Annotated in this window: 209 protein-coding genes, 1 tRNA gene and 1 riboswitch (1 of these 211 cut by a window edge); of the genes, 78 read left to right on the forward strand and 132 right to left on the reverse strand. The window is 65.0% G+C overall.

From position 1 onward, the window contains the following. Positions 1-458: 458 nt before the first annotated feature. Both tyrS and CHB96_RS18135 read right to left on the reverse strand, forming a co-directional pair. Positions 459-1,730 carry a tyrosine--tRNA ligase gene (gene tyrS, locus CHB96_RS18130; protein WP_089248802.1) on the reverse strand — a complete coding sequence of 424 codons (1,272 nt, stop codon included), beginning with the start codon at positions 1,728-1,730 and terminating at the stop codon, positions 459-461. A 50-nt stretch (positions 1,731-1,780) separates the two neighbouring features. Beyond that, positions 1,781-2,395 carry a DNA-3-methyladenine glycosylase gene (locus tag CHB96_RS18135; RefSeq protein ID WP_089248804.1) on the reverse strand — a complete coding sequence of 205 codons (615 nt, stop codon included), beginning with the start codon at positions 2,393-2,395 and terminating at the stop codon, positions 1,781-1,783. Between the two features lie 61 nt (positions 2,396-2,456). Here CHB96_RS18135 and CHB96_RS18140 point away from each other — a divergent pair, with 61 nt between their 5' ends. From CHB96_RS18140 to CHB96_RS18150, 3 genes are read left to right on the forward strand one after another with little or no spacing between them, the layout of a single operon-like run. Continuing rightward, on the forward strand, positions 2,457-3,233 hold the full coding sequence (locus tag CHB96_RS18140; protein ID WP_371829029.1) for an ABC transporter ATP-binding protein: 777 nt from the start codon (positions 2,457-2,459) through the stop codon (positions 3,231-3,233). Beyond that, positions 3,230-3,985, forward strand: coding sequence for an ABC transporter permease (locus tag CHB96_RS18145; protein WP_089248806.1), 756 nt, complete (start codon positions 3,230-3,232; stop codon positions 3,983-3,985). The genes CHB96_RS18140 and CHB96_RS18145 overlap by 4 nt, the downstream gene beginning before the upstream one ends. Further along, positions 3,982-4,590 carry a TetR/AcrR family transcriptional regulator gene (locus tag CHB96_RS18150; RefSeq protein WP_245865855.1) on the forward strand — a complete coding sequence of 203 codons (609 nt, stop codon included), beginning with the start codon at positions 3,982-3,984 and terminating at the stop codon, positions 4,588-4,590. The genes CHB96_RS18145 and CHB96_RS18150 overlap by 4 nt, the downstream gene beginning before the upstream one ends. Before the next feature lie 8 nt (positions 4,591-4,598). On the opposite strand, the gene CHB96_RS18155 is transcribed toward CHB96_RS18150, so the two are convergent. From CHB96_RS18155 to infC, 17 genes are all read right to left on the reverse strand, one after another. Continuing rightward, positions 4,599-4,808: a Trm112 family protein gene (locus CHB96_RS18155; RefSeq protein WP_089248810.1), complete on the reverse strand. Its 210-nt coding sequence runs from the start codon at positions 4,806-4,808 to the stop codon at positions 4,599-4,601. An 89-nt stretch (positions 4,809-4,897) separates the two neighbouring features. Beyond that, the gene (locus CHB96_RS18160) at positions 4,898-7,918 is read right to left on the reverse strand and encodes an AMP-binding protein (protein WP_089248812.1); all 3,021 of its coding nucleotides are present in this window, start codon (positions 7,916-7,918) and stop codon (positions 4,898-4,900) included. Positions 7,919-8,024: 106 nt separating this feature from the next. Continuing rightward, positions 8,025-9,458 (reverse strand): argininosuccinate lyase, encoded by a 1,434-nt coding sequence (gene argH, locus CHB96_RS18165; RefSeq protein WP_089248814.1) that lies wholly within the window; start codon positions 9,456-9,458, stop codon positions 8,025-8,027. Further along, the gene (locus tag CHB96_RS18170) at positions 9,455-10,654 is read right to left on the reverse strand and encodes an argininosuccinate synthase (RefSeq protein ID WP_089248816.1); all 1,200 of its coding nucleotides are present in this window, start codon (positions 10,652-10,654) and stop codon (positions 9,455-9,457) included. Before CHB96_RS18170 ends, argH begins: the two co-directional genes overlap by 4 nt. Positions 10,655-10,713: 59 nt before the next feature. Then, complete coding sequence (locus tag CHB96_RS18175; protein ID WP_371829030.1) at positions 10,714-11,232, reverse strand: arginine repressor; 519 nt, start codon at positions 11,230-11,232, stop codon at positions 10,714-10,716. Continuing rightward, entirely contained in the window at positions 11,229-12,164 is a 936-nt protein-coding gene (gene argF / locus CHB96_RS18180; protein ID WP_089248818.1) for an ornithine carbamoyltransferase, read from the reverse strand. The genes CHB96_RS18175 and argF overlap by 4 nt, the downstream gene beginning before the upstream one ends. A 4-nt stretch (positions 12,165-12,168) precedes the next feature. Next, complete coding sequence (locus tag CHB96_RS18185) at positions 12,169-13,359, reverse strand: acetylornithine transaminase (protein WP_089248820.1); 1,191 nt, start codon at positions 13,357-13,359, stop codon at positions 12,169-12,171. Further along, positions 13,356-14,291: an acetylglutamate kinase gene (gene argB, locus CHB96_RS18190; RefSeq protein ID WP_089248822.1), complete on the reverse strand. Its 936-nt coding sequence runs from the start codon at positions 14,289-14,291 to the stop codon at positions 13,356-13,358. Before argB ends, CHB96_RS18185 begins: the two co-directional genes overlap by 4 nt. Further along, positions 14,288-15,514: a bifunctional glutamate N-acetyltransferase/amino-acid acetyltransferase ArgJ gene (argJ, locus tag CHB96_RS18195; RefSeq protein ID WP_089248824.1), complete on the reverse strand. Its 1,227-nt coding sequence runs from the start codon at positions 15,512-15,514 to the stop codon at positions 14,288-14,290. Before argJ ends, argB begins: the two co-directional genes overlap by 4 nt. After that, positions 15,511-16,578 (reverse strand): N-acetyl-gamma-glutamyl-phosphate reductase, encoded by a 1,068-nt coding sequence (gene argC / locus CHB96_RS18200; RefSeq protein WP_089249168.1) that lies wholly within the window; start codon positions 16,576-16,578, stop codon positions 15,511-15,513. The genes argJ and argC overlap by 4 nt, the downstream gene beginning before the upstream one ends. An 80-nt stretch (positions 16,579-16,658) precedes the next feature. Then, entirely contained in the window at positions 16,659-17,258 is a 600-nt protein-coding gene (locus tag CHB96_RS18205; protein ID WP_089249170.1) for a hypothetical protein, read from the reverse strand. Positions 17,259-17,286: 28 nt separating this feature from the next. Continuing rightward, positions 17,287-19,773 carry a phenylalanine--tRNA ligase subunit beta gene (gene pheT, locus CHB96_RS18210; protein ID WP_089248826.1) on the reverse strand — a complete coding sequence of 829 codons (2,487 nt, stop codon included), beginning with the start codon at positions 19,771-19,773 and terminating at the stop codon, positions 17,287-17,289. A gap of 49 nt (positions 19,774-19,822) precedes the next feature. After that, the gene (gene pheS / locus CHB96_RS18215) at positions 19,823-20,893 is read right to left on the reverse strand and encodes a phenylalanine--tRNA ligase subunit alpha (RefSeq protein WP_089248828.1); all 1,071 of its coding nucleotides are present in this window, start codon (positions 20,891-20,893) and stop codon (positions 19,823-19,825) included. A 70-nt stretch (positions 20,894-20,963) separates the two neighbouring features. Beyond that, positions 20,964-21,770, reverse strand: coding sequence for a TrmH family RNA methyltransferase (locus CHB96_RS18220; RefSeq protein WP_089248829.1), 807 nt, complete (start codon positions 21,768-21,770; stop codon positions 20,964-20,966). 38 nt (positions 21,771-21,808) lie between these two features. After that, positions 21,809-22,198, reverse strand: coding sequence for a 50S ribosomal protein L20 (rplT, locus tag CHB96_RS18225; RefSeq protein ID WP_089248831.1), 390 nt, complete (start codon positions 22,196-22,198; stop codon positions 21,809-21,811). A gap of 90 nt (positions 22,199-22,288) precedes the next feature. Beyond that, positions 22,289-22,483, reverse strand: a complete 195-nt coding sequence (gene rpmI / locus CHB96_RS18230) for a 50S ribosomal protein L35 (protein WP_089248833.1) — start codon at positions 22,481-22,483, stop codon at positions 22,289-22,291. 85 nt (positions 22,484-22,568) lie between these two features. Then, positions 22,569-23,273, reverse strand: coding sequence for a translation initiation factor IF-3 (gene infC, locus CHB96_RS18235; protein ID WP_245865883.1), 705 nt, complete (start codon positions 23,271-23,273; stop codon positions 22,569-22,571). 356 nt (positions 23,274-23,629) lie between these two features. On the opposite strand from infC, the gene CHB96_RS18240 reads away from it, so the two are divergent. Continuing rightward, a complete protein-coding gene (locus CHB96_RS18240; RefSeq protein ID WP_089248835.1) occupies positions 23,630-24,001 on the forward strand; it encodes a DUF1844 domain-containing protein in 372 nt (123 codons plus the stop codon). A gap of 73 nt (positions 24,002-24,074) precedes the next feature. Here CHB96_RS18240 and uvrA read toward each other — a convergent pair whose 3' ends face one another. Then, the gene (uvrA, locus tag CHB96_RS18245) at positions 24,075-27,002 is read right to left on the reverse strand and encodes an excinuclease ABC subunit UvrA (RefSeq protein WP_089248837.1); all 2,928 of its coding nucleotides are present in this window, start codon (positions 27,000-27,002) and stop codon (positions 24,075-24,077) included. Between the two features lie 273 nt (positions 27,003-27,275). Here uvrA and CHB96_RS18250 point away from each other — a divergent pair, with 273 nt between their 5' ends. The 3 genes from CHB96_RS18250 (at position 27,276) to CHB96_RS18260 (ending at position 31,888) form a co-directional block, all read left to right on the forward strand. Further along, on the forward strand, positions 27,276-27,965 hold the full coding sequence (locus CHB96_RS18250) for an MBL fold metallo-hydrolase (protein ID WP_089248839.1): 690 nt from the start codon (positions 27,276-27,278) through the stop codon (positions 27,963-27,965). 128 nt (positions 27,966-28,093) lie between these two features. Then, the gene (locus CHB96_RS18255; RefSeq protein WP_089248841.1) at positions 28,094-29,398 is read left to right on the forward strand and encodes a DoxX family protein; all 1,305 of its coding nucleotides are present in this window, start codon (positions 28,094-28,096) and stop codon (positions 29,396-29,398) included. 255 nt (positions 29,399-29,653) lie between these two features. Further along, a complete protein-coding gene (locus tag CHB96_RS18260) occupies positions 29,654-31,888 on the forward strand; it encodes a HelD family protein (RefSeq protein WP_176444361.1) in 2,235 nt (744 codons plus the stop codon). A gap of 59 nt (positions 31,889-31,947) precedes the next feature. On the opposite strand, the gene CHB96_RS18265 is transcribed toward CHB96_RS18260, so the two are convergent. Beyond that, on the reverse strand, positions 31,948-32,400 hold the full coding sequence (locus CHB96_RS18265) for a universal stress protein (protein ID WP_089248843.1): 453 nt from the start codon (positions 32,398-32,400) through the stop codon (positions 31,948-31,950). Between the two features lie 182 nt (positions 32,401-32,582). Between CHB96_RS18265 and CHB96_RS18270 the strand changes: the two genes are divergently transcribed. Both CHB96_RS18270 and CHB96_RS18275 read left to right on the forward strand, forming a co-directional pair. Next, positions 32,583-35,471 (forward strand): CocE/NonD family hydrolase, encoded by a 2,889-nt coding sequence (locus tag CHB96_RS18270; protein WP_089248845.1) that lies wholly within the window; start codon positions 32,583-32,585, stop codon positions 35,469-35,471. Continuing rightward, on the forward strand, positions 35,468-36,325 hold the full coding sequence (locus CHB96_RS18275; RefSeq protein ID WP_089248847.1) for an ABC transporter permease: 858 nt from the start codon (positions 35,468-35,470) through the stop codon (positions 36,323-36,325). The genes CHB96_RS18270 and CHB96_RS18275 overlap by 4 nt, the downstream gene beginning before the upstream one ends. A gap of 9 nt (positions 36,326-36,334) precedes the next feature. Here the strand turns inward: CHB96_RS18275 and CHB96_RS18280 are convergent, their stop codons facing one another. Together CHB96_RS18280 and uvrB are read right to left on the reverse strand one after the other, a co-directional pair. Next, positions 36,335-37,186 (reverse strand): SCO6745 family protein, encoded by an 852-nt coding sequence (locus CHB96_RS18280; protein WP_089248849.1) that lies wholly within the window; start codon positions 37,184-37,186, stop codon positions 36,335-36,337. A gap of 47 nt (positions 37,187-37,233) precedes the next feature. Further along, positions 37,234-39,399: an excinuclease ABC subunit UvrB gene (uvrB, locus tag CHB96_RS18285; protein ID WP_089248851.1), complete on the reverse strand. Its 2,166-nt coding sequence runs from the start codon at positions 39,397-39,399 to the stop codon at positions 37,234-37,236. A 66-nt stretch (positions 39,400-39,465) separates the two neighbouring features. Here uvrB and CHB96_RS18290 point away from each other — a divergent pair, with 66 nt between their 5' ends. Continuing rightward, positions 39,466-40,002 (forward strand): ribonuclease FAU-1 family protein, encoded by a 537-nt coding sequence (locus CHB96_RS18290; protein WP_089248853.1) that lies wholly within the window; start codon positions 39,466-39,468, stop codon positions 40,000-40,002. A 9-nt stretch (positions 40,003-40,011) separates the two neighbouring features. On the opposite strand, the gene coaE is transcribed toward CHB96_RS18290, so the two are convergent. Further along, positions 40,012-41,229, reverse strand: coding sequence for a dephospho-CoA kinase (coaE, locus tag CHB96_RS18295; protein WP_089249176.1), 1,218 nt, complete (start codon positions 41,227-41,229; stop codon positions 40,012-40,014). A gap of 131 nt (positions 41,230-41,360) precedes the next feature. Here coaE and CHB96_RS18300 point away from each other — a divergent pair, with 131 nt between their 5' ends. Then, positions 41,361-41,570 carry a hypothetical protein gene (locus tag CHB96_RS18300; RefSeq protein ID WP_089248855.1) on the forward strand — a complete coding sequence of 70 codons (210 nt, stop codon included), beginning with the start codon at positions 41,361-41,363 and terminating at the stop codon, positions 41,568-41,570. A gap of 221 nt (positions 41,571-41,791) precedes the next feature. On the opposite strand, the gene rpsA is transcribed toward CHB96_RS18300, so the two are convergent. Next, the gene (gene rpsA, locus CHB96_RS18305; RefSeq protein ID WP_089248857.1) at positions 41,792-43,267 is read right to left on the reverse strand and encodes a 30S ribosomal protein S1; all 1,476 of its coding nucleotides are present in this window, start codon (positions 43,265-43,267) and stop codon (positions 41,792-41,794) included. A 422-nt stretch (positions 43,268-43,689) separates the two neighbouring features. On the opposite strand from rpsA, the gene CHB96_RS18310 reads away from it, so the two are divergent. Continuing rightward, positions 43,690-44,472 carry a class I SAM-dependent methyltransferase gene (locus CHB96_RS18310; protein ID WP_371829032.1) on the forward strand — a complete coding sequence of 261 codons (783 nt, stop codon included), beginning with the start codon at positions 43,690-43,692 and terminating at the stop codon, positions 44,470-44,472. Here CHB96_RS18310 and CHB96_RS18315 read toward each other — a convergent pair. From CHB96_RS18315 to CHB96_RS18330, 4 genes are all read right to left on the reverse strand, one after another. Beyond that, entirely contained in the window at positions 44,469-45,230 is a 762-nt protein-coding gene (locus CHB96_RS18315; protein WP_089248859.1) for an amino acid ABC transporter ATP-binding protein, read from the reverse strand. The genes CHB96_RS18310 and CHB96_RS18315 overlap by 4 nt on opposite strands. Next, on the reverse strand, positions 45,230-46,186 hold the full coding sequence (locus CHB96_RS18320; RefSeq protein WP_089248861.1) for an amino acid ABC transporter permease: 957 nt from the start codon (positions 46,184-46,186) through the stop codon (positions 45,230-45,232). Before CHB96_RS18320 ends, CHB96_RS18315 begins: the two co-directional genes overlap by 1 nt. A gap of 40 nt (positions 46,187-46,226) precedes the next feature. Beyond that, complete coding sequence (locus CHB96_RS18325; RefSeq protein ID WP_089249180.1) at positions 46,227-47,075, reverse strand: ABC transporter substrate-binding protein; 849 nt, start codon at positions 47,073-47,075, stop codon at positions 46,227-46,229. A 232-nt stretch (positions 47,076-47,307) separates the two neighbouring features. Continuing rightward, entirely contained in the window at positions 47,308-48,414 is a 1,107-nt protein-coding gene (locus CHB96_RS18330) for an isocitrate/isopropylmalate dehydrogenase family protein (RefSeq protein ID WP_176444362.1), read from the reverse strand. On the opposite strand from CHB96_RS18330, the gene CHB96_RS18335 reads away from it, so the two are divergent. The 3 genes from CHB96_RS18335 to trxA all read left to right on the forward strand — a co-directional run bounded on the left by CHB96_RS18335 (position 48,413) and on the right by trxA (position 50,576). After that, positions 48,413-48,943 carry a 2'-5' RNA ligase family protein gene (locus CHB96_RS18335; RefSeq protein WP_089249182.1) on the forward strand — a complete coding sequence of 177 codons (531 nt, stop codon included), beginning with the start codon at positions 48,413-48,415 and terminating at the stop codon, positions 48,941-48,943. The genes CHB96_RS18330 and CHB96_RS18335 overlap by 2 nt on opposite strands. A gap of 187 nt (positions 48,944-49,130) precedes the next feature. Beyond that, positions 49,131-50,129, forward strand: coding sequence for a helix-turn-helix domain-containing protein (locus tag CHB96_RS18340; RefSeq protein WP_089248865.1), 999 nt, complete (start codon positions 49,131-49,133; stop codon positions 50,127-50,129). A 69-nt stretch (positions 50,130-50,198) separates the two neighbouring features. Further along, complete coding sequence (trxA, locus tag CHB96_RS18345) at positions 50,199-50,576, forward strand: thioredoxin (protein WP_089248867.1); 378 nt, start codon at positions 50,199-50,201, stop codon at positions 50,574-50,576. A gap of 63 nt (positions 50,577-50,639) precedes the next feature. On the opposite strand, the gene polA is transcribed toward trxA, so the two are convergent. Further along, entirely contained in the window at positions 50,640-53,378 is a 2,739-nt protein-coding gene (polA, locus tag CHB96_RS18350) for a DNA polymerase I (protein WP_089248869.1), read from the reverse strand. Positions 53,379-53,658: 280 nt separating this feature from the next. Between polA and CHB96_RS18355 the strand changes: the two genes are divergently transcribed. Genes CHB96_RS18355 through CHB96_RS18370 form a run of 4 tightly spaced genes read left to right on the forward strand, consistent with a single transcriptional unit; the run spans position 53,659 to position 57,784 of the window. Next, positions 53,659-54,942: a branched-chain amino acid ABC transporter permease gene (locus CHB96_RS18355; protein ID WP_089249184.1), complete on the forward strand. Its 1,284-nt coding sequence runs from the start codon at positions 53,659-53,661 to the stop codon at positions 54,940-54,942. A 4-nt stretch (positions 54,943-54,946) separates the two neighbouring features. Continuing rightward, on the forward strand, positions 54,947-55,936 hold the full coding sequence (locus CHB96_RS18360; protein ID WP_089248871.1) for a branched-chain amino acid ABC transporter permease: 990 nt from the start codon (positions 54,947-54,949) through the stop codon (positions 55,934-55,936). Further along, the gene (locus tag CHB96_RS18365) at positions 55,929-56,978 is read left to right on the forward strand and encodes an ABC transporter ATP-binding protein (RefSeq protein WP_089248873.1); all 1,050 of its coding nucleotides are present in this window, start codon (positions 55,929-55,931) and stop codon (positions 56,976-56,978) included. The genes CHB96_RS18360 and CHB96_RS18365 overlap by 8 nt, the downstream gene beginning before the upstream one ends. Further along, on the forward strand, positions 56,975-57,784 hold the full coding sequence (locus tag CHB96_RS18370) for an ABC transporter ATP-binding protein (RefSeq protein ID WP_089248875.1): 810 nt from the start codon (positions 56,975-56,977) through the stop codon (positions 57,782-57,784). The genes CHB96_RS18365 and CHB96_RS18370 overlap by 4 nt, the downstream gene beginning before the upstream one ends. Positions 57,785-58,110: 326 nt before the next feature. Here the strand turns inward: CHB96_RS18370 and CHB96_RS18375 are convergent, their stop codons facing one another. Continuing rightward, positions 58,111-59,451 (reverse strand): ABC transporter substrate-binding protein, encoded by a 1,341-nt coding sequence (locus CHB96_RS18375; RefSeq protein WP_089248877.1) that lies wholly within the window; start codon positions 59,449-59,451, stop codon positions 58,111-58,113. Positions 59,452-59,623: 172 nt separating this feature from the next. Then, the gene (locus tag CHB96_RS18380) at positions 59,624-60,241 is read right to left on the reverse strand and encodes an ANTAR domain-containing response regulator (RefSeq protein WP_089248879.1); all 618 of its coding nucleotides are present in this window, start codon (positions 60,239-60,241) and stop codon (positions 59,624-59,626) included. A 158-nt stretch (positions 60,242-60,399) separates the two neighbouring features. Here CHB96_RS18380 and CHB96_RS18385 point away from each other — a divergent pair. Then, a tRNA-Leu gene (locus CHB96_RS18385) sits at positions 60,400-60,476 on the forward strand. A 28-nt stretch (positions 60,477-60,504) separates the two neighbouring features. On the opposite strand, the gene CHB96_RS18390 is transcribed toward CHB96_RS18385, so the two are convergent. Then, a complete protein-coding gene (locus CHB96_RS18390; RefSeq protein WP_089249186.1) occupies positions 60,505-61,476 on the reverse strand; it encodes an AraC family transcriptional regulator in 972 nt (323 codons plus the stop codon). 116 nt (positions 61,477-61,592) lie between these two features. On the opposite strand from CHB96_RS18390, the gene CHB96_RS18395 reads away from it, so the two are divergent. Continuing rightward, on the forward strand, positions 61,593-62,072 hold the full coding sequence (locus CHB96_RS18395) for an anthrone oxygenase family protein (protein WP_089249187.1): 480 nt from the start codon (positions 61,593-61,595) through the stop codon (positions 62,070-62,072). Here the strand turns inward: CHB96_RS18395 and CHB96_RS29415 are convergent. Further along, the gene (locus tag CHB96_RS29415) at positions 62,069-62,257 is read right to left on the reverse strand and encodes a hypothetical protein (RefSeq protein WP_141136506.1); all 189 of its coding nucleotides are present in this window, start codon (positions 62,255-62,257) and stop codon (positions 62,069-62,071) included. The genes CHB96_RS18395 and CHB96_RS29415 overlap by 4 nt on opposite strands. Positions 62,258-62,323: 66 nt before the next feature. On the opposite strand from CHB96_RS29415, the gene CHB96_RS18400 reads away from it, so the two are divergent. Then, positions 62,324-62,821 carry a DNA-deoxyinosine glycosylase gene (locus CHB96_RS18400; RefSeq protein ID WP_245865857.1) on the forward strand — a complete coding sequence of 166 codons (498 nt, stop codon included), beginning with the start codon at positions 62,324-62,326 and terminating at the stop codon, positions 62,819-62,821. Positions 62,822-62,827: 6 nt separating this feature from the next. Here the strand turns inward: CHB96_RS18400 and CHB96_RS18405 are convergent, their stop codons facing one another. The 11 genes from CHB96_RS18405 to CHB96_RS18455 all read right to left on the reverse strand — a co-directional run bounded on the left by CHB96_RS18405 (position 62,828) and on the right by CHB96_RS18455 (position 78,874). Beyond that, positions 62,828-63,742 (reverse strand): acyl-CoA thioesterase II, encoded by a 915-nt coding sequence (locus CHB96_RS18405; RefSeq protein ID WP_089248883.1) that lies wholly within the window; start codon positions 63,740-63,742, stop codon positions 62,828-62,830. Continuing rightward, a complete protein-coding gene (pyk, locus tag CHB96_RS18410) occupies positions 63,743-65,161 on the reverse strand; it encodes a pyruvate kinase (RefSeq protein WP_089249189.1) in 1,419 nt (472 codons plus the stop codon). It abuts the gene before it with no gap. A gap of 109 nt (positions 65,162-65,270) precedes the next feature. Next, entirely contained in the window at positions 65,271-66,773 is a 1,503-nt protein-coding gene (locus tag CHB96_RS18415) for a glutamate synthase subunit beta (protein ID WP_089248885.1), read from the reverse strand. Next, on the reverse strand, positions 66,766-71,349 hold the full coding sequence (gltB, locus tag CHB96_RS18420) for a glutamate synthase large subunit (protein WP_089248887.1): 4,584 nt from the start codon (positions 71,347-71,349) through the stop codon (positions 66,766-66,768). The genes CHB96_RS18415 and gltB overlap by 8 nt, the downstream gene beginning before the upstream one ends. Before the next feature lie 272 nt (positions 71,350-71,621). Continuing rightward, positions 71,622-72,530 (reverse strand): TM2 domain-containing protein, encoded by a 909-nt coding sequence (locus CHB96_RS18425; protein ID WP_089248889.1) that lies wholly within the window; start codon positions 72,528-72,530, stop codon positions 71,622-71,624. Between the two features lie 56 nt (positions 72,531-72,586). Next, positions 72,587-73,588: a prolipoprotein diacylglyceryl transferase gene (lgt, locus tag CHB96_RS18430; protein ID WP_089248891.1), complete on the reverse strand. Its 1,002-nt coding sequence runs from the start codon at positions 73,586-73,588 to the stop codon at positions 72,587-72,589. After that, the gene (gene trpA, locus CHB96_RS18435; protein WP_089248893.1) at positions 73,585-74,385 is read right to left on the reverse strand and encodes a tryptophan synthase subunit alpha; all 801 of its coding nucleotides are present in this window, start codon (positions 74,383-74,385) and stop codon (positions 73,585-73,587) included. Before trpA ends, lgt begins: the two co-directional genes overlap by 4 nt. Further along, positions 74,382-75,695, reverse strand: a complete 1,314-nt coding sequence (trpB, locus tag CHB96_RS18440; RefSeq protein WP_089248895.1) for a tryptophan synthase subunit beta — start codon at positions 75,693-75,695, stop codon at positions 74,382-74,384. Before trpB ends, trpA begins: the two co-directional genes overlap by 4 nt. A gap of 52 nt (positions 75,696-75,747) precedes the next feature. Continuing rightward, positions 75,748-76,557: an indole-3-glycerol phosphate synthase TrpC gene (gene trpC / locus CHB96_RS18445; protein WP_089248897.1), complete on the reverse strand. Its 810-nt coding sequence runs from the start codon at positions 76,555-76,557 to the stop codon at positions 75,748-75,750. Between the two features lie 77 nt (positions 76,558-76,634). Continuing rightward, the gene (locus CHB96_RS18450) at positions 76,635-77,306 is read right to left on the reverse strand and encodes a TIGR02234 family membrane protein (protein ID WP_089248899.1); all 672 of its coding nucleotides are present in this window, start codon (positions 77,304-77,306) and stop codon (positions 76,635-76,637) included. Beyond that, on the reverse strand, positions 77,303-78,874 hold the full coding sequence (locus tag CHB96_RS18455) for an anthranilate synthase component I (protein ID WP_089248901.1): 1,572 nt from the start codon (positions 78,872-78,874) through the stop codon (positions 77,303-77,305). The genes CHB96_RS18450 and CHB96_RS18455 overlap by 4 nt, the downstream gene beginning before the upstream one ends. A gap of 56 nt (positions 78,875-78,930) precedes the next feature. Here CHB96_RS18455 and CHB96_RS18460 point away from each other — a divergent pair, with 56 nt between their 5' ends. Next, positions 78,931-79,395: a peroxiredoxin gene (locus tag CHB96_RS18460; RefSeq protein ID WP_089248903.1), complete on the forward strand. Its 465-nt coding sequence runs from the start codon at positions 78,931-78,933 to the stop codon at positions 79,393-79,395. A 90-nt stretch (positions 79,396-79,485) separates the two neighbouring features. Further along, the gene (locus CHB96_RS18465) at positions 79,486-79,983 is read left to right on the forward strand and encodes a MarR family winged helix-turn-helix transcriptional regulator (RefSeq protein WP_089248905.1); all 498 of its coding nucleotides are present in this window, start codon (positions 79,486-79,488) and stop codon (positions 79,981-79,983) included. Between the two features lie 280 nt (positions 79,984-80,263). Here the strand turns inward: CHB96_RS18465 and hisI are convergent, their stop codons facing one another. The 13 genes from hisI to CHB96_RS18530 form a co-directional block, all read right to left on the reverse strand. Further along, positions 80,264-80,602 (reverse strand): phosphoribosyl-AMP cyclohydrolase, encoded by a 339-nt coding sequence (hisI, locus tag CHB96_RS18470; RefSeq protein ID WP_089248907.1) that lies wholly within the window; start codon positions 80,600-80,602, stop codon positions 80,264-80,266. A gap of 29 nt (positions 80,603-80,631) precedes the next feature. Further along, on the reverse strand, positions 80,632-81,405 hold the full coding sequence (gene hisF / locus CHB96_RS18475; protein ID WP_089248909.1) for an imidazole glycerol phosphate synthase subunit HisF: 774 nt from the start codon (positions 81,403-81,405) through the stop codon (positions 80,632-80,634). After that, positions 81,402-82,232: an inositol monophosphatase family protein gene (locus CHB96_RS18480; RefSeq protein ID WP_089248911.1), complete on the reverse strand. Its 831-nt coding sequence runs from the start codon at positions 82,230-82,232 to the stop codon at positions 81,402-81,404. The genes hisF and CHB96_RS18480 overlap by 4 nt, the downstream gene beginning before the upstream one ends. A 4-nt stretch (positions 82,233-82,236) precedes the next feature. Then, positions 82,237-82,971 carry a bifunctional 1-(5-phosphoribosyl)-5-((5-phosphoribosylamino)methylideneamino)imidazole-4-carboxamide isomerase/phosphoribosylanthranilate isomerase PriA gene (gene priA / locus CHB96_RS18485; RefSeq protein ID WP_089249191.1) on the reverse strand — a complete coding sequence of 245 codons (735 nt, stop codon included), beginning with the start codon at positions 82,969-82,971 and terminating at the stop codon, positions 82,237-82,239. A gap of 45 nt (positions 82,972-83,016) precedes the next feature. Further along, positions 83,017-83,232 carry a hypothetical protein gene (locus CHB96_RS18490; protein WP_089248913.1) on the reverse strand — a complete coding sequence of 72 codons (216 nt, stop codon included), beginning with the start codon at positions 83,230-83,232 and terminating at the stop codon, positions 83,017-83,019. Between the two features lie 13 nt (positions 83,233-83,245). Continuing rightward, positions 83,246-83,875, reverse strand: coding sequence for an imidazole glycerol phosphate synthase subunit HisH (hisH, locus tag CHB96_RS18495; RefSeq protein WP_089248915.1), 630 nt, complete (start codon positions 83,873-83,875; stop codon positions 83,246-83,248). Then, positions 83,872-84,996 carry an MFS transporter gene (locus CHB96_RS18500; protein ID WP_089249193.1) on the reverse strand — a complete coding sequence of 375 codons (1,125 nt, stop codon included), beginning with the start codon at positions 84,994-84,996 and terminating at the stop codon, positions 83,872-83,874. Before CHB96_RS18500 ends, hisH begins: the two co-directional genes overlap by 4 nt. A gap of 46 nt (positions 84,997-85,042) precedes the next feature. After that, entirely contained in the window at positions 85,043-85,678 is a 636-nt protein-coding gene (hisB, locus tag CHB96_RS18505; protein WP_089248917.1) for an imidazoleglycerol-phosphate dehydratase HisB, read from the reverse strand. Next, positions 85,675-86,820, reverse strand: a complete 1,146-nt coding sequence (locus CHB96_RS18510) for a histidinol-phosphate transaminase (RefSeq protein ID WP_089248919.1) — start codon at positions 86,818-86,820, stop codon at positions 85,675-85,677. Before CHB96_RS18510 ends, hisB begins: the two co-directional genes overlap by 4 nt. After that, a complete protein-coding gene (gene hisD, locus CHB96_RS18515; RefSeq protein ID WP_089248921.1) occupies positions 86,817-88,157 on the reverse strand; it encodes a histidinol dehydrogenase in 1,341 nt (446 codons plus the stop codon). The genes CHB96_RS18510 and hisD overlap by 4 nt, the downstream gene beginning before the upstream one ends. Before the next feature lie 60 nt (positions 88,158-88,217). Then, complete coding sequence (locus CHB96_RS18520) at positions 88,218-88,736, reverse strand: DinB family protein (protein WP_089248923.1); 519 nt, start codon at positions 88,734-88,736, stop codon at positions 88,218-88,220. Positions 88,737-88,755: 19 nt separating this feature from the next. Continuing rightward, complete coding sequence (locus CHB96_RS18525) at positions 88,756-89,742, reverse strand: alpha/beta hydrolase (protein WP_371829033.1); 987 nt, start codon at positions 89,740-89,742, stop codon at positions 88,756-88,758. 184 nt (positions 89,743-89,926) lie between these two features. Continuing rightward, positions 89,927-90,394: an SRPBCC family protein gene (locus CHB96_RS18530; RefSeq protein WP_089248925.1), complete on the reverse strand. Its 468-nt coding sequence runs from the start codon at positions 90,392-90,394 to the stop codon at positions 89,927-89,929. Positions 90,395-90,472: 78 nt separating this feature from the next. Here CHB96_RS18530 and rhtB point away from each other — a divergent pair, with 78 nt between their 5' ends. Both rhtB and CHB96_RS18540 read left to right on the forward strand, forming a co-directional pair. Further along, positions 90,473-91,105, forward strand: a complete 633-nt coding sequence (gene rhtB / locus CHB96_RS18535) for a homoserine/homoserine lactone efflux protein (RefSeq protein ID WP_089248927.1) — start codon at positions 90,473-90,475, stop codon at positions 91,103-91,105. Positions 91,106-91,125: 20 nt separating this feature from the next. Further along, complete coding sequence (locus CHB96_RS18540; protein WP_089248929.1) at positions 91,126-91,509, forward strand: YchJ family protein; 384 nt, start codon at positions 91,126-91,128, stop codon at positions 91,507-91,509. Between the two features lie 4 nt (positions 91,510-91,513). On the opposite strand, the gene CHB96_RS18545 is transcribed toward CHB96_RS18540, so the two are convergent. Continuing rightward, positions 91,514-91,927 carry a DUF5997 family protein gene (locus tag CHB96_RS18545; RefSeq protein WP_089248931.1) on the reverse strand — a complete coding sequence of 138 codons (414 nt, stop codon included), beginning with the start codon at positions 91,925-91,927 and terminating at the stop codon, positions 91,514-91,516. A 79-nt stretch (positions 91,928-92,006) separates the two neighbouring features. On the opposite strand from CHB96_RS18545, the gene CHB96_RS18550 reads away from it, so the two are divergent. Next, positions 92,007-92,993 (forward strand): LysR family transcriptional regulator, encoded by a 987-nt coding sequence (locus CHB96_RS18550; protein ID WP_089248933.1) that lies wholly within the window; start codon positions 92,007-92,009, stop codon positions 92,991-92,993. On the opposite strand, the gene CHB96_RS18555 is transcribed toward CHB96_RS18550, so the two are convergent. The 4 genes from CHB96_RS18555 to nadA are packed head-to-tail and all read right to left on the reverse strand — an operon-like array spanning position 92,990 to position 96,853. Further along, the gene (locus CHB96_RS18555) at positions 92,990-93,364 is read right to left on the reverse strand and encodes an RNA-binding S4 domain-containing protein (RefSeq protein WP_089248935.1); all 375 of its coding nucleotides are present in this window, start codon (positions 93,362-93,364) and stop codon (positions 92,990-92,992) included. The two genes, CHB96_RS18550 and CHB96_RS18555, sit on opposite strands and share 4 nt — an antisense overlap. A gap of 11 nt (positions 93,365-93,375) precedes the next feature. Next, complete coding sequence (gene nadC / locus CHB96_RS18560) at positions 93,376-94,242, reverse strand: carboxylating nicotinate-nucleotide diphosphorylase (protein WP_089248937.1); 867 nt, start codon at positions 94,240-94,242, stop codon at positions 93,376-93,378. After that, the gene (locus CHB96_RS18565; protein ID WP_089248939.1) at positions 94,239-95,822 is read right to left on the reverse strand and encodes an L-aspartate oxidase; all 1,584 of its coding nucleotides are present in this window, start codon (positions 95,820-95,822) and stop codon (positions 94,239-94,241) included. The genes nadC and CHB96_RS18565 overlap by 4 nt, the downstream gene beginning before the upstream one ends. Beyond that, entirely contained in the window at positions 95,819-96,853 is a 1,035-nt protein-coding gene (gene nadA / locus CHB96_RS18570; RefSeq protein ID WP_089249197.1) for a quinolinate synthase NadA, read from the reverse strand. Before nadA ends, CHB96_RS18565 begins: the two co-directional genes overlap by 4 nt. Positions 96,854-97,025: 172 nt before the next feature. On the opposite strand from nadA, the gene CHB96_RS18575 reads away from it, so the two are divergent. Then, positions 97,026-97,727 carry an NUDIX hydrolase gene (locus tag CHB96_RS18575; protein ID WP_089248941.1) on the forward strand — a complete coding sequence of 234 codons (702 nt, stop codon included), beginning with the start codon at positions 97,026-97,028 and terminating at the stop codon, positions 97,725-97,727. Between the two features lie 79 nt (positions 97,728-97,806). Here the strand turns inward: CHB96_RS18575 and CHB96_RS18580 are convergent, their stop codons facing one another. From CHB96_RS18580 to bioB, 3 genes are read right to left on the reverse strand one after another with little or no spacing between them, the layout of a single operon-like run. Then, entirely contained in the window at positions 97,807-98,376 is a 570-nt protein-coding gene (locus CHB96_RS18580; RefSeq protein WP_089248943.1) for a DUF2567 domain-containing protein, read from the reverse strand. A 4-nt stretch (positions 98,377-98,380) separates the two neighbouring features. Continuing rightward, positions 98,381-98,596 (reverse strand): biotin synthase auxiliary protein BsaP, encoded by a 216-nt coding sequence (bsaP, locus tag CHB96_RS18585; protein WP_089249199.1) that lies wholly within the window; start codon positions 98,594-98,596, stop codon positions 98,381-98,383. Positions 98,597-98,606: 10 nt separating this feature from the next. Then, entirely contained in the window at positions 98,607-99,614 is a 1,008-nt protein-coding gene (gene bioB, locus CHB96_RS18590) for a biotin synthase BioB (RefSeq protein ID WP_089248945.1), read from the reverse strand. Between the two features lie 118 nt (positions 99,615-99,732). On the opposite strand from bioB, the gene CHB96_RS18595 reads away from it, so the two are divergent. After that, on the forward strand, positions 99,733-100,320 hold the full coding sequence (locus tag CHB96_RS18595; RefSeq protein ID WP_089248947.1) for a TetR/AcrR family transcriptional regulator C-terminal domain-containing protein: 588 nt from the start codon (positions 99,733-99,735) through the stop codon (positions 100,318-100,320). Here CHB96_RS18595 and secA2 read toward each other — a convergent pair. Both secA2 and CHB96_RS18605 read right to left on the reverse strand, forming a co-directional pair. Then, positions 100,317-102,623 carry an accessory Sec system translocase SecA2 gene (gene secA2 / locus CHB96_RS18600; RefSeq protein WP_089248949.1) on the reverse strand — a complete coding sequence of 769 codons (2,307 nt, stop codon included), beginning with the start codon at positions 102,621-102,623 and terminating at the stop codon, positions 100,317-100,319. The two genes, CHB96_RS18595 and secA2, sit on opposite strands and share 4 nt — an antisense overlap. 58 nt (positions 102,624-102,681) lie before the next feature. After that, entirely contained in the window at positions 102,682-103,365 is a 684-nt protein-coding gene (locus CHB96_RS18605; protein ID WP_089248951.1) for a rhomboid-like protein, read from the reverse strand. Positions 103,366-103,463: 98 nt separating this feature from the next. Between CHB96_RS18605 and msrB the strand changes: the two genes are divergently transcribed. The 3 genes from msrB (at position 103,464) to CHB96_RS18620 (ending at position 106,162) form a co-directional block, all read left to right on the forward strand. After that, positions 103,464-103,946 carry a peptide-methionine (R)-S-oxide reductase MsrB gene (gene msrB, locus CHB96_RS18610; protein ID WP_089248953.1) on the forward strand — a complete coding sequence of 161 codons (483 nt, stop codon included), beginning with the start codon at positions 103,464-103,466 and terminating at the stop codon, positions 103,944-103,946. Next, on the forward strand, positions 103,943-104,461 hold the full coding sequence (gene msrA, locus CHB96_RS18615) for a peptide-methionine (S)-S-oxide reductase MsrA (protein ID WP_089248955.1): 519 nt from the start codon (positions 103,943-103,945) through the stop codon (positions 104,459-104,461). Before msrB ends, msrA begins: the two co-directional genes overlap by 4 nt. Positions 104,462-104,626: 165 nt before the next feature. Beyond that, entirely contained in the window at positions 104,627-106,162 is a 1,536-nt protein-coding gene (locus CHB96_RS18620; protein WP_371829034.1) for a cation:proton antiporter, read from the forward strand. 80 nt (positions 106,163-106,242) lie between these two features. On the opposite strand, the gene CHB96_RS30300 is transcribed toward CHB96_RS18620, so the two are convergent. Both CHB96_RS30300 and CHB96_RS18625 read right to left on the reverse strand, forming a co-directional pair. Then, the gene (locus CHB96_RS30300) at positions 106,243-106,377 is read right to left on the reverse strand and encodes a hypothetical protein (RefSeq protein WP_281254430.1); all 135 of its coding nucleotides are present in this window, start codon (positions 106,375-106,377) and stop codon (positions 106,243-106,245) included. Between the two features lie 11 nt (positions 106,378-106,388). Further along, positions 106,389-107,528: a DUF3089 domain-containing protein gene (locus CHB96_RS18625; protein ID WP_089248959.1), complete on the reverse strand. Its 1,140-nt coding sequence runs from the start codon at positions 107,526-107,528 to the stop codon at positions 106,389-106,391. A gap of 93 nt (positions 107,529-107,621) precedes the next feature. Between CHB96_RS18625 and CHB96_RS18630 the strand changes: the two genes are divergently transcribed. Together CHB96_RS18630 and CHB96_RS18635 are read left to right on the forward strand one after the other, a co-directional pair. Then, a complete protein-coding gene (locus tag CHB96_RS18630) occupies positions 107,622-108,392 on the forward strand; it encodes a MerR family transcriptional regulator (protein ID WP_089248961.1) in 771 nt (256 codons plus the stop codon). Then, positions 108,389-108,955: a hypothetical protein gene (locus tag CHB96_RS18635; protein WP_089248963.1), complete on the forward strand. Its 567-nt coding sequence runs from the start codon at positions 108,389-108,391 to the stop codon at positions 108,953-108,955. Before CHB96_RS18630 ends, CHB96_RS18635 begins: the two co-directional genes overlap by 4 nt. Here CHB96_RS18635 and CHB96_RS18640 read toward each other — a convergent pair. After that, positions 108,882-110,045, reverse strand: coding sequence for an MFS transporter (locus CHB96_RS18640; protein ID WP_089248965.1), 1,164 nt, complete (start codon positions 110,043-110,045; stop codon positions 108,882-108,884). The genes CHB96_RS18635 and CHB96_RS18640 overlap by 74 nt on opposite strands. Positions 110,046-110,183: 138 nt before the next feature. On the opposite strand from CHB96_RS18640, the gene CHB96_RS18645 reads away from it, so the two are divergent. The 5 genes from CHB96_RS18645 (at position 110,184) to treZ (ending at position 119,231) form a co-directional block, all read left to right on the forward strand. After that, a complete protein-coding gene (locus tag CHB96_RS18645; protein WP_089248967.1) occupies positions 110,184-110,648 on the forward strand; it encodes a MarR family winged helix-turn-helix transcriptional regulator in 465 nt (154 codons plus the stop codon). A 91-nt stretch (positions 110,649-110,739) separates the two neighbouring features. Then, positions 110,740-112,839, forward strand: a complete 2,100-nt coding sequence (locus CHB96_RS18650; RefSeq protein WP_089248969.1) for an acyltransferase family protein — start codon at positions 110,740-110,742, stop codon at positions 112,837-112,839. A gap of 33 nt (positions 112,840-112,872) precedes the next feature. Then, positions 112,873-115,128, forward strand: a complete 2,256-nt coding sequence (glgX, locus tag CHB96_RS18655; protein WP_089248971.1) for a glycogen debranching protein GlgX — start codon at positions 112,873-112,875, stop codon at positions 115,126-115,128. A 3-nt stretch (positions 115,129-115,131) separates the two neighbouring features. Further along, positions 115,132-117,504, forward strand: coding sequence for a malto-oligosyltrehalose synthase (gene treY / locus CHB96_RS18660; RefSeq protein WP_089248973.1), 2,373 nt, complete (start codon positions 115,132-115,134; stop codon positions 117,502-117,504). Then, entirely contained in the window at positions 117,501-119,231 is a 1,731-nt protein-coding gene (gene treZ, locus CHB96_RS18665) for a malto-oligosyltrehalose trehalohydrolase (RefSeq protein WP_089248975.1), read from the forward strand. The genes treY and treZ overlap by 4 nt, the downstream gene beginning before the upstream one ends. A 38-nt stretch (positions 119,232-119,269) precedes the next feature. On the opposite strand, the gene CHB96_RS18670 is transcribed toward treZ, so the two are convergent. Continuing rightward, entirely contained in the window at positions 119,270-120,799 is a 1,530-nt protein-coding gene (locus CHB96_RS18670) for an MFS transporter (protein ID WP_089248977.1), read from the reverse strand. 99 nt (positions 120,800-120,898) lie between these two features. Here CHB96_RS18670 and CHB96_RS18675 point away from each other — a divergent pair, with 99 nt between their 5' ends. Beyond that, positions 120,899-121,435 carry a TetR/AcrR family transcriptional regulator gene (locus tag CHB96_RS18675; protein WP_089248979.1) on the forward strand — a complete coding sequence of 179 codons (537 nt, stop codon included), beginning with the start codon at positions 120,899-120,901 and terminating at the stop codon, positions 121,433-121,435. Here the strand turns inward: CHB96_RS18675 and ilvA are convergent. From ilvA to CHB96_RS18690, 3 genes are read right to left on the reverse strand one after another with little or no spacing between them, the layout of a single operon-like run. Then, positions 121,423-122,784, reverse strand: a complete 1,362-nt coding sequence (gene ilvA / locus CHB96_RS18680) for a threonine ammonia-lyase IlvA (RefSeq protein ID WP_089248981.1) — start codon at positions 122,782-122,784, stop codon at positions 121,423-121,425. The two genes, CHB96_RS18675 and ilvA, sit on opposite strands and share 13 nt — an antisense overlap. Before the next feature lie 49 nt (positions 122,785-122,833). Then, entirely contained in the window at positions 122,834-124,603 is a 1,770-nt protein-coding gene (locus CHB96_RS18685) for a pyruvate dehydrogenase (protein ID WP_089248983.1), read from the reverse strand. Then, positions 124,600-125,052 (reverse strand): nitroreductase family deazaflavin-dependent oxidoreductase, encoded by a 453-nt coding sequence (locus tag CHB96_RS18690; protein ID WP_089248985.1) that lies wholly within the window; start codon positions 125,050-125,052, stop codon positions 124,600-124,602. The genes CHB96_RS18685 and CHB96_RS18690 overlap by 4 nt, the downstream gene beginning before the upstream one ends. A 142-nt stretch (positions 125,053-125,194) precedes the next feature. Here CHB96_RS18690 and CHB96_RS18695 point away from each other — a divergent pair, with 142 nt between their 5' ends. Next, the gene (locus tag CHB96_RS18695; RefSeq protein ID WP_089249201.1) at positions 125,195-125,443 is read left to right on the forward strand and encodes a hypothetical protein; all 249 of its coding nucleotides are present in this window, start codon (positions 125,195-125,197) and stop codon (positions 125,441-125,443) included. A gap of 73 nt (positions 125,444-125,516) precedes the next feature. Here the strand turns inward: CHB96_RS18695 and dnaE are convergent, their stop codons facing one another. The 4 genes from dnaE to lspA form a co-directional block, all read right to left on the reverse strand. After that, a complete protein-coding gene (dnaE, locus tag CHB96_RS18700; protein WP_089249203.1) occupies positions 125,517-129,053 on the reverse strand; it encodes a DNA polymerase III subunit alpha in 3,537 nt (1,178 codons plus the stop codon). A gap of 137 nt (positions 129,054-129,190) precedes the next feature. Then, positions 129,191-129,853, reverse strand: coding sequence for a hypothetical protein (locus CHB96_RS18705; RefSeq protein WP_089248987.1), 663 nt, complete (start codon positions 129,851-129,853; stop codon positions 129,191-129,193). Then, positions 129,850-130,776, reverse strand: a complete 927-nt coding sequence (locus tag CHB96_RS18710) for an RluA family pseudouridine synthase (protein WP_089248989.1) — start codon at positions 130,774-130,776, stop codon at positions 129,850-129,852. Before CHB96_RS18710 ends, CHB96_RS18705 begins: the two co-directional genes overlap by 4 nt. After that, positions 130,773-131,390, reverse strand: coding sequence for a signal peptidase II (gene lspA, locus CHB96_RS18715; RefSeq protein WP_371829031.1), 618 nt, complete (start codon positions 131,388-131,390; stop codon positions 130,773-130,775). Before lspA ends, CHB96_RS18710 begins: the two co-directional genes overlap by 4 nt. A 162-nt stretch (positions 131,391-131,552) precedes the next feature. Here lspA and CHB96_RS18720 point away from each other — a divergent pair, with 162 nt between their 5' ends. Both CHB96_RS18720 and CHB96_RS18725 read left to right on the forward strand, forming a co-directional pair. Continuing rightward, entirely contained in the window at positions 131,553-132,404 is an 852-nt protein-coding gene (locus tag CHB96_RS18720; RefSeq protein ID WP_089249207.1) for a hypothetical protein, read from the forward strand. Beyond that, entirely contained in the window at positions 132,404-133,150 is a 747-nt protein-coding gene (locus tag CHB96_RS18725) for a hypothetical protein (protein WP_089248991.1), read from the forward strand. The genes CHB96_RS18720 and CHB96_RS18725 overlap by 1 nt, the downstream gene beginning before the upstream one ends. Before the next feature lie 77 nt (positions 133,151-133,227). Here CHB96_RS18725 and CHB96_RS18730 read toward each other — a convergent pair whose 3' ends face one another. The 25 genes from CHB96_RS18730 to CHB96_RS18845 all read right to left on the reverse strand — a co-directional run bounded on the left by CHB96_RS18730 (position 133,228) and on the right by CHB96_RS18845 (position 161,748). Continuing rightward, positions 133,228-133,716, reverse strand: coding sequence for a WKL family lipoprotein (locus tag CHB96_RS18730; RefSeq protein ID WP_245865859.1), 489 nt, complete (start codon positions 133,714-133,716; stop codon positions 133,228-133,230). Positions 133,717-133,867: 151 nt separating this feature from the next. Then, positions 133,868-135,205 (reverse strand): DNA polymerase IV, encoded by a 1,338-nt coding sequence (locus tag CHB96_RS18735; RefSeq protein WP_089248995.1) that lies wholly within the window; start codon positions 135,203-135,205, stop codon positions 133,868-133,870. A 30-nt stretch (positions 135,206-135,235) separates the two neighbouring features. Further along, a complete protein-coding gene (locus tag CHB96_RS18740; RefSeq protein WP_089248997.1) occupies positions 135,236-135,883 on the reverse strand; it encodes a peptide deformylase in 648 nt (215 codons plus the stop codon). Beyond that, on the reverse strand, positions 135,880-139,044 hold the full coding sequence (ileS, locus tag CHB96_RS18745) for an isoleucine--tRNA ligase (protein ID WP_089249209.1): 3,165 nt from the start codon (positions 139,042-139,044) through the stop codon (positions 135,880-135,882). Before ileS ends, CHB96_RS18740 begins: the two co-directional genes overlap by 4 nt. Before the next feature lie 297 nt (positions 139,045-139,341). After that, positions 139,342-139,512: a hypothetical protein gene (locus CHB96_RS29740; RefSeq protein WP_176444364.1), complete on the reverse strand. Its 171-nt coding sequence runs from the start codon at positions 139,510-139,512 to the stop codon at positions 139,342-139,344. Between the two features lie 84 nt (positions 139,513-139,596). Beyond that, complete coding sequence (wag31, locus tag CHB96_RS18750; protein ID WP_089248999.1) at positions 139,597-140,451, reverse strand: DivIVA-like cell division protein Wag31; 855 nt, start codon at positions 140,449-140,451, stop codon at positions 139,597-139,599. A 160-nt stretch (positions 140,452-140,611) separates the two neighbouring features. Further along, complete coding sequence (locus CHB96_RS18755) at positions 140,612-140,899, reverse strand: YggT family protein (protein ID WP_068420693.1); 288 nt, start codon at positions 140,897-140,899, stop codon at positions 140,612-140,614. 101 nt (positions 140,900-141,000) lie between these two features. Next, positions 141,001-141,666: a cell division protein SepF gene (locus CHB96_RS18760; protein ID WP_089249001.1), complete on the reverse strand. Its 666-nt coding sequence runs from the start codon at positions 141,664-141,666 to the stop codon at positions 141,001-141,003. A gap of 77 nt (positions 141,667-141,743) precedes the next feature. Beyond that, positions 141,744-142,508: a YggS family pyridoxal phosphate-dependent enzyme gene (locus tag CHB96_RS18765; RefSeq protein ID WP_089249003.1), complete on the reverse strand. Its 765-nt coding sequence runs from the start codon at positions 142,506-142,508 to the stop codon at positions 141,744-141,746. Continuing rightward, entirely contained in the window at positions 142,505-143,236 is a 732-nt protein-coding gene (gene pgeF / locus CHB96_RS18770) for a peptidoglycan editing factor PgeF (protein WP_089249005.1), read from the reverse strand. The genes CHB96_RS18765 and pgeF overlap by 4 nt, the downstream gene beginning before the upstream one ends. 32 nt (positions 143,237-143,268) lie before the next feature. Further along, positions 143,269-144,492: a cell division protein FtsZ gene (gene ftsZ / locus CHB96_RS18775; protein ID WP_089249007.1), complete on the reverse strand. Its 1,224-nt coding sequence runs from the start codon at positions 144,490-144,492 to the stop codon at positions 143,269-143,271. A 248-nt stretch (positions 144,493-144,740) separates the two neighbouring features. Continuing rightward, on the reverse strand, positions 144,741-145,577 hold the full coding sequence (locus tag CHB96_RS18780; protein WP_245865861.1) for a cell division protein FtsQ/DivIB: 837 nt from the start codon (positions 145,575-145,577) through the stop codon (positions 144,741-144,743). Then, entirely contained in the window at positions 145,574-147,061 is a 1,488-nt protein-coding gene (murC, locus tag CHB96_RS18785; protein WP_089249211.1) for a UDP-N-acetylmuramate--L-alanine ligase, read from the reverse strand. Before murC ends, CHB96_RS18780 begins: the two co-directional genes overlap by 4 nt. Before the next feature lie 17 nt (positions 147,062-147,078). Next, the gene (murG, locus tag CHB96_RS18790) at positions 147,079-148,230 is read right to left on the reverse strand and encodes an undecaprenyldiphospho-muramoylpentapeptide beta-N-acetylglucosaminyltransferase (RefSeq protein WP_089249011.1); all 1,152 of its coding nucleotides are present in this window, start codon (positions 148,228-148,230) and stop codon (positions 147,079-147,081) included. Further along, a complete protein-coding gene (ftsW, locus tag CHB96_RS18795; RefSeq protein WP_245865863.1) occupies positions 148,227-149,696 on the reverse strand; it encodes a putative lipid II flippase FtsW in 1,470 nt (489 codons plus the stop codon). Before ftsW ends, murG begins: the two co-directional genes overlap by 4 nt. Further along, positions 149,693-151,165 (reverse strand): UDP-N-acetylmuramoyl-L-alanine--D-glutamate ligase, encoded by a 1,473-nt coding sequence (gene murD, locus CHB96_RS18800; RefSeq protein ID WP_089249013.1) that lies wholly within the window; start codon positions 151,163-151,165, stop codon positions 149,693-149,695. The genes ftsW and murD overlap by 4 nt, the downstream gene beginning before the upstream one ends. Positions 151,166-151,171: 6 nt before the next feature. Beyond that, on the reverse strand, positions 151,172-152,251 hold the full coding sequence (gene mraY / locus CHB96_RS18805) for a phospho-N-acetylmuramoyl-pentapeptide-transferase (protein WP_089249015.1): 1,080 nt from the start codon (positions 152,249-152,251) through the stop codon (positions 151,172-151,174). 55 nt (positions 152,252-152,306) lie between these two features. Further along, positions 152,307-153,797, reverse strand: a complete 1,491-nt coding sequence (locus tag CHB96_RS18810; protein WP_089249017.1) for a UDP-N-acetylmuramoyl-tripeptide--D-alanyl-D-alanine ligase — start codon at positions 153,795-153,797, stop codon at positions 152,307-152,309. Then, on the reverse strand, positions 153,794-155,371 hold the full coding sequence (locus CHB96_RS18815; RefSeq protein WP_089249213.1) for a UDP-N-acetylmuramoyl-L-alanyl-D-glutamate--2,6-diaminopimelate ligase: 1,578 nt from the start codon (positions 155,369-155,371) through the stop codon (positions 153,794-153,796). The genes CHB96_RS18810 and CHB96_RS18815 overlap by 4 nt, the downstream gene beginning before the upstream one ends. Positions 155,372-155,730: 359 nt before the next feature. Next, positions 155,731-157,650, reverse strand: coding sequence for a peptidoglycan D,D-transpeptidase FtsI family protein (locus CHB96_RS18820; RefSeq protein ID WP_176444365.1), 1,920 nt, complete (start codon positions 157,648-157,650; stop codon positions 155,731-155,733). A gap of 35 nt (positions 157,651-157,685) precedes the next feature. Next, positions 157,686-158,405 (reverse strand): cell division protein FtsL, encoded by a 720-nt coding sequence (ftsL, locus tag CHB96_RS18825; protein WP_245865865.1) that lies wholly within the window; start codon positions 158,403-158,405, stop codon positions 157,686-157,688. Next, a complete protein-coding gene (gene rsmH / locus CHB96_RS18830; RefSeq protein ID WP_245865891.1) occupies positions 158,402-159,361 on the reverse strand; it encodes a 16S rRNA (cytosine(1402)-N(4))-methyltransferase RsmH in 960 nt (319 codons plus the stop codon). Before rsmH ends, ftsL begins: the two co-directional genes overlap by 4 nt. Before the next feature lie 305 nt (positions 159,362-159,666). Beyond that, on the reverse strand, positions 159,667-160,098 hold the full coding sequence (gene mraZ / locus CHB96_RS18835) for a division/cell wall cluster transcriptional repressor MraZ (protein ID WP_089249023.1): 432 nt from the start codon (positions 160,096-160,098) through the stop codon (positions 159,667-159,669). Positions 160,099-160,626: 528 nt separating this feature from the next. Continuing rightward, entirely contained in the window at positions 160,627-161,067 is a 441-nt protein-coding gene (locus CHB96_RS18840) for an SCO2097 family morphological protein (RefSeq protein ID WP_089249025.1), read from the reverse strand. Positions 161,068-161,298: 231 nt separating this feature from the next. Then, entirely contained in the window at positions 161,299-161,748 is a 450-nt protein-coding gene (locus CHB96_RS18845) for an SAV_6107 family HEPN domain-containing protein (protein WP_089249027.1), read from the reverse strand. A gap of 204 nt (positions 161,749-161,952) precedes the next feature. Between CHB96_RS18845 and CHB96_RS18855 the strand changes: the two genes are divergently transcribed. Genes CHB96_RS18855 through CHB96_RS18875 form a run of 5 tightly spaced genes read left to right on the forward strand, consistent with a single transcriptional unit; the run spans position 161,953 to position 166,951 of the window. Continuing rightward, positions 161,953-162,561: a GNAT family N-acetyltransferase gene (locus CHB96_RS18855; RefSeq protein ID WP_089249031.1), complete on the forward strand. Its 609-nt coding sequence runs from the start codon at positions 161,953-161,955 to the stop codon at positions 162,559-162,561. 10 nt (positions 162,562-162,571) lie between these two features. Then, positions 162,572-164,185 (forward strand): phytoene desaturase family protein, encoded by a 1,614-nt coding sequence (locus CHB96_RS18860; protein WP_089249033.1) that lies wholly within the window; start codon positions 162,572-162,574, stop codon positions 164,183-164,185. Then, positions 164,182-165,003 (forward strand): carotenoid biosynthesis protein, encoded by an 822-nt coding sequence (locus tag CHB96_RS18865; protein ID WP_089249035.1) that lies wholly within the window; start codon positions 164,182-164,184, stop codon positions 165,001-165,003. The genes CHB96_RS18860 and CHB96_RS18865 overlap by 4 nt, the downstream gene beginning before the upstream one ends. Before the next feature lie 35 nt (positions 165,004-165,038). Further along, complete coding sequence (locus CHB96_RS18870; RefSeq protein ID WP_089249037.1) at positions 165,039-165,779, forward strand: LppM family (lipo)protein; 741 nt, start codon at positions 165,039-165,041, stop codon at positions 165,777-165,779. 56 nt (positions 165,780-165,835) lie between these two features. Next, the gene (locus tag CHB96_RS18875; protein WP_089249217.1) at positions 165,836-166,951 is read left to right on the forward strand and encodes a glycosyltransferase family 2 protein; all 1,116 of its coding nucleotides are present in this window, start codon (positions 165,836-165,838) and stop codon (positions 166,949-166,951) included. Here the strand turns inward: CHB96_RS18875 and CHB96_RS18880 are convergent. Next, positions 166,934-167,860, reverse strand: a complete 927-nt coding sequence (locus CHB96_RS18880) for a methylenetetrahydrofolate reductase (RefSeq protein ID WP_176444376.1) — start codon at positions 167,858-167,860, stop codon at positions 166,934-166,936. The two genes, CHB96_RS18875 and CHB96_RS18880, sit on opposite strands and share 18 nt — an antisense overlap. Positions 167,861-167,971: 111 nt before the next feature. Here CHB96_RS18880 and CHB96_RS18885 point away from each other — a divergent pair, with 111 nt between their 5' ends. From CHB96_RS18885 to CHB96_RS18900, 4 genes are all read left to right on the forward strand, one after another. Beyond that, positions 167,972-169,153 (forward strand): polyprenyl synthetase family protein, encoded by a 1,182-nt coding sequence (locus CHB96_RS18885; protein WP_245865868.1) that lies wholly within the window; start codon positions 167,972-167,974, stop codon positions 169,151-169,153. Between the two features lie 16 nt (positions 169,154-169,169). After that, on the forward strand, positions 169,170-170,804 hold the full coding sequence (gene crtI, locus CHB96_RS18890) for a phytoene desaturase family protein (RefSeq protein WP_089249041.1): 1,635 nt from the start codon (positions 169,170-169,172) through the stop codon (positions 170,802-170,804). Between the two features lie 72 nt (positions 170,805-170,876). Beyond that, on the forward strand, positions 170,877-172,481 hold the full coding sequence (locus tag CHB96_RS18895; RefSeq protein WP_089249043.1) for an alpha-(1->6)-mannopyranosyltransferase A: 1,605 nt from the start codon (positions 170,877-170,879) through the stop codon (positions 172,479-172,481). Next, on the forward strand, positions 172,474-173,511 hold the full coding sequence (locus CHB96_RS18900) for a phytoene/squalene synthase family protein (protein ID WP_089249045.1): 1,038 nt from the start codon (positions 172,474-172,476) through the stop codon (positions 173,509-173,511). Before CHB96_RS18895 ends, CHB96_RS18900 begins: the two co-directional genes overlap by 8 nt. Here CHB96_RS18900 and CHB96_RS18905 read toward each other — a convergent pair. Continuing rightward, positions 173,483-173,854: an Rv2175c family DNA-binding protein gene (locus CHB96_RS18905; protein WP_089249047.1), complete on the reverse strand. Its 372-nt coding sequence runs from the start codon at positions 173,852-173,854 to the stop codon at positions 173,483-173,485. The two genes, CHB96_RS18900 and CHB96_RS18905, sit on opposite strands and share 29 nt — an antisense overlap. A gap of 135 nt (positions 173,855-173,989) precedes the next feature. Between CHB96_RS18905 and pknB the strand changes: the two genes are divergently transcribed. Further along, entirely contained in the window at positions 173,990-176,005 is a 2,016-nt protein-coding gene (pknB, locus tag CHB96_RS18910; RefSeq protein WP_089249049.1) for a Stk1 family PASTA domain-containing Ser/Thr kinase, read from the forward strand. A gap of 19 nt (positions 176,006-176,024) precedes the next feature. On the opposite strand, the gene CHB96_RS18915 is transcribed toward pknB, so the two are convergent. Together CHB96_RS18915 and CHB96_RS18920 are read right to left on the reverse strand one after the other, a co-directional pair. Next, positions 176,025-177,413 (reverse strand): class II 3-deoxy-7-phosphoheptulonate synthase, encoded by a 1,389-nt coding sequence (locus CHB96_RS18915; protein WP_089249051.1) that lies wholly within the window; start codon positions 177,411-177,413, stop codon positions 176,025-176,027. A gap of 64 nt (positions 177,414-177,477) precedes the next feature. Then, complete coding sequence (locus CHB96_RS18920; protein ID WP_089249053.1) at positions 177,478-177,963, reverse strand: polyadenylate-specific 3'-exoribonuclease AS; 486 nt, start codon at positions 177,961-177,963, stop codon at positions 177,478-177,480. Between the two features lie 88 nt (positions 177,964-178,051). Between CHB96_RS18920 and CHB96_RS18925 the strand changes: the two genes are divergently transcribed. Further along, the gene (locus CHB96_RS18925) at positions 178,052-179,347 is read left to right on the forward strand and encodes a glycosyltransferase 87 family protein (RefSeq protein WP_089249221.1); all 1,296 of its coding nucleotides are present in this window, start codon (positions 178,052-178,054) and stop codon (positions 179,345-179,347) included. Between the two features lie 61 nt (positions 179,348-179,408). Here the strand turns inward: CHB96_RS18925 and CHB96_RS18930 are convergent, their stop codons facing one another. The 6 genes from CHB96_RS18930 to CHB96_RS18955 all read right to left on the reverse strand — a co-directional run bounded on the left by CHB96_RS18930 (position 179,409) and on the right by CHB96_RS18955 (position 184,018). Continuing rightward, positions 179,409-180,137 carry a lysophospholipid acyltransferase family protein gene (locus CHB96_RS18930; RefSeq protein WP_089249055.1) on the reverse strand — a complete coding sequence of 243 codons (729 nt, stop codon included), beginning with the start codon at positions 180,135-180,137 and terminating at the stop codon, positions 179,409-179,411. A 148-nt stretch (positions 180,138-180,285) separates the two neighbouring features. Beyond that, positions 180,286-181,263: an ROK family protein gene (locus tag CHB96_RS18935; protein ID WP_089249057.1), complete on the reverse strand. Its 978-nt coding sequence runs from the start codon at positions 181,261-181,263 to the stop codon at positions 180,286-180,288. Positions 181,264-181,334: 71 nt separating this feature from the next. Next, positions 181,335-181,793, reverse strand: coding sequence for a hypothetical protein (locus CHB96_RS18940; RefSeq protein ID WP_089249059.1), 459 nt, complete (start codon positions 181,791-181,793; stop codon positions 181,335-181,337). A 14-nt stretch (positions 181,794-181,807) separates the two neighbouring features. Continuing rightward, a complete protein-coding gene (locus CHB96_RS18945) occupies positions 181,808-183,085 on the reverse strand; it encodes an ArsA family ATPase (protein ID WP_176444377.1) in 1,278 nt (425 codons plus the stop codon). Beyond that, positions 183,082-183,519 (reverse strand): SRPBCC family protein, encoded by a 438-nt coding sequence (locus tag CHB96_RS18950; RefSeq protein ID WP_089249063.1) that lies wholly within the window; start codon positions 183,517-183,519, stop codon positions 183,082-183,084. Before CHB96_RS18950 ends, CHB96_RS18945 begins: the two co-directional genes overlap by 4 nt. Positions 183,520-183,625: 106 nt before the next feature. Next, positions 183,626-184,018, reverse strand: coding sequence for a polyketide cyclase / dehydrase and lipid transport (locus CHB96_RS18955; protein ID WP_089249223.1), 393 nt, complete (start codon positions 184,016-184,018; stop codon positions 183,626-183,628). Between the two features lie 133 nt (positions 184,019-184,151). Between CHB96_RS18955 and CHB96_RS18960 the strand changes: the two genes are divergently transcribed. Further along, positions 184,152-185,957: an AMP-dependent synthetase/ligase gene (locus CHB96_RS18960; RefSeq protein ID WP_176444366.1), complete on the forward strand. Its 1,806-nt coding sequence runs from the start codon at positions 184,152-184,154 to the stop codon at positions 185,955-185,957. 11 nt (positions 185,958-185,968) lie between these two features. On the opposite strand, the gene CHB96_RS18965 is transcribed toward CHB96_RS18960, so the two are convergent. From CHB96_RS18965 to CHB96_RS30160, 5 genes are all read right to left on the reverse strand, one after another. Continuing rightward, on the reverse strand, positions 185,969-187,096 hold the full coding sequence (locus CHB96_RS18965; RefSeq protein ID WP_089249225.1) for a glycosyltransferase family 4 protein: 1,128 nt from the start codon (positions 187,094-187,096) through the stop codon (positions 185,969-185,971). A 14-nt stretch (positions 187,097-187,110) separates the two neighbouring features. Next, positions 187,111-188,412: a hypothetical protein gene (locus CHB96_RS18970; protein WP_089249067.1), complete on the reverse strand. Its 1,302-nt coding sequence runs from the start codon at positions 188,410-188,412 to the stop codon at positions 187,111-187,113. Between the two features lie 19 nt (positions 188,413-188,431). Next, positions 188,432-189,511 (reverse strand): C40 family peptidase, encoded by a 1,080-nt coding sequence (locus CHB96_RS18975; protein ID WP_089249228.1) that lies wholly within the window; start codon positions 189,509-189,511, stop codon positions 188,432-188,434. A gap of 393 nt (positions 189,512-189,904) precedes the next feature. Next, positions 189,905-190,483 (reverse strand): C40 family peptidase, encoded by a 579-nt coding sequence (locus CHB96_RS18980; protein ID WP_176444367.1) that lies wholly within the window; start codon positions 190,481-190,483, stop codon positions 189,905-189,907. Between the two features lie 17 nt (positions 190,484-190,500). After that, positions 190,501-190,664, reverse strand: a riboswitch (cyclic di-AMP (ydaO/yuaA leader). A 115-nt stretch (positions 190,665-190,779) separates the two neighbouring features. After that, positions 190,780-190,953, reverse strand: a complete 174-nt coding sequence (locus CHB96_RS30160; protein WP_245865871.1) for a hypothetical protein — start codon at positions 190,951-190,953, stop codon at positions 190,780-190,782. Positions 190,954-191,197: 244 nt separating this feature from the next. Between CHB96_RS30160 and CHB96_RS18990 the strand changes: the two genes are divergently transcribed. Both CHB96_RS18990 and CHB96_RS18995 read left to right on the forward strand, forming a co-directional pair. Then, positions 191,198-192,940 carry a DEDD exonuclease domain-containing protein gene (locus tag CHB96_RS18990; RefSeq protein WP_089249073.1) on the forward strand — a complete coding sequence of 581 codons (1,743 nt, stop codon included), beginning with the start codon at positions 191,198-191,200 and terminating at the stop codon, positions 192,938-192,940. A gap of 52 nt (positions 192,941-192,992) precedes the next feature. Further along, a complete protein-coding gene (locus tag CHB96_RS18995; protein ID WP_089249075.1) occupies positions 192,993-193,268 on the forward strand; it encodes an Lrp/AsnC family transcriptional regulator in 276 nt (91 codons plus the stop codon). An 18-nt stretch (positions 193,269-193,286) separates the two neighbouring features. On the opposite strand, the gene trpD is transcribed toward CHB96_RS18995, so the two are convergent. Both trpD and CHB96_RS19005 read right to left on the reverse strand, forming a co-directional pair. Beyond that, positions 193,287-194,360 (reverse strand): anthranilate phosphoribosyltransferase, encoded by a 1,074-nt coding sequence (gene trpD / locus CHB96_RS19000; protein WP_089249077.1) that lies wholly within the window; start codon positions 194,358-194,360, stop codon positions 193,287-193,289. Positions 194,361-194,439: 79 nt separating this feature from the next. Further along, positions 194,440-194,904 carry a hypothetical protein gene (locus CHB96_RS19005; protein ID WP_176444368.1) on the reverse strand — a complete coding sequence of 155 codons (465 nt, stop codon included), beginning with the start codon at positions 194,902-194,904 and terminating at the stop codon, positions 194,440-194,442. A 151-nt stretch (positions 194,905-195,055) separates the two neighbouring features. Here CHB96_RS19005 and ctaE point away from each other — a divergent pair, with 151 nt between their 5' ends. The 4 genes from ctaE (at position 195,056) to qcrB (ending at position 199,582) form a co-directional block, all read left to right on the forward strand. Then, positions 195,056-195,667, forward strand: a complete 612-nt coding sequence (gene ctaE, locus CHB96_RS19010) for an aa3-type cytochrome oxidase subunit III (protein ID WP_026347923.1) — start codon at positions 195,056-195,058, stop codon at positions 195,665-195,667. A gap of 95 nt (positions 195,668-195,762) precedes the next feature. Next, the gene (gene qcrC / locus CHB96_RS19015; protein WP_176444369.1) at positions 195,763-196,641 is read left to right on the forward strand and encodes a cytochrome bc1 complex diheme cytochrome c subunit; all 879 of its coding nucleotides are present in this window, start codon (positions 195,763-195,765) and stop codon (positions 196,639-196,641) included. Beyond that, positions 196,638-197,843 (forward strand): cytochrome bc1 complex Rieske iron-sulfur subunit, encoded by a 1,206-nt coding sequence (qcrA, locus tag CHB96_RS19020; protein WP_281254433.1) that lies wholly within the window; start codon positions 196,638-196,640, stop codon positions 197,841-197,843. Before qcrC ends, qcrA begins: the two co-directional genes overlap by 4 nt. After that, positions 197,840-199,582, forward strand: a complete 1,743-nt coding sequence (gene qcrB, locus CHB96_RS19025) for a cytochrome bc1 complex cytochrome b subunit (protein ID WP_089249081.1) — start codon at positions 197,840-197,842, stop codon at positions 199,580-199,582. The genes qcrA and qcrB overlap by 4 nt, the downstream gene beginning before the upstream one ends. A 337-nt stretch (positions 199,583-199,919) precedes the next feature. On the opposite strand, the gene CHB96_RS19030 is transcribed toward qcrB, so the two are convergent. Then, entirely contained in the window at positions 199,920-201,551 is a 1,632-nt protein-coding gene (locus CHB96_RS19030) for an HNH endonuclease signature motif containing protein (RefSeq protein ID WP_089249083.1), read from the reverse strand. 79 nt (positions 201,552-201,630) lie between these two features. On the opposite strand from CHB96_RS19030, the gene CHB96_RS19035 reads away from it, so the two are divergent. Beyond that, positions 201,631-201,801: a DUF1737 domain-containing protein gene (locus tag CHB96_RS19035; protein WP_089249085.1), complete on the forward strand. Its 171-nt coding sequence runs from the start codon at positions 201,631-201,633 to the stop codon at positions 201,799-201,801. A gap of 103 nt (positions 201,802-201,904) precedes the next feature. Here CHB96_RS19035 and CHB96_RS19040 read toward each other — a convergent pair whose 3' ends face one another. Both CHB96_RS19040 and ctaC read right to left on the reverse strand, forming a co-directional pair. Continuing rightward, positions 201,905-202,321: a cytochrome c oxidase subunit 4 gene (locus CHB96_RS19040; RefSeq protein WP_089249087.1), complete on the reverse strand. Its 417-nt coding sequence runs from the start codon at positions 202,319-202,321 to the stop codon at positions 201,905-201,907. Between the two features lie 18 nt (positions 202,322-202,339). Next, the gene (ctaC, locus tag CHB96_RS19045) at positions 202,340-203,416 is read right to left on the reverse strand and encodes an aa3-type cytochrome oxidase subunit II (protein ID WP_089249089.1); all 1,077 of its coding nucleotides are present in this window, start codon (positions 203,414-203,416) and stop codon (positions 202,340-202,342) included. 225 nt (positions 203,417-203,641) lie between these two features. Here ctaC and asnB point away from each other — a divergent pair, with 225 nt between their 5' ends. Next, positions 203,642-205,567 carry an asparagine synthase (glutamine-hydrolyzing) gene (asnB, locus tag CHB96_RS19050; protein ID WP_089249234.1) on the forward strand — a complete coding sequence of 642 codons (1,926 nt, stop codon included), beginning with the start codon at positions 203,642-203,644 and terminating at the stop codon, positions 205,565-205,567. Positions 205,568-205,646: 79 nt separating this feature from the next. On the opposite strand, the gene CHB96_RS19055 is transcribed toward asnB, so the two are convergent. Both CHB96_RS19055 and CHB96_RS19060 read right to left on the reverse strand, forming a co-directional pair. Continuing rightward, the gene (locus CHB96_RS19055; protein WP_089249091.1) at positions 205,647-206,621 is read right to left on the reverse strand and encodes a carbohydrate kinase family protein; all 975 of its coding nucleotides are present in this window, start codon (positions 206,619-206,621) and stop codon (positions 205,647-205,649) included. Positions 206,622-206,768: 147 nt separating this feature from the next. After that, positions 206,769-207,119, reverse strand: a complete 351-nt coding sequence (locus tag CHB96_RS19060) for a HesB/IscA family protein (protein ID WP_072802330.1) — start codon at positions 207,117-207,119, stop codon at positions 206,769-206,771. Between the two features lie 165 nt (positions 207,120-207,284). Here CHB96_RS19060 and CHB96_RS19065 point away from each other — a divergent pair, with 165 nt between their 5' ends. Genes CHB96_RS19065 through CHB96_RS19080 form a run of 4 tightly spaced genes read left to right on the forward strand, consistent with a single transcriptional unit; the run spans position 207,285 to position 210,360 of the window. Beyond that, positions 207,285-207,944 (forward strand): DUF3043 domain-containing protein, encoded by a 660-nt coding sequence (locus CHB96_RS19065; RefSeq protein WP_089249093.1) that lies wholly within the window; start codon positions 207,285-207,287, stop codon positions 207,942-207,944. Between the two features lie 3 nt (positions 207,945-207,947). Next, positions 207,948-208,514, forward strand: a complete 567-nt coding sequence (gene cobU, locus CHB96_RS19070) for a bifunctional adenosylcobinamide kinase/adenosylcobinamide-phosphate guanylyltransferase (RefSeq protein ID WP_089249095.1) — start codon at positions 207,948-207,950, stop codon at positions 208,512-208,514. Beyond that, positions 208,511-209,593, forward strand: coding sequence for a nicotinate-nucleotide--dimethylbenzimidazole phosphoribosyltransferase (gene cobT / locus CHB96_RS19075; RefSeq protein WP_089249097.1), 1,083 nt, complete (start codon positions 208,511-208,513; stop codon positions 209,591-209,593). Before cobU ends, cobT begins: the two co-directional genes overlap by 4 nt. A gap of 2 nt (positions 209,594-209,595) precedes the next feature. Continuing rightward, the gene (locus CHB96_RS19080; RefSeq protein ID WP_089249099.1) at positions 209,596-210,360 is read left to right on the forward strand and encodes an adenosylcobinamide-GDP ribazoletransferase; all 765 of its coding nucleotides are present in this window, start codon (positions 209,596-209,598) and stop codon (positions 210,358-210,360) included. Positions 210,361-210,372: 12 nt separating this feature from the next. On the opposite strand, the gene CHB96_RS19085 is transcribed toward CHB96_RS19080, so the two are convergent. After that, on the reverse strand, positions 210,373-211,476 hold the full coding sequence (locus CHB96_RS19085; protein ID WP_089249101.1) for a branched-chain amino acid aminotransferase: 1,104 nt from the start codon (positions 211,474-211,476) through the stop codon (positions 210,373-210,375). A gap of 34 nt (positions 211,477-211,510) precedes the next feature. Then, a complete protein-coding gene (gene gcvT, locus CHB96_RS19090; RefSeq protein ID WP_089249103.1) occupies positions 211,511-212,608 on the reverse strand; it encodes a glycine cleavage system aminomethyltransferase GcvT in 1,098 nt (365 codons plus the stop codon). Positions 212,609-212,689: 81 nt separating this feature from the next. On the opposite strand from gcvT, the gene CHB96_RS19095 reads away from it, so the two are divergent. Next, positions 212,690-214,207, forward strand: coding sequence for a leucyl aminopeptidase (locus tag CHB96_RS19095; RefSeq protein ID WP_089249105.1), 1,518 nt, complete (start codon positions 212,690-212,692; stop codon positions 214,205-214,207). A 61-nt stretch (positions 214,208-214,268) separates the two neighbouring features. Here CHB96_RS19095 and CHB96_RS19100 read toward each other — a convergent pair whose 3' ends face one another. Then, positions 214,269-214,601, reverse strand: coding sequence for an oxidoreductase (locus CHB96_RS19100; protein ID WP_089249107.1), 333 nt, complete (start codon positions 214,599-214,601; stop codon positions 214,269-214,271). Between the two features lie 248 nt (positions 214,602-214,849). On the opposite strand from CHB96_RS19100, the gene sucB reads away from it, so the two are divergent. The 5 genes from sucB to CHB96_RS19125 all read left to right on the forward strand — a co-directional run bounded on the left by sucB (position 214,850) and on the right by CHB96_RS19125 (position 220,262). Beyond that, on the forward strand, positions 214,850-216,607 hold the full coding sequence (gene sucB / locus CHB96_RS19105) for a 2-oxoglutarate dehydrogenase, E2 component, dihydrolipoamide succinyltransferase (protein ID WP_089249109.1): 1,758 nt from the start codon (positions 214,850-214,852) through the stop codon (positions 216,605-216,607). Positions 216,608-216,753: 146 nt separating this feature from the next. Next, complete coding sequence (locus tag CHB96_RS19110) at positions 216,754-217,644, forward strand: TIGR01777 family oxidoreductase (RefSeq protein ID WP_089249111.1); 891 nt, start codon at positions 216,754-216,756, stop codon at positions 217,642-217,644. A gap of 21 nt (positions 217,645-217,665) precedes the next feature. Continuing rightward, complete coding sequence (gene lipB / locus CHB96_RS19115; RefSeq protein WP_089249112.1) at positions 217,666-218,427, forward strand: lipoyl(octanoyl) transferase LipB; 762 nt, start codon at positions 217,666-217,668, stop codon at positions 218,425-218,427. 10 nt (positions 218,428-218,437) lie between these two features. Beyond that, the gene (gene lipA / locus CHB96_RS19120; RefSeq protein ID WP_176444370.1) at positions 218,438-219,451 is read left to right on the forward strand and encodes a lipoyl synthase; all 1,014 of its coding nucleotides are present in this window, start codon (positions 218,438-218,440) and stop codon (positions 219,449-219,451) included. 55 nt (positions 219,452-219,506) lie between these two features. Beyond that, positions 219,507-220,262, forward strand: coding sequence for a DUF4191 domain-containing protein (locus CHB96_RS19125; RefSeq protein ID WP_089249116.1), 756 nt, complete (start codon positions 219,507-219,509; stop codon positions 220,260-220,262). A 15-nt stretch (positions 220,263-220,277) separates the two neighbouring features. Here CHB96_RS19125 and CHB96_RS19130 read toward each other — a convergent pair whose 3' ends face one another. After that, positions 220,278-220,748 (reverse strand): RDD family protein, encoded by a 471-nt coding sequence (locus tag CHB96_RS19130; protein WP_089249118.1) that lies wholly within the window; start codon positions 220,746-220,748, stop codon positions 220,278-220,280. Between the two features lie 221 nt (positions 220,749-220,969). Here CHB96_RS19130 and glnA (CHB96_RS19135) point away from each other — a divergent pair, with 221 nt between their 5' ends. From glnA (CHB96_RS19135) to CHB96_RS19155, 5 genes are all read left to right on the forward strand, one after another. Next, positions 220,970-222,406 carry a type I glutamate--ammonia ligase gene (glnA, locus tag CHB96_RS19135; RefSeq protein ID WP_089249120.1) on the forward strand — a complete coding sequence of 479 codons (1,437 nt, stop codon included), beginning with the start codon at positions 220,970-220,972 and terminating at the stop codon, positions 222,404-222,406. Positions 222,407-222,603: 197 nt separating this feature from the next. Then, a complete protein-coding gene (locus tag CHB96_RS19140; RefSeq protein WP_089249122.1) occupies positions 222,604-223,254 on the forward strand; it encodes an ABC transporter permease in 651 nt (216 codons plus the stop codon). Continuing rightward, positions 223,247-224,437 carry an ABC transporter ATP-binding protein gene (locus CHB96_RS19145; protein ID WP_089249124.1) on the forward strand — a complete coding sequence of 397 codons (1,191 nt, stop codon included), beginning with the start codon at positions 223,247-223,249 and terminating at the stop codon, positions 224,435-224,437. Before CHB96_RS19140 ends, CHB96_RS19145 begins: the two co-directional genes overlap by 8 nt. A 38-nt stretch (positions 224,438-224,475) precedes the next feature. Continuing rightward, a complete protein-coding gene (locus CHB96_RS19150) occupies positions 224,476-225,252 on the forward strand; it encodes an ABC transporter permease (protein WP_089249236.1) in 777 nt (258 codons plus the stop codon). After that, positions 225,249-226,226, forward strand: coding sequence for a glycine betaine ABC transporter substrate-binding protein (locus tag CHB96_RS19155; protein ID WP_089249125.1), 978 nt, complete (start codon positions 225,249-225,251; stop codon positions 226,224-226,226). The genes CHB96_RS19150 and CHB96_RS19155 overlap by 4 nt, the downstream gene beginning before the upstream one ends. 18 nt (positions 226,227-226,244) lie before the next feature. On the opposite strand, the gene CHB96_RS19160 is transcribed toward CHB96_RS19155, so the two are convergent. Together CHB96_RS19160 and glnA (CHB96_RS19165) are read right to left on the reverse strand one after the other, a co-directional pair. Further along, complete coding sequence (locus tag CHB96_RS19160) at positions 226,245-229,286, reverse strand: bifunctional [glutamine synthetase] adenylyltransferase/[glutamine synthetase]-adenylyl-L-tyrosine phosphorylase (RefSeq protein ID WP_089249127.1); 3,042 nt, start codon at positions 229,284-229,286, stop codon at positions 226,245-226,247. Positions 229,287-229,385: 99 nt separating this feature from the next. Then, on the reverse strand, positions 229,386-230,686 hold the 3' portion of the coding sequence (gene glnA / locus CHB96_RS19165; RefSeq protein ID WP_089249129.1) for a type I glutamate--ammonia ligase. The gene runs 40 nt beyond the window's last position; the window shows 1,301 of its 1,341 coding nt (coding positions 41-1,341); its start codon lies off the right edge, out of view; the stop codon is at positions 229,386-229,388.

Genomic DNA, 230,686 nt, shown 5'->3' on the forward strand with positions numbered 1-230,686 from the left:
ACACCCACACCCCAAAAGGCATGAGCACCAAAAACATTCGGCACTGACATTCATCGACACACTGTTGAGTTCTCAAAGAACACGCGCACACCATCAGCCTTGAAATCGCAATCTCAGGGCGTCTGGGGCAACCGTTCCAGCCTAACCGATCCGGCTGACCGAGTCAATCGGCCGTTTTGTCGGACCTACCGAAACGACACTACCTGCTTGTCGTATCGGATTTTCAGTGCGAACCCCGTACTACCTCGTTGTCTCCGGCCTCTCGGCTGGAGTCGGTGTCCGTGTCGCTCTGACTTGGATAAAGTTACGCGGCGGAAAACATCACGTCAAATTCCCAGGTCGCTCGGCAACTCAACGGCAAACACCGTGCCCGTGGTGGCGGCTCTGGCGACAGGTGGATACCCACCCCAGAGCTGGAATCACACGTTTGTGACTCGCGCCACCGCGGCCCGCGGTGCTCAGATGATGCGCACGCCTGCAAAGTTGCGCTTGCCGCGTCGCACCACCAACCAACTGCCGTGCAGCAGATCATCACGCGCGGGTGTCCACTCGTCGTCGGCGATCTTCTGGTTGTTGACCGATGCGCCGCCCTCTTTCACCGCACGACGCGCGGCGCCCTTGCTCTCGCACAGTCCGGTGCCGACGAGCAGGTCGATGATCGTCGACGGCTCCCCCGATGCCACGTCGAACACCGACGTCTCGCGCAGCGCAGCAGCCAACGTCGCTTCGTCCAGTTCCTGGAGTTCTGCACGTCCGAACAGCGCTTGGCTTGCAAGCTCGACCGCCCGGGTGTTCTCGGCTCCGTGCACCAGCGTCGTCATCTCTGCAGCCAGACGCTTCTGGGCCTCACGAGCATGGGGTCGTTCTCTGGTCGCCTCGTCGAGTTCGGCGAGTTCGTCCTGGCTCAGGAACGTGAACCACCGGAGGTACTTGACGACGTCTGCGTCGCCTGTGTTCACGAAGTACTGGTACCAGGCGTAGGGGCTCGTCATCTCCGGATCGAGCCACAGGCTTCCGCCGCCGGTCGACTTACCGAACTTCTTGCCGTCCGCCGACGTCACGAGAGGAACCGTCAGAGCATGGACCGACGCCGCGTCCTTACGTCGGTTCAGTTCGACGCCGGCGACGATGTTGCCCCACTGATCGGATCCACCGATCTGGAGAGTGCAGCCGTGCTTACGACGCAACTGCACGTAGTCGTTCGCCTGGAGCAGCATGTAGCTGAATTCCGTGTAGGACATGCCGTCGGCTTCGAGACGTGTCTTGACGGTGTCTCGCGCGAGCATGACGTTCACCGAGAAATGCTTGCCGATGTCACGCAGGAAATCGATGGCGGACAGTTCACCCGTCCACGACAGGTTGTTCTCGACGATTGCGCCCGTGGACGCGTCGCCGAACTCGACGAACCGCTCGAGCTGGCCGCGAATGCGGTCGGCCCATTCCCGGACTGTGTCCGACGAGTTCATCGTGCGTTCCCCGACGTCACGAGGATCTCCGATCAGGCCCGTCGCCCCACCGGCCAGAACGATCGGACGATGTCCGGCACGCTGGAAGCGCTTCAATGCGAGCAGAGGAACGAGGTGACCCGCGTGGAGACTGGGTCCGGTCGGATCGAATCCCGCATACAGGGTGATCGGGCCGTCGGACGTCGCCTTCTTCAGTTCGTCCAGGTCGGTGGACTGTGCGATCAGTCCGCGCCATGTCAGTTCGTCGATGATGTTCTCGCTCACCCATCGATCTTCCCGCATGGATCACCTCGGCCGTCCCCTAGGGCCGTCGCTCAGTCACCCGGCACCGCACGGGGACTGCGACGGTAGCTCGACACAGCGCGCGAACTCGGGTCCCAGAACCGCCACGCCCTGTCGGCGCCCGTACTGACTCCGACGCGAGGGCCGGCCTCGACATCCGCGATGCACCGTGCGTCGGCATTCTTCGTCAGCGTTACCGCTGACGTCGGGTCGAGTAGATCGATACCGTTGTCTCCCAATGCGATTGCCAACGTCGCACCGAAATTTCCGGGGCCGCTCGCCAGCCGCAGCTCGCTCGCACGCGGGCCGCGTCGTGCATGTGCGACGCCTTGGCCGCCGGTCACCACCCCAGCCCGCAGCAAGACTGCGCCTGCTTCCCCGTCGGGACCGCACGTGACGTTCATGCACAGATGCATCCCGTAGCTCAGGTAGACGTACAACCGGCCTGCCTCGCCGAACATGACGGAATTGCGCGGGGTCGGGCCACGATACGAATGAGCGGCCGGGTCAGGCCACGGTCCTCCTTCAGGGCCGCCGTAGGCCTCGACTTCCACGATCTCGACACAGACGCCGTTGGCTGTGACCGATGCGCCGAGCAACGCACGCGCTGCGTCGATCGGATGTCCTGTCAGAGCGGCGATATCCACGGGGACCCATCTTGCCGCCTGTTGACCCAGCAGTCGGACCGGGTCGATAATTCATCGGTGGATGAAATCATCGATCGGTGAAATTCGGGAGGTCGTCATGGGGAATCTCGTCGAACCCGCAGTCGTCGTCGACACGCTGACCGTGTGTCGAGGCAAACGGACAGTTCTCCACGGCATCGATCTGACGATCCCGCGCGGCTCCATCACCGGTCTGCTCGGGCCGTCGGGCTGCGGAAAAACCACCTTGATGAGGTCCATCGTCGGCACACAGATCGTGACGGGGGGCAGCGTTTCGGTTCTTGGATCACCTGCAGGGGCCAAAAGCCTGAGGTCGAGGGTCGGCTACGTCACCCAAGCCCCGAGTGTCTACAGAGATTTGACCGTCCGCGACAACATCGCGTACTTCGCAGCCATGTACGGCCGCGGAGGCTCTGCCGTCGACTCCGCGATCGACTCGGTCGGGCTGGCAGATCACGCGTCGTCGCTCACGGCTGACCTGTCGGGCGGTGAACTCGGGCGGGTATCTCTCGCGAGCGCCCTTGTCGCCGAACCGGAGTTGCTGATCCTCGACGAACCGACCGTCGGACTCGACCCGGTCCTGCGGTTCGAACTGTGGGAACGATTCGCCCAGATCGCGGCCGCGGGCACGACGATTCTCGTGTCGAGCCACGTCATGGACGAGGCCGAACATTGCGACACGCTGATTCTGATGCGCGACGGCGTCGTACTCGCCCGTCTCACACCGGACGAACTGCTGGACAGGACGGGTGAATCCACGCTCGAACATGCGTTTCTGTCTCTCGTCCGGTCGACCGAGAAGATGGAGAAGACGTCATGACCATGCAGATCTACGGTGCAGGCACGGGACGAATCCTGCGACAGTTGCGTTCCGATCACCGAACCGTCGCGATGATCCTGCTCGTACCGTCGCTGCTGATGGCACTTCTGTATTTCCTGTACGACGACGTCCCGACACAGCCCGGCACGCAGCCTCTGTTCGATCGCATCGCGATCGCCATGCTCGGCATTCTGCCGTTCGTCGTCATGTTCCTCATCACGTCGATCGCGATGCAGCGCGAGCGAAGCACGGGAACGTTGGAGCGGCTGCTGACCACTCCGATGTCCAAGTTGGACCTGTTGGCGAGCTACGCGACTGCCTTCTCGGTGGCTGCGGTGCTGCAGGCACTACTGGCATGCGCCGTCTCGTTCGGACTCCTCGGCTTGACGACGTCCGGCCCGATGGCGTGGGTCTTGCTGATCGCAGTCCTGAACGCGATTCTCGGAGTGGCACTCGGCCTGTTGTGCAGCGCGTTCGCGCGTACCGAGTTCCAAGCGGTGCAGTTCATGCCGGTCGTCGTGGTTCCGCAGCTGTTCCTGTGCGGACTACTGCTTCCGCGCGAACAGATGCCGGATTGGCTGCATGCGATCAGCAACGTGCTACCGCTCAGCTACGCAGTCGACGCACTACAGGAAATATCGGCGAACCCCACGTTCACCGGGCGCATGGGCGTCGACATCGCAGTGGTGGCAGGCTTCACCGTCGTCGCACTGTGCGCAGGCGCCGCGACACTGCGTCGGCGAACACCGTGACGAAGGCCCCTGCGACGACCCGAACCGGTCGGCGCCCTGGTCGATCGGGTACCAAGGACGCCATCCTCGCCGTCGCTCGTACCCGATTCGCGGAGGCAGGATTCGATGCGACGTCGATTCGCGCGATCGCATCGGATGCTGGAGTGGACGCCGCTCTCGTGCACCACTATTTCGGAACCAAGAGGGACCTGTTCGTCGCGGCCGTGGCGCTGCCGGTCGACCCGGCGACGGTGTTGGAACCGATACGCACCGCAGATACGAGCGATCTCGGTCGGACGCTGGTGAGCACGATCCTCGGTGTCTGGGACTCGGACCACGGCGAGGCGGTCGTCGCTGCGTTCCGCTCGATGATCGCCAGCGGCGACACGAGTCTGATCAGCACCTTTCTGATGCAGATAGCGTTGCGCGACACCGCGGCTCGCGTCGACATGCCCGAGGGTTCGGGGCTCGAACGTGTCAACCTCGTTGCATCACAGATGACCGGGCTGTTGCTGACCCGACACATCCTGAAGCTCGAGCCGATCGCCTCGATGCCGGCCGACCGTCTTGTAGCCTCGGTGGCGCCGACGCTTCAGCGCTATCTGACGGGGCCGCTGCCCAGCTGAGAAGACTGTCAGGCCGACTGTGCGCGACCCAGAATCGATTCGTGCTCGACGTCGTCGACGTCTCGCGCTTCGTCGACGAGCAGGACGGGAATGCCGTTCTCGATCGGGTATGCCCGACGCAACCGCGGGTTGTAGAGCAACTCGTCCTCCACCAGAAGGAGCGGGCCCTTGTCGACCGGGCACGCAAGAATGCCGAGAAGGTTCTGATCGATCGCCACTGAAGTCCTTTTCTCGCAAGTTCTCGACTTCTTCGACGTGAGAAGTCCGTCTGCTCAACCTACCCAACCCACCGCACGCGGCTCGGGCGCTATCTGTCCGACGCCTCGGCGGTCCTCGTGAATCGGTCCGCGACGACCGCTTTGGTCAACCGTCGGTACGAACTCTGATCGGCGTCGTAGAACCATGTCTTCGCGCTGGGTGTCGGCAAACCGAGTTGCTGCAGCTCGGAGGCGCGAGGACGGTATGCCCGGCCCAGAGGAATGCCGTCGACGACATGTACGACGTCGGGTCGCTGGGCGGGAAGCAGCACGGCCATCGCGTCGGTGATCGTTCGGGCCGCCAACGACCCGTGCGCTCGCACGGACAGTGCGCACACCGCGATCTCGTCGACGCCATGATCCAGGCGTCGAGCCTGCCCGGCAGTCGCCCCATCCGCCTCGATGCCGTACACGACGACCGATTCGACGTCGTCCACCTCGCCGAAGGCATCGATGATCGGTTGGGTGTACACCGGCCCACGTGCGGCCTTGACGACAGTGTCCTTGCGGTCGACCAGCCAGTAGTCTCCGTCCGCATCCCGTCGGAAGAGATTCTCCGTCGGAACCCAGGAGTCCCCTGGTTCGAAGACACCGCGCATGAGCGGACTGGTGACCTCGCCCTCACTGCCCGGGCGTCCGAGGAGCAATCCGATCTCGTCGTCGCGGCACATCCGCACGAAACCGTTCTCGTCCTCCTCCAGACGGCCCGACAGCGGGTCGTATGCGGCGAGCGCGACGCGAGCACTGCCCGGCAGAGGCCTGCCCTTCGACCCGATCTTGGTGCCGGCGACGTTCGCGAGAATGACGTCGTTCTCGGTGGACGCGTAGAACTCGAGAACGCGTGCCGGCGAGAACCGTTCGAGGGTTCGCTTCCAAAGCCCGACGGGCATCCCGGAACCGATGAACAATCGCACCGGATGATTGAGGTCGAGTTCGAGGTTCTCGTCGTCGAGGATTCCCTGCATCATCGCCCACGTGTAGCTGATCACGGTCACGCCGTACCGCGCGACCTCGCTCGCGAAACGCGTCGAATCGAGGCCACGCGACAACGCGATTCGCGAACCACCGGCAAGGGCTCCCCCGACACTGACCAGCAATCCAGCGGAGTGATGAAGCGGCGCAAGGCAATACACGGTATCGCCGGCGCCGAGTGCGGCAGCCGTCGCCGTTCCGTACGCGGACAACGCCCATCGGTGATTGGTGATGAAACGCGGCTCCAGTCCTCGGTCCGTCGCGGTGAACAGAACGACGGCCAGCTCGCGGGCGCGTCCTGGATCCGGTTCGAACCACGCGGGCAACCGCACGGAATCCGGATCGATCGCTTCGAGGTCGGTGACGTCGGCGCCGTCGGGCACATCGAGTTCACGCACGTCACCACCACCCAGCACGAGCACGTTCGCAGCGAGAAGTGTTGCAGACTGCAGGTTTTCGGGGTCCGCGATGACTGTGTCGACGTCGACGGCCCGCAACGCACTGTCCAAGTCCCCACCGGGCGGCAGGAGAACGGCGACCGCCCCGATACGCGACAGAGCCGCGACCGCCGCCAAGGCACTCGGCCGCGTCTCCATCAGAACACCGACGCGCGCCGACGGACGAACGCCCGACACGATCAAGCCGCGCACGACATTGTCGATACGCACGTTGACAGCCTGGTAGGTGTGCACGCGGTCGTCGAACAGGAAACATTCGCCTGCAGGCGACCGGCGGCCCTGCTCGGCGAGCAGCCGACCGAGAGACACCGTCGAATGCGGCTGCATCTGACCGAGTCTCGCCAATCGGGGCAGAGTGCGGACTGCTTCGGTCGAGATCTCCCGCGTGCCACGTACGGCGCCGGTTGCCGCTGCCGCCAAGCCTTTTCCGACGCCGACGCCCACCTCCGCAATCGATGCCGCAGTGTGGATCAACCGATTGCTCACGGAGACACCGCTTTCGGTGTCCGGATGCTCGTCGTACCGCATTTCGTGCGCGGCCTCGGGTTGTTCACCGAGCCCTTCACGCCACCGAATCCACTCCCCCGTCGTCGGCCAGGTCTGCGACGCGGCCGTACTCCCCACCACGAGGCCGAAATGCCCCGCACGCAACGTCGATTCGTAGATCTCGGCACGAGGGGCTGCGCGCTTGATACCGCGAACGGCCAGAGGCTGGCCGATGTCGTCGACCTCGCCGACGAATGCCAGCACCGGCACGGTCAGATTCGACAGCGTCAGGAGTCGGTCCTTGATGACGAATCCACCGGTCATCATCCGGTTGTGCACGACGAACTGCTTGAGCAGTTCCGCGACCGCCGGACCGGACCAGGCGACCCAGCCGTCGAGCGCAAGGAACCGGCGCTGCGGCTCCCGAGGGAGCAGCGCCTCTCTGTCGTGAAGTTGCCTCAGGAAATCGAGGCGCGAACGCACCGTCTTCGCCGGGTCCAACAGCTGGAATCCGGTGCGTGCCATCCACCCCGACACGGCGAGCCTCGTGAACACGTGATCGGCCAGGAATTCGGCGCCCCGGGTGGCGACGCCTGCCGGAATCCCCAACGGCAGCGCCGCGAGAGTATCGACGGGTGCGCCGAACGTGATGAGACTGGCCAGGTTCTTACCGCCCCGATACGCCGCGGCCTGATAGCAGAACATGCCGCCCTGCGAGTAGCCACCGAGATGGACGTCGCGGCCCGTGAGCTCGTACACCTTGTCCACGACTTCGCTGATCGCGACGACGTGATCGGCCAGTGTCCTACTCCAGCCGCCCTCCTCGGTGTCCGGAGAACCGAAGTCGACGACCCAGGGATCGAGACCCATGCTGTGCAGGATGCCCGCCGCGCCTTGCTCGGTGGTGACGTCGTAGACGTCGGCGGACACCATCATCGGTGGAACGAGAACTACCGGCGGCCTCGACTCGTGCTCGGCGTCGTCGGGAAAATAGCGTCGAAGTCGGTACATCGCGTCACGATCGACGACCTTGAACGGAGACGGATCGACTTCGGTCTCGAGGCCACCGAGCCGGATGACCTCGAGACCGTTCTGTGCAGTGGCGATCGCTCGCCGCAACGGCTCACGAAACGCATCTGCATTCAGTCCCACCACAACAAACTCCTGCGTTCGACTCGGCTACCCGACCGCCCCACCTTAAGTAACTCGAAGCTTCTCACACGCACCGTCGCGAAATCCGGCGTGCGTGACTTTTTGTGCCTCAGTCCGTGACGAGTACGGTCCCGGCCCATGCCCGAAGGCCCTCGGCCGTCGCCCGGACGCCACCCAGTTGTGACGCCACCTGCACCGCCGCGGTGCCGCCGCGAGAATCACGCGACGAGATCGAACCTTCGACCGTCAGGACCTCCCGCACTGCCGGAGTGAGCGAGGCGTCGATCGATGCCAGCTCCTCGTCGGTCAGCTCGTCGAGTCCGACGCCGCGGGCCTCCGCCACACGAACGCACGCGCCGGCCGCCTCGTGTGCGACTCGGAACGGGGTGCCCTGTCGAACCATCCACTCGGCGATGTCGGTCGCCAACGTGTAACCCGCAGGCGCCAATTCGGCCATCCGATCGACGTGGAACGTCAGCGTCGACACCAGGCCTGCCAGAGCCGGCAGCAACAATTCCAGCTGCGCGACCGAATCGAAGACCGGTTCCTTGTCCTCTTGCAGATCGCGGTTGTACGCCAGCGGCTGCGCCTTCAGAGTCGCGAGCAGACCGGTCACGTTGCCGATGAGTCGACCCGTCTTGCCGCGCGTGAGCTCCGCGACGTCGGGATTCTTCTTCTGCGGCATGATCGAGCTTCCCGTCGACCACGCGTCGGCAAGCGTGACGTAGCCGTACTCGGGCGTGCTCCACGACACGACTTCCTCGGCCAGACGCGACAGATCGACAGCTGTCATCGCCAACACGAACGCCGCCTCGGCGGCGAAGTCACGTGAGGACGTCGCGTCGATCGAATTCTCGGCGGAAGAATCGAATCCGAGTTCTGCGGCGATCTGCTCCGGATTCAGTCCGAGCGATGAGCCTGCCAGGGCGCCGGAACCGTACGGGGACACCGCAGCTCGCTTGTCGAAGTCCTGGAATCGCTGCACGTCACGCAGTAGCGGATGAGTATGCGCGAGAAGGTGATGCGCGAGCAGCACTGGTTGTGCGGCCTGCGAGTGCGTCTTGCCCGGCATGACGGCGCTGGGATGCGACGCTGCCTGGATGGCCAACGCGTCGACGACGTCGAGCACACCGGCCGACACACGTCGTACGGCGTCGCGCAACCACATTCGGAACAACGTGGCCACCTGATCGTTCCGCGAACGGCCGGCACGAAGGCGTCCGCCGACTTCCGATCCGACGCGATCGATCAGCCCGCGTTCGAGCGCACCGTGCACGTCCTCGTCGGACTCCGCCGCCACGAAAGCACCCGACGCGACGTCGTCGGCAAGGCGTCGAAGGCCGTCGAGCATGGTCTCGAGGTCCTCGGCGGTCAGAAGGCCCGCGCCGTGCAGAACCCGCGCATGCGCCATGGACGCGCGAATGTCGTAGGGCGCCAACACCCAGTCGAAATGCGTCGACTTGCTCAGGGCCGCCATGGCCTCCGCGGGGCCGGACGCGAAGCGCCCGCCCCACAGAGAGCCGTGGTTGGTTTTCTGGCTCACAAGCCCAGGTCCCGCTTGGCTGCAATCTTGGAAGAGAGGCCGTGCAGCTGCACGAAGCCTTTGGCCGACGACTGGTCGAACGTGTCGCCCTCGTCGTACGTCGCGAGGTTGAAGTCGTACAGCGACTCGCCGCTGCGACGACCGTTGACGTTGATCGTGCCCGCATGCAGCGTCAGGCGGATTTCGCCGGACACGTGCTCCTGGGTGTGGGTGTTGAAGGTGTCGAGCGCACCCTTGAGCGGGGAGTACCAGAGGCCGTCGTACACCAGCTCGGCCCACTTCTGGTCCGTGTGGCGCTTGTAGCGACCGAGCTCGCGCTCGAGCGTGACGTGCTCCAGTTCCTCGTGCGCACGAATCAGCACCATCGCACCCGGAGCCTCGTAGATCTCGCGGCTCTTGATTCCGACGAGCCGATCCTCGACGACGTCGAGACGTCCGACGCCCTGGGCACCGGCACGGGTGTTGAGCTCCTGGATGGCCTCGAGAACCGACACCGGACGACCGTCGATGCTGACGGGGCGACCCTTGTCGAAGCCGATGATGAGCTCGTCGGGAGCGGTCCAGTTCGCCGTCGGATCCTGGGTGTAGTCGTACACGTCCTTGGTCGGAGCGTTCCACAGATCCTCGAGGAACCCGGTCTCGACAGCGCGACCCCACACGTTCTGGTCGATCGAGAAGGGCGACTTCTTGCTGACGTTGATCGGGATCTTGTTCTCTTCGGCGAACGCGATGGCCTTCTCACGGGTCCACGCGTAATCGCGGACGGGAGCCAGGACGTCGAGTTCGGGCGCGAGGGTGTTGAAGCCGACCTCGAAGCGAACCTGGTCGTTGCCCTTGCCCGTGCAGCCGTGTGCGACGACGGTTCCGCCGTGCGAGCGGGCCGCGTCGACGAGGTGCTTGACGATCAGCGGACGGCTGATGGCCGAGACCAGCGGGTAGCGGTCCATGTAAAGAGCGTTGTTCTGGATGGTCGGCAGGCAGTACTCGTCGGCGAATTCGTCACGAGCATCGACGACGACGGCTTCGACGGCGCCACAATCGATCGCGCGCTGACGCACGACCTCCATGTCCTCGCCACCCTGTCCGAGGTCGATGGCAACGGCGACGACCTCTTTGCCGGTCTCCTTGCCGATCCAGCTGATGGCGACGGAGGTGTCCAATCCCCCCGAGTAGGCGAGAATGACGCGTTCGGCCATGGTGTGTGCGCTCCTTAATAGCTTCTGTGTTTGTCTGTGTGTCGAACCCTCCGCGTGGACTACTTCTCCGCGCGTCGGGCCAGTCTTTCGATCTTGTCCGCGAGCTCGCTGCCGGTCGTGGGCTCACGAGCGATCATGAAGATGGTGTCATCCCCGGCGATGGTGCCGACAACCTCCCTCAGCGATGCGCGGTCGAGCGCACTCGCGAGATAGTGCGCCGCGCCAGGAGGCGTGCGCAGAACGGCTTGATTTCCACTGGAATCGGTCGATACCAGCAACTCACCGAGCAGCCGGGTCAAGCGATCGGTTCCGCCCGAGACGCCCCTGACCGGACTGCCGTCCTCGGGCACCACGTAGACGCCGACCCCACCGTCCGCGGCACGCAGTTTCACCGCGCCGAGCTCGTCGAGATCACGCGACAGCGTGGCCTGGGTGACGTCGATGCCTTCGGCTGCGAGCAGTGACGCGAGTTCCGGCTGACTGCGAACCTGATTCGTCGCCAGCAGCGTGACGATGCGCGCCTGCCGACCCGCCCTGGTCGATGCCGTCAACGGCACCGACGACACCTCCTCGCTCACGGTCGTCGCGCCTGCTCGAGCAGCCACACCAACAGTGCCTTCTGCGCGTGCAGACGGTTCTCGGCCTCGTCGAGCACGACGCTCTGCGGGCCGTCGAGCACCTCGTCGGTGATCTCCTCGCCGCGGTGCGCCGGCAGGCAGTGCAGCACGATCGCATCCGCTTTCGCCTTCGACAGCAGATCGGTGTCGATGCGGTACGGCCGGAACGGCGCAACCCGGTCGAGACCGTCGTTCTCCTGCCCCATCGACGTCCACGTGTCGGTGACGAGAGCGTCCGCGCCCGCAGCCGCCTCATGCGGGTCCTCGGTGATCGTGATGGTCGCGCCGGTCTCCTCGGCGCGGGCCTTCGCCGCGTCCAGAACGAAATCCAGGGGCGCGAACTCCTTGGGCGCCGCGATGGTCACGTTGATGCCTGCAGTGACGCCGCCCAGCAACAGCGAGTGCGCCATGTTGTTGGCACCGTCACCGAAATAGGCAAGCTCCAACCCCTTCAGGTTGCCCTTCTGCTCGACGAGTGTCTGCAGATCGGCGAGTACCTGGCACGGGTGGAACTCGTTGGACAGAGCGTTGACGATCGGGACGGTCGTGCCGGTTGCCATCTGCTCGAGGCGCTTCTGCCCGAACGTGCGCCACACGATCGCGTCGACGTAACGCGAGAGCACACGTCCGGTGTCCTGCAACGTCTCCTCTCGTCCCAGCTGCGTGCTCTGGCCGTCGACGACGACCGCGTGGCCACCCAATTGCGCGATACCGATCTCGAACGAGAAGCGCGTACGCGTCGAGTTCTTCTCGAAGATGACTCCGACACCCTTCGGACCTTCGAGAGGCCGCTTCGAGAAGGGGGCACGTTTGAGTTCGGCTGCGAGAGCAAGGACCTCGGCCTGTTGCTGCGGGCTCAGGTCGTCGTCGCGCAGGAAGTGTACGAGCGCCATCGGGCTACTCCGTTTCGTCGGCTGTGTCGAGAATGGCTGGCAATGCTGCGACGAACGACGCCGCCTGCTCCTCGGTGAGGACGAGCGGCGGGGCTATGCGTAGAACGTCAGGCTGTGCGGCATTGATCAAGAAACCGGAATCACGTGCTGCGGCTTCGGCTTTGGCGGCGATGGCCTTGGTGAGGACGACACCGAGCAGAAGACCGGATCCGCGAACGTGATCCACGAGTGGGTGATCGAGTTCTTCGATCGAGTGTGTGATGACCTTGCCGAGACGGTCGGCGTGGGAGATCAAGTCGTCGTCGGCCAGAGTCTTCAGGACCGCGAGCGCAGCGGACGCGCACACAGGGTTCCCGCCGAACGTGGTTCCGTGCTTGCCCGGATGCAGCAGCTTTCCGGCCTCGCCGATGCCGATGCACGCTCCGATCGGCAGTCCGCCGCCGAGCCCTTTCGCGAGGGTGATGACGTCGGGGACGATGCCCACTGCCTGATGGGCGTAGAACCATCCGGTGCGGCCGATTCCCGTCTGCACCTCGTCGAGGATCAGCAGGGCACCGTGGCGCGCAGTGATCTCCCTGGCTGCGAGGAGGTAGCCCTCGGGCGGGACCACAACACCGCCCTCACCCATGATCGGTTCGAGGAACACCGCGGCCGTGTCCTCGTCGACCGCCGCTTCGAGTGCTGCGACGTCTCCGTACGGCACGTGCTGCACACCGGCGGGCATCGGCTCGAACGGTGCGCGCTTGTCCTCCTGGCCCGTGAGTGCCAACGCACCCATCGTCCGACCGTGGAACGCCTTCTGCGCAGCGATGATCTTCGGCCGACCCGTCAAGCGCGCGATCTTGAACGCAGCCTCGTTGGCTTCGGTCCCCGAGTTGCACAGGAAGACTCGACCGTGCGTGCCCGCACCGAGGTGGGACAGCAACTGCTCTGCGAGCGCGATCCCGGGTTCGGTCGCGTAGAGATTCGACGTGTGCCCGAGCGTCGACAGCTGGGTCGTCACGGCATCGACGACGGCGGGATGCGCGTGCCCGAGAATGTTGACGGCAATGCCGGCCAACAGGTCGAGGTAGTCCTTGCCGTCCGCATCGGTGACGACGGCTCCTTCACCGCGCACCAGCGCCACTCGGGGAACACCGTAGTTGTCCATCAGCGAGTTGGACCAGCGGGCCTGGAGGTCCGAAGTGGTATTCATGAAAGGCCTCCCTTGTCGATGTTCCGAGTGTCGGTGTGCTGAGTGTCGGTGTTCTGGGCGGATACCATCGTGCCGATTCCCTCGCCGGTGAACAGTTCGACGAGTACAGAATGCGGAACGCGGCCGTCGATCACGTGCGCGGACGGTACTCCGCCCAGCACGGCACGCAAGCACGCTTCCATCTTGGGCACCATGCCCGCGTCGAGCGACGGCAGCAGCGCGGCCAACGCGTCGGGATCGATCTCCGACGTGAGCGAACTTCGGTCCGGCCAGTTGGTGTACAGGCCTTCGACATCGGTGAGGACGACGAGTTTCTCCGCCCCGATCGCCTCGGCCAGTGCGGCCGCAGCAGTGTCTGCGTTGATGTTGTGTACGACGCCGTCGGCATCCGGCGCGATGGTCGAGACCACCGGAATACGTCCTGCCGCAATGAGATCGAGCACCGCGTCGGGATTGACCGACGTGACGTCGCCGACGAGACCGATGTCGGTCAGCGCGCCGTCGACCATGACCTCGCGCTTCGACGCGGTGAACAGGTGCGCGTCCTCGCCCGAGATTCCGACGGCGTACGGGCCGTGGCTGTTGATCAGGCCCACCAGTTCTCGACCCACCTGACCGAACAGGACCATGCGGACGACGTCCATGACCTCCGGCGTCGTGACGCGGAATCCGCCCCGGAATTCGCCCGTCATCCCGAGCCTCGACAGCATCGCGGTGATCTGCGGGCCTCCCCCGTGTACGACCACCGGATGAATTCCCGTGGTACGCAAGAAGACCATGTCCTCGGCGAACGCGCGCTTCAGGTCGTCGTCGACCATGGCGTTGCCGCCGTACTTGACGACGACGATCTTGCCGTGGAACTTCTGCAGCCACGGCAGGGCCCCGGCGAGCGTGTGCGCCTTCTGCGACGCCGACAATTCGGTGGCGGTCACGACGAATATGCCGAATTCTCTTCGACGTACGCGTGCGACAGGTCCGTCGTCCTGATGGACACGGACTGCTCGCCGAGCCCGAGGTCGATGGTGACCTCGATGTCCTCGCCGGACAGATCGACCTCCCTCGCGCCGGGAGCACCGACGCCGTCGACGCACACCGGATTTCCGTTGAACGACACGGCGATCAGATCCGGGTTCAACTCGATCGGCGCGATACCGATCGCTGCGAGAACGCGACCCCAGTTGGGGTCCGACCCGAACAACGCAGTCTTGACGAGACTGTCTCGGGCGACGGTACGCGCGCCGATCAACGCGTCGTCCTCGGAAGCCGCACCGGACACCGTGATCTTGACCCGCTTGGTGACACCTTCGGCGTCGGCCATCATCTGGTCGGCGAGGTCGTCGCACACCGCCAGAACGGCTGCGTTCAGATCTGCCTGACTCGGCGTGACGCCACTGGCGCCCGAGGACAGCAGCAGCACAGTGTCGTTGGTCGACGTGGCGCCGTCGACGTCGAGCCGGTCGTACGACAACCGCGTCGCGGTGCGCAGGGCTTCGTCGAGCTGCTCGGCAGTCGCAACCGCATCGGTGGTGACGACACTGAGCATCGTCGCGAGCGACGGGGCGAGCATGCCTGCGCCCTTGGCCATTCCGCCGACGTTCCATTTGTCCGCGTGGTGGAAGGCGGCCTGTTTCGGAACGGTATCGGTGGTCATGATGGCGTACGCCGCATCGGTACCGCCGGAGATGCCTCCCGCGAGTTCGTGCACGACCTCGGTGACGCCCGGGACCAGCTTGTCCATCGGCAGCCGGTCACCGATCAAGCCCGTCGAACACACGGCGACTTCGATGGCACCGGTCTCGGTACCCCAATTGCTCAGTGCGCCTGCGACTTCCTCTGCCGTGCGGTGCGCATCCTGGAATCCGGGTGCACCCGTGCATGCGTTGGCACCGCCGGAATTCAGCACCACTGCGCGGAGCTTTCCGGTGCTCAGAACCTGCTGCGACCACAGCACCGGCGCAGCCTTCACCTTGTTTCTCGTGAACACGCCGGCGGCCGTGGTGTCGGGTCCTTCGTTGAACACCAATGCCAGGTCCGGCTTGCCACTCGCCTTGATTCCGGCTGCGATGCCCGCGCCACGGAACCCGGCGGGCGCAGTGACGCCCTGACTACGAACAAGCTTGCCCGACACCAGGTTTGCCTCGGTGGCGCTGCTCACGGTGCGACTCCTACTGTCGAGAGACCATCGGTCTCGGGGATGCCCAAGGCAAGATTCATCGATTGGATTGCGGCGCCCGCAGTTCCCTTGGTCAGATTGTCGATCGCGGCGACGACCACGAGCAGACCCGCGTCGGCGTCGACGGACACGCTGATCTGGACTGCGTTGGACCCGATCACCGCACCGGTCTGCGGCAGACGGCCCGGTCCGAGCACGTGCACGAACGGTTCTGCCGCATAAGCTTTTTCGTAGACCTCGAGGGCTTGCTCCTGCGTCGCGGTCGTCCGGGCAGTGCACGTGGCGAGAATGCCGCGCGGCATCGGCGCAAGGACCGGAGTGAACGACACCGTGACCGGCTCCGGCGACAGCGCCGACAGGTTCTGCACGATCTCGGGAGTGTGCCGGTGAGCGCCCGCCACAGCGTACGCCCGCACCGAACCCATGATCTCCGAGCCCAACAGGTCCGCCTTCGGCGCACGACCCGCACCGGACGCGCCACTGACCGCGACGACGTTGACCCTCGGCTCGACGATGCCTGCCGCGACGGCCGGAGCCAATGCGAGCGAGGACACCGTCGGATAGCAACCCGGAACGGCGATCCGCGTCGCACCGACCAGCTTGTCCCGATGACCGGGCAGCTCGGGCAGACCGTACGGCCAGGTGCCCGCATGAGCGGACTTGTAGTACTTCTCCCACGCGGCCGCGTCGGACAGTCGGAAGTCGGCACCGCAGTCGATGATGACGACCGACTCCGGCAGTTGCTTCGCGATTTCGCCCGACTTGCCGTGCGGCAATCCGAGGAAGACCACGTCGTGCCCGGAGAGCTCGTCGATGGTGGTTTCCGTGAGCACTCGGTCGGCGAGTGGCAACAGGTGCGGGTGGAACTCACCAAGGGCGGACCCGGCGTTGCCGCCTGCTGTGAGCGAACCGATCACCAGGCGGCCCGACGCCACCCCCGGATGGCCGAGCAGCAGGCGCAGAATCTCGCCACCCGCGTATCCACTGGCCCCCGCGACGGCGATCCGCAGCGGAGAGGTCTCCACGTCATCATTCCGAGCGTTCATACGATGATTATGCATCACCATGCAAGCTCATTCATGAGCGGGGTCGGGAGTAACCCATGTGCACGAAAATACATAGCCCGCTATGGATTTTCGTGCACGTGCTCCGAAGGAGCCTTCATCGACCGCCTGATCTCGTCGAGCTTCTTCCGGCCCGCCGCCTCACGGTCGTTCCACTGCTCGTCGAGCGTGCGCCCGGCCGGGCTGCTGTGGTCGAGCTCCTCGGCGCCGATCGCTGTGGCCGACCTTCCCTCCACCTTGTCGCGAACCGAATCCCACGTCGGCACACCCTGGTCGGTGTAGCCGGTCGGCGATTCGTGATTGGAGAAGCCTGCGCTGACGCCGCCGCCGATCGCACCGTCGATGGCGCTGTCGTCGACGAGTTCTGCGTCGACGATGCCCTCCCGCGGCACCTGAGTCGGCGTTCCGCCGAGCGGTGAATACCCCGGTGGATCGCCCAGGGGTTGGTCGATCCTCGGCTTCGTCACGTGCGGAACGTCGACGTCGGGAATCTCGCCGGGCGGCACCGTTGTCGGATCCTCGGCACCTGCCGTGTCGAGGTCCGCCAACAGCGCCGACGCAGTCGCATGCAGTGGCGCGAGAGCTGGGCGGCCCGACACTGCGGCCAGAACCTCCCGCAACACCGCAAGATCGGTTCGATCGCCTGTGCTGTGAGTGCTCATGAGTCCACGGTACGTGGAGAGACCCCGTTCAGCGGCGGAGTTCTGCCCCGACCGCCTGCGACGCGGCCGCAACAGCTGCGTCACGTGCTTCGGTCGCCTGCGCCTCGGTCAGGGTGCCATCCGACCCACGGAACACGAGCGCGAAGGCCAGCGACTTGCGGTTCTCCCCCACCTGCTCGCCTTCGAAGACGTCGAACAGGCGCAGGCTCTCGAGCAAGTCACCGGCACCTCCCTTCAACGCAGCCTCGACCTCTGCCGCGGGAACGGACTTGTCGACGACGACCGCAACATCCTGGAGGACAGCAGGAAACGGCGACACGATGGGCGCAGGCAGTGACTCGACGATCGGAAGTGCATCGAGATTCAGCTCGACGGCACAGGTACGCGCAGGCAATTCCGCCCGTTCGAGCACGGCCGGATGCAGCTCACCGGCATGCCCGACGACGACACCGTCGACGAGCAACTCCGCGCAGCGTCCCGGATGCCACGGCAGATACTGCGCAGCACGGAATTCGATCTCGACACCCGCAGCGGCCGCGATCGTGCGGGCTGCGGCAAAGGCGTCGGACGCCTCTGCTGCACGTCCCGGTCCCCACGGTCCGGACGGCTCACGGTGTCCACTGAGTACGACACCCACATGAACCGGCTGGTTCGGCAGCGAACCACGCAAGCGCGCGATGTCTTCGTCCGACGGACGCTCGTGCACGGCGAGTGCGTCGACGGCGACCGTTCCGTCGTGCGGCAGCACGACCTGAGCGATGCCGAACAACGACAGGTCACGCTGTCCACGGGCAACGTTGCGCGCGAGAATCTCGAACAACCCCGGCAATACCGTCGTCGCGAGGTCGGGGCGGTCGGCCTCCAACGGGTTGAGCACCGACGTCGTCCGTCGGCGCGTGTCGTCCTCCGGCAGCCCCCAGGTGTCGAACACACCCGTGGGCAGGAAGACCGTCGGCAGGACCTCGACATACCCCGCGAACGCAAGGGACTTGCCGACAGCTCGCTTCCTCTTCTGCGTCGCGGTGAGCCCGCGACCGGCAGGTGCAGTAGGCAGCACGGACGGGATCTTCTCCAGCCCTTCCAGCCTGAGAACCTCTTCGACGAGGTCCGCCGGCTGCTGTAGATCCGGACGCCACGTCGGCGGCGTCACGACGAGTTCGCCGTGGCCGCTGTCGCTGACGCCGACCTCGACGTCGCATCCGATCTGGGTCAGGCGGCGCGCTGCCACGCCGTTGGGGTATGTGACACCCGCGACGCGATCCGGAAGATCGATGTCGATGCGCACCGCGGGGAAGCTGTTCGCCGAACCGATGTCCGTCAGCACGGGCTCGATGCGTCCGCCGGCGATGTCCACCAGAAGCTGAGCGGCGCGATCCAGCGCAGCCACGGGCAGCGCGGAGTCGACGGTCCGCTCGAAACGCTTGCTCGCCTCACTCGACAGTTTGTGACGACGCCCGGTGCGGAACACGGCCAGCGGATCGAATGTCGCGGCCTCGAGAATCACGTCGACGGTGTCGTCTCCCACTTCGGTCGACGCTCCACCCATGACGCCCGCCAGCGAGATGGCGCCGGAACCGTCGGCGATGACGACGTCCTCGGCGTCGAGAGTCCGTTCGACGTCGTCGAGCGTCGTCAGCTTCTCCCCTGCTTTCGCGCGGCGCACGACGATGTCGCCTGTCAACTTCGCCGCGTCGAATGCGTGCAGCGGCTGGCCGAGTTCGTGCAGTACGTAGTTGGTGACGTCGACCGCAGCCGAGATAGGCCGAATCCCGGCAAGGAGCAGGCGGCGTTGCAGCCACCACGGAGTGATCGCCTTCGGGTCGATGCCGCTGACCTTGCGCAGTGCGAACCGTGACGCGCCCGACTCCTCGTCGACCGTCGTCGGCCAGGTGTCACCCTCGTTGTTCTGAACCGGATGTACAGCCGGGTCGGCGAATTCGAGGTCGAAGCTGCTCGCAAGCTCACGAGCGAGCCCTCGCACCGAGAACGCATATCCACGGTCCGGCGTCACGTTCAACTCGATCACCGAATCGTCCAACCCGAGAACGGCTTTCGCGTCGTCGCCAGGAGCGGCGGTGCCTTCCGGAAGTACGAGGATGCCCGACGAGTCTCGGCCGAGGCCGAGTTCGGCCGTCGAGCAGATCATTCCGTTCGAGTTCTGGCCGTACGTCTTGCGCGATGCGATCGCGAATCCACCGGGCAGCACGCTGCCGGGCAGGGCCGCGACGATCAGGTCGCCTTCGGCGAAGTTTCGTGCACCACAGACTATTTCCTGAGGCTCGTCGTTGCCGACGTCGACGAGGCAGAACCTGATCGGCTTCTTGAACTCCGTCAGTTCGGTGATGGTGGTGACCCGTCCGACGACGAGTGGACCGGTCACGGTGTCGAGGGACTCGAGCTCCTCGACCTCGAAACCGACGCGCACGAACCCCTCGTCCAACTCCTCGGGGGTCACGTTCCACTGCGGCGCGGTGCGCTGCAGAACCTCGGTCAGCCAGGATTGTGGAACTCGCACGTCTACTCAGCTCTTTCTACGAGTGGAAGTCGGTCTAGGTCTGTATCGGTCAGGCGCCGACGCCGAAGGGCAGCGTGAAGCGAATGTCACCTTCGACGATGTCACGCATGTCCGGAATGTCGTTGCGGAACTGCAGGGTTCGCTCGAGGCCCATGCCGAACGCGAATCCGGAGTACACCTCGGGATCGATGCCGCTGGCCTGCAGAACCTTCGGGTTGACCATGCCGCAGCCGCCCCACTCGACCCAGCCCGCTCCGCCCTTCTTCTTCGGGAACCAGACGTCCACCTCGGCGGACGGCTCGGTGAAGGGGAAGTAGTTGGGACGCATACGTGTACGTGTTTCCTCGCCGAACAACGCGCGCGCGAATGCATCGAGCGTGCCGCGGAGGTTGGCCATGGTCAGGCCCTTGTCGATCGCCAGTCCCTCGACCTGATGGAAGACCGGGGTGTGCGTCGAGTCGAGCTCGTCGGTGCGGAACGTTCGGCCCGGGCACACGATGTAGATCGGGACCTCACGTGACAACATCGAACGAACCTGCACGGGAGAGGTGTGCGTACGCAGCACCTGCCGCGAGCCCTCGGGCGCGATGTGGAAGGTGTCCTGCATCGTGCGCGCCGGATGATCCGGCAGGAAGTTCAGCGCGTCGAAGTTGAAGTGCTCGGCCTCGACCTCGGGCCCTTCCTCGACTTCCCAGCCCATTCCGACGAACACGTCGGCAACCTGGTCGGCGATGATCGTGATCGGATGACGGGCGCCGACGGGGCGGCGATTCGACGGCAGCGTCACGTCGATGGTCTCGGCGACCAGAATCGCGGCGTCGCGCTCGGCCAGCAGGATCTCGCGACGGGCGTCGAACGCCTTCTGCACACGATCACGGGCGACCTTGACGCGCTTGCCCGCGTCGGCCTTCTGCTCACCGGGAATCGACCCGAGGGCGCGCTGCGCGAGAGCCAGAGGAGCACGGTTACCGATGTGCTCGATCTTCACCGTCGTCAACTCGTCCAGATCCCGGGCCGCGGCGAATGCCTTCTCCGCCTCGTTCGCCGCGGCGTCGAGGGCAGATTCCTCGAGCACGCTCGGATCGACGGGCTGGGCGGTACCGCCTTCTTTCTTCGCCACGAGAGGTGCAACTCCTTGATGGGTGGTTGAGGACGCCGGAAGACCTTTCGATCCTAGGCGAAGCGCCAAATCAATTACGGCGGGACCGTCGCTGCGCCCGAGCACTTGCGTACAGACAGATCGCAGCAGCAGTTGCGAGGTTCAAGCTCTCCGCACGGCCGTGGATCGGGATCCTGACGCGATGATCTGCGGCAGCGGAGACCGCCGGGGAGAGTCCGTGCGCCTCGTTGCCGAACAGCCATGCCGTCGGGCTACTCAGTAGTTCGTCGGCGTCGTCGAGATCCACTTCTCCGTCGGCGGCGGTCGCGAGAATCGTCACGCCACGTTCGCGGAGGGCCGCAATTCCCGCTTCCGTCGAGCGCTCTCGCGCAATCGGGAGATGGAACAAACTGCCTGCCGACGCGCGCACGCATTTGCCGTTGTGCGGATCGACGGAATCACCGAGCAGAACCACGGAATCGGCACCGACCGCATCGGCGACGCGGATGACGGTTCCGGCGTTACCGGGCTCGGACACTTCCACCGGGACCGCCACGAGCCGAGGAGCCGCACCGAGAGCAGTCGGGAGATCGACGTCGATCGTGCGGCACACCGCAACGATGCCGGGCGGAGTCACGGTGTCGGACAGCCCCTTCGCTGCGCGTTCCGTGATCGGGAACATGCGAACGCCTGCGGTCGCAGCCAGATCGAGTACGACGCCGTTTCGTTCTGCCGAATCCTCGCGAAAGAACAACTGATCGACGACGCCCGACGCAATGGCTTCGGTCACCGAATTGGATCCCTCGGCGAGGAACAGCCCCGTCTTGCGACGTTCGGCCGCGCGTAGGAGCTTGACAGCCGAAACGACCCGTGGCGTTCGCTCGGTGAGCGTGTCCACGGGTCGTTTCGGGTCTGAAGCGTCGTGCGTCAGCTTGCTCAGGCTGCTTCTCCGGCAGGAGCGTTGACGTCGGCAGGCAGAGCAGCCTTGGCGATCTCCACCAGGCCCGCGAATGCAGCAGCGTCCGACACAGCGAGCTCGGCAAGGATCTTGCGGTCGACCTCGACGCCGGCAGCCTTCAGGCCCTGGACGAAGCGGTTGTACGTGATGTCGTTGGCGCGAGCCGCAGCGTTGATACGCGTGATCCACAGCTTGCGGAAGTCACCCTTGCGCGCCTTGCGGTCGCGGTATGCATAGGTGAGCGAGTGGAGCTGCTGCTCCTTGGCCTTGGTGTACAGACGTGAGCGCTGTCCGCGGTATCCCTTGGACGCTTCGAGAATCGAACGGCGCTTCTTCTGGGCGTTGACCGCCCTTTTTACGCGTGCCACTGGTGAATCCTGTCGATCTGGGGGCTTCTACGAACCCCGAATGGAAATAGGAGGTGCCGACGGACGGGCCGTGCGGCTACGAAGTCCAGATCAGAGGCCGAGCAGGCGCTTGACCCGCGGCTCGTCGGCCTTCGTGACGACGGCGACACCGTCGAGGCGGCGAGTCACCTTGGTCGCCTTGTGCTCCAGCAGGTGGCGACGGCCGGCCTTCTGACGCAGGATCTTGCCGGTGCCGGACACCTTGAATCGCTTCTTGGCGCCACTGTGGGTCTTCTGCTTGGGCATGGAGTCCTCGGTTTCTGTAGTGCTCTTCGGTCTTGCTCGGCTGTAACCCTGTCGGCGTGACACCGACAGGGTTCTTACGTCTGGTCTAGCTTGCAGGCGGCGCGGCCGGAGCGTCACCGGCTGCGGGCTCGGCAGGTGCGGAAGCACGCTGCGCGGGCGGAGCTGCAGCGCTTTCCTGCGCCTTCACTCGGGTCTTGGCACCCTTGTGCGGAGCCAGAACCATGGTCATGTTGCGGCCGTCCTGCTTGGCCGACGTCTCCACGAAGCCCAGATCGGCGACGTCTGCACCGAGACGCTGCAGCAATCGGAATCCGAGTTCGGGGCGGGACTGCTCACGACCACGGAACATGATGGTGACCTTGACCTTCGACCCGGCTTCGAGGAAGCGAACGACGTTGCGCTTCTTGGTCTCGTAGTCGTGTGCGTCGATCTTCGGCCGGAGCTTCTGCTCCTTGATCACGGTCAGCGTCTGGTTCTTGCGCGACTCGCGCGCCTTCTGAGCTGCCTCGTACTTGAACTTCCCGTAGTCCATGATCTTGCAGACCGGCGGACGAGCGTCGGGAGCCACTTCTACGAGATCGAGGTCGGCTTCGAGAGCCAAGCGGAGTGCATCTTCAACACGCACGATGCCAACCTGTTCGCCACCCGGTCCGACAAGTCGAACCTCGGGAACACGGATGCGATCGTTGATGCGGGTCTCAGTGCTGATGGGGCCTCCTAGGTAGTGCGGTGTGGTGTCGAGCCGACCGCCTGCCTCTGGCACAGCCCGCCTGCCCGGGTCCTTCGACATGTCGTCGATGAAGGACACGCCCTCTACAACGAAAAAACCCTGCTCCAGCATTCCGCTGGTGCAGGGCCCGATGTCGACCGGTCGATCCACCCGGCTCACGCCGCGTAGTTCTCCTCGTACGAGGAAGCTCCGCAGTCTGCGATCATTGCCATGGGCACCTCACGCACTACTGCCGAGCGACCGGACCGGAAACAACTGAACGCTGCGTACCGGTGGGAGTCGGGCTCCACTTGCTGCCTCCGTACGAGCGAACTCTTGCGAATGCGCACGTCGAAGACGGTCGTTGAGGAACTCTACCAGGTGACCCGCTCGACGCCGAATCGACGCTGATCCGAACCGCGTACAGCCAGCATGGAATGCTCGACAATATGTCCAGCACCCCCGAATCCGGCAACGACGCAGAACACGACGTCCGCGAACTCGCCGACGTGCCCGCCGTCGAGGTCATCAGTCGCGCAGCTGTGATGCTCATGAGTTCCGCGGCCGAGAAGCTCGGCTTGTCCGAGGCCGACCCGTCGGAAAGTCCGTACTTGGATCTCGACGAGGCCCGACGCGTCATCACCGCCCTCGCCGGTCTCGTCACCGCATCCGTCGAGTACCTCGGCCCGCACGCGGGACCGATCCGCGAGGGACTGCAGGCTCTGCAGAAAGCCTTCCGCGAGACGTCCGCTCACCCCGACGAGCCAGGCAAGGGACCCGGCGAGAAATACACCGGCCCCGTCTACTGATCCCCCACACCCCTCACGCACATGCATATGCGTGTGCGTGTGCGTGAGGGGTGGTGACGGCAGCGTGAAAAAGCTAGACCGCAGCGGCCTTCCGCGGTCGACGCTTCTTCGCTGGAGCCTTCTTCGGCTGCTCGGCCACAGGCTCACGCGTCAGAGCCTCCTGCAGGAACTTGCCGGTGTAGCTCTCGGGCACCGCCGCGACATCCTCCGGATTGCCTTGCGCGACGACCATTCCGCCACCGGATCCGCCCTCGGGACCCATGTCGACGATCCAGTCCGAGACCTTGATGACATCGAGGTTGTGCTCGATGACGATGACGGTATTGCCCTTGTCCACCAACCCGTTCACGACGCCGAGCAGCTTCCGGATGTCCTCGAAATGCAGACCCGTCGTGGGCTCGTCGAGAATGTAGACCGTGCGCCCGGTGGATCGCTTCTGAAGCTCGGACGCGAGCTTGACGCGCTGAGCCTCGCCACCGGACAGCGTCGTCGCCGGCTGACCGAGTCGTACGTATCCGAGCCCGACCTCCACCAGGGTCTTCAGGTATCGGTGAATCGACGTGATGGGCTCGAAGAACTCGGCGGCCTCCTCGATCGGCATATCGAGAACCTCGGCGATCGTCTTGCCCTTGTAGTGCACCTCGAGAGTCTCGCGGTTGTAGCGCGCGCCGTTGCACACCTCGCACGGGACGTAGACGTCGGGCAGGAAGTTCATCTCGATCTTCAGCGTGCCGTCACCGGAGCACGCCTCACAGCGACCGCCCTTGACGTTGAACGAGAAACGCCCCGGCTGGTAGCCACGGACCTTCGCCTCGGTGGTCGCGGCGAACAACGTCCGGATCTTGTCGAACACACCGGTGTAGGTCGCGGCGTTGGAGCGGGGTGTGCGACCGATCGGCGATTGGTCGACACGGACGAGCTTGTCGAGCTGATCGAGTCCGTTGATGCGCGTGTGCCGACCGGGCACCTGACGGGCGCCGTTGAGTTTGTTGGCCATGACCGTCGCGAGGATGTCGTTGACGAGCGTCGACTTGCCGGAACCGGACACGCCCGTGACGGACGTGAGTACGCCGAGCGGGAAGCTGACGTCGATACCGCGCAGGTTGTGTTCACGAGCACCGACGACGGTGACCTGCCGCTTCTTGTCGACGACCCGACGGAAGTCCGGGAGCGGAATCTCCATTCGACCGGACAGATACGCACCGGTCAGCGACTCCTCGTTGGTCAACAGGTCCTGGTACGACCCACTGTGTACGACGCGTCCGCCGTGCTCACCCGCCAACGGACCGATGTCGACGACCCAGTCGGACGTACGGATGGTGTCCTCGTCGTGTTCGACGACGATAAGCGTGTTGCCGAGGTCACGAAGCCGCGTCAATGTGTCGATGAGTCGACGGTTGTCACGCTGATGGAGGCCGATGGACGGCTCGTCCAGAACATAGAGCACGCCGACCAGACCGGAACCGATCTGCGTCGCCAGCCTGATGCGCTGCGCCTCGCCACCCGACAACGACCCGGCCGCGCGAGAGAGGGACAGGTACTCGAGGCCGACGTCGAGAAGGAAGCCCAAACGCGCCTGAACCTCCTTCAGGACCTGGCCTGCGATGGCCTCTTCCTTGCTGCCGAGTGTGAGGCTGTTCAGGAAGTCCGCGGTCTCCGAGATCGACAGCCGGCAGACGTCGGCGATGGACTTGGGCCCGAAGCCACCTGCTTCGATGGTCACCGACAGAATTTCGGGACGCAGACGATCTCCGCCGCATTCGGGGCACGGCACGTCGCGCATGTAGCCGTCGTACCGTTCTTTCATCTGTTCGGATTCGGTCTGCTCGAGCCGACGATGCAGGAACGGCATCACGCCTTCGAATTCGGCGTAGTACGAGCGGGTTCGGCCGTACCGATTCCGGTACTTGACGTGAACCTGGTGCTCACTACCTTCGAGAACCGCGCGCTTGACCTTCGCGGGAAGCTTGTTCCACGGCGTGTTCAGGTCGAATCCCATTGCGTCGGCCAAGCCGGCAAGCAAGCGTCCGAAGTACTCGGACGTCTGGCCCATCGACCACGGAGCGATCGCGCCGTCGCCCAGCGACAGATCGGGGTCGGGAACGACGAGGTCCGGATCGACCTCCTTGCGAACGCCGAGCCCGAGGCATTCCGCGCATGCGCCGTACGGTGAGTTGAACGAGAACGATCGAGGTTCCAGATCGTCGATCGACAACGGGTGCGCGTTGGGGCAAGCGAGCTTCTCGGAGAAACGACGCTCGCGATCGGGAGCATTCTCTTCGCGATCGACGAAATCGAGAACGACGATGCCGTCCGCCAACCGCAGTGCAGTCTCGACCGAATCGGTGAGCCGCTGCTTCGAGCTGGCCTTCACCGTGAGGCGGTCGACCACTACCTCGATGTCGTGCTTCTCCTGCTTCTTCAGCTTCGGCGGATCGGTCAGCTGGTGCACGACGCCGTCGACACGAATACGCGAGTAACCCTGCGTGTTCAGCGACTCGAACAGGTCGACGAACTCGCCCTTCCTGGTACGCACGACGGGAGCGAGGACCTGGAATTTGATCCCCTCTTCCATCGCCAACACCTGGTCGACGATCTGCTGTGGGGTCTGCTTGGCGATCTTCTCGCCACACACGGGGCAGTGAGCCGTGCCGGCGCGGGCGTAGAGCAGGCGGAGGTAGTCGTAGACCTCGGTGATGGTGCCCACGGTGGAACGGGGGTTCCGGTTGGTCGACTTCTGATCGATCGACACGGCCGGGGACAGTCCCTCGATGAAATCCACGTCGGGCTTGTCCATCTGCCCGAGGAACTGACGCGCATAGGCGGACAGAGATTCCACGTAGCGTCGCTGCCCCTCGGCGAAAATGGTGTCGAACGCGAGCGAGGACTTGCCCGATCCGGACAGACCCGTGAAGACGACGAGGCTGTCACGAGGTAGGTCGATATCGACTCCCCGCAGATTGTGTTCACGCGCACCCCGTACTACCAGGCGATCCGCCACTGTGTTCCCTTCTTTGTCGAACGAGCTGACCTACCGACTCGCATACCCGTGTTTCTCGAAACCCACTGGTTCCCGGTGAACCGTGTACCCGAACCGTCGAACCGAAGCCCATGAAACGCCCACGTGAAGCTGGACCTCACGCTGTAGCAATGCTAGGCCGACCCACCGACAAGTTCGGCGGACGGCGAGACCCACCTGGTCGTTCGACGCATCGCGGCCCGCTCCCGAGGGTCGGGGCGACCGACCACGCCGCGCGACGGTAGCGTCCAGGAAATGGACGAGCACCTCATGGTCATCGAAGACCAGTACACCGGCGCAGTGTCGCAGGGATCGGCCCCGCATCGACGCACGATCACAGGTGGCACCATCACCAAGATTTCGGTCGGCCCGATGGACAACAATGCCTACCTCGTCGTTTGTTCCACCAGTGGCCAGGCGCTGCTCATCGACGCCGCCAACGACGCGCCACGACTGTCGCAGCTGCTCGACGAGAACGCACCGACCCTGTCATTGATCGTCACCACCCATCAGCATGCGGACCACTGGCAGGCGTTGGAGGACATCGCAGCCGGGACCGCGTCACCGACCGCTGCCCACAGCCTCGACGCCGAACCGCTGCCCGTCACCCCCGACCGGCTCCTCGCCGACGGGGACACAGTAGTCGTGGGCGAACTCACGTTGAACGTCATTCACCTCACCGGTCACACACCGGGGTCGATCGCGTTGGCGCTCACCGACGACAAGTCCGGCGTCACGCATCTGTTCACCGGCGACTCTCTGTTTCCCGGCGGGGTCGGAAAGACGTCGGGAGCAGACGAATTCACATCCTTGCTCGACGACGTCAGCACCAAACTGTTCGATCGCTACGGCGACTCGACGATCGTCTACCCGGGCCACGGCAAGGACACGACCCTGGGCGCCGAGCGACCTCACCTCGACGAGTGGCGCGAACGCGGCTGGTGACACGCGCCCGCGCTTGAAAAGTAGTTCGCCGGGTATGGCTACGGTGGAACGACGCGGGTCGTCGGGGCTGGCTCCCGGCGAACGCGTCGTACATCGACGTTGTCCACGAACTACGCAGGAGGCAGTCAATGCTGGTCCGCCGAATCGCCCGTCCGCTGATGTCGACCATCTTCATCGCGGGAGGCATCGACGCGCTCCGGAACCCCGCTGGCAAGGCCAAGGCCGCAGCGCCGTTGATTTCGCAGGGACAGGATGCGCTGCCGGACAGCGTCACCTCCAATGTTCCGAACGATCCCGAGACTCTCGTCCGCATCAACGGAGCCATTCAGGTCGGCGGTGGACTGCTGCTGGCGACCGGGAAGGCACCGCGTCTCGCATCGTTGGCTCTGGCAGGAAGCCTCGTCCCGACGACGGTTGCAGGACACGCCTTCTGGAACGAGACCGACCCCGCCGCGAAGGCCGCTCAGCGCACACAGTTCTTCAAGAACGTCAGCCTGCTCGGTGGTCTGCTCATCGCCGCCGTGGACACCGAAGGTAAGCCGTCGCTCGCGTGGCGTGGTCGTCGGGCAGCACGCAAGGCGTCGGAATCGGTCGCGTCGGCATTGCCCGGCTCGCACGACACGGCAGATCGCCTCGGCGTCGCATCCGATCGGGTCAAGGGTCTGGCATCGGTCGCAGCGGCACGAAGCGCGGAACTCGCGGACGCTGCTCAGCCCGTCGTATCGCACTGGGCCGATGTCGCGGCCGAGAAGACATCCGACTTCGCCGACACCGCGCAGCCGGTCGTATCGCACTGGGCAGATGTGGCAGCCGAGAAGAGCTCCGACTTCGCCGATGCGGCGCAGCCCGTCCTGTCCCGCTGGGCACACAAGGCAGCTGATCGCGGTTCCGATTTCGCCGAGGTCGCCCAGAAGCGGGGGTCGAAGCTCGCCGACAAGGCCGCAGACCGCAGTTCGGAACTCGCGGAACTCGCGCAGAAGCGAGGTTCCAAGCTCGCCGACAAAGCCGCAGACCGTGGCTCCGACCTCGCGGAACTCGCGCAGAAGCGAGGTTCCAAGCTCGCCGACAAAGCCGCAGACCGTGGCTCCGACCTGGCCGAACTCGCCCAGAAGCGCGGATCCGAACTGGCCGACCGGGCGGCTCACCGCGGCTCGGACTTCGCGGACATTGCGCAGAAGCGCGGAAGCAAGTGGGTGGACGTCGCGACCGATCGTGCGTCCGAGCTCGCCGAATTGGCCCAGGAACGCGGCAGCAAGTGGGCCGACGTCGCGGCCGACCGCACGGAGGGTCTCAGCAAGCGCGCACGCAAGCAGGCCGAGAAGCAGAGCCGTGACTTCGACAAGGCGACCGAGAAAGCTCGGGCGAAGCTCGAGAAGAAGGTCGAGAAGGCACGCAAGGATCTGGACAAGCGCGTCCAGAAGTACTCCAAGTAACGCTCGAACTCCGGCGCTCGTCCACGGGCCCCACGCTGAACTGCGGTTCTGCGCGGGGCCCGTCCTCGTCGTAGACTACTTGGGCGAATTTCGCGCCAACATTTTCTTGCCGAACTCCCGAGGAGTGACCCTTTGCCGGACGACGGCCACACGTCTTCTGAGAACCTCACAGCCCCCGAGGGCATCTCAGACGATTCCGCGACTGCCAACCAGGAAGCGCCGACCCAAAAGGAACGCGAACAGGCGTACGTATCGATGCTGTACGACCAGCTGGACGCTTTGCGCAAATATGCACAGAGTCGGCTGAGCACCGTGCTACTGGAAACTGGAGGCACACCCCAAGCGCGTAGCGAACGGGAATCGTTCAGTCAGCTGTACAACGACGACATCGCCAAATACGACGCAGCCGAGAACGGCTTGTGCTTCGGCCGCATCGATCTGCAGCCTTCGGGTGACGAGAACCCGATCCGGTACATCGGCCGCGTCGGGATTCTCGACGAGGCGAACGACTTCGAGACTCTGCTGTTGGACTGGCGTGCACCGATGGCACGGCCGTTCTACCTCGCCACCCCTGCTGCACCGGAAGATGTCCTCCGGCGCAGGCACATTCGGAGCCGCAGTCGTCGGGTCACGTCGCTCGCCGACGAGTACCTCGATCTCGCAGCGGCGCGCGAGAACGGCCTCGATGCGGAAACGACCGGAGTCGCAGGCGAGAGCGCACTGCTGTCCGCGCTCGACGCCGCGCGCACCGGCCACATGAACGACATCGTCGAGACCATCCAGAGCGAGCAGGACGCGATCATTCGTTCGGAGCATCGGAGTGTGCTCGTCGTCCAGGGTGGCCCTGGCACCGGCAAGACCGCAGTGGCGCTGCACCGCGCGGCCTACCTGCTCTACACATACCGGCAGCAACTCGCGAAGAGCGGTGTGCTGATCATCGGTCCGAACGCGACGTTCCTGGATTACATCGGTCAGGTGCTCCCGTCTCTCGGTGAGACCGGTGTTCTGCTGTCCACGATCGGCGATCTGTACCCGGGAGTGCGTGCGACGCTGGAGGATTCGATCACGGCGGCGCAGGTCAAGGGCTCGACCGACATGATCACGGTCCTCACGAAGGCGGTGCGGGACCGTCAGGAGGTTCCGTCGACGCCGAAGCGTCTTCGCTTCGACACCTACGACGTCGTGCTCGACAAGAAGATCGTCACCCGTGCTCGTGGTCGTGCCCGTTCCTCGCGGCGCCCGCACAACCTCGCCCGACCCCTGTTCGTCTCGTCCGTCATCGATCAACTCGCGCAGCAGTTGGCGAACACGTTGGGACAGAACCTCGTCGACGGCGGCAGCCTCCTCAGCCGCGACGACATCGCGGACATGCGGGACGAGATGAGAGAGGACGCCGACGTGATGGCCGCGATCGACGATCTCTGGCCCGACCTGTCGCCTCAACAGGTTCTGCTCGAACTATTCGCATCCGAGGACCGTCTGGAGTCCGCTGCACCCGATCTGACCGAGGCCGAACGGCAGTCGCTGTTCCGCGTCGGGCGCCGGTTCAGCGCGGGCGACGCTCCACTTCTCGACGAACTCGCCGAACTCCTCGGCATCGACGACGCCGCCGAGAAGGAACGCGCAAATCGGCAGTGGCGCAATCAAATCGCCGACGCGCAGGGTGCACTGGACATCCTGACCGGATCCGCTCCTCAGGACCTCGAGGACGAACTCGACCCCGAGATCCTCATGGCATACGACCTCATCGACGCCAGTCAGCTTGCCCAGCGCCAGGATTCGGGCGCACGCCTGACAACGGCGGAGCGTGCAGCGGGTGACCGAACCTGGACGTACGGCCACGTCATCGTCGACGAGGCTCAGGAACTCTCGGACATGGCGTGGCGAATGGTCATGCGACGGATCCCGAATCGCTGGATGACACTCGTCGGCGACGTCGCGCAGACAGGCGACCCGGCGGGTACGACGTCGTGGGGAGACGTGCTGGAACCGTATGTCGCACAACGCTGGAAGCGGACCGAGCTGACGGTGAACTACCGGACGCCGTCGGAGATCATGACAGTCGCCAGGGACGTGCTCGCCTCGATCGACCCGGTCCAGGCCGTGCCGCGGTCGGTCCGGGACTCCGGTCGGGACCCGTGGTCACTGCGGGTCTCCCCTGCCGAACTCACGGACGTCGTCGGCAGTCGGGTCGACGAACATCCACGCCCCGGGTTGAGCGCCGTGCTCGTCCCGCATGCACGCGTCGACGATTTCGCGTTCCTGAAGTCCGAGTTCGTGACGGTGTCGACGGTGAAGGACGCGAAAGGACTCGAGTTCGACTCGGTTCTCATCGTGGAACCCGCCCAGATCGTCGCCGAGTCGCCGCGCGGCATGGGTGACCTCTACGTGGCGTTGACCCGTGCGACACAGCGACTCGGTGTGGTGCACACCGAACCGCTGCCGGACGAACTCTCGGCACTGCACCCGTTCGACGTGTCCGTCGCCTGACACGACAACGGCACGGCGAGTGCATGCCCACTCGCCGTGCCGTGATCACGTGGAGAACGTCACCGAACGGTATGCACGATCAACACATCCGACGTCGACTTGCGGGCAGCGTCCGACGGAACGGATCCCAACAGTCGGCCGGTCAGCGAGTTGAGACCGCGGTTGCCGACGACCAGCAGATCGGCCTTCACGTCGTCCACCAGCTGGAGCAACGATTCGACAGGTGACCCGACGATGGCGCGTTCCTCGATCGACTTGGCGCCGGCCTTCGTGGCGTGTTCCTTCGCGGTCCGCAGAATGTCGTGAGTCGGAGCGGAACCGGTGATCTGGTAGGCGTCCTCGCGTAGCGCGTCGGCAGCCTGAGCTGTCTCCTTCGGGTCCGATGGGTAGTACGCGCAGGCGATGACGAGTTTCGCGTCGGCGTCGCCCGCGATTGCGGCCGCCTTCTCCACAGCCCGCAACGACGATTCGGAGCCATCGGTTCCGACGACTACGGTGCGGTAGGCACTCATTCATTCCTCCAGTTGTAGGTTCCGTCACACACAATGCGACGCAGTGGCCAGCAGTCTTGTGGTCCGTCACAGGCCCCTACGTGCGGGCCCCGCGATGCCTGCGATGACACTATCTGTATCCGCCTGCCCTGAGGCGAACTTCGCCGACAACACGACGTCGTGGTCTCACATAGATTGGGAACATGCAGATCCCTCGGCCGCGACGGTCCACGAGGACCGTCCTTCTCGCGGTCCTGACGGTCGCCGTCATCGCAGGCGTGTCCGTCTTCTTCGTCTTCAGGCCCTTCAGCGCGGAATCGACCGTCGAGGCCCTCGATACGACGGTCACGGTTCCAGAAAGCCCCGGTTCTCCCGAGACCGTCGACCTCGACACTCGGCTCTACGTTCCGGAATCGACACCCGCACCCGCGGTGCTCCTGGCGCACGGGTTCGGCGGCGACAAGTTCTCGGTGGAGGGGCAGGCGCGCGCGCTCGCCGAGGATGGGTTCACCGTGTTGACCTACAGCGCACGCGGGTTCGGCACCAGTACCGGAACGATCTCGCTCAACGATCCCGACCGTGAGGTCGCGGACGGTCGAGCGCTGATCGACTGGCTTGCCGAACGTCCCGAGGTGCAATTGGACGGCCCCGGCGACCCACGCGTCGGCGTCGCAGGCGGCTCGTACGGTGGCGCGCTCGCGCTGAGCGTGGCGGGGACCGACCCACGAGTCGACGCGGTGGCGTCGGCGATCACATGGAACGACCTGGGGCAGGCGCTGTTTCCGAACTACGGCGTCACGACCGACACCGATCGAGCTCGCCTCGACTCCCTCGAAACCCCCGCCGCGTCCGTCTACGGCGGACCCGGAGTTCTCAAACGTGGTTGGGCGGGAGTCTTTTTCGGGGCCGGAAGCTCGTCCGCCGCGTCCGACAGCGACGCAGCACCCCCGTCGGAACCCACCGAAAGCGGTTCGGCATGTGGCCGCTTCGCGCCCGAATTCTGCGCGGCCTACGGCGAATCCGCCGTCACGGGTGAGCCGTCGCCCGAGCTTCTTGCGCTGCTGACCGCCCACTCTCCCGCCGCGGTCGCGTCGAACATCACGGCGCCGACGCTGCTCGTGCAGGGCCTCCAGGACACGTTGTTCGGCCTCGATCAGGCCGACGCCACAGCCCGTCAGATCTCCGACGCAGGTGGCGACGTCGAGGTGCGCTGGTTCGGCGGTGGCCACGACGCAGGTGGTACCAACGGTGGCGCCGAGAACTCGATGAAGGACTTTCTCGACGTTCATCTACGTGGTGAAACCGATTCGCAGCCATCGTCGTTCGCGTACACGCTGGAAGGGTCCGCCGCGCAGCAGGAGCGCTCGCGTGACCGTCGGATGACTGCAGCCGAGTACCCGGGCCTGGCGTCGGATCAGCCGTCGGCCACCGAGGAGGTGCCGGTCGGGTTGTCTCCGTCCGATGCCGCCGACGCGAACACCGGAGAGCAGACGGTCATTCGCCCGCCGGGTGCGTCGCCGTCGGCGATCTCGTCGGTGCCGGGGTTGGGGTCGATTCTGTCGACGCTGTCGGCAACCACTGCGGGAGCAGGGCTTTCGGCCGACATACCCGGACAATCTGCGACGTTCACGAGTGAGCCGCTGACGGAACCACTGTCGATCAACGGATCGTCGCGCGTGAACCTGCGTATCGGAGCGTTCGCCGGGCCGCAGGACGCCGTCCTGTTCGTCAAGCTGTACGACGTGGCGCCCGACGGCCGCAGAACCCTCCCTGGAGGTGCCGTCTCGCCGATCAGGTTGCCGGACACGGTGAACGACGGCCCGATTCCGGTGAGTGTCGCACTGCCGGGCATCAGTTATGCAGTCCCCGACGGGCACCGAATCGAGATCTCGGTGTCGACGACCGACCAGGCCTATGCCGTCCCGCTGCAACCGGCTCAGTTCGTCGTCGCGCTCGACGATCCGATGTTGGCCGTGCCCACCGTCGACGGTGTGTCGAGTGGTACGAGTTCGGTCCCGGTCGCGCCGATCGTCGGGATCGCTGCGATCCTCGCTGCTGTCGGCGCCCTCGTGGCGGTCAACGTCGTACGGTCTCGTCGGCGCCTCGTCGCCGAGGTCGACGACTCACTCGTCGACACACCACTCGTCATCACGGATCTGGCGAAGACGTACTCCAACGGATTCAAAGCCGTCGACGGTGTCGGTTTCGACATTCAGCAGGGTCAGGTTCTGGGTCTGCTCGGCCCCAACGGCGCAGGCAAGACGACGACGCTGCGCATGCTCATGGGGCTGATCACGCCGACGAGTGGCGACATCCGCGTCTTCGGACACAAGGTCACACCTGGTGCACCGGTGCTGTCGAGGCTGGGGTCGTTCGTCGAGGGATCCGGATTCCTGCCACACCTGAGCGGTACCGAGAACCTGCGGCTCTACTGGCAGGCGACCGGTCGGCCGATCGAGGACGCGCACCTCGACGAAGCACTCGCCATCGCTGACCTCGGCGCGGCGGTCGAGCGGAAGGTCAAGTCCTACAGCCAGGGAATGCGACAGCGTCTGGCGATCGCGCAGGCGATGCTCGGACTTCCCGATCTCATGGTTCTGGACGAACCCACCAACGGACTCGACCCACCGCAGATCCGAGCCATGCGCGACGTCCTGATCAACTACGCGAAGACAGGACGTACCGTCCTCGTGTCGAGCCACCTGCTGGCCGAGGTCGAGCAGACGTGTACGCACGTCGTGGTCATGAACCGCGGCTCGGTCATCAGCACCGGCACCGTACGGGAGCTGACGGCGTCGGGCGGGCTGACCGAGATCCGCGTCGGGGACGTCGAACGGGCGTCGGCGATGCTCGTCGACATGGGCCACCCGCCCGAATCGACCGACGAAGGATCGCTACGAGTCGACCTCGGCACCGTGGATCCGGCCGTCGTGTTGCGCACACTGGTCGACGCCGGTCTCGATGTGCGCGGATTGTCGCAGTCGACGCGACTCGAGGACGTGTTCCTGGACCTGGTCCACGGCGATTCCCCGACGAGCACAGCGCGGGTCACCGGCTCCGACACGCCGGCAGCAACGAAGGGCACCCGATGAGCACGACCCACACCGACGGGCGTGCGCCCGGCTATCACGCCGGCCGCACGCTTCCGTTCCGCACCGAACTGCGACGCCAACTGGGCCGTCGGCGAACACAACTCGCCATCGGCTTCCTGGCGCTGCTTCCGGTGATCCTTGCGATCGCGTTCACGATCGGAACGTCGTCCGACGACTCCGACGCCGGTGGCCTGATCGAACTGGGCACGCGCGGCGGCGTCAACTTCACGGTGTTCGCGCTGTTCATGTCGGTCGGATTTCTGCTGATCGTCGTCGTCGCGCTGTTCTTCGGTGACTCGGTCGCCAGCGAAGCATCCTGGTCGTCACTGCGATATCTGCTCGCCATTCCGGTCCCGCGCACCCGACTGCTCATGCAGAAGGCACTCGTGTCGGCCACGTTGTCGCTCGTGGCGATCGTTGTCCTGGTCGTCGTGTCGCTGACGGTCGGAACGGCGCTGTACGGCGCCGAACCGCTGGTGACTCCATTCGGCGACGGCCTGTCCTACGCCGATGCGTTGGGCCGGCTCGTCATCGCAGTCGCGTACATCGCCGTCAACCTGCTGTGGGTCGCCGGTCTGGCGATGCTGCTGTCCGTTCTCACCGACGCACCTCTCGGTGCCGTCGGTGGAGCGGTCATGACGTCGATCCTGACGCAGATTCTCGACCAGATCACTGCACTGGGATCGCTGCGAAACTACTTGCCCGGTCACTATTTCAGCGCGTGGACCGACACGTTGTCACCGACGATCGAATGGAACGACATGGTGGTCGGGTCCTTTTCCGCACTCGCCTACGCCGCGCTGTTCGGAGTCGCGGCGTGGCAGCGCTTCTCCAGCAAGGACATCACCAGCTGACGGTGGCAGCTACTTGCCGAAGACTCCGGACGGGAACACCTTCTGCTCGATGATCGAATCGCGCCACGGAGTTCCGAGTTCGACGAGTCGTGCTGCCCCGTCCTCGCCAAGCGCTGCCCACGGCGCAAGCGCCAGATCGTCGGTGATGTCCTCGACCACCGAGCGCAGATCGGTGCCGTGTTCGGTGAGGGCGCCGTGCGCATCGAGAATTTCGCGGTCCCGGAGCGCGTCGACACCGTCGTTCCACTGCTCCTCCGACCAGCCTCGACGCTTACGCGCGAACTCCTTCTCGAAGCCCTTGCCGGTCGCCGTGTGGGTGATCAGGGCTTCCAGGCCGCTGAGCCCCGCGGTCTGCAGCGCAGCGATGTGACCGTCGCCGCGATGTTCGCGCAGCAGAGTCAACGCGTGCCAGAACCGTAGGTGGGGAACCTCCGGCCACTCGATCTCGGCGTATGCAGCATAGAGGGGCCGCCCATCGTTGCCCGGGATCTGGCTGGCAGCGATCGAGGCGAGTTCCGCTGCCTCCGCCATCTCCTGTGAGGTGACGACGTCCTCGCCGAGGAGTCGTGTGTACGCTTCGCCGACAGTTCGGTAGCGAATGTCGAGGATCTTGTCGGGTGAGACGATCGACCACGCGGCAGGGACCAGTGGTTCGATGAGTTCGCGGTTGAAGTTGTAGAACGTCGCCGCAACGACGCCTGCACCCACAGGTCCCAGAGGCGCAGCGCGCCCGGCGAAGTAGCAGGCCCTCCCCTGCAAACCTGCCTCTGTCAGCGCATCCTGAGTCTCGGGGACGAAGTAGGTGAGCGAGTGGAGAAGTTCGAGTGCGCGCGCACTCCGGCCGGCTGTCGATGCATCCATTCCTGAACCGTATCGAACATCCGGTCGGTGCCCTCCCCTCGCGCCCGCTACTTCAATCCAGCAGCGTCCATTCCGCGAAGTTCCTTCTTCAGGTCCTGGATTTCGTCACGGAGACGCCCCGCCAACTCGAACTGCAGCTCGCGCGCCGCGTTCATCATCTGGTCGGTGAGATTCTTGACGAGGTCCGCCAACTCGGCGCGCGGCATGGACTTGACGTCCTGCCCCTCGTACACACCGGAACTGACTGCCGCACGGCCCTTCTCACCCTGCGCCCGACGCCCACGGCTCGCATTGCGCCCGGAGCCGCCGACCTCGACCGACTCGTCGGTGTCGTCGGCTTCCTCGTAGACCTGATCGAGGATGTCGGCGATCTTCTTGCGCAACGGCTGCGGGTCGACGCCCTTCTCCGTGTTGTACGCGATCTGCTTCTCGCGTCGACGTTCGGTTTCCTCGATGGCGTACTTCATCGAGTCGGTCATCTTGTCGGCGTACATGTGGACTTCACCGGACACGTTGCGGGCTGCACGACCGATGGTCTGGATCAGGCTGGTGCCACTGCGCAGGAACCCCTCCTTGTCGGCGTCCAGGATGGCGACGAGCGACACCTCCGGCAAGTCGAGTCCCTCACGAAGAAGGTTGATGCCGACGAGCACGTCGTATTCACCGAGGCGCAGTTGCCGCAGAAGTTCGACGCGTCGCAACGTGTCGATGTCCGAATGCAGGTATCGGACTCGAATGCCGAGTTCGAGAAGATAGTCGGTGAGGTCCTCGGACATCTTCTTCGTCAACGTGGTGACGAGGACACGCTCGTCCTTCTCGGTGCGTTCGCGAATCTCGTGCACCAAGTCGTCGATCTGTCCCTTGGTCGGCTTGACGACGACCTTCGGGTCGACGAGGCCGGTCGGGCGAATCACCTGTTCGACGAATTCGCCGCCCGTCTGCCCCAGCTCGTATTTCCCTGGCGTCGCGGACAGGTAGACCGTCTGACCGATCCTCTGGGTGAACTCCTCCCACGTGAGAGGCCGGTTGTCGGTGGCCGACGGAAGTCGGAATCCGAACTCGACCAGGTTGCGCTTGCGGGACATGTCGCCCTCGTACATCGCACCGATCTGAGGAACGGTGACATGCGACTCGTCGATGACGAGAAGGAAGTCCTCGGGGAAGTAGTCGATCAATGTGGCCGGTGCGGTGCCTGGGCCGCGACCGTCGATGTGCCGCGAATAGTTCTCGATGCCCGAACAGAACCCGACCTGCTTGATCATCTCGAGGTCGTACTCCGTACGCATGCGGAGTCGCTGGGCCTCGAGAAGTTTGCCCTTGTTCTCGAGTTCGGCGAGGCGTTCCTCGAGCTCGGCCTCGATGTTCTTGACCGCCTTCTCCATACGCTCGGGTCCGGCGACGTAATGAGTCGCTGGGAAGATGCGTACGGACTCGACCTTGCGCACGATGTCACCCGTCAGCGGATGCAGATAGTAGAGCGCCTCGATCTCGTCGCCGAAGAACTCGATCCGGACCGCGAGCTCCTCGTAGGACGGAATGATCTCGACGGTGTCACCGCGGACACGGAACGAACCTCGCGTGAACGACATGTCGTTGCGGGTGTACTGGACGTCGACCAGCAATCGCAGAAGTGCGTCACGAGGCACCTCCACGTTCACCTCGAGGTGGATGGACCTGTCCACGTACGACTGCGGTGTACCGAGACCGTAGATGCACGACACCGACGCCACCACGACGACGTCCCTGCGTGAGAGCAGGTTTGCCGTCGCCGAGTGACGCAGACGCTCGACGTCGTCGTTGATGGACGAGTCCTTCTCGATGTACGTGTCGGTCTGCGCGATGTACGCCTCGGGTTGGTAGTAGTCGTAGTACGACACGAAGTACTCGACCGCGTTGTTCGGCAGCATGTCACGCAGCTCGTTGGCCAACTGCGCGGCCAGCGTCTTGTTGGGCGCCATGACCAATGTGGGGCGCTGGATCTTCTCGATCAGCCACGCCGTCGTCGCGGACTTACCGGTACCGGTGGCACCGAGCAGCACGACGTCCTTCTCGTCTGCCTTGAGCCGACGTTCCAGATCGGCGATGGCGGCAGGCTGGTCGCCCGCCGGCTTGTGTTCGCTGACGACCTCGAACGCAGGCCCGGTCCGCTCGATGTCGCCGACAGGACGGAACTCCGAGTGAGCAACCACGGGATGTTCGGATGCAAACGCCATGCGTCCAGGGTAGACGCGACCACCGACAGATTCCCCGGACGAGGATTGCCGGTAGCTTGATCACCCATGGACGCCCCTGTCTCCGCGCCGCACCCGCACGTCCATCGACCGAAGGTCGAGTACTTCGACGTGGCGGGTCTCACCAACACCGACCCCAAAGGCTTCGTGCGCGCCGTCGACGAATACCGAGTGGAACCGTGGGGCCTGTACATGGCCCGGCCGTCGGACCATCGGCAGTTCGACTATCTGCAGTCCTGGCTGCTGCCGAGCCTGGGTCTGCGGGCGTCGATCTTCCATTACCTTCCCGGCCACCGACGAGACCAGAACTACTACGTGGACGTCGGTGAATTCGTCGCGGGCGACGTCTGGACGTCGACCGATCACTACCTCGATGTCGTCTCCAGAACAGGGCGTGGCTTCGACCTGCTCGATGTCGACGAGCTTCTCGATGCCCGCGCCGCCGGAGTGCTCGACGGTCCCACTGCCGAACAAGCGATGCACCGAGCCGTCACGGCTGTCGACGGACTCGCACGCTTCGACTACGACCTCGATGCGTGGCTCTCCTCACTCGGCATGCCGACGACGTGGCGGCCCTACGACTGACGCGGACCGTCAGGGCGTCCAGCCGGACGCCTCCGCCCACTCCCACGCTCGCACGTACGCGCCGTCGAACCACGGCGCCTTGGCGCTCTCGTACGTCTCGACGGCGTCGATGTCATCGTCCACCTCGGCAGCCGCTGCCGCCGCAGTCCGCTTGATCGCGACGTACTCCGCCGCCGCATCCGCGTCGGCGCGCAGCCAATCGCGGAACACGAGCGAAAATCGTTGAGCGGGCCAGCCATCCACTCGGATGTGCACCGCAGCCGGGCGACCTGGATCGGCACTGCCGTGTATCCGCTTGCCCCACACCGCCGGATCGGCCTCACCCCCGATCCCGTAACCGGGCTCCGGTTCGTCGGACGTGATGTTGTCGATACGCGGAAAGCCGATGCGCCGCAACGATTCCGCCAACGAGTCGGCATCGTCGAGACTCGACACCGTGATCTGGATGTCGACGACGTCTCGCGCCTCGACGCCCGGCACTGCCGTCGAACCGATGTGATCGATTCTCGCAGCGGCACTTCCGCACACCACCGCGAGCCGCGCGACGAGACGCTCCGCTTGCGACTGCCACGTCGGATCGGCATCGACGAGCACGGGAGGTGCCACGACCGTGACGCCGTCGCGAATGTTCTTCTCGAACGGCACGAGTCGCTCGCTCCAGAGGGCGCGGACGCTCTCCTCGATGTCGCCCTTGGCGCCGCTGTTGTCGATCCAGATGTCAGCGGCAGCGCGTCGAGCATCATCCGACGCCTGCGCCGCGATGCGTGCGCGTGCGTCGGCCTCCGGCATGTCTCTCTGCCCGACGAGCCGACGTACGCGTTCCTCTGCATCGACGTAGACGACTGCGACGAGCTGGAACAGCGCGCCCATCTTTCCTTCCACCAGCAGTGGAATGTCCTGCACGACGATCGCGTCCTCAGCCGCACCGTCCACCAATTCCGCGGTGCGCGCACCGACGAGCGGATGCACGATGGAATTCAACGTCGTTCGCGACTCGTCGCCTGCGAATGCCTTGGCTGCCAACGCTGGACGGTCCAGACTCCCATCGGACGTCAGGATCCCGTCGCCGAAAGCGTCGACGAGTTTCGCGAGTCCCGGCGTGCCAGGTTCGACGACCTCGCGCGCGATGACGTCCGCGTCGACGAGCACTCCGCCCAACTCCGACAGAATTTTCGACACGGTGGACTTTCCCGCTCCGATGCCTCCGGTGAGGCCGAGTCTCAACATGACGTCCAGTCTGTCATCGAACACGCCGGAGCACACCAGCCCCAAATACACCAGGTTTACCGGACGGTCCGTTATCTTCGTCGTGCGAGATAAGTATTTGCCGACCCCACTGCTAGCGAAAAGGACTTCCGATGCGAAGCAATCAGATCCAACCGGGTCGGCACCGTCTGGGCATGGAATCGGGAATCCACGTCATTCTGATCCCCGAAGTTGCCTTGGCGTTGGCCGATCATCGGCGAAACTGGTTCACCACGCTTCTCAGTCCGGCCCGTCACAGCTTCGCGTCGATGCGCAAGCGGACCGGCGCCGTCGCTCAATGGAGTCCCGCCGTCGCAGGCTGAGCCGACCCGTCGAAAACGACTATGGACCCGAATCCTCGCGGATCGGGTCCATTTTTGTCGTGCTCGATCGCTTGAATGCGCCATTCATACGATCAGATGGCATACATGTGACATTCATGCGGACGGGCTGACCTCCGGGAGCACCCCCGAAAAGAGATGAGCCCCGACTCTCCGAAGAGAGCCGGGGCTGCGGTCACACCCTTACGGGTGGACATCTTCTATCAGGCGTTGCCCGACAACTTCTCACGCAGCGCAGCGAGCTGAGCATCGCTGGCCAGCGATCCGCCCGACGAAGCCGGTGCGGATGCTGCGGGAGCATCGCCTTCGGCATCGTTGGACTGACCCGACTCGGAGGAGTAGTTGGTGTTGGCGGCTTCAGCAGCCTCGTCCTTCGCCGTCTTCTCCATCTGAGCGGTGTGCATCTTGTGGCGACGCTCTGCCTCGGCATAGCGGCCTTCCCACTCTTCACGCTGCTTCTCGTAGCCTTCGAGCCATTCGTTGGTCTCGGAGTCGAAGCCCTCGGGGAAGATGTAGTTGCCCTGCTCGTCGTACGAGTCGGCCATTCCGTACTTGGACGGATCGAACTCTTCTGCGTAGTCCTCGTTGGCCTGCTTGAGGCTCAGCGAGATACGACGACGCTCGAGATCGATGTCGATGACCTTGACGAGTGCGTCGTCGCCGACACCCACGACCTGGTCCGGAACCTCCACGTGGCGCTCGGCCAGCTCGGAGATGTGCACGAGGCCCTCGATGCCCTCTTCGACGCGAACGAACGCACCGAACGGAACGAGCTTGGTGACCTTACCGGGCACGATCTGGCCGATCGCGTGCGTGCGAGCGAACTGACGCCACGGATCTTCCTGAGTTGCCTTGAGAGACAGCGAAACGCGCTCGCGGTCCAGGTCGACGTCGAGAACCTCGACGGTGACCTCGGTGCCGACCTCGACAACCTCGGACGGGTGGTCGATGTGCTTCCAGGACAGCTCGGAGACGTGCACGAGTCCGTCGACGCCACCCAGGTCCACGAAGGCACCGAAGTTGACGATGGAGGACACGAAGCCCTTGCGGACCTGTCCCTTCTGGAGCTGGTGCAGGAACTCGCTGCGAACCTCGGACTGAGTCTGCTCGAGCCATGCACGGCGCGACAGGACCACGTTGTTGCGGTTCTTGTCGAGCTCGATGATCTTGGCCTCGATCTCCTTGCCGACGTACGGCTGGAGGTCGCGGACGCGACGCATCTCGACGAGCGATGCGGGCAGGAAGCCACGCAGGCCGATGTCGAGGATGAGGCCGCCCTTGACGACCTCGATGACGGTGCCCTTGACGGCCTCGTCCTTCTCCTTGAGCTCTTCGATCGTGCCCCAGGCGCGCTCGTACTGCGCACGCTTCTTGGACAGGATCAGGCGGCCTTCCTTGTCCTCCTTGGTGAGAACGAGAGCTTCGACCTCATCGCCGACGGAAACGACCTCGTTGGGGTCGACGTCGTGCTTGATGGAGAGCTCACGGGAAGGGATGACGCCTTCGGTCTTGTAACCGATGTCGAGCAGAACCTCGTCACGATCGACCTTGACGATGGTGCCTTCGACGATGTCGCCATCGTTGAAGTACTTGATCGTGGCGTCGATAGCGGCGAGAAAGTCCTCTGCGGAGCCGATGTCGTTGACGGCTACCTGCGGCGAGGTTGTGGTTGAGGGCATGTGTTGAGTTGCTCCGGACGGGTTGGGTATCGGTTGATGGATGTTCGGTCGGACGATGAAGCTGATGAAGAACGAGCCTGCCCGGTGCGAACTACCCGGACACCGGTGTACAACCAACAGCACACCGATTTCGTTCCGCCGCACGACGAACGAGCCTCACCCACTGAGGACAACCCCGATGAGCGATATCCCGACGACCCCGCGCAGCACGAACACACTCGCGTTCCACAGGGTACGCGATTGCGTCACAGCTGGGCAAACCTGGCGGGGCCGTCGCAAACCTGGCGGGGCCGTTGAAACCCGCACGAGACAGTGGCCACTGAGTCGGCGACCGCCCATGCCCGACTACCGTGACGTCCGTGACCGACAGCTCCCCCACCCCACCTGCGCCGCAGCAACCCGTCGTACCGGGTCGTGCTCGACTGTCGTCCGCCGCGAGCGATCGGGCCAGCCGATCCTGGTGGGATTCCGACGCCGACGAGTACCACCGAACACACGGTGAATTCTTGGGGGTCGCCACGGAACGAGGTGAATTCGTGTGGTGCCCCGAAGGGCTGCACGAAGGCGACGCGCAGCTGCTCGGCGACGTCGCCGACAAGGATGTCCTCGAAGTAGGGTGCGGCTCTGCGCCCTGCGCACGGTGGCTGCACAGCCAGGGGGCGCGGGCGATCGGACTCGACATCTCGTCCGGCATGCTCCGCAAGGGTCTCGACGCCATGGAAGCCAGCGGTGAACACGTTCCCCTGATCCAAGCGAGCGCCGAGTCGCTGCCATTCGCCGACGAGCGCTTCGACATAGTGTGTTCCGCGTTCGGCGCAGTTCCGTTCGTCGCCGATTCCGCAAATGTGATGGCCGAGGTCGCCCGTGTACTGCGGCCTGGCGGCATCTGGGTCTTCGCCGTCAATCACCCGATGCGGTGGATCTTCCCCGACGACCCAGGCCCCGATGGTCTGACGGCGACGATTCCCTACTTCGATCGCACGCCGTACGTCGAGTTCGACGGGGACGGCACGCCCGCATACGTCGAGCACCATCGAACGATCGGTGATCGGGTCCGCGAAATCGTGGCGGCCGGTCTGGAGCTGAGAGACATCGTCGAACCCGATTGGCCCGAATGGCTGGACCGCGAGTGGGGTCAGTGGAGCCCACTGCGCGGCCAGCTCTTTCCCGGCACTGCCATCTTCAGCTGCCGAAAGCCTCGTTAGAGAAGCTTCGACAGGAAGGCCTTGGTGCGGTCGTGCTGCGGATTCGCGAGCAGCGACCTCGGTTCGCCGGATTCGACCACGACGCCCTGATCCATGAAGACCAGCTGGTCGGCGACCTCACGAGCGAACCCCATCTCGTGCGTGACGACGACCATCGTCATCCCGTCCTTCGCGAGTTCGCGCATCACTCCGAGCACCTCGCCGACCAGTTCGGGATCGAGCGCGGACGTCGGCTCGTCGAACAGCATGAGCTTCGGGTCCATCGCGAGAGCTCGGGCGATGGCGACGCGCTGCTGCTGACCACCCGACAGTTGAGCGGGATAGGCCGTCGCCTTGTCGGCGAGACCGACACGATCCAGCAGCTCTTTCGCACGTGCGAGGGCGTCGGACTTCTTCGTTCTCTTCACCTGAGTCGGTGCCTCGATGACGTTCTCGAGCGCAGTCCGGTGCGGAAACAGGTTGAAGTGCTGAAAGACCATGCCGATATCCCGACGCTGTTTCGCGGCCTTCTTGGGGTGCAGCTCGTAGAGCTTGCCGTTCTTCTCCTCGTAGCCGACGAGCTCGTCGTCGACATACAGCCGACCGGCATTGACCTGCTCGAGGTGGTTGATGCAGCGCAGGAACGTCGACTTCCCGGATCCCGACGGCCCGACAAGACACAGCACCTGTCCCCTGTCGATCTCCAACGAGATTCCTTTGAGAACTTTCAGCGCGCCGAAGTTCTTGCAGACCCGATCGGCCCTGACCATCGGCGCCATCAGATGCGTCCGTTCTCGTTCGCGCGCGGATCCGCCGTCGCATCGGGTGCTTGCGCGTCGGCGAGCGCACGCAACTGGCGGCCGGTGAGCTGCCTCGACGCGCCCTTCGAGTAGTACCGCTCCAGATAGAATTGGCCGATCATCAGAATGCTGGTGATCGCCAGATACCAGGTCGACGCAACCAGAAGCAGTGGAATCGGTTCGAAGTTCGCCCCGGAAATGTCCCGTGCCCGTCCGTACACATCCCCCGTGAACGGGACCGCGGCAACGAGCGAGGTGGTCTTCAGCATGCTGATGACCTCGTTGCCGGTCGGCGGGATGATCACCCGCATCGCCTGCGGCAAGACCGTGCGACGCATCGTCTGCGACCACGACATGCCCAGCGCGACGGATGCTTCCATCTGGCCTTCACCGACGGAGTTGATGCCTGCGCGGACGATCTCGGCCATGTAGGCAGCCTCGTTCAGCGCAAGGCCCACGACGGCGAACCAAAATGCCGTGTACAGAGCCTGCAGATCGAACGTCGCGAACTGGACGGTGAACGGGATTCCCAATGCCACTGTCTTGTAGATCGACGGGATGAGTCCCCAGAACACGAGCTGCACGTAGACCGGGGTGCCGCGAAAGACCCAGAGGTACACCCACGCTGCGCTGCGCAAGACGGGATTGGGCGACAACCTCATGACCGCCAGCAGCACACCGAGGATCACCGCGATGATCATCGAGTAGACAGTCAGCTGCAGTGTGAACCAGACGCCTTGACTGATTCTCGTGTCGAACAAATAGCGGCCGTACGTTCCCCAGCCGTAGGCCGGGTTGGTTGCAGCGCCGTAGGCGAAGAGCCCGAAGAGCACGACGACCACGACCGCGGCGATCCAACGGCCCGGATGCCGCAGTGGGATCGCCTTGATCGGATCCGGTTCGGCGTCCGCGCTCAGTGAGGCAGGTTCGGACACGCCGCACCCTTTCGTCTCGTCGAGTGATATGACACCGCCATCAGCTGACTGCGCCGTTGATCTGCGACGTGTCGATCACGCCTGCCTCGACGCCCCAGTTCTCGGCGATGGTCTGGTACTGGCCGTTGTCGATCAGGTACTGCACGGCCTGCTGCAACGTCGCTGCCAGCGGCGAGCCCTTCGCGACCGGGTAGCCGTACGGCGCCGAGTCGAACACGTCTCCCGCTGGCTCGAGCTTGTCGCCACTCTGCTTGATCGCGTACGCCGTGACCGGCGAATCCGCCGACATCGCATCGACGCGACCGAGAACGAGCGCGTTGGCTGCGTCGTCCTGGCTGTCGAACTTCACGATCTCGATGGCGGGCTTGCCCGCAGCGACGCAAGCCTCGCTCTTGGCCGGAACCTCTTCCTGGTCCTGAATGGTCGTCGTCTGGACCGCCACCTTCAGACCACACGCGTCGGTCGGATCGACACTGCCACCTGCCTGCTGCGCCCACTGCGTTCCGGCGTTGAAGTAGGTAGTGAAGTCGACGGTGGCTTCGCGTTCCTTGGTGTCGGTGAACGACGACATACCGACGTCGTATGTTCCGGCCTGGATCGACGGAATGATGCGGTCGAAGTCCGCTTCCTCGTATTGGGCCGTCACACCGAGAACACCGGCCACAGCGTCCATCAGGTCGACGTCGAATCCGACGATCTTGCCCGACGAGTCCTTGAACTCGTTCGGCGAATACGGCACGTTGACGCCCACGACGAGGGTGCCGGAGTCGACGTTCTTCTGTGGGAGCGTCGCGGCGATGTCGTCGACGGTGCCGACCTCGACAGCAGTCGTCTCGCCTGCCGCTGGTGCGCCGCCGTCCTCTGTGTTCTGAGCGCATGCGGTGAGCATCAGCGCACCGGCACCCGAGAGGGCCAGCAGAACTCGAGCGGGCTTCGAGAATGATCGTGTAACCACGGGGAGTCCCTCCAAAAAATCGAAATGACACCACCATCATTCGGTGCTGCCAGACGTTGAACGTACGCGACACACCGCCACGTTGCCGTATCGGTAACCGAACAGTAACGTCGCTCGGCCACGCAGTTGCGGCATTTCCCGGTACCGAAGTTCGAAACGGACCGGCTCAGACTCGAAGGGTCCTCGCGAGGACGGTTTCGGTGAACTCGCTGGTCGACGCGCGCCCGCCGAGATCCGCAGTCGCAACGCCGGACTCGAGCGTGTCGCCGACGGCCCGACGAATACGATGTGCCGCCTGCGCGGGCTTCGCACCCTGGCCGTGGACGGCGAGCCAATCGAGCAGCATCGCCGCCGACAGGAACAGCGCTGTCGGATTCGCCCGGTTCTTCCCGGCGATGTCCGGTGCCGACCCGTGCGCGGCCTGAGCCATCGCCTTGGTCGACGACGAATTCAGCGACGGGGCCATGCCGAGCGACCCGGACAGCTCACCCGCGAGGTCGGACAGAATGTCTCCGAACATGTTCTCCGCGACGACGACATCGAAATCCTGACCTCGTCGCACCAGATGAGCGGTCAACGCGTCGACGTGTTCCTCGTCGACGACGACGTCGGGAAAGTCCTCGGCAACCGATCTGCAGACATCGCGAAACAGCCCCGTCGTCAGGGACAGGACGTTTGCCTTGTGCACGATCGTGACGTGTTTGCGTCGAGCACGAGCGAGTGTGAACGCTTCTCGCGCAATACGTTCGCACGCAGTGCGGGTCAAGACTCCGACAGCGAGCGCGACGTCCGGTGTCGGCATGAACTCTCCGCTGCCCACGTGCATGTTTCTGTCGGCGTAGAAACCCTCGGTGTTCTCGCGCACCACGACGAGATCCATCTTCGGCGAGACAGCGCGGACACCGGCGTGCGCGAGCGCCGGCCGGATGTTCGCGAACAGGTCGAAGGTCTTGCGCACCACGCCACCCGGCGTCAGTTGCGAACGAAACGGCTCCGGATACGACGCGCTGTCATGGGGGCCGAGAATCCACGCGGGCAGTGACGCCAACGCGTCGAGAGTCGGTTGCGGCACCGGCGACCCGTGCGAATCGATAGCGTCTCGACCGAGGTCGAGTTCGACCCAGTCGACGGTGAAGTGCTCGGCCTGCGCGGCAGCGTCGACGACGCGCATCGTCGCCGGCACGATCTCGTGTCCGATCCCGTCGCCGACCATCGACCCGATTCGAACGGTGTGCGCCTGCGTGTCAGTCATGTGAGCCATCATGGCTGACATGGTGCAGTCGGTAGAACTCCTCCTCGACACCGAACTCGACGACGCGGTCCGGCGCGAGTGGCAAATGCTGTTCGACGCAGGCCTACCCAGTCAGGCTCGACATCGGGGTGCGTCGAACCGCCCGCACGTCACGCTGGCGGTGGCAGACGAATTCGCGTCGCTCGACGCCCGGATCGGGTCGATCCCCGTTGCACCTTTTCCGCTGCGTCTCGGCCCGCTCGTCGTGTTTCGAGGGCGCACCGCCACCCTCGCGCGCCTGGTGATTCCGTCGCCCGCTCTACTCGATCTGCATGCAACGGTGTCCTCGCTCGTCGGAGACGCGCGCGGTTCTCGATCGCACACCGAACCCGGGCAGTGGACACCGCACGTGACTCTTGCGCGTCGACTCGCAGGCGCAGAACTCACCGAGGCGATCGATCAGCTGCATTCCGAGCCGGGCGTGCTCATTGGGAACGCCTCGGCGCTTCGTAGATGGGATGGGGACGGCAGAGTCGAGTGGTTCGTGGGTGGATCAACTCAGAACCGGTAATCGCCGAACTGGCTCACCTCCGCATGCGTGTCGGGTGCGAATCCGCGCACCACAGCCAGATGCATTACTGCCAGAACCATCAGGAAAATCAGTACGAGTGTCATGCCAGCAAGACTGCTACCAGGAAGTTCAGGGGAACAGTGGCAGATATGACACAGTTCGACGTTTTTCTGCCATACTGATTCTCGTGCTGAAACGAGTCGTCGTGCCACTGATGCCACTGACCGAACAGTTCGAGCTGGGCGTCGCGTGCGAGGTGTTCGGACTCGACCGATCCGACGAGGGGCTCCCGACGTACGACTTCTCACTGATCGCAGGTGTCGACCAACCGATCAAATCGCGTTTCGGCTACACCATCGACGTCCCGTACGACCTGTCACAACTCGACGACGCCGACCTGATCATCGTCCCGGCCGGCGGCACCCACACTGCGGACGACGGTTGTTCGGTCTGCAGCACCGAATACGACGCGGCCGTCGAGCCCCTGTTGGTGAAGCTCCGCGCAGCTGTGGCCCGCGGAGCCAAGGTCGCGAGCCTGTGCAACGGGGCGTTCGTTCTCGGCAAGGCAGGCCTGCTCGACGGTAGGCGCTGCACGACGCACTGGCGCCACTCGGCACGGTTGGCGGCCGACTATCCCCTCGCCCACGTGGATCCCGACGTTCTGTACGTCGACGACGGCAACGTTCTGACCAGCGCAGGTACCGCAGCCGGCATCGATCTGTGTCTGCACATCGTGCGCAAGGAACAGGGCAGCGTCGTCGCAAACGGTATCGCCCGACGCATGGTGGTTCCGCCGCACCGAGACGGCGGTCAAGCTCAGTTCGTCACAGCGCCTCTCCCGACCGTCGAGGTCGAGACGCTCGCACCGCTGCTGGACTGGATGACAGAAAACCTCGACACCGACCTGTCCGTCCAAAAACTGTCGGCTCGCGTGAACATGTCCACCAGGACGTTCGCGCGACGCTTTCAGGCCGAGACCGGCACGACTCCCGCGCGATGGCTGAACGACCAGCGCGTCCTCGCCGCACAACAGCTGCTCGAGAACTCCGATCTGTCGATCGACGTCATCGCCGAACGAGTGGGCTTCGGCAATGCCGCTGTTCTGCGACAGCACTTCGTCCGAGTTCGCTGCACGACGCCGAATTCGTATCGACGCACGTTTCGCGCGGCGCCACAACCTGCATGACGGAATGTTTTCCACCCCGTCGTGCGTTGAAGGCGTCAGAAGATCGATGACACCGACGAAAGGGCAGGCGTGGCAACACAGACTTTGACTCAGCAGAACTTCGACGACATCGTCGGAGGCAACGACGTGGTACTCGTCGATTTCTGGGCCTCGTGGTGTGGACCGTGCCGTCAGTTCGCTCCCACTTTCGAGAAGTCCTCCGAAGCACACCCCGACGTTGTGCACGCGAAGGTCGACACGGAAGCGGAACAGGGACTGGCGGCAGCCGCCAACATCCAATCGATTCCGACGATCATGGCGTTCCGCGAGGGTGTTCTCGTCTTCGCACAGCCCGGTGCGCTCCCTGCGTCGGCACTCGAAGACCTCGTGGGCCAGGTCAAGGCACTCGACATGGACGAGGTTCGTAAGCAGATCGCCGACCAGAACGCGTCGGCAGACAGCCAGTAACAACCTCTGCAAGACGAAGGTCCGGTCGCGATTCGCGACCGGACCTTCGTCTTTCGACAGCTCCTAGTGGGCGGCTTTGTCCCAGCTGCGCCCGGTACCCACGGACACCTCCAACGGAACCGACAGGTCGATGGCCGTCGCCATCTTGTCCCGCACCAGCGCCTCCACCTGCTCACGTTCGGAGTCGACGACCTCGAGCACGAGTTCGTCGTGAACTTGAAGCAACGTGCGCGACCGCAGGCCCGCTTCGGCGAGCGCCGCGTGCACGTCGATCATGGCCACCTTGATGATGTCGGCGGCCGTTCCCTGGATCGGCGCGTTGAGCGCCGCACGCTCGGCGACCTCTCGACGCTGCCTGTTGTCGCTGGTCAGATCCGGGAGGTAGCGACGACGGCCGTACAGCGTCGACGTGTACCCGACCTTGCGTGACTCCTCGACGACGTTGCGCAGATAGTCGCGGACGCCTCCGAAACGTGAGAAGTAAGCCTCCATCTGTTGTTTTGCCTCGTCGGTCGAAATCTTCAACTGGGCAGCCAGACCGAACGCGCTCAGACCGTACGCGAGCCCGTACGACATCGCTTTGACACGGCGGCGGAGCTCGGGAGTGACTTCCTCGATCGGAACACCGAACGCGCGGGCGCCGACGAAACTGTGCAGGTCTTCGCCGGTGTTGAACGCTTCGATGAGCCCTTCGTCGCCGGACAGATGCGCCATGATCCGCATCTCGATCTGGCTGTAGTCGGCGGTGAGCAACGTGTCGTACCCGTCGCCGACGACGAATCCGTCACGAATGTGCCGTCCCGCGTCGTTCCGCACTGGAATGTTCTGCAGGTTGGGGTCGGTCGAGGACAACCTGCCCGTCGCCGCCACGGTCTGATTGAAGGTGGTGTGGATGCGTCCGTCGTCGGCGACAGATTTGAGAAGACCGTCGACGGTGACCTTCATGCGAGTCGCGTCGCGGTGATCGAGCAGGAACTTCAGGAACGGATGCTCGGTCTTCTCGAACAACCCCTGCAGAGCGTCGGCGTCGGTGGTGTAACCGGTCTTGGTCTTCTTCGTCTTGGGCATGTCGAGCTCGTCGAAGAGCACGACCTGCAGCTGCTTGGGCGAACCGAGATTGATCTGTTTGCCGATGACCTCGTAGGCAGCGTTGGCAGCGTCGGCAACCTGGGATGCGAACTGGCTCTGCAACCCACCCAGATGGTCGTTGTCGACGGCGATCCCCGTCGCCTCCAGATCCGCGAGTACCGACAGCAGCGGCAGCTCCATGTCCGTCAGCAGCGAGCTCGATTCGATGGTGGCCAGTTCATCGTCCAACGTCGCGGCGAGGTCGAGAACTGCCTGAGCTCGGAGAATTTCACCTTCGGCGACCGCTGCGGCGGCGACGTCCTCGGTGTCGAGAAGTGACATCTGGCCCTCGACGGAATCCTCGACGCGCAGTTCACGCTTGAGATATCGCAGGCACAGATCGTCGAGATTGAACGAGCGCTGACCTGGACGCACCAGGTAGGCGGCGAGAGCCGTATCGCTCGTCAGCCCGCCCAGAGTCCATCCGCGACCACGCAGTGCATGGATGGCCCACTTGGCCTCGTGCAGTGCCTTGGGCTGACCGCTGTCCGCGAGCCACTCTGCCAACGCCTTCTCGTCCGACTCGTCGAGCTCAGCGGTGTCGACGAAACCACCCTCACCGTCGGAGGCAGCGATGGCGATCGACACTGCGTCGCTGTCGAACGGTCGCCGCGGGCCGACGACGGACAGACCATGCCGCTGACCGGACGACGCGTGGGTGCTCAGCCAGTCGGCCAGCTCACCCGGGGCGATAGCCCCGCCTCGGACATCGAACCCTTCTTCCGCTTCGGGCTCGGCCGACGCCAACGTCTCGAACAGACGGTCCCGCAGCACCCGGAACTCGAGGTCGTCGAACAGGGCATGGATCTTCTCGCGGTCCCACGGTGCCAACTCGAGTTGATCCGGGGTGTAGGGCAACGGAACGTCACGCACCATCTCGGTGAGCTCGCGGTTCAACACCACGCTGGACAGATTGGCGCGCAATGCGTCACCGACCTTGCCCTTGACCTTGTCGACGTTGTCGACGAGCTCTTCGAGGGATCCGTACTCGACGATCCACTTGGTCGCTGTCTTCTCCCCCACTCCTGGAATGCCGGGAAGGTTGTCGCTGGGGTCGCCGCGCAGTGCAGCGAAATCCGGGTACTGCGCCGGCGTCAGCCCGTACTTGGTGGTGACCGCATCGGGTGTGAAGCGTGTGAGATCCGAAACGCCCTTGCGCGGGTAGAGCACCGTGACGTTGTCGGTCACCAACTGCAGCGAATCGCGATCACCGGTCACGACGAGAACCTTGTATCCCAGCGCTTCCGCCTGCGTCGTCAGAGTCGCGATGATGTCGTCGGCCTCGAAGCCGGCCTCTGCCATGACCGGGATTCCCATGGCCCCGAGAACGTCCTTGGTGATGTCCACCTGCCCGGCGAACTCGTCGGGAGTCTTGCTGCGGTTGGCCTTGTACTCGGGAAACCGCTCTGCACGGAAGGTCTGCCTCGAGACGTCGAACGCCGTCGCGATGTGCGTCGGCTTCTCGTCGCGCAGAAGATTGATCAGCATCGACGTGAATCCGTAGACCGCGTTGGTGGACTGGCCACTCGTGGTCTTGAAGTTGTCCACCGGGAGGGCGAAGAACGCTCGGAACGCGATGGAGTGCCCGTCGATGAGCAGCAGTGTCGGCTTGTCGTCGGAGGACGAACCGGTCGAGGATGTCGATGATGCGCGTGCGTCGGTTACGGGGCTCACGGTTACTCAGTCTAGGGACGGCCACCGACAAGGCGTAAACGGATGCGACAGCGCGCACGGGTAGTTCGAAACACAAAAGATACTTCCCGGAAATTCAACTCGCCTATTTCGAGCGGTTCGGACGGTTAGAGTCCGAGAATTGCAAGTATCGGTCGGCCAACAGGGCTCGACCCGACAACCGTCCGGAGGACGTTGCGTGGCGCCAATTGCTCGATGGAACCGAAGACGATCTCGACCTCGGAGCCACAACCGAACAACCCTACGACTACTCGTTCTTACGCTGCTCTGGTCCGTCACTGCGGTGGCGTTCGGAGGAACCGCGCTGGCACAGGAGCCGACACCGACTCCCCCGCCGGCGTCGTCCACCTCGGAATCGCCCCCGGCAGACGCAGTACCTGTCAGCGGCAGTCTCAACAACGGTGGTGAACGCCTCAGCGACGTCGACGTCCGTGCCGTCGACGCATCCGGCGAGGAAGTAGCCAGGACGACCTCGGCGGACGGAGGCCGGTGGACGCTCGAATTGTCCCCCGGCTCATACACATTCGAAGTAGACGCCGAAACCCTGCCCGACGGCGTGAGCGTCCAGGGAGAGGTGCAGCGCGACGTCGCGGCAGGTCGGGCCAACACCGTCATCTTCTCGTTCGGTGAAGCCCGAACGGCCACCGAGGTCCCGTTCTACGAGAAGTTCATCAGAACGACCGTGGACGGCCTGCGCTTCGGTCTCGTCATCGCCCTTGCAGCGGTGGGACTCAGCCTGATCTTCGGTACGACCGGGCTGACGAACTTCGCACACGGCGAACTCGTCACGCTCGGCGCAGTCGCCGCGTGGGTGTTCAACGTCAGCATGGGTATTCAGCTGATCTGGGCAACGATTCTGGCGGTGATCGTCGGTGTGGCCATCGGATGGCTGAACAACGCCGGCATCTGGAGACCACTCCGAAAACGCAAGACCGGTCTGATCGCTCAGCTGGTCGTGTCCATCGGATTGGCCATCGCACTGCGATACCTCATCCTCATCTTCTTCTCCGATCGCGCCGAACCGTTCGACGACTACCAGGCGCAGACCCAGAACGAATGGGGCCCGCTCGCGATCACCAACGTGAACCTCGCCTGCATCGTCATCAGCATCGTGGTCCTCGTGGGCGTCGCAATCATGCTGCAGCGCACACGGATCGGCAAAGCCATGCGGGCTGTGGCCGACAACCGGGACCTCGCGGCGTCGTCGGGCATCAATGTCGAACGTGTCGTGACGTTCGTCTGGTGCATGGGCGGTGGTCTCGCGGCGCTCGGCGGCGTCCTGTTCGGCCTGTCCGAACTCGGTGGCCGAGTCCAGTGGGAGATGGGTTTCAAACTCCTTCTGCTGATGTTCGCGGGAATCACTCTGGGCGGCTTGGGTACCGCCTACGGCGCGCTTCTCGGCTGCGTCATCGTCGGTCTGCTCGTGCAGTGGTCGACGATGATCATCAATCCCGATCTCAAATACATCGGAGGACTGCTCGTCTTGATTCTCATCCTCGTCGTCCGACCCCAGGGCATACTCGGCTCGCGGCAAAGGATCGGGTGAGAATATGGATATCCTTGGTGCTCTCCAGGTTTCACTGGCCCAGCTGATAGGGCCGTCGGCCATCTTCTACGCCCTGCTCGCCATCGGACTGAATCTGCACTTCGGCTACGCCGGATTGCTCAACTTCGGTCAGATCGGTTTCGCACTGCTCGGCGGGTACGGCGTCGGAATCATGACGATCACGTACCAACAACCGCTGTGGCTCGGCATCCTCGTCGGCCTCGGTGCCGCAGGACTGCTCGCTCTCGTACTCGGCATACCCACGCTTCGACTACGCGCCGACTATCTCGCCATCGTCACCATCGCGGCGTCGGAGATACTCAGGCTGGTCTTCAGATCGACCGCATCCGATCCGATCACCAAGTCCACCAACGGTATCTTCGGGTTCGCGGACCCGTTCACCTCGCTCAGCCCGTTCGATTCCGGAAAGCAATATGCCTTCATCGGCGTGAAGTTCTACGGAGACGACCTCTGGGCGATGGTCGTCGGCTGGTCTCTCGTTCTCCTGCTCTGCGGACTCATCTATCTGCTCACACACAGCCCGTGGGGTCGTGTTCTCAAAGCGGTGCGTGAGGACGAGGACGCTGCGAGGTCGCTCGGCAAGAACGTCTTCGTGTACAAGATGCAGGCACTCGTGCTCGGTGGCGTCATCGGCGGAATGGGTGGCGTCTTCAACGCGCTGCAGACCAAGTCCATCAACCCGGACTTCTACTCCACCGCACAGACGTTCTTCGCGTTCGGTGCCCTCATTCTCGGTGGCGCGGCGACCGTCTTCGGACCTGTCCTCGGCGCGATGCTGTTCTGGTTCCTGCTCTCCATTCCCGACGCTATCCTCCGCCAAGCCATCGCCGGGCCCGATCCCTTGCTCAACCTCACCGAACAGCAGGTCGGCGCAACGCGATTCGTTCTCCTGGGCATTCTGATCGCCGTGCTGATGGTCTTCAGACCCCAGGGTATTCTCGGCAACAAGCGAGAGGTCCAACTCAATGCCTGAACGCCTCGCCACAGCACTGAGCGCAGAGCAGCGTGCTGCACTCTTCGCCGGCGTACCCCAGTCCCCCGGCGCACCCAAGCCCGACCCGACTCTCGTCGTCGACGGAGTGTCTCGAACGTTCGGCGGCCTCAAAGCTGTCGATGTCGCACACCTCGAAATTCAACGAGGCTGCATCACAGGGCTCATCGGGCCCAACGGCGCGGGCAAGACGACGTTGTTCAACCTGCTCACCGGATTCGATCGACCCGATACCGGCACCTGGTCCATGGACGGGCAGTCTCTCGGCCGCATGCATCCGCACCAGGTCGCCCGCAAAGGCGTCGTGCGCACATTCCAGTTGACGAAGGCTCTGTCGAAACTGACTGTGCTGGACAATGTTCGACTCGGAGCCACCGGGCAGCGTGGTGAACGCATCGTCAACACACTGATGCCCTGGACCTGGAAGAAGCAGGAAAAGGAGATCACCGAACGCGCCTACCACCTCCTCGAACGCTTCAAGCTCGACGCGAAGGCCGACGACCTCGCCGGTTCCATGTCCGGTGGTCAACGCAAGTTGCTGGAGATGGCACGCGCACTGATGACCGACCCTTCGGTCGTGATGCTCGACGAACCGATGGCAGGAGTGAATCCTGCTCTGACACAGAGCCTTCTCGGACATATCAAGTCGTTGCGCGACGACGGGATGACGGTGGTGTTCGTCGAACACGACATGGACGTCATCCGCGACATCAGCGACTGGGTCGTCGTCATGGCGCAAGGCAGCGTCATCGCCGAGTCGACCCCAGCGGATCTGTCGAACAACGGCGCGGTCGTCGACGCCTACCTCGGCAGTCACCACGACCAGGCGCTCGAATTCGACGAGAACGGCAATCCGGTCGGTGCCACCGCGGAATTGGCGGAAGCGTTGGAGCAGGCCGAGGCAGAAGAGCTCGAAGCGGGCGGCGATCTGTCCGAGCCGGAGTTCGTCGCACCGTCGGACGTGTCGCCCACAGGCGTCACACCGGTGACGGGCAAGCACGCCAAGGGAGAAGACACGAAGTGAGCGAACCCAGTACCGAAAAACTGACACCGGCCGAATTCGCTGCGACGCCTGCCGAACACACGCGGCTGGCAGAAGGCGCCCTGGTTCGAGCCGACAATCTGGTGGCCGGCTACATCCCCGGCGTCAACATCTTGAACGAGTGCAACTTCTTCCTGAGGGACGGCGAGATCGTCGGCATCATCGGGCCGAACGGTGCAGGTAAGTCGACACTGCTCAAAACCCTGTTCGGCCTGATACCGGTGCGCGAAGGCTCGGTGAAACTCCGCGGTGACAACATCACGTCCGCCGAAGCGCACGTACTCGTCACCAAGGGCGTCGGCTATGTGCCCCAGACCCAGAACGTGTTTCCGTCGCTGACCATCGAAGAGAACCTCGAAATGGGAATCTACCTGCGTCCCAAGAAGTTCGCAGAAAGATTCGAGTTCGTCAGCGAGTTGTTCCCTCTCCTCGGCGAGCGCAAGAAGGTCAAGGCCGGTGCACTGTCCGGCGGCGAGCGGCAGATGGTCGCGATGGGACGGGCTCTGATGATGGAACCGTCCGTCCTTCTGCTCGACGAGCCGTCGGCAGGTCTGTCGCCGATGTTCCAGGACGAAGTGTTCATCCGCTGCAAGAAGATCAACGCGACGGGCGTGTCGATCATCATGGTCGAGCAGAACGCTCGCCGATGCCTGCAGATCTGCGACCGCGGATACGTTCTCGATCAGGGCCGAAATGCGTACACGGACACCGGAACCAACCTCATGAACGACCCCAAGGTCATCGAGCTCTACCTCGGCACCCTGGCCGGAAGCAACGAGAAGAAGTAAGCCTGGTTCGGCCGGCAGGTTCGGAGCGAGGGTGACATTCGGTCACTCAGAGTGAGCGAGGGGCGCCTTCGCTCCGCCTGGAGGGGTGGCCGGTTCGGAGCGAGGGTGACATTCGGTCACTCAGAGTGAGCGAGGGGCGCCTTCGCTCCGTCTGGCGGGGTGGCCGGTTCGGAGCGAGGGTGACATCCGGTCACTCAGAGTGAGCGAGGGCGTCATTCGGTCACTCAGAGTGAGCGAGGGCGACATTCGGTCACCAGGAACCCCAGACCCGAGAACGAGTAGAGCCCCGATCCGCTGAGCGGATCGGGGCTCTACTCGTTGGTGCTTCACTCGCCGACGACAATGTACCCGTCGGTCGTGAGCGTGTTGTCCGGTCCGAAGACCAGGTTGCCGTACGAACCCGTCGCGGGCTCACCAGCGTCACTGAAGTTCAGCGCACCGGTGACACCGTCGTAGTCGATGTCGGTGCCTGCCTGGACGAGCGGGAGGCACTGTGCGTACGTCGTGCACTTCTCGCCGTCCTTGGTGACGCTGTTGATGTTCGCAGCGATGTCGGTACCTGCCGTCGACTTCGCCTGCTCCGCAGCGAGCGCCGAGATGATGACCGCGTCGTAGGACTCACCGGCGTAGTTGAAGTCCACCAGTGCGGGATCGACTGTCTTGAGGCGATCCTGGAACGCCGTACCCACATCGGTGAGCGGCGTCGTGCCACGCATCGTGTCGAGCAGGCCTGCTGCGACGGACTCGCCGAGCGCGTTACCCATGTTGCCGTCCACGCCGTAGACCAACGTGCCGTCGGACGGGCCGATGCCCACCTCGTGCATACGCGTGATGATCTTCGCCGACTCCTCGAAGCCGATGATGGCCACCGCGTCGGGCGCGAAGGTCTTCACGTCGTCGACCTCGGCGTTGAACGACTGAGCGTTGGGATCGTAGATGATCTTCTGGATCTGGTCCGACGGGATACCCGCGGCTTCGAGGTTCTCGACCGTGTTGGTCGCGAGGCCGGTTCCGTACGGATCGTTCAGTGCGAGAATGGAAACGCGCTGTGCGCCATCCTCGGCGATGAGCTGCGACAATGCCTGTGCCTGCAGAACATCCGTCGGTGCGGTGCGGAAGTACTGGCCCTTGTCCGGGTAGCAGACGAACTGATCGGACGTGTTGGCGGGCGAGAACTGAACGACGCCCGCGCTCGCGATCTTGTCGATCACCTTCAGCGACACCGAGGACGATGCGGCTCCGACGATGACGTCGGCGCCACCGGCGAGGAGACGGTCGACGGTGGTGTTGGCGGTGTCCGTGGTCGTGTCGCCCGAGTCACCGGGGATCAGCTGAACCGGCTGATTCAGAACGCCACCGGCTGCATTGACCTCGTCGACGGCGAGTCGAACACCGGCGACCTCCGGCGGTCCGAGGAATGCGAGGCTACCGGTTTCGGGAAGCAGCGTTCCCACGACCAGAGGCGTCGTGACCGGGGTTGCTCCCGCCGTTGCCTGATCGGGTGTGCAGTCGGTCGACACTGTTGTCTCTTCCGCTGCCGAACTTCCACCGCTGGCAGAGCTGGTGCTGTCACCCGAGGAGGAATCATCGCTCGAAGAACAGCCGAACAGCGCCAATGACGCAGCACCCAGCACCGCAGCCGTGCGGACATAGGTCCGTTTTGCCATCTAGGGTCTCCTTGATCGATCAAAAGATGAAGCGCACGACTGTCGTGCGCCCCATGTGTGGATCAGACGCTAGCTGTCCGAATCGATCTGCGAAGGGCGAGAACATGGCTCGTGACCTGACTGTGACCTGACGGGCCGAAGATTTACACCGCCGTAGCGTGGGACCGAGAAATCACGACTCTTTTGGGGCGTCGAGCGTCTCGATGATGACCTCTGCGACAGCCTTCATCGTCGTCCGTCGGTCCATGGCCGCGCGCTGAATCCACTTGAACGCCTGCGGCTCTGTGAGCGATTGCGATTCCATGAGTTTGCCCTTGGCGCGCTCGATCAACTTCCGAGTCTCGAGCCGCTCCTGCAGATCTGCGATTTCACTCTCGAGCGACGAGATCTCGGTGTACCGACTCGCAGCGAGTTCGACGGCGGGCATCAGGTCGGCTTTCGAGAACGGCTTCACGAGATACGCCATCGCACCGGCGTCGCGCGCTTTCTCCACCAACTCGCGTTGTGAGAATGCAGTGAGGATCACAACCGGGGCGATGCGCTTCTCGGCGATTTCCGACGCCGCATCGATGCCGTCACGTCGCGGCATCTTCACGTCCATGATCACCAGATCCGGACGAAGTTCGACCGCCAGGTCCACCGCCTGCTGGCCGTCGGCAGCTTCCCCGACGACCTCGTAGCCTTCCTCGCGCAGCATCTCCACCAGATCCAGGCGGATCAGCGATTCGTCCTCGGCCACCACGACACGGAGAGCGGGCTTGCCGCCCTCCTGTGCAACAGGAGCGTTCATGTGTACCAGTCTCCTTCGACAAGTCATCGACCAGCGCAAACTACGCGCACGAGTATGCATGCACGACACTTCCACCGAGCCGTTGAAGCCTTTGAAGGGTACCGGTGGTTGACCCCGTCGGCGCATCTTCTAAAGTAGTGAACCGCAAGCCAACGCCAGCCCCCGTATCCCAATTGGCAGAGGAAACGGATTCAAAACCCGTACAGTGTCAGTTCGAGTCTGACCGGGGGCACCACGATCACCACCGAGAAATACGCGAGTCGTCAAGACACCAGGGACATCTCGCCCCGTCGACGAACACTTCCCGGTGACACTCCGAGCACTCTCTTGAACGCACGCGCGAACGCAGCTTCCGACTCGTAACCCGATCGCCTCGCCGACTCGGCCACTGTGATGTCCGTGGATCGCAGAAGGTCATGAGCCGTCTGCATTCGCCAGCGGGCAAGGTATTTCATCGGCGTCTCCCCCACCATCGACGTGAATCTCGCAGCGAATGCGGATCGCGACATCGCCACCTCCGCGGCGAGTGACGCCACCGTCCACTGCCTGTCCGGGTTTCGGTGGATGAGCGCCAAAGCCGGCCCGACGCCTGGATCCTGCAATGCTCCGAGCCATCCGGTCCTGGCTGCGGGGTCGTGTTCGATCCAGTACCGCAGCGCCTGGATGACAAGGATGTCCGACAATCGGGTGATGACGGCCTCGCCGCCCGGTCGGAGCGAACGCGCCTCGTCGGCGACGAGTCCCAGCGTGCTGTGCATCCAGGAAAGATGGGGCGTCGGTACGGATTCGACGACGATCAGTGGCGGAAGCGAACGGATCAGCTGCACCGCCGACGGATGGTCGAGACGGACTGCCCCACAGATCATGGTCGTCGACTCTCCCCCACCGCCGTGCCGTACGACGGCGTACCGATCGCTGACGTAGTCGTGCGGGAGGTCGTGGACGATGGGTGCGGTCGCGCTCGCGGCCACATCGCTCGCCAGAGTGTGGCCCAAACCATGTGGCACAAGAGCGAATTCACCGGGGACGAGGTACCTGGGCGACGCACCGTCGACGTCCAGGCGACATCTGCCCTCGGTGACGACGTGGAACCACATGCAGTCGTCCATCCTCGGCATGTCGAGCCCCCACGGCTCGGACAGTTCGGACCGGCAGTAGAACGCGCCCGTCATGCGCAGAAAATGCAGGGCCTCGCCGAGTGGATCCGGCGTCGCCCACGGGTCTTGTCCTCTCATGTTCCGATCGTACGACCGAGCTGGACGAACGAGCATGGAACCGAGATCGACGGGCATGGATAGTCCACCGACACAGCGCGATGCTGGAGGACATCACCCCCGAGGAGGGATTCACCATGATCGAACGACTCGCAGCGGTATCGACGACGGTCGCCGCGATCGGATGCGGCATCACGGCGGGAGTTCTGCTCGCGTTCTCGGTGAGCGTCATGCCGGCTCTGCGATCGCAACCACCGGCGTCTGCGGCGTCGTCGATGCAGCAGATGAACGTCGCGATCGTCTCGCCCGTGTTCATGACGGTGTTCCTGGGCAGTGCTGCGGCGGCCACCGTCGCCGCCGTCACGACGTGGATGTCGCACGGCGACGCGGCAATTACCGTCACCGTCGGTGCGGCGCTGTTCGTGATCGGCTGTTTCCTGGTCACGATCGTCGTGAACGTTCCTCTCAACGACGCATTGGCAGTGGCTGATCCGCAGACCGACGGCGGTCTCGAAACGTGGTCCACCTACCTGACGCGGTGGACTCGTTGGAATCATGCACGAACCGTCGCCGCGATCGCGGCCTGCGCGGCATTGACGGTCGCCGTGCGACGTTAGATCTCGGGGTCGGCTGCTGCCTGCCGCCTGGACTCGATCTCCTGCTCGAATGCCGAGATCAAGCGGTCTGCCTCGGCTACTGCTGCGTCGTCTGCACCTTCGTCCATCGACTGGTCGCGACCGCGTCGAAGTGCGGCCAGTTCTGCGTCGAGTTCATGATTGTCGAGTACTCGTGGATCCAACATGGTCTCCATTGTCCGCCTTCGACAGCCGAACTCGCGCGAGAAACGCGGCGTGACATTGTAGGCACGGTGAGCACCGTGCACAGCTTCCCGCCGATCGTCGACCACGACGCACACACGTTGATCCTGGGATCGATGCCGGGCGTCGCGTCATTGGCCGCGAATCAGTACTACGCGCATCCGCGAAACTCGTTCTGGCCGATCATGGGAGACCTGTTCGGCGCCGTACCGTCCGTTCCGTACCACGAACGTGCCGCAGCACTGCGCCGTCACGGAATCGCTGTCTGGGATGTGTTGAAACTGTGTACGAGACACGGCAGCTTGGACTCCGCGATCGAGGAATCGTCCATCGTCGTCAACGATGTCGAGTCGATGATGCAGGAACACCCATCGATCGACCGAATCTTCTTCAACGGCGCGAAAGCCGAATCCAGCTTCCTCAGGTACGTGGCACCCACGACGCAGTCGGCGACGTGTGTCCGGCTGCCGTCGACGAGCCCGGCACACGCGTCGATGTCGTACGAACGCAAACTCGACGCGTGGAAGGCCGTCGCCGACCGCGGCTGAGAACGGCTACTTCCTCGGGAAGTGCCGAATCAGGCCCTCCTGCACCACGGTTGCCAGCAGCAATCCGTCGACGGAGAAGAATCGTCCCGTCGCGAGGCCGCGCGAACCCGCCGCGACGGGCGACTCGGTGTCGTAGAGCGCCCAGTCGTCGAACCGGAACGGGCGATGGAACCAGATCGAGTGGTTGACCGTCGCAGCGACGATACGGTCGAAGCCCCACGACAGACCGTGAGTCGTGATGATGGAATCGAGCACCGTGGTGTCCGACGCGTATCCCATGGTCGCGGCGTGGAAGATCGGGTCGTCGGGCAATTCGCCGTCGGCCTTCATCCAGACACGATTGTGGGTGAGCCGCTCCCCCGTCGTCTGCAGAATCCACGCCGGATCGTTGGCGTAGCGCATGTCGATCGGTTTGAGAGCATCGACGAACATCTGTAGGCGATCCTCGTACCCGACGAAGTGATCTCCCAAGGGCGGCAACGTGTCCGGGTACGGAACCTCGGGTAGTTCGACGCTGTGTTCCAGACCTTTTCCGAAGTCCTGGAACGCCGCGAGCATCACGAAGATCTCGTTGCCGTCCTGCAGCGCAGTGACCTGGCGATTGGCGAATGCTCGACCGTCGCGGTGCCGCGATACCTGGTACTCGATCGGCTTCTTGACGTCACCGCCTCGAATGAAGTGCGCATTGATCGCATGGACGTCACGCGACGTCCCCGTGACCGTGCGTCCCGCGGCGATCAACGCCTGCGAGACCAACTGGCCACCGAATGTGCGGCTGCCCACCTGGCGAGGATGCACCCCCCGGAACGTGTCCTCGCCGATCTCCTCGAGCTCGAGGAGCTCGAGGAGCGTCTGCAGATCCGTCTTGTCGGTCGTTCCCTCGGTCGCCGTCTCGGCGCCCGCTCCCCCCGCATCGGTCACTTACCGGTCCTCTTCCCCAATTCGGTGCACGTGGATCAAGTTGGTCGAGCCTACTGTGCCGGGAGGGGCTCCGGCCACGATGACGACCTGATCGCCCTTGCTGTATCGACCCAGCTCCAGCAGAGCCTTGTCCACCTCGACCACCATCGCGTCGGTCGTCGCGACCTCGGGAACGAGGAAGGTCTCGGTTCCCCAGCTCAGCGCGAGCTGCGATCGAACCTCGGGGATGGACGTGAACGCGAGAAGCGGCAACGACGTGTGCAGACGCGCGAGACGCCGCACGGTGTCACCGGACTGAGTGAACGCGACGAGTGCTTTCGCGTCGAGACGCTCGCCGATGTCGCGGGCTGCGTACGAGATCACACCGCGCTTGGTGCGGGGAACGTGCGTCAACGGCGGAACCGGGTCGCCCTCGGATTCGACGGTTTCGACGATGCGAGCCATCGTCCGGACCGTCTCCATCACGTACTTGCCCACCGACGTCTCACCGGACAGCATGACGGCGTCCGTGCCGTCGAGAACCGCGTTCGCGACGTCCGACGCCTCGGCGCGGGTCGGGCGGGAGTTCTCGATCATCGATTCGAGCATCTGCGTCGCGACGATGACGGGCTTGGCGTTCGCTCGCGCGATCTGGATCGCGCGCTTCTGAACGAGCGGAACCTGCTCGAGCGGCAATTCGACACCGAGGTCACCACGGGCGACCATGATCGCGTCGAACGCCAGCACGATGGCTTCGAGGTTGTCGACGGCTTCGGGCTTCTCGAGCTTCGCGATGACCGGAACGCGTCGACCGACGCGGTCCATGATGGCGTGAACGAGTTCCACATCGGCAGGCGAGCGGACGAACGACAGCGCGATGAAGTCGACGCCGAGGCCCAGCGCGAATTCGAGGTCGGCAATGTCCTTCTCGGACAAGGCCGGTACGGACACGTTCATGCCCGGAAGCGAGACGCCCTTGTTGTTGCTGACCGGTCCACCCTCGGTGACTCGACACAGCACGTCGTTACCCTCGACGCCGGTGACGACGAGTCCGACCTTGCCATCGTCGACGAGAAGGCGGTCGCCTTCCTTGGCGTCCTGAGCGAGCTCCTTGTACGTCGTCGACACGCGGTCGTGGGTGCCTTCGCACTCGTCGACGGTGATGCGCACCAATTCGCCGTTGGCCCAGGTGGTCTTGCCCTCGGCGAAGCGGCCGAGGCGGATCTTCGGTCCCTGTAGGTCGGCGAGGATGCCGACCGCCTTGCCCGTGGCATTCGATGCCGCACGGACTCTTTCGTAGTTGGCCTGATGATCCGGGTGATCACCATGGCTGAAATTCAGTCTGGCGACATCCATTCCACTCTCGACGAGTTCACGGATTCGGTCACTGGTAGCGGTGGCGGGTCCAAGGGTGCAAACGATCTTCGTACGTCGGCTCACGAACACGAGCCTAGACGGTGGCCGTCACCTTCTCCATGGCAGAGGGGTCCAACGCGATCCTACCCGCCAGTAGGATCGCGTCGGCACTGCTCAGCAAGCCTGGATCGGTTCAGACCACGGCCAGCGGCAAGGCGGTCGGATGGACGGGAGACGGCAGATCCGACCGGCCCGTCAGGTACGCGTCGACGCCGTGCGCCGCCGACCGACCCTCGGCGATCGCCCACACGACCAACGACGCACCACGGTGCGCGTCACCGCACACGAACACGCCGGGCGCCGTCGTCTGCCAGTCGGGTCCACAGGACAACGCGCCGCGACGCGTCAAGGTCAGGCCGTAGTCGTCGAGCAGCGGACCGTGCTCGACGCCCTCGAATCCGATCGCGAACAACGCGAGATCGCAAGGCAACTCGACCTCGTCGCCGATCGGTGTGATGACGCGTCGACCTTCGGCGTCGCGCTGAACTTCCACCTCGGCGAGGACCATCGCACGCACCTGGCCCTTGTCGTCGCCCAGGAAGCGTTGCACCGCAACCTGGTGACGCACCACGCCGCCTTCGGCGTGGGCGGGCGACGTCCTGAGCACGAGCGGCCACGACGGCCACGGCGAGCGGTCGTCACGCAGTTCGGGAAGCGCCTGGTTGTAGTCCAGCTGCGTCACCGACGCCGCACCCTGGCGGTGCGCGGTGCCGAGGCAGTCGGCACCGGTGTCGCCGCCGCCGATGATGACGACGTGCTTGTCCTTCGCGTCGATCGACGTCGGACCGTCGCCCTCGCACTCCTTGTTCGCCGGCACGAGGTGTTCCATCGCCAGGTGAACCCCGGTCAGGTGTCGCCCTTCGACCTCGGTGTTGTCGCGAGCACGCAACGCACCGACCGCCAGCACGACGGCGTCGTAGTGTCCGCGCAGCTGCTCGACCGTGAAGTCGACGCCCACCTCGCACTCGGTGACGAAATGCGTTCCCTCGGCGCGCATTTGCATGAGCCGCTGATCCAGCACCGACTTCTCGAGCTTGAACTCCGGAATGCCGTAGCGCAGCAGACCACCGAGTCGATCGTCACGTTCGTAGACCGTCACGTCGTGCCCGGCACGGGTAAGTTGCTGCGCTGCAGCAAGTCCCGCCGGACCCGAACCGACGACGGCCACGCGCTTGCCGGTGTTGATGGTCGGCGGCTGCGGAACGACCGAACCGGAATCCCACGCCAGATCGGCGATCGTCTGTTCGACACGTTTGATCGTCACGCTGCCGCCCGTGTCGGTCTCGGCGATCGACAGCACACACGCCGCTTCGCACGGCGCCGGACACACTCGCCCGGTGAACTCGGGGAAGTTGTTCGTCGCGTGGAGGCGATCGCTCGCCGCATCCCACCGGTCGCGACGGACCAGATCGTTCCATTCGGGGATCAGATTGCCCAGCGGGCACCCCGCAGTTCCCGAGTGGCAGAACGGGATTCCGCAGTCCATGCAGCGGCGCGCCTGATTCGACACGTCGGCCGCACGTTCGGATGCGGGCTGGTGCGAGTAGACCTCGTTCCAGTCCTTGACGCGTTCGGCGATGGGACGCTTCAGCGCCTCCTGCTTGACTACGTTCAGAAAACCTCTGGGATCAGCCACGTGCTGCCTCCATGATCGCTACGTCGACGTCGCGCCCTTCGGCACGCGCCATCCGCGTCGCCTCCAGCACACGCTGGTAGTCGACGGGCATGATTTTGGTGAACAGTGCGGACCGGCGAGGCCAGTCCGCGAGAAGCGAGCTCGCGACGGTCGAGCCGGTCCACTTCAGGTGGCTCTCCACCGTCTCGCGCAGCCACGCGAGATCGTCGGGGTCCGGTGTCTGCAGCGTCACCATGGCGGTGTTGACGTTGCTCTCGTCCAGCCCCAGAACGTAGGCGATACCGCCCGACATTCCGGCAGCCATGTTTCGTCCGGTCGGCCCGAGCACCACGACGCGTCCGCCGGTCATGTATTCGAACGCATGGTCACCCACGCCTTCGTTGACCGCCGTGGCACCGGAGTTGCGCACCGCGAAGCGCTCGCCGACGCGGCCGCGGAGGAACACTTCGCCCGCCGTTGCGCCGTAGAGGATGGTGTTGCCTGCGATGACGTTGTCCTCGGGGACGAACGAGACGTCGTCGGCCGGGCGCACGACGACACGCCCTCCCGACAAGCCTTTGCCGACATAGTCGTTGGTGTCGCCGATCAGGTCGATCGTGACGCCTGCGGGCAGGAACGCACCGAGTGACTGGCCGGCCGAACCCGTCAGTTGCACACGGATGGTGTCGTCGGGAAGTCCGCGTCCGCCGAACCGTCGGGTGACCTCGGACCCGAGAAGCGTTCCGACCGTGCGGTTCACGTTGCGCACCGGCAGTTCGAGGGTGACCGGATGTGCGTCTTCCAGCGCGCCCTCGGCGAGCTGGATGAGCGTGCGGTCGAGTGCAAAGTCCAGACCGTGGTCCTGGCCGCGGAGGCGTCGACGTTGCTTCAGCGGGGCGCCGTGCTGATCGGTGGGCATCGCGAAGATCGGCGACAGGTCGAGGCCCTCGCTCTTCCAGTGTGCGATACCGGCTTGCGTGTCCAGGAAATCCGCGTGCCCGACGGCTTCGTCGATGCTTCGGAAGCCGAGCTTGGCCAGGTACTGCCGGACGTCCTCGGCAACGAAACGGAAGAAGTCCTCGAGGAACTCCGGCTTGCCGTTGAATCGCTTGCGCAACTCCGGATTCTGCGTCGCGACACCGACCGGGCACGTGTCGAGGTGGCACACGCGCATCATGATGCAGCCGGACACGATCAGCGGAGCGGTGGAGAAGCCGAACTCCTCGGCTCCGAGCAACGCGGCCACGATGACGTCGCGACCGGTGCGAAGGCCACCGTCGCACTGCACTGTGATGCGGTCGCGGAGTCCGTTGAGCACCAACGTCTGTTGCGCGTCGGCCAGGCCGATCTCCCACGGAGCACCCGCGTGCTTGAGCGACGTCAGTGGCGCGGCGCCGGTGCCGCCGTCGTAACCGGAGATGAGTACGACGTCGGCGTGCGCCTTGCTGACACCGGTCGCGACCGTGCCGACTCCGACCGAACTGACCAACTTGACGTGCACACGTGCGTTCTCGTTGGCGTTCTTGAGGTCGTGGATCAGCTGTGCGAGATCCTCGATCGAGTAGATGTCGTGGTGCGGCGGCGGCGAGATCAGACCGACGCCGGGCGTCGAATGCCGAGTCTTGGCCACCCAGGGGTACACCTTGTACCCCGGAAGTTGGCCTCCCTCACCCGGTTTCGCGCCTTGCGCCATCTTGATCTGGATGTCCGACGCGTTGACGAGGTAGTCGCTCGTGACGCCGAATCGACCACTGGCGACCTGCTTGACGGCGCTGCGGCGTGTCGGATCGTACAAACGGTCTGCGTCCTCGCCACCCTCACCGGAGTTCGAGCGCCCGCCGAGGTTGTTCATCGCGACGGCCATCGTCTCGTGTGCTTCGGCCGAAATGGATCCATAGCTCATCGCACCGGTGTTGAACCGCGTGACGATCGACTCGACAGGTTCGACCTCGTCCAGCGGAACCGCCGGGCGAACACCTTCCTTGAGCTCGAACAGTCCTCGGAGAGCACCACCTTCACGGGCGAGGCGATCGACTTCGTCGCTGTACTTCTGAAAGACGTCGTATCGACCCGTACGCGTCGCGTGCTGCAGCAGGAACACCGTCTCGGGCGTGAAGAGGTGCAGTTCGCCCTCGCGCCGGAACTGGTATTCGCCACCGATCTCGAGGCGTCGGTGGACGCGGTCCGTCGGGTTCTCCGGGTAGGCGCGTCGGTGCCGAAGCTTGACCTCCTCGGCGAGCACGTCGAGGCCGACGCCGCCGAGTTTGCTGACGGTTCCCTTGAAGTAGTTGCGAACGACGTCCTTGTCGAGACCGATCGCTTCGAAAACCTGTGCGCCCGTGTAGGACCCGACGGTCGAGATGCCCATCTTGGACATCACTTTGAGCACGCCCTTGCCGAGGCCGTACAGGTAGTTGCGGACAGCCACGGACGATTCGACGCCCGTCAGCTCGCCCTCGCCGACGAGATCCTCGATGGATTCCATGGCGAGGTACGGGTTGACGGCTGCCGCGCCGTACCCGATCAGAAGGGCGAGGTGGTGCACCTCGCGCGCGTCTCCCGATTCGACGACGAGCGCGACCTTGGTGCGCTCCTTGGTCCGCACGAGGTGGTGATGCACCGCTGCCGTCGCCAGCAACGACGGGATCGGCGCATGCGTGTGGTCGGAGTCCCGGTCGGAGATGATCAACGTGCGGAACCCGGCCGCGATCGCGGCACTCGCGCGGCGTCGGAGATCCTCGATCGCCTCGGCGAGGCCCTCTCCCCCGCGCTCGACCTCGTACAGCCCGCGCAGCACGGTCGCCGCGAGACCGGGGTGATCGCCGTCGAAGTTGATGTGGATGATCTTGTTCAACTCGTCGTTGTCGAGAACAGGCCACGGCAGCACGATCTGGCGGCACGACGCGGCCGTCGGCTCCAGTAGGTTCTGCTCCGGACCCATGACCCGCGACAGCGACGTGACGATCTCCTCGCGGATCGAGTCGAGCGGAGGATTGGTGACCTGCGCGAAGAGCTCGACGAAGTAGTCGTACAGCTGCCTCGACCGCTGCGACAGGACCGCAGCCGGAGTGTCGGTTCCCATGGAGCCCAACGGTTCTCCGCCCGACGCAGCCATCGGTGCCAGCACGACGCGCAGATCTTCCTCGGTGTATCCGAACGCGACCTGCCGACGCACGACGGACTCGTGGTTGTACTGGATGTGCGCGCGCTCGGGCAGACTCTTGATCTCGAGCAGACCTGCGTGGAGCCACTCCTGGTACGGATGCTCGCGGGCCAGTTGCTGCTTGATCTCGTCGTCGGGCACGATCCTGCCCGCCTCGGTGTCGACGAGGAACATCTTGCCGGGCTCGAGCCGTCCTTTGGCTACCACCTCGGATTGCGGAACGTCGAGAACTCCCGCCTCACTGGCGAGAATGATGCGCCCGTCCACGGTCTGCCACCACCGGCCGGGGCGCAGGCCGTTGCGGTCGAGCACGGCGCCCACGTAGGAACCGTCGGTGAACGTGACACATGCGGGGCCGTCCCACGGCTCCATGATCGACGCGTGGAACTGATAGAACGCGCGGACGTCGGGGTCCATGTTGCGATGGTTCTCCCACGGCTCGGGCACCATCATCATGACCACGTGCGGGACGCTGCGACCCGCGAGATGAAGGAGTTCGAGGACCTCGTCGAGCGATACCGAGTCCGAACCGTCGGGGTTGCAGATCGGGTACAACCGCTTCAGATCACCGGGAATGAGATTGCTGCTCAACATCGCCTCGCGGGCGCGCATCCGATTTCGGTTGCCCATGACGGTGTTGATCTCGCCGTTGTGCGCGACGTACCGATGCGGGTGCGCGAGAGGCCACGACGGGAACGTGTTGGTCGAGAAACGGCTGTGCACGATGGCAATGGCACTCTTGCACAGCGGGTTACGAAGATCAGGGAAGAACATGGGCAGCTGCATCGTCGTGAGCATGCCCTTGTAGACGATGGTCCGACTGGACAGCGAAGGAAAGAACAGACCGGTTCCGGCTGCCTCGATCTCCGGAGTGACCTGCTCCGCTCGCTTGCGCAATCCGTAGACCCGACGGTCCAGTTCGAGGCCGCCGAGACGCCGGCCGTCGACCTCGGGTGCGGTGACGAACAGGTACGACATGTGCGGCATGCACCCCACCGCGGTCAGTCCGATGTCCGCGCGATCGGGATCGACGTCCACCTCACGCCATCCGAGGATCTCGAGACCCTCTTCGGCAGCGATGGCCTCGACACGCGAGACGGCGTCGGACCGTTCGCGGATGCCTTGCGGCAGGAAGCAGATTCCGGCGGCATACGTGTTGGTGCCGTCGCCCTGCGCGGCGGGTAGCGCGAAATCGACGAGCGACTCGAGGAGTTCGACCGGGAGCTGCAGCAGAATGCCTGCACCGTCACCGCTGTTCGGCTCTGCGCCTGCGGCGCCTCGATGCTCGAGATTCTCCAGCGCGAGCACTCCGTCGGCGACGATGCTGTGCGACCGGCGCCCGGCCACGTCGGCGATCATGGCGACGCCGCACGAGTCCTTTTCCTGGGCAGGGTCGTACAGTCCCTGCTCTGCCGGCAACTGTGAGAACAGCATTTTCCGTCACCTCCACCTGGGCCAGGGAGACACCGCGGAAGTGCTGCGCGCGAAAATACGGCACCGTTCTTCTCTCGGCGACTCCGCCAGCGATGAGCTCTGGTGACAACGATACGGGTCACGCGAGAACTCGCTTTGTGCTGAAATCGGGGTCTACCGGGACAACTCTGGCCCGCGAAGGATTTCGGCCATCGGCCGAACGAACCGAGCGTACCAGTAGCTCTTGACAATCCATCAATCGTGAAGGTCACCGGCTACCGGCACGTCGGGCGTCAGTCGCGCAGGGGCCTGCCGTGCTGGTCACGGACGCTGCCGGTGAGCATCATGATGCCGTCGATCAGCGGCCAGATAGCACCGATACCGCAGGTCAGCCATGTGACGGCGATCTGTGCGATCGCGATACCGGGCTGGTTCAGATAGAAGCGGCCTGCGCCGAACGCGCCGAGCAGAATTTCGAGCAGTCCAGCCGTCACCTTCGACTTGTCCGACAGCGGCTCACCCGTGACGGGATGACGCCCGAACGGAGCCGTCTGATCGACGCCGTATCCCCCGGCATATGCGCCGTAGGGTTGCTGCCCGTATCCCTGCGGCGCATACCCTTGCTGCCCGTAGCCCGGCTGGCCGTAATTCTGCTGCGCGTAATTCTGCTGGCCGTAGTTCTGTTGGCCATAGTTCTGCTGGCCGTACGGGGGCGGCGGGTACCCCTGCTGGCCTTCCGTCGGGTATCCCGGCGGCGGTGGGGTGTACCCCGGATCCGGGTACTGCTGGGTGAACTGCTGGTACCCGGGGTCCGGTGGACCGTAGACCGGTCCACCCGGATCTGCCTCGCCGTACCCGGGCGACGGTGTCGCCGAAGGCTTGTCGAGGTTCACGCCCGAGGGAAAGGTGTCGGATTCGGTGGGCGGCGGATAACTCGGGCTGGCTCCCCATCCCGGGCCGTTCCCGATTCCGGAATGCACGTCCCACCCAGGTCCCGAACCGGAACCCGAGCCTGTGGCGCCGGTGACGGGCCCGATCTCCGACGTCGCCGGCGGCTCCGACAGCGACGCTTCGGCGGTGGCGTCGTAATCGAACGGCGCGCCGAATTCCGGTGGCGTCGTGTGCCGTTCCGTGTCACCACCGGACGAGTTCGTCGTTTCTGCGTTCTCGTTCGGCTCGGAGTTCTTGTCTGGCTCGGTCACCGTGCGCTCCTCGTTCTTCTCGGCTGCAGATGCGAAGAATCTTCCGTGCGAGACGGTCAGTTCCCGCTCGTGCGATCCGTGTCGTCGTCGGTCGTGGACTTGGTCGTCGACACCGAGTCCGACTTGTCGTCGTCCGTCTTCGTCGCCTTTTCGCCCGTCGCGCCCTCGGTCGTGTCGGCGCCCTTGGACACCAGTGTCGACGGCTCCTCGCGACCCTTGGTCGCGAAGACGACGTACGCCACCGCGAGAACGAACACGATCGCGGACGTGAACGAGTTGATCCGGATTCCGGCGATGTGAGTCGCGTAGTCGTCGCGCATCAGCTCGACCCAGAACCGGCCTGCACAGTACCCGGCGACGTACAGCGCGAACAGTCGACCGTGGCCGATGGCGAACCGCTTGTCGACGATGACGAGCAGCACGACGACAGCCAGACTCCACAACAGCTCGTACAGGAACGTCGGGTGAACGACTTTCTCCACCAGTCCGGTGGACACTCCGGTCAGGGAGTCGATACGACCGTTCGCGTCGGCGCGTTCGAAGATCTCGAGGCCCCACGGCACGGTGGTCTCGCGACCGTACAGTTCCTGGTTGAAGTAATTTCCGATACGACCGATCGCCTGCGCGAGCAGAATCGGCGGCGCGACGGCATCACCGAACGCGGGCAGCGGAATTCCACGCCTGCGGCACGCGATCCAGGCTCCGACACCGCCGAGAAGAACTGCACCCCAGATCCCGAGGCCGCCTTCCCACACCTTCAGTGCACGTATCGGATCGCCGCCTGGACCGAAGTACGTGCTCCAGTCCGTGAGGACGTGATAGAGCCGTCCGCCGAGCAGACCGAACGGGACGGCCCAGACCGCGACGTCGAGCACCGTGCCCTTGGTGCCGCCTCGCGCCACCCAGCGTCGATCTCCCCAGAGGATCGCCACGACGATCCCGAGGATGATGAACAACGCATAGGCACGAAGCGCGAGCGGACCCACGTACCAGACGCCCTGGGGCGGACTGGGAATGTAGGCGAGGACAGCGGTCGACGACGCGAGAGCGGATGTCACGATGACACGTTAGCCGAACGGACGCCCTCGGCGAGTTCGGTGGTGAGCGACGCGACGGCGTCCAACCCGTTGTCGACAGCGCTGACCAGTGCCGAGCCGACGATGACCGCGTCGGCGTATCGAGCGATCTCGGCCGCTTGAGCACCGGAACGAACGCCGAGTCCGACACCGATCGGGATGTCGGAGTGCGTGCGGATACGCGCGGTCAGTTCGGGAGCCGCGGACGACACCGCGTCGCGCGCTCCTGTGACACCCATGGTCGATGCGGCGTAGACGAAGCCGGTGCTGAGTTCGACGGTGCTGGCGAGTCGCTCCTCGGTCGACGAGGGCGCGACGAGGAAGATGCGATCGAGATCGTGCGCCTTCGACGCCTCGACCCACTCCCCTGCCTCGTCGGGAATGAGGTCCGGGGTGATGATCCCCAGACCGCCCGCATTCGCCAGATCACGTGCGAATCGGTCGATTCCGTACCGCAGCACCAGGTTCCAGTAGGTCATGACGACCGCGTTTCCTCCCGCAGCCGACACCTTCTCTACGACGGTGAACACGTCCTTGACCTTCACGCCCGCGCGAAGAGCCGTATCCGCGGCCGCTTGGATCGTCGGGCCGTCCATGACGGGGTCCGAGTACGGAATTCCGACCTCGACGATGTCGCATCCGGAGTTCACCATGGTCTCGAACACCTCGATCGAACCTTCGACCGTGGGGAATCCGGCGGGCAGGTACCCGACGAGCGCTGCACGATTCTCCGCGCGTGTCTTGTCGAAAGTGGCTGCGAGCCTTGAACGTTCGGTCATGCCTGCTCACCCTTCTCGCCGTCCACGTGTGCTTCGCCGTCACCGTCGACCAATCCGAACCATTCGGCTGCGGTGTCGACGTCCTTGTCCCCTCGTCCCGAGAGGTTCACGAGAACGATCTTGCCTTCGCCGAGTTCCTTGCCGAGCTTCAGCGCACCGGCGACGGCGTGAGCCGACTCGATTGCCGGGATGATTCCCTCGGTCCGGCTGAGCAGTCGGAACGCTTCCATCGCCTCGGTGTCGGTGATGCCGCGGTACTCCGCGCGGCCCAGATCGTTGAGGTGCGAGTGCTCCGGCCCGACGCCCGGGTAGTCCAGGCCCGCTGAGATGGAGTGCGATTCGATGGTCTGACCGTCTTCGTCCTGAAGCAGGTACGAATACGCGCCGTGCAGAGCGCCGGGGGATCCACCACTGATGGTCGCTGCATGGCGCCCGGTCTCGACACCGTCGCCTGCTGCCTCGAAACCGACGAGGCGGACCGACGGATCGTCGATGAACGCATGGAAGATGCCGATGGCGTTGGAGCCGCCGCCGACGCACGCGGCGATGGCGTCGGGCAGCCGTCCGGTCGACGCCTGAACCTGTTGCCGCGCTTCGAGTCCGATGATGCGCTGGAAGTCGCGAACCATCAGAGGGAACGGGTGCGGTCCGGCGACGGTGCCGAAGCAGTAGTACGTGTCGTCCGCGTTGGTGACCCAGTCACGCAAGGCCTCGTTGATCGCGTCCTTCAGAGTGCGCGAACCCGACTTGACCGCAACGACACTCGACCCGAGCAGACGCATACGAGCAACGTTCAGCGCCTGACGTTCGGTGTCGACTTCACCCATGTACACGACACAGTCCAGGCCCAGAAGAGCACACGCGGTGGCCGTCGCGACGCCGTGCTGACCCGCACCGGTCTCGGCGATGACGCGTGTCTTGCCCATGCGCTTCGCGAGCAGAACCTGTCCGAGAACATTGTTGATCTTGTGAGAACCCGTGTGGTTGAGGTCTTCTCGCTTCAGCAGAATCCGTGCGCCACCGGCATGCTCGGCCAACCGAGTCGCTTCGAAGACCGGCGAAGGCCGCCCGGTGTAGTCGCGCTGCAGCCGATCGAGCTCGCCGAGGAAGCCGTTGTCACTGCGCACCTTGTCGTACTCGGCAGTGACTTCCTCGATGACACCCATGAGCGCTTCGGGGACGAACCGTCCGCCGTAGACACCGAAATGACCGCCGACGTCGGGATTGTGCTGGCTGCGGTCGGTCACTCCGGCACTGGTCTGCGGGAGGTCACCGCCCTTGAAATGCGGACTCTGAAGGTTGCTGCTCACCCGTCCAGTCTGCCCCAGCCGTGACCGGCCGCGGCGTTCGGGTCCACCCGATTCAGCGTGCAGGCTTGGGGCAGGAAGGGTGGGTTCCTGCTGTGACGAGATCGGAGACGGCCGTGCGGGGATCGCCGCTGGTGACCAGGCCTTCGCCGACGAGAACTGCATCGGCACCCGCACCGGCGTACGCGAGCAGATCGGCGGTGCCCCTGACGCCCGACTCGGCGACACGGATGACCTCGCTCGGCAACCCGGGAGCGATGCGCGAGAACGCGTCACGATCGATCTCGAGGGTCTTCAGATCACGTGCGTTGATACCGATGACACGTGCGCCTGCTTCGAGCGCACGATCGGCCTCGGCTTCGGTGTGAACCTCGACGAGAGCGGTCATGCCCAGGGACTCGGTGCGGTCGAGAAGAGATGCCAGAGCATGCTGCTCGAGCGCCGCGACGATCAACAGAATCACGTCGGCGCCGTGAGCCCGTGCCTCGTGGATCTGGTACGGCCCGACGATGAAGTCCTTGCGCAACACCGGAATGCTGACTGCTCGGCGCACGGCGTCGAGGTCCGCGAGCGAACCGTGGAAGCGACGCTCCTCGGTGAGCACACTGATGATGCGTGCGCCGCCCTGCTCGTAGGCCTGAGCGAGGACTGCGGGATCACCGATGTCGGCAAGAGCACCCTTCGACGGACTCGCACGCTTGACCTCGGCGATCACGCCGATGCCGTCCTCGTGCAACGCAGCGGTCGCGTCCAGCGGCGCCTGCGCCTTCAGCGCGGCGGCCTTCACGGAGGCGAAGTCGACAATCGATTCTCGCGCTGCGACGTCGGCACGCACACCGTCCAGAATCGAATCGAGAACAGTCATGGTGGCCCGAGTCCTTTCCCATCGGTGACCTGATGTGAGAAAGCTCATCGAGGTCGTCCCTAGCGTAGAGGGCGGTTTCAGTGATCGTTCCTCGGGGTCCGATCGGTCGGATCCTCCCCCGCATCGAGCGCGTCCCACAGCATCCGCTCGGTCAGGTCATCCCCCTCACCGTTGTCCTCGGCTCGCTCCGACGCCGTCCTGGCGCGTTCCGCGACTTCCTCGCGCCGCGCCGCAGGTGCGTCGTACTTGGACGACAATACCTTTCGTGCAGTCGGTTTCCGTATCAGCACTATCGACGCCACCAGAGCGCATACCGCGCCGATCAGGGCAAGAGCTGCAGGCAACGACGATGCCTGCGTCGCCGTGACCTCGGCCCGCGTCGGCAACTCCGCGACGCTCGCGGCACGATCCGCCGAGACGTCACCGAACAGCGCGTCCAGAGCGGGCACAGCTGCTGCAACAGCCACGACTGCGACGAGAACCGCCAGTGCGCGCGACGCCCAACCCTTCACCGCGAACGATGCGGCAACCGCGGCGACCAGAGCCAGAGCCAGCGGAGTCGATGCGGCTGCCCACGTGCTGCCGAGCAGATCCGTCGTCCGTGCTTCACCGAGACCGTCGGACGAGAGGACCGTCACCCACGTCATGCGCGAGCTGCCCCACAGGCAGGCCGCGCCCACGAGCAGCAACGCCACCGACAAGGCGGTCGCCCGCGCACCCGTCCCGCGGCGCTGCGTATCGGGCGTCACGGCTGCTCGCCCGCCACCGCGCGCAGCGATTCGGCGGCCGCCACCGCGCCGAGCACGGCCATCGCCTTGTTCTTCGCCTCGGTGTCCTCGTACTCGGCAACGGAATCGGCGACGACGCCCGCTCCCGCCTGCACGTACGCAGTCCCGTCCTTCATCAACGCCGTACGGATCGCGATGGCCGTGTCGGCGTCGCCGGAGAAGTCGAGATAGCCGACGATGCCGCCGTAGACGCCGCGCCGCGTGGGCTCGAGCTCGTCGATCAACTCCATTGCGCGAACCTTCGGTGCCCCGGACAGCGTTCCTGCGGGAAAGCACGCCTTGACCGCGTCGAGAGCCTGCTTACCGTCGGCGAGATGGCCCGTCACCGTCGAGACCAGATGCATGACGTGGCTGTAGCGCTCGATGTGCCGATAGTCGTTGACGCGCACGGTGCCCGGAGTGCAGACGCGACCCAGATCGTTGCGACCGAGGTCGACGAGCATGAGGTGCTCGGCGTTCTCCTTCTCGTCGGCGAGTAGGTCCTTCTCGAGCAGGATGTCCTCTTCCTCCGACGCACCGCGCCACCGGGTCCCGGCGATCGGGTGCGTCGTCGCGACTCCGTCGACGACCGTGACCAGCGCCTCGGGGCTCGATCCGACGATCGAGAACGCCGTTTCGCCGTCGGCGCCCGGCACGTGCAGCAAGTACATGTACGGACTCGGGTTCGACGCCCGCAGCATCCGGTAGACATCGATCGGCGCCGCGTCCGTGTCCATCTCGAACCTCTGAGACAGGACGACCTGGAACGCTTCGCCCGCTTCGATCTCCCCGACGAGACGACGCACGTCCTTGCCGAACCCTTCGGACGTACGCTGGCGCCGATAGTCGGGTGCAGGCCTCGACATGGTCGACACCGTCGACGGCGCGGGCGCGGCAAGGTCGGCGCACATGCGATCGAGGCGGGCAACGGCGTCGTCGTATGCCTCGTCGACTCGGTCGTCGGAGCCGTCCCAGTTGACGGCATTCGCGATGAGCGTGATGGCACCTTCGTGGTGGTCGACGGCAGCCAGATCGGTGGCCAGCAGCATCAGCATCTCGGGGACCTGGAGGTCGTCCTCGGCATGCTCGGGAAGACGCTCGATTCGGCGCACGGCGTCGTAGCCCATGTAGCCGACCATTCCGCCCGTCAGGGGCGGTAGACCAGGGAGACGCTCGGATCGCAACAGTTCGAGAGTGCGGCCCAACACGTCGAGTGGATTGCCGCCCGTGGGAACTCCGGCGGGAACGTTGCCACGCCAGATCGCTTCGCCGTCCTCGACGGTCAGCGCAGCCGGCGTACCAGCTCCGATGAACGACCAGCGCGACCACGAACGTCCGTTCTCCGCCGACTCGAACAGGAACGTGCCCGGACGATCGCCGCCGAGCTTCCGGTACGCGGACAACGGTGTTTCCGAGTCCGCGAGCACCTTTCGAACGACGGGGACGACGCGATGTTCCGCGGCGAGGGATCTGAACACCTCGCGAGTGGTCGTCGATGAGGACGCGGCGGTGTTCGCGGCACCGGACAAGGTCGTGGTCTCGCCATGCATGCCCCCATCCTCCCAGGTGCCGCACTCGCGGCGCGTCGCGCGGTAGCCTCCGTGGAATGAAACCAGGTGACAGCGTCCCCAACTTCACGCTTCCCGACCAGACCGGCACGCCGCGGTCGCTCGACGACCTCCTGCAGAACGGCCCCGTCGTCCTGTTCTTCTACCCTGCTGCGTTCACTCCAGGGTGCACAGCCGAGGCGTGCCACTTCCGCGATCTCGCTGCCGAGTTCGCCGAGGTGGGAGCGTCGCGCGTGGGTATCAGCACGGACGCCGTTTCCAAGCAGTCCGATTTCGCGGCCGACAAGGGATTCGACTACCCGTTGTTGTCCGACGTCGACGGTGCAGTGGCGACGCAGTTCGGCGTCAAGCGCGGGCTGCTCGGCAAGCTGTCACCGGTCAAGCGCGCGACATTCGTCATCGGCACGGACCGCACGATCCTCGAAGCGTTCACCAGCGAATTCCGCTTCGAAGCACACGCCGACCATGCGTTGGAGTTCCTCCGGTCGCGCTCGACTCGCTGACACCACGCGTGTGCGTGAACCTTCAATCAGGTGGAACACTGTGCTGAGCACAACCAAGTGTCTGCGTTTCGACCAGGAAGGCTCACCGCGATGGACAGCACGAGGGACGAGGTCGAACCTCGATGGCTCACCGACAGCCAGCAAGCGGCGTGGCGATCGTTGGTGGCCATCGTCACTCGGCTACCCGCGGCACTCGACACGCAACTCCAGCGCGATTCCGGACTGACCCACTTCGACTACTTCGTGCTGTCGAGCCTGTCGGAAAACCCCGACCGGCGCATCCAGCTCCGTGACCTGGCGAAAATCGCGAACGCATCGTTGTCTCGGCTGTCCCACGTCGTCACGAAGCTCGAGAAAGCGGGCTGGGTACGACGCGAAAGCATCGAAGGCAGCCGCGGATCGTATGCGGTCCTCACCGACGCAGGCATGGAGAAGGTCGTCGGCGCAGCACCCAGCCACGTCGACACGGTGCAGGCGTTGCTGTTCGAGGGTCTAGGAGAGGACCACGTCGCTCAGCTCACCGAGCTCAGCGCCGTCATGCTCGAGCAACTGGACAAGGGAATCGCCGAGGGAACGGGCAAGGCCTGACCCGGGTGCCCGGATCTCGGTTGGGATTTCGGAATTTCGGACCCCGGATTTCGGACCGAATGTGACATTTAGTCACTCAGAGTGAGCGAGGGCGCCATTCGCTCCCAACCGGGCCACGGCTTCGGAGAGCGAGGGTGACATTCGGTCACTCAGAGTGAGCGACGGAAGCCCTCGCTCCCAACCGGGCCACGGCTTCGGAGAGCGAGGGTGACATTCGATCACTCAGAGTGAGCGAGGGTGACATTCGGTCACCCCAGCCCCAAGGAACACCCCAGCCCGCTCAGCCGAGGAGCACGTCCGAGTCGAAACACGTGTGCGTTCCGGTGTGGCAGGCGGCACCGACCTGGTCGACGACGAGGAGCACGGTGTCACCGTCGCAGTCGAGGCGGACCTCGTGGACGTACTGGGTGTGCCCGGACGTCTCACCCTTGACCCAGTACTGCTTGCGCGAACGCGAGTAGTACGTGCCCTTGCGGGTCTCGAGGGTGCGGGCCAGCGCCTCGTCGTCCATCCACGCGACCATGAGCACGTTTCCGGTGCTGCGCTCCTGGGCGACGGCACTGAACAGCCCCGCGTCGTTGCGCTTCAGCCGGGCGGCGATCGCAGGGTCGAGACTCATGATGTCCGTTGTACCTTCCGTGAGAACAATCAGCGAACGACGATGCCGTCGACGCGCATCGCATCCTTGACCTGGGCGATGCTCAAGTCACCGAAGTGGAACACACTGGCTGCGAGGACGGCGTCGGCTCCTGCGGTGACGGCGGGTGGGAAGTGCTCGACTGCGCCTGCTCCCCCACTCGCGATGACGGGCACGTGCACGGCTGCCCGGACCGCCGCGATCATCGGCAGGTCGAACCCGGCCTTGGTGCCGTCGGCGTCCATCGAGTTCAGAAGAATCTCTCCGACGCCCAGTTCGGCACCGCGTACCGCCCATTCGACGGCGTCGATCCCGGTGCCGCGCTTGCCACCGTGTGTGGTGACCTCCCAACCCGACGGGGTGTCGGGCTGGCCGTCGGGCACGGTTCGTGCGTCGACCGACAGCACGATGCACTGCGATCCGAAGCGCTCACTGAGCTCGCGTAGCAGTTCCGGCCTGGCGATCGCGGCCGTGTTGACGCTGACCTTGTCCGCGCCCGCGCGCAGGAGACGGTCGACATCCTCGACCGTGCGCACTCCACCGCCGACCGTCAGCGGAATGAACACCTGTTCCGCTGTGCGGCTGACGACGTCGAGCATCGTGCCACGATCGGACGTCGACGCAGTCACGTCGAGGAACGTCAGCTCGTCGGCTCCCTGCGCGTCGTACGCTCGGGCGAGTTCGACGGGATCGCCTGCGTCGCGCAGGTTTTCGAAGTTGACGCCCTTGACCACACGGCCTGCATCGACGTCGAGACACGGTATGACACGCACTGCGACGCTCATCGAACTCGTCCTTCCAGGAAGTCCGCGGGATCGCCGAGAGAGGTGATCACCTTCAACAATTCTTCGTGTACACCGGGCGACGCGGCCAGAACCGAACCGGAATCGATGGTCCAGGGATTGCCTGCGAGGTCGGTGACGGTTCCGCCTGCTGCCTGAACCATCAGTGCACCGGCAGCGTTGTCCCATGCGCGGTGACCGAACACCACGCAGCCACCGAGAACTCCGCTGGCCGTGTACGCCAGGTCGACACCGGTAGCGCCATGCATGCGGAGCCTCGACGACACCTTCGACAAGTCTTCGAGAATCCGGAATCGATACGCGCCAGGGATTCGTCCGCGACTGGCGACGTTGAACGCGCCGAACCCGATCATCGAGTCGCCGAGCGACCGGTGCTCGAGCCGTGGCAGAGGGTCGCCGTCGAGTCGAAGTGGCCCACCGGCCACCGCGGTGAATCGCTGATGCACGAGAGGGAGCCACGTCAGCGACGCCACGGGCACACCGTCGTGCAGAAGTGCCAGCAACGTGCCAGCGGACGGCAGACCCGCCGAGTAGTTGAACGTTCCGTCGATCGGGTCGAGCACCCAAACGGTGCCCTCGTGGAGATCGGGGCCGCCGAATTCCTCACCGTGTACCGGAATTCCGGTCTGCTCGACCAGTTCCGACGTCAGACGACGTTCGAGTTCCAGATCGACGGCTGTCGCGAAATCGTCCGGACCCTTCTGGACGGCACTGGGCGCGCCGACACCGGCCACGAATCGGTCGTGAACACCGTCGAGCAGCGCACTGGCGATGCTCAGCAGCCGCTGCGGATCCTCCGGCAGAGTCATGCGGCTACCCGGAGACTGCGGCGAGCGCGTCCGGAAGAGTGAAGCGGCCGGCGTACAGAGCCTTGCCGACGATCGATCCTTCGACGCCCTGATCGACGAGGGTCGCGATGGCGCGCAGATCGTCGATCGTCGATACACCGCCGGACGCGACGACGGGCTTGTCCGTCTTGGCGCACACCTGACTCAGCAAGTCCAGGTTCGGGCCGGTCAACGTGCCGTCCTTGGACACGTCGGTCACGACGTACCGAGAGCATCCGTCACGCTCGAGGCGTTCGAGGATCTCCCAGAGGTCACCGCCGTCGCTGACCCAACCGCGACCCTTGACACGGGGGGTGCCGTCTTCGATCCGGACGTCGAGGCCGACTGCGATACGCTCACCGAACTCGCCGATCGCGCGTGCACACCACTCGGGGTTCTCGATAGCCGCAGTTCCGAGATTGACTCGCGCGCAACCGGTTGCGAGCGCGGCACGAAGCGACTCGTCGTCACGGATGCCACCGGACAGCTCGACCTTGACGTCCAGTTCGCCCACGACGTCGGCAAGTAGCTCACGGTTGGACCCGCGGCCGAACGCCGCGTCCAGGTCGACGAGATGCACCCATTCGGCACCATCGTTCTGCCACGCCAGCGCAGCGTCGCGCGGGGATCCGTACTTCGTTTCGCTTCCCGCCTCTCCCTGAACGAGACGGACAGCTTCGCCGCCTGCGACATCGACAGCAGGCAATAGGACCAGGCTCACGTGCATTTATGCTACTGCCCTCGTCCGACAACTCAGCGAGGTGGGTCAGTCGTCGTCGGACAGTCCCCGCCGTGTCATTCGTGTGGAGACGACGCCCATCGACGTGATGGCCGCCGCGATGCCGACCGCGACGATGAGCAGACCCCAGCCGGGGCCCGGTCGCACGAGCGCGACGACGGCCGTGGTGAGCAGCAGCACGAGTGCCGCACTTCCGAGTGCGGCGACGGCGAGTCGCCCGAACGAGAACTCTCGCTTGCTCACCCGAACGCACCCGTCACAACGCGTCGACCCAGTTCTTCAGCAGAGCCGCGCCTGCATCGCCGGACTTCTCCGGATGGAACTGCGTTGCGGACAGTGGCCCGTTCTCGACGGCAGCGAGAAAGTCTCCGCCGTGGTCGGCCCACGTGAGCAATGGTGCGGCAATGGTGTCGCCGACATCCATCTCCCACTTCTGCGCCGCGTAGGAATGCACGAAGTAGAACCGAGTGTCGGCATCGATGCCGTCGAACAGCACGCTCGTCTCGGGCGCGCGAACGGTGTTCCATCCCATGTGCGGCAACACTTCTGCCTGCAACCTGTCGACGGTTCCCGGCCACTCACCGCATCCGGCTGCCTCGATACCGAATTCGACGCCCCGGTCGAACAGGATCTGCATTCCGACGCAGATACCGAGAACCGGCCTGCCTCCTGCGAGCCGCTGCCCGATGATGCGGTCGCCCTTGACCCCGAGAAGACCGTCCATGCACGCCGCGAACGCGCCGACGCCGGGAACGACGAGACCGTCGGCCGCCAGTGCCTTCTTGGGATCGGAGGTGACCTCGACGTCCGCGCCGACACGGTCGAGGGCGCGCTTGGCCGAGTGAAGATTGCCCGAGCCGTAGTCGAGCAAGGCCACAGATTTCATGACGCGAGTCTATCCGGCCTCGTTCGAGCCGACAGTGCCACCACTACCGCCATCAGGAGTGCGACGACGGCAGCCATCGCGAAACCTGCGGTGTACCCGGCGATTCCGACGACGAGTCCGAGTGCCATCGCTCCCGCACCGGTACCGGCGTCGAAGCCGATGTTCCAGGCAGCGCTGGCCTGGCTGTACCGCTCGCGCCCGGCGGAGTCGAACGCCATCACGAGACTGTCGTTCTGTGTCGCGCCGTAGCCGAGCCCGAACAGGATCGCCGCGGCGAAGAACACGAACGCCGGATTGGGCTGGAACACGGCGTAGGCGAAGACAGCGACTCCGACGCTGACCAGCACCAGAGCAGGCGCGAGTGCCTTGCCGATCCCGAGGTGGTCGGCGATCGCGCCTGCCCCGTATCGTCCGACGAGCATCGAGACGCTGGTCACCGACAGTGCGATTCCGATCATGGATTCGCGGCCCGGTTCCGCGATCGGCAGCAGAGAAGACAGTCCACCGAACGCCGCCGACGCGGCCGCGATGGCAAGACATGGAATCAGCAGGCGCGTCAGAGCACGGCTCGGAACCGACGGACTGCTGGGCGTCACCGCGACGGGTCGAATCGGCGGCAGGAACCCGATGGCGACCAGACCGAGCAGCGGCACGATCGCACCGACGATGAACACGAGAGTTGGCGACGCCGCGTACAGAGCCAGTCCGGCGGGCAACGTCACCGCTTGCGCCAACGCGACGGCGATGCCCTGCGCCCCGGTGGCTCGTCCCAATTGCGACGGCGGCGCGAGTTCCGCAACGAGCGCCGACGCCGCAACCGTCAGCATTCCGAATCCGATGCCGCGGACCGCCGACACGGTCAATGCCGGAACGACGTCGACCGACAACGCGAACAACGCGGCAGGCGCACCGAGAAAGAGACAGCCGGCTGCCAGGACGACACGGTGCCCGAACCGCGCCAGCAGGCGCGGCACGAACAACTGCGTGAGAACCGTCGTCGCCATGAAGATCGCGGTACTCGCTCCCGCCATGGCGTCGGAACCACCACCGACTGACACCGCCAACGGGACGACGGGGAGCAGGAGCCCCCATCCCCCGAACGCTGCAGCACCCATCGCCATCGCGGCCGGAAGACCGCGAATGGACAGAAGGGATTTCAAGCGGTCGTCACAGACTTCCCTTGGTCGACGGAATCCCGCTGACCCGAGGATCGAATTCGACGGCCTGACGCAGGGCGCGAGCCACTGCCTTGAACTCGGCCTCGGTGATGTGATGCGGATCGCGACCGTAAAGCACTCGAACGTGCAGTGCGATACGGGCATTCATCGCGAGCGACTCGAACACGTGCCGATTGATGACGGTCGAGTACGGAACACCCGGGTAGCCACCGATGATCGAGTGCACGAGGTAGTCCGGCTCGCCGGTGTGCACGCAGTAGGGACGGCCCGAGACGTCCACCGACGCGTGGACCTGCGTCTCGTCCATCGGAATGAACGCGTCGCCGAAACGGGTGATGCCGGACTTGTCGCCGAGCGCCTGTCCGAGCGCCTGTCCCAGCACGATCGCGGTGTCCTCGACGGTGTGGTGCGCGTCGATGTCGACGTCACCCTTGGCGTGCACGGTGAGATCGAAGCGCGCGTGCGTGCCCAGCGCGGTCAGCATGTGGTCGAAGAATGCGACGCCCGTGGAGATATCGACCGTACCGGTGCCGTCGAGGTTCAGCTCGACGGTGATGTCCGACTCCTTGGTCGCGCGTTCGATGCGTGCGATTCGCGGCGTCGCGGGTGTTGCTGCCGTGCTCATCGGCTGGCCTCCGGTTCCGGTGTTGTGTCGAGTTCGTCCCGAACCAGCTGGGCGCTGACCTCGAGGAAGCGATCGTTCTCGGTGTCGAGTCCGATCGTGGTGCGCAGGTATCCGGCGATTCCGACGTCGCGGATCAGGACGCCCTCGTCGAGGTAGCGCTTCCATGCGGCAGCGGCGTTCGAGAACCTGCCGAACAGAACGAAATTCGCGTCGCTGGGGATGACGTCGTAGCCGTAGCTCGTCAGTGCAGCCATCACTCGGTCGCGCTCGGACGACAACCGGTGAACGCTGCCGAGCGTCTCGGACGCGTGCCGCAGCGCGGCGAGCGCTGCAGCCTGCGTGACCACCGAGAGGTGATACGGCAAGCGCACCAACAACAATGCGTCGACGACGGCAGGAGCAGCGACGAGGTATCCGAGCCGCCCGCCCGCGAAGGCGAATGCCTTGCTCATCGTGCGGCTCACCACGAGCTTGGTCGGATACTCGTCGATCAGCCCGATCGCACTGGGCAGTGCCGAGAACTCGGCGTACGCCTCGTCGACGATGACGATGCCGCTCGACGCGTCGAGAATGCGTCGCAGATCGGCTTCGGCGATGCTGTGGCCTGTCGGGTTGTTGGGACTGGTCACGAATACGACGTCGGGGGTACGATCCTCGATCGCCGAGACCGCATGATCGACGTCCAGCGAGAAGTCTTCGCGCCGAAGGGCTTCGATCCACTCGGTTTGTGTGCCCGACGAGATGATCGGGTGCATCGAGTACGACGGCACGAAGCCGAGCGACGTGCGGCCCGGTCCACCGAACGCCTGCAGAAGCTGCTGCAGAATCTCGTTGGAGCCGTTGGCAGCCCACACGTTGGTGACGTCGACCGTGAACCCGGTCTGTCCCGTCAGGTAGTCGGCGAGCGAAGTCCTCAGTTCGACGGCGTCGCGATCGGGGTACCGGTGCAACTGCGTCGCCGCGACGCGTACCGACTCGGCGACGTCGTCGACGAGCGCCTGCGTCGGCGGGTGCGGGTTCTCGTTGGTGTTGAGCTGAACCGGAACTGTCAATTGCGGTGCGCCATAGGCGGATTTGCCGCGAAGGCTCTCACGGATCGGCAGGTCGTCGATCGAAACGGACTGGCCGGCAACGGAACTCACGAGGTCAATCCTTCGAATCGCAGGCGAACTGCTTCGCCGTGGGCAGGGAGGTCTTCGGCGTTCGCGAGCGCGATGACGTGTCCGGCAACATCTTTCAGCGCCGACTCCGAGTAGTCGACGACATGAATGCCACGCAGGAACGTCTGCACACTCAAACCCGACGAGTGACGCGCACACCCCGCCGTCGGCAACACGTGATTGGACCCGGCGCAGTAGTCTCCTAGACTCACCGGAGACCACGCCCCGACGAAGATCGCACCCGCACTGCGCACCCGCGCGGCCACCTCGGAGGCATTCTCGGTCTGGATCTCGAGGTGCTCGGCGGCATATGCGTCGACGACGCGCAGTCCCTGATCGATGTCGTCGACCAGCACGATCCCCGACTGCGCACCCGTCAACGCGGTGGTGACCCGCTCGGCGTGCTTGGTAAACCCGAGCTGAGCGGTCAACGCAGCATCGACCGCATCCGCGAGCTCCGTGCTCGTCGTGACCAGAACGCTGGCCGCCATGACGTCGTGCTCGGCCTGGCTGATCAGATCCGCCGCCACGTGAACCGGATCGGCCGACGCGTCGGCCAGGATCGCGATCTCCGTCGGACCTGCTTCGGCATCGATGCCGACGAGGCCGCGGCACAGCCGCTTCGCGGCGGTGACGTAGATGTTGCCCGGGCCGGTGATCAGATCGACCGGAGCCAACTCTCCCCCGTCGGTATCGGTGCCGCCGTACGTCAGCAGCGCGATACCCTGCCCACCGCCGACAGCCCACACCTCGTCGACACCCAACAACTGCGCTGCCGCGAGGATCGTCGGGTGCGGCAGACCACCGAACTCCGCCTGCGGCGGTGACGCGACGACCAAAGATCCGACGCCCGCGGTCTGCGCGGGCACCACGTTCATCACGACCGACGACGGATACACCGCGTTGCCACCGGGAACGTACAGACCGACACGCTCGACCGGAACCCACCGCTCGGTGACCGTCCCACCTGGCACGACCTCGGTGGTCGTGTCGGTACGACGCTGGTCGGCATGCACGAGACGGGTTCGGGCGATGGCGACCTCGAGGGCCTCACGGACAGCAGGGTCGAGCTCGGCGAGAGCCTTCTCGAGAGCCTCGGCGGGCACGCGCACACGATCGGGGCGGACGCCGTCGAACTGCTCGCTGTAGTCGAGGGCCGCGTCGACGCCACGGTCACGGACCGCCTCGACGACCGGACGGACATGATGCAGCACCGCGTCGACATCCACTCCGCCTCGAGGGAGAGCGCCGCGTAGTTCGGCGGTGGATGGAGTTCGGCCGCGTAGATCCACGCGGGCGAGCTCGATGCGGGCAGGCATAGTTTTCCCTTCGACAAAGCTGTGTTGTGGAATCACCAGGATAGTTCGCCGGGATTCGGGCTAACGCCGCACGTCCCACAGATGATGGATCGGGTCGTGGATGTAGTACTGCGCGAGCGTTTCGACGGTGAACGTCGCGCCGTCGCTGCGACGACCGGTGCGGGACAGGTCGTCGCTCGGGACGGCCTCGAACGCGTCGGCGAGTGCGTGCGCGGCCTCGGACAGTTCGGTGCTCACCGTGGCCGGATCCTGCGCGCCGTAGTTCTCGGCTACGGCCGTCGCATCCTGGTCCCAGTTGGCGAACAGTGGGTCGTCCTCGTCCAGAACCAACGCGAGCCGGGTCAGGAAGATCCGATGGACGTCTCGGACGTGTGCGGCGTATTCGAGTGTCGACCACGTCTGCTCGTCCGGTCGCACGGCGACGTCACTGGAGGCGAGCACACTCGCCCACGCGTCGACGTCGGCTCTGATCAGTGCCGGTATGTCACGGAACGGTGCGTCGCCTGCGAAGAACCCACAGTCGGGGCACCGCCGTTCGAGTACCCAGGTCCAGTTCTTGGTGTCGGGAACGATTGCCACACGCGAATTCTAGAGCCCGTCAGATTCCGAGCGAACGCGCGAGCATCGGCCACGACGCGTGCAGGTCGTCCTGCCAATAGCCCCAGGAATGTGTTCCGACGGGCCGGAAGTCGACCTGCGCCGGGATACCGAGGCGGAAGAGCTCCTTGGCCATGTTGGACGTGCAGAAGTTGACGACGGCTTCGATTCCGCCACCGACGATCAGCTGGTCCGGGAACAAGCGCGCCTTGCCCTCTTCGAAACGAGGGTTGAGTGGGGTGTCGTGCGGGATTCCGGGGAGGCCGGTTCCTGTGCTCATGTAGATCTCCGTCCCGCGCAGCTTCTCGGCGTGCAGGATCGGATCGTTCTCGCGCCACACCGGACCGTCGAGCGGACCCCACATGTTCTCGACGTTGCCACCGCCGTAGGTCTCGACGACGAGCTTGACGAATTGCTGGGACAGCGGGTCGGACGTCTGCGCGCAGCCGCTGTAGGCCGCGACGCCCCGGTACTGCCCGGGGTAGGCGATCGCGAGGTTGAGCACGGACGTTCCGGACATCGACAGCGCCGCGATCGACTGCGTTCCGTTGGTGTCGAACTGCGCGTCGATCAACGGCGGCAGCTCCTCACCGATGAACGTCTGCCACTTGTTGCGGCCGAGTACGGGATCGTCGGCGATCCAATCGGTGTAGTACGACCACTTGCCTTCCTGCGGCGTGACGACGAAGGCGTTCTTGTCCCCGAAGAACTGCACGGCGTCGGTCTGCGACTGCCAGGACGCGGAGTCCTCGCCGCCGCCCGCGCCGTTGAGCAGATATAGCACCGGACGGGACACGGATCCGTCGGCGGGCGTCATGACCTGCACAGGGATGTTTCGGTCCATCGCAGCCGAGTAGATCTCGAGCTTCACCTGACGGTCGTCGAGTCGTGTCGCCGACACCACGCGCGAGCCGTCGGCAGAGGCCGCGCCGGTCACCGGAAGATCTTCGGCCGCAGCGGAATTGACACCCACGACCGATGGCGTCAGCGCGAGTAGAAGCGCTGCGGTGCACGTCGCGATGGCTCGCCTGGAAATCACATGAATCCCTTCCGCCACTACATGTAACCGGGGTCACTGCTTAGTTCGGCGAACAGTACCATCGAAAAGCGGCGAATCCGGCGCGAACAGAATTCGAAATACAACTGTCACCGCCGGTTCGCCGCAAGAACATTCAGACGTACTGGCTGGCCAGCTTCTCGAGAGTCGAGCTGATTCCACGGGCGTTCTGCTGAGGCATCTTGAAGATCTCGAGCAGCTTCGGCGCCTTCGCGGTGCCGTACTGGAACGACTCCGTCACCGTCGTGACGCCCGGCTGCTTCTCCTCGAACTCCCACCGCCAGGTGTGACCCATCGGGTGCTGCCATTCGATGACTTTCGAGGCGGGCTCGTCGACGAATTCCGTCACTGTGCTGGTGATCTTGTAGGGCACGCCATACTGCTTCATGCCGACCGAGAATTTCGCGCCACGTGCCAGCCGGTCGGGACCCTTCACCGTGTCCTTCACCGTCCCGGAGCCGTCCAACTCTCCGTGCCGGTGAGGGTTCGCCACCTTGGCGAACAGCTCCTCCGCAGCAGCGTTGACGTCCACCTGGCGAGCAACGATGCGGTCGCCCCTGTCGATCGTTCTTATCGAAACCATGGTGTCTCACGTACCCATCACGGAGAACTTCACTCTCGCGATTCGACCCGCACGCCGCACGCATAGTTCAATGGGCCGATGACCTGGCATGTATGGCTGGCTTTCCTCGGCGCAAGCGTCGTCATCAGTCTCTCTCCCGGCGCGGGTGCGATCGCGTCGATGTCCACCGGACTCCGTCACGGACTCCGACGCGGTTACTGGAACATCTTCGGCCTGCAGATCGGGCTGGTTCTGCAGATCGCGATCGTCGCAGTCGGATTGGGTGCTGTACTCGCGAACTCGGCACTCGCGTTCACGGTCATCAAGTGGTTCGGCGTCGCCTACCTCGTCTATCTCGGCATCCGCCAGTGGCGTGCGGCCCCCGCCGAGATCGACGGCGCCACGCCCGTTGCAGACCGCGGCGTCACCATGCTGGCGCGAGGTTTCCTCGTCAATGCCAGCAATCCGAAGGCAGTCGTGTTCATGCTCGCGGTGCTGCCACAGTTCCTCGACCCGACGAGCGCTCTGCTGCCTCAGTATCTGGTGATCGCAGCGACCATGGTCGCCGTCGACATGCTCGTCATGACGGGGTACACGTCGCTGGCGTCGCGAGTGCTTCGGGTCATGCGATCGCGCCGCCAGCAGATCGGTATGAACAGAACGTTCGCCGGGCTGTTCTTCGTCGCCGCCACGTTCCTCGCGACGATCCGTCGCGCGGCACCAGTGGCATGACGCCTCGAGACAGGAACGCCATGAGCAGAGCATGCCCGTGTCTGCGCGGAGAACCGTTCGACGAGTGCTGCGGGCCGTACCTGCGCGGTGAGACGACGCCGCCGACGGCAGAGCGACTCATGCGTTCGCGCTTCACCGCATTCAGCGTCGGGGACGCCGAGTACCTGATACGCACGTGGCACCCGACGACCGCGCCGGGAGATCTGACACTCGATCCGATGCAGCGGTGGTACCGACTCGACATCGTCGACGCGCGGTCGGGCGGCCTTCTCGACGACGTCGGCACCGTCCAATTCAGTGCCTACTACAAGCACCCGGAAGGCAACGGCGTGCTTCGCGAACGAAGCCGGTTCACACGCGTCGACGGGGCGTGGGTGTACCTCGACGGCGTGGTGGCCGGCTGAGCGACTAGGTCCGGTTCTTCGGAGGACGGTTGGTCGCGGCGCGTCGAGCTTCGTCCTTTGCCTTCACCCGCTCGGCCTCGGCGCGCACCTCCGCCTGTGTGCGCTGTTCCTTCACCAACCAGTCGGGCTTCGCCTCGAGCAGTTCGGCGATCTGCGCCTCGGTCAGAGCTTCGGTGATCTCGGCCCGGGCGAGGCCCGCGATCGACACACCCAATTTACGAGCGACGACGTCCTTCGGGAACGGTCCGTTCTTCTGTAGCTCGGTCAGCCACGCGGGCGGTTCCTTGCGCAATGCCTCGAGATCGGACCGGGACAGCGCCGCGTTCTGGAAGTCGTCGGGGGCTGCCTGTAGGTAGATGCCGAGCTTGTTCGCCGCGGTCAAGGGCTTCATCTGCTGCTGGTTCTTCTCCGGGCTCACCGGTACAGCCTATCGGTTGCACCGGGCCTCGAATGCCACCGTCTCCTTCCTGCGTCGTTCGCTCGCCTACTGTTGACCCGTGAACTTCGAAGTACGTGACCTCCGCTGGTACATCGCCGTCGCAGAGGAACTGCACTTCGCACGCGCAGCCAAATCGCTGAACATCGCCCGTACTCGGCTCAGCGCCACCGTCATCGAACTCGAGACGACACTCGGATATTCACTGTTCGTGCCCGGCGCATCTCCGACGCAGCTCACCGAACGCGGCGCGGAGTTCCTCGTGGAGGCGCACCGCATCGTCGCCGAGGACGCGGAGCGAGTAGCAGCCGAGGCAGCGCAGCGAGCCGAACCCACCTTCACGATCGGGTACACCGAAGGCGTCACGCTGACCAAGTGGACACGGATCTGGGCAGAGAGGGTTCCCGGCGTCGAACTGCAGTTGATCTCGACCACCACCGACACCCAACTCTCACCGCTGGCCGACGGCTCGGCCGACGTCTGTTTCGTACGGCTTCCCGTCGCGCGCGACGGCTTGAGTGTGATCTCGCTGTACGAGGAACAGCCCGTCGTCGTCGTGCCGAAGGACCACCCCATCGCGGCGTACGACCGCGTGCCTGTGACCGATCTCGCCGACGAACACCTCATACAGGACGCGGACCTGGTACCCGAATGGGCCTCCGTCGCAACCGAAATCGCCGACGGCACCCGACTCGCTCCCCTCGAGGCCGACTCGAACGCTCAGTTGTTGGAGTACGTGGCCGCCGGGCTTGGCATCGTCGTCGTTCCCCAGTCGATCGCGCGATTGCACAGCCGAAAAGATCTCGTGTACCGCCCGGTCGACGGTGTTGCTCCGTCACCGATCGCCATCGTGTGGCCGACGGATCGCACAACCGAACTGGTCGAAGAATTCGTCGGCATCGTGCGTGGACGGTCCGCTCGCAGCTCGCGAGGGGCTACTGCGCCCGCTGCACAGCCCCGCAAGAAAGTCGTTCCGAAGAAGAAGCCGCAGCCGACCGCGAAAGGCCGGAAAGGTTCGGCCCCGAGCAAGCGCGGCAAGCGCAGCTAGTCCAACCCGCGGAGCTTGTCGATCTCGCGCCGTTCCCGCTTGGTCGGCCTGCCCGCGCCCCGATCGCGCCGCGGCACGGACATGAGAATCTCCTTGGACGGCGGAGGCGGACTGCGGTCGATCAGGCAGTCCGCGACGACCGACGCGCCCACTCGCTTCGCGATGGGACGCGTCACGACGACGATCTTCTCCAGACCGCCGACGCGCAGGCGAACCTCGTCGTCGGGGCCGATACGCAACCCCGGCTTCGCGGCCGTCCCGTTGACACGAACGTGGCCCGCGCGGCACGCCGCGGCGGCGTCCGAGCGGGTCTTGAACAATCGGACCGCCCAGACCCAACTGTCCAGCCGCACACTCTGATTCTCGACCATCGGATTCGAACTTACATGTCCAGACCGAGGTCCAGGACCGTCACCGAGTGCGTGAGGCCGCCGACGGCGAGATAGTCGACGCCTGTCTTCGCGTAGTCGTGCGCGACGTCGATCGTCAGGCCACCCGACGACTCCAGCTTGGTCTTCGGCGCAACCTTGTCTCGGCGTTGCACGGCCATCTGGGTCTGCCACAGCGGGAAGTTGTCCAGCAACACCAACGCGACGTCCTCGGCGAGCACCTCGTCGAGCTGCTCGAGGCTGTCCACCTCCACCTCGCACTCGATGTCCGGCGCCTGTGCGCGGACCGCGTTCAACGCTGCGACGACCGACCCCGCCGCAGCGACGTGGTTGTCCTTGATCAGCGCGGCGTCGCCGAGGCCCATGCGGTGGTTGACGCCGCCTCCTGCACGAACCGCGTACTTCTGCAGGGAACGGAGCCCGGGCAGAGTCTTGCGACTGTCGCGGATCTTCGTCTCCGTGTCGGCAACCTCGGCAACCCAGGCTGCGGTCGCCGTGGCGATCCCGGACAGGTGACAGATCAGGTTGAGCATCGTGCGCTCGGCCGTCAGCAGACCACGCGTCGGTGCGGACACGGTCAGAACCGTTTGTCCCGGTGCGACGCCCGAACCGTCGGCGATCCGATTCGTCACCTCGTACGCACCGGCACCGAGTACTTCGTCGAGCACCACGAGTCCGACGTCGATACCGGCGACCGTGCCCTGCTGCCGGGCGACGACCGATGCGGTGGCGACAGCATCGGACGGCACCGTCGCCGTGGTCGTCACGTCGGGCCCGAATCGCAGGTCCTCGTTCAGGGCCACCCGCACGAGGGTGCGAATCTCCTCGGGATCGAGCCCCTGCTCCGTCAGTTCACTCACTGTCGACCCACTCCTGTCAGCTCTCCGATACTGCGTATCTCGATGTCTCCATGCACATTTCGGCTCGCACGAGTACTGGTCCCACGCGCTGCGGACGCCTCGGGATGATCGCGCCGAGTGTGGCAGCCGCGACTCTCCTCGCGTGCGGACGCCGCGACCGCGAGTACCGTTGCGGCCACAGTCAGAGCTGCTTCCTCCCATACCGGTTCGCTCTCACGAGCCGCACTCACCGCCCGCGTCACGGCGTCGAGTCCGTCGGCGTCGCGCACGACTCCGGCGTTCTCGGACATCAGATTCTGCAGCACGGTTCGCGGTACGTGCGCGGTCGACGGAAGCACGACGTCCGCCGATCCGAGGCGCGCGCCACGCCGTTCCACCGCGGCGATCCCGGCCCGCTCACCCACGACGAGCCCCTCCAGAAGACTGTTCGACGCAAGACGATTCGCACCGTGCAATCCGGTACGCGCCACCTCACCGGCCGCGAGAAGCCCAGGGACACACGTGCGTCCCCAGACGTCGGTCGCGACTCCCCCACACGAGTAGTGCGCCGCAGGTGCCACCGGGATCAACTGCTCGAGCGGGTCGATGCCCGCCGCGAAGCACGCTGCGGTGACGGTGGGAAACCGTGCATGGAAGGTGCGGATGGATCGTGCGTCGAGCAGGACGTGGTCGGTGCCGGTCAGGTGCAGTCGCTCGGCGATCGCGCGCGACACCACATCACGCGGCGCGAGATCACCGAGCGGATGGACGCCTGTCATGAATCGGTCGCCCGACAGGTCGACGAGGTGAGCGCCTTCCCCGCGAACAGCTTCGCTGACAAGAGGTCTGCGCCCAGTCGATCCCTCGGTGAACAACACCGTCGGGTGGAACTGAACGAATTCGAGGTCCGCGACCTCGGCACCGGCGTCGAGCGCCAGCGCAATTCCGTCCGCGGTGGCGCCCGCCGGATTGGTGCTGCACGAGTACAGCTGCCCCAGCCCACCCGTCGCCAACAGGACAGCAGGAGCGTGGATGACGCCGTATCCAGCAGACGACGACGCCAGCACACCGGTGACCTCACCGGATGCGGTGAGCACCCGAACGACGGACGTCCCGTACAGAACAGCCTGGCCCGAATTACCGAGTGCCCGTTGCACTTCCGCACCCGTGGCGTCGCCACCGGCGTGAACGATGCGCCGAACTCGGTGACCACCTTCCTTGGTACGCGCGCGGGTACCGTCGACCCCTCGGTCGAAGACGGCTCCGAACGACTCGAGAAGCGACAGCGCCGACGGGCCGTCGGCGACGATCGAGCGCACCGCGTCCTCGTCGCACAGCCCCGCGCCCGCTTCGCACGTGTCACGGACGTGGGATTCGACAGAGTCTCCCTCGGCGGCGGTGCCGGGCACCGCGATGCCGCCCTGCGCATACTGCGTCGCCGTGTCCGCAGGTGCCCCCTTGGCGACGGTCAGCACACGCAGACCGCGTCGCGCCGCCGAGATCGCCGCGCTCAGTCCCGCTACCCCGCCGCCGACGACCACCAGATCCGCCGAAGCCTCCCAGCCGATCGACGGCTCGACTCCCCCGACGGGACTCGTCACTCGCCGCCGCCGGGCGTGCCGATCTCGATCATCCGCTGCACCGACTTGCTGGCGACGTGGGCGGTGTCGAGATCGACGTGCACCTCGTCCTTGCCTTCCACGAGGCAACGCAGCAGAGCCGCGGGAGTGATCATCTTCATGTAGCCGCACGAGGCGCGGTCGTTGACTGCCTGGAAGTCGACATCCGGTGCCGCGCGGCGCAACTGGTGCAGCATCCCGATCTCGGTCGCGACGAGCACCTGCTTGGCACCGGTCTCACGGGCAGCGTCGAGCATGCCGCCGGTGGACAGGATCTTGACCTTGTCCGGGGTCACGAATCCTTCACCGGCCAGATACAGAGCCGAGGTGGCACAGCCGCATTCGGGGTGCACGTACAGTTCCGCATCCGGATGGCTGCGGCTCTTCGCGGCCAGCTCGTCACCGTTGATACCGGCGTGCACATGGCACTCGCCCGCCCAGATGTGCAGGTTCTCCCGCTTGGTGACGCGCTTGACGTGCGCGCCGAGGAACTGATCCGGCAGGAACAGAATGTCGAGATTGGGGTCGATCGACTCGACGACTTCGACGGCATTGGACGACGTGCAGCAGATGTCGGTGAGTGCCTTGGTCTCTGCGGTCGTGTTGACGTAGGACACGACGACCGCATGCGGGAATTCGGCCTTCCACTCACGCAGCTGCTCCGCGGTGATGGAATCCGCGAGCGAGCAGCCTGCCCGCTGGTCCGGAATCAGGACCGTCTTCGAGGGGCTGAGGATCTTCGCGGTCTCGGCCATGAAGTGGACGCCACAGAACACGATCTCGTCCTCGGGCACCTCGGCAGCGATACGGGACAGTGCGAGGGAATCTCCGACGTGATCGGCGACATCCTGGATCGCCGGCAGCTGGTAGTTGTGCGCCAGCAGAGTCGCGCCGCGCAATCGCGCGAGACGCTTGACCTCGGCGGCCCACTCCTCGGTCGGCTCGACGCCGCCGTATCCCCCGGGACCGTCGACGATGTTCAGGGCGCCGGCCCACGCAGAATCCGCGCGCATGGAACCGTTGCCGAGCACGTCGCCTGCTGCTGAAACAGCGGTCTCGAGACGGGGTGCACTGCTCGTCATTTCGGTACTCCTTCACCGATCATCCGGTTCGCGACGGCACGACAGACGTCGCCGCTATGTCCGGATTTTTCTCCGTAGGGGTTTTCGACTTATAATCGAAAACATGGTCAATCGTAGCACTGTGCACGAAGTACTCATCGCGGTGTTCCAAGTAAGAACCTTTTCCGCAGGCCAGGGCCCCGAGCTCGCGGTCCTGCTGTGGCAACGCGCCCTCGAGCCGGAAGTGGGATCTTGGTCACTCCCCGGCGGGGTTCTCGGGGACGACGAGGACTTGTCGACGTCGGCCCGACGGCAGCTCGCCGAGAAGGTCGACGTCCGGAAAGTTGCGCATCTGGAGCAGCTGTCGATCTTCTCCGACCCCGACCGGGTACCGGGAGATCGTCGGATCGCGTCGAACTTCCTCGGGCTCGTTCCGATCTCGTCGGATCCGAAACTGCCACCGGACACCGCGTGGCATCCCGTCGCCCGGTTGCCGGAGACCTCGTTCGATCATGGAACGGTCGTCCGGCACGCGCGGACTCGCCTGATCGCGAAATTGTCGTACACCAACATCGCCTTCGCCCTCGCGCCCGTGGAATTCGCGATGTCGACGCTGCGTGAGATCTACGCGGCAGCACTGGGATATCAGGTCGATGCGACCAATCTCCAGCGCGTACTCGCCCGTCGCAAAGTTCTGGAGCCCACCGGCAGGACCTCGCCGTCCGGGAAGGCAGGAGGACGCCCGCCTGCCCTCTTTCGATTCGCCGACGCGTCGCTGCGCGTCACCGACGAGTTCGCCGCGCTGAGGCCGCCGGGAACCTCGTAGTCGCGCAGGTTCCAGCGAACGCGGACGTTGCAACCTGTGCACCTGCTGAAAGGTGCGCGGCGGGACGAAACGAGCCCGGTCAGGCGTGGTCGTTCTCCAGTGACGCTTCGGAATCCACGCTGACTTCGTCGTCCGGGGTGTTCACCAGGTTGTCATGCGGATTCATCGCAGCGAGCAGGAGGACGACCAGCGACGTCACGAGCGGTTGGATCAACAGCACCAGCAGCGAACCGACGCCGGGCGCGACGTCGACGAGGGATCCCACCGCTGGATCGTCCGGCCGTGGGTGCAGGAGACCGGCCACCCACACACCGACGCCGAGCATCGCCGACGACCCGAGGCCCGCCCCGATCAGCGTTCCGAGGAACAGGACCGGTCCGCGGAACCTCTTTCGCGTCCAGGACGCGACGGGCAGCAGAACACCGCACACGAACGCGATGCAGACGAACAACGCCAGAGCGTCGAATCGATGCAGGCTCTCGCCTGTCAGCGCTGCGCCTTGCCCAGGAACGACGACGACGTACTGCTCTGCGGGCGCGAGAAGCGCCCAGATCAGGCCCGCGAGGACACCGACCGCCACTGCGACGACCGCGGCGCCGACGGCCGCTGTGACCGTCGAGGCCGACTGTCCGATGCGCTCGCCCGGCATGTGACTATCGCCGATCGTGCGACGTCGAATCGATGACACCGTGACGTGAGCACGTCGACGACCACCCGTCGGGCACGATCTGCACGATCATGCGACGACCGCAATCTCGGCAGAATCGGGGCGGCTCCAGGCCGAGCCTGGCCGCCGCGGGGACGGAGTCGATGACGCCGGACACGACCGGCTGACCGGTGAAGGGGTTGTAGCGCAGCTCGCTGGTCACCGAACCCACTTTAGATGGTCGAACCGAGCGCTTTGATCGGCATCCGAAGTGAATCCAGGAGATCGAGGTCCTGCTCTGCGGGCCGACCCAACGTCGTCAAGTAGTTGCCGACGATGACGGCGTTGATGCCGCCGAGGATTCCCTGCTGCGCACCCAGGTCACCGAGGGTGATCTCGCGTCCGCCTGCGAACCGGAGAATCGTGCGCGGAAGCGCGAGCCGGAAGGCAGCCACTGCCCGCAATGCCTCCGAGGCGGGCAGCACGTCGAGATCTCCGAACGGCGTGCCGGGACGCGGATTGAGGAAGTTCAGCGGCACCTCGTCGGGTTCGAGGGACGCGAGGTCGGCCGCGAATTCGGCGCGCTGTTCGAGCGACTCACCCATGCCGAGGATTCCGCCGCAGCACACTTCCATTCCGGCGTCCCTGACCATGCGCAGCGTGCCCATCCGCTCCTCCCACGTGTGCGTGGTCACGACGTTCGGAAAGTACGACCGCGACGTCTCGAGATTGTGGTTGTAGCGGTGCACACCCATGCCGGCGAGACGGTCCACCTGATCCTGCGTCAGCATCCCCAACGAGCAGGCGATATCGATCTCGACTTCGTTGCGGATCGCTTCGATACCAGCCGCGACCTGCGCGAGCAGCCGGTCGTCCGGACCGCGCACCGCCGCCACGATGCAGAACTCGGTGGCACCCGATTTCGCCGTCTGCTTCGCCGCCTCGACGAGACTCGGAATGTCGAGGCGCGCAGCCCGAACCGGTGACTCGAACAGCCCGGACTGGGAGCAGAAGTGGCAGTCCTCCGGGCAGCCGCCCGTCTTGAGACTGACGATGCCCTCGACCTCGACCTCCGGTCCGCACCACGTCATCCGGACGTCGTGCGCGACGGCGAGCAGATCCTCCAGTCGCTCGTCGGGCAAGCGGAGAACCTCCAGCACCTGCGCTTGACCGAGCCCGACTCCATCGGCCAAGACCTGCTCACGGCACACCTCGAGTATGTCGGTCGATACCTGTGTCACGGACTGCTCCTAGGGACTGGTTGCGACGGCCTTGAACGGTGTTCAAGTTGAACGGCGTTCAAGCTATGCTGGACATCGATTAATGTCAAAGCCCGACACACGAGACAGGAGTCAAGGCGTGCAACTGCGGAGAGCGGACGTGCTCGACGGCGCCATTGCGATCCTCGACGAATACGGCCTCGGCGACCTGACGATGCGTCGGCTCGCGACATCGCTCCACGTTCAGCCGGGCGCGCTCTACTGGCACTTCAAGGACAAGCAGACACTGCTCGGCGCCATCGCGGATCACATCCTCACCGGCGTCGACGCCCCGACCGACGGACAGAGTTGGGACGAGCAGCTCGTCGAACTGGCCCACCGACTTCGAGATGCGCTGCTCTCACATCGCGACGGGGCCGAGTTGGTCGCCGCTACCTATGCATCGCGCACGACCACCAACCGAGTCCGCGAACGCATCGCCGCCGTGTGCATCCGCGCCGGAATGGTCCGCGGACATGCCGAACTCACGTCGGACACGCTGCTCTACTACATTCTCGGCCACACCGTCGACGAGCAGTCACGGCTACAGATGGATTCCTACGGAGCCTTGGCCGACGACGCGTCGCCACTGTTCGAGAACCCCGATCCGACAAGCAAATTCGAGTTCGGACTCGGTCTCTTCGTCAGCGGCGTCCGGCACGCCCTCGGCAGTGACGAGCGCGTCTAACCTCCGAAGATCGCACCGAGTCCGGCATTGTTGGCTGCATTGCCGGCAAACGGATTGTCGTGCACCATGTAGGTCCACGTGGACGTCGGACGCTGCAATCCCTCGGTATCGAGATCGATTCCCTCCGAGGTGATCTCGGCGGATTCGAACGTCGAGACCGCAAGATCGATCGCTTTGCTGGACACGGTCTTGAAGGCATCGACCGCGATCCGGTGATACTCGTCCAGAGGATTCTCCCGGCCGAGCGCACGGAGATGGATGCTTTCGCGGACATCGGCGAGGTGTGCGAGATACTCCGACCACGCACGGTCGAGGTGGTACAACACGATTCGCCGGGCAGCAACGACGAGAACGTCCTCGGGCACCGTCTCACGCAGTTCCGCCGCACGATCGGGCGCCGCGGCCGCCAGCAGTTCGAGTGCCTCGTCGGAGTTCAGCAGAGCAGACCGCCGACCGTCGAGAATCTCGCGATGCTGCGCAGTGAGCTGGTTGTATCGCCATGTGCGCGAATGGACTTCGAGCATCGATCCTTCGGCGATACGTTGCGCGTGGTCGATCTTGTCCGCGACCCGTCCTGCAGTGATCAGCCCTGTGTCGTCGTGCTTCTTCGGCTGCTCCTTGGGCCCGAGGTTCGCAGTGACGACATCGTCTTCCCAACTGGAGAAGAACACCGATCGCCCCGGGTCGCCTTGCCTGCCCGCACGCCCACGAAGCTGGTTGTCCAGGCGTTCGGTCGTGTGCCGACCCGTGCCCACCACCAACAGACCGCCGAGGTCCGTGACGGCTTCCTTTGCTCCGCCGTCGCCGTCGGGGCCGCCGAGCTTGATGTCGGTTCCGCGTCCGGCGATCTGCGTCGACACAGTGACTGCGCCGAGCACACCTGCCTTCGCGATGACGGTTGCTTCCTCGGCGTCGTTCTTCGCGTTCAACACGACGACGGGAACACCCGCATCGTCGAGACGCTGTGCGAGAGCTTCGGATTCGGCGACATCATGGGTACCGATCAGCACGGGCTGACCCGTCGCATGCACCTGTTCGACGAATTCGACGACTGCAGAGTTCTTGTTCTCTGCCGTGTCGTACACCCGATCCAGTTCGTCGACTCGAACGGTGGGCTGGTTCGGCGGAATCACCGAGACACCGAGGCTGTAGAACGTTCGAAGCTGCTCCCCTGCCGCCAGCGCCGTGCCGGTCATCCCGCACACCGTCTCGTAGCGACCGATGAGCGCTTGCACCGTGATCGTGTCCAGGATTTCTCCGGTCTCGGTCTGCGTCAGTCGTTCCTTGGTCTCGACGGCGGACTGCAAACCGTCTGGCCAGCGCTGGAGTTCGGCGACGCGTCCGCGGGAGGCATTGATCAGTTGCACCCGCCCGTCGCGGACGATGTAGTGGACGTCGCGCTTGACCAGGACCTGAGCGTGCAGAGCGACGTTGACGGCCACGAGTGTGGTTCCGACGTGCTCCTCGGAATACAGATCGATTCCGCCGAGCTCTTTCTCGACGCGCGCCGCACCGTCGTCGGTCAAGAAGACATTGCGTCCGTCGGCATCGGCGTCGTAGTGGGTTCCCTTGTCCAGCAACCGAACTGCATCGAACACTTTTTCGGCCGGCACATCGGTGGACACCGAACCTGCCAAGACCAACGGCACGAGGGCCTCGTCGACCAGAACCGAATCCGCTTCGTCGATCAACGCGACGTCGGGTACCGGGGTCACCAGGTCCGCGACGTCGTCGACGAGATGGTCTCGCAGAACGTCGAATCCGATCTCGTTGACCGACGCGTACGTGATGTCGCAGCCGTACGCGTCTCGGCGTTCCTGCGGCGTCGACGATTCGGCGATCGATCCGACGCTCAATCCGAGCATCTCGAACAACGGACCCATCCACTGCGCGTCGCGTTGCGCGAGGAAGTCGTTGATCGAGACCACGTGCACGCGTCGGCCGGACAACACGTACCCGACGGCAGCGACAGCGCCCGCGAGTGTCTTGCCTTCACCGGTGGCCATCTCGACGACGTCGCCTTCGAGCATCCGGACGGCACCGAGCAACTGGACATCGAACGGTCTCATGTCGAGGGAACGATCTGCGGCCTCGCGCACGAGCGCCAGATACCGAGGCACGTCCAGCTTTCCTGCATCGCCGACGCGCAGACTCGCGGCCGCGTCGGCGATCTCGGTGTCGGTCAGGTTCTGTGCCCACGACGACAGATCCGCGGCAGCGTCGACCTTGCTGCGGGAGCGCGATTGGCCCTTCTGCGCCGAACGTCCGAGAGCCCGCCACAGTCGATCCGAAACCAGCGCCATCTGTCATTCCCTACCTACGAAGTCGGCCGCGATGCGTCTGGCATCGTTCCGATCCAGCCTACGCAGGCGCGTTCTTCCGTAGCTTTCGCACGGTGTCGACGGGATTCCACGTACCCGGGCGCGACCGAGTCAGCGGATAGCACGCAAGACCGATCAGCACGGCCGTGAAGTGCCCGACGGCGGTGAAGTTCAGCTCCACGAACAACGGCACGGCGAAGAAGATCAGGACGCCACCGATGTAGAGATAGCACCAGGGGCGAGCGATCCGGTAGGTCAGAAGTGCGACTACGCCTGCGAGACCGTAGCTGACGCCCACGTCCAGAGTGTTCACTGCCGAATCCGGGGCGTGGCCGTGCCGAATCGCCCAGTACAGCGCACCCTCGCTGAGGTACGTGGCTCCGACGTGCGCGACTACGACGACGCACAGCCAGCGCAGAGTTCCGAGCCAGCGCTCGGCCGGAACGTGAAAGATGTTGAAGACGACGAAGTAGGTGATCCATCCCCCGCCCGCGAGCCAGAACGCGCTCGACACGAGAACCCGCAGCGGATCCTCGGCGAGATGATGAAGATTGGTCGATCGGTTACCCAGCACGTGGGCGAGCACGCCCGGAGACATGAACCACGTCGCGATGGTCGTCGCGAGCAGGATGGCCAGCCAGACGTACGTTCCCGGTGCCCGTCGGACGTACTCCCATGCCGCGCGTGGGAGGGATCGAACGTCGAACGTCCCCACTACCCCCATCGATCCAGTGTGGCACTCCCGAGCAGGGAATATCGGAGAGTCGACGACGTTCAACCATGTGTGGCCTCACAGGCCCCATCGAAGCAGGAAGGACGGGAATGTCGCGCTCTTACGCCAAGGATCCGAAGGCCCTCGATCGGCTGACGCCCGAGCAGTATCGCGTCACTCAGAAGGATGGCACCGAACGAGCCTTCGACAACGAGTACTGGGACAATCACGAGCCCGGTCTCTATGTCGACGTCGTCACCGGCGAGCCACTGTTCTCGTCGGCCGACAAGTTCGAAAGCCATTCGGGGTGGCCGAGTTTCACTCGCCCCGTCGATGCGTCGAGCGTCGTCGAGAAGCGAGACTTCAGCCATCTGATGGTGCGCACCGAAGTTCGGTCCGCCGCGGGCGATTCCCACCTGGGACATCTGTTCAAGGACGGACCGAAGGACCAGGGTGGACTCCGCTACTGCATGAACTCGGCATCGCTGCGGTTCGTGCCGGTGGATCGCCTCGAAGCCGAAGGCTACGGTGAATATCGCGCACAGTTCGAGACCGAGAACGATCACAGTGCAGACGAAGGAGCGCAGAAGTGACTGCAACGACCGAAACCGCCATCCTCGCCGGAGGATGCTTCTGGGGAGCTCAGGAACTGATCAGGCATCAGCCCGGAGTCGTGTCGACGCGCGTCGGATACTCGGGCGGTGACGTACCGAATGCGACGTATCGCAATCACGGCACCCACGCCGAGGCCGTCGAGATCGTCTTCGACCCGTCGGTGATCTCGTTCCGCGACATCCTGGAGTTCTTCTTCCAGATCCACGATCCGTCGACGAAGAACCGTCAGGGCAACGACGTCGGCCTGAGCTACCGCTCGGCGATCTACTACACCAGCGACGAGCAGAAGCGGGTTGCGCTCGATACGATCGCCGACGTGGACGCGTCGGGACTGTGGCCCGGCAAGGTCGTCACCGAGGTCGAAGAAGCAGGCCCGTTCTGGCAGGCCGAACCGGAGCACCAGGACTACCTGCAGAACTACCCGACCGGGTACACGTGCCACTTCGTGCGTCCCGGCTGGAAGCTGCCGCGTCGCGAGACCGCGTCTAGCTAGATCCCCGCTGGATTTCCAGAACAATGGCCCCGAGCATGTGCTCGGGGCCATTGTCGTGCTGCGTCACGTCTGGTGTCTGCGCCGATCGTGAGCCAGTGAAAGGATATCTGCGTGGAGATACTGATCGTTCTGGTTGCCGCGCTGCTCGCGATCGCCGCAGCCTCGATGCTCGGGGAGAAGATCGGCGTTGCGGCTCCCCTGCTGCTCGTCGTGCTCGGAATCGGCATCAGCCTGCTGCCGTTCGTGCCCGACGTCGAGATCGACCCCGAGTGGATCCTCGCGGGAGTCCTTCCACCACTGCTCTATTCGGCGTCGGTGTCGATGCCGACGATGGACTTCAGGCGCGAGTTCGGTGCGATCGGAGGCTTGTCGGTTCTCCTCGTCGTCGTCAGCGCTGTCGTGCTCGGATTCTTTTTCAGCTGGGCCATCCCCGATCTGAACATCTGGTGGGGCATCGCACTCGGAGCCATCGTCAGCCCGACCGACGCGGTGGCCACATCCATCGTGCGCGGCCTCCCGGTGTCCAAACGCGTCGTGTCGATTCTGGAGGGTGAGGGTCTTCTCAACGACGCCACCGCACTCGTGTTGCTGCGCACCGCCATTGCCGGCGCTGCAGCATCGGTGTCGTTGTTGGGCGTGATCGGGGACTTCGCCTTCGCGGTATCGGTCGCCGCGGTGATCGGATTCGTGGTCGGACACCTGAATTTGAAAGTCCGGTCCCTCGTGAAGGACTCGACGGTGAACACCGTCATCTCGTTCACCGTCCCCTTCCTGGCGGCCATTCCTGCCGAGGAACTCGGCGCCTCGGGTTTGGTCGCGGCAGTCGTCGCGGGCCTCGTCACCGGGCACGGCGCACCCCGTTCGCTGTCGCCACGGCACCGCTTCTCCGACACTCAGAACTGGCGTGCCGTGGAATTGGTGTTGGAGGGCGCCGTCTTCCTCACCATGGGCCTCGAACTGTCCACCATCGTCTCCGACGTGAACGACGATCACCGCGGTCTCGGTGCGGCAGCTCTCGTCGCGGCGGGTGCACTTGTCCTGACAATTCTCGTGCGAGCTGCCTTCGTCGCACCGCTCATCCGCTGGCTTCGACGGCGAGCGGCTCGCGGTGAACTCATGAAACCGAGACTGTACGACGCGGCGGGCCGCCTCGACGGCGACGGCGAGAACTACCTGTTCCACGGTCGACGGCGAACACCATCGGAAGGACAGATCGAGCGATTCCGCACCCGCATTCGCCGGGGTCTCGCCGACATCGACTACTTCCTCGCCGCTCCCCTCGACTGGCGCGACGGAACGGTCGTCGTGTGGGCGGGAATGCGCGGTGCCGTCACCCTCGCTGCCGCACAGACACTTCCCGAGGACACGCCCGCGAGGTCGCTGCTGGTGTTCATCGCGTTCCTCGTCGCCACCGGTTCACTGCTTCTGCAAGGCGGCACGTTGAAGCGCGTCGTCGCATGGGTGACGCCGACCCCCGCCGACGACACCGACGAGGACGACGCCCAGCGCGAGGGCATCCGCAAACTCCTCACCGAGGCCCTCGACGGCGAGCAGGATCGGTGGAATCAGATCTCGGCTCAGCGAACGGCTCTCCTCGACGCCCGCGACGACGGGCTGTTCGACGCCGAGTCACTCGAAAAGGCCCTGACCGTCCTCGACGCCGAGCAGATCGGCTTGGAGCTCCGGAGCCGGCCGGATTGAGTTTCCGGGCGATTGGGGCCTGGGGTGACCGAATGTCACCCTCGCACACTCAGAGTGACTGAATGCCGCCCTCGCTCCGTCTACGCCGTCAACGACACGAGCGTGGTCAGCTTGCGTACTTCGGCAGCGGTGCCGCCGCGCAACGCCTCAGTGCGTACGACCCGCTCGCCAGGGTTCAGGTACCGGTTGACCCAGGACAAAGTCGATGGCTGCACAGCTGTCGTACTCAGTTCTGCGCTAGGTACGCCGCGGACTGACGATCGACGATGTCGGTGAGATCACCGAGCGCCAGGTTGACGTCCTGTAAATGAAGACCCCAACCGTCGTTGGGCAGAGGCGTCAGGTCCGCTGCGTCACTACCCTCGATACGGAGAACCCGCGCATCCCCGTCGGATTCGCATCGCGCCGTGTAGTTCTGCGAGGGAATTACGAATGGCGCGGGTGCTACGACGGCGTTCGCATTCACGACGACTGCGGGAGCGCCCGGAACGACTGCAGCAGAACGCAACACCGTCTGCAACGGAGCTCGTGAATTGTCTTGCAGTGACGCAGGATTGGTGCACAACACTTCGTAATCGGGACCATACGGAAGATCCAGAGCGGAACCGTAGTTGTCGGCAGACGGCGAACGACCGAATCTGGCGTCGACCGGCGGCACGTCATTGAACGCCGAATACGCTACGACGCAACCAATTTCATCTGCCGACGCACATCCGGGCAAGTTCTCGAAATCCCCGCCGATGTTGCTCCCTCGCGCAACCAAGACGTTTCCGCCGATCAGCAACGCCGAGACGATCCGCGACCGGATGTCTTCGTCGTCATCGATCCGATGACGGATCAACGACCTCAGCATGTAGGTGCCCTGGGAGTGACCTATCAGAACGACACCGCGTCCGCCGTTGTAGTGCGTCAGGTAGTCATCCCACGCTCGGTCGATGTCGCCGTACGCAACTGCGAGCGCAGCTGCGCGTTCATCGCCAGGCGAGTTCGCAAGACCGAGAAGTGTGCTCTGGCGATAGACCGGAGCGAACACGCGGCAATGCGGAGAGAACCGCTCGGCTTGCTGCTGCACAATGAATTGTTGCTCCACACCGACGGTCTGGTCGGCGTTGGCTCGTGGCTGCAAGGAAACCGTCGGATACACGTAGAAACAATCGACCGGCGGATCGGATGGCTCCGGACCTGGCACTACCGAAGCGGATGTGTCGACATAGGTGTCTTGGCTGCCCTCACAGGGATTCGGAACCGAGCCGGGCTTGCACAGCCACACCGTCGGCGACACGTCGGCGGCTGCGACACCGCCCGTCGTAGCCGCCACTACCGCCAGCGTCGCAACCATGACTGCCGCCGACCGAACGATCCCCATCGAACACCTCCCCCGAGTCAGGGCGTCACTGTAGCAACCGAGACGGACATTCGGACTTGACCTTGACGCAGCGTCAAGGTCGACAATCGAGGTATGCGAATCGGAGTCCTCGCCCAGGCAGCCGGAACGACTCCGCGGGCGGTCAGGCACTACCACCGACTCGGCCTGTTGCCGGAACCGACGAGGACGTCGTCCGGCTATCGCGATTACTCGATGTCGGACCTCGTGCGACTCATGCGCATCCGCAGACTCGCGTCGAGCGGGGTCCCCCTCGGTGCGGTCGCCGCGATGACGACCGATGCGGATGGCGAAAGACGAGAAGGCGACGTGATCGACGATCTGACCGAGCTGGTTGCAGGTATCGAACGTGAACAGGAAGTATTGGAGACAAGGAAGACTCGGCTGCTCGATCTGCTGGCGGACGCACGAGACGGTAGACCTCTCAGCGCACTTCCCCGGCAACTCGCCGACAAGTTGGCCGATCTGATCGACAGTAGTGACGACGTCACACGCGTCGAACTGGAACGTGAGCGTGACCACCTCGAAGTGCTCGCACTGTCGGGTGGCTTGTCGGACGACCTCGCGATCGCGATGACGGAGGCGGTGCGGGAACCCGATTCGGTCGCGTCGTATCTCGCCGTCCTCGCTCGGTGGTCGTCGCTCCACGGGACCGATCCTGAACATGCGTCCGACGAGATCGATTCCATCGCACGAGATCTCGCGGAACTGATGGTGGACGTCCACGCGCTCGGAGCGCACACCGATCCGATCCGACTCGACATCGACGACGTCGTTCCTGATCCAGCGCAACGGGCTGCGCTCGTGCGCACAGTCGAGCTGATGACCGAAGGAGACAGTCCATGAGAACCGACACCGAAGCGTTCACAGCCCGACGCGGGACGCTCGCGACCCCGATCGCGTTCGGTGTCGCGAGCGTCGTCGAGATCGTCGCGGTCCACTTCCTTGTTCCTTGGCCGTGGCTGCAGTGGACGTTGCTCGGCCTGTCGATTGTGAGCCTCGGCTTCTTCGTCGGCGCCATTGCCGTTCATCGCGCCAACCCACACACCGCCACTCCGGAGACGTTGACGCTCCGATCGGCCGGGAAGGTCGTCGCCGACATTCCACGAGCCACTGTTCGCGCCGCACGCGTCCATCGTCGCTACGGCGTCGTGAATGCCACCATCGAGAACGGCCGACTGATTCTCCCGACGCAGGACGGCACCACCGTCGACGTCGAATTGTCGGATCCCGTCGACGCTGTCGTGCCAGCGATGCTCGCGAAGTGGAGGATCCAGGGCATGGTGTCGTCACTCAGCCTGCAGGTCGACGACCCCGCCGCGCTCGTTCGAGCACTTACGCCGCCACCAGCTGCCGATTCCGCTGAAGCGCCGTCGCGACGACCAGAACCCCGGCCGCAGCCGCGGTGATACCCGCGCCTGCCCAGATCGGTGAGGTGTATCCGAAGCCCGCGGCGATCGTGACTCCACCGATCCACGCGCCGAGCGCGTTACCGAGGTTGAAGGCGGCGATGTTGGCGCCCGACGCCATCGTCGGCGCATCCGACGCGAACGACATCACCCGCATCTGCAGGGCTGGAACGGTCGCGAATCCGAACGCTCCCATCACGAACAGCGATACGACAGTGGCGATCTGGCTTTCGGCGGTCGCCGCGAAAAACACCAGTACACCCGTCAGGGCAGCCAGCACGACGAGCAACGTGCGGGTGAGGTTCCGGTCGGCAGCCTTGCCTCCCACGTAGTTGCCGACGAACAAGCCGACACCGAACAGCACCAACAACCACGGAACCGTGGACGAAGCGAAGCCGGTGACGTCGGTCAACGTGAAGGCGATGTACGTGAAGGCTCCGAACATTCCGCCGTAACCGAGAACCGTCAGTGCGATGGAGAACCAGACCTGGATCTCGCGGAAGGCACGCAGTTCGCGTCGCAGATCAGCGACGGGCCGAGGCCCCTGCGGCGCAGGCACGAGCGCGAGAATGCCGAACAGCGCGATCACGCCGATGACGGTGATGGCCCAGAACGTCGAACGCCAGCCGTACGTCTGACCGAGGAAGGTTCCGAACGGCACGCCGAGAACGTTCGCGGCGGTCAACCCGGCGAACATCATCGCGATGGCGCCTGCCTTCTTGTTCGGTGCGACCATGTCTGCGGCGACGACCGATCCGATTCCGAAGAACGCACCGTGACACAGCGCGGCGACGACGCGTCCGGCCATCATGACTTCGTACGACGGCGCGAGTGCCGACAGGAAGTTCCCTGCGATGAACAGCCCCATCAGCGCGACGAGGACATTCTTACGCGGAAAGCGGCTGACGAGGGCGGTGACCGCGAGAGCTCCGACGACGACGCTGAGCGCGTAGCCGGTGATCAGCCATCCGGCCACGGATTCGGTGACGCCGAAATCCGCGGCGACCTCGGGCAGCAGACCCATGATGACGAATTCCGTGAGACCGATGCCGAACCCTCCGACGGCAAGTGCAAGTAGCCCTAGCGGCATGTGATGACTCCTCGATCGATGCGTGAGCAGATATAGAGCGTGTGCATGTAGTTGCAGGCGCGTCATAAATAGTTGCACGCGCTCGATAAACGCGCAAGCTGCTAAACTCGGAGCCGGTCATCGGCATGAGGAGCAGGCATGGGAATCGCAGACGATTCGTCGCTGGTGCGCGCGCGAGGCTGGCGAACTCTCGCTGCTCTGCACGCACACATCGAAAACGACCTCGAACGGACGCTGCAGTCCGAACACTCCCTGTCGGTCGTCGAATACACGGTGCTCGATGCCTTGAGCCGTCAGGACGGATGGCACATGCGCATGCAGCAACTCGCCCGCGCGTCGGCCTTGAGCAGCAGCGCGACCACCCGGCTGGTCAATCGATTGGAAGATCGCGGAATCCTTACGCGCGTTCTTTGCAAGGACGATCGCCGCGGTATCTACACCGAACTGACCGAGAAGGGCCGGGAAGCCGTCGCTCGCGCTCGACCCACCCATGACGCGGTTCTCGAGAGCGCGCTCGCATCCGCACGCGAGGTACCGGAGCTGGCGTCACTCGTCGACGCCATTCATGCGTTACCTACCGCAGCGTCAGGTTCCGTTGCTTGATTGTTCACCGGAGGCGACGGACCAGTATCGTGTGGCCGAGTAACCGTACGCTGCCCTGATATACGCCGACTGCCGGAGCCTTCACCCTCATATGCATGCGCAATCCCAACCTGTCGGCGTCACCGATCCTCGGCCGTCCACGTCTGCGGAGGCTGGACGAGCCGCCGTACGCGAAGACCTCAACGGGCTGCGAGGCGTTGCGATCGCGCTCGTCGTCGTATTCCACGTCTGGATGGGCCGGGTGTCGGGCGGCGTCGACGTCTTCCTGGTTCTGACGGGGTTCTTCTTCACCGCCTCACTGATCCGGACCGCGCAGTCGGGCGGAAGCCTGAACCCCTTCACCCGCGTCGGACGCGTCCTGCGCAGGCTGGGGCCGCCCCTCGTTCTCGTGCTCGCCGGTGTCGCGGTGGCGACGCTGGTGGTGTTCCCCCGCACGCGATGGGCGGAGGTCGGCGACCAGCTCGTGTCCGGAGTGTTCTTCTTCGCGAACTGGGAACTGGCGTGGACGTCTCAGGACTATCTGGCAGCTGATCCGACCGTCAGCCCGCTCCAACATCTGTGGTCCGTCGCCGTGCAGTTCCAGTTCTACCTACTGGCCATTGCCGTAGTCTTCGGCTTGGCCGCCATCATGCGTCGGTCGAGAGGCGGCCACCGCACGAGCCCCGATCCCCGGGTCTACCTGGTGCTCTTCGGAGGCGTCGCACTTTTGTCGTTCGTCTACGCAGCCGACGGCGCGACCCGACTGCAGTCCTGGAACTACTACGACACAGGCGCACGACTGTGGGAAATCCTCGCCGGTGCGGCGCTCGCTGCCGTGTTCGCGTTCCGCGCACCTGCACACTCGTACGGCCTTCCTTCGCGTGTGAGCAGGACCATCCTGGCCGTCGCCGGGCTCGGTGCCATCGTCGCCTGCGGTTTCGTACTCGACGGTGTGCGTGAATTCCCCGGTCCCTGGGCTTTGCTTCCAGTACTGGCGACGCTCGCATTGATAGTCGCCGGACCGTACACCGTCGTCGCCAAAGCGCTCCGCAGTCGCACCGGACTGTGGCTCGGATCGATCGCGTTTCCGCTCTATCTCTGGCATTGGCCGATCCTCATCTTCTGGCTGTCGATCAGCGGCGAGCCGTCGGCAAGCCTGCCCGCGGGCGCTGCCGTCATCGCAGTGTCCGTCGTCCTCGCGATGGCAACCGTGAAGCTCGTCGAAAAGCCGATGCAGGCGAAGACGCGGACCGTCCCCCGGCTCGTCATCACCGGCACCGCGGCCGCCATGGCCGCCGTCGTCGTCGCCGGTTCGATCGGCTGGAACTACTACATCGGGTCGACGGTCGCCAAGCTGCAGGCGGCCGACGGCAGCGATGTCGCGACGCATCCCGGTGCGCTCGCACTCACCGACGGCGCCATCGCCGAAGACGCCGACGTCATTCCGTCGTTGTTCTCGGCGCCCGAGGATCTACCGGTCACGACGATCGAGGGCTGCATCGCCGATTTCGAGACTCGCGACGCCGTGAGCTGTGAATACGGCGACGTCGACGCGCCACGAACCATCGCGCTGGCCGGTAGTTCGCACGCCGAGCACTGGATCACCGCACTCGACCTTCTCGGCCGTGAGCACGGCTTCCGCGTCGTCACCTATCTGAAGATGGGATGCCCGCTCACGCTGGGGACGATGCCGATGCTCGGCGACACCGAATACCCCGATTGCCTCGACTGGTCCGAGACCGTGCTCGACAGGCTCGAGCAGAGCCAACCGGACTACGTGTTCACGACGTCGACGCGCCCCAGAGACGACGGACCGGGCGACTACACGCCCGACTGGTATCTCCAGGTGTGGGCCGAGTTGTCGTCGTACGGCATTCCCGTCCTCGCGATGCGCGACAATCCGTGGCTCGAGCACGGCGGCGTGCAATATCGCGCGATCGACTGCCTCGCCGACGGCGGATCCGCTACGTCGTGCGGAATGCCTCGGGAGAATGCGCTCTCGCCGATCGATCCCGCGCTTGCCGCGTCGTTCCGTTTCCCGAGGGTCTTGCCGCTCGACATGTCGGACGCCCTGTGCGACGACGACGTCTGCCGTGTGATTGCGGGCAACGTCTTGATCTACCGCGACGAACATCACCTCACCACGACCTACATGCGCACGCTGACCACGGAACTCGGTCGGCAGATGGCCTCGGCTACCGGTTGGTGGTGAGCCGGGCCGACCCTGCCACAGTAGGGTTGATCCATGCCTGAGGACGCCTCCACCGAATCACCCGCGATCGAGATCTGGCCGGGGTCCGCATATCCGTTGGGTGCCACCTACGACGGTGTCGGCACCAACTTCGCACTGTTCTCCGAGGTCGCCGAAGCCGTCGATCTGTGCCTGATCGCCGACGACGGCACCGAGACACGCATCCGGTTCGAGGAGTCCGACGGTTTCGTCTGGCATGCCTACCTCCCGTCCGTGATCCCAGGACAGAAATACGGCTACCGCGTACACGGACCGTGGGATCCAGCAGCAGGCCACCGCTGCGACCCGAGCAAGCTGCTCCTCGATCCGTACGGCAAGGCGTTCGAGGGCGACTTCGACGGAGACCGTTCGCTGTTCTCCTACAGCCTCGACGTGCCGGAGCCGGACGACGTCGAAGACCAGGACAAGCCGTTCGAGGACGCCTCCGACCTCGCCGATCCGGACGGCGACGTCGTCGAATCCGAGCCGGTTGCACACGACGTCTCCCCGCGCGACGACTTCCCGCAGCACGACTCGCTCGGCCACACGATGACCACCGTCGTCATCAATCCGTTCTTCGACTGGCAGAACGATCGAGCGCCCCGGCGTCCGTACCACGAGACGGTCATCTACGAGGCCCACGTCAAGGGCATGACGACCACGCATCCCGATGTTCCGGAGTCTCTACGCGGCACGTATGCCGGGCTGGCACATCCCGCGATCATCGATCACCTTCTCCACCTGGGGGTCACCGCGATCGAGCTGATGCCGGTGCACCAGTTCATGCAGGATCAGACGCTCCTCGACAAGGGACTGCGAAACTACTGGGGCTACAACACTTTCGGGTTCCTCGCGCCGCATGCCGACTACTCGTCGAACCCGACCGCAGGCGCGGCCGTGACCGAGTTCAAGGCCATGGTCCGCGCGTTCCATGCCGCCGGCATCGAAGTGATTCTCGACGTGGTCTACAACCACACCGCCGAGGGCAACCACATGGGCCCGACGATCAGCTTCCGCGGTATCGACAACGCCGCGTACTACCGCCTCGTGGACGGTGACTCCTTCCACTACATGGACTACACCGGCACCGGTAACAGTCTCAACGCTCGCCACCCGCACACGTTGCAGCTGATCATGGATTCGCTCCGCTACTGGGTCACCGAGATGCACGTCGACGGATTTCGCTTCGACCTCGCCTCGACGCTGGCCCGCGAGCTGCACGACGTCGACCGACTGAGCGCGTTCTTCGACCTGGTCCAGCAGGATCCGATCGTGAGTCAGGTCAAGCTGATCGCCGAGCCGTGGGATGTCGGCGAGGGCGGATACCAGGTCGGCAACTTCCCCGGACTCTGGACCGAGTGGAACGGAAAGTACCGCGACACGGTCCGCGACTACTGGCGGGGCGAGCCGGCGACGTTGGGCGAGTTCGCATCTCGACTCACCGGGTCCTCGGACCTGTACGAGGCCACGGGCCGACGACCGGGCGCAAGCATCAACTTCGTCATCGCACACGACGGCTTCACCCTGAACGACCTCGTCTCCTACAACGAGAAGCACAACGAGGCCAACGGCGAGAACAACAACGACGGCGAAAGCCACAACCGCTCGTGGAACTGCGGCGTCGAAGGCCCGACCGACGACCCCGAGATCCTCGAACTCCGCGGCCGCCAGATCCGCAACATCATGGCGACGTTGTTGCTGAGTCAGGGCACTCCGATGATCGCGCACGGAGACGAATTCGGCCGAACTCAGCAGGGCAACAACAACGTCTACTGCCAGGACTCCGAATTGGCCTGGATGGATTGGTCGCTCGCCGAGACCAACGCCGATCTACTCGAATTCACCAAGAACGCCATCGCACTTCGCAACGACCACCCTGTCTTCCGGCGTCGTCGGTTCTTCGAGGGACGGCCGATTCGCAGCGGGGACCAGGCCCGAGACATCGCCTGGCTCACCCCCATGGGCGAGGAGATGACGCCCGAGGACTGGGACAGCGGATTCGGCAAGAGCCTCACCGTGTTCCTCAACGGCGAGGGAATTCCCGAACCCAACCAGCGCGGTGAACGCGTCGTCGACGACTCGTTCCTGTTGTGCTTCAACGCACATCACGAAACGATCGAGTTCATGACGCCCGACGGCGAATACGCGAAGGAATGGGCTGTCGCGCTCGATACGGCCATTCCGACCGGCACGAGTGAGAATGTCATCGAAGCGGGTACACACGTCAAGGTGGCCGCCCGGTCACTACTCGTTCTACGAAAGACGGCCTGACCTATGCCCACCCCGTCCAGCACGTATCGACTGCAGCTGCGCGGGGACGGGTTCACGCTGGAGGACGCCCGAGGAATCGTCGACTATCTCGACGACCTCGGCGTCACTCACGCGTACCTGTCCCCGGTTCTCACGGCTACCGACGGTTCGACCCACGGATACGACGTCGTCGATCCGACGTCCGTTTCCCCCGCCCTCGGCGGACGGTCGGCGCTCGATGCGCTCGCCGCCGAATTGTCCTCGCGCGGAATGGGCGTCGTGATCGACATCGTGCCCAATCACGTCGGCGTCGAGGATCCACGTCAGAACGCGTGGTGGTGGGACGTTCTCACGAACGGAAGCGCGTCGCAGTACGCCACGTTCTTCGACATCGACTGGGCCGAGGACAACGGCACGGACGGCAAGATCGCGCTTCCGATTCTCGGATCGGACGCGGACGTCGACGAACTCACGATCGACCGCACCGGCGACACACCACTGCTCGCCTACTACGAACACCGTTTCCCCATCGCCACCGGCACCGACGACGGGGACGCGACGACCGTCCACGATCGCCAGGCGTACCGGCTCGTGAACTGGAGATCCGGCCTCGTCGGCTACCGTCGCTTCTTCTCCGTCAACGGGCTCGCCGGTCTGCGCCAAGAGGATTACGACGTCTTCACCGAGTCGCACCGAGAAATCGCGTCGTGGATGACCGACGGAGTGGTGGACGGCATACGCGTCGACCATCCCGACGGGCTTGCCGACCCTGCGGGATATCTCACCGAACTGCGCGAGCTGATGGGCCCGGACCGTTGGCTCGTGATCGAGAAGATCCTCGCGCGCGGTGAGCCCTTGGACACCTCCCTCCCCGTCGACGGAACGACGGGGTACGACGCGTTGGCCGATGTCGGCGGTGTCTTCGTCGATCCAGCCGGGGCTGCGGCTCTCGGCGAGCTGTCACTGGCGCGTACCGGCATCGCGAGCGACGCAGCGTGGTTGCACGATGCGGAGGAGGCGTCGAAAACTGCTGTCGCGCAGGGAGATCTGAAGCCCGAGGTCCGCCGGCTGACGCGTGCGATCCTTCGCGAGTCCGGTACGGATGCCTCTGCGGACAGCGTGACCGACGCGGTCGTGGCAGTGGTCGCGCACATGCCCTACTACCGGTCGGACTACGCCCCGCTCGCAGGAACACTCGCGCGTGTCATCGGCATCGTGCTGCAGAAGAAGCCCGAGCTCGAAGCCGGTCTCGACGCTGTCACGGCGGCACTCGTCGCGGACGGCGAGTCGGCCGTGCGATTCGAGCAGGTGTGCGGCGCGGTCACGGCCAAGGGCGTCGAGGATCGTCTGTTCTACCGAGCAACACGGCTGATCTCGCTGCAGGAAGTCGGCGGGGATCCATCGAGTTTCGGTGTCGCGCCCGCGCAGTTCCATCTCGCCAACGCCGATCGTGCGACGCACTGGCCTGCGGCGATGACGACTCTGTCGACACACGACACCAAGCGTGGCGAGGATGTGCGCGCCCGGATCGGCGTGTTGTCACAGACTCCCGAACTGTGGGCTCGGTGCATCGCGGACTGGGAACTGCTGGTGCCGAGTCCCGACGGCACAACCGGGCTCTTCCTGTGGCAGAACCTGTTCGGAGTGTGGCCGGTCGACGGCGTTCTCGACGAAGAATTCCGTGGCCGGATACACGCCTACGCGGAGAAGGCGATTCGTGAGGCGAATCTTCGCACCGGATGGAACGAGAGCGACGAGAAATTCGAGACCTCGGTACACGACTGGCTCGACGGGGTCATGCAGGGATCCGTCGCCGATTCGGTGACGATGCTCGTCGCGCGTCTCGACCCACACGGACGCAGCGATGCGTTGGGGCAGAAGCTGTTACAGCTCGCTGGCCCCGGAGTACCGGACGTCTACCAGGGCACCGAACTGTGGGACGACTCGCTCGTCGACCCGGACAACAGGCGGCCTGTGGACTTCGCTGCACGTCGAGAGCTGCTGACGCACAACGACACCCCCGATTCCAGCACCGATGCCGCAGCCAAGTTCCGCGTCGTGCGTGCCGCGTTGCGCGAGCGTCGCGAACGGCCCGGCAGCTTCGTCGGTGGCACCTACGCACCCGTCTACGCGAGGGGTTCGGCGCCCGCGCACGTCGTCGGCTTCGCTCGCGGGCCCGCGCAGGGAGATCCGGACGTGATCGCACTCGCGACTCGGCATTCGCTGACCCTCGAATCGAAGGGTTGGGGAACCACGTCGGTGGTACTCCCGCAAGGACAGTGGCGCGATCGACTCACCGGCACACAGTTCACGGGAGACGTCGCGGCCACCGAACTGTTCGCGGCGCTCCCCGTGGCGCTGCTCGTCCGCGAGAACGTAGGAGATACCGACCGATGAGCCATCGTTTCGAGGTATGGGCACCGACGCCGGACACCGTTCGCCTCCATCTGGACGGTGAACTGCACGACATGCAGAAGCGTGACGACGGATGGTGGTTCGTCGACACCGATGCGTCACCGGACAGCCGGTACGGCTTCGTTCTCGGCGACGACGACGCCGTGATCCCGGACCCGCGCTCCCCTCGTCAGCCCGAGGGCGTGCACGAGCTTTCACAGCTGCATCAGCTCGACACTTCGGTCTGGACGGACTCGGGGTGGACCGGACGCCAGCTGCAAGGTGGCGTGGTCTACGAGCTCCACATCGGCACGTTCACGCCCGACGGCACGTTCGACGCGGCGATCGGCAAGCTCGACCACCTCGTCGAACTCGGGGTGACGTTCGTCGAGATCATGCCCGTCAACGGGTTCAACGGCACGCACAACTGGGGTTACGACGGAGTCCTCTGGTACACGGTGCACGAGGCGTACGGCGGTCCGGATGGATTGCAGCGCTTGGTCGACGCGTGCCATGTGCGCGGATTGGGCGTTGTGCTCGACGTCGTCTACAACCACCTCGGGCCGTCGGGCAATTACCTGGAACGCTTCGGGGCCTACATGGCTCAGGGCGCCAACTCGTGGGGTCAGACGATCAACTACGCAGGGCCGGACTCGGGGAACGTCCGCCGGTACGCGATCGAGAACGCGTTGCGGTGGTTCTCCGAGTTCCACATCGACGGTCTCCGGCTGGATGCGGTGCACGCGATCGCCGACACCACCGCGGTGCACCTTCTCGAGGAACTGGCGATCGAGACTCGACGACTGTCCGCTCACGTGGGCCGGCCGCTGACGCTCATCGCCGAGAGCGACCTGAACGACCCCATGTTGATCACTCCGCGTTCCGGTGGCGGCTACGGCCTCGACGCGCAGTGGGACGACGACCTGCATCACGCGATCCACGCCGCGGTATCCGGTGAACGGCAGGGGTACTACGGCGATTTCGGATCGCTGAAGGGCCTCGCGAACACGTTGCGGCACGGCTTCTTCCACGCCGGAACGTACTCGAGCTTTCGCGGGCGGAACCACGGCCGACCCGTCGACACGCGTCGTGTTCCGGCGAGCTCGTTCGTCGCGTACACGACGACGCACGACCAGGTCGGAAACCGCGCGACCGGCGACCGGCCGGGGTTCTATCTGACTCCCGGACAGCTGGCCGTCAAAGCCGCGCTCGTCCTCGCGTCCCCGTACACGCCCATGCTGTTCATGGGTGAGGAATGGGGCGCGTCGACGCCGTTCCAGTTCTTCACCTCGCACCCCGAACCGGAACTGGGCAAGGCGACCGCAGAGGGTCGCAAGGCCGAGTTCGCCGAACACGGGTGGGACTCCGACGACATTCCCGATCCACAGGACCCGGAGACCTTCCAGCGGTCCAAGCTCGACTGGTCCGAACTGGGCAGCGGCGACCATGCTCGACTCCTCGACACCTACCGCGGATTACTCTCTCTGCGTAAGCAATACGCGGAACTGACCGACCCGTGGCTCGAGAACCTCACGGTGGACTACGACGAGGACGAGCAGTGGATCGTCGTGCATCGTGGTTCGATTCGTGTGGCGTGCAACTTGTCTCCGGACCCCGTGACCGTCCCGGTCGGCGGCACCCCACTGTTGTCGTGGGAGCCGCCGACGTCCGACGAAACCGGTTCTGCAACAAGGATTCCCGGCTACTCGTTCACGATCCTCGCGGCGTAGCCGCCCGTGCGTGCATAGTTGGCCACTGGACCAACCCTTCACGCACGGGCGCGCAAGCGCACCGCCACGACGACTGCGGTCACGGCCAGCACGACGGCCGTCGCCACCGATGCCACGTGCATGCCCGTCACGAACGCGAGATGCGCCGAATCGGCCAGAACGGCGGCGGCCTCGTCGGGGAGGGTTCGTGACACCTCGACGGCGCCGCCGAGTGTCTCCTGTGCAGCGGACGCCTGAGCCGGGTCGAGCCCGGACAGGTCGAGGCCGCGACGGAAGAACGACATGACGACGGTGCCCAGGATCGCCACTCCGAGCGCGATACCCAGCTCGTAGGCGGTCTCGGACACGGCCGACGCTGCGCCTGCCTTCTTCGGCGGGACCGCTCCGACCACCAGATCGGAAGTCAAGGTCAGCGCGATGCCTGCACCGGCGCCGACGAGAACGAAGCCGCCGATGAACAGGGCCGGACCGGTTCCCACGCCGAGGCCGTACAACAACGCCGGACCGATCGCCGACACGGCGAGGCCGCCCGCCAACACCGTCCGGGGCGTCCAGATCCTCACCAGATAGGCGGCGACCAGCGACGTCACGATGCTCGACGCCGTACCCGGCAGCATCAGCAGGCCGGCCTCCAGCGGGCTGTAGCCCAGCACCAACTGCAGGTACTGCGCTCCGAAGAACAACACTCCGGCCAGCGCGAATACGGACAGGAAGTTCGTGAAGACGGCCGTCGAGAACGCGGGATTCGAGAACAGACGCAGGTCGATCATCGGGTCGTCGAGCTGCCGTTGACGACGCACGAACACGACGCCTGCAACGATGCCGACCACGGCTGCGAGGACGTTGACAACGCTGATGCCGTGCGCTGCGGTTTCCTTGACGGCGTAGACGAGCGGCACGAGGGCGAGCATCGACAGACCCGCGCTGACGAGATCGAAGACACCCGGCTTCGGATCCTTGGATTCGGGAATGACCAACGGCCCCAGCAAGATCAGCGCGATCATGACGGGGATGTTGATGAGAAATACCGAGCCCCACCAGAAATGTTCGAGCAACCAACCGCCGACGAGAGGACCTGCTGCGGCGCCGCCGCCCGCCATCGCGCCCCACACACCGATCGCGGTGGTGCGCTGGCGTGCATCGGCGAACATGGTCCTGATCAAACCGAGCGTCGCAGGCATCAGCGTCGCGCCCGACAGACCCTGCAGCACACGTGCGGCGATGAGCATCTCGGGACTGACCGAGAATGCGGCGACGACGGATGCGACGCCGAATCCTGCGGCACCGATGAGGAGCAGTTTTCGTCGACCGATGCGGTCGCCGAGTGTGCCCATCGTGATGAGCAGACCGGCGAGCACGAACGAGTAGACGTCGATGATCCACAACAACTGGCTACTCGTCGGCGACAGGTCGGCGCTGATGAACGGCAGCGCCAGATCGAGGACCGTACCGTCGACGGCGATCAACAAGACCGCGAACGCCAGGACGATCAGCCCGAGCCAATCCTTCGTGGTCGCCTTGGCCGTGACTTCGGTTTGCACGCTCGGCGTGCGCAACTCACTCACCATTTCTCCTTGAATTACCCCGGCGACCCAACCGTCCAGCCGGTACAGTCGCCCAGCGTAGCAGTCGACCGTCCAGCCGGTACAGTCAATTACACTCGACTTATGTCACACGACACACGCGACCGAATACTCGACGCGCTCGAAGAGATGCTGCTCGATCAAGGATCGACCAAGGTGACACTCGAGAGCGTTGCAACCAAGGCCGGGGTGTCCAAAGGTGGCCTGCTGTACCACTTCAACACCAAGGACGCGATGATCGCCGCGATGGTCCGACGGCTCGGCGAGCGCTCCGACGAACAGCGAGCACTCGCCGAGCAAGGTGGTACGACGGTCGCGCAGTGGTACCTGCAGCCGCCGGAGACGATCTCAGAGAAAGAGATTGCCCTGTTTCGATCCACCCTCGCAGTGTTTCGCAGCATCGACGGCACACCCGGCGAGATCCAGGATGCCGTCACCGAGGTCATGCGACTGTGGGACGAAGCGATACGGGCCGAGATCGCCGACCCTGTCACCGCCGAGATCGTCCGACTCGTCGGTGACGGCATCTACCTGAATGCGCTGATGGATCTCCCTGACGTGAATCCGGAACTGCACCAAAAGGTGGTCGAACGTCTACTGGGCGAAGGTCAGGTCAAGTAGCGATACGCCGGCGAACCCGGCTCCAACTGCTCGACCGTCAGACGCGACGACCGCATGCGCTCGAGAAGCGAACTGAGGCCGGACGCGACACCCAACTCGATTCCGACGAGCGCGGCGCCGGTCTCTCGATTGTTGCGTTTGACGTACTCGAACAACGTGATGTCGTCGTCCGGACCGAGAACCTCGTCCAGGAATCGACGCAGCGCACCCGGCTCCTGTGGGAAGTCCACCAGGAAGTAGTGCTTCAGTCCGAGATGCACGAGCGACCGTTCGAGGATCTCGCCGTAGCGCGACACATCGTTGTTGCCACCGGAGATCAGGCAGACGACAGTACTTCCGGGAGCGACCGAGATCTGGTGCAGCGCAGCAACACTCAGTGCGCCTGCAGGTTCGGCGATGACGCCCTCGTTCTGGTACAGGTCGAGCATCGCCGTGCAGATCGCACCCTCGTCGATCTGCGTCATCAAGAACGGGCCCGACGCCTCGTCACCGCGCGGGAACGACGGCACCGTCACCAACGGCAGCGACGCGTGCGAGACCACCTCGGCGCCCAGGAACCTCAACGCCTCGTAGGGCACGTCACCGATCCGGCGAACTGCGGCACCGTCGACGAACGGATCGATGTCCGACAGCGTGACCGGTCCGCCGGCGACGAGCGCTGCCGTCATCGACGCCGCACCCGACGGCTCGACACCGACGAGCGCGGTCGACGGAGACCGCTCGCGCATGTACGTGGAGATTCCCGCGATGCAGCCACCACCGCCGACGGGCATGACGACGGTATCCGGGGCGGCACCGAGTTGCTCGACGATCTCGGCCGCGATCGTGCCCTGCCCCGCGACGGTTCGCTCGTCGTCGAACGGCGGAACCATCGTGGCGCCCGTCCGGACGACGTCATCGGCTGCAGCCGCCGCGGCCGCGTCGAACGTGTCGCCGGTGACGATGAGTTCGACGAACTCTCCCCCGTGCACCCGGATGCGATCACGCTTCTGCTTCGGAGTGTTGGCCGGCACGTAGATCCGGCCCTTCACCTGCATGGCCCGGCACGCGAACGCGACGCCCTGAGCATGATTACCTGCGCTGGCCGTCACGACACCGACTGCCAGCTCATCGGGCGTCAGTTGCGCCATCAGGTTGTACGCACCGCGGATCTTGTACGAGCGCACGATCTGCAGGTCTTCACGCTTGAGGTACACGTGCGCGCCGGTGGCAGCGGACAGGCGTTCGCAGTACTGCAGCGGCGTCGATGCGACGACGTCCGAAATTCGCTTGGCCGCCGCGTCGATGTCGTCCGCGCTGATGGCGAACGACTGGGTGCGTGCTACGGCTGCTTCAGGCGAGTTGGACACCCGTCCATGCTGCCACCAGCGTAGTCCCGACCGTAAGCCGGGACTGGTGTCAGCGGGAGAACTGTGACGGCAGTGGCACGTTCCGCAGGTTGGACTTGGCCATCTGGACTGCCTCCCCGACGCCGCCGTTCATGACCATCCGCGACATCGCCAACGCGAATCCCTTGACCTGTTCGCCCGTGATCGTGGGCGGAAGCGACAGTGCGTTCGGGTCCGTCACGATGTCGACGAGTGCAGGGCCGTCGTGCTCCAGGGCTGCCGTGATGCCCGACTCGATGTCCGCGGGGTCCTCGATGCGCCGCGAGAAGATGTTCAACGCCGCCGCGACAGCCGCATAGTCCGTGGCCGGAACGTCGACACCGAAATCGGGAATGCCGTCGACCAGCATCTCGAGCTTCACCATGCCGAGCGTCGAATTGTTGAACACGATGATCTTCACGGGGAGCCGATACATCGCGACTGTCAACAGTTCACCCATCAGCATCGACAGACCCCCGTCACCGGACAGCGACACGACCTGACGATTCGGAAACGCGACCTGCGCGCCGATCGCATGCGGGAGCGCATTGGCCATCGATCCGTGCAACGCCGAGGAGAGGAAGCTGCGCTGCCCGTTGGGGTTCAGGTAGCGCGCGGTCCACACGTTGCACATGCCGGTGTCGGACGTGAACACCGCATCGTCGGCAGCGAGATCGTCGAGAATCGATGCCGCGTACTCCGGGTGAATCGGCGTCCGCTGCTTCACCGGCGTCGTGTAGGCGCCCACGACCTTCGTCATCAGAGTGTTGTGCCGATCGAGGGTGCGCTCGAGGAACGACCGGTCCGACTTGCGCTGCACCAGACGCAGCAACGCCGCGAGCGTGCTCTTCGCATCACCGTGGACCGCGTAGTCGAGACTCGTTCTACGCCCGAGGTTTTCGGCCGCACTGTCGATCTGAGCCGTGCGAACCCGGTCCGGGAGGAACTGGTCGTACGGGAAATCCGTGCCGATCAGCAGGAGCAGGTCCGCGTCGTGGATACCGTCGTGCGCGGCGCCGTAGCCGAGAAGCCCCGTCATCCCGATGTCGAACGGATTGTCGTACTGGACGAACTCCTTGCCCCGCAGTGAATGTCCGATAGGCGCTCCCAGAACGTCGGCGAGCTCGAGCAGCTCGGCGCGCGCGTCTCGAACACCCGCACCTGCGAAGATCGCCACCGTCGACGCCTCGTCGATCGCCGCGGCGAGGCGTCGTACATCGGTGTCGGCGGGAACGAGCGACGGAGTCGCGGTCCGGACGTACGACGGCGCCGCCCTGCCGATCGGCTCGTCCGCGATGTCGCCCGGCAACGTGATGACGGCAACGCCCGGCGCGGCCACCGCATGCTGCACCGCCGAATGCACCACGCGCGGTGACTGTTCCGGCGTACTGATCAGCTCGGCGTACACAGAGCACTCGACGAACAACCGATCAGGATGCGTTTCCTGGAAGAAGCTCGACCCGATCTGCACACTCGGAATGTGCGACGCGATGGCCAGCACCGGCGCGCCCGAGCGGTTCGCGTCGTACAGGCCGTTGATGAGGTGTAGGTTGCCCGGCCCACACGATCCGGCGCACACCGCCAGCTCGCCGGTCAGTTGTGCCTCGGCGGACGCTGCGAAGGCAGCGGCCTCTTCGTGACGGACGTGAATCCAGTCGATTCCGCCTGCCGACGCTCCCCCGCTGCGCCTGACCGCGTCGACGATGGGGTTCAGGCTGTCACCGACGACGCCGTAGATGCGGCGGACGCCGACCTCGATCAGTTGAGCGACGATCTGCTCTGCAACCGTGTCGACCTTCAACGTGCGGAGTCCTCGCCGGCACGCGTCAACACGAAGACCGGGATCTCTCGGTCGGTCTTCTTCTGGTAGTCCGCATAGTCCGGGAACGCCTCCACGGCGCGGTCCCACCACACGGCCTTCTCGTCACCCGACACCTCGCGTGCGACGTAGTCGGCTTTGTCCGTGCCGTCCTGCAGCTCCACCTGCGGCTCGGCGACGACGTTGTAGTACCAGACCGGATGCTTCGGAGCACCGCCCAGCGATGCGACCACCGCATACTCGCCGTCATGCTCGACGCGCATCAGTGGCGTCTTGCGCAGCTTGCCGGACTTGTTGCCCTTGGTCGTCAGAAGTACGACGGGCAGGCCCCGCAGCGTGGTGCCCTCGGTGCCGCCGGAGTTCTCGAGGAGTTCGGCCTGTTCGCGTGCCCAGTCGGATGTGCTCGGTTCGTATTCACCTGTCAATGGCATGTACTCGAGTGAACACCCGCCACAGCCGTTTCGCCACCTCCCCGCGCGAACGGGACGGGCCGAGGAAAAAGTTTCGGTGGACCGAAACCTTGCGTGCGTATACCCTGAAGCAAGTACGCAGCAGCGCCGAATGGAGCAGATCATGACCTACGCGATCCCGAGGATCCCCACTCGTCAGCGTTCCACCGTGCACACCGTCGACATCGCAGGTACCGCGTGGCCGGTGTACAAGGTCGAAGCCCTGGTTCTCGGATTGATCGTGTTCGTCGGCACGCTCGCGCTCACCATGACTTTGCAGGTCGCCGTTCTCGGCGCCGCAGCCGCAACCGTCGCAGCGTGGTGGACGCTGAAGCTGGTCGAATACCGTTCGACAGTCGAACACCGCGACTGACTGCACACGATCGGCCGGTATCGACGGGATTCCGTCGATACCGGCCGATATCGTGCAACGGCTCTCGGTCCTACTAACCGGCCAGGCAGCCCGGACCCAACAGAGCCTTCAAATCCCCCATCAACGCCGACGTCGGCGTGACGCGCAAGCTGTCGTCGAGTTTGAGCGCAGTCACCTTGTCGCCGCTGACGAGACGCAGGTGAACGTCCGATGTTCCGGGGTGGCTCATCAACACCTTCTTGAGCGCACCCACTTTGTCGGCAGTGCACAGACGCGTCGGCAACAGCACCGCCAGCGGCTTCGCGACACCGACTGCCGAAAGATCGGGCACGGCAAGGTCGTTCGCGATGAGTGAGATGCGGTCGTCGCGAACGGACACGCGACCTTTCACCAACACGACGGAGTCCTCGGTGACATCCGCGCCGAACACCGAGTACGACTGAGGGAAGAACAACACCTCGATACCGCCGACGAGGTCTTCGAGTTGGGCAGACGCCCACGTCAACCCGTTCTTGTTGATACGACGGTTCACCGACGCCAGAATGCCGCCGATGGTCACCTGAGTGCCGTCCTTGACGTCACCCTCCAGGATCGCCGGGATGTTCGTGTCGGACTGTGCGGCCAGCATGTGCTCGACACCGAGCAGCGGGTGACCGGACACATACAGGCCCAGCATCTCCCGTTCGAGAGCCAGTCGGTGCTTGGATTCCCATTCTTCCTCGGGCACACGAACGTTGAACACCGAGCTGATGGACTCGTCGGCGTCGTCACCACCGAACAGATCGAACTGGCCGATCGCCTCGGCCTTCTTGGTGCCCATCACCGAATCGATCGCGTCGGCGTGAATCAACATCAAGCCCTTGCGAGGGTGATTCAGCGAGTCGAAGGCGCCCGATTTGATGAGAGATTCGGTGACCTTCTTGCTGCACGCCGTCGCGTCGATCTTGTTCAGGTAGTCGGAGAAATCGGTGTACTTGCTCTTCTCCTCGCGCGCCCTGATGATCGACGCCACGACATTGGTACCGACGTTGCGAACCGCACCGAGCCCGAAGCGAATGTCCTTGCCGACCGAGGCGAAGTTGAGCTCGGACTCGTTGACATCCGGAGGTAGCACCGTGATCCCGAGCTTGCGGCAGTCGGCGAGGTAGATCGCAGACTTGTCCTTGTCGTCGCTGACGCTGGTGAGCAGACCGGCCATGTACTCGCCCGGGTAGTTGGCCTTGAGGTAGCCGGTCCAGTACGACACGAGGCCGTAACCGGCGGCGTGCGACTTGTTGAACGCGTATCCGGCGAACGGGAGAATGGTGTCCCACAGCGCCTTGATGGCCGGCTCGGAGAAGTCGTTGGCCAGCATCCCTTCACGGAAGCCCGCGTAGGCCTCCTCCAGCACCGACAGCTTCTTCTTACCCATGGCACGACGCAGAATGTCGGCCTGACCGAGCGAGTACCCGGCGACCTTCTGCGCGATCTGCATGATCTGCTCCTGATACACGATCAGGCCGTAGGTGTCCTTCAAGATCTCCGCGAGCGGCTCTTCCAGCTCGGGGTGAATCGGCTTGACCTCTTGTCGACCGTTCTTACGGTCGGCGTAGTCGTTGTGCGCGTTCATGCCCATCGGACCGGGGCGGTACAGCGCGAGAACGGCCACGATGTCCTCGAAGCCCGTCGGCTGCATACGACGCAGAAGGTCACGCATCGCACTGCCGTCGAGCTGGAATACACCGAGAGTGTCTCCGCGAGCGAGCAATTCGTACGTTGCCGGGTCGTCGAGACCGAGCGTGTCGAGGTCGAGTTCGACGCCACGGTTGGACTTGATGTTGTCGATCGCGTCGCCGATGACCGTCAGGTTGCGCAAACCGAGGAAGTCCATCTTCAGCAGGCCGATGGCCTCGCACGACGGGTAGTCCCACCCGGTGATGATCGCGCCGTCCTGCGCGCGCTTCCACACCGGAATCGCGTCGGTCAGCGGCTCGGACGACATGATCACCGCGCAGGCGTGGACGCCTGCGTTACGGATCAGCCCTTCGAGGCCGCGTGCCGTCTTGTAGATCGTCGCGACGTCGGGGTTCGAGTCGATGAGCGCTCGAACTTCCGTTGCTTCCTTGTACCGCTCGTGCGCCGGGTCGGTGATACCGGCGACCGAGATGTCCTTCGCCATGATGGGCGGCGGCAGCGCCTTGGTGATCTGGTCGGCGATCGCGAACCCCGGCTGACCGAACTGCACTCGCGCGGAGTCCTTGATCGCAGCCTTGGTCTTGATGGTTCCGAACGTGATGACCTGCGCGACGCGGTCGCTGCCCCACTTCTCGGTGGCGTAGCGCACCATTTCACCGCGGCGACGGTCGTCGAAGTCGATATCGATATCGGGCATCGACACGCGCTCGGGGTTGAGGAATCGCTCGAACAGCAGACCGTGCGGCAGCGGATCGATGTTGGTGATACCCATCGCGTAAGCGACGAGCGACCCTGCGGCCGAACCACGACCCGGCCCGACGCGAATGCCGACCTCGCGGGCATGGGAGATGAGGTCACCGACGACGAGGAAGTACGCCGGAAAACCCATTTCGAGGATGACGCTGATCTCGTACTTGGCGCGGTCGCGGTACTCCTGCGGGACGCCGTTCGGGAATCGCCACTCCAGGCCCTTGTCGACCTCCTTCGTCAACCAGGTCCCCTGGGTGTCGCCCTCGGGAACCGGGAAGATCGGCATGCGATCGCGGTGGGCCCAGACGTCGTCGTACGGCTGGACTCGCTCGGCGATGAGCAGGGTGCTGTCGCAGGCTCCGGGGACCTGGTCGTCCCACAGTTCGCGCATCTCGGCGGCGGACTTGAGGTAGTAACCGTCACCGTCGAACTTGAATCGAGTGGGGTCACTCAGCGTTTTGCCGGTCTGGATGCACAGCAGTGCCTCGTGGTTCTCGGCTGCATCCTTGGTGACGTAGTGGCAATCGTTGGTGGCGAGCGGCGGGATCGACAGTTTCTTGCCGATCTCGAGCAGGCCCTCGCGCACGCGTCGCTCGATGGACAGACCGTGATCCATCAGCTCGAGGAAGAAGTTCTCGGGACCCCAGATCTCACGCCATTTCGCAGCGGCTTCGAGAGCCTCGCGATCCTGCCCGAGGCGAAGGCGGGTCTGCACCTCACCCGACGGGCATCCCGTCGTCGCGATGATTCCCTCGGCATGCGAGGCGATGATTTCCTCGTCCATACGGGCCCACTTGCCGAGCTGGCCCTCGATCGACGCCAACGACGACAGTTTGAACAGATTGCGGACGCCCGTCGCGTTCTCGGCGACCATCGTCATGTGCGTGTAGGCGCCACTGCCGGAGACGTCGTCGGATTTCTGGCTGCGATCGCCCCACAGGACACGCTTCTTGTTGAACCGCGACTCGGGAGCGATGTAGGCCTCGATGCCGATGATCGGCTTGATGCCGGCCTTCTTGGCTTCGTTGTAGAACTCGCTCGCGCCGTACATGTTGCCGTGGTCGGTCATGCCGACGGCCGTCATCTCCAGCCGGTTCGCCTCTGCGAACAGCGGCGCTATCTTTGCCGCCCCGTCGAGCATCGAGTACTCGGTGTGGTTGTGCAGATGAACGAACGAGTCAGCCACGAAGGTTCTCTCCTGAGGGTCGAGCGGCACAGCGGGGTCGTGCGGGAGTGCACCCACTGTATTACGAGGTTGCGACAGAATCGCAGTCGTCGGTGTGTCCCCACCCCGCGTGTCTGCGGCCCGTTTTCGAGCTGTTCCTACGGGGGCGGGATGGGGCCGTCGTCGGGCAGCGCACCGACGACGTCGGTGTAGTCCGGCAGAAAAGCACGAACGGCGAAGTGACCTGCACGTGCGTCGGCAGGCAACGCCTCGACAGCCCGTACACCCGGCGAATCCGCCATCGTCGACAGCGCCGACGGGTCGGCCCGCACGACGAGACCGACGACACAATCACAGCCGTCGGCGAGACGCGAGACCGACGCCGCGTCGATCTGCGATTGCCGATCCCACTGGCCGACACCCGCGTTCAGTTCCGTGGCCGCGACGTCGAGCGCGTCGACGACCGACATGACGCTGCCCGGGACACCGATCGTGAGCACCCGTGTCTGCACACGATCGAGCGGCACTCGAATCACGACCTGGGCGATGCGTTCACCGCCTGCCGCTTCCGCAGCTGCCCGAGGCGAGAGGTACGTGTCGAAGGACACGAGAGCCCAATGCTGCTCGGTGTCGGTCAGTTCCGCGACGCCCGCGCGCGAACGGTCGACGTACTCGGTGACCGTCTCCCCTGTGTCGGGTCCGAGCCGGTCCGTACTCACACCGGGGACAGGGCGAGGTGACGCGATGCCGACGACGGCACACAGCCCGACGGCCGCCGCGACCAGCACGACGCCCTCGACGAGCCCTGCCACCCGTTTCATGCGTTCCGCAGTACCTCGAGCGCATGTTCGAGGTCGGCCGGATACGTGCTCTCGATCTCCACCCAGCGGCCGTCCGACGGGTGCGCGAAGCCCAACGACTTCGCGTGCAGCCATTGACGTTCGAGGCCGAGACGCTCGGCGAGCCGTGGATCCGCGCCGTACGTCAGGTCGCCGCAACACGGGTGCCGCAGCGCCGAGAAATGCACGCGGATCTGGTGTGTACGCCCGGTCTCGAGGTGCACGTCCAACAGACTCGCAGCCTGGAATGCTTCGATCGTGTCGTAGTGCGTCACGCTCGGTTTGCCGTCCGCCCGTACCGCGAACTTCCAGTCGTTGCTACCGTGCCTGCCGATGGGCGCGTCGATGGTGCCGCTGCTCGGGTCCGGATGCCCTTGCACCAGTGCGTGATACCGCTTCTCGATGGTTCGCTGCTTGAACGCTCGCTTGAGCAGCGTGTACGCGCGTTCGGATGTCGCGACCACCATCACACCCGACGTTCCGACGTCCAAGCGGTGCACGATGCCCTGGCGCTCGTGCGCGCCCGACGTCGAAATTCGATAGCCGGCAGCGGCCAGGCCACCGATGACCGTGGGGCCGGTCCATCCGACACTCGCGTGCGCGGCGACACCCACCGGCTTGTCCACGGCAACGATGTCGTCGTCGGCGTAGAGGATGTCCATTCCGGGAACGGGTTCGGCCTCGATCGTCAGCTCACGGGCCGGTTCGGGCAGCTCGACTTCGAGCCACGTGCCCGCGGACAGGCGGTCGGACTTGCCCACCGCGGTGCCGTCGACGGCAACCGAGCCCTCTTCGGCGAGCGTCGCGACGACGTTGCGCGACAAACCGAGCAATCGCGACACCCCCGCGTCGACGCGCATGCCGTCGAGGCCGTCGGGAACCGGCATCGACCGTGATTCCCTCATTCGTCGGCCGCCGGGGCCGAAGCAGAGTCCTTCTTCTTCGACTGCACGCGCATGCCGTTCGGCTCGAATCCGAACAGGCTCAGCACGACGAGCAGAATTGCACCGCAGACGATCGACGAGTCGGCGACGTTGAACACCGGCCACCATCCGACGGACACGAAGTCGACGACGTGGCCCTGCAGCGGTCCCGGAGACCGGAAGAACCTATCGATCAGGTTGCCCAGTGCACCGCCGAGAACGAGTCCGAGGCCCAGCGCCCACAGCGGCGACCTGAGGGTGCGCCCGATGCGGATGACACCGATGACGACGCAGACCGCGACGATCGTCAGCAGCCAGGTCATGCCTGTCGCCATCGAGAACGCGGCACCCGGGTTGCGGACGAGACGCAGTGTCACGACGTCGCCGATGATCTCGACGGGATTACCGGGCCGGATCCAGTGGACGACGGCGATCTTGGTGACGAGATCGAACGCGAGGATGGCGGCGGCGATCAGAATCAACAACCGAGTGCGCAGGGGCTTCGCCGCGACGGCGTCGTCTGCTGCGGGCGTCTCCACAGTCTCGTCGGCAGGCTTGTCGGGAGGATTCGAATCGGTCGGGCGGTCGTCACTCACCCCTCCATCATGTCGCATCGGCTGCCCGCACCACGCATCCGGACCTGTGCACTGCCGCACGTGCACGAGACGCATCCGTAGCCTGGTGCCGTGATCTCGACTTCCGAAACCTCGACACGACGTCTGCGTGCACTCGCGACGCTGGTCACCGCGGCGGCGGTGATGGCCGCCTGCAGCTCGTCCGACGGCGACACGACAACCGACACCTCGAGTACCGACGTGCCGACGAGTGTGTCTCTTCCGGTCACTCCGGTGACCACGACGCTGGTGGAGCCCGGTGCCGAGCCGCGGTCGCCGCTCACTCCCGCGTACGACGGCGAACAATCGGTGCAGTTGACCACCGACTCGAAGGTGACGCAGCAGATCGACGACCAGGCCGTGCAGGACTTCTCGACGCCCGAACTGACACTTCCGCTGACGGCGACGCCGGATGGCGATCAGGTCGCCCTGACGATCGGAAAGCCCACGTCGGCGGATCAACGCCTGACCGACGCTTTGGCCCCCTCGGAAGGATCCTCGGCCGGATTGACGGTGACCGACACGGGTGCGGTGACGGCGCTCGGCATCACACCGTCCGAGCAGGCCCAGGACTCGGCTCGTGCAGCGATCGAGCAGGCGCTCAACCAGGCCGTCTACCGGTCGGTGTCCTATCCCGACGGCGACGTCGGTGTCGGTGCCGTGTGGACCGTCGAACAGCAGGTCATCAGCGGCGTGACGCTGAACCAGGTCACGACGGCGACACTGCGCGCCCGTGACGGCAACCGTCTGACGGTGGATCTGCGCATCGACCAGACACCCGAGTCGACGACCCTCGAACTTCCCGACGACGCGGGCAGCCTCGCCATCGACTCCTACGTCATGTCGGGTTCGGGAACCGTCGAGCTCGACCTGACCAAGCCGCTTCCCGTTGCGGGCGACGTGTCCGTCGGCGGAACGCAGCGATACAGCGATCCGGAGGGCACCACGGTCCTCGGCCAGAACATCACCGACTCGCTTCGCTGGACGACGACGTGATGCGTCGTGTGCGACTCGGCGCTGTCGTCGGTGCCTGCGCCGTGATCTGCGCGGCCTGCGGTAACAGTGCGGACGAACCCGCGACGACGTCGGCAGCACCGATTCCTGCGGCCGTCGCCGCACCGGATCCGTTGGCCGGGCCTGCCATCACCGACTCGACGGTGTTGCAGTCCGCGATGATCCCGCTGGAGTCACTGCCGCCCGGCTACACCGTCATTCCTGACCCGGTCCGCGACCTCGGTCTCGATCCGGCACCCGGCTACGACGATCCCGACCGGTCGGGCACCGACCCACAGCGATGCGCCGACGTCCTGGCACCGATCTCACAGCAATTCGCCGACGCGGCCGCGTCGGCGGAGGTCCGCTACTCGGGACCGGACTTCTCGTCGATCGACGAGGACGCGGCCAGCTACACCGGCCGCGGCGCAGCCGACGCGTTCGCCGCCGTGCAGGCCGCGTTCGCCGACTGCGGCTCGTTCACCGGCACCGACGCCGACGGAATCGACATCTCGTACACCCTCGAAGGCCGCGACGGCGACGTGACGGCAGGTGACGCGTCGGTGACGGCGCGGCTGAAGATCGAGAGCGGCGGGTTCACGCTCGTGTCGGATGTGGTGGTCGCCGTCGTCGATTCGACCGTGGTCCAGGTCGTTGCGACCGACCAGGACGGCGTCGACGACGCGACCCTCTCGGCGCTGGCCCAGGCGGCCGTCGACGGCATTCGCGGCGTCAGCCTGGGAGCATGAAAAACGGCCGATGCCGGTGTTCGACTCCCACTCGGGGAGCGAACACCGGCATCGGGTGAAGCGGTGAACGTCGAGCGTCAGGCGCAGGCAGGCGACGTCAGCTGTGCGAGCTGAACGAAGCTGCAGGCGTTCTCCTTCGAGAGCTTCCACACGCCGTCTTCTGCGACGAAGGTGAAGTTACCCGGGTTCGCCTGGCCACCGATGGTGAGCGTTGCGCCGGCGTTGAGCGTTCCGTCGCCCAGGTCGTCGACGCTGGTGATGACGATCTGTGCGCCGTTCTGAACGGCAGCGGCGGCAACCTGGTTGATGAGCTCGGGATCGGCTTCGGCGCCCTGGATCAGCTGAGCCTTCTCCTCGACGGGGACTGCCGGATCGAGACCGCGGGCGAGTCGCTCGTTGAGTTCTTCGGCGGTGGGAACCGGCGGGTAGTCGCTGTTCGCCTCGGGAGCTGCGGACGCCGACGTCGTCGCGGAAGCCGCGGTCGTGGTCGTCTCGTTGCCGCCGCCCTCGTCGGAGCTACATGCGGTCATCGTCAACGCTGCTGCGATCGCGACGCCGGCAACCATGGCCCTTCGGGTGTTACGAAGCTTCAACTGCTTGGTCCCTTCAGTTCTTGTGGGTCATTTTCGTCGTTCGTCAGGCTGTTCCACTATGCCAGGACGAATCGCACGCGGCCAGGAAATGCATACTCACCGGTAGCTTTCGCGTGCCAGTAGCTCATTCGAGACTGTCGAGAGCGTCCGCGACCTCGAGCAACGTGTCCCCCTCCGCGAAAGTACGAGCGCGACCCGGTCCCGACGATCGCGTCTCGAATCGAACAGTCACCACGGAGTGGCCTGCCCCCTGTATCCATCCGTGTCCGTGTTCAGGATGCCTTACGTCCATACCCGGATGCCACTTCGGACCCTGTTCTCTTACCGAAGCCACAATGTTCGACGTCGTCTGCGCGGGCGCGGGGACGTCGTCCGAATCATGGTCGAGCTCCGGAAACAGTGATCCCTGTTGCACGGCGGACAAGCCGGCCAGACCGACTCCCACCAGACGGATCGGTCCGAGTTCCACCGGGTCGAGTACTTGGCGCTGCGCCGCAGCGACGATGGTCTGCTTGTCGACGGTCGCGTACGGGAGCGTCACGGACCTGGTGACGATGCCCATATCCGCCTTACGCAGTTTGAGGACTATGGTCCTGGCCCCCCGGCCGTCCTTCAGCAGCCGTCGATGTGCGGCGTCGGCGCTCTTGTCGACGGCCGCGCGAAGCTGCGCCATCGTCACCAGATCGTGGGCGAAGGTGGTCTCCGCGCTCACCTGCTTGGCCTCGGCGCGTTCGGCGACCGCGCGATCGTCGATGCCTCGTGCCAGTCTGTGCAGACTCGGGCCGATGGTTCCGCCGAGGATCGACGCCACCTCGGATTCCGGAGTCGCCACGAACTTCCCGATGGTGTCGATGCCGAGCCGTCGTAGCTTCTCGTCCGCGACGGGGCCGATGCCCCACAGTTTGCGCACCGGCAGCGCGGCCATCAACGCCGTCTGCTCAGCAGGAGACACCACGGTGACGCCGTCGGGCTTGGCGAGTCCCGACGCGATCTTCGCGATCTGCTTGCCCGCACCGGCACCGAGCGAACAGATCAGGCCCGTCTCGTCGCGGACGAGCGTTCGCAGTGATTCGCAGAACTCCTCGACCTCGGAAACGGTCGCTCCGGCAAGCTCCGCCGGTTCACCGAACGCCTCGTCCAACGACAACTGCTCGAGCACGGGCATACGCGTACGAAGACTGTCGAACACACGACGACTCAGCACCTGGTACAGCGCACCGCGAGGCGGAAGCACGACGGCACCCGCCCCGACGAGCCGTCTCGCTTGGTGCATCGGCATCGCCGACCGAGCACCGAACACCCGTGCCTCGTAACTGCATCCGGCGACGACGCCTCGCCCGCCCGCGCCGCCGACCAGCACCGGGCGGCCACGCAGCGTGGGACGGGTCAGTTGCTCGACGGACGCGAAGAACGCATCCATGTCGAGATGCAGGACCCACCGCTTACTGCGCGCGTCGGTCATGCCCGAAACGTACCCTCACGTACCGACATCTCACTCGTGCTCGAGCGCGAAGCCCAACGTCTCGGCCGCCCGACGCGGCGACGGATGCGCCCACAGTTCGGCGTACAGGTCGTTCGCCGCGATCGATCGGGTGACCGCCTTGTCGACGTAGACGACGCCGTCGACGTGGTCCGTCTCGTGCGCGACGATGCGAGCAGGCCAGCCGTGCACCACCTCGTCGACGGCATGCCCGTCGAGATCGACACACGTCAACCGAACGTCGGCGGCGCGCGAGACGACGGCTTGATATCCGGGCACGCTCAGACAGCCCTCGTAGAACGATCTGCGCGCGTCGCCCACCTCGGTGTACTCGGGGTTGACGAGCACACGAAACGGCACCGAGGTGCGCTCGCGCACCTCGGCTACCTCGGGATCGACGTCGTACATGTCCTCGATGACGGCGATGCGCAGCGGGATGCCGATCTGCGGCGCCGCGAGCCCGACACCGGGAGCATCGTGCATCGTCGCGCGCATGACGTCGACGAGGCGGTCCAGGGTCCGCCGTTCCAGCTGCCCGGCGTACGGCGCCGCCGGGATCCTCAGAACCGGATCTCCGACGGCGACGATCGGCACGATTCCGTCGCGAGCGAAGGACAACACCCGTCGGGCGATGTCCTCCGCCGACAGCTCGGTCGTCACCGCGCTCTGGTGATCGACACGCGCACGCCCTCGCCGAGATCGAGAGCATCGACGCCAGGATCGCCGTCGACGATCGACAGCGCGAGCACCTCACCGGCGATCAGGTCACGGTGCGTGTCGAACCAGTCCTGCCGCTCGGTCGGAACCGACACGACGATCTCGATGCGGTCCGAGACGTCCAAGCCGAGACCTCGACGCGCGTCCTGCAGCTCGCGGATGCGGTCCTTGGCCCACCCTTCCGCCTCGAGTTCCGCGGTCACCTGCGAATCGAGCACGACGAGGCCGGCATTGCCCGGCAGCGCTGCAGTCGAATCAGGCTCGGCAGCAACAAGTTTCCGAGTGAACTCGGTCGGCAGCAATTCGATTCCGGCCGCGCTGACGGCGCCGTTCTCGTCCTCGGACCACTCCCCTGCCTTGACGGCCTTGATGACCTTCTGAACGTCCTTGCCGATCCTCGGCCCCGCTGCACGTGCGTTCACGACGAGTTCGAACTTGCCATGCACCGCGACGTCGTCGGTGAGATCGACCTTCTTGACGTTGACCTCGTCGGCGATGATGTCGGCGTACGGACGCAGACGTTCCGCGTCGTCCGCGGCGACCGTCACCTCGGGCAGCGGCAACCGCACACGGAGGTTCTGTGCCTTGCGCAAGCCGAGCACCGTCGAGCAGACCGACCGCACCTCGTCCATCGCACCGACGAGTTCGGGGTCCGACGGCAGATCCTCGGCAGAAGGCCAGTCCGTCAGATGCACCGAACGCCCGCCCGTCAGACCGCGCCACACCACTTCGGTGATCAACGGCAGCAGCGGAGCCGCGAGACGCGTCAGGACCTCGAGCACCGTGTGCAGAGTGTCGATCGCATCGGAGTCCTCGCCCCAGAACCGCGAACGCGACCGTCGCACATACCAATTGGTGAGCGCATCGCAGAACGTACGCAATTCGTCGCAGGCACCGGCGATGTCGTTGACCTCGAGAGCATCGGTGATGGAGTCACGCGTCGCCGACAACTTCGCCAATACATACCTGTCGAGCACGTTCGGCGAATCGGTACGCCACCGTCCCGGCTTTCCCGCATACAGCTGCAGGAAGCTCCACGCGTTCCAGATCGGCAGCAACGCCTGACGCACGCCCTCGCGGATGCCCTGCTCGGTGACGATCAGGTTGCCACCACGAAGGATCGGCGACGACATCAGGAACCAGCGCATCGCATCACTGCCGTCGCGGTCGAACACCTCCTTCACGTCCGGGTAGTTGCCCTTGGACTTGCTCATCTTCAAACCGTCGTCGCCGAGCACGATGCCGTGTGCCGCAACGGTCTTGAACGCGGGACGGTCGAACAACGCCGTCGCCAACACGTGCAGCGTGTAGAACCAGCCACGCGTCTGCCCGTTGTACTCGACGATGAAATCGCCCGGGTTGTGCCCCTCCGTGTCTTCAGCGCCGTCGAACCACTTCTGGTTTTCGAACGGGAAGTGCACCTGCGCGTACGGCATCGAGCCCGACTCGAACCAGCAGTCGAGCACCTCGGGCACACGACGCATGGTCGAGTTGCCCGTCGGGTCGTCCGGGTTCGGACGCGTCAGATCGTCGATGTACGGGCGGTGCAAATCGTCCGGACGCACACCGAAATCACGCTCGAGCTCGTCGAGACTGCCGTACACGTCGAGGCGCGGGTACTCCGGGTCGTCGGAGGTCCACACCGGAATCGGGCTGCCCCAGTAACGGTTTCGACTGATGTTCCAGTCGCGTGCACCTTCGAGCCACTTGCCGAACTGCCCGTCCTTGATGTGCTCAGGGACCCAGGTGATCTGCTGGTTCAGCTCGACCATCCGATCGCGGAACTTCGTCACCGCGACGAACCACGACGGCACCGCCATGTAGATCAGCGGCTGGCCCGAACGCCACGAGTGCGGGTACGAGTGCTCGATCGTCTCGTGCCGGAGCAACCGACCCGACGCCTTCAGATCCTTGATGATCACAGGATTCGCGTCGAACACCATCAGGCCCTCGTACGGCGGAACGAGCGAGGTGAACTTGCCACCCGGATCGAGCGGCTGAACGACCTCGATACTGTTGGCCGTAGCGACATCCATGTCCTCTTCACCGAAAGCCGGTGCGAGGTGGACGATTCCGGTACCCGAGTCGGTGGTGACGTAGTCGGCGCTGAGCACTCGATGCGCATTCTCGTGGCCGAGGAAGAAGTCGAACGGCGGCGCATAGGTCAGCCCGAGAAGCTCGGCGCCGAGGTGCTCGGACACGACCTCCGGCTCCTCGCCGAGTTCACGAGAATAATGTGCGACGCGTTCCGCCGCGAGCACGTAGCGTTCGCCGTCCGAACCCCGAACCTGCACGTAGCGAACCTCGGGATGGACCGCGATGGCGAGGTTGGACGGCAGCGTCCACGGTGTCGTCGTCCAGATCAGCGCATTGGCGCCGTCCAGCACGGAGTCCGGCGCCGACCCCGACGCCGACAGGGGCATTGCGATGGTGACTGCCGGATCCTGGCGCATCTTGTATGCGTCGTCGAGTCGGGTTTCCTGGTTGGACAGCGGAGTCTGCTCGTACCAGCTGTACGGCAGAACTCGGTAACCCTGATAGATCAGGCCCTTGTCGAAGAGCGTCTTGAACGCCCACATGACCGATTCCATGAAGTCGACGTCGAGCGTCTTGTAGTCGTTGTCGAAGTCGACCCAGCGAGCCTGACGCGTCACGTAGTCACGCCACTCGTCGGTGTAACGCAGCACGGACTGCTTGCAGTAGTCGTTGAACTTCGCAAGCCCCATCTCGTCGATCTCGGACTTGTCCTTGATGCCGAGCTGCTTCTCCGCTTCGAGTTCGGCGGGCAGACCGTGGCAGTCCCAGCCGAATCGACGCTCGACCTTCTTGCCGCGCATCGTCTGGTAGCGCGGGACGAGGTCCTTGACGTACCCGGTCAGGAGGTGGCCGTAGTGAGGCAGACCGTTCGCGAACGGCGGGCCGTCGTAGAAGACGAACTCTTCCGCACCCTCGCGGTTGTCGACGCTCGCACGGAACGTGCCGTCGGCGGCCCACGCGTCGAGGACCTTCTTCTCGAGATCGGGGAAGGACACGCTTCCGGCCTTGCTGCCGGAGATGTCGACGAGTGGGTACGACTCGCGCGACGAAGGATCGACTTCGGTCATGGCGGTAACTCCTCCGTGCCAGCCACTCCCCAGGAGCGGACGATGAATCGGCACGGGGACGACAACCGGCGTGTCGACGCCGGTACCGCGGTACCACCCCGTTTGCATGGACCCGACCAACGGATCCGATGCCACTTCACGAAGGCTGTGACGGGCCCACCCGTTCGGTTCTACTGAGCGAGAGACCCTCGCCGTTCTTCCGAAGACTCCCCGGTGATAGCCGGATCCACGCCTGAAACGATTCTAACGACGGCCGCAACCGCGTTTTCGGACGGCCCGGTCACGGCGCCGGAAGGGTCACCGATCGGGTGGCGTCTTCCGCCCGGTCAGCGCACCGGCGAGAAGTAGGATCGCACCGAGAACACATACCACGATGCAACCCCACGCCCACAGGACCGAACCCGTCATCAACGCGATGACCAGCAGTCCGAACCCGACCGCCGCCGCACACAGCGTCAGTACCAGCACGACCCACCCCGTTCCCGATGCGCCTCTAGGCGTCCTTCACATCCGGGAACGGCCGTCGACTGCGACGCGCCGTGACGAACAACCTCAGTTGTTCCCCTTGGCGTACGACTGGCTGTACCCGGACGACTGGCTCTCCTGATTGAAACTGTCCTGACCGTTGTCGACGGGAAGCGCCGACGAGCGGTTCTCGAGCTCTTCGAGCTGAGATTCGAGGTAGGACTTCAGGCGAACACGGTATTCACGCTCGAATGTCTTGAGCTGCTCGATACGACCCTCGAGCACGGAACGCTGCTCGTTGATCGTCGCCATGATCTCGGTGTGCTTGCGCTCGGCGTCGGCCTGCAGAGCGTCGGCCTTCTCCTTGGCCTGACGAAGCTGCGTCTCGGACCGCGTCTGAGCGTCGGACAGCAACGACTCGGACTTCTGACGTGCGTCGGACACCATGGCCTCGGACCGAGTGCGAGCATCGGTGACGAGCCGCTCGGCGTTGGTACGAGCATTTCCGAGCAGCTGCTCGGACTCCGTCTTCGCATCGCTCGTGAGGCGGTCGGCCATCTCCTGGGCCAGACCGAGAATCTTGGCGGCTTGCATGTTGGAGTCGCCGGCGTTCTGCGTCGGCGCAACCGCGGGAGCCGGGGTGGGAGCCACGACGGGAGCAGGCTTCGGTGGCTCGACCGGGCGCGGGGGCTCGGGAGCCTTCTGGACCGGCACCGGCTGCGGGGAGCCGCCACCCTGTCGCGCCGAGCTCTTGGCGTCGGACAGTTCCTGGTCGAGTTCACCTACCCGCTGACGCAGGTCTGCGTTTTCTTCGATGAGTCGCGACAACTCTTGCTCGACGAGGTCGAGGAAAGCGTCCACCTCGTCTTCGTTGTAGCCGCGCTTACCGATAGGCGGCTTGCTGAACGCGACATTGTGCACATCAGCTGGAGTCAGCGGCATGGAAGGATCCCTTCACGCGTCTTGAGGCGGTAGAGCAAGCATTCAGTTATATCCCATTCCACACGGTCCGGAACAAACAAACTGTAACTGGCGTCCATTCTGTCACATCGGTTGCGCAGGTCGCGCGCGTCCCCGAAGTCTTTCACCGAAGTATCGACTGCTACGACCCCAAACTCCGTACAACTGTCATCAGGATGAAAACCCCGAACAACAGAACCATGATCGACAAATCCAGGCGTACGCCACCCAGATTGACCGGCGGTATCAGGCGACGAAGCAGCTTGACCGGCGGATCGGTCACCGTGAATATCGCTTCGAGCAATACCACCACAATTCCCGACGGACGCCAATCTCGCGCGAACGTCCTGATGAATTCGACGATAATGCGGCCGATCAGCAGAAGCCAGAATATGAACAGAACGAAGTAGAGAACCGCGAACAAGGCCACAGGTCATACTCTGCCCGAAAAAAGCGGTTCGATCAAAGCGACCAGGTCAGGGACCTGAAACACTCGATCGAACCGCTCGGTTTTCTCGTTGCGAATTTCGCTCACTGCTGGCTGTAGAAGCCGGTTTCGGCAATTCTGCGTCGCTCCTGCGGCGACACGTCGATGTCGGCAGGCGAGAGCAGAAACACCTTTGTCGCGACCTTGTCGAACGATCCACGCAGCGCGAACGCGAGACCAGCGGCGAAGTCGACCAGACGCTTGGCGTCGGCATTGCTCATCTCCACCAGGTCCATGATCACAGGGGTGCCGTCGCGGAACCGCTCTCCGATGGTCCTGGCCTCGCTGTAGTCACGCGGGCGCAGCGTGGTGATCTTCGCCAGAGCACTCTGGTCGTCGACGACGGGGCTGCGGCGCGTCTCGGCCCGCACGTCCATGCGGGTGTCCACGGCGAGGTTGCCACGTGTGGAGGCACCGCGACCGACCGATGTCGGGCGCGAGGACCTACCACCGATCGGCGCGAGTGTCGGCGCCGAACGAGGGGCCTCGTAGTCGTCGTACTCGTCGTCGAGATCGTCCAACTCTGCGCGCGACGGTCGACGCGAGCTGAAACTCGGCTTGGCGAACTCTCGGTCACCACGATCGTCGTCGGCATACGGGTCACGACCACGCGAGCCCCGATGAGTATCGGGTTCGTCCAGGTAGTCGTCCTCGTAGTCCGCGAGAGGAACCATGCCGAAGTACGCCTTGAACTTGTGCAGGGTGCTCATCGATCTTGCCTTCCGTCAGCTCTGGTCATTCCGCGGCTTCGCTCTGCTCCACCGGCCCCACTCTGGCTGCTCATGTGTCAGTTGTGACTGGTGTGGTCCGTGGTCTGTACTGGCGAGGCTATCGGCCGAGACCCGAGTATTGCGGTTCCGACACGCACGCACGTCGATCCGTGTCGCACAGCAGCTTCCAGATCGGACGTCATACCCGCCGACAACTGCGTCGCCTCGGGGTGATTCACGAGGAGGTCGCGGTGCAGTCCCGCGAGATCAGCGAATGCTGCGTCCGGATCCGCGTCCAGCGGAGGCACAGCCATCAGGCCGGCCAGTCGAAGATCCGTGCACGACGCGACGCGGTCGGCGAGGGCCGCGAGATCCTCGCGCTCGACGCCACCGCGGTGGACGTCGCCGTCCAGACTCACCTGGAGCAGTACGTCGAGAGGCGTCGTGCGCTCACCGTCGTCGACTGCAGCGCGCACCGCTTTCTGCAGGGCATCGACAAGTCGGTCGCTGTCGACCGAATGGATGGAATGCGCCCACCGAGCCACCGACTTGGCCTTGTTGCGCTGCAGGTGTCCGATCATGTGCCATCTGGCCGGCGCATCGGAGAACTTCTCGTGCAGTTCGGCCGCCTTCGCGGTGGCCTCCTGCTCGCGTGACTCCCCGAACTCGCGACACCCGAGACCGTGCAGTATCTCGACGTCGCTCGCCGGGAAGTACTTGGTCACCGGGAGCAACATCACGTCGTCGTCGCGTCCAGCGGCCTCCCGGGCCACACGAATCCGGTCTCGGACGGCGGTGAGTGCCGTCTCGATCTCCCGGGACCGGTCGGCGTCCGTGGTCATGACGCGGTCTCTCCCGCGGACGTGTCCATCCAGATCACGCTGGCGAGACGACCCGTCGGCGCTTCACGACGGTGACTGAACAGCGTTCGATCCTCGATGGTGCACCGAGGATCCATCGCGACAGCCGGTACCCCGGCGTCGAGCAGTTGCTTGCGAATGCCGGCTCGGATGTCGAGGCCAGGAGTTTTGCGAACCGTCGTCGTCGCGCTTCCGGGGAGATGCTTCTCGACGTCCGCTCGCATGTGTGCGGGCACCTCGTACTGCCGGCCACTGGCGGCGGGCCCGAGAAACGCACCGATGCGCGACAGCTCCGCCCCCTGCTGCACCATGGCGTCGAGCACACGGGGAACGATTCCGATCCTCGCCCCCACTCTGCCCGCGTGCACGGCAGCGATGACGCCTGCTTCCTCGTCGGACAGCAGCACCGGAACGCAGTCGGCAGTCAGCACGACGAGTCCGAGATCGGGGGTCGTCGTGACGAGCGCGTCGGTGACCGGCACCGGACTGGTCGTCGACTCGTCGACGACCGCGACCGTGCGCCCGTGCACCTGCTCCATCCAGATCAGCCGATCCGGACCGAGACCCAGCTCACGGGCGAGCCGCTCCCTGTTCGCAGCGACGGCCGACGGCTCGTCCCCGACGTGGTCGCCGAGGTTGAAGCTGTCGAACGGAGGAGCCGAGACACCCCCGGAACGTGTGGTCGATACCCGGCGAACCTTGAAACTCAGTGTCTTGGATCCTCTCGTGCTGTGCGCAGCGATCAGCGGCGCATGAACGAGGGTACGTCGACGTCGTCGTCGCCCTCGTCGTCGGACACCGGAACGCGGCGCCCGGAACTCTGGTTCGAGGACTGACCCGCGCCCTGCCCGGAGGACAGCGGCGGAAGCGAGCTGCCCGACGGAGCGCCGACGGGATCGCGGAACACCGCACCCGACTCGGTGCTCTCGGACGAACGCCCGGAGACCTCTCCCGACCGAGCGGAACCGATGGGGCCGCGTCCGGTTGCCGGCGCTGCCTCGACGGGTCGCCGCGTCGGAGTGCCGCCGTCGAATCCGGCAGCGATGACCGTCACGCGCACCTCGTCACCGAGCGAATCGTCGATGACGGTGCCGAAGATGATGTTGGCGTCGATATGAGCAGCTTCCTGCACCAGCGAGGCTGCTTCGTTGATCTCGAACAGACCGAGATCGGATCCGCCGGCGATCGACAGCAGCACTCCGCGAGCACCTTCCATCGATGCTTCGAGCAGCGGAGAGTTGATCGCAGCTTCGGCCGCCTTGATGGCCCGGCCCTCACCGCGCGAGGATCCGATGCCCATGAGTGCGCTGCCCGCACCGGACATCACGCCCTTGACGTCCGCGAAGTCGACGTTGATCAGTCCCGGCGTGGTGATCAGGTCGGTGATGCCCTGCACACCGTTGAGGAGAACCTCGTCGGCGCTGCGGAACGCATCCATCAGACTGACCGCCGCGTCGCCGAGCTGCAGTAGCCGGTCGTTCGGAATGACGATCAGCGTGTCGCACGACTCACGCAGCTGCTGGATACCCGTGTCGGCCTGGCCGCCGCGGCGCTTGCCCTCGAACGAGAACGGGCGCGTCACGACGCCGACGGTCAATGCTCCGAGCTTGCGCGCGATGTTCGCGACGACGGGGGCGCCACCGGTACCGGTTCCACCACCCTCGCCTGCCGTGACGAAGACCATGTCGGCGCCCTTGAGCACCTCTTCGATCTCGTCCTTGTGGTCGTCGGCAGCCTTGCGGCCGACCTCCGGGTCGGCACCTGCGCCGAGGCCACGCGTGAGCTCACGCCCGACGTCGAGCTTGACGTCGGCGTCGCTCATCAGCAATGCCTGTGCGTCGGTGTTGACCGCGATGAACTCGACTCCCTTGAGTCCCTGTTCGATCATGCGGTTGACCGCGTTAACGCCGCCGCCGCCGATGCCGACGACCTTGATTACGGCGAGGTAGTTGTGCGGGGGCGTCATTGGCTCTCGCCTTCCGTATCGACTGTGGTTCGTGAGTGCTGTGTGTACTGCTGTTGTTCGCGTAGTGCTGTTGTTCGTCGCCTGCTCGCCAAACCCTCAACCTGAACCACAGGCTTAGTGTTATGTCAAGTATTCGACTGGAGGGAACGCTATGCACCGGTACCCGCATCCGCCATTAGGCGCGCCGAACGACACCGAAGAAATTGTTGTTCATGTGTCGCATGGGATTAGGACCGGTACCGAACAATCTACTTGGTCGTCGGAAGGTCCGGGCTCGAGACGTCCAGAATCTGGCCGGGCTGCGACAGCAGCGCAAGCGCCACAGCGGATTTGCGCTCGGAGTTGTCGCGATTGCCCCACACCAGCGTTCGCCCGTCGAGCAACAGCAACGACACATCCGAGATCGACGACGCACGCAGTTCCCCGACCATCCCACGCAACGGCTCGGGCAGCGAATTCAGCACTGCCAGTGCACTTTCGGTCGCTGGATCGCCGACGCCAGGTGTGTCCGTGACCAGCCGCACAGTTCCCGGAGGAGGCGGCGCGACCGCGAAGTCGACGGCCTCGTCGTCCAATAGATGTGTCCCGTCGGGCTCGTCGACGAACACCACCGCGACACGTTCGACGACGGTGACACGCACCGTCGACGGGTACATGCGCTGAACCCGAGCAGATGCCAGTGCGGGAATTCCGGCGACGCGTTGCGCCGCCGAACCGGTGTCGACGTGAACGAGCCGCTCCCCCATCGGGATAGCGAGTTCGGAGGTGATCTCCTCGGTGGACACGGACACGTTGCCGTCGACTTCGATGGATCGAACCGTCAGCAACGGCGTGAAGTAGACGGCGACGACGCCGCCCGCCACGACGGCGACGATCGCGGCCACGATCAGTAGCGCTCGGCGACGCGAGCGCGACACGCGCCTGCGTTCTTCCTCGCGAGCGACACGTCGACGCTCTCGGTCCATTGCCTCGGGAGACTTCTCGGCCGCGGCGTCGTCGGACGTGCGGTCCCGCGCCCTGTCTCGTCGACGCGGGTCGGCGTCACTTCCGGGCGAGCGGCCTGATCGCCCCGGCCGTGCATTCACTCCGATGTCCGGCGTTGCCCGATCCGGAAGTCGGTCTTCGAACGCAACGCGTCGAGTATCGGGCCTGCAAGCATCGTGACGTCGCCGGCTCCCATGGTGATGACGACGTCGCCGGGTGCTGCGAGCGAGGCCACCTGCTTCGCGACGAGCGACAGATCCGGTTGGTAGTTCACCGGCTTCGTCACTGCCGACGCGACGAGTGCGCCGGTCACACCGGGAAGCGGCTCCTCGCGGGCTCCGTAGACGTCGAGGACGACGACCTCGTCGGCCAGACCGAGGGCAGCACCGAATTCGTCGGCGAACGTCTCGGTCCGCGAGTACAGGTGAGGCTGGAACACCACGACGACTCTTCCGCGTGTGTCGTCGGCGCCTGCCGAGCTCGCGACGAGTTGCTGTGCGGCAGTGAGCACAGCGCGTACCTCGGTCGGGTGATGCGCATAGTCGTCGTACACCCGGATGCCGTGCTCGCGTCCGCGAATCTGGAAGCGGCGGTGCACGCCACCGAAGCCTGCAAGTCCGGCCAGCAGATCGTCGATGTCGGCGCCGACCTGTAGGCCGGCGGTGAACGCGCCGAGCGCATTAGACGCGGTATGACGGCCGGGCACTCCGAGCCGCAGCGTGCGCGGCTTCTCCTCGCCCGCGACGAGCAACTGTGCGACGCCGCCTGCCTCTTCCGGTTCCCATCCGAGCAGTCGAACGGCCATCTCGACGTCGCCGACATCGACACCGTCGGATCCGTACCCCAGCACCCGAACACCGGGAAGACCACGCTCGTGGACCCGTTTCGCCAACGCCGCAGAACCCGGATCGTCCATGCATGCGACGAGCACGCCGCCCTGTCCGAGTCGGGCAGCGAAGTCGTCGAAGACCTGGACGTACGCCTCGGCGGTGCCGAAGTAGTCGAGGTGGTCGGCTTCGATGTTGGTGACGATGACGACGTTCGGCGAGTACTGCAGCAACGAGCCGTCGCTCTCGTCGGCCTCGGCGACGAACACGTCGCCACTGCCGTGGTGCGCGTTGGTCCCCGCTTCGTTGAGTTCACCGCCCACCGCGAACGACGGATCGAATCCGCAGTGCTGCAAGGCAACCACGAGCATCGACGTCGTCGACGTCTTTCCGTGCGTGCCCGACACCAGCAGGGTGCGGTATCCCTCCATCAGCGACGACAGCACCGCGGGACGCAGCACCACCGGAATCCCACGTTCACGCGCCTCGACGAGCTCGGGGTTGGTCTTCGGAATGGCAGCATGCGTCGTGACGACGACCGTCGGCCCGCCCGGAAGCATGTCGAGCGCCGAGGCGTCGTGACCGATGCGCACCTGGGCACCGCGGGCGCGCAGCGCAAGGACGCCGCGGCTCTCCTTCGCATCCGAGCCGGACACCTGCCCGCCGCGGGCGAGCAGAATCCGTGCGATACCGGACATCCCTGCTCCGCCGATGCCCACCATGTGTACTCGCTCGAGCTCAGCGGGAAGCTCGGACATGTCGGTCCTTTCAGTCGTCACGTCTGCGCCGTGAGGTTCGTGTGTGCCGACGCGACGTCCAGCACGATGCGTGCAACGGTTGCTGCGGCATCACGGTGGCCGGCCCCGGCGGCTCCACGTGCCATCGCAGCGAGTCGCGCCGGATCGGTGATCAGCTCGACGATCGTCGTCGCAACGAAATTGTCGTTCATCTGTGCGTCGGTCACCAACATGCCGCCGCCGGCGTCGACGACGGGACGCGCATTCAGCTCCTGCTCACCGTTGCCGTGAGGCAGAGGCACGTAGACGGCGGGCAGACCCGTCGCCGATACCTCGGCGACCGTCATCGCTCCGGAACGGCAGACTGCGAGATCGGCCGCCGCGTACGCCAGATCCATCCGATCGACGTACGGCACAGCGACGTACGGCGCGCTCGGGTCGGTCGGGCCTACGTCGACCGTGTTCTTGGGGCCGTGCGCGTGCAGCACGGACACCTTGGCCGCGGACAGCGCGGACGCAGCGCCCGAGACGGCCTCGTTGAGCGAGCGAGCACCCTGAGATCCGCCGAACACCAGCAGGACCGGACCTTCGGCCGGCAGTCCGAAGTGCTCGCGAGCCAGAGCGCGTGAGGCGACTCGATCCAGCCCGGTGATCGTCGGGCGCACCGGAATGCCGACGATCTCGGCGTCGTCCGCGCCTCGCAGCGAGACACCTGACCCAGGAACGGCAGCGAGGACACGCGTCGCGAGCCGTGCACCCACCTTGTTCGCGATTCCGGCGCTCGCGTTCGCCTCGTGCACGACGATCGGCACGGACCGCCCCTTGCGCGCGCCGCGTGCCGCGAGATAGGCCGGCAACGCGACATACCCGCCGAAGCCGACGAGAACGTCCGCTTCGGCGTCCTTCAGAGCCTGCTTCGTTCGGCGTACCGAGGCGACGACGCGGCCGGGCAGCTTCAGCAGATCGACAGTTGGTTTACGCGGTAGTGGGACCGGTGGAATCAATTCGAGTCGATATCCGCGGGCCGGAATCAGCTTGGTCTCGAGGCCTCGGGATGTTCCCAGCGCGGTGATTCGAACGTCCGGGTCGAGGTCGCGCAGCGCATCGGCGACGGCCATGGCCGGCTCGATGTGCCCGGCGGTTCCTCCCCCGGCGAGGACGACGGACTTCGGTCTCGTACGTGCATTCACCGTCTGTATCCTCGCCCATCGGTGTGCCCGCGTTGCACCCCGGGTTGCCGTGGGGTGCGTCGTCCGGGTTCGGGGTTACGTCCACCGACAGGTGCGCGCCGGTCTCGACCAGCCCGAACACCGGCGTCGGCACGCGCAGGGCGACGTCCTTCGACGGCCCGAGACTCGAGCGGGCGTCGGCCACGTCCGTCGAGTGCCGGCCTCGACGACTGCGACCGGGCGGCTGCAGCGCGCATCGGCGAGAACGACGCGGGCATCGGCAGGCGCAGAACACGGTCGAGGCGGCTGTCGTGCCCGGCATGCAGGGCGGCGATCGCTTCGGGTTCGTGACGCGCTGCGTTGGCGATGATGCCGAACATGAGCAGGGTGATGGCCGTCGACGAACCGCCGTAGGACACGAGTGGCAACTGGAGTCCGGTGACGGGAAGCAGACCGACGACATATCCGATGTTGATCATCGCCTGCGCGAAGATCCAGGTGGTGGATCCGGCGGCGAGTAGACGAAGGAATGGATCGACCGAACGCATCGCGATGCGGAGACCCGTATAGACGAACAACGCGAAAAGCCCGAGTACGGCAATGCACCCGATGAAGCCGAGTTCTTCGCCGATGATCGCGAAGATGAAGTCGTTGTGCGCGTTGGGTAGGTAGCTCCACTTCGCGCGGCTCTGACCGAGTCCGACGCCGAACGGACCACCGTCGGCAAGGGAGAACTTGGCCTGGTTCGACTGGTAGCCGAGTCCCTGCGGATCGTCACCGGGGTTGAGCCATGCCTTGATGCGGTTGGACCGATACCCGGCGGTGAACGCCAGGACGGTCGCCGCAGCGAGACCGCCACCGACGATGATCGCGAACAATCGTGCGTTGAGACCTGCGAACCACAGCAACGACACGAGGATGATGCCGACGGCGATCGCCGTACTCAGGTTCGGCTGCAACACGATCAACGCCGCCATCAGCAGCGCCGCCGGAACCAGCGGGATCAGCAGCGACTTCAGACTCGCGTGCTCGCTGCGGCGTGACGCGAGGATGTGCGCACCCCACAACACGAGTGCGACCTTGGCGAGCTCGGACGGCTGGAACGACACACCGGCGACGTTGAACCAGCGCCTGGCGCCGTCCGCGCCTTCGGATCCGATGCCGGGGATGAGGACCATCATCAACAGCACGATCGACAGGCAGAAAAGAGGAAACGAAATCTTGCGCAGCAGGCGCACGGACATGCGGAGCGCCAAGTAGAACGCGACCACTCCGAGCGCGACACCGATGAGCTGCTGAGTGAACAGCGAGTAGGCGGACCCGTCCGCCGCGTAGGCCTCGGCGGCCGACGACGACAGCACCATCACGAGCCCGAGCAACGTCAGCAACGCCGCGATGGTGACGATCAGATGGAACGACGCAAGTGGGCGTCCCAGCCATACGCCGACTCTGGTCCGTGCCCCGGCGCGTGGCGTGGAGGTGCTCACGCCCGACCGCCCCGGTCACCGACGTCGGAACCCGTCAGCGCCAAGGCAGCGTCGGCGAAGCTGCGGCCGCGGTGCCCGTAGTCGACGAACATGTCGAGGGACGCCGCCGCAGGTGCGAGGAGCACCGTATCCCCCGGTGCGGCCCGTCGGGCGGCTTCGAGCACGACGGCCTGCATCACTTCATCAGCATCTTCAGCCACACGAGTCACACCAGCATCGTCTCCCGCCGGGTACGTAACGACGGGAACATCCGGCGCGTGTCGCGCCAAAGCCTCTGCGATCTGGATCCCATCGCGCCCGATGACGAGCGCGACGGTAAGCCGCGGAGCGATCTCGGCGACCAGCTCGTCGATCGCTGCGCCCTTCAGCAACCCCCCTGCAATCCAGACGACTCGGTCGTACGCCAGCAGTGACGATCGTGCGGCGTGCGGGTTGGTTGCCTTCGAGTCGTCGACGAACGTGACGCCTCCGAGTGTGCGCACGACCGCGTTGCGATGCGGGCCCACCTGGTACGTGCGCAACCCGTCCGCGATGTGCTCGGGCGCGATGTCGACAGCCCGCGCCAGCGCGGCGGCCGCGAGGGCATCCATGACGCCCGCAGGCCCGGCCGGGTGCACGTCGGCCACCGGCACGAGCGAGGCGTGCTCGGCGAACGCTCGGTCGACGAGGTCGGGCCCCACGACACCGAGTTCGCCGACGGACGGTTCGGTCAGTCGGAATCCCACGACACGTTCGGCAGGAGACGTCGATGCGAGCGACGCAGCGCGCTCGTCGTCGAGACCGACTACCGCGACCCGTCCCGTCAACGCACCCGCCTTCGCGAGGACGTAGCCGTCCATGCCGCCGTGCCAGTCGAGATGGTCCTCGGCGATGTTGAGCACGACACCGGCCTCCGGATGCACCGACGGCGCCCAGAACAACTGGAACGACGACAACTCGACGGCCAGAACGGCAGGGTGCGGATCTTGTTGCAGCGCGTCGAGAATCGGCAGTCCTATGTTGCCGCATGCCGCGCTGTCGATGCCGGCGGAGTCGAGAATCGAGGCGAGCATCGAGGTCGTCGTCGTCTTGCCGTTGGTTCCGGTGACGACGAGCCACTTGCTCGGTGAGCCGTACAGTCCTGCACGGTCGATCCGCCACGACAGCTCCACGTCGCCCCAGATCGGAATACCGCGTCCTGCGGCCGCCGCGAGGATCGCCGAGTCGGCGCGCAGTCCGGGGCTGGTGACGACGAGCGCGATGTCGTCGAACGCCGCTGAATCCGCCAAGAGCTCGTCCTGGTGCACTCCCCCGGCACCCCGTGCGACGGCGTTCGCAACGGCACCCGCGTCCGAATCGGTGACCAGGACACGAGCCCCGAGATCCTGCAGAGGTGTCACGGTGGCGAGGCCCGACACCCGGCCTCCTGCGACGAGTACCGTGCGTCCCCGCAGCCGCGTCAGATCCTCGTCGTCGATCGACTGTGCCACCGGGACCTACCCTCCGACTGCCGCGAGGTATTCGCTGTAGAACAACGCCAGTCCGACCGCCGACGATATCGCCGCCAACAACCAGAACCGGATGATGACGGTGGTCTCCGCCCACCCACCGAGTTCGAAATGATGATGGATCGGCGCCATCCGGAACACGCGTCGCCGACTCGACCGGAACACTGCGATCTGAATCAACACCGACGCGGCTTCCGCGACGAACAGTGCACCGATGACGACCATGATCAGTTCGGTGCGCGTCACGATCGACAGTCCGGCGAGCAGACCACCGAGCGCGAGCGAACCGGTGTCGCCCATGAAGATCTTCGCGGGGGCCGCATTCCACCACAGGAAGCCGATGCACGCGCCTGCCGCGGACGCACAGATCAACGCGAGGTCCAGCGGATCGCGGACGTCGTAGCAGCCGGGTCCCGGGCTGGTGGAGCACGCCTGGCGGTACTGCCAGAAGGTGATGACGGTGTACGCGCCGAGCACGAGGGTCATCGATCCGGCGGCCAGGCCGTCGAGGCCGTCGGTCAGGTTGACTGCGTTGGACCATGCGCTGACGAGCAGGTAGCAGAACAGAATGAAGACGACCGAGCCCATGCTAACGGTCGCGATGTCGCGCACGTAGGACAGCTGTGTACTGCCCGGTGTCAGCCCGTTCGGTCCACGGAACTGCAATGCGAGAATGCCGAAGATGACCGCCGCGAACAGCTGTCCGACGAGCTTGGCCGTCTTGTTGAGGCCGAGATTGCGACGCTTGCGGATCTTGATGAAGTCGTCGAGGAAGCCGACGAGGCCGAGCACCGTCGTCAGCCCGAGTACCAGCAGCGCCGATGCCGAGGGGCCGTCGGCGTCGTATGCGATACCGACGAGGTGTGAACCCCAGTAGCCCGCCCACAGGCCGGCGAGGATCGCCATGCCGCCCATCGTCGGAGTGCCGCGCTTCGACTGATGACTTGCCGGGCCTTCGACCCGGATCTCCTGGCCGAACCCCTGTTTCGAGAACGCCTTGATCAGAACCGGCGTCAGAAGGATCGCCACAGCGAGCGCAATGCCTCCGGCGAAGAGGATCTGTCTCACTGCATTGCCTCCGCTGTCATCGTCTGTTTCTCCCCGTCCCGCTCCACGACTGTCTTCACTGCTGCGTCCCGTCCGCGAGAAGCGCGTCCGCGACCGACCACAGGCCGACCGACTGCGACGCCTTCACCAGGACGATGTCCCCTGCGGACACCTCGGATCGGAGCACCGCGATGGCCGACGCGTCGTCGGGCACGAGCATGGACTCCTCGCCCCACGAGCCTTCCATCACGGCACCCTGATGCATCGCCCGTGTCGAGCGTCCGGACTCCACGATGATCAACCTGCTGACGTCCAACCGGACCGCCAGACGCCCGATCGAATCGTGTTCGATGATCGATTCTTGTCCGAGTTCGGCCATTTCGCCCAATACGGCCCACGTACGTCGACGCGGACCGTCGCCGGAACGGGACATCGACACGAGAGCTTTGAGCGCGGCGCGCATCGAATCCGGGTTGGCGTTGTAGGAATCGTTGACGACGGTCACCCCGTCCGTGCGTGTCCGCACGTCCATGCGCCGCACGGATGCTGCGGTCGCACCGGACAGCGCCGTCGCGATCTGTTCGAGGCTCGCCCCGCACTCGAGCGCGACTGCTGCTGCGGCGAGCGCATTGCCGACCTGGTGTTCACCGTGGACGGCGAGCGCGACGTCGACTTCTCCGTCTGCGGTGACGAGGGTGAAGTGAGCGCGAGCGTCCGAATCGAGCCGGACGTTCGTGCCGCGGATGTCGGCGTCGGGCGAGAGACCGACCGTCACGACGCGCGCCGACGTCCGCGAACGCATGCCGACTACCAGCGGGTCGTCAGCGTTCAGGACTGCGACTCCCCCGTCGGCGGCGCTCGGCAGTGCCTCGACGAGTTCACCCTTCGCGAGTGCGATGTTCTCGCGCGATCCGAATTCACCGAGGTGCGCGGTTCCGACGTTGAGCACGACACCGATGCGCGGCGGCGCGGTCCGAGCCAGCGAGGCGACGTGACCGACACCGCGGGCGGACAGCTCGAGAACGAGGTATCGCGTCGCTTCGTCGGCGCGCAGAGCGGTCCACGGGTGTCCGAGCTCGTTGTTGAACGAACCGGGAGGCGCGACGACGGACCCGAGAGGTGTCAGCACGGCCGCCAACAGATCCTTGGTCGACGTCTTGCCCGACGACCCGGTCACGCCGACGACGGTCAGTCCGGTTGTTGCGGTCAGTTCGACCACGGATTCCCGCGCCAGCGCTGCCAACGCCGTCAACACCGCCGCTCCCGAGCCGTCGTGATCGTGTTCGAGTGCCATCGCTCGGCCGTCGTGCGGCACGGGGTCGACGACGATCGCCGGAACACCGACCGGGCGCGCGGCCAACACAGCAGCGGCACCGGCCTCGATCGCGGTCGCAGCGTGGTCGTGACCGTCGACGCGAGCACCCGGCAGCGCCAGGAACAGCCCTCCGGTCGTGACCTTCCGGGAGTCGAACTCCACCGTCCCGTCGACGACTTGAGTCGGATCGGGCACGTCGTGCAGGGTTCCGCCCACCACGTCGGCGATCTGCTGCAACGTCAGCGATATCACGATGTCTCTCCGGATTCTGCGTCGATCCTGCGGTCGATGGCGTCCGCGAGAACCTGTCTGTCGTCGAACGGGTGCTTCACTCCGGCGATCTCCTGGCCGGTCTCGTGACCTTTGCCTGCAACGAGTACGACGTCACCCGTGCGTGCCCACTGCACGGCGTCGGCGATCGCGTCAGCGCGGCCGGCGACCGTACGAATCTCTCCGCGCACGAGCGGATCCACCGCCTGCGCACCGGCCGCGACGGCGTCGCGAATGGCCGCCGGATCCTCCGACCGTGGATTGTCGTCGGTGATGACGAGCAGATCGGCACCTCGGGCACCGGCGGCGCCCATCAACGCACGCTTGCCGGTGTCACGATCACCGCCGGCCCCCAGGACCACCGCGATACGGCCGCGGGTCTGTGCCTTGAGCGTCTCGATCACGGCTTCGACCGCGGCGGGTTTGTGCGCGTAGTCGACGACGGCGAGAAAGTCCTGTCCACGCTCGATGCGCTGGACTCTTCCGGGCACGTCCACGGTGGCAATTCCTGCGATCGCACGGTCGACGTCGACCCCCGCGGCTGCGCACGTGGCCACGGCGAGGACCGCGTTGGCGATGTTGTATCGGCCGGGCAGTCGAATGGAGGCCGGATGCTGCGCGCCACCGGGTTCGACGACGGTGAATCTCTGCGAACCGTCGTCGTTCGTCGTCGCACCGGACACGGTCCAGTCGGACTCCGCCGACACGGACGCCGTCACGACGGACGACCCTGCGGTCGTCGCGATCTCGGCCATTCTCTTGCCCCACACGTCGTCGACACAGACGACGGCAGAACGGGTGTGCACCGCCGAGTCACCGGAGAACAGACGCGCCTTGGCCTGGAAGTAGTCCTCGAGGGAGTCGTGAAAGTCCAGGTGATCCTGCGACAGGTTGGTGAACGCGCCTACCGAGAACACAGTGCCGTCGACGCGACCCAGCGACAACGCGTGACTCGACACCTCCATCACGACGGTGTCGATTCCGTGCTCTCGCATCACGGCGAACAGTGCGTGAAGTCGAGGCGCCTCGGGGGTGGTCAACGCGCTGGGGACACGCGATCCGGCGATCTTGGTCTCGATGGTGCCGATCAGACCGGTGACCTTGCCCGCCGCGGTCAGTGCTGCCTCGAGAAGGTACGACGTGGTGGTTTTCCCGGATGTACCCGTGATGCCGATGACCGTCATGTGCTCGGACGGATTGCCGTAGACGAGTGCCGAGATCGTGCCCAGCACCGAGCGAGGTGCGTCGTGCACCAGAACCGGAACAGGTAGTGGCGTGTACTTCTCGCGCACGATCTCCAGGCCGGCAGAGTCCGTCAGAATCGCTGCTGCGCCGCGTTCCAGTGCGTCACCGACGAACGTGGCTCCGTGTACCGAGGATCCCGGGAGCGCTGCGAACAGGTCGCCGCTGCGGATGTCCTGGGCTCGAAGGTCGACGCCGGTGACGAATCGCCCGGTCTCCGTGTCGACGGGCACCTCGGTTGCGCTCGATGCGGCCACGATGTCGTCGAGCGACGTCTGCGGAGGCCGGGACGGGCGAGAGTCCGACGGACCCAGCCGTGGGGCAGGAGCGGAGCCTGCGGAGTGACCAGGATCGACAGGAGCGGAGCCTGCGGAGTGACCAGGATCGACAGGAGCGGAGCCTGCGGAGGGACCAGGCTCATCTGCTGGCACGGGCACTGTGCTCCTTTCTGCTCGGGCTGTGGAGAGGATCGCGACGACCGAGAGACCCCATTGGATACGGTCGAACGAGGCATCGTCCGTCGCCGCGGACGAGGCCGACGAGTCAGGTTACCGGCGAGTCGGATGGCAGGGTGACACGGGACGCGTCGTTGATGCCCGATCGTGACCCGACCAGCACATTCGTCACCGTTGCCACGTACGCCGCAGCACGATCGGGCATTCGGATCGGCTGTCTAGTCGGCCTGCAGCACCAACCTGCGCCCAGGGTCGGCCGACAGCGGAACGCTGTCTCGCTGCAACATCCAGCTGGCGATGTTGTGGAACAGCGGAGCAGCCGATTGGCCGCCCGAGCCGTCGGCGCTCCGGGTCGGGGCATCGAGCATGATTCCGATCACGTACCGAGGATCGTCGGCGGGTGCGATACCCGCGAACGTGATCCAGTAGTTCGAGTTGGAATAGCACTTGCACTCGGGGTCCACCTGCTGAGCGGTGCCGGTCTTACCACTGATCTGGTAGCCGTCGACACCTGCCGCGACGCCTGTGCCGCGCTGATTTCCAGTGTCGTCCTGCGTGACGGATCGGAACATGTCGCGGACCGTCGCAGCGGTCTCGGGGCTGACGACGTACACGCCGTCGGGCTGCTCGGTCTCGGTTCGCGTGCCGTCGGGCCCGACCGTCGACTTGACGATGCGCGGCGGGATTCGCATGCCGTCGTTGGCGATCGCCTGGTACATCGCGGTCATCTGCATCAACGTCATCGACAGACCCTGTCCGATGGGCAGATTCGCGAACGTGCCTCCCGACCATTGGTCACGGCTCGGCACATTGCCCGCGCTCTCCCCAGGAAGGCCGACGCCCGTGCGCTGGCCGAGCCCGAATCGGGACAGCATGTCCGCGAAGCGATCTTCGCCGACTCGCTGCGCGAGCATCAGAGTGCCCACGTTCGACGACTTACCGAACACACCGGTCGACGTGTACGGCACGACGCCGTGATCCCACGCGTCCTTCACCGACACCCCGGACATGAAGATGTTCCCTGGCACCTGAAGAACCTCGTCGGGAGTAGTGAGGCCGTATTCGATCGCCGCCGCAGCAGTGATGATCTTGTTGACCGACCCGGGTTCGAACGGAGTGGAGACGGCAAGATTGCCCATCTCCTTGTTCCTGTCGTTGTTGCCGACGCCGATCCCCGGGTTGAAGGTGTTGTCGTTGGACATCGCGAGCACCTCGCCGGTGTGCGCGTCCTGCACGAACGCCGACGCGTTCTTCGCGCCCGACAGATCCTTCGCCAGCTGCACCTGCTGCTGCACGTAGTACTGGAGATCGGAATCGAGGGTCAGTTCGATATCGGATCCGTTCACCGCGGTCTGCTTGTCTCGCCAACTTCCGGGAATGACGGCACCGTCGGAACCGCGGTCGTACGTCTCCGACCCGTCCGTTCCGGCGAGCGTGGAGTCGAGTGCGTCCTCGAGCCCGAGAAGCCCGTGCCCGTCCCATCCGGTGGCGCCGATGATGTTCGCGGCAAGCGATCCGCCGGGGTACTCGCGGATGTCCTGGCGCTCGAGTCCGACTTCCTCGAACTCCTCGTTGATCTTGGTTGCGATCGTCGCGTCGACGCCGCGCACCAGGTACGTGAAGGTGTCGTCGCTCTTCAGCTTCGTAAGGATGTCCTTCTCGTTCGCGACATCGCCCAACGCATCGTGAAGCCCCGCAGCGATCTCTTCGAGCCGGTCGTCCGTCGCAGGCTTCGTGGGATCCTTGGCGCGAGCGTCGTCCAGTTCCTTGCGAACACGGACGGGCTGGAACGTGAGCGCCTTCGCCTCCATCGTGAATGCGATCGGCTTACCGTTGCGATCGGTGATCGAACCGCGCATCGCAGGGTCGACGAGCGTCGTGGTTCGCTGCGATGCGGCCTCGGCGGACAGGCGGGGGCCGTTGATGCCCATGATCCACACGAGTTGCAGTGCGACGACGGCGAGTACACCGAACATCAACCATCTGCCGAGACCGTGACGAAAACCGAACGACGACGCGTCGAATCGTCCCGAGCCGGGCCTGCGAGGCGGGCGTGGCGACCCCGCAGTTCGTGGAGCAGGACGGCCACCGCGTGCGCCATCGCGCGGGCGTGCACCATGGGATGCAGTGCGCGGCACAGGCTTTCGCCTCTGAGATCCGGTGGTCGGCCTCGTCACTGCCGACTACCCGTTGGACTCGCCGACGGGGTACTCATGGGAACCAATTGTTCACCCGAAGCCTCGGACAAGGCGTTATTGGAGGCATTCGGCGTGGCGGACGCTGCCGACGGAGCCGACGACGCGGCCCTCGGGGTCGCCTGGGTGGTCGAGGTCGGGTCGGAGTTCAGCTGCGAATTCTCCTGTGCCCGCACCGGATCGAGCGGTGCGACCGGTTTCCCGTCGGCCGGCGCCGGGGTGCCGATGATGGACACCGACCCGTCGGGTGCCACGACGATTCGTGCAGCGTTCGCGGCGGGAATCATGCCCTGCTCGGCAGCCTTTCGAGCGAGCTCGGGTGCCGAATCGGCAAGTTCGACGTCGCGCTGCAGCGACGCCCGTTCCTGAACGAGACGCTCGTTGTATGCCTTCGCGTCGCTGAGATCGTAGGAGTCCCCCGCCGAGCGAGTCGTGAGCAGCAACGTGAGTCCGAGACCGAGCGTGAGAAGTCCGATGATCAACGCCACGAACGGGATTCGAGCCGCGATCGACGCACCGGACAGCGAGACTCGCGCTGCCCCGTGACTCGTCGTCGGGGCGGTACCGCCATGTGTCGAGGCCCGTTGCTGACGCCGCTCGTACGCGCGCAGCGCTGCACCCGAACGCGGCGCGCCGTCCTCGGCGTTCCGACTGCGACGGGTGCGCCTGGTCCCTGCGGAACCCGCGGCGATGGTCATTCCGCTCTCCTCGCAATTCGCTCGGCTGCACGCAGGCGCACGGGCGCCGAACGCGGGTTGTCTTCGATTTCTTCGTCCGGCGCGCGCTCCGCACCACGGGTCAGAAGCTTGAATTCCGGTCCCATGTTGGGCAATTCGACCGGCAATCCTTCCGGCGACCGCGATTTGGTGCGGGGCGTGATGTGCTTCTTGACGACCCGATCCTCGAGAGACTGGTACGACATGAACACCACCCGGCCGCCCACAGCGAGAGCGTCGAGGCCGGCGGGAACCGCCTTCTCCAACGAATCGAGCTCTCCGTTCACCTCGACACGGAGAGCTTGGAAAGTTCGCTTCGCGGGATGGCCACCCGTACGACGGGTTGCCGCCGGAATGGATTCGTACAGCAATTCGACGAGCGGACCGCTCGTCGTGAACGGCGTTGTCTCCCGGCGGCGGACGATGGCCGACGCGATACGTCCCGCGAACCTCTCCTCTCCGTACGTACTGAGTACGCGGGCGATCTCACCGTGGCTGTACGTGTTGAGCACGTCCGCCGCGGTGATACCGACGGTCGGATTCATCCGCATGTCCAGCGGCGCGTCGACCGAGTAGGCGAATCCGCGGTCTGCCTCGTCGAGCTGCATCGACGACACCCCGAGGTCGAACAGGATGGCGTGCACCGTCTCGCGTTCGTCCAGGCCTGCCTCGTCGAGCGCCATCGCGATGCCGTCGTACGTGGTGTGCACGAACGTGGTTCGCGAGGAGAACTCGGCGAGACGTTCGCTTGCCAGCCGAAGGGCATTCGGATCACGGTCCAGGCCGATCAGCCGCATGGAGGGATAGGTACGCAGAAAATGTTCCGAATGCCCGCCCAGTCCGAGGGTCGCGTCGATCATGACGCCTCCCCCGTGCTCACCCGCCGCGGTCAGCGCGGGGCCGAGCAGCTCGTCGGCCCTGCCCAGTCGAACCGGAATGTGCTTCGGTGTCGACGAATCGTTCGAGTCGGTCGGAGCTCCGGACGGTTCGGGAGCGCTATCCGGGTCGGGCGATGTGTTCTCGCCTTCCACAATGATTCCTCCCGGTCTTGCTTGTGCTCGCCACGTGCTCGACGAGCTGGTCGATCGTTGATGGGCTGAATGCCTCGAGGTCCCTGTCCGATAGGGAACCTGGCGTTGGGGAAGAACGTCAGGGTCCTGATCTGCGAAACCTGGCGTCGGGGAAGTACGTCAGGGTTCTGATCGGGCAGAGGCCTCGCGGCACTCGGCATTGACCGAAGGGGTTACAAGATCCCTCCGAGGGATTCGTCGAACGCGTCGGAGAAGCTTTGCTCGCTCTCGGTGGAGTACCGAGCCCAAGCCTCGTCGTTCCAGATCTCGATGAACTCGATCGATCCGTTCACGACGACGTTTCGGTCGAGGTTTGCGTAACGACGGTGCTCGGCACTGAGCGTGATCCGCCCTTGACCGTCGAGTTGTTGTTCATCGGTGCCTGCACCCAACTGACGGATGTAGGACCGAGCCACGGGATTGGACCGCGACGCTTCGGTGAGCCGACGAACACGCTCGGCGAACTCTTCGTGGGTGTAGACAGCGAGGCTGTGATCCTGCCCTTTGCTCACCATCACACCTCCCGAGAGTGCTTCGCGAAACTTCGCCGGCAGCGTCAGCCGCCCCTTGTCGTCGAGCTTGGGCGTGTAGGTACCGAGAAACACTCGACACCTCCCGCCCGGGCTCTCCGCTGCCACCACATTACCCCACTTTCACCCACCTTCAACCCCACAGACGAGGAAATTTCTGTGACGGCGCACAAATCGCCTGGTAAAGCACGTGGAGGAAGGTGGGGGAAAATCGGCAGCGCACATGGTCAGCAGTCCAGCACCTTCACAGCCCACCTGCCTTGATTCCGTATATCCGCAGCTCAGACAGTAGAACCAGGGTGACGTTGTCACTCTGCGTCGACATCGTGGGGAGAAGTGGGGATTTCAGTGGAAGAACCCCTGCCGGTGGAGGAAAGTGGGGATTCTCGGCTTCCGTGCGAGCCCTTGGGCGATGCACGCACCCATCGCGGACCCCCGAATGCGACCGTCGGAATCGGCACGACAGACGAAAGACACCGGAGCGGTGCCTCACTGATGCGAGGCACCGCTCCGGTGTCCGATGAAGATCTTCTGTTGTGTAGTCAGCTCTCGAACAGCGAAACTCGCGACCGCACCAGAAGCGTGATCGCGAGCATCCAGTTCTTAATCTTGTTCGAACCGCCGTCGGAAGCGATCTTCCATACGAGAGGTGAAGCCCCCGCCTTTTCGGCCGGACTTGGGCTTCTGACTCGCATTACGTGGTCCCGAGGACTGCCCGGACCCACTGTCACCTGACGCGTCGCCCTGCGCTGCGGGTGCACCCTTGCGGGATCCGCCGAGAATGAACAAGACGCCCGCACCGAACATGAAGACGAAGCCGACGAGACTGATCACTGGGAATCCACCGGGCTTGAACGGCAGAGCAACCCCGGCAATCAGTAGAACAAGCCCCAGCACGAACAAAGCTGCCGCCTGGAAGCGACGTTTGCTCGATGCCGTACGCATGCGTCCACTGCGGACGTGAGACGCGAACTTGGGATCCTCGGCGTAGAGAGCGCTCTCGATCTGGTCGAGCATGCGCTGCTCGTGCTCGGAGAGTGGCACGGTACCTCCCCCTGCACAGAAATTGATAGTCATTTCGGGTGCGAAACGACGGGAAGCTGACCTTGGCGGCTACCTGGAGTCAATGATACGAGCAGAATCGACTGCTTACCACCTACTCGCTCTACGAGTTCCTGAAATTCTTCGAAGAACCCCTGCACAGGGCACGCGAACATAGGAGCGAAGTCCGTTTTGTCGTGCCGCGCACCACATGACCACGACGTCACCCTCGTGTCAGGCCGTCATCGAGCGACGCATTCCGTCCGATCGATCCAGACGAGAATCGGCGCCGATGTAGTCCTCGACGACGTGGAGGAATTTGCCTACCTCGGCGTAGAACGCATCGGCCTCCGACTCGTCGATCGATCGCGAGAGTCCGGCCTGGACCGCGGCTCGCGTGGACGAGTAGCCGGAGAAGTAGTCCGACCACGCATCGAGCTCGGGCGCTGCCTTGCTCAGCAGAACCCAGGCACTGCGGGACCGAGCGCGCGAGGGCGACACCGGGCTCACTTCGAGGATCGCAGCGGCACCTCGCAGTGCAGCCGTATAGCAGTCGAGAAATCGCTCGGTAGCGTCCGCAGCGCCGATCGACCGAGACAGGAACGCATCCGCTCTCCCGAGCAGCACCCTGGCTCGCGGCGACACCGGCGGACGTACATCGGCACGGAGAACTTGTGTGGCCATACTCGAACACCTCCTGTTCGATACGCCGTTCGTGATCACATTCCGACACGCCCGGACCATGATGAAAGCTCTAAGGTCGGAACCCGGCGAGTCTCGCTTCCCTCGAGCCCATCGCCGAATCGCCGACCGCCGGATCACCGGCATCGAACACCCGTTCGACATATTCAATATAGCTGTGCCCACCGACAAGTAGTCAAGGAAAGGTTGAGAACAGTCGACACCGACGCGGAAACGACCCCCTACCTGGTGGACCTCTCGCCCCAGGAGATCCGTCGACGCATGCCCGAGGCGTTGTCGATCTACGTCGAGGCCATGGGGTATCCGCGAGGAACGGAATACCACCGGTCGCCGATGTGGATCGAACACGTGCAGCGTCCGGGTTGGCGCGGCGTCGCGGCCGTGCTTCCCACACCGGACGCGCCGATGGTCGCGATCGCCTACGGCTACCGCGGAGCACGCCATCAGTGGTGGCACCAGCAGGTTCGTGACGGACTGCGCAGGTCCGGGTCCAGCGCCGACTACGTCGACGCCGTGCTGTCGGACTACTTCGAGCTCACCGAACTGCACGTCAAACCGACCGCTCAGGGACACGGACTCGGCGCGGCCCTCACCCGAAGACTTCTCGAGGGCCGGGAGGAACGGACCGTTCTGCTGTCCACTCCCGAAATCGCGCACGAGAACAATCGAGCATGGCGGTTGTACCGGCGGCTCGGATTCCAGGACGTTCTTCGCGATTTCACGTTTGCCGGTGATCGCCGTCCGTTCGCCGTACTCGGGCGCTCGCTGCCGATGGGTCCACCGGCGGGCCCGTAGCGTGTAAGTCGTGATCGACGTCGTCGTTGTCGGTTCGGGGCACAACGCCCTGACCGCTGCCTGTTACCTGTCCGAGTCCGATTTGTCCGTCGAAGTTCTCGAGCGCGACACGATCGCCGGAGGCGGCGTGTCGTCGGCCGAACGCTTCCCCGGTCATCGGGTGGATCGCGGCTCGTCGGCGCACATCATGGTCCGTCACACCGGCGTCATCGAGGAACTGGGACTTGCCGACCACGGACTGCGGTACGTCGACTGCGACCCGTGGGCCTTCGCGCCCGGCGCGCCAGGCACGGACGAGCCGGCACTGGTGTTCCATCGAGACCTCGACCTCACCTGCGATTCCATCGCCCGTGCCTGCGGGCATGCCGACGCGGCGGCGTATCGCCGCTTCGTCGGCACGTGGGGTCCGCGCAGTGTTCGCACGATGCGTGCGTTCTCCTCACCTCCGACGGGACCCAAACTCCTCCGGTCGTTCTGGGGGCTCGGTGCCCCGGACGGCGGCAGCGCCCTGTCCAGGGAATTCCTGACCACCGGCGATGCGCTTCTGGACCAGACATTCGACAGCGAACGACTCAAGGCAGCGCTGGCCTGGTTCGGGGCGCAGTCGGGACCACCGATGTCGGAACCGGGCACTGCGCCGATGGTCGGATTCGCAGCGCTGATGCACACGCTTCCGCCCGGACGCGCGGTCGGTGGAAGTGGAGCTCTGACCGAGGCTCTCGTCTCGAAGCTTCAGTCGACCGGAGGCTCGGTCGCCCTCGGCGACGCCGTCGTCTCCCTGTCCCGTCGAAACGACGGATGGATCACGACGACCGCGTCGGGACGGACCGTTCGGAGCCGCATGGTCGTCGCGGGTTGCCACGTACTGACGACGCTCGATCTCCTCGTCGCTGGCGGGCACGATCGAGCTCCCGTCGATGCGTGGCGACGCGCGATCCGGGTCGGGCCCGGCATCGGGATGGCCGTACGCCTGGCGACCGACGCACTGCCGCGATACGAGAGCGCCGAGAACCCGTCGGACGCCACCGGAGGGTTGCAGCTGTTGGTTCGAGATCGTGCGCAGCTGCGCCTGGCCCACGGATCTGCGTCCGCAGGCGAGCTACCCCCGAGACCCGTGGTTCTCGGGATGTCGTTCACGGCGCTCGACCCGAGTGTCGCTCCCCCTGGTCAGCACCAGGTGTCGCTGTGGTCGCAGTGGCATCCGCACACTCTGTCGGGTGGGAGGACGTGGCGTCGGGACTCGGGCCGCATCGACCCCGACGACGTGGCCGAGAGGGAAGGCGACCGCATCGTCGCCGAGATCGCCTCCTACGCGCCGGGTTTCGCCGAGTCGATACTCGCGCGCCACGTTCAATCGCCGACGGACATCGAGCGTGAGCTGGGCATGATCGGCGGCAACATCATGCACGTCGAGATGTCTCTGGACCAGATGATGATGTGGCGCCCGATCCCCCAGCTGTCCTCCCATCGTGTTCCTGGCGCCGACGGCCTCTATCTGACCGGAGCGTCGACGCATCCCGGCGGCGGAGTGTCCGCAGCCAGCGGACGCAGTGCGGCCCGGATCGCCCTCGCGGACGCACGCGCGGGAAGACTCCGTCGATGGATAAGTGACAAAGTCCGATGAAGCGGCTCGTCTGGGTTCTGGTGGCAGCTGCCTTGTCGGCTCAGATCACCTATCCGCTGGTCTCGGGAACTGCGCGGGACGTGGTGACCGTCGCGGTCGTGGGCTTTCTGGCCGCCGCAGTACTCACCCATGCTGCGGTCACTCGAGGTGTCGCCTGGGCGTCCGTCCTGTTCGTGACCACGGCAGGCATCGGAATTCTCGCCGAGATCGTCGGCACCGCGACGGGGTTCCCGTTCGGGAGCTACTTCTACGCGACCGACAGGCTGGGCCCGGACATCCTCGGCGTCCCCGCCGTCGTTCCGCTCGCCTGGACAGCCGGCTTCTATCCCATTCGCTGCGCCGTCACATACGTCCTCGAACGATCGAGCCTTTCGCCGGGGCGGCAGAGGCGTCACCGCATCGTCGCGACGGCACTCGGCATGGTCGGGTGGGATCTGTACCTCGACACCCAGATGGTCACCGACGGCCAGTGGACATGGACGTCGGACATCGCCGGGCTTCCCGGGATCCCCTCGATCCCGGTGTCGAACTATCTCGGCTGGTTCGTCACGGCGCTGGTCATGGCGGTCGTCGTCGACCTCGTCGGTGATCGCGTCGCGGGGCGTCGTCCGGTCACCTCCCCCATGTCCGACGCGGCCCCGCTGGTGCTGTTCCTCTGGACATGGCTCGGTTCGGCCCTGGCGCACTCCGTCTTTCTCGACGGTGACGAGCTCCGATTCTCGGCCGTCTACGGGTTCTGCGCGATGAGCATCGTCGGCGTTCCGTTCGTCGTGACATGGCTGCGCGAGACGAGACGCGCCACAGTGGTAGCTCCCTGACGCCTCGCCCGGGCCGCGTCTGGCACGATGTCGCTGTGCAGTCGACAACCCGTGAAGGCAAATCCCGCAATCGCCGCCGGCTTCTGTCGGCGCTCGCGCTGGCGCTGTTCGTCGCGCCGCTGCTGACCGGGTGCCTCCGCGTGCAGGTGTCGATGGGTGTGTCCGCGGACGACCGAGTGTCGGGCCAGATCGTCGCAGCGACCATCCCGACGTCGGAGACCGATACCGGTCCGACGCTGACGTCACCGTCCACGCTCGAGAACAAGATCCGCATCGAGGAGTACAAGCAGGACGGCTACGTCGGCACGTCGGCACGGTTCTCCGATCTCTCCTTCGGTGACGTCCAGACCCTCGGGGCGATGAACGATCAGGCAACCGGAAGCTTTCAGCTGGCGCTGCATCGTTCGGGCGACCAGGTGACGCTCGACGGCAAGGCAGATCTCCAGACGGTGCCTGTGCAGGGATCGGACGTGCAGTTCACGATCGCGTTCCCTGCGCGTATCGGCACCACCAACGGAACGCGCGACGGCGACAACATCATCACGTGGAAGTTGCCCGCGGGTGAGGTCACGACGATGCGTGCCGAGGTGAACTACCCCGATCCCAACACACGCAGTTTCGCAGGGTGGGCGGGCATCGTCGGAGGTGTGACCGTCGGCGTCGCGGCGATCGTCGGTGCGATGGCGTGGGTGACGCGCAATCCTCCCATCGGACGCACCGGCGCCAAGGCGGATGCGACGGCCGGCACAGGACCCGACAACACGCCCAAGTCGTGATCTCTGCCCGTCGCGTCGTCTCGGCAGGCGCGACGCTGGCTGCGGCATCCGCGGTGATGTCCGTCGTCAATGCGGCCACGATGACTCGGCTGCGCACGCCCGTCGGACCCGTCACCGATTCGGTCGTCGTCTGCGTTCCCGCGCGCGACGAGGAGAAGCATCTGCCGTCGCTCGTCGCCGACCTGTGCGCTCAGCGTTACGACGGACAGTTGACGGTCCTGATTCTCGACGACGGGTCGTCGGACGACACCGCCGCGGTTGCCCGCGCTGCGGCCGCAGGTGACGAGCGAGTCCAGGTCACCTCGACAACCGGCCCACCCGAGGACGGGTGGACCGGCAAGGCAGCTGCCTGCAGGACTCTCGCCCAGCAGGCGTTCACATACGATCCCGACATCCTGGTGTTCGTCGACGCGGACGTCAGGCTCGCGGACACCGCACTCGCCGCTGCCGTGGCCGCTCGTCGGGCTCTCGATGCAGCGCTGGTGTGCCCGTGGCCGGAGCAACGGACGGGCAGCGTCGCCGAACGTCTCGTGCAACCGCTATTGAGCTTCTCGTGGATGTCGACGCTCCCCGTGCGTGTCGCCGATCGGTCGAGTCGACCGTCGACGGTCGTGGCCTGCGGCCAGATGATGGTGTTCGACGCGTCGGCGTACCTCGACATCGGTGGCCATGCAGCCGTCGCTTCGAGCGCGACCGAGGATCTCGACATCGCGCGCGCACTCCGCAGGCGCGGTCACCGAACAGCGGTGGCGTCCGGGGCCGGATTCGTTTCGTGCCGGATGTACGACGGCTGGAGCGCCGTGAGCAACGGGTACACCCGATGGCTGTGGTCCGCGTTCGGCGGGCCGATCGGCACGGCGGCGGTCGCTGCCCTCATGACGCTGACATACGTGGTTCCGCCGGTCGCCGCGGTACTCGGCAGCGGGCCGACGCGTCGTGCAGGCGTGGTGGGGTACGGCGCAGCAGTCGTGGCGAGAACCGTTGCGGCACAATCGGAACGCGGCTTCCGCCGATCACACCTCGGTGCCGACCTGGCCGTCGCGTCGACCAATCCACTGTCGGTCGTCACCTACCTCGGGCTCTGCGTCGTCTCGCATCGCAGACACGCGCGTGGCGAGCTCACGTGGAAGCGTCGGCCGCTCGTCGCAGCGGACTCAGACGCGAGCCGGTGACAGTCCCAGGTTCGTGAGCACCTCGCGGGTCGCCCGCGCGAAGTTCAGCGTGATGAAATGCAGCGCGGGAGCGCCTTCGGCGATGAGCCGCTCCCCGATCGACGTCGCGAGTTCGATACCGACCTCGCGCACAGCAGCGCGATCCTCGTCCGTCCCGGTTCCCGCCGCCTTCACGAAACGATCGTCGATATGGCGAGGCAGCGCGGATCCCGACAACGACAGTGCGCGTCGTACGGACCGGAGCGACGTGATCGGCATGATCTCGGGAATGATCGGCTTGGCGCCCTGCTCGGGATCGAACTGGACGACGCGGTCGCGCAGACGCAAATAGTCGTCGACGTCGAAGAACATCTGTGTGATCGAGTACTCAGCGCCTGCGCGCAGCTTGTTCACCAGTACGCGGGTGTCCTGCTCCAGGTCGAGGGCACGGTAGTGGCCCTCGGGGAACGACGCGACTCCGACGTGGAAGTCACCGAGCTCCCGCACGAGGCACACCAGCTCCTCGGCGTACTCGACGCCGTCCGGGTGCTTCTCCCAGTCACCGAGAGGATCGCCGGGTGGGTCTCCTCGGAGCACCAGAATGTTCGAGATACCGCGGTCCGCGTAGGCACCGACCATCGACCTGAGTTCGGAAATGCTGTGCGACACCGCCGTCAGGTGCGCCACCGGCAGCAGTGTGGTCTCCTCGGCGATCTGGCCGGTCACACGAACCGTCCGGTCCCGAGTGGATCCTCCGGCGCCGTACGTCATCGACACGAACGCGGGCTGCATCTGCTCGAACTCTCGCACGGCGCGCCACAGCCGGGCCTCGGCTGCCTGGTCACGCGGCGGCGAGAACTCGACCGAGAACGGGATCCTGGAATCGGCCGTCGTCCGCAGGCGATCGACTATCGACGGGGTTCGAGTCACCCACCCGTCACTGGACCGCCCCCTGACGGCATCGGATGTCACCGACCCATCATAGTTTCGGCCGGGCCACACCGTCACGGCAGCCTCGTCTGTCCGATCCACCCACTACTCTTGGCGAAGCTGCACCGCCCGTCCGCTCGTATGGAGGATCCCCTGTCCGGTGACCTGACCTCGCCCGCCACTCGCACGTCGAGTGGACTCGACACCGCCGTGTACGACGAGTCCGTCGGAATCGTCGATCTCGTCGAAGCGGCTCTGACCGACTTCTTCGCATCCAAGCGGGCTCTGGTGGGTGCACTCGGCGGCGGCTACGCGGACGCCGTCGACGACCTCGTCGCATTCGTCCTTCGCGGCGGAAAACGAGTGCGCCCCGCGTTCGCGTGGACCGCATGGCTCGGTGCGGGCGGAGATCGCCGCGGCCCGGATGCACCTGCAGTCCTGCGCGCGTGCGCGTCGTTGGAGCTGATCCAGGCGTGCGCGCTGATCCACGACGACATCATCGACGCGTCCGTCACCCGTCGGGGCTTCCCCACCGTCCACGTCGGATTCGCGGAACGGCATCGCGCACAGGCCTGGTCGGGTTCGGCATCGCGTTTCGGTGAATCCGCCGCGATTCTCCTCGGCGACCTCGCTCTGTGCTGGGCGGACGACATGATGCGCGACGCAGGCCTCGACGCACCCGTGTCGGCAGGCATCTCGCCGGTGTGGTCGGCGATGCGCACCGAGGTGCTCGGCGGACAACTCCTCGACATCGAAGGCGAAGCGGGACGCGACGAATCGGTCGAGGCCGCGATGCGCGTCAATCGCTACAAGACGGCCGCATACACCGTCGAAAGACCGCTGCAGCTCGGAGCCGTCATGGCAGGCGCGCCGGACGGTCTGGTGGAGAGCTACCGATCGTTCGGCACGGACATCGGTGTCGCCTTCCAGCTTCGCGACGACCTCCTCGGTGTGTTCGGCGACCCGGCGGTCACGGGCAAGCCGTCGGGCGACGACATCCGCGAAGGCAAGCGCACCGTTCTGATGGCCGTCGGAATGCAGCGGGCGGACCAGAGTCGACCAGACCTCGCGCAACTGCTTCGCACGACGCTGGGTTCCGAGGACCTCGACGAGGAACAGGTTCACACGATCCGTACCGCGCTGACCGACCTGGGCGCCGTGGACGACGTCGAACGACGCATCACCGAACTCACCGAACGAGCACTGGCGACACTCGCGTCGAGCGACGTCGAGTCGACCGCCGCGTCCCGTCTGCGGGACATGGCTGTCGCCGCCACACAGCGGACATACTGATCGGAGCCGGGCCCTCATGCCGAGAACACGATCGATACCAGGCCCGACCGATTCGGTCGTCGTCGTCGGGTCCGGGTTGGCCGGTCTGTCGGCTGCCCTGCATCTGACCGGAGCCGGCCGGACCGTCACGGTTCTGGAGCGCGAGAAGACCGTCGGCGGTCGCGTCGGCACGTACCCCGTGTTCGGCGACGACGGGCAGCCGTTGTACGACATAGACAACGGCGCGAGCGTGTTGACGATGCCCGAACTGATCGAGTCGGCGCTCGCTGCCGTCGGCGAGACACTGCACAGCACGACGCCGCCGCTGCGCCTGGAGGCGTTGTCGCCGAGCTACCACACGCGGTATGCGGACGGCAGCCACATCGACGTCTTCTCGGATCCCGAACGCATGGCGACCGAGGTCGAAAGAGTATGTGGTGCACGAGAAGCCGAGGGATATCGTGGCCTTCGACGATGGCTCGCTTCGATTTTCGACGCCGAGTTCGATCGCTACATCGACTCGAATTTCGATTCACCGCTCGACCTCGTGTCGACCCGTCCCGCTCTGCGCGACACCGCGACGTTGGCAGCACTGGGTGGATTCGGCCGACTCGGCCCTCGCGTCGGGTCGTTCCTGAAGGACGAGCGTCTACGTCGCGTCTTCACGTTCCAGGCGCTGTACGCGGGCATGGCCCCGTCGAAGGCCCTGGCCGTCTACGGCGCGATCGCGCACATGGATACGTCGATGGGCGTGTACTTCCCCGAAGGGGGCATGTCGACCATCGCGGAGTCGATGTCGGACGCGTTCGTGCGCAACGGCGGCACGCTGGTCACCGAAGCGGACGTGTCCGGCTTGCAGATCGCACACGGACGCGTCACCGCGGTCGACACGGAGGACGGCCGCCGATTCGCGTGCGACGCCGTCGTGCTGACGCCCGATCTTCCCGTCGTCGATCGACTGTTGGACAGGGCCGGGGTCACCTCGCGTGGTCGACGTCGCGGCTATTCGTTCGTCTCTCCGTCGGCCGTCGTGTTCCACGGCACCGTCCCTACCCGAGTCACCGATACATGGCCCGCACGAGCCCACCACACCATCGACTTCGGAGACGAGTGGGCGCGCACGTTCGCCAGGATCACCGCCCGGCGCGGCCGTGGGCAGCTCATGGCCGACCCGTCGCTGCTCGTCACCCGACCCGCCGTCACCGATCCGTCACTTCTCGTCGAACGCCACGGCGAGACGTCCGAGCCGATCTCCATCCTCGCGCCGTGTCCCAACCTCGACAGTGCCCCGTTGGACTGGGAGCGCCTCGGCGTGCCGTACATGCGCGAGATCCAGGGGGTCCTCGAGAGCCGCGGCTACGACGCGTTGGCGTCGGAGATGACCGTCGACCACCTCGACACACCGAAGACGTGGCAGGCCAAGGGCATGCTGCACGGCAGCCCGTTCTCCTCCTCTCACGTGTTCAGGCAGACCGGACCGTTCCGGCGTGAGAACCTGGTACGAGGCGTCGACAACGTTGTTCTCGCCGGGTCGGGAACCACACCGGGTGTCGGCGTGCCCACGGTCCTCGTTTCGGGCAGACTGGCCGCCGAACGAGTCACCGGGTCACAGAGCAATGCACGTGCCACGACGTCGCGGTTCTTCGGACGAGAACGCGACGCACTAAACTGATTCGCGGTCCGGACGGAAGAACGCACTTCCTTCGGACTTTCCACTGCCACCCGAGAGGAGAATGACCCGGCAATGTCGTCGATTTCGTCGAATGCCGCCACCTCGGGTGCCTCGGATTCGAAGGATTCCACACCGCCGAGAGCCGCATCGTCCTCCCGTGTTCGACGCCTGTCGGCATTCCTGCGCAGTCCCGAGGGCCATGCCGCTCTTCTCGGTCTCGTCGGTGGAGTCATGATCACGTTCGGTGGCTTCGGCGCCGGCAGTGTTCGCCGACGCGACCCGCTACTCGAGGCGATGCATCTGTCGTGGCTTCGCTTCGGGCACGGTCTCGTCCTGTCCAGCATCATCGTCTGGGTCGGCGTGCTGCTGATGATCGTCGCCTGGGTGCGCCTGGGCCGAGCAACCCTGGCCGGGCGCACGACCCTCGGTGAACTTCGGTGGGTCGTACCGGCATGGACCGCCCCGATGTTGCTGGCCGTCCCCATGTTCAGTCGCGACGCGTTCTCGTACCTCGCGCAGGGTGCGCTGCTCCGAGACGGCTTCGACCCGTACGCCGTCGGCCCTGTGGCCAACCCGGGAGTCCTGCTCGACAACGTCAGCAACGTATGGACCACCACGACCGCGCCCTACGGTCCGCTGCACCTGCTGATCGGGCAAGCGATCACTGCTGTGACCGGTGACAACGTCATCGCAGGCACCATGTTCTTCCGTATCGCGATGCTGCCGGGTCTCGCGCTGATGATGTGGGCTGTTCCGCGTCTCGCCGAGCACCTCGGTGGCACCCCGACGATCGCGCTGTGGCTGGCCGTTCTCAATCCACTCGTGCTCATCCATCTGATCGGCGGCGTGCACAACGAACTGCTGATGGTCGGTCTCATGGCGGCAGGCATAGTGCTGGTGCTCGAACGTCGCCACGTCGCAGGCATCGCGCTCGTCGCGATCGGTGTCGCGATCAAGGCGACGGCGGGTCTGGCACTGCCGTTCATGGTCTGGATCTGGATGATCCACGAGAAGCAGAAGGCGATCGACGAGAACCGTAAGCCCCTGTCACCCATCGCTGCCTTCGCGAAAGCCGCAGGTATAGGTTTCGGAGTCTTCGCCGCGGTGTTCGCGGTGATGTCCGCCGTCGCGGGCGTCGGGATCGGGTGGCTCACAGCATTGTCGGGCTCGGCCAAGATCATCAACTGGCTCTCGCTCCCGACGATCCTCGCGCACCTGGTCACCGTCAGCACCTCGTGGTTCCTGGACGTCCGTCTGGCCCCGGTCCTCGAGGTCACCCGCATGCTGTGCGGAATCGTGTTGGTCGTCGTCGTACTTGCGACGTGGTGGAAGTTCCGCCGTACCGAGGCCGACGCCGTGAAGGGCATCGTCATCGCGATGGTCGCGGTCGTCGTGCTCTCCCCCGCGGCGTTGCCGTGGTACTACTCGTGGCCGCTCGCGATCGCCGCCGGATTCGCGCTGTCCACCCGGACGTTGATGATCCTCGTCGGGCTGTCGACGTGGCTGATGTTGGTGTTCCGGCCCGACGGCTCGATCGGCCTGTACACATGGGCGCACGTGGCACTCGCGACGTTCGCCGCCGTCGTCGCGGCGCTGTCGCTGACCCGAGTCGACCCGTTGCGACTGCGCGCGACCCCGTCCACAGCCGTCGAGACCACTCCCGCCGGCCATGGGTGAGCTCGACGGCATCGACCCCACACTGCACGACGCGTATGCGATCTGCCGGGAACTGAACGCCGAGCACGGAAAGACCTATTTTCTCGCTACCCGGTTGTTGCCCGCGGACAAGCGGGCCGCGGTCCACGCGCTCTACGGATTCGCCCGCATGGTCGATGACATCGTCGACGTGGATGTCGACTCTGCCGACGTCGAGCTGCCGGAGCTACCCGAGGACGCCGACTTCACCGTCAACGACAGCGATTCACCTGTCGATCGTGAGGCAGGGCAGAAGGTCGACGTACTCGAGCATCACGTGCGTGCAGCCCTGAACGGCCGCAGCCTCGGCCCACGAAAGTCCGATCGTGTGCTGGCCGCGTTGGTGGACACCACCGTGCGCTACTCGATCCCGCACGAGTACTTCTACGCGTTCTTCCACTCCATGCGCATGGACATTCCAGGCACGCCGATGTTCCGGTCGCGGTATCGCACGATGGAGCAGCTGTCGGAATACATGTACGGCTCTGCGGCCGTCATCGGGCTCGAGATGCTGCCGATTCTGGGGACGTCGGTGGACCGTCGCGTAGCGGAAGCTCCTGCCGCGGCGCTCGGTGAGGCGTTCCAATTGACCAACTTCATCCGCGACATGGGAGAAGATCTCGACCGAGATCGGATCTATCTCCCGACCGACGAGCTCGCGGCATTCGGCGTCGACGAAGCCATGCTGCGCGACTGCCGCGCGACCGGCCGCAGAGAGCCGAGACTCGAACGCGCTCTTGCTCATCTCATCGCGCACACCCGTGCGGTGTACCGGACCGCCGCACCCGGTATCGAGATGTTGGATCCGGCCGTGAGGCCGGGAATGCGTACTGCTCTGACGTTGTACGGGGACATACTTCGCGAGGTCGAGCAGGGCGGCTACCGCGTACTGCAGCAGCGCGCCCGTGTCCCCCGGCTGCGGCGACTGTCCGTCGCCGCGCCCGGTCTCGCCTCCGTCGGTTGGACGAGCGCTCGCAGCAGGATCAGAAGGCCATCGCCTGAGCGCGCCTGATCACCTCTCGCATGAGGTCACCGTGCATGGCGTCGATGGGTCGTCCCGGCAGACTGTCGTCTGCCTCGAACAACCAGCGGAGAATTTCCTCGTCACGATAACCACCGTCGTGCAGGACGGCGAGCAGACCGGGCAGACCCTTGACGACGCCTCGGCCGTCGGACGCGAGGAACACCTCGGGAACGCCGGGAACACGGCGTCGCTTGACTGCGAGAAGATGACGATCACGGAGCATCTGCTCGACGCGTGAGATGGGAACTCCGAGGACTTTGCTGACGTCCGTCAGCTGCAGCAGGGACTCGGATGGGTCGAGAACGTCGTCGGCGTAGGGGATTGTGCTCACTCCGGTAACGTTAACCGGTTCGTACCGGGAAGCGAAAAGCCAGGGCACGGTCGCCGGTCTGTCGAGACTGAGGTGATACCTGCGCTGGTTACCATCGCCGGTGTAGCGACTTTCTATGGAGGTGTTCGCGGAGTGATGTCCGTAGGGTCCGCGTCGGCGGGTTCGTTGCTCGATCGGCGCTATCGGATCGACGCGCCGATCGCTCGCGGCGGCATGTCGACGGTCTACCGCGGCCTGGACACGCGGCTGGACCGGCCTGTCGCCGTGAAGATCATGGACCCCAAGTTCGCCGACGACCCCAGCTTCGTGGCGCGGTTCGAGTTCGAGGCCAGGGCCGTCGCCCGACTGAACAACCCCGGTCTCGTCGCCGTCTACGACCACGGTCGCGACGGCGAGTACGCATTTCTCGTCATGGAACTGGTGGAGGGCGGCACGCTGCGCGAGCTTCTCCGCGAGCGGGGTCCGATGCCCCCTCACGCGGCCGCGGCCGTGCTTCGGCCCGTTCTCGACGCCTTGGCCACCGCCCACCGAGCCGGCCTGGTACATCGCGACATCAAGCCGGAGAACATTCTCATCTCCGACGCCGGTGACGTGAAGATCGCCGATTTCGGTCTCGTCCGAGCGGTCGCGGCGTCCAATGCGACGTCGAGCAGTGTGATTCTCGGCACCGCCGCCTACCTGTCCCCCGAGCAGGTGACCGTGGGCTCGGCGAACGCGGGCAGCGACGTCTACGGCGTCGGAGTCGTGCTCTACGAACTGCTGACCGGACGAACGCCGTTCACCGGGGACACCTCGCTGTCGATCGCGTATCAACGCATCGACAACGACGTCCCACGTCCCAGCGACGCGATCGCAGGCGTCCCCCAGGAATTCGACGACCTGGTTCGACGCGCCACCGTCCGTGACCCGGCCGGCCGCTTCCAGAACGCCGACGAGATGGCCCGCGCGTTGCGTTCGGTGTGCGCGCTTCTGGAGCTTCCGCCCTACCGCGTTCCGGCACCGCGAAAGTCCGCCGAGCACCGCAGCGCAGCAGCACTCGGTGCACCGACGACGTTCGCAGGCCACCGCGACGATGCAACCCGGTCACCGGCGACCGAGGTCGTCGCTGTCCCGCCGACGGAAGTCCACGCCGCTCAGCCCGACGCCGGTGTCCAGCACACGCGTGTGCAGACAGCACCGACGTCCCGCGGCGATTGGGACGGCAACGACGCTCCCCCGCCGCCGCCCGGACGACGGCAATATCAGTTCCCGGATTTCGACGCCGACCGGCAGCGGTCGCGTCGGGCGATCATCGTCTGGTTGACCGTCGTGGCGTTGCTCGCGGTGCTCGTCGGCGTGGGCGGGTGGTGGATGGGCTCGGGCCGCTACACATCTGTTCCCCTCGTCGAGGGATTGGACGCAGCGTCCGCGACGTCGGAACTCGAGTCCGCGGGCTTGACCGTCGACACTCGCGGAACGTACTCCGACACCGTGCCGGTCGACGCCTTGATCGGGACCGATCCGACGACAGGGTCGCGAATCCCCAAGGGCGACACCGTGTCTCTGCTCGTGTCCCTCGGTGCGCCCACCGTTCCCGACATCGATCCGAACGTCGCGATCGGCGACATGCAGCAACTGCTCCGCGACCGCACGTTCCAACCGGCCGACGGCGGCGAGGCGTTCAGCACGACAGCACCGGTGGGTGGCGTCGCCGCGCTGGATCCGCCGCCCGGCACCGTGCTCTCGGTCGGCGACACCGTCAAGATCCTGCGGTCGAAGGGCGCACCGCCGGTCGATGTCCCCGACGTCGAGAACATGACCGAGTCCGATGCCGTCGCGGCGTTGGCGACGGTGGGAATCACGGTATCCGGCACCGACGTCGACTTCGACAAACGAGTCGACGGCGGCAACGTCATCGAGACGAACCCCAAGATCGGCTCGTCGGTGACAGCGGGGAGTTCGGTGCGGCTGACGGTGTCCAACGCGATCACCGTGCCGTCGCTTCTGGGCAGGTCGGTCGGGTCCGCCCGTCAGACCGTGCAGGGGCTGGAGTTGGACTTCAAGGTCCGCCAGGTCGTCGACACCGACGGATCCCTCGTCATCTCACAGAACCCGAGCCCGGGAACCAGAGTGGCCCCGGGCTCGTCGGTGTCCGTGGTGTCGCTCCCCTGAGTTCCCGGCCCTGCGGCTGTCAGCCTCGCAGCATCTCGGCGACGAGGAACGCCAGTTCGAGCGACTGCTGGGTGTTCAGACGTGGATCGCAGGCCGTCTCGTAACGACCCGACAGGTCGAGATCCGAGATGTCCTGCGCACCACCGAGGCACTCGGTGACGTTGTCGCCGGTCAGTTCCACATGGATGCCACCCGGGTGGGTGCCGAGTCCGCGATGGACCTCGAAGAAGCCCTGCACCTCGTCGACGATGCGGTCGAAGTGACGCGTCTTGTAACCGGTGGACGCCTCGTGGGTGTTGCCGTGCATCGGGTCGCACTGCCAGATGACCTGGTGCCCGGATGCCTGGACCTTCTCGACGATCGCGGGAAGCAGATCGCGGACCTTGCCGTTGCCCATACGCGAGATCAACGTCAGGCGACCGGGCTTGTTGGTCGGGTCGAGGCGTTCGACGTACTCGAGCGCCATCTCGGGCGTCGTCGTCGGGCCGATCTTCAATCCGATGGGGTTGGAGATCAGTTCGGCGAACGCGATGTGGGCGCCATCGAGCTGCCTGGTCCGGTCACCGATCCACAGGAAGTGTGCGGACAGGTCGTACAGCTTGGGGTTGTCGGCATCGGCGTTGTCGAGCCGCAGCATCGCCCGCTCGTAGTCCAGTACCAGCGCTTCGTGGCTGGCGAAGATCTGCGCGGTCTCGAGGTTCGGGTCCGTGACACCACAGGCGTCCATGAATCGCAGTCCACGATCGATCTCACCTGCCAGCGCCTCGTAGCGCGCACCGGCGGGTGAGCTCTGGACGAATTCGCGGTTCCAGTCGTGCACCTTGTGCAGATCGGCCATCCCTGCACCGGTGAGCGCCCGAACGAGGTTCATCGCAGCGCTGGCGTTCGCGTATGCCCGGACCAGGCGTGACGGGTCGTGCCGACGGACCGCCTCGTCGGCGACCAGCGAGTTGACCATGTCGCCTCGGTAGGACTTCAGACCGAGAGCGTCGGTGTCCGACGACCGTGGCTTGGCGTACTGCCCAGCGATGCGGCCGACCTTCACCACCGGCATGCTGGCGCCGTAGGTCAGCACGACCGCCATCTGCAGCAGTGTCCTGATGTTGCCCTTGATGTGCGGTTCGGTGTTGTCGACGAACGTCTCCGCGCAGTCGCCTCCCTGCAGCAGGAACGCCTCCCCGCGGGCCACCGCGGCGAGTTGATCCGACAGCGATTCCACTTCGCTCGCAACCGTGATCGGAGGCACGCTTTCGAGCACTTTGCGCATGTCGGCGGCTTGCGTTGCGTCCCACGAGGGCTGCTGGGCCGCTGGCTTCGCGAGCGCGTCGTCGAGCTGCGACCGAAGGGACGGCGACAGCGGCGGGAGCTCGGGCAAGCGGTCGATGGGTACGTCGACAGTCCAGTTCACGTGCCCAGGATATTCGTTCACCGTGCAGTGCCGAAACCGGCTCCCCCGCCAGGGCGACGCGGTGTCAGAGCGATGCGGCTTGAATCGCCTGATATTTCGCGAGATTGTGTCGTGCGTCGGTGAGCGCGTCGTGCGCGTCGTCCGGCACCGGGGGCAGATACGGGCTGCCGCGGTCCTCCCACAGCTGCCGCAGTTCGCGAGTGAACCGAGGCAGCGACCTCGGCAATTCGGTCATGTCACCCCACAACTGACACAGCGCGACATGGTCGTACGCGGCAACCCACGCCCACAGCTCCACGTCGGCGAAGGCGGTCGGGACGAGGAAGTCGAGCAGCTCGTCTCGGATTCGCGCTCGGCTCATCCACAACGGCGACGAGTACGGTGGCAGCTTGGGCAGCACGTTGCGCCGGACCCATTTGCCGGCTCGCTCGGGATCGAACTCCGACGACACCGCATAGAATTCACGACCGTCCTCGGACACGACCCCGATCGAGACGAGGTCGATTGTGCGACCATCTTCGATGAACTCGGTGTCGTAGAAGTAGCGCACGGAGGACACAGTAGCCCCGACCCGGCTTCGAGAAGAGATCGACTGCCATCAGAAAGAAGTTTCGTTGACGCCACCCGACCTCACCACGATGTCCGACGCCGGTGCCGCTGGACCCGACGCGAGAGCAGTCGACGCGCGGGCACCGCGTGCGCTTTCGTCGCGGCTGATCCCGATCGCCTGCGGCGCCGTTCTGCTGGCCGTTCTCGCCGGGCTCGCGTACAACCTGATCGGGTTCCCCGGACTGAGGGCGATCGGCGACTACTACCGCATCGATCTCGACGTCTACCGCCTCGGTGGCGGTGTGTTCATGTCCGGCACACCTCTCTACGGCGAGATGCCGCCCACGGCACTGGGTAACACGCTGCCGTTCACGTACCCGCCCATCTCGGCAGTCATCTTCGGACCGCTGTCTCTGATGTCGCTGCACTGGGCGGGCATCGTCGTCACGTGCCTGTCGTTGGCGTTGCTGTTCGGCACGATCGTGCTGACGCTCGTCTCGCTCGGCTACTCCCCGCGAACGCTGCTGTTGTGGGCGGCCGGGGCTGTGTTCGCGGCAGCGATGATCCTCGAACCGGTGTTCTCGACGTTCGACTACGGCCAGATCAACATCGTGCTGATGGCCTTCGTCGCGGCGGATTGCCTTCCTCGGAAGACTCCGTGGCCGCGTGGTCTGCTGATCGGATTCGTCGCCGCAGTGAAACTGACGCCCGCCGTGTTCGTCCTGTTCTTCCTGTTCCGCAAGGATTTTCGTGCCGCGGTCGTGTCCGGCATCAGCTTCCTCGCATTCACCGCGCTGGGTTTCGCCGCAACGTTCTCCGACTCGCTGCAGTACTGGACCAAGGTCCTCGTCGACTCGGACCGCATCGGACGGCCCGCCTACCCCGCCAACCAGAGCATCACCGGCATGCTCGCTCGACTCGGCTTGGACGAGACGATCCGGTCCGTCGGGTGGATCGCATTGTCGCTCGTCCTGCTGGGCGTCACCTTCTACGCGATGCGACGCGCCTTCGCGGCACACCAGACAGCACTCGCGCTCGGAGTCAACGCCATGTTCGGACTGCTGGTGTCACCGGTGTCGTGGTCGCACCACTGGGTGTGGACGGTGCCGCTGCTCGTCGCGCTCGGCACACTTGCCTATCGAACACGGAACGTCGTCGCACTCGGATTCGTCGGAATCGGCGCAGTGGTGCTGCATTTCGCCCCGCACTGGCAGCTCGCTGTCGGGCGCTGGTCCGGCCTCGGGTGGCCACTGTGGGATCAGGTCGTCGCCTCGTCGTACGTGTGGTGGGGCACCGCTGCGATCGTCGTGGCCGCGTGGGCGACGAGACCTTCGACGCGCCTCGACAGAACGACCGAGAAGGCAACGGACCTGGAACCGGCCTGAGAACGAAAAGGCGCCGCCATGGAGGCGGCGCCTTCTTCGGACGGCTCGGATTCTCAGGTTCTCAGCTGGCTTTGGTCTCCGGGACTCGCTCGGGCTCGGTGCCGACGACAGCGGGAGTTGCCGACTTCTTCATCGACGCCGCGTAGACGTCCACGTACTCCTGACCCGACAGCAGCATGAGCTCGTACATGACCTCGTCGGTCACGGCACGTTCGACGAAGCGGTTGCCCGCCATGCCCTCGAAGCGGGAGAAGTCGATCGGCTTGCCGATCTTGATGGTGATCTTCGCCGGACGCCACATCCTGGAACCGATGGGATTCATCTTGTCGGTACCGATCATCGCGACAGGCACGACCTGAACGCCGGTCTGCAGTGCGAGACGTGCCATGCCCGTCTTGCCTTTGTAGAGACGCCCGTCGGGTGAACGGGTGCCTTCCGGGTAGATCCCGAGAAGCTTGCCTTTGCCGATGACGCGCGCGCCTGCATTGAGAGCGTCCTGAGCAGCATCCGCGCCGGTGCGATCGATCGGAACTTGTCCCACCGCAGAGAAGAACCACTTCTGGAACGCACCCTTGAGGCCCGGTCCGGTGAAGTACTCGCTCTTGGCGAGGAACGTGATCCGACGCGGCACCTTCAGCGGCAGGTAGAACGAGTCCAGCACCGCCTGATGATTGCTCGCGAGAATCATCGGCCCGCGCGCGGGGACGTTCTCGAGGCCCTCGATCGTCGGTCTACCCAACGCAACCAGGAGTGGACCGATGAGCACGTACTTGAACAGCCAGTACCACATGGCGTCCTTCCTGATTCGATCACTTGTTCCGGACGAAATCGTGCCTTCGGCCCGGAGGCCCCCACATACGGATCCGCTGGTGACTCTACCGGCCGTTTATGACACCAGCCACATCGACGCGAAGGAGAGGACAGAGGTCACACGTTGTTCATCGGCCGGTCGCAACGAACTCGGAGCGAGCCAGGTCTGCCGCACCGATCATGCCCGCGGCTTCGCCGAGTTGGGTGCTTCTGATCTTCGCGACCGGGCGGTGACCGGCCCCGGTGACGAGTCGGCCGTAGTGCTCACGCGCCTGATCGAGGAACTGGTTCGACGACGTCGCCACACCGCCCGCGATGACGATCAGGTCGGGGTCGTAGACATCGCTGACCAACGCCAGACCGACACCGAGCCACCGTGCGAAATCCTCCATGGTGCGACGCGCGATCACGTCACCTTCCTGAGCCGCCGAGGCGATACGACGACCGGTCAGGGAGCCCGGATCGAGGAACACGTCACGCGCCAGGATGTTCGACGACCCACGATCGTCGGCTGCGAGCAGCTCGACCGCAGTGTCCACCAATGCCGTTCCACTGCAATACCGTTCCCAACATCCGCGCTTTCCGCACGGGCAGGCTCGGCCGTCGGGAACGACCTGGATGTGCCCGAGCTCGGGTGCGACACCGAAACTTCCGCGGTAGATGCGGCCGTCGATCAGCAGTGCCGCACCGATCCCGGTGCCGATCGCCACCATGACGACGTTGCGGCCGTCGGCGGCCGCGCCGAAGCGGTATTCGGCCCATGCGGCGGAGTTCGCATCGTGCTCCAGCACGACCGGCAGCCCGATGCGGTCGCTCATCTGCTTCGCGACGGGTGTGTTGATCCACGGCAGATGCGGCGCGAAGCGTACGGACGTTCTGTCGGAGTCCACGAATCCCGCGACGGCAAGGCCGACAGCCGAAACCGGATGCCGCGCAGCCAGTTCCTGGACGGCTCGATCGAGACCGTGCTCGAGAGCCTTGGCGGAGTGAGGCGTCGGCGACTGAGTGGAGTCGATGACCTGCCCGGACGCGTCGACCACAGATGCACGAAGACTCGTGCCGCCGACGTCGATACCGATGGTGAAGGCATCGCGGTGCCGCTTCATTGTTGTTCGACCTTTCTCTGCCGGCCCCCCCCAGCGGCTGTACGACTGACCGTCCGATCGAAATCGGCTGTTCAGATATCTCGATCCTCGCCCCGGTCGCCCGACCCCGAGTTCTTCACATTCACCGTAATGGGTGTGAATCCTGCGCGTCGAACTCCTGGCACTTCCGTGTCGTGCGCAATAGGCGACTCGCTGGTGTGATCCGATTCACGAAAACCTGCGTCGCTGCCCGGATTCGGCGTCGTCGGGTCGTCGCCCCGGCGATGCGCACCGGTGGCGGAATGCTCGGAGACGATCTGCCGGATCATCGCGACGACGGTCGCACCCTCGGTCGCGACCAGCGTCAACAGATCGTGTTGCTCGCCTCTGATCAACGCAGCGAGCGCGCACACCGGGCACCAACTGCAGCCCTGTCGTGGCGCGTCGGCCTGATCCTCCACCGCGCGCGCGAGTATCGGCTCCAGACGCGTCAGAACCGTCTCCGCCAGAGCCCAGAGCTCGGCCGCGACATCGGAATGTTCGGTGGCCACTTACCGTCTCCCCCTCACATCGGCCAGACGTTCGGGTCGGGCGTGAACCGAATGACCAAATTGTCGTCGTCGAAGTCCGCCCCCACGACGACGCACCGCCGCAACACCGATGCGAGACGGACGCGCGTTCGCACACCGTCGGCGCCGATGATCACGTCGTCCTCCACTCGTCCGAGCGTCAGCGTCGACGCGTCGACGACCGGTAGATGCATCGTCATCGTGTACACCGACTCCAACCCCGACCCCGACTCCTGCGCAACTCTCGGTCCACTCCGGCGCTCGCGTGCGTCGGCAGCCTTCGCCTGCGAGCCGGTGGCCGTCGGGCGGAGGTCTTCCGATACGAGTGCGTCGAGAGAGGCCAACCCTACCGGTTCATGAGCCGACCGTTCGACGACGACGAGTCCCGCGTCGCCGGCGACGGTCTCTATGTCGTCGAGCACCGACTGCTGGGCTGCCCGCCAGCCTTCGAACCAGAAGACGGCGGGATGTGCACCGACGAGACCGACGGACGACGAATTCAGTTTGGGCAGAACCTTGTTCACGACGACGGTGTCGACGTCGAGGCCCATCAATGTGGCCGCGGACAGTGTGCGACGCGCCTCGGCGACACCGACTCGCTCGGGGGTGACGACGACGGTCGTGGAGGTTCGGTCGGCGTCGAACAGCAGCTCGCGCACCGCTTCGGCGTTCGCGACGACTCGCTCGAGGAATGCAACGAGGACGGTCAGCCGCGGATCGGTTCCCGTGCCTGCGACGATGCGATCGTGTCGTGGCCACAGTCGTTCGACGTATCCCGACACCAGCGCCGGAAGCTGCAGTGTGCGCACCGCGTCCGCGGTCGAGGGAAGGTCGACGAAGACTGTGTCCCAAGCATTTTCGTCGACGAGCTCGACGATGCGATGCAGACCGAGCATCTCCTGCACACCCGGAGCGCCGACGACCTCCTCCGGTTCGATACCGCCGAAACGGACGCCGTGTTCGTGGCCCGTTCCGGCGACGGCCAGAAGTGCCGCGAGCGAACGATAACTCGATTCGACGAGCGCGAGAGTATCCAGTTCGAGTGCATCGAAGCGGTCCGCGACCGTGACGACCTCGCCGCGGACGGCGTCGACGTCGGCCGCGTCGACGACGTCCATCACCGAGTGAGCCTGATCGAACGAGACGATCAGCGCGCGCCGACCGGAACGGACCGCATCGAGCGCAGCCTTCGCGGCGATCGTCGTCTTGCCCGCGCCACCCTTGCCGACGAACAGTCGGACCGTGGTACGCGCGTCGGCGCGGACGCTCGTCAGCCTTCGACCCGCTTCTTCAACTCTTTGAGCGCGGTGTCCGTGATGACCTTCTCGGCCTTGCGTTTGAACAGCCCGATCATCGGGATGTTCAGATCGACGGTCAGTTCGTACGTGACGTCGGTGCCCCCGGCGCCGTTGTCCTTCAACGTGTAGGAGCCCGACTGCGACTTCTGCATCTCACCCTGCACGAGCTCCCACGCGACAGCCATGCCGTCGGGCGACCACACGTACTGCAGTTCGTAGGTGTCCTTGACCATTCCGGCGTCGAGCACGAACCTGACCCGGTCGGCACGACCACCGGCACCGACTTCGAGTACCTCGACGGACTTCGCCGCCGACACCCACGTCGGGTACGCATCGAAATCAGCAATCACGTCCATGACCTGCGCGGACGGAGCGTCGACAGTGATCGACCTCTGAGTTTTCTCGGCCATGCTGTTGGTCCGCTTCCTCTCTGCTCTGCTCTTCTCGCGTGTTGTCGCTGCCCGCGTGTCGTACCCATCACACACGATTCTGCGTGGAAGGCACAACGTGTGGAGACTAGCCTCGCGCGTGCTCGGGGCGTTCCCCTGCTGCCCTGCCTGCTTCCAGTTCACGCTTCAGTTCGAACGTCACCGCTTTCCCCGCCACACGGCGTCGATGGTTCTCGTCGACCAAGTCGACGCGTTCACGTCCGGCGTTCGGCTCGGCGTGCAGGAAGTAATGCACGACGACCCCGTCGACGACGGGCATCTTCTCGAGCCAGAACTCCATCGTTCCCGTCAGCGCACCCGCGACCGTCCACCGGATGCCCTGTTCGCCACGGTCTTCGGTCACCGTCAGTCGGAGATCCGGCCACCACTGCCGCCACCGCACCTGAGGCGACAATGCTTCGGAGACGCGCGCTCCCGGCGCCGCGACAAACGTCTGATCCGCCACTTGGATACTGCTCATCGAATGAGCTTCACACATCGTGTCGCCGCGCCGCACGTGAGGCGCGCGAATGCACACGAACTTCGGGGCTACAGTGAGACAAATCCGAGCTACCAGTCAGTACAGCTACCGATTCGCCCGATGGAGGCCCCCCGTGCGTGAATTCACAGTGCCCGCCCACTTCGTCGTCGAGGACGGGGCGTCGACGGTCGCCACCGTGTTCGACCGCCGGGCGAGTGCGCCGTCGTCCGTTGCGTTTCGTCGCCTCGTCGACGGAACGTGGACCGACGTCACCGCGGAGGAATTCGCCGCTCAGGTCACCGATGTCGCGAAAGGCCTGATCGCTGCGGGTGTCGGCCAGGGCGATCGCGTCGCACTGATGTCGTCGACGCGGTACGAGTGGACGGTCGTCGACTACGCCATCTGGTCTGCAGGCGGTGTCACCGTCCCGATCTACGAGACGTCCTCCGCCGGCCAGGTCGAATGGATTCTGTCCGACGCCGAACCGGTTCTCGTCATCCTGGAGACGGCCAAGCACGCCGAGGAGACGGCCGACGTCGTCGCCGCGGCAGCGTCGGTCACTCGGACGTTCCGGATCGACGGCGACACCGCGGACTCGAGCGCGATCACCGAGTTGACTCGGCTCGGCACCCAGATCAACGAAGACGTCGTGAACACCCGAGTCGCGACGCTGAAGTCGTCCGATCCCGCCACACTGATCTACACGTCGGGAACCACGGGCCGTCCCAAGGGTGTTCAGCTGACGCACGCCAATCTCGTCTCCGAATCCCGCGGCATCCGTGAGACGAGCCTGAAGTCACTGTTGAACTCGGACAGCCGCACGCTGATGTTCCTTCCGATGGCGCACGTTCTCGCCCGCGCCGTCACCATCGCCGCGTTCGATGCAGGTACCACGATCGGGCACACCAGCGACATCCCCAACCTCGTCGCGACATTCGGGGAGTTCCAGCCCGACTTCATTCTGTCGGTTCCGCGTGTGTTCGAGAAGGTGTTCAACACCGCGAAGCAGAAGGCGCACGCCGACGGCAAGGGCAAGATCTTCGACGCCGCAGCCGAGACCGCGGTTGCGTGGAGCGAAGCGCACGACACCGGCGCCGGGATCGTCCTTCGGCTCAAGCACGCTGTCTTCGACAAGCTCGTGTACTCGAAACTTCGTGCGGCACTGGGCGGTCGATGCCGTCTCGCAATCTCCGGCGGCGCTCCCCTCGGCGCCAGGCTCGGTCACTTCTACCGCGGAATCGGCGTGCCGATCTACGAGGGCTACGGACTCACCGAGACCAGTGCGGCGTTCGCCGTCAACACGATCGGACATCAGCACGTCGGCACCGTCGGACAACCGTTGCCCGGCAACGACGTTCGCATCGCGTCGGACGGCGAGATCCAGCTGCGTGGGCCCGTCGTGTTCTCCGGCTACTGGCGAAACGAGGCGGCGTCGGAGGAAGCGTTCGACGACGGTTGGTTCCGCACAGGCGATCTCGGGTCTCTCGACGACGACGGATTCATCACGATCACCGGCCGGAAGAAGGAACTGATCGTCACTGCAGGCGGCAAGAACGTCTCGCCCGCGGGGCTGGAGGATCGACTGCGCGCGCATCCGTTGATCAGCCAAGCCATCGTCGTCGGCGATCAGAAGCCGTTCATCGCGGCGCTCGTCACCCTCGACGACGACGCACTGTCGGGCTGGAAGTCCGCACACGGCAAGCCATCCGGTGCGAGCGCGGCGGATTTGGCCGACGACGCCGACCTGCGCTCGGAAATCGATGCCGCCGTGGCGGACGCGAACACGTCGGTGTCGCACGCCGAGGCGATCAAGAAGTATCGAATTCTGCCGTCGGACTTCACCGAGGAGTCCGGTGAGATGACACCCACGATGAAGCTGAAGCGCAACGTCATCACGAAGTCCTACGCCGACGACATCGAGGCTCTGTACGTGCGGTGACACGGGGTGCGTCAGCGCATCAACGACTGCAACCGCTGCGCGAGACTGTCCCAGCGCCACTCCTTCTCGACCCAGGCCCGACCTGCGTTCCCCATGGACGCAGCGAGGGTGGGGTCGGACAGGAGGCGCACCAACTTCTCGGTGATCTGTGTCGTCGAGCGGCCGTCGACCACATAGCCGGTCTTGTTCTCCAGCACGGTTTCCGGTGCGCCGCCGGACATGCCTGCGACGACGGGAACACCTGTCGCCGACGCTTCGAGATAGACGATGCCCAACCCCTCGACGTCGAGCCCTGCTCCGCGTGTGCGGCTCGGCATCGCGAAGACGTCCGCGATGGTGTGGTGAGCGGCCAGTTCCGCGGAAGGCACTGTGCCCGTGAAGATCACGTGATCCTCGACGCCCGCCTTCTTCGCCAGATCACGCAATGCGCCCTCGTACGGTCCGCCGCCGACGACGACGAGTACCGCACCGTCGACCCGCTCGCGCACAGCACCGATGGACCGGATCAAGTAGTCCTGTCCCTTACGCGGCACCAGGCGTGACAGACACAGCACGGTCGGCCGCTCCCCCAATCCGTAGCGCGCTCGAAGCTCCTCTCGCGCTCCGGCGTCCGGCTTGAACCGTTCGGTATCGACGCCGGGCGGAAGATGCTCGAGGGCGGCGCGCGCACCGAACGCAGAGGCGAACCTGCCTCGCGTGTACTTGCTGACGTAGGTCACGGTGTCGACCGAATTGCCGATCGAGCGCAGCGTTCCTCGCCCACCGGGCACCATCGACCATCCCACCTCGTGACCGTGCGTGCTGGCGACGACGGTCTCGGCGCCCGCGCGTCGGACGACGGGTGCCATGACGGCGAGCGGTGCTGCGGCACCGAACCAGACGCTGTCGCACTCGTGCGACTTCACCAGGGCCGCCGCTCGACGCGCGACGAGTGGTGTCGGCAGCATCAGCGTCGTCGGATGCCGAACTACCTCGAAGGGTTGGCGCGCATCGAATTTCACGTGACTGTCGCCACGCCATCGGGGTGCGTAGACCACCAGTTCTTCGGCGGGCAATCGAGTGGCGAAGCTGTGCAGATACGACTGGATCCCGCCCGGTCTGGGCGGAAAATCGTTCGTCACCAACAAGGTCCGACGCATTGCTCGAGCGTAGGTCAACGAGACTGCGTCGCCACCCACGCCCCCCACTGCCGGACGAAGTCGTCGCCGCCCGTACCCAGAACGTCGGTGAGGACACGATCGACGTCGGATTCGGTCTTGGGCCCGTTCGCCATGTGCTCGTACAACGATCGCAGTGCGTCCTCGCCGAATCGCTCGGCCACGAACACCGACACCGACCACGCCGATTCGTACGCAAGAGTCGACCGTGTGCCTCCCGCGGTGAAGTCCTCGTCGGCGGGGAGGACGGTCGGTGGTCCGCCCGCTGCGACGACCCGACTCAGCGTCGGAGCGAGACGATCGAACGGCGCTGCACTGTCGCGGTATCCCGAATAGTCGGCGAACCCTTCGAGCATCCACATCGGCGAACCGTCGACCGTCGTCGATCTGGCCGCGACGTGTGTCAGCTCGTGGCGCAACACCGACCGCGTCGTGAACTCGGTGAGCCGCTCGGACGCCGCTGGACCGAACACGATCCGTTGGCCGCTGACCGGTCTGTCCGCCGACACCGTGTCCGAGACCGACACCGCGGCAACGTCACGACCCGCGGCAGACGTGCCGACGGCCGCAGCGAACTCCTCGGACGACGCCGTCACGAAGACGACCGCGGTTCGACGCCACCCGTCACCCCAGAAACGCGTCACGGCATCGACCGCGGCAGGTAGTTCGTCGGCGAGCGCCCCGGCCAGCGCGGACTGTTCCGGATGCGCGACGACGACCGACGTTCCACCGGCCGACGAGACCGGCGTGGTCGTCACCGGCCCGAAATCCCACGGCCCGCGCCACGTGTGGCGGTCGATACCCGGAATGTCGGCGTCGGACACGATGCGCCATTCGCCGCCGCGCTCGGCCACGAGAAGCGACACCGGCCGACGCGTCGGGACCTCGTCGGCGCCGTCGATCGCGTATCTGAGCACGACGGACGGCGCCCAGACGTCGGCCGCATCGAGTGGCGAGGCCACGTCCGACGGAACCGGTGTCTCTGGGTCGTCGACCAGTTCGTATCCCCAATCGCTCAACGGCACTGCGGCGAGATTGCCTGCGCGAGCGATCTGTTCGTCGAGGAACTGTGGGGGTGCATCGGGATCGACCACGTCCTTCAACGCCTCGACGTCGTTCGACCGCACTGCCGCCGCCCAGCGATCCAGAAGTTGTTCGACGCCGTCGCGTCGCTGCTCCTCGTACGGGTTGGTCGGTGGGTCCGGGGTACCCGAAGGCGCGATGTCGGCTTCTGGTGCGCCGCAGGCCGCGAGAATCCCCATCACGACGACAACGGCCGCGACTCGAAGACGAGTCACGGCCGGCCGAGGTCGACGATCAGTAGCGCCGAGCACCGTAGTACGGGAACGACGCCATCGATTGGACCTTGACGGGGACGCCGAACGTCGACGCGTGCAGCACGTTGCCGTTGCCCGCGTACAGCCCGACGTGCGACGCGTCGGGGTAGAACAGGACGACGTCGCCCGGCTGGAGATCCTTCTGGTCCACCGGCGTTCCGCCTTGCGCCTGGGCCTGACTCGACCGAGGGAGCGTCTTGCCGATCTGCTTGTAGGCCCACACGACCAGACCCGAGCAGTCGAACCCGTCGGGTCCTGTCGCGCCCCAGACGTACGGCTTGCCGATCTGCGTCATGCCCGCCTGCAGCGCGGACGCGCCGGATCCCGGGACGAGGCTCTGCAACATCTTCCCGAGATCGAACCCCGGTGGCAGCGGCGTACCAGCAAGCGCTGCCTGCTGATCGCTCGACAACGCACTGTAGGCAGCCATGACCTCGGCCATCTGGCCCTGAAGTTCGCTCTGCTTCGCCTGCAGGTCGTCCGAGACCATCTTGGCTTGCTCGGCAGCGGTGCGCGCCTGATCGGCGGCCTGCTGAGCGGCTTGTTCGGCCGCGGCGGCGTCCGATGTGGCTTGCTTGAACTGTTCGACCTGACGGGCGGTCTCGGCCGAGATCACGTCGAGCGCCGACATCTGGTCCAACAACTGCTGCGGCGAATCGCTGACCATGACTGCGAAGAGACGGTTGGTGCGGCCGCCCTGATAGTTGACGTTCGCGACCTTGTCGATGGCCGGCTTCAGCTGCGCGAGCGCCGCTTCGGCTGCATCCAGCGCGGCTCGATGAACGTCGACGGAAGCCTCGGCGTCCTTCTGTGCTGCGTTCTTGCCGTCCAGATCGATCTGAGCGTTGTGCAAGGCCTCGGTCGTCTGCTCGGATTCACGCGACAGGTCCGCAAGGCGGGTCTGGGCGTCCGACGCGGTGTTGATCTCCGGTGCTGCCGGAGAGACCTCGGGCTGGGCATGTGCGATTGTCGTCGGGCTCGCGAGGAGGCATGCGGCCAGCGCGGCAGTCAGGACGGCGCGCTTCGATCGAGTGACGCGCTTGACGGTCGGTGTCGCCACGAGAAGGTGACTCTCCGTTCTTGCAGTGACCACCGAGTCCTGACTTCGACAATCAGGCCATCGGTGGGGATAACGATTCGAGAACGAACCATACCCATGAGTAACGATGCGTGGGGAGGTTTGACATGAGGAAATTCGGAGAATTTACATACCTGCGGTCGGCAAAGTACCTCCGAACAACTTCGCTAGGCTACGAAATGTGGTGGTCGCTGTCCATTCGACGCGAATCCGTTGTGGGACCTCACAACAGGGCCACACCCACAGCACGACGCTCAGCACATTCGTGGCTACATTTTTCCCGGAAACGACGAGAGCAGCATCGGGAGTCCGAGCCGGTGGGCTCGATCCCGATGCTGCTCGTCGATCGATCATGCGCGCGCGTCGATCACGACGTCAGTAGCGGCGCGCTCCGTCGTACGGCATCGACGCGACCGGTGCGACCTTGACCGGAACACCGGACGTGGACGCGTGGACGACGTTGCCGTTGCCGACGTAGATGCCGGAGTGCGATCCGCCGTAGAACGAGATCACGTCACCGGGCTGGAGGTCGGACTGTGACACGGGTGCGCCAGCCGCGGCCTGGTCGTAGCTCGTACGAGGCAGGCTGATACCTGCCTGCTTGTACGCCCACTGGACGAGGCCGGAGCAATCGAAGGAGTCCGGACCGGAGGCGCCGTAGACGTACGGTGCACCGATCTTGGACTCGGCAGCCTGAACTGCCTTGGCAGCAGGCGTGACCTGCGGAGCAACGCCCGCGGGCGCTCCGGGAAGACTGGGAACAGCAGGCAGACCGGGAATCTCGGTCGGCAGCGGCGGAAGGCCCGGGATCTCGGGGATCTCGAAGGTTCCGACACCGGGAATGGTGATGGGAGCCGCCATTGCGGGGGCAGCGGGAAGAACGACCGCGCCGGCTGTGATCGCGCCGGCTACGAGAACACGACGCAATGAACGGGTTGAAGTATGTGACGCCACGAGAAAGGTGTTGCTCCGTTTCTTCCAATCATCCGCCGACCGAGTTAGCTGACGGGTTCGGGCTGGGAAGATCAGCCCTACCCACCGGCTCGCGAGTAGCGATTCGGCGGGATTCACCCCAGTGGAAATCGGGTTCCCGGTTCGGGTCTCTCACGAGAGCCCGATTAGGCGGTGACTTGCGACGCCACTCCTGTGTGGATTGGCGAGACTCCGCAAGGTCTCAGGAAGGTTACGAAATGGCATACGCCCGTGTCGACCCCGACGCGCTGGGTAACGCCCAATAGTTCGATTTTGGACTACACAGCGCGCTGGTCGGTGTCTTGGTCACGACGCGATAACGACTCGCTGCGACCCGCCGAATTCTCGTCGGTCACGAGCCGCAGACGGGGCACCATTCCGGACTCCGCGAGAACCCCCATCGCACCGAGTTCTTCCTGGTCGATGTCGATTTTCGGGGCACGCGAACCCACACGAACACTCTCCCCCGAAGGCCATCCGGGAGCACCCAACAGCACCGTGACGACACAGTCCCCGCACGCGATGTCTCGAACCTTGCAATCGCTGCAGTCGACAATCATGTGATCCTCGTCTCTTTCGTTGGTCAAGGGCCCGTTTCGGCCGTCGAGAGGCAACCTAGCGACGCCCTCCGACAGACTCCGGACTGCGGAATGTCGAACGGGATATGTCGGTGCCTCCGTCTAGCGTCCAGATCTTGTGAGCCTTCCGATTCAGCTGACGTTCGACGAACTGGACACACCTCTGCACCAGACCACCTTCGTCGTCGTGGATCTGGAGACGACGGGCGCGAGTGCCGACACCGAGGCGATCACCGAGATCGGTGCGGTCAAGATCCGTGGCGGTGAGGTCATCGGCGAGTTCGCCACCCTCGTCGATCCAGGCCGTTCCATTCCGCCGTACATCGTCGAGCTGACGGGCATCACCACTGCCATGCTGATCGGCGCCCCACGCATCGAGCGAGTACTGCCCGCATTCCTCGAGTTCGCCCAGGGTGCCGTCCTGGTGGCGCACAATGCCCGATTCGACATGGGGTTCCTGCGTGCCGCTGCCAGTCGTCTCGACGTCGCCTGGCCCAAGTTCTCGGTGTTGTGCACCGTCAAACTGGCCCGTCGCGTTCTCACCCGCGACGAGGCACCGTCGGTGAAGCTCTCGGCCCTGTCGACGCTGTTCGAGGTGAGTACCAGGCCCACGCACCGCGCCCTCGACGACGCCCGCGCCACCGTCGACGTCCTGCACGCGCTGATCGAACGAGTGGGGAATCAAGGCGTACACAGCTACGCCGAACTGGTCGACTACCTCCCCAACGTGTCGTCGGGTCAGCGCGCGAAGCGACATCTGGCGTTCGACCTGCCGCGAAAACCCGGTGTCTACTTGTTCAAGGGGCCGGGCAGCGAGGTCCTCTACGTCGGCACGTCCACCAACCTGCAACGGCGCGTCCGCAACTACTTCACCGGCTCCGAGACGCGAGGGCGGATGAAGGAGATGGTCAGCCTCGCCGTCGGCGTCGACCATGTCGAATGCGCCCACGGTCTCGAAGCAGGCGTCCGCGAACTCAGACTTCTCAGCGCGCACATCCCGCCGTACAACCGGCGGTCGAAGTTCCCGAAGAAGGGCTGGTGGATCACGACGACGGCCGAGGCCTTCCCACGGCTGTCGATCGTCCGCGTCCCGACGCCAGGCTCACTCGGCCCCTTCTCGGCGCGCGCCGACGCAGCCGACGCGGCAGCGCTGGTGGCCGAGTACGCCGGGATCCGTACGTGCACCACACGGCTGTCCGCGTCGAAAGTCCACGGAACCAACTGCCTCCCGACCGCGGTCGGAGGGTGCGCGGCAGCGTCGGCCGGAATACTGACAGCTCTGGAGTACGCGCCGTTTCCGGACAAGTTCCTCGCGTTGGCGGCCGGACTCGACGACACGGTTCTGCTCGAAGCCCGGTCCAAGGTCGTCGACCTCGCCGGCGCCGAACTCTTCGAGTCCGCGGCGCGGCTCCGGGATCGCCTCGCGGTCCTCGCCGACATGCTGGCGCGGATGCACCGGCTCGCGGCCGTCGCGTCGATCGCGGAGCTCGTCGCTGCGCGTCGGACACCGGACGGCGGGTGGGAGTTGGCGGTCATCAGATACGGCCGTCTCACCGGTGCTGCCGTCGCTCCACGACGCGTGCATCCCATGCCCGTCGTCGAGGCGATCACCGCGTCCGCGGAAACCGTGGTCCCGGATGCCACTCCGCTCCGCGGCGCATCCCCCGAAGAAGTAGCCCTCATCGTGCGCTGGCTGGGCTCCGACGGCGTGCGGATAGTAAGGACTACCGACGGATACGCAGAGCCACTCCACGGGGCAGGCAGTTGGAGGCAGTGGTGCAGTACCGTCCGCGAGGTCTCTCGCCGCGAACACGCCGCATACGACAGCCATGGACGCGGTGGTGATTGGCACGCCCTCTAAGCTCGTCCACGTCACGTGCGTAACAACGTGTCCCCGGTCGTGAAGGAGCCCCATGATCAACGCCATCGTCATGATCGACGCCGAGGCGAGCGCCATCCCCGAGACCGCTCAGGCCGTCGCCGACGTCTCCGGAGTCACCGAGGTGTACTCGTGTGCAGGAGATGTCGACTTGATCGCCATAGTGAAGGTCCGCGACCATCAGCAGATCGCCGACGTCGTCACCGGACGGATCAACAAGGTGCCCGGAGTCCTCAACACTGCGACGCACATCGCGTTCCAGTCGTATTCCAGTGCCGATGTCGAGGCAGGGTTCTCGATCGGCGAGTAGCCGCTCGGTCCAGTTCGCTCAGTCCAATTCGTTGGACCGCGTGACCCACCGCGCGAGCACGTCCGCCGCGGCGCCCGAATCGATCGCCTTCGCCGCGCGCGTGAGTCCCGACGCCACGGCGGGCGCAAGACCGTCGGCAGCCAGCCCGGTCGTGATTCCTCCGTGCGCAGCCAGGGCCGCTGCTGCGTTCAGCAACACAGCATCGCGAACAGGACCGGTCTCACCCGCGAACACCGCACGTGCGACGCCTGCGTTGTACTCGGCATCGCCACCTCGCAGCGCCTCGATCGGCACGAGGTCGAGGCCGAAGTCTCGGGGGTCGAGGGTCGTGACCGTCACCGAACCGTCGGACACCACGTGCACAGTTGTCGTCGTCGACAGCGTGATCTCGTCCAGACCGTCGTCGCCGCGCACGACGAGTGCGCTCGTCCCTCTCTCGGCGAATACTCCTGCCACCACAGGCGCAAGCGCCTCGAATGCGCACCCGATCAGTCCGGCCTTCGGTCGTCCTGGATTGGTCAGTGGACCCAGAACGTTGAACACCGTCGGAATCCCGATCTCCTTGCGCGCAGGCCCCGCGAATCGCAATGCCGGGTGATAGACGGGTGCGAAGCAGAATCCGATGCCGACGTCGCGGACACTCTGTGCCACACCGGCCGGTCCCAGACCGAACTTCACTCCCAACGCCTCGAGCACGTCCGTCGTGCCACTGCGAGACGACGCGGCCCTGTTGCCGTGCTTGACGACGGGAGCTCCCGCCGCAGCGACGACGACCGCCGCCATCGTCGAGATGTTGACCGTGTCCGCACCGTCGCCGCCCGTACCCACGACGTCGACCGAATTCGGTTCGCTGGCAACGAGATTCGCATGTCCGAGCATGGAGTCGGCGAGACCGCGCACCTCGGCGGACGTCGGGCCCTTCATCTTCAGTGCCACACCGAACGCTGCGATCTGCGCCGCAGTTGCGTTGTCGGACATGATTTCGTCCATCGCCCAGCCGGTGTCGGCGGCCGACAGATCGATCGCCGACGTCAATGCCCCGAGAATGGACTTCCATGTCCGCTGCGACTCACCGGTCTTCGGATCGGTCATGTTCTCCCCGTGTCTTCCTGCGCTGACGTCTGGCCGGCCGACGCATCTTCAGGCCCGTACCGTGCGCACGAAAGCTTAGTCAGGAGCTTTTCTCCACGCCCGCACCAGGTTGCAGCACATCCCAGCCGAGAACGACCCCTCCCCGTCGCTGCGCCAGACCTGCCATGCGAGACCGCTCCTGCGAGCAGTGCAGCGCGTCGACGATCTGGACTCGCTGCAGCGTCACCGCTACTCCGTCGTCGACGGAGGTCTCGGAGACAGCTTCGGGCACACCGTCGGCGACGGCGTAGCCGTCCTGTGCGGCGATCGTCGCCGCATCGTCGACGGTGTCGCGCGGCAGCACGAGATGATGCCGCAACACCGCCTCGCTGTCTGCGACGAATCCCTTCGTTTCGGTTCCGCGGTCCAGTGCGGAAGAACAGGATTCGGCGTCGTCGAAGGACGACGCCACTACCACCAAATCGCCTCGCGTGGGGTCCAGAGGTAGTGCCTTCGCGCGCGAGAACACTCGCCGGAACCAACCGCCGCCACCGTTCGTTGACATGAGGCAAGCCTTCCACGAGATGACTGTCTCGCACCGTCCACAGGGCCTGAACTGCGGCTTTCGCGGCACCGTCGTCGGCGCCGCTCGATACGACGCGCCAACACCGGACCCGGGTATGCGTTCGGTACTACGGGCAGTCATACTTCTCTCTGTGACGAGCGCTGTAGGGACTCAAGGATCGGCAATCACCCAACGCGTGCACTCGCTGAACCGCCCCAATATGGTCAGCGTCGGCACCATCGTGTGGCTGTCGAGCGAACTCATGTTCTTCGCTGGACTTTTTGCGATGTACTTCGTCGCAAGAGCGCAGGCGAACGGAAACTGGCCACCGGAGCCGACCGAACTCAACCTGGCATTGGCCGTACCGGTCACCGCTGTGTTGATCGCGTCGTCGTTCACCTGCCAGCTCGGCGTCTTCGCCGCCGAGCGCGGTGACGTCTTCGGCCTGCGCCGCTGGTACGTGATCACGCTGGCAATGGGCATCTTCTTCGTGGCCGGCCAGGGCTACGAGTACTACCACATGGTCCACGAGGGCACGACGCTGTCGTCGAGCGTGTACGGCTCGGTCTTCTACATCACGACCGGTTTCCACGGACTTCACGTCATCGGTGGTCTCATCGCCTTCGTCTTCCTGATCACGCGAACGTTGGTCAGCAAGTTCACCCCTGCACAGGCAACGGCGGCCATCGTCGTGTCGTACTACTGGCACTTCGTCGACATCGTGTGGATCGCACTCTTCGCGACCATCTACTTCATTCGCTGACGCGCATGAGCAGTACTTCAGTTTTCACTTCGCCAGCGGACGTTCGGTATCAGCCCCCGACGTTCAGTCCGTCCCGACACGACAAGGGATAGAAGATGAGTTCATCTCCCCCAGCAGCACCCGGTGACAGCACCAGTGGATCCGCATCGGCAGGATCCCCGGCGGCCGTGAAGAGCCGTCGCCAGCGCAAGGTACGCCGTCGCGTCACCGGCGCACTCGTCCTCATGATGGGACTCATCAGCGCGGGGTTCCTCGCTTCTGCCCTGACCCCCAACGCACAGGTCGCCACGGCCGACCAGGACTCGGCTGCGCTGATTCGCGAGGGCAAGCAGTTGTACGACACTTCGTGCGTCACCTGCCACGGCGTCAACCTGCAGGGCGTGCAGGATCGCGGCCCGAGCTTGATCGGCGTCGGCGAGGCTGCCGTCTACTTCCAGGTCTCGTCGGGACGTATGCCTGCGGTGCGCAACGAAGCACAGATCATGCGTAAGCCACCGAAGTTCGACGACAAGCAGATCGACGCACTCGGCGCGTACATCCAGGCCAACGGCGGCGGACCGACCGTCGTCCGTGACAGCAACGGCGAGATCGCACAGTCCTCGCTCGCCAGCGGCGACATCGCACGCGGTAGCGAACTGTTCCGTCTCAACTGCGCCTCGTGCCACAACTTCACCGGTGAGGGTGGCGCACTGTCCTCCGGTAAGTTCGCTCCCCCGCTCGGACCTGCGAGTGAACAGCAGATCTACGCGGCGATGCTCACCGGACCGCAGAACATGCCGAAATTCTCCGACCGTCAGCTGACGCAGGAGGAGAAGGTCGACATCATCTCTTACGTGAAGTCCGCACAGGAGACCACCGCCCCCGGCGGATGGGGACTCGGCGGATTCGGACCCGGCACGGAAATGATCGCCATCTGGGTCATCGGAATCGGTGCCGTTGTCGGCGCAACACTCTGGATCGGAGCAAGGTCATGAGCGACGGTGAATCCCGGCGCACCGACAGCGGACACAACGACGACAGCAACAAGGTCGACAAGGTGGACGTGAACAAGAAATACACCGACGAGGAACTCGCCGGAATGACGCGTGAACAGCTCGTCGAGCTGGGCACCAACCTCGACCATGTCGACGTTGCCTACCGTCGCGATCGCTGGGCAGTCAAGGGCACTCGCGCCGAGAAGCGCGCCGAGCGCAGTGTCGCCGCGTGGTTCACGCTGGCAGGCGTCTCTGCTGTCGCGTTCATCGCGATCTACCTGTTCTGGCCGTGGCAGTACGCGGGCATGGGCGAAGTGAACTACGGCGCCTACACCCTGTACACCCCGCTCATCGGTCTCACGATGGGTCTCGCGATCCTCGGAGTCGGCGTCGGAGCCGTCCAGTTCACGAAGAAGTTCATTCCCGAAGAGGTCTCCATCCAGGACCGCCACGACGGCTCGTCCTCCGAGGTGGATCGCAGGACTGTCGTCGCCGAACTAGGTGACTCGTTCGAGACGTCGACCCTCGGCCGCCGCAAGGTCATCAAGCGGTCGCTGTTCTTCGGTGGTGGAGCGCTCGGAATCATGGCTCTCATGCCGCTCGGTGGTCTGATCAAGAACCCGTGGGCCGAAGGCGACAAGTCGCCGCTCTGGGTTTCGGGCTGGACTCCGCGCTACGCTGGGGAGACGATCTACCTTCGGCGCGACACCGGACGTCCCCACGACGTCGTCCTGGTGCGTCCCGAAGATATGGATGCCGGCGCCATGGAAACCGTGTTCCCCTTCCGCGAGGCAGATCGCGGCGACGATCACGCTCTGCTCATGTCTCTGCGTGGAATTCGCAACTCGGTCATGCTCATCCGTCTACGCACGGAAGATGCAGAGAAGGCCATCAAGCGTAAGGGCCAGGAGAGCTTCAACTACGGCGACTACTTCGCCTACTCGAAGATCTGCACCCACCTCGGTTGCCCCACCTCGCTGTTCGAGCAGCAGACCAACCGCATTCTGTGCCCGTGCCACCAGTCGCAGTTCAACGCCCTCGAATACGGCAAGCCGCTCTTCGGCCCCGCTGCTCGTGCGCTGCCGCAGCTGCCCATCACGGTCAACGAGGAAGGCTTCCTCGTTGCCAACGGTGACTTCATCGAAGCCCTCGGACCTGCCTTCTGGGAGCGCCCGAACCGCGAAGCGGAGAGTGAATCATGAGTCCTTCACTGCAGACCCTCGCCGCCAAGCAGGCAGACGACGTCGACAGTCGCTACCACTTGGCACCCGGCCTGCGTCGTCAGATCAACAAGGTCTTCCCGACGCACTGGTCGTTCCTTCTCGGTGAGATCGCGCTGTACAGCTTCATCATCCTGCTGATCTCGGGTGTCTTCCTGACGCTGTTCTTCGATCCGTCGCTCAGCGAGGTCGAGTACAACGGCATCTACGAGCCGCTGCGCGGCGTGACCATGTCTCGCGCGTATGCGACGACGCTGGACATCTCGTTCGAGGTCCGCGGCGGTCTGTTCATGCGACAGATTCACCACTGGGCAGCGTTGATGTTCGCCTGCTCGATCATCGTGCACATGCTCCGGATCTTCTTCACCGGTGCGTTCCGACGTCCGCGTGAGGCCAACTGGGTCATCGGCTGCCTGCTGCTGATCCTGGCGATGTTCGAGGGCTTCTTCGGTTACTCGCTTCCCGACGACCTGCTGTCCGGCACCGGTCTTCGTGCCGCGTTCTCCGGCATCACGATGAGTGTCCCGGTCGTCGGAACCTGGCTGCACTGGTTGATCTTCGACGGCGACTTCCCCGGCACGATCATCATTCCGCGCCTGTACGTCGCACACGTTCTGTTGCTGCCTGCGATCATCCTCGCGCTGATCGCCGCCCACCTGGCGCTGGTCTGGTACCAGAAGCACACGCAGTTCCCCGGCCCCGGCCGTACGGAGACCAACGTCGTCGGCGTCCGAATCCTGCCCGTCTTCGCCGTCAAGTCCGGCGCATTCTTCGCCGTGACGTTCGGTGTGCTCGCGCTCATGGGTGGTCTCCTGCAGATCAACCCGGTGTGGAACCTCGGCCCGTACAACCCGGCCCAGGTCTCCGCAGGTTCACAGCCCGACTTCTACATGATGTGGACCGACGGTCTTGCTCGTCTGTGGCCTGCATGGGACATCTACATCGCGAACCGATACACGATCCCCGCGGTGTTCGCTGTCGCGCTCATCATGGGTCTCGTCTTCACCGTCATGATCGCCTACCCGTGGATCGAGAAGCGTCTCACCGGCGACACCGCTCACCACAACCTGCTGCAGCGTCCGCGCGACGTTCCGGTCCGTACCGCGATCGGTGCAATGGTTCTGGCGTTCTACATCGTCGCCACACTGTCCTGCATCAACGACATCATCGCGTTCAAGCTCGACATCTCACTGAACGCAATGACGTGGATCGGTCGAATCGGAATCCTGATCCTGCCTCCGATCGCGTACTTCGTGGCCTACCGCTTCTGCATCGGCTTGCAGCGCAGTGACCGCCAGGTTCTCGATCACGGCATCGAGACCGGCATCATCAAGCGTCTGCCTCACGGTCAGTACGTCGAGGTTCACCAGCCGCTCGGCCCGGTCGACGACCACGGTCACCCGATCCCGCTCGAGTACCAGGGCGCTGCAGTTCCGAAGAAGATGAACAAGCTCGGATCCGCAGGCAAGCCCGGCTCGGGATCGATGTTCCGTCCGGACCCCGTCTCCGAGAGCAAAGCACTCGAAGAAGCCGCACACCACGGCGAACTCGAGCAGCTGGCCATGCTCCGCGAGTACCAGGCCGGAGTACACGGCAACGGTGCCAGCAGCAACGGCAACGGACACGGCTCCAACGGCCATGGTTCCAACGGCCATGGTTCGAACGGCAACGGCTCGCCCGATCACTCTCCTGCACGCAAGGAAAGCGAAAGCGAGCACTAACCAGATCGAACTCGAAGGGGCGGCATCCATTCGGATGCCGCCCCTTCGTGTTTCTCGCTCAGTGGGCCCCGTGGATCTCACGGTGTGCGACGGTGGCTTCCGCGACACCACTCCCCTCCCCCAGTCACGCTCCCACCCGTCGACAGCACTGTGATGCCAACTGCGCCGTAATTCGAACAGCGCGTTGGCGCTGGACGCACGAACGAGCCCTGCATCGGTCGGCTCGTCCGATGCAGGGCTCGTTCGTGTAGTTGTCGATCAGCTGCAAGCGGTCATGCCGAGCAACTCTGTCCTGTAGGCCTGGTTCCCGTCGGCCTGGTTCCGGTGTGCCTGATTCCTATGGGCCGGTTCTACTTCGGGCACTCGGGCTGCTTCGGGGGCTGCGATTGGACGGCACGGGTCGTCGGAACGGATCGACGCTCGCGGGTGGGATGAACTCGGGGTGCCTGTCGGTGCCCATGACCACTTCCCAGTCCGAGTGGTGCAGCATTCGGTGGTGGTGACCGCACAGCAACACGAGGTTGTCGAGATCGGTTGCGCCACCGTCGATCCAATGCTTGATGTGGTGGGCATGCGTCCACGCCGGGGGCTGTGTGCATCCCGGGAACGCACACCCGTGATCGCGGGCGACCAATGCTCGACGCTGTTTTCGCGTCGCCGTCCGTTCGGTATTTCCGAGATTCAACGGCACGCGATTCTCGTCGAGAAACATCGGGGTGAGGATGCAATCGCACGACAGCCTGCGTGCGGTCGTGACGGTGACCGGCCCGGTCCACGGAACCCAGCCCACACCGGCGTCGGCGATCAGGTCGCGGTAGAAGGACGTGTCCCGCACTCGTTCGTTCGGCGCTTCCGACCCACTGCTGGCACCCATCTGCTCACCCCAGGCCGCCCAGTGATCGGCTTCGGTCCACGTATCGCCGAGAGACCACAGCTTCGCCTGGAGAGCCTCGGATCGAGTGGGGTCCCAGCCGCCCGTGATGTCCCAATCGGCGGGAGCATCACGGCCTGTCAGCGACGCGATCGCCTCCTCGGCGAGTAGCCGGTGCAGTGCGTTGTCCCAGGACGAGTTCCAGCAGTGCTCGTCGCCGGACCGCTCGTCGTCGCTGCCGCGTGTTTCGTCGTCTCGAGTTTCGTGGTTGCGGGTGCGGTGGATATCGGCGAGATGATCGGCGCGGATGTGCAGATTGATGTGCGGCTTCTCGCCGCCTTCGGACGGTCCGTTACCTGCTGCCAGATAGCGTTCGACGAGTTCGGTGAACCCATCGGCGCGGCGTTTCGCCGGCGTGCGCGGGTCCGGGGTGCCGTCTTGCGCCGGAACAGGTTTCGACAACGCGGATAATGCTGTGAGGAACTGCTCTCCGGTCGCAGCGTCGAGGTCCGCTTTGACGGCGACTCGGCCGTTCATCGTGGTCGAGGCGTGCAGGGTGTTGCGGTCGAGGTCTTCCGACGGCGGCGGGTCGTCGGAGTCGAAGATGTGCTCGAGCGTCTTGATGCCGGCCCTGACGACGTCACGGTTGGCGCGGGGACCCGTCGCGGCGGCGATCAGGGCGGCGAGTGCCGGTTCCATCGCCTCGTCGGGCATCTTCGCCGGAGGCTCCTCGCAGAAACCGAGGAGCATCACCGCGAGGTCGATGGGCATCGATCCGGTGTCGAACGCGTCGGACACCTGCTTGTGGTTCTTCAGTCCGCGGGCGAGGGCCAGGATGCGCCCGGCTGCGGTGTTGTCGAGCAACGTCGACGCCACCAGCCACGGCCGAACGTTCTTGAACCCGAGTACTTCGGCGGGGACTCGATCGTCGATCGCGCGCACCAGACGGATACGTTCGATCTCCAAGTCCTGGATCCGCTGCGACAACGCCACCGCATCCTGCAGTAGCTCCTTCTCGGATCTGCGCCACGACTCGTCCGACGAATCACCGGCAGAACCGCCAGTATTCGCGTCGATCATGTCAGCATCCCCGCCCATGCGCCAATTTTATCGAACATACGTTCGAACCACAACCTTAGCGTCGCATCGTAGCTACAGGGATCGATAAGGTCGAGCCATGAGCGACACCGAACGGCTGCGTTATCGCCTTCTTACCGGCCCCGACGACGCAGATTTCTGCCGTCGGGTGTCCGCGGCACTCGACGACGGTTATGTGCTGCACGGCGCACCGGCCGCCACATTCGACGGCGAGCGGGTCATCGTGGCGCAAGCGATCGTTCTCCCCTAAGAAAGCCACTCCAGCAGCAGGATTCACCCATATAAGCCGAAAACGCCTCGAGTGTCGATCCTGCAACCAGGATCGACACTCGAGGCGTGAATGTAGCGTTGTATCAGTGCTTCTCGGGTCCGACGTGGTACTCGAACACCAGGCCTGCGGCTGCCGACAGCACCAGCACGACGCCGAAGGCGATGAGCCACCACAGGAAGAACGCGAAGCCGATTGCCGTGACCGAGGCCGCGGCGGCGAGCACGATCGGCCAGAAGCTGCCCGGGCTGAAGAAGCCCAGGTCGCCCGCGCCGTCGCTGATCTCGGCGTCGTCGAAGTCCTCGGGACGAGTGTCGAGACGGCGGGCGACGAATCGGAAGTACGTGCCGATGATCAGCGTCAGGCCGACCGACAGCGCGATGGCCGTGACACCGGCCCACTCGACACCGGTACGCGAGAAACCGGTGAACAGGGCGTACACGATCCCGACCAGAAGAAAGAAGACAGTCAGGATCTCGAAGATCTTGGCTTCGATTTTCATATCAGCATTCTCTCTTGGTCAGTTGCCTTCGGCGACGGATTCGGACTTCACGGTGCGGTCCGTGTTGAACGGCGTGGTGCTTGTCGCGATCGGAGACTGGCCGATGGCTTCCAGTGCCTGTGCGTTGGTCAACGCCTCGCCACCTTCCGACAGCGGCTTGCGCAGGTCGATGTATTCCTGGAAGTCCGCCGGGGACACAGCGCGAACCTCGAAGTTCATCATCGCGTGGAACGTGCCGCACATTTCGGTGCAGCGGCCCACGAATGCGCCTTCGCGTTCGATCTCGGAGATCTGGAAGACGTTGTCCGAGTGGTTTTCCTTCGGGTTCGGCAGCACGTCGCGCTTGAACAGGAACTCGGGGACCCAGAAGCCGTGGATGACGTCCGAGGATGCGAGAACGAACTCGATGCGCTTACCGGTCGGCAGAACCAAAACGGGGATTTCCTCGCTGGTACCGACGGTCTCGATCTTGTTGTAGTTCAGGTAGGACAGGTCCTGGGGGCTCGCGCCGTGGATCGCTCCCGGTACGAACTCACCGTCTTCGCTGCCTTCGGCGCCCTCACCCGGAGTGGCTGCGGCCTCCGAGGCTGCCTGCTCTTCGAGGTCGATGCCGTCGTACTTGGCTTCGCCGTCCTTGAGGTCGACGCTCTGGTAGCCGAACTTCCAGTTCCACTGGTACGCCGTGACATCGACAGTCACGTCGGGATCAGGAGTCTTCTCGTCGACGTAGTTCTGCACGACGACCGTGAAGTAGAACAGAACTGCGATGATCACGAACGGTACTGCCGTGTACGCGAGTTCGAGGGGCACGTTGTATGCCGTCTGCCGCGGGAACTCGGGTGAGTCCTTCTTCTTACGGTGGAAGATGACCACCCAGAAGATCAGAGCCCACACGATGATGCCCATGATCAGGGCTGCCACCACGGACCACGTCCACAATTCGCGAATCGACTTACCCTGGGGCGTGACACCCACCGGGAATCCGAAGCGCAGGACATCGTTGTCGATGGAACAGCCCGACAACAGCAACGCGGCAACGCCGAGAAATGCTGTCAGCCCAGCTCGCCGAAGGATCCGACTCTGCGCCACGTTCACGCCTTCCTGATCGATCACCACTGAAGAATAAGGGCGCCCACATGCAGATGCCCTATGTACTACGCAGCGTAGACCAAAGGGGCGGCAAGGCCACTGTCGGGTCGTTACCTTGCGCGCGCCGTGTCTGCGGCATACTCGAACCCCGACGCCGCGACCGACGAGTAGATCAAGGCACCGGGCGCGGCGGAACCCTTTTCCGATCTACGAAACGAGGTAGTGGACGCTGTGTGTGGACTACTCGGTGTACTCACGTCGGCCGGCACGGACGCTGCGGGAGTGGACCTTGTCTCCTCCGCCATGCACTGTATGCGCCACCGCGGACCCGACGAACCAGGAACGTGGCACGACGACGACGTCATCTACGGGTTCAATCGTTTGTCGATCATCGACATCGAGCATTCTCATCAGCCTCTGCGCTGGGGACCTGCGGACAATCCGACGCGTTATGCCCTCACTTTCAACGGTGAGATCTACAACTACATCGAGCTTCGCGACGAACTCACGCGCGACCACGGTGCCGAGTTCTTCACCGAGGGCGACGGCGAGCCCATCGTCGCGGCGTTCCACTATTGGGGTGCCGACGCTGTCCGGCGGTTACGCGGAATGTTCGCGTTCGCCATATGGGACACCGAGACCCGTGAGTTGTTCCTCGCGCGTGACCCGTTCGGCATCAAACCGTTGTTCCTCGCCACCGGTTCCGGCGGAACTGCCTTCGGTAGCGAGAAGAAGAGTCTGCTGGAGCTGACCGACCTCGTCGGCATCGGCACCGAACTCGATCCGCGCGCGACCGAGCACTACACCGTCTTGCAGTACGTGCCCGAGCCGGAGACGCTGCACCGCGAGATCCGTCGACTCGAGTCGGGTTGCTACGCGACGCTCTCCCCCGGGACAGCCCCGAAGATCACCCGCTACTTCACGCCCAAGTTCCCGGTGAAGCCCTTCGCGGCCGGCTCCGAGGCAGCGCGATACAAGGAGATCGCGGAGGCGCTGGAAGATTCCGTCGCCAAGCACATGCGCGCCGACGTCACGGTCGGCTCGTTCCTGTCCGGCGGCATCGATTCGACCGCTATCGCCGCGTTGGCGATGCGGCACAACCCGAACCTGATCACGTTCACCACCGGGTTCGAGCGCGAGGGGTATTCCGAGGTCGACGTCGCCGCGGAGTCGGCCGCGGCCATCGGTGCGCGCCACGTCGTCAAGGTCGTCGGTCCCGAAGAGTTCGCAGCGTCGATTCCCGAGATCGTCTGGTACCTCGACGACCCGGTCGCCGATCCCGCGTTGGTGCCGCTGTACTTCGTCGCGAAGGAAGCACGCAAACACGTCAAGGTCGTACTGTCCGGCGAGGGCGCAGACGAACTCTTCGGCGGATACACCATCTACCGGGAACCGTTGTCGCTGAAGCCGTTCGACTATCTGCCCCAGGGGTTGCGTCGTGCAGCGGGCGCGCTGAGCGAGAGAATTCCCGACGGCACCCGCGGCAAGAGTCTCCTGCATCGGGGCTCGATGACGCTGGAGGAGCGCTACTACGGCAATGCCAGGAGCTTCGGCGACGCGCAACTACGGGCGGTGCTGCGTGATTTCCGTCCCGAATGGACGCACACCGACGTCACGGCTCCGATCTACGCGCAGTCCGAGGGCTGGGACCCCGTCGCGCGTATGCAGCACCTCGATCTGTTCACGTGGCTTCGCGGCGACATTCTGGTCAAGGCCGACAAGATCACGATGGCCAATTCACTGGAACTGCGCGTGCCGTTCCTCGATTCCGAGGTGTTCGCGGTTGCCGAGAAGCTCCCGCTGGATCAGAAGATCACCAAGGACACGACCAAGTACGCCCTGCGCCAAGCACTGGAGGGAATCGTCCCGGGCCATGTCCTGCACCGCGCCAAGCTCGGTTTCCCTGTGCCGCTGCGGCATTGGCTGCGCGGCACGGAACTGTTCGACTGGGCACATCAGCAGATCGCCGAATCCGAGACCGATCACATCCTGAACAAGGCCGCCATCACCGCGATGCTGAACGAGCACCGCGAAGGCAGGTCGGACCACAGCCGCCGACTCTGGACGGTGTTGATCTTCATGGTGTGGCACGGAATTTTCGTCGAGAAGCGCATCGTGCCGACGATCGCCGAACCGACCTACCCGGTCAGTCTCTGATTCTCACGATCCACCGAAACATCGATGGGCCGTCGCAACGCATGAAACGTTGCGGCGGCCCATCGATGCGTTACGAGCTTCAGCCCGGAAGCAGCGCGCCGATCTCCTCGGCGGCAGCCGATCCGTATGCGGCACCGAGGCGCTTCAGAGCGTCGTCGCGATCGAACGTCCACTCCTGCGTTCCCGTGGTCTCGAGCACCAGCACAGCGACGAGCGATCCCAGCTGGGCCGCACGCTCGACGGATGCGCCGGCGCGATGGGCGACGAGGAAGCCTGCCCGGAAGCCGTCGCCGACACCTGTCGGATCGACCTTGCTGGTCTCCGGGACGACCTCGACGTGCGTGCGGACGCCGTCGGCGGTGACTATCTCGACGCCCGACTTTCCGAGCGTGGTGACGCGTATGCCCACGAGCGACGCGATGTCGTCTTCCGACAGGCCCGTCTTCTGACGGAGAAGTCCCCACTCGTATTCGTTGGTGAACAGGTACGCCGCGCCGTCGACGAGCTCACGTGCTTGGTCACCGTTCAACCGGGCCAGCTGCTGCGACGGGTCGGCGGCGAACGGAATGCCTGCCTCGCGGCACTGCGTGGTGTGGGCGAGCATCGCGTCGGGATCGTTGGCGCCGATCAGCACGAGTTCGACGGTTCCGTCCGCTGCGACGTCGCCGATCGCGATCTCCCGCGCTTCGCTCATCGCACCGGGGTAGAACGACGCGATCTGTGCCATGTCGTCGTCGGTCGTGCAGACGAACCGCGCGGTGTGCGCGGTGGTGGACACCCGGACACCGGAGCAGTCGACACCGTTGGATTCGAGCCACGACCGGTATTCGCCGAAATCGGGCCCGACAGCCCCGACCAGGAGCGGAGAACCGCCCAGAACGCCGAGCGCGTAGGCGATGTTTCCGCCGACGCCACCCTTCCGGATCACCAGATCGTCGACGAGGAAGCTCAGCGAGATGTTCGAGAGTTGGTCTGCGACCAGCTGCTCGGCGAACTTGCCCGGGAATCGCATCAGGTGATCGGTCGCAATCGATCCCGATACCGCGAGTGTCACGTACTTGGGCCTTTCGGTCGTGTGCGATGCGGAGTCCACCCTACTCGGCGGTACCCCATATCTTGGGCGAAAACGTGCCTCGAACAGCACTGAAACCGGTACCCACCCTCAGGGTGAGTACCGGTTTCTGTTGCTCGGTGCTTCAGCTCAGTTGAACGAATCGCCGCAGGCACACGAGCCTGTTGCGTTCGGGTTGTCGATCGTGAAGCCCTGCTTCTCGATCGTGTCCACGAAGTCGATGGACGCACCCTCGACGTACGGAGCACTCATCCGGTCGACAGCCAGCGTGACTCCGTTGAAGTCCACTGCGAGGTCGCCGTCGAGGCTACGGTCGTCGAAGAAGAGCTGATAGCGCAGGCCTGCACAGCCACCGGGCTGGACGGCGATACGCAGCGCGAGGTCGTCGCGGCCTTCTTGATCCAGCAACGCCTTGGCCTTCGACGACGCTGCTTCTGTCATCGTGACCTTGTGCGTGATGGTGTCGTTCGAGACGGTCATGGGCTCTCCCTGTCAGTCGTACAAACCCGTGAACGTCTCAACCGTACTCCGCGCGCTTGTATTCCTCACACTCCACGTGTATTTCACGAGCATGATGTCGGGTCCTCGGCCCGCGGTGACGTGGCCGGTGTTCGCTCAACGCCGCCGAGCCGATAACCTGGGAGTGTGAAGTTGCTACGCCGCGGAAACTCTGACAATTCGGACGATCGCGATTCCCAGTCCGTCGAGTCCTCTGAATCCACCGAGGACTCGTCGTCGAACGCATCGCTCGGCAAGGGCCGCCCGACGCCCAAGCGGCGTGAGGCCGAGGCCCGCCGCCGGGGACCCGTGGCTCCCCCGCCGATGACGAGCAAGGAAGCGCGCGAACGCCGTAAGGCAAACCGCGGGTCCAAGGCCGATCGCAAAAAGGCGTCCGAGGAACGGCGGGCAGCGTCCGCCGATCGTCGCGAACGGATGCTGGCGGGCGAGGACAAGTACCTCCTTCCCCGCGACAAGGGCCCGGTTCGCGCCTACGTGCGCGACATCGTCGACGCCCGGCGCAATCTCGTCGGCCTGTTCATGCCGATGGCCTTGCTGCTGATCTTCGCGCTGTTCCTGAATCCCGCGGTTCAGGCGTACGTGACGCTCGCGATGTTCGTCATGATGCTGTTCATGGTCATCGAGGGCATCTTCCTGGGCCGCCTCGTGAACAACCGTGTCCGCGCGCGGTTCCCCGACACCGCCGACGGCGGATTCAAGCTCGGCTGGTATTCCTTCGTTCGTGCCTCGCAGATTCGCAAGATGCGAGCTCCGAAGCCTCGCGTCGATCGCGGCGCGGCTGTCTGACCTGTGACGCCGAGCCAGCGCATCCTCGTTCTCGGCGGCACACGGTCGGGAAAGTCGGCGTACGCGGAAGCTCTCGTCGACAGCTCATCGCCCGTTCGATACGTCGCGACCGGACGGCGTGATCCGTCCGACGCGGACTGGGAAGCCCGCATCGACGATCACCGCGCGCGACGGCCGGAGCAGTGGTCCACCGTCGAGGCCTCGGCGAACCTCGCGGAGGTCATCGGCGAGGAGTCCGGCAGCACCATCGTCGACGACCTGGGCACTTGGCTGACCCACACGTTCGACGACCTGAACGCCTGGGACAGCCCCCGCGGGACCGTCGGGCCGCGCGTCGACGCCGTCGTCGATGCCGTCGCAGCAGCCACCGGGCACCTGATTCTCGTCAGCCCCGAGGTGGGGATGAGCGTCGTCCCGGAGACTCGCGCCGGCCGACTGTTCCAGGACGAGATCGGCTCACTGAACTCGTCTCTCGCGGCAGTGTGCGACTCCGTCGTACTCGTCGTGGCGGGCCTCCCCCTCGTGTTGAAAAGTTCCGACACTCCACTTCCACGAAAGGGTCGGCAGTGACCGCGAATTCGGACCCCACCGAACTGTCGACGCCGTTGCGGCCGGTGTCTCCGCCGTCGGCGGACGCGCGCAAGGCCGCGTCGGAACGACAGCGAATCCTGACCAAGCCTGCAGGGAGCCTCGGCCGGATCGAAGAGATCGGCGAGTGGATTGCGGCATGCCAGGATGCCTGTCCCCCACAGCCTTTGACGCGCCCACGCGTCGTCGTGTTCGCCGGTGACCACGGCGTCACCGCTCACGGCGTGTCGGCCTACCCCGCCGAAGTGACCGGTCAGATGGTCGCGAACTTCCTGGCCGGCGGAGCGGCCGTCAACGCTCTGGCGGCGACCGCGGGCGCCACGGTTCGCGTCGTCGACATCTCGGTCGATTCCGATACCGATCCGTCCGTCAGCAACTACAAGGTACGACGCTCCAGCGGTTCGATCGACCGCGAGGACGCCCTCACCGAAGAGGAAGTTCGTGCTGCGATCGACGCGGGTCGGGCCATCGCCGACGAGGAGGTCGACAGTGGCGCGGACCTGCTCGTCGCAGGCGATATGGGAATCGGAAACACCACTCCCGCAACAGCTTTGATCGCAGCTTTGACCGACACCGAACCCGTCGCCGCGGTCGGGCGCGGCACCGGCGTCGACGACGCGGGATGGATGCGCAAGACCGCCGCGATTCGTGACGCGATGCGACGGGCGCGACCGGTCGTCAAGGATCCGGTGGCGCTTCTGCGGGTTGCGGGCGGCGCCGACATCGCCGCGATGGCAGGCTTCGTCGCGCAAGCAGCACATCGTCGCACGCCGGTGATTCTGGACGGCGTCGTCGTCACCGCGGCAGCGCTCGTCGCCGAGGAAGCCGCACGCGGCGCTCGTGAATGGTGGGTCGCCGGTCACCGTTCCACCGAACCCGCTCACTCGATCGCCCTGCGGCACTTGCGTATCGAGCCACTTCTCGAGTTGGACATGCGGCTCGGCGAAGGATCGGGCGCCCTCGTCGCGCTTCCCTTGATCCACGCGGCGATCGCGACGCTGTCGCAGATGTCGACGTTCGCCGACGCCGGAGTCAGCACCGAAGCCACTCCCGACCGCTGACCATGCGCGCGGCAATCGTCGGCCCTGCACTCGCACTGTCCTGGTTGACGGTTCTGCCCGTCCGGGGACCGCAGCAGGTCGATCGAGCCGCGGCAACCAAGGCCATCGCGTCGGCGCCGCTCGTCGGGCTTCTGTTGGGTTCGCTTGCGGCGCTGACACTGTGGGCCGCGGGCGCAGGTTCACTGAACGGAATTCTCGCAGGCTTTCTCGCGGTCGGACTGCTCGCGCTCGTCACTCGCGGCATGCACGTCGACGGTCTCGCCGACACCGTCGACGGATTGGGCTGCTACGGACCACCGGAACGCGCACGAGAAGTCATGCAGTCGGGTGGAGCGGGCCCGTTCGGCGTCGCCGCGATCGTCGTCGTATTCGCTGTGCAGGCAACGGGATTCGCGTCGCTGGCAGATCGGCATGCATGGTGGTCCATCGTGTTCGCCGCCGTCGTCGGACGCGTCTGTGTCGTCCTCGCATGCCGCCGAGGAGTCCCCGCCGCGTCCGAGCGCGGTTTCGGCGCTCTGGTGGCCGGGACGCAGCAGGCGTACGTCATCGCGATCTGGATGATCGCCGCGCTTGGCCTGTCGACCTTCCTCGTCGACGACCGGTGGTGGCAGGGCCCGATCGTCGTCGCCGCTGCGGCGATGTTCACCGAACTGGCCGTCCGTCATTGCTGCCGACGGTTCGGCGGACTCAGCGGCGACGTGCTGGGCGCCGTCGTAGAGGTGACGACGGCGATCACCGTCGTCGGCCTCCTGCTCGGCGGCCGATAGGACCGAAGCGACTCAGCGAAGCGTCGTCATCCACCCGTGGGTGTCGGCGAACGTTCCACGCTGAATGCCGGTGAGGGTGTCCCGCAGTGCAAGCGTGATCTCACCGGGCTCGCCGTCGGCGATCGTGAACTCCCCGTCGGCAGACTTCACGCTGCCGACCGGAGTGATGACAGCGGCCGTGCCACACGCGAAGACCTCGGTGATTTCACCTGACTCGGCCTTCTTCTGCCACTCCTCCGTCGAGATACGACGCTCCTCCACGGGAATTCCGGAGTCGGTCGCAAGTGCGAGCAACGAATCGCGCGTGATACCCGGAAGCAACGAGCCCGACAGCGACGGCGTGACCAGCCGCGCGTCCGAGCCGGAGCCGAAGACGAAGAACAGGTTCATGCCTCCCATCTCCTCGACGTAGCGGCGCTCGATGGCGTCGAGCCAGACGACCTGATCGCATCCCTGCTCGCTGGCCTGCGCCTGTGCGAGAAGCGATGCAGCGTAGTTGCCTGCGAACTTGGCCGCGCCCGTTCCGCCAGGAGCGGCGCGCACGTACTCGGTGGACAGCCAGACGCTGACCGGCTTGACCCCACGCGGGAAGTAGGCGCCCGCCGGAGACGCGATCAGCATGTATCGGTAGTCGTTCGCCGGACGCACACCGAGCCCGGCTTCGGTGGAGAACATGAACGGGCGCAGGTAGAGAGCGTCCTCGCCGCCGGCTTCCGGGACCCACGCGTGATCTGCGGCGAGTAGCTGTTCGATCGACCCGATGAACAGCTCGTCGGGTAGTTCCGGCATCGCGAGCCGACGAGCCGAGGACCGGAAGCGCTCGGCGTTCGCCGTGACACGGAACGACGCGAATTCACCGTTCGGCTGGCGGTAGACCTTCAGACCCTCGAAGATCGCCTGCCCGTAGTGCAGGACCATCGCCGCCGGATCCAACTCGATCGGCCCGTACGGGGTGATCGTGGCGTCGTGCCAGCCCTTGTCCGCGGTGTAGTCGACGATCGCCATGTGGTCGGTGAAGAACTTCCCGAACCCCGGCGCAGCAAGTACGGCCTCCCTGGCCTCCGACGGCGCGGGAGAGGGATGCTGCACACGGGTGAATTCGGGTAGGCCAGTCATGAGGACAAATCTTATCGAACGACCGTAACCCGGCTCACTTGGTGTTCGGCGTGACGAACGGTGGTGCCACGATCGCGCATTTCAACGCCCGCCCACGCACGTCGACCTCGACCTCGTCGCCGTCGGACACACCGGCCGCGGTGTCGACGAGCGCCAACGCGATTCCCACTCCGAGTGACGGCGAGAACGTGCCCGACGTCGTCGTGCCGATCGCCGAACCGTCGTGGCTCACCGTCAGCCCGGGTCGCAGGACGCCGCGTCCCAGTGCCTTGATGCCACGAATCGTTCGAGCCGGTCCAGCTGCTTTCTCGGCGGCGAGAGCGTCCTTGCCCCAGAACGCGTCCTTCTTCCAGCCGACGGCCCACCCGCACCGCGCCTCGACCGGCGAGATGTCGAGCGACAGCTCGTGTCCGTGCAGCGGGTACCCCATCTCCGTGCGCAGCGTGTCACGCGCGCCGAGCCCGGCAACCTGACCCCCGGCTGCGCGGACGGCGTCGACCAACGCGCGGAAGAGAGCGTCGGCGTCGGACCACGACGGGACCAGCTCGTATCCGTGCTCACCGGTGTATCCGGTGCGACACACGCGAACCGGGATCTCGCCCCACAGCGCGTCCTCGAACGCCATGTACTCCATGTCGACCGGCAGACCCAACTGCTCGACGACGCCTCGCGAACCCGGGCCCTGCACGGCCAGCACTCCGTACTCACGATGCTGATCCACCACCGTGATTCCCTCCGGCGCCTTCTCCGAGAGTGCGGCGACGACCGCAGCCGTATTGGCGGCATTGGGGATCAGGAAGACCTCGTCGGGGCCGACGAAGTAGGCGATCAGATCGTCGACGACTCCACCGGATTCGGTGCAGCACAACGTGTATTGCGCCTTGCCGGGTCCGACGCGGCCCAGATCGTTCGTCAGCGCCCTGTTGACGAAGTCGGCGGCACCCGGGCCGGACACCAGAGCCTTGCCGAGGTGGCTGACGTCGAACACGCCGACACTCTCGCGGACCGCCTTGTGCTCGGCGACCACACCGGCGTACGACACCGGCATCTCCCAGCCACCGAACGGAGCGAACGTCGCGCCGAGGTCGACATGGACATCGTGAACCGGGCCTCGCAGGAGTTCGTCGCTCATAGCGGCCAACGCTATCGGACGAGGTGCGATCACTACGATCGAGTGGACCGACAATCTCTTCCCACTCGTAGGAGCTGCTCAGTGCCTTCCTCCGCATCCCGGACTCTCGGACCCGACCTGGTTTTGGCCGGCCGCCTCGGCAAGAACGTCGACGTACTCGTCGTCGCGCTGAGTACAAGCGAGGACGGGCTGGAGCTCGTCATCACCGACGACATTTCCGACGACGCCGTTTCCTCCGGACTTCTCGACGCATTCGAGACGGTCGGCGCCACGGGTAAAGCAGACGAGCTGACGCGCATCCCCGCCCCGGCGGGATTGGCCGTCGGAAGCGTCCTCGCCGTCGGTCTCGGCAAGTCCGCCGACATCGACGACGAGCGGATTCGTCGATCGGCAGGAACGGCGGCCCGGGCGTTGGCAGGTACCACCACCGTCGCCACGACCCTCTCGTCGCTGGATCTGGGCGCAGCTGCCGAGGGTTTCTTCCTCGGGGCGTACAGCTTCACGGAGTTCAAGTCGTCGTTGTCCGCCCCCGGCCCGGACGCGGGCCCGCTCGGCCGCGTCGAACTGCTCGTCCCCAATGTCCGCGCACGAGAAGCGAAGGCCGAGCTCGCCCGGTCGATCGCCATCGCGGAATCCGTCGCGATCGCACGCGACTTCGTCAACACTCCCCCGAGCCACCTCTACCCTGAGGCGTTCGCGGCCCGCGCGAAGGAACTCGGCACCGACGTCGGACTGAAGGTCGAAATCCTCGACGACAAGGCGCTCGAAAAGGGTGGCTACGGCGGCATTCACGGCGTCGGCAAGGGGTCGTCGCGGTTGCCTCGTCTCGTGCGACTGACGCACGCGGGCGGCAAGCGAAAGTCCAAGAAGGTGGCACTCGTCGGCAAGGGCATCACGTTCGACACCGGCGGCATCTCGATCAAGCCCGCGGCAGGCATGGAGAACATGACGTCGGACATGGCCGGCGCTGCCGCCGTCATCGCGACCGTCATCCTCGCGGCGAAGGTCGGACTGGAACTCGACGTCGTCGCGACGGTTCCGATGGCCGAGAACATGCCGTCGGGCACAGCGCAGCGTCCCGGTGACGTGCTGACGCAGTACGGCGGCATCACCGTCGAGGTCATCAACACCGATGCCGAAGGCCGTCTCGTGCTCGCCGACGCCATCGTGCGCGCGTGCGAGGACGATCCCGACTACCTCATCGACACCGCGACGCTCACGGGCGCTCAGGTCGTCGCGCTCGGAAACCGCACTCCGGGTGTCATGGGCACCGACGAGTTCCGTGACCGTGTCGCGGAGATCTCACAGGCCGTCGGCGAGGACGGCTGGGCGATGCCGCTACCCAAGGAGATTCGCCGCGAGCTCGACTCCAAGGTGGCCGACCTCGCGAACGTGACCAACAACCGCGCGGGCGGCATGTTGGCCGCTGCGCTGTTCCTGAAGGAGTTCGTCGCCGAGGGCGTCGAGTGGGCGCACATCGATGTCGCAGGACCGGCGTACAACACCGGCGGCCCGTTCGGTTACGTCGGCAAGGGCGGCACCGGAGTTCCCGTGCGCACGATGTTCGCGGTACTGGAGGACATCGTCGAAAACGGCTAGCGCCCCGTGAGTGAAAATGTAGAGCCCGCTCTACATTTTCACTCACGACCCTCGGGTCGACTCACAAGCCTTCGGCCCGCTTGCGAAGAATCTTCTGCCGAGCGTCGTGGTCGCGCATGCGTTGTGGATACCCCGTCTTGCGAACGTCGTAGACGGGGATCTTCAGGTCCGGACCAAGCTTTCGGATGCTGCGCTCGTCGACGGCTCGACGGGTCCACTCCCCGTCTTTCGCGACGAGAACGACAGTGACAGGAGTCACTGTGGTCTTGGGTTCGACGAACGCCTCGACCCCCGTGCGCGCTGCCGTCCAGTCGGCGAGGTAGTCCGCGGCAGAGCTGTCTCCACCGCGTCTACCTCTGCCCCCGCGTCGTGAGAAACGGCCGAACAACCCCATCGGTGACTCCTTCGTGTGTGCGCCGAGACTGCGGTCGCGATCGTTCCGAACTTTGGTTACTCACCAGTTTGCCAGCGCAACAGCCGCCCTCGGGGAACACGCGATCGCCGAGGATGGAAGGATGGATTGTGAAGGTCGCAATTATCGCAAGTAACGTCCGCGACCCCAGCAACGCCAGCAGAATGGTCCACGACCACAAGTCGCCGGACCGAAAATACCCGCATACAACTGTCGAGGAGTCAACAGACATGGCCTTCTCCGTCCAGATGCCAGCTCTTGGTGAGAGCGTCACCGAGGGAACTGTCACGAGGTGGCTCAAGCAGGAGGGCGACACCGTCGAGGTCGACGAGCCGTTGCTCGAAGTATCGACGGACAAGGTCGATACCGAAATCCCGTCCCCCGTCGCTGGCGTTCTGACGAAGATCGTGGCCCAGGAAGACGACACCGTCGAGATCGGTGGTGAACTCGCGCAGATCGGTGAAGCAGGCGAGGCATCCGCACCCGCCGAGGAAGCCGCTCCCGCAGAGGAGCCGGCCGCCGCCGAGGAGCCGACGCCCGCTGCCGAGCCCGAGCCGCAGGCCGAGGAAGAGGTCCCCGCACCGGCTGCCAAGTCTGAGTCGACCGGATCCGGTACGCCTGTCAAGATGCCCGAGCTGGGCGAGTCCGTCACCGAGGGAACCGTCACCCGATGGCTCAAGGCCGTGGGCGACGAGGTCGCTGTCGACGAGCCGCTGCTCGAGGTGTCCACCGACAAGGTCGACACCGAGATCCCGTCCCCCGTTGCCGGCACGCTGCTGGAGATCAACGCCGAGGAAGACGACACCGTCGCCATCGGTGAGCAGCTGGCCGTGATCGGATCCGGCGCCCCCGCCGAGAAGGCACCGGAGCCGGAGAAGACGCCGGAACCCGAGAAGCCCGCTCCCGCACCCGAGCCCGTGAAGGAAGCTCCCAAGCAGGAAGCACCGAAGGCAGCCCCGAAGCAGGAGGCACCCAAGGAAGCTCCGAAGCAGGAAGCCCCCAAGCAGGACACCGCCAAGGCGGATGCGTCGGGTTCGACGCCGTACGTCACCCCGCTCGTCCGCAAGCTGGCCGCGGACAACGGCGTCGATCTGACGTCGGTCACGGGCACCGGCGTCGGTGGCCGTATCCGCAAGCAGGATGTTCTCGCCGCAGCCGAGGCCAAGAAGGCTCCTGCCGCTGCTCCCGCCGCAGCATCGGCCGCGCCTGCAGCATCGGCTCCGGCCGCTCCCGCCACCGCGGGTGTTCGCCCGGAACTTGCTCACCTGCGCGGAACCACGCAGAAGATCAACCGTATTCGCCAGATCACGGCGAAGAAGACGCGCGAATCGCTGCAGACCTCCGCACAGCTGACCCAGACCCACGAGGTCGACGTCACCAAGATCGCGGCACTGCGCACCCGCGCCAAGGCCACGTTCAAGGACAACGAGGGCGTCAACCTGACGTACCTGCCGTTCTTCGCCAAGGCCGTCGTCGAGGCACTGAAGGCGCACCCCAACGTCAACGCCAGCATCGACGAGGACAAGAAGGAGATCACGTACCACGCCGATGTCCACCTCGGCATCGCCGTGGACACCGATCAGGGTCTGCTCTCTCCCGTCATCCACAACGCGGGCGACCTGTCGCTCGCCGGTCTGGCACGGGCAATCGCGGACATCGCATCGCGGGCGCGCTCGGGCGGACTGAAGCCCGACGAGCTGTCCGGTGGCACCTTCACCATCACCAACATCGGTAGCCAGGGCGCCCTGTTCGACACCCCGATCCTGGTTCCGCCGCAGGCGGCCATGCTCGGCACCGGCGCGATCGTCAAGCGTCCGGTCGTCGTCAAGGACGACGCGGGCAACGAGTCCATCGGTGTTCGCTCGATGGTCTACCTGCCCCTGACGTACGACCACCGTCTCGTCGACGGCGCCGACGCAGGTCGCTTCCTGACCACGATCAAGCAGCGTCTGCAGGATGCTTCGTTCGAGGCCGATCTGGGTATCTAGAGCGGGATCCGGGCCGAAGTTTCTGTACTCTGACGTTACGGATACACGCTGGCCCGTCCTCGAGAAAACGGGGAATCGATCGACAGTCGGGGCACCATTCGCAGCGCGAGTGGTGCCCCGAAACTGCTTGGGAGGCAATCGAACTCATGCGCGTAGTCATTGCTGGTTCTTCGGGCCTGATCGGTACCGCTCTCGTCGCGTCGTTGCGCGGCAAAGGTCACGACGTCGCGCGTTTGGTCCGACGCGCGCCCGCCGGTCCCGATGAGTACCAGTGGGATCCCCCACACGGGTCGCTGGACGAACGGGCACTGCGCGGTACCGATGCCGTGGTGAACCTGTGCGGCGTCGGAATCGGCGACAAACGGTGGTCGGGGTCGTACAAGCAGGCGATCCGCGACAGCAGGATCACTCCGACCGAAGTACTCGCCGACGCGTGTGCGGCCCAGTCGGTCCCGACGCTGATCAACGCCAGCGGCGTCAATTTCTACGGCGACACCGGCGACCGCGTCGTCGACGAGTCCGCTCCCGTCGGCTCCGGCTTCCTGGCCGAGGTGTGCCGCGACTGGGAAAACGCGACGTCGGCGGCCTCCTCCGCGGGGGTGCGCACCATCACTCTGCGCAGCGGCGTCGTCCTGTCGCAGCGCGGCGGAATGCTGGACAAACTCCGCCCGTTGTATCTCCTCGCCCTCGGCGGGCGTCTCGGCAGTGGCCGACAGTACTTCCCTTGGATTTCGCTCGACGACGAGATCGGCGCGATCGTGCACGGCATCGAGCACGACGCCGTGTCGGGTCCGGTCAACATGGTCGGACCCGCGCCGGTGACGAATGCTCAGTTCAACAGCGCGATGTCTCGTGCGGTTCATCGGCCGGCCCCGTGGATCGTTCCCGGGATCGTGCTTCGCGCCGGGATCGGCGAGTTCGCCCAGGAGGCGATATTGACCGGCCCTAGGGCCATCCCGACGGTTCTCGAGGACACCGGTTACGTTTTCGCGCACAACACGGTCGGCGAGGCGCTGCGGGCCGCAGTCGGTCGTTGACGGGGGCGTAATCTCGGCGCCATGAGCACCGCACGGTCAGCACGAGAGAGTTCGGATTCGATCGACGTCCAGGACATCGGACGGACCGAGTACATCGACGCGTGGGACCGTCAACGCGAACTCGCCGACATGCGCGCCGATGCATGCGGTCGTGACACCCTCCTGCTTCTGGAGCACCCCTCCGTCTACACGGCGGGGCGTCGAACATCACCCGAAGACCGCCCGCAGGACGGAACGCCGGTCATCGAGGTGGACCGCGGTGGCAAGATCACGTGGCACGGCCCCGGGCAGCTGGTCGGATACCCGATCGTCAAACTGGCACAACCGATCGACGTCGTCGCCTACGTCCGCCGTATCGAGGAAGCCCTCATCACGGTCTGCACGGATCTGGGCGTGCCGTGCGGCCGCGTCGACGGTCGATCCGGTGTGTGGCTGTCGTCGACGCAGCGCGACGGCGTGTGGCTTCCGGAACGGAAGATCGCCGCGATCGGAGTGCGCGTTCAACGCGGGGTGACGCTGCACGGCTTCTCGCTGAACTGCAACTCCACGATGGCCGGTTTCGACGCGATCGTGCCGTGCGGAATCGCCGACGCCGGTGTCACGTCGCTGTCGAACGAGCTGGGACGCGACGTGACCATCGCCGACGTGACTCCTGCCGTCACCGCTGCCGTCGTCGCCGCGCTGGACGGCGACCTTCCTGTCTCCGACCACCCCGTCCCCCGTCCGGAACCCGTCGCAGCTTCCGGTAACCCGCAATTCACGACGCTGAAGTTCGGCGCGTAGCATCGATTTCGTGACTGTGGCCCCAGAAGGACGCAAACTGCTCCGCCTCGAGATCCGAAACGCGGAGACCCCGATCGAACGCAAGCCCAACTGGATCAAGACCCGCGCGAAGATGGGTCCGGAGTATTCGGAGCTCAAGGGCCTGGTCAAGCGCGAAGGCTTGCACACGGTCTGCGAGGAAGCCGGCTGCCCCAACATCTACGAATGCTGGGAAGACCGCGAGGCGACGTTCCTCATCGGCGGCGAGCAGTGCACCCGACGTTGCGATTTCTGCCAGATCGACACAGGCAAGCCCGACGCGCTCGATCGCGACGAGCCACGCCGTGTCGCCGAGAGCGTCCAGGCCATGGGCCTGCGCTACTCCACGATCACCGGCGTCGCCCGCGACGACCTGGACGACGGCGGCGCGTGGCTGTACGCCGAAACCGTGCGCTACATCAAGAAGCTCAACCCCAACACCGGCGTCGAGCTTCTCATCCCCGACTTCAACGCCAAGCCCGATCAGCTCGCCGAGGTCTTCTCCTCGCGCCCGGAGGTGCTCGCGCACAACGTAGAGACGGTCCCTCGCATCTTCAAGCGGATCCGTCCTGCATTCCGCTACCAGCGGTCCATGGACGTCATCACCGCAGCACGCGACGACGGCCTGGTCACCAAGTCCAACCTCATCCTCGGCATGGGCGAGACCCCCGAGGAAGTGCAGGAAGCCATCCGCGATCTCCACGAGGCAGGCTGCGACATCCTGACCATCACGCAGTACCTGCGCCCGTCGCCGCGGCACCACCCGGTCGAGCGGTGGGTCAAGCCCGAGGAGTTCGTCGAGCACTCCGAGTACGCCACCGAGATCGGCTTCGCCGGTGTCATGGCAGGACCGTTGGTCCGCTCCTCCTACCGCGCGGGACGCCTCTACGCACAGGCCATGGCACACCACGGGCGCGAACTCCCCGAGAGCATGAGCCACCTCGCCGAGGGCGGCGACGCATCCCAGGAAGCCAGCTCTCTGATGGCCCGTCTGGCCGCACGCTGATTCACTAGCCGCCGCGGTGACAGTAGTTGCCGCGGCGGGACGTATCCTGTGAAGCATGGCGAACGGCAGTAAAGCGGGCAAAGCAGGTAAGCCCAGCAAGGAAGCAAAGGCGGCAGCGAAAGCTGCCCGCAAGCAGGCATCGAAGGAACGCCGCAGTCAGCTGTGGCAGGCATTCCAGATGCAGCGGAAGGACGACAAACTCCTTCTCCCGCTGATGATCGGTGCGGTCGTCGGTATCACCGTCGTCGCATTCCTGATCGGTCTGATCTTCGGGATCGAATGGTTCCTTCTGCCGTTCGGACTTCTGATCGGCGTCCTGGTCGCATTCATCATCTTCGGACGTCGCGTCCAGAAGTCGGTGTACACCAAGGCCGACGGTCAGGCAGGCGCGGCGGCGTGGGCGCTCGACAACCTGCGCGGATCCTGGCGCGTCACCAATGCGATCGCCGGAACCACGCAGCTCGACGCAGTGCACCGCGTCATCGGCAAGCCCGGAGTCATCCTGGTTGCCGAGGGTGCGCCGCAGCGCGTCAAATCGCTTCTCGCGCAAGAGAAGAAGAAGACCGCACGGCTCGTCGGCGACACTCCGATCTACGACATCGTGGTCGGCAACGGCGACAACCAGATTCCGCTGTCGGGCTTGCAGAAGTACCTGACCAAGTTGCCGAACAACATCGACAGCAAGCGGATGGACACCATCGAGTCACGTCTGTCCGCATTGGGCACCAAGGGCGGACCCGCGATGCCGAAGGGTCCGATCCCCGGCGGCGCGAAGATGAAGGGCGTTCAGCGCACCATCAAGCGTCGCTGATCTTCCGCTGAACCGTCAGCGCACCCGCAGCATTGCGGTGCCCGTCGCCCGGTCGTGCATACCGCGACCGTCGTGGTCCGAGATCACGGCCGGGAAGACGAAGACGATGAAGAACGTGCGCACGAGCGCACGGACGAAACCGACCTTGGCGGCCGCGTCGACTCGGGCGACCTGTATGCCCGCGACGATCTGCCCCGGTGTGAACGAGAAGATCGTGACGGCGGCGACGCCCACGACGAACCACACGAGCAAGGTGACGGTCGACAGAGACTGCTGCCACCCGGTGACACTCAGCAGCAATGCACCGATTCCCATCGACATCAACCAGTCGACCAGCAGTGCCGCACTGCGACGACCGAGGCCGGCGACGGCCCCAGGACCGTCCGACGGCAACCCGAGCTTCTCGCCGGGAAAATTCTGTTCGGTCCCGTCGTCGTCCATCGCCGCGTTCGGACCGGACAACCAGGAGCCTGTCATTCGTGCCATGGCTACCAGGATAGGCTCCGACCCTGACGTCGGAATAATTCGTCACCGTACTGTTGGGAGGGCGTCGCGCTCCCGCGATCGGTGCGGAGATCGCATCCGACGCTACCGCGAAGCGTGAATTCAGCACGCGACGTGTAACACGGGCGAAACATAGCCTTGACTGGCGGGCAACACGAGGTCCATAACGTGCTGGTCGACGGAAACGACAAAGGAGTAACAGCGTGGCGTTCACCACGGCCGAAGAGGTCATCAAGTTCATCGCCGACGAGAATATCGAGTACGTGGACATCCGATTCACGGATCTTCCCGGTGTGCAGCAGCACTTCTCGATCCCGGCGTCTGCGTTCAACCAGGATGTCTTCGACGACGGCCTCGCGTTCGACGGCTCGTCCGTCCGCGGCTTCCAGTCCATCCACGAGTCGGACATGCTCCTCCTCCCCGATGTGACGACTGCGCAGGTGGACCCGTTCCGCGCCGCGAAGACGCTCAACGTCAACTTCTTCGTGCACGATCCCTTCACTCGCGAGTCCTACAGCCGCGACCCCCGCAATGTCGCGCGTAAGGCCGAGGAGTACTTGATCTCCACCGGTATCGCCGACACCGCGTTCTTCGGTGCCGAGGCCGAGTTCTACATCTTCGACTCGATTCGTTACGACTCCGCCATGAACGGCGCGTTCTACGAGATCGATTCGGTGTCCGCTTCCTGGAACACCGGCGTCGAGACCAACGCCGACGGCAGCCCCAACCTGGGCTACAAGGTTCGCCCCAAGGGCGGATACTTCCCCGTCGCACCGTATGACCACTACGTCGACCTCCGCGACGAGATCTCGACCAACCTGCAGAACGCAGGCTTCGAGCTCGAGCGCGGCCACCACGAGGTCGGCACCGCCGGTCAGGCCGAGATCAACTACAAGTTCAACACGCTGCTCGCAGCCGCCGACGACCTGCAGCTGTTCAAGTACATCGTGAAGAACACCGCATGGCAGCACGGCAAGTCGGCCACCTTCATGCCGAAGCCGCTCTTCGGTGACAACGGCTCGGGCATGCACGTCCACCAGTCGCTGTGGAAGGACGGCAAGCCGCTGTTCCACGATGAGGCCGGATACGCCGGACTGTCGGATCTCGCTCGCCACTACATCGGCGGCATCCTGCACCACGCACCGTCGCTGCTGGCGTTCACCAACCCGACGGTCAACTCCTACCACCGTCTGGTGCCGGGCTACGAGGCTCCCATCAACCTCGTCTACAGCCAGCGCAACCGCTCCGCTGCCGTGCGTATCCCGATCACGGGCAACAACCCGAAGGCCAAGCGCCTCGAGTTCCGCGCACCGGACAGCTCGGGCAACCCGTACCTGAACTTCGCCGCCCAGATGATGGCCGGCCTGGACGGAATCAAGAACAAGATCGAGCCGCAGGCTCCGGTCGACAAGGACCTCTACGAGTTGCCGCCCGAGGAGGCCAAGAACATTCCTCAGGCTCCGACGTCGCTCAGCACCGTCATCGATCGCCTCGAGGCCGACCACGAGTACCTCACCGAGGGTGGCGTGTTCACGACCGACCTGATCGAGACCTGGATCTCGCTCAAGCGCGAGCAAGAGATCGCCCCGGTCAACCTGCGTCCGCACCCGTACGAGTTCCAGCTGTACTACGACGTGTAATCACACACCGTCACCGCTTCACCGGAACCACCCGTATCGCCGAATCTCGGCGGTGCGGGTGGTTTTTTCGTGCACTCGGGTAACGACTTGGCGAAAACCGGTTTAACAACGGTCAAAGTAAGACACTCTCGTACGTGGCGCTCGTTCGGAACCGCCGAACGAGACCGTGGATACGCGAAGAGGGTGAAGAACCTCGAATGGACGCTCTCTGGAATTTCGTCTCCGACAGACGACAGCAGCTGCTCACCGATTCGTACCTGCACGTGTCCGCCGTCGTGCAGTCCATCGTCATCGCGACGATCGTCGCGGTCCTCGTAGGGATCCTGGTCTACCGCTCCCCCGCCGGCTCGGCCGTCGCGACCGCTCTGGCGAGCACCATCCTGACGATTCCGTCGTTCGCACTATTGGGTCTGCTCATCCCGATTCTCGGTCTCGGTGTCGCACCCACGATCACCGCGCTCGTGCTGTACGCCCTTCTGCCCATCATCCGTAACACCATCATCGGTCTCGCTTCCGTCGATCCGGCCGTCACCGACGCGGCCAAGGGCGTCGGGCTCAATCGAACGAAGATTCTGACCCGCATCGAGATGCCACTGGCGTGGCCGTCGATTCTCGCCGGTATGCGCGTCAGCACCCAGATGATCTTCGGCATCCTCGCGATCGCCGCATACGCGAAGGGCCCGGGCCTGGGCAACCTCATCTTCTCCGGACTGTCACGTGTCGGCAGCCCCAACGCGGTGCCTCAGGCTCTCGTCGGCACGGTCCTGATCGTCATTCTCGCTCTCATCGTCGACGGCTTGCTCGTCCTTGTCGGTCGTCTCACAACCTCGAGGGGTCTTCGTGACTGAAACAACCAACCAGCACGTATCCGGCGTCGACATCGTGCTCGACTCCGTCTCCAAGCGATACCCGGGCCAGAAGGACGCGGCAGTCGACAACGTGTCGCTGACGGTGCCCGCGGGAGAGACGGTCGTGTTCGTCGGCCCGTCCGGCTGCGGGAAGACGACGACGATGCGGATGATCAATCGGTTGATCGAGCCGTCGTCGGGCAAGATCACCATCGACGGCAAGGACGCACTGTCCATCGATCCCGACGAACTGCGCCGCGGAATCGGGTACTCGATCCAGCAGGCCGGTCTGTTCCCCCACATGACGATCTCGAAGAACGTCGGCACCGTGCCGGGCCTGATCGGCTGGGACAAGAAGCGCATCGAGAACCGCGTCGACGAGATGCTCGACCTCGTCGGACTCGATCCCGACACCTATCGTGGCCGGTACCCGCGACAACTGTCCGGAGGGCAGCAACAGCGCGTCGGCGTAGCGCGCGCTCTCGCCGCCGATCCGTCGGTGCTCTTGATGGACGAACCCTTCGGCGCCGTGGATCCGATCACACGAGGGCTGCTGCAGGACGAATTGATGCGACTGCAGGCAGAGCTCGGAAAGACGATCGTGTTCGTGACGCACGATTTCAACGAGGCAGTGAAGCTCGGCGACCGGATCGCGGTGCTCGGCAATCAGTCCTCGATCCTGCAGTACGACACCCCCGAAGCAATTCTGGCCAACCCCGCCGACGAGACGGTCGCCGGTTTCGTCGGCGCCGATGCGTCACTGAAGCAGTTGACGCTCACCCGAATTCGCGACGTGCGACTCGTGCAGTGCCCGACCGCCAAGGAAAGTGATCCGGTCGACGAGTTCAGGGCCAAGATCAGCTCGCGCAAATGGCAGTGGGGTCTGATCCTCGACGACCGCAACCGTCCTCTTCGGTGGGTCAATCCCGCACACCTGCAGACGGCGTCGTCGCTAAGGAGAGTCGGAACACCGATCGGCGAACTGGTGTCGATCCAGTCGACGCTGCAGGACGCATTGGAAGCGCTCCTCGCGGAGAGCACCGCATCGACGGTCGTGACGGGCCACCGCGGCGAATACGTCGGCCTGATCTCCATCGACACGCTCGTCGGCCACCTGCAGAAGATGCGTGAGGAACACGAGCACGATCACGACGACGTCAGTCCGGCCGAGGCGCCGGCATGACCACCTCGGAGCAGACCCGAACGCCCGACGTCCCGGACATGGAGCCCGAGCCGGACCTGGGTGCATCCGAACGCGGAGCCACCCGCCGCGCCGAACGACTTCGACTTCTCGTACAACCGGTCCTCGTCGTGGTTCTCGCTGCGGGAGTGTTGATCTGGGCGTTCAGTCGCGAATTGACCGCGACCCAGGAAGGCAGTATCAGCATCTCCAACATCGCGACGCTGACCTGGCAGCACATCCTCCTCACTGCTGCCGTCGTCGTCATCGTCGTGATCATCGCAGTGCCGCTGGGAACGCTGCTGACCCGTCCCGGATACACCCGGCTCGCGCCGTTCTTCGTCGGCATCGCGAACATCGGCGCCGCGGCACCCGCGATCGGTCTGTTGGTGCTGTTCTACCTCGCCACGAGGCAGACCGGATTCTGGATCGGTGTGCTGCCGATCGCGTTCTATTCACTGCTTCCCGTGTTACGCAACACGATTCTCGGTTACCAGGAAGTCGACCGCACGTTGATCGATGCCGGTCGAGGACAAGGAATGTCAGCGGCGACGGTTCTGCGGAAGGTCGAGTTCCCGTTGGCCGTTCCGTACATTCTCGCGGGACTGCGCACGTCACTCGTGTTGGCCGTCGGAACCGCGACGCTGTGCTTCCTGGTGAGTGCAGGTGGTCTGGGAATTCTCATCGACACCGGATACAAGTTGCGCGACAACGTGACTCTGGTCGTCGGGGCAGTTCTCGCGGTGTCTCTGGCTTTGTTCATCGACTGGCTCGGCGCTCTCGCGGAACAGTTCCTCGGACCCAAGGGGCTGCGATGAGATCCATCAGGTCGACAGTGGCGGCGCTGGCCGCGTCGGGACTGCTCCTCGCGGGATGCGGACTCGAATCGGGTGGCGCAGTACCGCTTCCGGTCGGACCGGACAGCATTCAACCCGTTCCCGAGTTGGAGGGCGTCAAGATCACCGTGGGGTCCAAGGACTTCACGGAGCAGATCACTCTGGGCTACATCATCGAGTTCGCGATGGCGGCCGCCGGCGCGGACGTCCGCGATCTGACCAACATCCAGGGTTCCAACAGCACCCGCGACGCGCAGCTCGACGGCCAGATCGATCTGACGTACGAGTATACGGGCACCGGGTGGATCAACTACCTGGGCAACGAAACTCCGCTCCCCGACTCGACGCAGCAGTACGAGGCGGTGCGCGACGCGGACCTCGCGGCCAACGACATGGTGTGGGCCGTACCGGCTCCGATGAACAACACGTACGCGCTCGCGATGAACAAGCAGACAGCCGAACAGACAGGCGTGCGCACACTGTCGGACTACGCACGCCTCGTCGAGACCGACCCTGCGGCAGCGACCACGTGCGTCGAGACCGAGTTCAACGTCCGTCAGGACGGATATCCGGGCATGGCGGCGAAGTACGAATTCGATCCGGCCGCTGCGCCGAGGCAGATTCTTCAGACCGGCATCATCTACCAGGCGACCGCCGACGGAAACCAGTGCAAGTTCGGTGAGGTCTTCACCACCGACGGGCGCATCATCGCGCTGGATCTGGTTCTGCTGGAGGACGATCGAGCGTTCTTCCCGAAGTACAACCCTGCACTGGTGATGAAGAAGTCGTTCGCCGACGCACACCCCGAGGTGGCCGAAGTGATGGCACCGATCTCGTCGACGCTCACCGACCAGGTCATGACCGAGCTGAACCGGCAGGTCGACGTCGAGGGCAACGAGCCCGCCGACGTCGCCCGCAACTGGTTGGTGTCGGAGGGCTTCGTCACCGCCGGCTGATGCGCGCGTTCGGCGGCCTCAGGCCCCGAACGCGCGCTCCACCACTGCCTTTGCCCGACGCGTCACGCGCAGGTAGTTGTCGAGGAACTCCCCCGCATCGCCGTTCGGCCATCCTGCGACCTTCGCGACCGCGGACAGTATGTGCCCGGGCGCGGGCAGCTGATCGGTCGGCTTGCCGCGCACGAGCACGAGTGCATTCCGCGCTTTCGTTGCAAGAATCCATGCCTCACGCAGCAATTCGACGTCGGATTCGCTGAGCAGTTCCGCTGCACCGATCGCGTCGAGGCTCTGCAGCGTCGATGTGTTGTGCAGCGCAAGAACGTCGTGTGCATGCCGCAGCTGGATCAGCTGTACCGTCCATTCGATGTCGGCGAGCCCGCCGCGCCCGAGTTTGGTGTGGGTAGCCGGGTCGGCGCCCTTCGGTAGCCGCTCGGAGTCGACGCGTGCCTTGATACGGCGGATCTCGCGTACGGCCTCGGCCGACACACCACCCTCCGGGTAGCGCACCTTGTCCACCATGAGCAGGAACTTGATGCCGAGGTCCTGGTTTCCGGCGACCTGATGGGCGCGCAGCAGGGCCTGAACTTCCCACGCCTGTGCCCATTGCGCGTAGTAGGCCTCGTACGACGACAGAGTCCGCACGACGGGCCCGTTGCGGCCTTCGGGCCGCAGACCTGTGTCGACCTCGAGCGGTGGATCGGTGCTGGGCGCACCGAGGAGTTTGCGTATGCGGTCGGCGATTCCGTTGGCCCACTTGACCGCAACGCTGTCCTCGACACCCTCGGTGGGTTCACAGACGAACAACACGTCGGCGTCGCTGCCGTAGCCGAGCTCGCCTCCGCCGAGGCGTCCCATTCCGATGACGGCGAGACGCGCGGGTGCCGGCTCACCACGTTCGGCTTCGCTTGCTCTGATCGCTGCGGCCAGAGCTGCATTGATGACGGCAGCCCACACCGAAGACAGCGCGCGGCACACCTGCGGAACGTCGAGCATGCCGAGAATGTCCGCCGATGCCACACGCGCAAGTTCGTGTCGGCGAAGCGAGCGGGCAGCGTTGATCGCCCGCGCTGGATCCTCGTACCGGCCCGACGACGACAGAATCGCGCGATACGTCTCCTCCGGCTCCGCGTCGAGCAACTTGGGTCCGGTCGGACCGTCGGCGAACAGTCGGACCACTTCCGGTGCCTTGATCAGCAGGTCCGGGACGTACGCCGACGATCCGAGAACGATCATCAACCGCTGTGCGACGGCTCCCTCGTCACGAAGCATGCGCAGGAACCACGTGTGATCGACCGTCGCCTCGCACAGCCGTCGATAGTTGAGCAGTCCGGCGTCGGGATCCGGTGTGTCGGCGAGCCATTCGAGAAGCGTCGGCAGCAGCACGGCCTGGATCTGTCCGCGGCGTGCACCGCCACCCACCAAGGCTCGCAGATGCCCGAGTGCATTCTCCGGTGCCGCGTACCCGAGCGCGGCGAGCTGACGAATCGCGGCATCGGGCGTCAGACGCACGGTGTCCGAGTCGAACCGCACGACCGAATCGAGCAACGGGCGGTAGAAGAGCTTCGCGTGCAGACGCCTGATGCGCTGAGCGTTGCGCTTGATCTCGGCATTCAGCACGCCGAGCGAGTCACGATTGCCGTCGGGACGCATGTGCGCTGCCCGCGCGAGCCATCGCAGCGCTTCCTCGTCGTCCGGGGGCGGCAGCGTGTGCGTGCGCTTCATGCGCTGCAGTTGCAAGCGGTGCTCGATCAGGCGCAGGAATTCGTACGACGCCGTCAGATTCGCCGCGTCGTCGCGGCCGATGTACCCGCCGTCGGTGAGCGCCGCAAGCGCGTCGGTCGTGCCGAGAACGCGCAGCGACTCGTCGGTCCGTCCGTGCACGAGTTGCAGTAGCTGCACGGCGAATTCGACGTCACGGAGGCTGCCTCGACCGAGTTTGATCTCGCGTTCGCGTAGCTCGGGCGGCACCATCTCCTCGACGCGTCTGCGCATCGCACGGACCTCGGGCACGAAGTCCTCACGCTGAGAGGCCAACCACACCATGGGATTCAACGCGGCGACGTACTCGTGACCGAGTTCGAGGTCACCGGTCATCGGGCGGGCCTTGAGCAGTGCCTGGAACTCCCAGGTCTTGGCCCACCGCTTGTAGTAGGCGACATGGGATTCGAGCGTGCGGACGAGCTCGCCGCGCTTGCCCTCGGGCCGCAGCGCCGCGTCGACCTCGAAGAACGCCGAGGAGCCGATGCGCATCATCTCACCCGCGATGCGGCTCGCCACGGCATCGGCAGGTTCCGCCACGAACACGACGTCGACGTCGGAGACGTAATTCAGCTCTCGCGCACCACATTTGCCCATCGCGACGACGGCGAGACGCGTCGGACAGGGCTTGTCGGGGCACACGGTGGCGACCGCGACGGCGAGAGCGGCGGTCAGGGCCGCGTCGGCCATGTCCGAAAGCTGCGTTCCCACCAGTTGATACGGCAGCACCGGCTCGTTCTCGACGGTGGCCGCGAGGTCCGCTGCGGCCAGCACCATCACCTGGTCGCGGTACGTCTTACGCAGCGCGAGAACGGCTTCGGATCCGATGATGCCCGCTCGGTACAGGTCCGGCGCGGCGTTCTCACCCGTCTCGGGGACTGCCTCGACGGCATCGAGCAACTGCTGAGTGAGCTGATCCTTGCTCGGCAGCTCGACGCGTGAGCCCTTGCTCGACTTGCCCTCGGGCGTCAGCAGCAGGCGCCATGTGTCGGGGTCGGACACCAGATGGTCGGCCAGCGCGCTCGACGCACCCGTCAGCCCGAACAGACGGCCACGAAAACCCTTGTCCGAGCGCAGTGCAGCGGCGACTTCCGAGAAGTCCTCACCCAATGCGTCGGACAACCGCACGATCGTGCGCAGGGCCAGATCGGCGTTCGCAGCTCTCGACAGAGACCACAGAAGCTCGAGGCTGTCCTCGTCGAACCAGCCGAGCCGCTGCAAGTCCGCAGGGGCGCTCGGCTCCACGAGGCCGAGACGGCCTGCCCCTGGTACGACCGATCGTGACGTGGGCGGACGCACCATCAGCGAACACCTCGACTCTGGCGTGACACAGATTCACCTCACCGCAGGAACTATCGTTCTCGAACGACTAGAACCTAGTCCATCGGAGAGCCACGCCTGTTACAACCCCAGGTAGGCCTTCAACTCGTACGGCGTCACGTGGCTCCGGTACTCCTCCCATTCACGGCGCTTGTTGCGCAGGAAGAAGTCGAACACGTGCTCGCCGAGGGCCTCCGCGACGAGCTCGGAACCCTCCATCGCGTTGAGCGCTTGATCCAGGCTGCCCGGCAGCTCCTTGTAGCCCATCGCGCGGCGCTCGGCGGACGTCAGTGCCCAGACGTCCTCTTCGGCCTCGGGAGGAAGCGTGTAGCCCTTCTCGATGCCGCGCAGGCCTGCCGCGAGGAGAACTGCGAACGCCAGGTACGGGTTGCACGCGGAGTCAGGGCTACGGATCTCGACGCGACGCGACGACGCCTTGTTCGGCGTGTACATCGGGACGCGGATCAACGCCGAGCGGTTGGCGGGTCCCCACGACGCGGCCGTCGGTGCTTCGCCGCCGCGCACGAGACGCTTGTACGAGTTGACCCACTGGTTCGTCACGGCGCTGATCTCGTTGGCGTGCTCGAGGATGCCTGCGATGAACGACTTGCCGGTCTCCGACAACTGCATCGGATCGTCGGGGTTGTGGAACGCGTTGGCGTCGCCTTCGAACAGGCTCATGTGGGTGTGCATCGCCGAGCCGGCCTGATCGCTGAACGGCTTGGGCATGAACGTCGCGCGCACACCCTCCTCGATCGCGACCTCTTTGACCACGTAGCGGAACGTCATGATGTTGTCGGCCATGGACAGCGCGTCGGCGTAGCGGAGGTCGATCTCCTGCTGTCCGGGTGCCGTCTCGTGGTGACTGAACTCGACGGAGATACCCATCGACTCCAACGCGTCGATGGCGTGCCGGCGGAAGTTCGGAGCCGAATCGTGGACCGCCTGGTCGAAGTAACCGCCGTTGTCGGCAGGCGTGGGAGGCGAGCCGTCCTCCGGGCTGTCCTTGAGAAGGAAGAACTCGATCTCGGGGTGCACGTAGCAGCTGAACCCGAGGTCGGCTGCCTTGCTGAGCTGGCGACGCAGCACGTGCCGCGAATCGGCCCACGACGGCGAACCGTCGGGCATCGCGATGTCGCAGAACATGCGCGCGGAGTGCTGGTGACCCTTGCTCGTGGACCACGGCAGGATCTGGAAGGTCGACGGGTCCGGCTTGGCGACGGTGTCGGCCTCGGAAACGCGCGCGAAGCCCTCGATCGCGCTGCCGTCGAATCCGATGCCCTCGTCGAACGCGCCCTCGAGCTCGGCGGGCGCGATGGCCACCGATTTCAGATAGCCCAGGACATCGGTGAACCACAAGCGGACGAAGCGGATGTCGCGCT

Source organism: Rhodococcoides kyotonense, assembly GCF_900188125.1.
In the GTDB taxonomy this organism is placed as follows: Bacteria; Actinomycetota; Actinomycetes; order Mycobacteriales; family Mycobacteriaceae; genus Rhodococcoides; species Rhodococcoides kyotonense.

What these genes read in the sequence shown, in the direction of transcription:
- CHB96_RS18140 (WP_371829029.1), top strand. Translation starts at nt 2,457, where the DNA reads ATGAAATCATCGATCGGTGAAATTCGGGAGGTCGTCATGGGGAATCTC.
- CHB96_RS18145 (WP_089248806.1), top strand. Translation starts at nt 3,230, where the DNA reads ATGACCATGCAGATCTACGGTGCAGGCACGGGACGAATCCTGCGACAG.
- CHB96_RS18170 (WP_089248816.1), bottom strand. Translation starts at nt 10,654, where the DNA reads ATGGCCGAACGCGTCATTCTCGCCTACTCGGGGGGATTGGACACCTCC.
- argF (WP_089248818.1), bottom strand. Translation starts at nt 12,164, where the DNA reads ATGGCGCTCGTACACTTCCTGCGCGACGACGACCTGAGCCCGCAGCAA.
- CHB96_RS18185 (WP_089248820.1), bottom strand. Translation starts at nt 13,359, where the DNA reads ATGAATACCACTTCGGACCTCCAGGCCCGCTGGTCCAACTCGCTGATG.
- argC (WP_089249168.1), bottom strand. Translation starts at nt 16,578, where the DNA reads ATGAACGCTCGGAATGATGACGTGGAGACCTCTCCGCTGCGGATCGCC.
- CHB96_RS18205 (WP_089249170.1), bottom strand. Translation starts at nt 17,258, where the DNA reads ATGAGCACTCACAGCACAGGCGATCGAACCGATCTTGCGGTGTTGCGG.
- rpmI (WP_089248833.1), bottom strand. Translation starts at nt 22,483, where the DNA reads ATGCCCAAGCAGAAGACCCACAGTGGCGCCAAGAAGCGATTCAAGGTG.
- infC (WP_245865883.1), bottom strand. Translation starts at nt 23,273, where the DNA reads ATGTCGAAGGACCCGGGCAGGCGGGCTGTGCCAGAGGCAGGCGGTCGG.
- CHB96_RS18240 (WP_089248835.1), top strand. Translation starts at nt 23,630, where the DNA reads ATGCTCGACAATATGTCCAGCACCCCCGAATCCGGCAACGACGCAGAA.
- CHB96_RS18250 (WP_089248839.1), top strand. Translation starts at nt 27,276, where the DNA reads ATGGACGAGCACCTCATGGTCATCGAAGACCAGTACACCGGCGCAGTG.
- CHB96_RS18255 (WP_089248841.1), top strand. Translation starts at nt 28,094, where the DNA reads ATGCTGGTCCGCCGAATCGCCCGTCCGCTGATGTCGACCATCTTCATC.
- CHB96_RS18260 (WP_176444361.1), top strand. Translation starts at nt 29,654, where the DNA reads ATGCTGTACGACCAGCTGGACGCTTTGCGCAAATATGCACAGAGTCGG.
- CHB96_RS18265 (WP_089248843.1), bottom strand. Translation starts at nt 32,400, where the DNA reads ATGAGTGCCTACCGCACCGTAGTCGTCGGAACCGATGGCTCCGAATCG.
- CHB96_RS18270 (WP_089248845.1), top strand. Translation starts at nt 32,583, where the DNA reads ATGCAGATCCCTCGGCCGCGACGGTCCACGAGGACCGTCCTTCTCGCG.
- CHB96_RS18275 (WP_089248847.1), top strand. Translation starts at nt 35,468, where the DNA reads ATGAGCACGACCCACACCGACGGGCGTGCGCCCGGCTATCACGCCGGC.
- CHB96_RS18280 (WP_089248849.1), bottom strand. Translation starts at nt 37,186, where the DNA reads ATGGATGCATCGACAGCCGGCCGGAGTGCGCGCGCACTCGAACTTCTC.
- uvrB (WP_089248851.1), bottom strand. Translation starts at nt 39,399, where the DNA reads ATGGCGTTTGCATCCGAACATCCCGTGGTTGCTCACTCGGAGTTCCGT.
- CHB96_RS18290 (WP_089248853.1), top strand. Translation starts at nt 39,466, where the DNA reads ATGGACGCCCCTGTCTCCGCGCCGCACCCGCACGTCCATCGACCGAAG.
- coaE (WP_089249176.1), bottom strand. Translation starts at nt 41,229, where the DNA reads ATGTTGAGACTCGGCCTCACCGGAGGCATCGGAGCGGGAAAGTCCACC.
- CHB96_RS18300 (WP_089248855.1), top strand. Translation starts at nt 41,361, where the DNA reads ATGCGAAGCAATCAGATCCAACCGGGTCGGCACCGTCTGGGCATGGAA.
- rpsA (WP_089248857.1), bottom strand. Translation starts at nt 43,267, where the DNA reads ATGCCCTCAACCACAACCTCGCCGCAGGTAGCCGTCAACGACATCGGC.
- CHB96_RS18315 (WP_089248859.1), bottom strand. Translation starts at nt 45,230, where the DNA reads ATGGCGCCGATGGTCAGGGCCGATCGGGTCTGCAAGAACTTCGGCGCG.
- CHB96_RS18325 (WP_089249180.1), bottom strand. Translation starts at nt 47,075, where the DNA reads ATGCTCACCGCATGCGCTCAGAACACAGAGGACGGCGGCGCACCAGCG.
- CHB96_RS18335 (WP_089249182.1), top strand. Translation starts at nt 48,413, where the DNA reads ATGGTGCAGTCGGTAGAACTCCTCCTCGACACCGAACTCGACGACGCG.
- CHB96_RS18330 (WP_176444362.1), bottom strand. Translation starts at nt 48,414, where the DNA reads ATGTCAGCCATGATGGCTCACATGACTGACACGCAGGCGCACACCGTT.
- CHB96_RS18360 (WP_089248871.1), top strand. Translation starts at nt 54,947, where the DNA reads ATGGATATCCTTGGTGCTCTCCAGGTTTCACTGGCCCAGCTGATAGGG.
- CHB96_RS18365 (WP_089248873.1), top strand. Translation starts at nt 55,929, where the DNA reads ATGCCTGAACGCCTCGCCACAGCACTGAGCGCAGAGCAGCGTGCTGCA.
- CHB96_RS18375 (WP_089248877.1), bottom strand. Translation starts at nt 59,451, where the DNA reads ATGGCAAAACGGACCTATGTCCGCACGGCTGCGGTGCTGGGTGCTGCG.
- CHB96_RS18380 (WP_089248879.1), bottom strand. Translation starts at nt 60,241, where the DNA reads ATGAACGCTCCTGTTGCACAGGAGGGCGGCAAGCCCGCTCTCCGTGTC.
- CHB96_RS18390 (WP_089249186.1), bottom strand. Translation starts at nt 61,476, where the DNA reads ATGAGAGGACAAGACCCGTGGGCGACGCCGGATCCACTCGGCGAGGCC.
- CHB96_RS18395 (WP_089249187.1), top strand. Translation starts at nt 61,593, where the DNA reads ATGATCGAACGACTCGCAGCGGTATCGACGACGGTCGCCGCGATCGGA.
- CHB96_RS29415 (WP_141136506.1), bottom strand. Translation starts at nt 62,257, where the DNA reads ATGTTGGATCCACGAGTACTCGACAATCATGAACTCGACGCAGAACTG.
- gltB (WP_089248887.1), bottom strand. Translation starts at nt 71,349, where the DNA reads ATGCTGTTCTCACAGTTGCCGGCAGAGCAGGGACTGTACGACCCTGCC.
- trpA (WP_089248893.1), bottom strand. Translation starts at nt 74,385, where the DNA reads ATGACCGAACGTTCAAGGCTCGCAGCCACTTTCGACAAGACACGCGCG.
- trpC (WP_089248897.1), bottom strand. Translation starts at nt 76,557, where the DNA reads ATGACTGTTCTCGATTCGATTCTGGACGGTGTGCGTGCCGACGTCGCA.
- CHB96_RS18455 (WP_089248901.1), bottom strand. Translation starts at nt 78,874, where the DNA reads ATGCATGGCGAGACCACGACCTTGTCCGGTGCCGCGAACACCGCCGCG.
- CHB96_RS18460 (WP_089248903.1), top strand. Translation starts at nt 78,931, where the DNA reads ATGAAACCAGGTGACAGCGTCCCCAACTTCACGCTTCCCGACCAGACC.
- CHB96_RS18465 (WP_089248905.1), top strand. Translation starts at nt 79,486, where the DNA reads ATGGACAGCACGAGGGACGAGGTCGAACCTCGATGGCTCACCGACAGC.
- hisI (WP_089248907.1), bottom strand. Translation starts at nt 80,602, where the DNA reads ATGAGTCTCGACCCTGCGATCGCCGCCCGGCTGAAGCGCAACGACGCG.
- hisF (WP_089248909.1), bottom strand. Translation starts at nt 81,405, where the DNA reads ATGAGCGTCGCAGTGCGTGTCATACCGTGTCTCGACGTCGATGCAGGC.
- CHB96_RS18480 (WP_089248911.1), bottom strand. Translation starts at nt 82,232, where the DNA reads ATGACTCTGCCGGAGGATCCGCAGCGGCTGCTGAGCATCGCCAGTGCG.
- hisH (WP_089248915.1), bottom strand. Translation starts at nt 83,875, where the DNA reads ATGAAATCTGTGGCCTTGCTCGACTACGGCTCGGGCAATCTTCACTCG.
- CHB96_RS18500 (WP_089249193.1), bottom strand. Translation starts at nt 84,996, where the DNA reads ATGGCGATGGGTGCTGCAGCGTTCGGGGGATGGGGGCTCCTGCTCCCC.
- hisB (WP_089248917.1), bottom strand. Translation starts at nt 85,678, where the DNA reads ATGAGCACGGCAGCAACACCCGCGACGCCGCGAATCGCACGCATCGAA.
- hisD (WP_089248921.1), bottom strand. Translation starts at nt 88,157, where the DNA reads ATGCCTGCCCGCATCGAGCTCGCCCGCGTGGATCTACGCGGCCGAACT.
- CHB96_RS18530 (WP_089248925.1), bottom strand. Translation starts at nt 90,394, where the DNA reads ATGGTTTCGATAAGAACGATCGACAGGGGCGACCGCATCGTTGCTCGC.
- rhtB (WP_089248927.1), top strand. Translation starts at nt 90,473, where the DNA reads ATGACCTGGCATGTATGGCTGGCTTTCCTCGGCGCAAGCGTCGTCATC.
- CHB96_RS18540 (WP_089248929.1), top strand. Translation starts at nt 91,126, where the DNA reads ATGAGCAGAGCATGCCCGTGTCTGCGCGGAGAACCGTTCGACGAGTGC.
- CHB96_RS18555 (WP_089248935.1), bottom strand. Translation starts at nt 93,364, where the DNA reads ATGGTCGAGAATCAGAGTGTGCGGCTGGACAGTTGGGTCTGGGCGGTC.
- nadA (WP_089249197.1), bottom strand. Translation starts at nt 96,853, where the DNA reads ATGCGCGCGGATTCTGCGTGGGCCGGCGCCCTGAACATCGTCGACGGT.
- CHB96_RS18575 (WP_089248941.1), top strand. Translation starts at nt 97,026, where the DNA reads ATGGTCAATCGTAGCACTGTGCACGAAGTACTCATCGCGGTGTTCCAA.
- CHB96_RS18580 (WP_089248943.1), bottom strand. Translation starts at nt 98,376, where the DNA reads ATGCCGGGCGAGCGCATCGGACAGTCGGCCTCGACGGTCACAGCGGCC.
- secA2 (WP_089248949.1), bottom strand. Translation starts at nt 102,623, where the DNA reads ATGGCGCTGGTTTCGGATCGACTGTGGCGGGCTCTCGGACGTTCGGCG.
- CHB96_RS18605 (WP_089248951.1), bottom strand. Translation starts at nt 103,365, where the DNA reads ATGGGGGTAGTGGGGACGTTCGACGTTCGATCCCTCCCACGCGCGGCA.
- msrB (WP_089248953.1), top strand. Translation starts at nt 103,464, where the DNA reads ATGTCGCGCTCTTACGCCAAGGATCCGAAGGCCCTCGATCGGCTGACG.
- CHB96_RS18620 (WP_371829034.1), top strand. Translation starts at nt 104,627, where the DNA reads ATGCTCGGGGAGAAGATCGGCGTTGCGGCTCCCCTGCTGCTCGTCGTG.
- CHB96_RS18625 (WP_089248959.1), bottom strand. Translation starts at nt 107,528, where the DNA reads ATGGGGATCGTTCGGTCGGCGGCAGTCATGGTTGCGACGCTGGCGGTA.
- CHB96_RS18630 (WP_089248961.1), top strand. Translation starts at nt 107,622, where the DNA reads ATGCGAATCGGAGTCCTCGCCCAGGCAGCCGGAACGACTCCGCGGGCG.
- CHB96_RS18635 (WP_089248963.1), top strand. Translation starts at nt 108,389, where the DNA reads ATGAGAACCGACACCGAAGCGTTCACAGCCCGACGCGGGACGCTCGCG.
- CHB96_RS18640 (WP_089248965.1), bottom strand. Translation starts at nt 110,045, where the DNA reads ATGCCGCTAGGGCTACTTGCACTTGCCGTCGGAGGGTTCGGCATCGGT.
- CHB96_RS18645 (WP_089248967.1), top strand. Translation starts at nt 110,184, where the DNA reads ATGGGAATCGCAGACGATTCGTCGCTGGTGCGCGCGCGAGGCTGGCGA.
- CHB96_RS18650 (WP_089248969.1), top strand. Translation starts at nt 110,740, where the DNA reads ATGCATGCGCAATCCCAACCTGTCGGCGTCACCGATCCTCGGCCGTCC.
- glgX (WP_089248971.1), top strand. Translation starts at nt 112,873, where the DNA reads ATGCCTGAGGACGCCTCCACCGAATCACCCGCGATCGAGATCTGGCCG.
- treY (WP_089248973.1), top strand. Translation starts at nt 115,132, where the DNA reads ATGCCCACCCCGTCCAGCACGTATCGACTGCAGCTGCGCGGGGACGGG.
- treZ (WP_089248975.1), top strand. Translation starts at nt 117,501, where the DNA reads ATGAGCCATCGTTTCGAGGTATGGGCACCGACGCCGGACACCGTTCGC.
- CHB96_RS18670 (WP_089248977.1), bottom strand. Translation starts at nt 120,799, where the DNA reads ATGGTGAGTGAGTTGCGCACGCCGAGCGTGCAAACCGAAGTCACGGCC.
- CHB96_RS18675 (WP_089248979.1), top strand. Translation starts at nt 120,899, where the DNA reads ATGTCACACGACACACGCGACCGAATACTCGACGCGCTCGAAGAGATG.
- CHB96_RS18690 (WP_089248985.1), bottom strand. Translation starts at nt 125,052, where the DNA reads ATGCCATTGACAGGTGAATACGAACCGAGCACATCCGACTGGGCACGC.
- CHB96_RS18695 (WP_089249201.1), top strand. Translation starts at nt 125,195, where the DNA reads ATGACCTACGCGATCCCGAGGATCCCCACTCGTCAGCGTTCCACCGTG.
- CHB96_RS18705 (WP_089248987.1), bottom strand. Translation starts at nt 129,853, where the DNA reads ATGAAACGGGTGGCAGGGCTCGTCGAGGGCGTCGTGCTGGTCGCGGCG.
- CHB96_RS18710 (WP_089248989.1), bottom strand. Translation starts at nt 130,776, where the DNA reads ATGAGGGAATCACGGTCGATGCCGGTTCCCGACGGCCTCGACGGCATG.
- CHB96_RS18720 (WP_089249207.1), top strand. Translation starts at nt 131,553, where the DNA reads ATGGCCGCCTGCAGCTCGTCCGACGGCGACACGACAACCGACACCTCG.
- CHB96_RS18725 (WP_089248991.1), top strand. Translation starts at nt 132,404, where the DNA reads ATGCGTCGTGTGCGACTCGGCGCTGTCGTCGGTGCCTGCGCCGTGATC.
- CHB96_RS18730 (WP_245865859.1), bottom strand. Translation starts at nt 133,716, where the DNA reads ATGGTTGCCGGCGTCGCGATCGCAGCAGCGTTGACGATGACCGCATGT.
- CHB96_RS18735 (WP_089248995.1), bottom strand. Translation starts at nt 135,205, where the DNA reads ATGACCGACGCGCGCAGTAAGCGGTGGGTCCTGCATCTCGACATGGAT.
- ileS (WP_089249209.1), bottom strand. Translation starts at nt 139,044, where the DNA reads ATGACCGAAGTCGATCCTTCGTCGCGCGAGTCGTACCCACTCGTCGAC.
- wag31 (WP_089248999.1), bottom strand. Translation starts at nt 140,451, where the DNA reads ATGCCGCTGACTCCAGCTGATGTGCACAATGTCGCGTTCAGCAAGCCG.
- CHB96_RS18760 (WP_089249001.1), bottom strand. Translation starts at nt 141,666, where the DNA reads ATGAGCACCCTGCACAAGTTCAAGGCGTACTTCGGCATGGTTCCTCTC.
- CHB96_RS18765 (WP_089249003.1), bottom strand. Translation starts at nt 142,508, where the DNA reads ATGACCACGGACGCCGACCGGTCCCGGGAGATCGAGACGGCACTCACC.
- ftsZ (WP_089249007.1), bottom strand. Translation starts at nt 144,492, where the DNA reads ATGACGCCCCCGCACAACTACCTCGCCGTAATCAAGGTCGTCGGCATC.
- murC (WP_089249211.1), bottom strand. Translation starts at nt 147,061, where the DNA reads ATGTCCGAGCTTCCCGCTGAGCTCGAGCGAGTACACATGGTGGGCATC.
- ftsL (WP_245865865.1), bottom strand. Translation starts at nt 158,405, where the DNA reads ATGACCATCGCCGCGGGTTCCGCAGGGACCAGGCGCACCCGTCGCAGT.
- CHB96_RS18845 (WP_089249027.1), bottom strand. Translation starts at nt 161,748, where the DNA reads ATGGCCACACAAGTTCTCCGTGCCGATGTACGTCCGCCGGTGTCGCCG.
- CHB96_RS18865 (WP_089249035.1), top strand. Translation starts at nt 164,182, where the DNA reads ATGAAGCGGCTCGTCTGGGTTCTGGTGGCAGCTGCCTTGTCGGCTCAG.
- CHB96_RS18875 (WP_089249217.1), top strand. Translation starts at nt 165,836, where the DNA reads ATGTCCGTCGTCAATGCGGCCACGATGACTCGGCTGCGCACGCCCGTC.
- crtI (WP_089249041.1), top strand. Translation starts at nt 169,170, where the DNA reads ATGCCGAGAACACGATCGATACCAGGCCCGACCGATTCGGTCGTCGTC.
- CHB96_RS18895 (WP_089249043.1), top strand. Translation starts at nt 170,877, where the DNA reads ATGTCGTCGATTTCGTCGAATGCCGCCACCTCGGGTGCCTCGGATTCG.
- CHB96_RS18900 (WP_089249045.1), top strand. Translation starts at nt 172,474, where the DNA reads ATGGGTGAGCTCGACGGCATCGACCCCACACTGCACGACGCGTATGCG.
- pknB (WP_089249049.1), top strand. Translation starts at nt 173,990, where the DNA reads ATGTCCGTAGGGTCCGCGTCGGCGGGTTCGTTGCTCGATCGGCGCTAT.
- CHB96_RS18925 (WP_089249221.1), top strand. Translation starts at nt 178,052, where the DNA reads ATGTCCGACGCCGGTGCCGCTGGACCCGACGCGAGAGCAGTCGACGCG.
- CHB96_RS18930 (WP_089249055.1), bottom strand. Translation starts at nt 180,137, where the DNA reads ATGTGGTACTGGCTGTTCAAGTACGTGCTCATCGGTCCACTCCTGGTT.
- CHB96_RS18935 (WP_089249057.1), bottom strand. Translation starts at nt 181,263, where the DNA reads ATGAAGCGGCACCGCGATGCCTTCACCATCGGTATCGACGTCGGCGGC.
- CHB96_RS18950 (WP_089249063.1), bottom strand. Translation starts at nt 183,519, where the DNA reads ATGGCCGAGAAAACTCAGAGGTCGATCACTGTCGACGCTCCGTCCGCG.
- CHB96_RS18955 (WP_089249223.1), bottom strand. Translation starts at nt 184,018, where the DNA reads ATGAGCAGTATCCAAGTGGCGGATCAGACGTTTGTCGCGGCGCCGGGA.
- CHB96_RS18965 (WP_089249225.1), bottom strand. Translation starts at nt 187,096, where the DNA reads ATGCGTCGGACCTTGTTGGTGACGAACGATTTTCCGCCCAGACCGGGC.
- CHB96_RS18995 (WP_089249075.1), top strand. Translation starts at nt 192,993, where the DNA reads ATGATCAACGCCATCGTCATGATCGACGCCGAGGCGAGCGCCATCCCC.
- trpD (WP_089249077.1), bottom strand. Translation starts at nt 194,360, where the DNA reads ATGACCGATCCGAAGACCGGTGAGTCGCAGCGGACATGGAAGTCCATT.
- CHB96_RS19005 (WP_176444368.1), bottom strand. Translation starts at nt 194,904, where the DNA reads ATGTCAACGAACGGTGGCGGCGGTTGGTTCCGGCGAGTGTTCTCGCGC.
- qcrC (WP_176444369.1), top strand. Translation starts at nt 195,763, where the DNA reads ATGAGTTCATCTCCCCCAGCAGCACCCGGTGACAGCACCAGTGGATCC.
- qcrA (WP_281254433.1), top strand. Translation starts at nt 196,638, where the DNA reads ATGAGCGACGGTGAATCCCGGCGCACCGACAGCGGACACAACGACGAC.
- qcrB (WP_089249081.1), top strand. Translation starts at nt 197,840, where the DNA reads ATGAGTCCTTCACTGCAGACCCTCGCCGCCAAGCAGGCAGACGACGTC.
- CHB96_RS19030 (WP_089249083.1), bottom strand. Translation starts at nt 201,551, where the DNA reads ATGGGCGGGGATGCTGACATGATCGACGCGAATACTGGCGGTTCTGCC.
- CHB96_RS19035 (WP_089249085.1), top strand. Translation starts at nt 201,631, where the DNA reads ATGAGCGACACCGAACGGCTGCGTTATCGCCTTCTTACCGGCCCCGAC.
- CHB96_RS19040 (WP_089249087.1), bottom strand. Translation starts at nt 202,321, where the DNA reads ATGAAAATCGAAGCCAAGATCTTCGAGATCCTGACTGTCTTCTTTCTT.
- CHB96_RS19060 (WP_072802330.1), bottom strand. Translation starts at nt 207,119, where the DNA reads ATGACCGTCTCGAACGACACCATCACGCACAAGGTCACGATGACAGAA.
- CHB96_RS19080 (WP_089249099.1), top strand. Translation starts at nt 209,596, where the DNA reads ATGCGCGCGGCAATCGTCGGCCCTGCACTCGCACTGTCCTGGTTGACG.
- CHB96_RS19085 (WP_089249101.1), bottom strand. Translation starts at nt 211,476, where the DNA reads ATGACTGGCCTACCCGAATTCACCCGTGTGCAGCATCCCTCTCCCGCG.
- gcvT (WP_089249103.1), bottom strand. Translation starts at nt 212,608, where the DNA reads ATGAGCGACGAACTCCTGCGAGGCCCGGTTCACGATGTCCATGTCGAC.
- CHB96_RS19100 (WP_089249107.1), bottom strand. Translation starts at nt 214,601, where the DNA reads ATGGGGTTGTTCGGCCGTTTCTCACGACGCGGGGGCAGAGGTAGACGC.
- sucB (WP_089249109.1), top strand. Translation starts at nt 214,850, where the DNA reads ATGGCCTTCTCCGTCCAGATGCCAGCTCTTGGTGAGAGCGTCACCGAG.
- CHB96_RS19110 (WP_089249111.1), top strand. Translation starts at nt 216,754, where the DNA reads ATGCGCGTAGTCATTGCTGGTTCTTCGGGCCTGATCGGTACCGCTCTC.
- lipB (WP_089249112.1), top strand. Translation starts at nt 217,666, where the DNA reads ATGAGCACCGCACGGTCAGCACGAGAGAGTTCGGATTCGATCGACGTC.
- CHB96_RS19125 (WP_089249116.1), top strand. Translation starts at nt 219,507, where the DNA reads ATGGCGAACGGCAGTAAAGCGGGCAAAGCAGGTAAGCCCAGCAAGGAA.
- CHB96_RS19130 (WP_089249118.1), bottom strand. Translation starts at nt 220,748, where the DNA reads ATGGCACGAATGACAGGCTCCTGGTTGTCCGGTCCGAACGCGGCGATG.
- CHB96_RS19140 (WP_089249122.1), top strand. Translation starts at nt 222,604, where the DNA reads ATGGACGCTCTCTGGAATTTCGTCTCCGACAGACGACAGCAGCTGCTC.
- CHB96_RS19150 (WP_089249236.1), top strand. Translation starts at nt 224,476, where the DNA reads ATGGAGCCCGAGCCGGACCTGGGTGCATCCGAACGCGGAGCCACCCGC.
- CHB96_RS19155 (WP_089249125.1), top strand. Translation starts at nt 225,249, where the DNA reads ATGAGATCCATCAGGTCGACAGTGGCGGCGCTGGCCGCGTCGGGACTG.
- CHB96_RS19160 (WP_089249127.1), bottom strand. Translation starts at nt 229,286, where the DNA reads ATGGTGCGTCCGCCCACGTCACGATCGGTCGTACCAGGGGCAGGCCGT.